We start from the raw sequence: 224,295 nt of genomic DNA, 5'->3' as shown, positions 1-224,295 counted from the left end.
GCTCTGGGCCCGGCTGGCGAAGAAGCCGGCATCGCCGGCCTTGTCGTGGATCGTGTGGTCGGTCATCGCTGCATTCCCCTTCGATGAGTTCCTTGCATTCGATCGTGTGTCCCTACATCAGCAAGGGGCGTGCCAATTGTATCTGCCGAGCGTAAGATATTGAAAACAAACAAAACACACCAGACGGCCCTCTAGGCGAAGTCGGGCGACTTATCCAAATCCACGATTATGTGGCGAATTTCACCAACTGCTGCCATGATCGGCCAGAACGCCCCCCTTAAGCGGTAGTTTCCGCCCCGCGAGCGAATCACCCATGGCCTCCTCCGCTACCCCGCCGTCCCTGGTCGGCCAGGCCGCGTCCTTCCTGCAACTGATGGAGCATGTGTCGCGGGCGGCGCCGCTGAACCGTCCCACGCTGGTGATCGGTGAGCGCGGCACGGGCAAGGAACTGGTGGCCGCTCGCCTGCACTATCTGTCGTCCCGCTGGGACAAGCCCTTCATCAAGCTGAACTGCGCGGCCTTGTCCGAGACGCTGCTGGAGACGGAGCTGTTCGGGCATGAACAGGGCGCCTTCACCGGCGCGGCCAAGCGCCATGTCGGCCGATTCGAACTGGCCGACGGCGGCACCTTGTTCCTGGATGAGATCGCCACCAGCTCGGCCTCGGTGCAGGAGAAAATCCTGCGCGTTATCGAGTATGGGGAGTTCGAGCGCGTGGGCGGCACCCAGACGGTGTCGGTGGACGTGCGCGTGGTGGGCGCCACCAACGCCGACCTGCCTCGGATGGCGTCTGCGGGCAAGTTCCGCGCCGACCTGCTGGACCGCCTGTCCTTCGACGTGGTGACCATCCCCCCCTTGCGGGCACGGGCCGACGACATCCCCATGCTGGTCGACCATTTCGGCATCGCCATGGCGCGCGAACTGGGGCGGCCCTTCTTCCCCGGCTTCGCGCCCAAGGCCATGAGCCAACTGCTGGCCTATCCCTGGCCCGGCAACATCCGCGAACTGAAGAACGTGGTGGAGCGGGCGGTCTACCGCGCCCAGGGGGCGGAGCGGCCCATCGACGAGGTCATCTTCGACCCCTTCGACTCCCCCTTCCGCCCCGTGGCCATGCCCGGGGACCGGCGCGCCGGCCCGGCGCCGGCGGAAGAAGCGGAGGCCGAGGCGGCACCCGCCTCCTCCACCACGCTGGGCCCCACCGCGCCCGGCCCGGCCACGGCGGCGCCGAGTGGTCCCTGCAATTTCCTGGAACAGGTGGCGGACTTTGAAAAGGCGCTGCTGCGCGCGGCGCTGGAGCGCAACCAGTTCCACCAGAAACGCGCCGCCGCCGACCTGGGCCTGAATTACCACCAGTTCCGCGGCTACCTGCGCAAGTATGAGCTGTTGGACCGCCGCAGCGCTGCCGAGTGATCTGGAATTTCTTTTGATTTAGGACGCGACGGCGTCCGCCGGAAGTTTTCGGGGAGCGAAGGGACTGGAAACTGAGGATAGCCAAGGCCGCGGATGCGGCCGCCCGGCGTTTGAGGGAGCACCTAAAACATGCGACCAAACGCCGCCCTGAAAACGCCCTTTTTGCCCTCTACCGCTGGATCAGGGCCGATGGGGCCGCCCGCACCGCCGGACGGACGCAGCACCTGGGGACGGCGAAGGGATAAGAGGTCAGGGTTGACCAGCCGGCGCTTTCCGCAGGGTCACCCATCCCCTAGATAGGGCCTGTCACCGCCTGCCTTTCCCCGATGACCGGCGCTCCCAAAGGGACGCCTTAGTTGAGTCACCGCCTTGAGCCCTGACGACACCGACACCTCGCTGCGTGCCTTCCGCCCCGTGGGCAGCCAGCCGGCGCCGCGCCGCAAGCCGGCCGCCCCGGCCAAGGCCGCCACGCCCCGTGTGGCGCCACGTCCGCGCCCGGATGAGGGGGACGACGGTGCCGGTGGTGGAAACAGCGGTGGCGGACAGCCGCCGCGCCGCCGCCCACCGCCCGTCCGGCGCCCGGCGCCCAAACGCCGTTCTGGCGGGCCGCGCATGCCGTGGTGGGTGAAGACGCTGGTGGTGCTGGGCATCTGGGGCGTCATGGTCTTCGCCGGCGTCGTGGCCTATTTCGCCTACGACCTGCCGGAAATCAGCCAGGTGGCGCAGTTCCAGCGCCGCCCGGCCGTCACCGTGCTGGCGGCCGACGGCAGCAAGCTGGCCCGCTTTGGCGACATGCGCGGCGAGACGCTGGAGGTGTCGGAGATCTCGCCGGACCTGGTCCACGCCGTCCTGGCGGTGGAGGACCGGCGCTTCTACAGTCATTTCGGTGTCGATCCGATCGGCATCGCCCGCGCCGCCTGGACCGATTACCGCACCGGCCACATGCGCCAGGGCGCCTCCACCATCACCCAGCAGCTGGCGCGCAACCTGTTCCTGTCGCCGGCCAAGACCATGCGCCGCAAGGTGCAGGAGGCCATGCTGGCCCTGATGCTGGAGCACCGCTACACCAAGGACCAGATCCTGGGTGCCTACCTGAACCGGGTGTACCTGGGCTCCGGCACCTACGGTGTGGACGCGGCGGCGCGCACCTATTTCGACAAGCCGGCGACCGAGGTGAACCTGCGGGAGGCGGCGATCATCGCTGGCCTGTTGAAGGCGCCTTCCAAATATTCGCCCAGCGCCAACAACGAACGGGCCGAGCAGCGCATGGCCGTGGTGCTGGCCACCATGGTGGACGCCGGCTACATCACGGTGGAGCAGGCCAAGGCGGTGGTGAACCAGCCCGCTCAGCCGCGCGCCAACCCCTCGGTGGAAGGCGACGGCCGCTACTTCGCCGCCTGGGTGGCGGACCAAGTCAACGCCTTCATCGGCCCCAACCATGGCGACCTGGTGGTGCACACCACCTACGATGCCAAGATGCAGCGGGCGGCGACGGCCCATGTGGCTGAAATCCTGAACGGCCCCGGCGCCGCCGCCAACGTCCACCAGGCGGCCGTGGTCATCATGGCGCCGGACGGGGCGGTGAAGGCCATGGTGGGCGGGCGCGATTACGACGAAAGCCAGTTCAACCGCGCCACCCAGGCCCTGCGTCAGCCCGGTTCCTCCTTCAAGCCCTTCGTCTATCTGGCGGCGCTGGAGGCGGGACGCACGCCGGACGATTTGATCCTGGACGCCCCCTACAAGCGCGGCAAGTGGGAGCCGAAGAACTACGAGCCCGGTTACATGGGCGAGATTCCGTTGCGCACGGCGCTGGCCCACTCGGTCAACACGGCCACCATCCGCCTGCTGGAAAGCGTGGGCATAGACCGCGCCATCGCCGTCGCCCGCCGCCTGGGCATCACCGCCCCCCTGCGCCGTGACCTGTCGCTGGCCCTGGGCACCAGCGAGGTGACGCCCCTGGAGCTGACGGGCGCCTACACCGCCATCGCCAATGGCGGCCGCGCCGTCTTCCCCTACGGCATCACCGAGATCCGCGACGCCGACGACAGCGTGCTGTACCAGCGCAAGGGCAGCGGTGCCGGCTATGCCATCGCCGCGGCGGAGGATGCCAACCTGGTGCGCATGATGATGGGTGTGGTGCAGGTGGGCACCGGCAAATCGGCTCAACTGGCCGACCGCCCCATCGCCGGCAAGACGGGTACCACCCAGGACTATCGCGATGCCTGGTTCATGGGCTTCACCGCCGACTATGTCACCGGCGTGTGGCTGGGCAACGACGATGGCGATGAGATGAAGCGCATCACCGGCGGCACGCTGCCGGCCAAGCTGTGGAAGGCCATCATGACCGACCTTGAGCAAGGCCTGCCCGTGCGCGACCTGATTCCGCTGCAGCCGGCCGCCGTGCAGGACCAGGCGCCCGACGGCCCGGCCGTGCCGCCCCTGCCCACGGTGGAAACCGTGCCCCTGGACGGGGCCCCCACCGCCGCCGCCACGCCAGCCCCCGGTGTCCCAACGGTCGACACCACCGGCCAGATCAAGCCTGAGGCGGTGCAGAAGGAAGAGGACCAGGACGACGACAAGGACGTCCCCGACCAGGCCCCGTCCAACAAGCCCGACCCCATCGGCGATCTGCTGAATAAGCTGAAGAAAGAGCAGTAGTTTTGGGGTTCCTCAGGCGCCGGCGGTGCATCCGCGCCTTGGCGGGCGCTTATCACCCCACCGGCTGATACAGGATTACGTCCTCGAACGCCGCCAGGGCCGGCTCCATCTCCGTGGCGATGGGGTTGTGGTGGGCCAGAACGCGGGCGGCGAAGCGGTTGGCCACCAGCATCTTGCGGCTGTCACCCAGCTTCAGGTCGGCCACCGCCTCCTCGCACAGCAGGGCCGTCGCCAGGGTGTCGGACAACAGGTCCAGCAGGCGCCGGCCGTGGCGGGGCGCCTGGTCCGGGTTGCGGCGCAGGTGGGACAGGGCGGCCCGGCATTCCTCCAGGGCGCCTTCCAGCAGGTCGGCGGTATCGCCCGCCTGTGGGGGCAGATCGGACAGGGCGGCCCCCACGCGGCCGAGGAAGATCTGGTCGCCGGGCCGCTTGCCCGCCACCAGGCGCAGCAGCTCCAGCGCCTGGATGTTGGCCGGCCCCTCCCACACGGCGGTCACCAGGCAATCGCGGTACAGCCGGGCAGTGGGGAATTCCTCGGTGTAGCCGTTGCCGCCCACCATCTCGACAGCCGTGCGGCAGGCCTTCACCGCCTGGTCGGCGGTGCGGTACTTGGCCAGCGCTGTCACCAGGCGCAGCCAATCGCCTCCCTGCTCCGGATCGCTGTCCCCCGTCGCCAGGGCCCCCGTCGCCAGGGCGTCGAAGGCGAACACCGACTCGAAGGACAGCGCCACCGCCGCCTCCAATTCCATCTGCATGTCCAGCAGCTGGTCCTGCACCATGGGGTAATGGATCACGGTCTGGCCGAAGGCGGCGCGGTGCGCCGACCATCCCAGCGATTCGACGAAGGCGCGGCGCAGCAGGCCGGCGGAGGCGACGGCGTTGTGGATGCGGCTGTACTCCAGGGCGGCCATCATGACCTTCAGCCCCTCGCCCGGTCCCGCCACCTCGAAAGCGGTGGCGCCATTGAGGTCCAGTTCCGCCGTGGCCAGGCCGCGCGTGCCCACCTTCTCCTTTAGGCGGCGGACGCTGTACGCGTTGGGCTCGCCACCTTCCAGATGGCTGGGCACCAGGTAGCAGCCCAGCCCCTTGCCGCCCGTAGGCGCACCGTCCGGCCGGGCGGTGGCCAGGGCCAGGCCGGATCCCGCGTTGCTGGTGAACCATTTCAGGCCGTGCAGGGCCCAGGCCTGATCTGTCTTCACCGCCCGCGTGGTGGTGGTGCCCACGTCAGACCCGCCGTGCAGCTCCGTCGCCCAGGTGCCGCCAGACAGGGCCTGGCCGTCCATGCGCGTCAGCTGGGGCAGGAAGCGCTCGCGTACTTCCTTGGGCGCCACGGTGTGCAGCACGTGGGCCACCGCCCCCGTCATGGTGACAGGGCAATGGATGGACACGTCCGCCTGGCTCAGCAGATAGCCCATGGTGAAGCAGGCCAGGTGCCGGCCCGATGCACCCTTCTGATAGGGCAGGCCGACAGCACCCCGGGCATAGGCCTCGGCGTGGCATTCCACATAGCGGGGGTTGAAGACGATGTGGCCGGGTTGAGGACCATTGGGGCCATAAGGTTGGGGCACGTACTGTGGATTGGCGTGGCGGTCGGTGTATTCCGCCTGCTCATCCAGCGGCCCCCCGGCCCAGGCGCCGAAATCGGCCAACCGATCCTCATGCCGCCGCAATTCCTCCGGCGCGCGCCGTTCCAGCAGGCGCTGCAGGTTGATGTCGGCGATGTACAGGTTGGTGCCCCGGGCGGTGGGGGGAACCTCATCCGGCTCGATCATGTTTTGCTCCCTCAAATGCCGGGCGCCCGCGTCCGCGGGCTTGTGTCTTCCATAATCTGCGTAAAATGCGCTGTCACGAGCTGGGGCATGCCCCAGCTCGTGACCCGTCCGGAAGACCGCTCCGCTTTTCGGTAGTTCGCGCTCCGTAGCCAAGCAAGGCTCTCCGAACGGCCCCTTCATTGACCCGAACAGTTGCCTGGGGTTGCCGCCCCGTACGTGCAAGGATGGGAGCATGAAGATGGCGCAGAACGACTCTATCATCGCCCTGGATGTCAGCAAGGCCCGCCTGGACGGCTTCGATGCCGCGACGGGAGAGACCTTTCAAATCGATAACACCAAAGCCGGATATGCCACCCTCCTGCAACGGTGCCGGAAGCGGGCTGTACAGGTCGTTGTGGAGGCCAGCGGCGGCTACGAGCGACTTGTCATGAAGGCTTTATGGAAGGCCAATATTCCCGTCCGTATCGTCGATCCCCGCCGGGTTCGGCATTTCGCACGAGCCAGTGGGCGCTGGGCCAAGAATGACCGCCTCGATGCCCGAATGATCACCGCCTTCGCGCAGGCAATTGAAGGCGAGCCATACCAGGCGGACCCACATCGGGAGAAACTGGCGGAACTGGCCACGCGACGGCGTCAGCTCACCAACATGCAGACCATGGTCCGCAACCAGGCTCAGCTTCTGGAGGACCTGGAGTTGGCCCGTCTGAGCAAACGCCACCTGAACATCCTGGCCCTTCAGATCGCCCGCATCGAAAAGCGTATCGCTGACCTCATCGCCCAGCATGAAACCTTCAGGACCAACAACGCCAGGCTCCAGTCCATCCCCGGCGTCGGTCCGGCCTGCTCAACCGTCCTGTTGGCCTACATGCCCGAACTGGGCGCCATCACACGACACCAGGCCGCCGCATTGGTCGGCGTCGCTCCCATGGATAACCAGAGCGGCAAACGCGACAGGCCCAGGAGCATTTACGGCGGAAGATCAGAGGTCCGATCCGTCCTCTATATGGCCGCCCTCGTCGCCAGCAAGCACAACCACACCCTCAAAGACTTCTATCGGAGGCTGATCAACGCCGGCAAAAAGCCCAAAGCCGCCCTCGTCGCTGTCATGCGTAAGCTCATTATCCTCGCCAACGCACTCATTCGAGACCAGAGGGCATACGCACCTTAAAGACTGTTGCTTGGCTTCCTCAATTTCCGGTCCGCTACGCTACCCGCAAAACTCCGGAGGACGCAGTCGCGTCCTAGTCGCTTCGCTCTGAAAATGGGGGGCCCTGGAAGGGACGGGACATAGGCCCTATGCGGCCACAGCGCGAGCCGCCCCTTGTCCGCGACAGGACCGGTCGTTATTCTGCGCCTCCGTGAAACAAAAAGACCCGTCGCATGGGTTTTGGCGTTTCAGAAACGTCGGTCCGCATCAGAGTGAAGATCCATGGGCAAGCCGCGCACCCTCTATGACAAGATCTGGGACAGCCACGTCGTCCACCGCCAGGAAGACGGCACCTGCGTGCTCTACATCGATCTCCACCTCGTGCATGAGGTGACCAGCCCGCAGGCCTTCGAAGGTCTGCGCATGGCCGGCCGCAAGGTGCGCCGCCCGTCCGCCACCCTGGCCGTCGCCGACCACAACGTTCCCACCAGCCATGACCGCCTGGCCGGCATCAAGAACGAGGAAAGCCGCATCCAGGTGGAGCAGCTGGCCATCAACACCAAGGAATTCGGCGTCGACTACTACGACATGTCCGACATCCGCCAGGGCATCGTCCACGTGGTGGGGCCGGAGCAGGGACTGACCCAGCCGGGCATGACCATCGTCTGCGGCGACAGCCACACCGCCACCCACGGTGCGTTCGGCGCCCTGGCCTTCGGCATCGGCACGTCGGACGTGGAACACGTGCTGGCCACGCAGACCCTGCTGCTGAAGCCGTCCAAGAACATGCGCATCAGCGTGGATGGCGAGCTGCCCGTGGGCGTGACCGCCAAGGACGTGGTGCTGGCCATCATCGGCAAGATCGGCACCGCCGGCGGCACCGGCCATGTCATCGAGTTCGCCGGCTCCGTCATCCGCGGCCTCAGCATGGAAGGCCGCATGACGGTCTGCAACATGGCCATCGAGGCGGGTGCGCGCGCCGGCCTGATCGCCCCGGACGAGACCACGTTCGAGTATCTGAAGGGCCGCCCGCAGGCGCCCAAGGCCGCGACTTGGGAACAGGCCGTCAACTGGTGGAAGAGCCTGCCCTCGGACGAGGGTGCGGTGTACGACCGCGAGGTCGTGCTGAAGGCCGAGGACATCGCCCCCATGGTCACCTGGGGCACCAGCCCGCAGGACGTGCTACCCATCACCGCCACCGTGCCCAACCCCGCCGACGAGGCGGATGAGCACCGCCGCGCCGCCATGGAACGCGCGCTGAAGTACATGGGGCTGGAGGCCGGCACCCCGCTGGACGCCATCCCCGTGGACAAGGTCTTCATCGGCAGCTGCACCAACAGCCGTATCGAGGACCTGCGCGCCGCCGCCAAGGTGGTGGAAGGCCGCCATGTGAAGGACGGCATCTACGCCATGGTGGTCCCGGGCTCCGGCCTGGTGAAGGAACAGGCCGAGTCCGAGGGCCTGGACAAGGTGTTCGTCGCCGCCGGCTTCGACTGGCGGGAGCCCGGCTGCTCCATGTGCCTGGCCATGAACGACGACAAGCTGAAGCCGGGTGAGCGCTGCGCCAGCACCTCCAACCGCAACTTCGAGGGCCGCCAGGGCCCCGGCGGCCGCACCCATCTGGTGAGCCCCGAGATGGCCGCCGCCGCAGCATTGACCGGCAAGCTGACGGACGTGCGCACGCTGAACTGAGCGGACGCATCGGCGTAATGTGAGCGACGGCGCGGAGCCCCAGGGTTCCGCGCCGTTCGCTTACGTAAAGGTTCCCTCAGCCGCCGGGCGCGGGCATCCGCCCGCTTGGCTTCCTCGCTTGCCAGTCCGCTATGCTCCCCGGAAAGCTCCGGCAGATGCGGTCGCATCCTACAGCGGCATGGTCATGCCACCGGCATCATTCGGCTGCGATAACGGTAGCTGCGCCAGCCGATGCGCAGCTGGTCGGCCAGCAAGGCGAGGGCGGGGGAGACGTCCGGCTTGGCCGGTTGCCCACGGCCCAGGCGGCGCAACTGCGCCTTTACCACCGCCATGGTGCCCATGGCCGCCAGGGTCTTGCGTTCCCAGCGGATGGGCGGCAGCGCCGCCTCCACCCCCTGCCCGCGCTGCCAGGCACGGGGCAGGCCCGGGGCCAACGCCAGGGCGGTGGCCATGCCGGCCATGGCCACGCCGCTGTCCACCACCCGGGCCGCCACCTCCACCCGGCGGATGCCGCCCGTCACCATGAGCGGCATCCGCGCCACCTGATTGATGTCGGCGGCAAATTCCAGGAAATAGGCCTCGCGCGCCAGCGTCCGGCCGTCGCGGGTCTTTTCCGATGTCCCTGGTCCCTGCATGGCGGGTGCCTCGTAGGAACCGCCCGACAGTTCCACCAGGTCGACAGCCAGGTCGTTCAGCCAGGCGACCACCTGGCGCGCTTCCTCCGGCGCAAAGCCGCCACGCTGGAAATCGGCGGAGTTCAGCTTCACCGCCACGCAGAAGCCGGGGCTGACGGCGGCGCGCACCGCCCGCACGATGTCCAGCAGCAGCCGCGCCCGGTTCTCCAACGGCCCGCCCCAGCGATCGTCACGCCGGTTGGTCAAGGGCGACAGGAACTGGCTCAGCAGATAGCCGTGGGCGGCATGGATCTGCACGCCGGTGAAGCCCGCCTGTTCCGCCAGTGCTGCGGTCTGGGCGAAGCGGCGGGTGACGTCGGCGATGTCGGCCTCGGTCATGGCGCGGGGTACCGCGAACAGCTTGGAATAGGAACCGAGGTCCAGGGCCACGGCAGATGGCGCCACCGTTTCCTGGCCTAGGCTGGCGCGCATCTGCCGGCCGGGATGGTTGATCTGCATCCACAACTGCCCGCCGCCGGCCCGGCCGGCCTCCGCCCACTGCCGGAAGGGGCCCAGGTCGGCCCCCTGCTCCAGCACCACGCCGGCGGGGCCGGTCATGGCGCGGCGGTCGATCATGACGTTGCCGGTAATCAGCAGGCCGGCCCCGCCCTCCGCCCAGGTGCGGTAGAGACGGATGAGGGTGGGCGACGGGCGATGGTCCACGGTCGCCATATTCTCCTCCATCGCCGCCTTGGCCAGGCGGTTGGGGATGATGGCGCGGTTGGGCAGGACCAGGGGCTGGAAAAGAGTGGGGACGGGCATGGCTGCGACGGTCATTCGGTTGACGGTCCCCCGACCCTAAGCTTAAAGTGAACTTTAAGGTCAATAGCCTGTTTTGAGGCCATCATGCGCATTGGCGAGTTGGCGGAGCGCAGCGGCCTATCGGCCTCCCGCCTGCGATTCTATGAGTCCGCCGGCCTGATCGGCCCGGCCGCCCGGGGGGCCAACGGCTACCGCGCCTTCCCGGCGGAAACGCTGATGCGGCTGGAACTGATCACCGGCGCGCAAAGGGCCGGCTTCACGCTGGATGAAATCCGCAGCCTGCTGCCCGGCTGCGGCGGCCCGGCGGGCGAGGCCGGCCACGCCCCCCAGATCGCCGAGGCCCTGCGCCGCAAGGTGGGGGAGATCGAGGCGCTGCAACAGCGGCTGGAAACCAGCAGGACCCGCCTGCTGGCCATCATCGACAGCCTGGAGAACGGCCCCCAAGACCTGGGTTGCGCCGCCAACACCCGCCGGGTCCTGGCGGAGATCAAGCTGACCGACATCAAGGAAACAGCGGCCAAGGAGGCAGCGGAATGAGTGACAGCAAAGTGGACGGCGTCACGGGCGGCTGCCAATGCGGCGCCGTGCGCTATCACAGCACCATGGCGCCGGAAGGCGTGCACTTCTGCCATTGCCGCATGTGCCAGCGTGCCGTGGGCAACGTCTTCGCCGCCCTGGCGGGGGTGCGCAAGGATACGGTGACCTGGAGCGGGACGGGCCGGCCCACCTTCTACGCCTCCTCCTCGGTGGCGGAGCGGGGCTTCTGCGCCCAGTGCGGCACGCCGTTGACCTTCGCCTACCCCGACAGCGACTGGATGAGCGTCACCATCGGCAGCCTGGATGACCCTGAAGCGGTGGTGCCGGAGGTGCACTGCGGGGTGGAAAGCCGGCTGTCCTGGCTGCACGTCCAGGACGGCCTGCCGGAGGAATACACCGACCCCAAGAGCGACCGCTTGCGCGACATGGTCAGTCACCAGGTATATTTCTGAGCTCCCCGGGGCGCCGGCCGGCTGCATCCTGCAGGAGAGGGTACGACTTACAGCCCATCCACCGGGTTGGTCGCCGGGGCGAAGGGCTGGCCGGCATGGATGAGGTCCCGCCGGACCTCGTACTCGCGCAGCGCCCAGTCCACGCTGGGAAAGGCCAGGTCGGTCCAGGGGATGTCGTCCCAGGCGAACAGCGCCACCTCCTGGCTTTCCGGACCGGCGGCAATGTCCGGGCTGGTCAACCGCGCCAGATAGATCAGCTGCACCTGGCTGATGCGGGGAATGTTGTAGACGGCCAGCAGGGGGCCGACGGCCAGTCGCGCCCCCGCCTCCTCCCACGCCTCGCGGGCGGCGCCATCCTGGGAGGTTTCCCCCAATTCCATATAGCCCGCGGGCAGGGTCCAGTAGCCGATTCGCGGCTGGATGGCGCGGCGGCACAGCAGAATGCGGTCCTGCCACAGGGCGACCGAGCCCACCACGATCTTGGGGTTGTCGTAGGCGATGTAGCCGCAATCGGGGCAGACCAGCCGCTCCCTATCCTCCCCTGGTGGCACCGTCACCACGCGGGGGCCGAACGTCGGCACGGGATCGGACATGGGGCGCTCTCCCTCGCTGCTTTCCGCCACTATAGCCGGCCCAACGTCCCTTGGCTTGCGGGCGCTTCAAGGTCGCGAACGTCCCTCAGCCATCATGCTTGGGTACCCAGGGAATGCGGGCAAAGGTCACGCCCTCATCCTCCAGCTCCGCCGCTTCCTCGTCGGTGGTCTCGCCGTAGATGGCCTTGGCCTCGGCCTCGCCATAGTGAATCTTGCGCGCCTCCTCGGCGAAGCGGTCACCCACATGGGTGGCGTTGGCCTCCACCTGGCGGCGCATCTCGCGCAGCAGGGACATCATCGCCGCCGGACCCTGGGCCGCGGCCTCCGCCACCGCTGCGGGCGTCACCTCTTGTGCCGGCTGCGGCGGGACCGGGACGGGCGCCGGCGACTCTTCCACGCGCGCCCCCCGGCCCTTGGCGATGCGGGGCGCCATGGGGGCCTTGCCCACCGTGTGATCACCGCAAACCGCGCAGGCGACCTCGCCGGCCGCGACCTGCTGGTCGCAGGCGTCCGCGTTGCGGAACCAGACGTCGAAGGTGTGGCCCTGGCCACATTTCATTTCATAGAGGATCATGGGGGATACGGCGACGATCGATAATGGCCCGTCCAGTTCGGCCAGGAAAATGTCATATACAGTCTGGATGTGAGTGGGGAAAGCCACCCCGGCAATGAGCATGCCCCGCATGCCCGCATCCGCACACCCACTTTTGGGAACCATAAGGCCTACGCCATGATCCCCACGTCCCATCACGACCCCCGGGGCCAAGCCAGCGCGTGGGTGGCCCGTTTCGCGCCGCTGGTGGCCCGGGGTGGCGCCGTGCTGGACCTTGCCTGCGGCGGGGGACGCCATGCCCGGCTGTTCCATGCGGCGGGTCATCCAGTGACGGCGGTGGACATCGACCCGCGCGGCGTAGCGGATCTGCAAGGCCGGCCCGGCGTCACCATCCTGCAGGCGGACCTGGAGGGGGACGTGTCGCTAGATCCGGGCGGAGTGGAGCTGGGCGGCCCCTACGCCGGCATCGTCGTCACCAACTATCTGCACCGGCCGCTGCTGCCCCGCCTGCCCGGTCTGCTGGCCCCTGGCGGGGTGCTGCTGTACGAGACCTTCGCCCAGGGCAACCAGCGCCACGGCCGCCCGTCCAGCCCGGCCTATCTGCTGCGCGCGGGCGAGCTGCTGGCCCTGGCGCGGGACACCGGCCTGCAGGTCGTGGCGTTCGAGCAGGGGGAGATCGCCCTGCCCCGCGCCGCCGTGGTGCAACGCCTGGCGGCCGTGCGGCCCCTGGCGGCGCCCGACCTGGACGGCGATCCGGAGCCGCGTCCGCTGCCGCTGGCCTGAAACAGGAACGGCCCCGACCGCTGGGGGCCGGGGCCGTCCTGGTAAGACGGGTGAGGAAGGTCGGGCGCGCTTACTTCTTGGGCGCGGCCGCCTCGGTGGTCTTGGCCACCTCGGCCTTGGCCTTCTTCACATGATGGTGGGCGACCGCCTTGGTCTCGGTCTTCGCGCCCTCAGCCTTGGCTTCGGTCTTGGCCTCGGCGGTCTTGGCCTCGGTCTTCACCGCCGCGCCCTTGGCCTCCACCGCCGGCTTGGCGGCTTCCGTGGTCTTGGCGACATCGGCCTTGGCGGCCGTGGCGGCGGCCTCGGGAGCCTTCTGCACCTGGGCTGCCTGGGTCGTGGCGGCCGTGGTCGCGGCGGCTTGGGCGGCAGGCGCCGGGGCGGCGGGGGTATCGGCCGCGAACGCCCCGGCGGAGAACGCCACTGGCACCATCACGGCCGCGGCGGTAGCGAGGGCCAGCAGGGGACGGCGGTGGGCGAACATGCTCATGGTCGTGATCCTTAATTTGATCGGGCGTCCCACCATCGGGGCGCAGGGTCATAGTCCCAATGGAAGGGGGCCGCCGTTAGACCGGATTGTGGCGAAGGCGAGATATGATCGCGGCCTTTCCGCCGAACTTCTTGCCGGAAGGTTAAGACTTTCCTCCGCCCTTCCCCCAGCCTGGCGCAGCCGTGCACGCGTCCCGACGGACGGGAAAACGGCCCCTTCGCCGGACGGCGGAGGTCCGCTTAAGCCTTCCGGCCGCCGCCCATTTTCCACGGAACCCGCCAAAACCGCCGCCGTTAACCCAGCGCATCATCTCTTGAGGCGCCGGCATGACGACCGACAACGAACAAGCCAATCGTGAGCAGGTGGCGAAGCTGATCCGCCTGCTGGGTTCGGATTTCGAGGGCGAGGCGGTGACGGCGCTGGCCAAGCTGCGCCGCCTGCTGCCCAAGCGGGGCCTGGGCTTCAACGACGTGGGCCAGTGGATCCAGTCTCCGGCCAAGGTGGTCTATCGCACGGCCCCGCCCCCGGCGCAGCCCGATACCCGGTCGTTAGAGGACCGCATCCTGGCCTTGGAGCGCCAGCGGGAGGAAGCCTTGCACGCCCTGCGCGTGGCCCAAGCCCGCGCCGATGAGGCGGAGGACCAGGCGGGCCAACTGGTCAGCAAGTTGGTGGCGGCCCGGTCGGCCAAGATAAAACCACGCGGCCGCTGGCGCGGCTATGTCTTGGCGGCCCTGGTGGGTGTGGCCGCAACTGTGGCGGCGCGCGCCTATATACCGCCCGCCGGTGCCACGGGCACGGACACGGGCCAGGCCCTGCTGTCGCGTGCCGCCCTGCTGTTCACCCCGGCCAAGGCGCATGCCGTCGTGGCGGGGCGCAGCGCCTTCCTCTATCCGGCCCCCACCAACCAGCAGGCGGCCGTGGCCCTGCTGCCGCCCACTACGGAGCTGGAGGTGCTGGAGGAAAACGTGCCGGCCGGCGGCGTCCCGGGGGGCTGGGTCAAGGTGCGCGCCCGGACCGACCGGGGCACGACCGTGGGCTATGTCGAACGGCGGCGGCTGGGTCAAGCCACCGAAGTGGCGGTTCGCCGCGTCCCGGGTTAAGCCCCTTCAGATAAGGCCGGTCACTGGCCCCTGGGCTTGTCCTCGGTCTTGGCATCCGCCTTCGGGGCCGCCTTGGCCGGCGCGTCATCCTTCATCGGATCCTTGCCGTCCAACCGGGCCAGGTTGTCCTGGGCCGCGGCGCCGGCGGCGCTGTCGCCCGCGACCTGCACGGCGTGGGTCCAGTCAGCCTTGGCACCCGGCTTGTCCCCCCGGTCGGCCTTGATGTTGCCGCTGAGCAGCAGGCCCTGGGCGTTATCCGGATCCAGCGACAGGGCCATGCGCAGATCGCGCCCGGCCTCCACGTCGCGGCCCAGGCGGTGCTTGGTCTCCGCCCGCATGACCATGGCATCGACACGGCCGCCATCCAGGCTGAGCGCCCGGTCGAGGTCGCGCAACACATCCCACCAGCGCTCCGCCCCCGCCCGTTCCGTGGCGCGATCGATCAGCAGGTCGGGGTCCTCGGGCTGCAGGCCGATGGCCTTGGTGTAGTCGGTGTCGGCCTTGGCGTGTTCCTTGGCGTTGAACCAGGCCCAGCCGGCCTTGCCCCACAAGCCGGCCGTCACCTTGGGCGGCAGGCCCAGGACGGGGATCACCGCCTCCAGCGCCACCGCCGATTCCTTGTATTCCCCCCGGAACAGCTGGGCCATGGCCTGGCACAGGCGGGCGTCGTTGCCGCCGCCCTTCTTTTCCCACAGCTGGGCCTCGGCATAGGCGAAGTCGGGCAATTCCTTGGCCCGCTGCAGGCAGGTGTCGCGGTTCAGCGCCACGGGCACGGCGCCGGCACCGGTGGCCATGCCGCACAGGATGACGACGCCGAGAATTGTGACGCCCAGGATTGTGGCGGGGGCCAGAACGCGGCTGGAAAGGTGGGGAAGCTTGAGGGTAATCATCATGGCGCCTAGAGTCCCGAACGGCGGATGGATCGCAAGTGCTTTCATCCCGGGCCACCCCTATGCGGGCGCGACCTCGGGTCACAGGATAGCACGGGCGGGCCCCGCCCCGGCAGGCGCGGGTCCCTGCCATCCTGATGGTGCGGGGGTCGCGCATCTGCGCCCCGCTGGTTAAATGGAGCCTGGTTCGCATGCCGCAATCCCCCACTCCCGGCCGCTTGTTCTGCTTCGGCCTGGGCTTCAGCGCCACGGCCCTGGCCCGCCGCCTGCTGGACCCCGGCTGGCAGGTGGCCGGCACCTGCCGCACGGCGGAGAAGGCGGCGGCCCTGCGCGCCCAGGGCATCGAGGCGCACGTGTTCAACCCCGACCAGCCGCTGGAGCGGGGCACCCTGGCCGGCACCACCCATCTGCTGGACTCGGTGCCGCCCACGGCGGAGGGCGACAGGGTGCTGGCGGCCCTGACGCCCGACATCGTGGCCCTGCCTAACCTGCGCTGGGTGGGCTATCTCTCCACCACCGGCGTCTATGGCAACAAGGACGGCGGCTGGGTGGACGAGTCGGCGCCCGTTCAGCCAGCGACGGAGCGGGGCAAGGCCCGCGCCGTGGCGGAGGCGCAATGGATGGCTCTGCACGACGCCCACGGCCTGCCCGTCCATCGCTTCCGCCTGCCCGGCATCTACGGCCCCGGACGCAGCGCCCTGGACCAGATGCGGGCGGGAACCGCCCGGCGTGTGGACAAGAAGGGCCAGGTGTTCAGCCGCATCCACATCCACGACCTGGGCAGCGCCCTGGTGGCCAGCATGAACCGGCCCAACCCCGGCGCCATCTACAACGTCGCCGACGACCACCCCTGTCCCTCGCCCGACGTGGTGACCTACGCCGCCGAGCTGCTGGGGCTGGAGCCGCCGCCGCTGGTGCCGTTCGAGCAGGCCGAGCTGTCGCCCATGGCCACCAGCTTCTATGGCGAGAACAAGCGCATCTCCAACGCCCGCATCAAGGCGGAACTGGGGGTGACCTTGCGCTATCCCAGCTATCGCGAAGGGCTGGCGGACCAGTTGGCGGCTGAGCGCCAGGTTTAGCGCCCGGCAGGGGCCGCCGGCGCGTAGGCCGAGAAGGTGACGTGGGCCGTCTGCGTCGCCTTCTGCGCCACGTCCAGCCCGCCGTCCTCAGCCGGGGCGGCATCGGCCATCTTGGCCATGGCCATCACCGGCGCGCGCCGCATGCCGCCGCTCATCACCGGGGCGTTGAAGTCCACGCGGCCGACGCGGAAGTCGCGGCCGGGGAAGGCGGCGTTCAGGCTCTTCATCTCCTCCGTCACGCGGCGGTACAGCGTCTCGCGCAAACGGGTGCGCACGGCCTCCTGCTCCGCCAGGGTGGGGGTGAAGTCCACGCCTTCCACGCGGATCTGCAGGCCGGCGCGGCTGGCCTGGCGGGCACGGTCGGCCAGGCCGCCCAATTGCGCTTCCGGCAGGCGGGCCTCAAGCGCCGCCCGCCAATGGTCCAGGCCGGCGGCGTCCTGCTGCCGGTCGAAAGAGACGACGCGCCACTCACCCTTGTCCGACACGGCCTGCGCCGCCTTCAGCACGTCGGCGCGGGCGGAGCCGGCGTTGCCGCCGCCGGCATCCACCGTCAGCGACACTCGCGCCGTGTCGGTCTTCACCCAATCCTCCGCCGTCAGGGTCAGGGTCACCTGATCCTGCACCGGCTGGGCCGCCATGACCTGCGCCGTGGCGGGAGCAGCGGCCAGGGGCAGGGCCGCCACGCTGGCGGTCGCGATCAGGGAGGCGGCAATCAGGCTACGCATCGGGGTCCACCCATCGTTCCTCGGCCGACGCGGAATGCGCCGGCGGTCCCCCTGCTTGTGGCAAAGGGTCGCGGCGGATTTATGGCGGGAACAAATGCTCCGACGCCTATCGCCCCTCCCCAGCGACATCTCATGCCGCCGTAGGCCCCGACCGGGGCCGCCGGAGCTTTCCGGGGAGCGTAGCGGACTGGAAAGCGAGGACAAGGCAAGCGGGCGGATGCCCGCGCCCTCCGTCTGAGGGCAAACTAAAACCACTAAAAATCCAAATCCGCGTAATGCTTGGGCGGCGGGGCGCCCGGCAGGTGGTCGCCCAGCAGGGGGCGGAAGCTGGGCCGGCACTTGATGCGCATGTACCAGTCCTTGGCCTCGGGATGCTGGTCCCACGGCACGTCGCCCAGATAGTCGATGGTGGACAGATGCGCCGCCGCCGCGATGTCGGCCAGCGAGAAGTCGTCCCCGGCCAGCCATTTCCGCCGGTCCGCCAGATAGGCGATGTAGTCCAGGTGATAGTGGATGTTGGCTAGGCCGGCGCGGATGGCCTGGGCATGCGGCGTGCCGGAACCGGAGAAGCGCTTGATCAGCTTCTCCCCCACCAGATTCTCCGTCACCTCCTGGTTGAACTTGACGTCAAACCAGGCGGCCAGGCGCCGCACCTCCGCCCGCAGCAGAACCTCGCGGCCCAGCAGCGTGGGGGCGTGGGGGTAGGCCTCTTCCAGGTAATTGCAGATGGCGGCGTGTTCCACCACCGTCGCCCCGTCATCCTCGACCAGCACCGGCAATTCGCCAGCCGGATTCAGCGCCAGGAACTCCTCACGGCGTTCCCAGGGCTTTTCGACCTCGAGTTCGACCTCGAGGCGCTTTTCCGCCAGCACGACGCGGACCTTGCGCGCGAAGGGGGACAAGGGATGGTGGACAAGTGTACGCATGTGGGCCGGCAATCTAACGTAAGCGCGTGGATTTCAATAGAGCCTAAAGGCCTTAAGCGGAGATCACCCTATGGCCATGCCCGAGTCACCCCGCCTGGAAATTAAGATAGAGCCCATTGGCCCGGATGACGAGGCCGCATGGCGCCCCTTATGGGATCAATACTGCGCTTTTTACCAGGTCAGCGTGGATTCGGCCGTGACAACCACGTTATGGGCGCGCCTGCAGGACCCAAATTCGGCCGTGAAGGCGCTGGTCGCGCGCGATGCGGCCGGCCGCATCATGGGCTTCTGCCACTACGTCCTGCACCCCAACACCTGGGGCACCAGCCTGATCTGTTACCTGGAAGATTTGTTCACCGACCCGGCGTCGCGCGGCCAGGGCGTCGGCCGGGCGCTGATCGAGCGGCTGGTGGTCCTGGGGCGGGAGCAGGGCTGGGGCCGCGTCTATTGGCACACGCAGGAAACCAACGCCACCGCCCGCCGCCTGTACGACAGCGTCACCGACGGCGCGGATGGCTTCGTGCGCTACGTGATACGCCTTTGATCCAAATAAAACGGGCGGCCCCTTGCGGGACCGCCCATTCCAATCAGCTTCCAGCCCGCTGGATCACACAGCGGTCCCCCGGCGCGGCTTGGCCACAGCCGCGCGCTCGTGGCTGCGGATGAAGTCGCGCACGCGCGGCATGATGTGCTCGCGCCAGCGGCGGCCGTTGAAGATGCCGTAGTGGCCGACACCGGACTGCAGGTGGTGCCGCTTCATGCCGTCGTCCAGGCCGCTGCACAGGGCGTGGGCCGCCACCGTCTGGCCGGGGGCGGAGATGTCGTCCAGTTCACCCTCGACGGTGAACAGCGCCGTCTTCTTGATGGCCGACGGATCGACGCGCATGCCGCGGTATTCCAGGGTGCCCTTGGGCAGGTTGTGCTCCTGGAACACGATCTTGACGGTCTGCAGGTAGAACTCCGCCGTCAGGTCCATGACCGACAGGTATTCGTCGTAGAAGCGGCGGTGCGACTCCGCACTCTCGCCGTCGCCGCGCACCAGGTGCTTGAACAGGTCGACATGGGCGCCGACGTGGCGGTCCAGATTCATGGACATGAAGCCGGTCAGCTGGATGAAGCCCGGGTAGACGTGGCGCATGGCGCCCGGATAGTAGACCGGGACCGAGGTGGTCACCGTGCGTTCGAACCAGCCGATGTCACGGGTCTCGGCCAGCTGGGTCACCTGGGTGGGCGACACGCGGGTGTCGATGGGGCCGCCCATCAGGGTCATGCTGCGTGGCTGGCAGGTATCTTCCATCTGCGCCATGACGGCCGCGGCCACCAGCACCGGCACGGCCGGCTGGCAGACGGCGATGACATGGGTGTCCGGACCCAGGAAGCGGATGAAATCCATGACATATTCGACGTAATCGTCGAAGTCGAAACGGCCGCGAGACAGGGGCACCAGCTTCGCATCCACCCAGTCGGTGATGTAGACGTCGTGGGAGGGCAGCAGCGCCTCCACCGTGCCGCGCAGCAGGGTGGCGTAGTGGCCCGACATGGGGGCCACCACCAGCACCTTGGGGTCGCTGTGCGGCGTGGCGCGCTGGAAATGACGCAGGACGCAGAAGGGCTTGCGCAGCGCCGCCTCCTCCGTCACCGCGACCTCCCGGCCATCGATGTGGGTGATGTTCAGGCCGAATTCCGGTTTGCCCCAACGGCGCGTCGTGCGCTCGATGAGTTCGCCGGCGGCGGCCATGGCACGGCCCATGCCGGTGTAGGAAGCCGGAACCAGGGGATTGCGGAAAGTCGCCTGCGTCGCCTCTGCCATCAGGCGGAGCGGGGTCAGGGCGGCATGGTGCATGTCAAACAGCTGGTACAGCACGCGGATCATCCTCGTCATTGGACGTGGCGGCGCCGGACATCCCTTACGATGGGTTGGGCGGCGTCTCGGGGACACGAAGGCTTGCCGCGATGGCGGCCCCAGGCGCACCGCTTACCCTAACTGCCGGCCTCGGACCTATATCCGAGGGGGTAGGCGGCCATTCAACTACGCCTCGTCCCTTATCCTACGTAGGTAAGGATGAAAAGGCCCTTAATGAAGGGGGCGAACGATACCGGTCACATTTTCGCAATCGAAGACCGATTTCTCAAGCCATCTCGTGATCCGGGCCTCTCCTCAAAAAGAAGGACGGTGGGTCTTGTGCCGGGTGGTCCCTCCTTAAACCGCCGGCGTTCCCGCGATGTTCCGTCCATGATGGGGAAAGCCACAGGAAGCAGTGGACAGCGCCCCCGCAGGCCCCCTAGATATGGGCGTATCCTAGCCTCGCACCGCTATCCCTGGCCCTTGCCTGCGCCTTACGGCGGGCCATGCCCCAGAGCCGTCATGTCCCACGCCCGGCCCCTTTCCGCCAGCCTGTTCGATCAGGAGCCTGATTTTCCGGACACCGGTTATCCGGATACCGGCTTTCATGACTCCGGCCATCCGGAGGCGGGTGACTTCGTGCCCGACCATTACGCCGATGCGCCGGAGCCCAGCATCATCCATGGCGACTGGCCTGAGGATGATGCGCCGCAGGGCACGCGGGACCCGGTGGCGACGGCGCGGGACATCCTGAAGCGCGTCTACGGCTATTCCGCCTTCCGCGGCAACCAGGAAGACATCATCACCCACGTCATCCAGGGCGGCGACGCCCTGGTGCTGATGCCCACCGGCGGCGGCAAGTCGCTGTGTTTCCAGATCCCGGCCCTGGCGCGGCCAGGCGTCGCCATCGTCGTCAGCCCCCTGATCGCCCTGATGCGCGACCAGGTGGACACGCTGCGCCAGGCCGGCGTGCGCGCCGCCTACCTGAACTCCACCCTGGACTGGCGCGAGGCGCTGGACGTGGAGCGGGCGTGCGAGCGTGGCGATCTGGACCTGTTGTACGTGGCGCCGGAGCGGCTGGTCACCCCGCGCTTCCTGGAGCTGCTGGACCGGTCGCGCATCAGCCTGTTCGCCCTGGACGAGGCGCACTGCGTCAGCCAGTGGGGCCACGACTTCCGGCCGGAATACCTGCAGCTGTCGGTGCTGCACGAGCGTTTCCCCACCGTGCCGCGCATCGCGCTGACGGCCACGGCCGACGCGCAGACCCAGGCCGACATCGTGGAGCGCCTGGCCCTGGGCGAGGCGCGGCAGTTCGTCTCCAGCTTCGACCGGCCCAACATCACCTATCGCGTGGCGCCCAAGGACAATGAGCGCCGGCAGCTGCTGGACTTCATCCGCCGCCACCATGCGGAGGACGCGGGCATCGTCTATTGCCTGTCGCGCGCCCGGGTGGAGGCGCTGGCCGACTGGCTGAAGGACCAGGGGCTGGACGCCCTGCCCTATCATGCCGGTCTGGACGCGTCGGTGCGCCAGGCGAACCAGGACCGCTTCATCAAGGGTGAGGGCGTGGTGGTGGTGGCGACCATCGCCTTCGGCATGGGCATCGACAAGCCCAACGTCCGATTCGTCGTGCACATGGACGCGCCCAAGAGCCTGGAGGCCTATTATCAGGAAACCGGCCGCGCCGGCCGCGATGGCCTGCCCGCCAACGCCCTGATGCTGTACGGCCTGCAGGACGTGGTCATGCTGCGCCAGATGATGGACGCCTCGGACAGCAGCGCCCAGCACAAGCGGACGGAGCGGCGCAAGCTGGACGCCCTGCTGGGCTTCTGCGAGACCGCCCACTGCCGCCGCCAGGTGCTGCTGACCTATTTCGGGGAGGAGCATCCCGGCAACTGCGGCAACTGCGACACCTGCTTCGAACCGGTGGAGACCTGGGACGGTACGGTGGCGGCGCAGAAGGCCCTGTCGGCCGTCTACCGTACCGGCCAGAAATTCGGCGTGGGCCACCTGATCGACGTGCTGCGCGGCGGCGCCACCGAGAAGGTGGTGCGCTTCGGCCATGACCAGCTGAAGACCTTCGGCTGTGGTGCGGAGATTTCCAAGGGCGACTGGCAGACGGTGTTCCGCCAGCTGGTGGCGCTGGGCCACCTGACGGCCGACCCGGAGGGCCATGGCGGCCTGATGCTGACCGACCAGGCGGCATCGGTGCTGAAAGGGCAGGAGACGGTGCGCCTGCGCCGCGACCGGGCCGTGCTGTCGGGCGACGGGCGCCGCGGCGGCGGCCGTGCCGGCGGCGGACGCGCGGGCCCCTCGCTGGCCCCGCCGGACGACAAGCTGTGGCACAAGCTGAAGGCCGTGCGTCTGGAACTGGCCAAGGCTCAGGGCGTGCCGCCCTACGTCATCTTCCACGACAGCACGCTGATGGAAATGGTGATCAGCCGCCCGCGCGACCTGACCGGCCTGGGCCTGCTGCCCGGCGTGGGCGTGCGCAAGCTGGAACGCTACGGCGCGACTTTCTTGGACGCCATCCTCTCCGAGGCTGGCTAGGTTCCCTCAAACGCCGGGCGCGGCCATCCGGCCGCTTGGCTTCCTCGCTGCGCCCTGCGGTGCTCGCTGCGGCGGCCGCGGTCGCGGCCTAGCCCAGTTCCCATGGAACTGGGCCTCATGCGCCCCAATCAGGCGGGCGCACCTGGCCAGACGCGCGCACCTGGAGCGTAGCGACAAGGACGCGACCGCGTCCGCCGGAGATTTCCGGGGAGCGTAGCGGACTGGAAATCGAGGACAGCCAAGGGGCGGATGCCCCGCCGGCGCCTGAGGCAAACTAAATAGACTCAAAACCTCACCACGCTGTTGCCATCCGCGTTTCGGTCTGCTAATACCCCCCTCCATTCCAAGGGGCGCCCCAATAGCTCAGTGGTAGAGCAACCGCTTCGTAAGCGGTAGGCCGTTGGTTCAAATCCGACTTGGGGCACCATCCTTCCCATCATCCCCGCATCATCGGTCTGACGAACGTCCAGCTGGGCGCGGAATTGCCATTCCCTGCGACGCACGGTCGCACGATTGCAATATGATGACGGTATGGTGGCGCCACCCTGGTTTCCACCCATCGCTGGATGCACCGCCCATGTCCGAGCAGTTGCCCCGTCACATCGTCACCTCCTACGAAAACGAGCTGCAGCGCCTGGACGCGCTGCTGGCGGAAATGGGCGGCCGGGCCGAGCAACAATTGCAGCAGGCGACCCGCGCCGTGCTGGACCGCGACGACGCGCTGGCGCGCGAGACCGTGGCGCAGGACCAGGTGCTGGACGCGCTGGAGCATGAGGTCGAAAGCCTGATCATCCGCCTGTTGGCCCTGCGGCATCCCATGGCCATCGACCTGCGGCACACCCTGGCCGCCCTGAAGGCGGCCAACGCGCTGGAACGCGTCGGCGACTATGCCAAGAACATGGCCAAGCGCGCCCTGGTGCTGAACAGCGTCCCCACCATCAGCGCCACCGCCTCGGTCGGCCGTCTGTCGGATCTGGCGCGCAAGCAACTGGCCGGCGCCATCGAGGCCTTCACCCGCCGCGACACCGCCTTGGCCGCCGAGGTCTGGCGCCGTGATGCGGAGTTGGACGACATGCACGCCGGCGTGACGCAGGAGATTTTCGCCTTCGTCGCCAAGGACGCCAGCCTGATCGAGGCCTGCACCAGCCTGCAGTTCATCGCCAAGAACCTGGAGCGTGTGGGAGATCTGGCCACCAACATCGCCGAGATGGTGCAGTTCGACGCCACCGGCACCCTGGTGGACCCCGTTCGCCCGCGCGGCGGTGAGGCGCACTGATCAACTGACCGTTTGTACCGGCCGGGACCAGGCGGTTCCGGTTCCCGGTTGATGGCTTCCCGGGCCGCCGCTCGCTTTTCCCGAGTCTGGCGGCCCGGCGTTTTTGCACAGCCGTCCTGCGCGGGCTGGCGCCAGCTGGCATGTGCCCTTCGTCCGCCAACGCCCCACGGCAGCCCGGGGCGTGGTCGGCCAGCCGCAACGAGACTACCCCCATAGCCTAGTTTGAGGTTCCCGGGAGGCGTGTGCCCACGCATCTTGCCCGCATCTTCTTTTTCTTTTCCTGAGAGGCGTTTAGCCTAATTTCGCGACGCTGAAGCCTGTCAAAGTTGCCAAATCAACCCCAACCACAGGTTCGGATTATATGAATTAATCCATTCATCATTTGGGTAACGAGCTACGATCTTAGGAAAGGATTTGAAAACGCGGCGTCGCGTAAAAGAATACATATCCTTTTGCTACCGGTTCATTGCTTGACATCTTTTACGCCATGAGCTTTAGGTAATGTGTCCTGTATCACAGAGCAGGACCCAACTGCCAAAACTCTCGGCCCGCCACTTCTTGAAGTGTGCGGGCCGTATTTTATCCAAAATACACTTCACCACCCCCGGTCGTTTCTGACCGGCACCGCAACCACGCCAGGTAAAGCGCGTGGCGACTTGCGGCCGTTGCGCCCCCGATCCGGCGAGGACGGCGTGCAATCCGGCGCGCGCTTATGCCGCAGCCGTGTTATGAAGGGTCGATCCACGACCGGAACGGCTGCCTTCCCCATGCTGCTCGCTGAATTGACCGCCCTGATCCAGGTATTGCTGATCGACCTCGTCCTGGCGGGCGACAACGCCCTGGTGGTGGGCATGGCGGCCAGCGGCGTACCGGTGGAGAAGCGCCGCAAGGTCATCTTCTGGGGGATAAGCGTGGCCGTGCTGATGCGCATCGGCTTCGCCCTGCTGGCCACCCGTCTGCTGGACATCATCGGCCTGACCCTGGCCGGTGGCATCCTGCTGCTGTGGGTGTGCTGGAAACTGTGGCGCGAACTGCGCCAGCACGGCAAGGAACAGGCGGAAGCGGCCGAAGGGGAACCCCACATCCCGTCGTTGGCGGGCAAGAGCGTGGGCACGGCCATCCGGCAAATCGCGCTGGCCGACGTCTCCATGTCGCTGGACAACGTGCTGGCCGTGGCGGGCGCCGCCGAGGACCACACCTGGGTCATGGTGCTGGGCCTGGTGCTGTCCGTTGCCCTGATGGGTGCGGCCGCCACCCTGATCGCCCGCCTGCTGGCCCGCTATTTCTGGATCTCCTACATCGGCCTGGCCATCATCGCCTATGTCGCCTGCCACATGATCTGGGACGGCGGCACCGAGGTGGCGCCCTTCGCCCAGCCCCTGATCGACCTGATCCGCCGCATTTGACGCCCGGCAGCAGGGGCCGCCCGGCGGCGGTAGCGGGCTTCCAGGTTGTTCCGTCAACATGGCCGGGGAATCTCGGCAGGGGAGGCATGCGATGTCGCCCCCGCCGCAACCGTCCGGGCATTTGATCGCAGGCGCAAAAAGCGGTAAACCTCGCGCGCGCGCCTTTCCGCGCAAACCTTCGATTACGCACGTCCCCAGCCCGGTATTCTTATTTCATAAGGGTTTCATAAGGGGGCGTCGCGAAGGGTGTCGGAATGGCCGTCCGCATCGTTGGCCATGACACCCGCTGAAGGGTGCCGGCGGCGCGGTACCATCCCCTTCCCCTAGGAGGCCACTCCTGTGTCCACGATCACCGGTCACGACACGCTGAAACCCCGCCGCAGCCTGAGCGTCGGCAGCAAGAGCTATGACTACTTCAGCCTCAAGGCGGCTGAGGAAGCCGGCCTGGGCGACCTGTCCCGCCTGCCCTACAGCCTGAAGGTGCTGCTGGAGAACCTGCTGCGCTTCGAGGACGGCCGCACCGTCAGCGTCGACGACGTGAAGGCCGCCGCCCAGTGGCTGGTGGACCGCCGCAGCGACCGTGAGATCGCCTACCGCCCCGCCCGCGTGCTGATGCAGGACTTCACCGGCGTTCCCGCCGTGTGCGACCTGGCCGCGATGCGCGAGGCCATGGTGGGCCTGGGTGGCAAGCCGGAGCGCATCAATCCGCTGACCGCCGTCGACCTGGTCATCGACCACTCGGTGATGGTGGACTATTTCGGCGGCCCCGACGCCTTCCAGAAGAACGTCGATGTCGAATTCCAGCGCAATGGCGAGCGCTACGCCTTCCTGCGCTGGGGCCAGAAGGCCTTCAACAACTTCCGCGTCGTGCCGCCCGGCACCGGCATCTGCCACCAGGTGAACGTTGAGTACCTGGCCCAGACCGTCTGGACCGACGGCGACCAGACCGGCGCCACCGTCGCCTACCCCGACACCCTGGTCGGCACCGACAGCCACACCACCATGGTGAACGGCCTGGGCGTGCTGGGCTGGGGCGTGGGCGGCATCGAGGCCGAGGCGGCCATGCTGGGCCAGCCCATCTCCATGCTGATCCCGGAAGTCATCGGCTTCCGCCTGACGGGCAAGCTGAAGGAAGGCGCCACGGCGACCGACCTGGTGCTGACCGTCACCCAGATGCTGCGCAAGAAGGGCGTGGTGGGCAAGTTCGTGGAGTTCTACGGCCCCGGCCTGGACGCCCTGACCCTGGCCGACCGCGCGACCATCGCCAACATGGCCCCGGAATACGGCGCCACCTGCGGCATCTTCCCGATCGACGCCGAGACCATCCGCTTCCTGAACTTCACCGGCCGTGACGCCGACCGCGTCGCCCTGGTGGAGGCCTACGCCAAGGCCCAGGGCATGTGGCGCGACGCCAACAGCCCCGAGCCGGTGTTCACCGACACGCTGGAACTGGACCTGAACAGCGTCGAGTCCTCGCTGGCCGGCCCGAAGCGCCCGCAGGACCGCGTGCTGCTGTCCAACGCCAAGACCGAGTTCGAGGGCGTGTTCGCCAAGGACTACGCCGGCAAACCCGCCAGCAATCCGGCCAAGGTCGCCGGTGAGGACTTCACGGTCGACCACGGTGACGTGGTGATCGCGGCCATCACCAGCTGCACCAACACCTCCAACCCCAACGTGCTGGTCGCCGCCGGCCTGCTGGCCAAGAAGGCGGTCGAAGCGGGCCTCGCCACGAAGCCGTGGGTGAAGACCTCGCTGGCCCCTGGCAGCCAGGTCGTGACCGATTACCTGAACGCCGCCGGCCTGACCCCGTTCCTGGACAAGCTGGGCTTCAACCTGGTCGGCTACGGCTGCACCACCTGCATCGGCAACTCCGGCCCGCTGCCCGACGCCATCGGCGCCGCGGTGGACGCCAACGACCTGCTGGCTTGCTCCGTCCTGTCGGGCAACCGCAACTTCGAAGGCCGCGTGAACCCCCAGGTGAAGGCCAACTACCTGGCCTCCCCGCCGCTGGTCGTGGCCTACGCTTTGGCCGGCACCCTGCGCAAGGACCTGACCACCGAGCCGCTGGGCAAGGGCAAGGACGGCAAGGACGTCTTCCTGAAGGACATCTGGCCGAGCAGCGCCGAAATCGAGGACGCCATCTCCAAGTCCCTGACGCCGGAGATGTACCGCTCGCGCTACGCCAATGTGTTCCTGGGCCCGCAGCAGTGGCAGTCCATTGAGACCGCCACCGGCCTGACCTACAAGTGGGAAGACGACAGCACCTATGTGAAGCTGCCGCCGATCTTCGAGGGCATGACCACCACCCCGGGTGCGGTGCATGACGTGAAGAAGGCCCGTCCGCTGGCCATCCTGGGCGACAGCATCACCACCGACCACATCTCCCCCGCCGGTTCGATCAAGAAGACCAGCCCCGCTGGCACCTATCTGATCGGCCACGGCGTGGAGCCGGTGGACTTCAACGGCTACGGCGCCCGCCGCGGCAACCACGAAGTCATGATGCGCGGCACCTTCGCCAACATCCGCATCAAGAACGAAATGGTGCCCGGCGTCGAAGGCGGCGTGACCAAGTACATCCCCACCGGCGACGTCATGTCGATCTACGACGCCGCCATGAAGTACCAGGCCGACGGCACGCCGTTGGTGGTCTTCGCCGGCCAGGAATACGGCACCGGCTCGTCCCGCGATTGGGCGGCCAAGGGCACCCGCCTGCTGGGCGTCCGCGCCGTGGTGGCCGAGAGCTTTGAGCGCATCCACCGGTCCAACCTGGTGGGCATGGGCGTCCTGCCCCTGCAGTTCAAGGACGGCGCCAGCCGCAAGACCCTGGGCCTGGACGGCACCGAGGTCATCGACATCACCGGCGTCGAGGCCGGCCTGAAGCCCCGCATGGACCTGACCCTGACCATCACCCGCGCGGATGGCAAGGTCGACACCGTGCCGGTGCTGTGCCGCATCGACACCCTGGACGAGGTCGATTACTTCAAGCACGGCGGCATCCTGCAGTACGTGCTGCGCAACATGCTGAACCAGCCGCAGGCCGCCGAGTAAGGCCCGCTGCGTAAGGCGTGATATCGGCCCCGGCGGTTCTTCGGAACGCCGGGGCCAAAAGGAAAAGGGGCGCCACCCGGCCGGGTGGCGCCCCTTTTTTCATGGCCTCAGGAACGGAAATGGATCAATCGAACTGCAGGTCGCTGACGGCCCCGCCCACGTCCGACACGGGTAGCAGGCCGGCCGCCGTCAGGTCGCCCGCCGCCACCAGCAGGGTGCGGCCGGCGGCCCCGGAGATGCCGGCGGCCTGGGCCAGGCTGGCCAGGGCCTCGCGGGTCGGCGCCTGGCTGATGACGCCGTTGCCGTAGATGAGGATGGACACGGCCAGAGTGCCCGGCCGGCTCTTTTCCACCAGGGCCGCCGCGTTCATCAGGCCGCGCAGGGTGGAGACGCGGGGGAAGCCGCTGTCGCTGAGGGTGTCGCCCTCCTCCCCCAGCACCCAGTGGCGGCCCACCAGGTCCTCAACCCCCACCAGGATGGCCAATGGCATGCCCCGGTGCCGGCCCGTGGCCACGGCCACCAGCCCGCCGTCCTGCGGCGTCCGCGGCAGTTGCACGCTGCCGCCCAGGATGTGCTTCACGCTATCCAGGACCGAGGCCACGGCCTGGGCCAGCGCCTCCGACCCCGTGGGGCGCATCAGGCTGGGCCAGGCGCCGAACACCAGGGAGGCGAGGCCGGCGGTACCGCCGTCGGCCCGGTCCGCCGGGGCTGATGCGGGCGCCCGGCGCAGCTTTTCCTCCACCGCATCCAGCCGGCCGGCCAGGGCCTGGACGGCGCCGGCGTCGCCGGCCACCCTGGCGGTGTCCGGGGTCTTGGCCTCGCCACCGGTGGGCGGCGGCAGGGCGGGGAGGCCGCCCCTCACCTGGTCGCGCAGGTCCCGCACGTCCAGCTGGGTGGTGCGCACGGCGTTGACCACGCGCAGCAGCGATTCATGCAGATGGTCGACCAGGCCACTGAGCTGTTCCGGCAGAGGGCCCGGGGGAAGGTCGGGCAGGCGCACGCCGTTCACTGCTTTGGCGTGGCTGAGCCAATTTTCCAGGACGCCCACGCGCTGGGTCACATCATCCAGGGTGTGCTTCAGCTCGCCCATGCCCCGGGACAGGCGCTCCGCCTCTTCCGCCGGACGGCCGGCATGATGGCTGACCACCCCCGTCAGGTGGGCCACGCGTTCACGCAGTTCCTGGATGGACTGGCCCAGGGCATTGATGCGCATCGTTTCCGGCAGCGAAACGACGGCGGAATGCATGGCCGTCAGATCGTTACGCAGATCGCGCAACCGGCTGCCGACGTGCAGCGCCAGATCGCGGACGATGGATTCGGCGTAATCGAAGGGATCGACGCCCTCTTCGATCTCCCCTTCCCGCGCGCGCCCTTCCTGCACAGCCGGCGTCACGATCTCGGCGTCCACGATGGGTGCATCACCGGCCGGCGCATCGGCGGCGGGCGCATCGGCGGCCGGGCTATGGGTGCCCGGACCGGCGTCGCCATCGGGGCCTGGGGCGTCACGGTGCTCGTCGGTCATGGCATCGCTCACGAGGATCGGGGAAAAGGGACTGGCGTCTAGAGATCGCCGGCAATGGCTTCTAGCAGACGGGCGCGGCGCTTGTCCGCCTGTTCGCGTGGTAGACGCGGCACGGCCGCAGCCGGGCGCCGCGACACCGGCGGCTGGGGCGGCGGCACCGGCGCGTCGGAGGAGGCCTGGGGCGGGGTCTGCACCACCACCGGCGTCACCAGCGACGACGCCTCGGCCGTCTCCGCCACCGGGGGCGCCGGAGGCGGGGACGGGGGCGCGGGCGGGACGGGTGCCGCCCGCGCGGGCTGGGCCGGCGTCGACGTGAATGAATGCAGCGTCACCCGGGCCGCGGTGGCAGGGGCGGAGGCCATGCGGATCGCCCCGGGCACGGTGACGACAGCGGCAGCGACGCGGGGCGGCACCGGCTGGCTGGGCGTGGACAGGGGATGGGCCGGTAGGGGGCCGGCGACGGCCGACGGGCGTACGGGTGTGGGTGGAGCGGCGCGGAGCGACATGGCCCCCGGCACGCGGGGGGTGGGCGTGGGCACGGCCCGCATCTCCGCCTGGCCGGCCGAAGCGTCGCGGCCCTTGGAGGCCAGGCTGGTGAACAGCGGCCCGGCGCGTGACGGCTGCGGCCCGGGTGCGGGCTGAGCCGCAGCCGCGGGGGGCGGAGCCGGCTGGACGGGGACCGACAGGGGGGCGGTGCCCACGGCGGCGCTGGGCGGTGCCAGCGGGGCGATGGGCGCCGATGCCGGAGACATTTCCGCCTCCGTCCGGACGACGGGGACCGATGCGGGCGCCGGGGAAGCGGCCGGGGTTTCATTCGGCCCCCTGACGCCATCGCTGACATCGGTCAGCAGGCGGCGCAGCACCGTGGCGGCGGCGGAGCGCGGTTCCCCCACCCGGTCGAGGGCCTTGGCGGTGAGGGCGGGGTCGATGCTGATCTGCAGGAAGCCGAATTGCTCGGTCGACAGCGACTGGAGCTTGCGGGTCAGGCCCTCGGCCTGTTCCTCGCCCGCGACATAGCGGCGGATGGTCTCAATGGTGGAGGTGACGACAGCGGCATCGCGCACGGCGCGGGAGGAGAAGACGGGGCTGCGGCCCCCGTCGGATCGGCCCCCATCGGGTCGAGCAATGTCCATGCGCGCAGGCTCCGCCCGGGTGCCCGCTTGGCCGGGCGCCCCGGGTCCATGCGACGCGTCCCGTCCGGACGTTTCCCCCTGGGGCCCGTTGCCGTCGGGCCCGTTGGTGGGAAGGAGAGCATCCGGCGAGGCGGACGCATCATCCCCCTTGCCGGCGATCCAGCCCATCACCTTCCGAAACATGCCACCCTGCCCCCTGCAAGAGACCGGATTATGACCCCGCGGGTCCCGGCACGGCAAACGGTTTGCACCGGCCGTAAGTTCTCGACGGACTAATGGTTACCACGGCCTGTCAGGCCGATTCAATTTTCCATCCCCTGCGAATTCTTCGGGCTCTTGAGCCCTGTAATGCAAGAAAAAAGGCGTCTTCTGCCGAGCTTCATCCCATTTCTCCGCGCCGGCGTGACAAGTGGGGGACAGCAATCGTGGATTGATCCATCCGACACCCGGATTCCACTTATCCCTCGGGTCGCGGGCAGAGTGGTACCGGATTGAATTTTAAAATTTTAGGGATTTTATCTGGCCGATAATTGCGCGTCCCATTCGCAAATATGATTGGCCGATTCCCACCATCGTCGTACAGTCCCGCGCGGGGATGGGTTCTGGCCGCCACCGGATCAAGGATCAAGTCGACACCCGCACCCCACGTGGCAGTGGACCAATTGGCAGTGGGCCGATTGGCAATGGAATCGCCGGCGCCAAAGCCGGCGGATCGATCCGGATCGGACTACGGGGTAACCGGACGTGCGGCGCTTGAAACGGGGATTGCGGCGATGGGACCGCCCGCTGATGGGGCATCCCCCCTCTGGCGGCCGCCGTGCCGCCCCCCTGGAGGCCCTGGGCCGCCACGCCGAATCCGTGCCACGTGAGCAGCTGATCGAACTGGGCCAGCTGATCCTGATGGCCCTGAACCATCGCGAGGACGCGTGGCTGGTGCCGGTGCTGACGGCGGTGGTGGCCGGCGGTGCCGCCACCTGGGCGCCCTGGCCCGCCGTCGCCGCCTGGGCCCTGCTGTCGGTCGCAACGGTGGGCGTGTCGCAGCTGGCCCTTCATCGTTTCCTGGCCCAGGCCGACCGCCTGACCGTTTCCCGCCCCTGGCTGCGGCTGCTGACCACCGCCCGCCTGCTGCCCTCGGTGGTGTGGAGCCTGCTGCCCCTGTTCGCCTGGCCGGGCGACCATATGGCCGGCCGCTTTTTCCTCATCCTGGTGCTGGGGGCGGCCATGGCCCTGCGCACCAGCGGCACCGCCCCCCATCCGCTGGTGCTGCGGCTGCAACTGGTGCCGCCCGCCCTGGCGCTGCTGGTCCTGACGGGCACCGCCCTGGCAGCTCCCGACGCCGGCGGCCATGCGGACGCGCCGGGCCTGGCCCTGGTTCTGAGCAGCCTGCTCTATCCCGTGTTCCTCTACCGCATGGGGCGGCAGACCTGCCTGCGCATGCGCCACATGCTGGAACTGCAGCTGGACCTGACGGCGGCCAAGCGCGCCGCCGACCAAGCCAACGGCGCCAAGTCCGGCTTCCTGGCGACGCTGAGCCATGAAATCCGCACCCCCATGACCGGCATCCTGGGCCTGACCCAGCTGCTGCTGGAAACGGGCCTGTCGATGCGCCAGCGCGACTATGTCCGCACGGTGCACGAATCCGGCGAATCCCTGCTGGCCATCTTGAACGACGTGCTGGACCTGTCGAAGGTGGAGGCCGGCAAGCTGGAGATCGAGCGGACGGCCTTCGACACCGGCCCGCTGCTGGACGGCGTGCGCAACCTGATGGCCGGCCGCGCCGCGGAAAAGGGCCTGGACCTGCAAATCCGCAAGGGTCCCGGTTTCCCTGAACGCCTGATGGGCGACCCCTTGCGCCTGCGTCAGGTGCTGCTGAACCTGGTGGGCAACGCCATCAAGTTCACCGAGCGGGGCTGGGTGCGCATCAGCGCGTCGGCCGACCGCCTGGCCGATGGCCGGCTTCAGTTCGGCATCATCGTGTCCGACACCGGCGTCGGCGTGCCGGAGGCGGCGCAGGGCCGCCTGTTCGAGACCTTCAGCCAGGCCAGCGCCGAGGTCACCCGCCGCTACGGCGGCAGCGGCCTGGGCCTGGCCATCGCCAAACAGCTGATCCAGGCCATGGGCGGGGAGATCGGCTTCCACAGCCGGCCGGGGGACGGCAGCCATTTTTGGTTCACCATCCCCACGGCGGAACCGGAGGCACGCACCGCCGCCGGCGCGATGGCCCCCCAGGCCGCCGCCATCGCCCTGCCGCCGCTGGCGGTGCTGGTGGTGGAGGATGTGACCGCCAATCAGGTGGTGCTGGACGCCCTGCTGCGGGCGCGGGGACATAAGGTCACCGTGGCCGCCGACGGCGCCGCCGCCGTCCGGCTGGTGGCCCGCGGCCGTTTCGATCTGGTGCTGATGGACATGCAACTGCCGGGCATCGACGGGCTGGAGGCCGCGCGCCGCATCCGCGCCCTGCCCGACGCCACGCGCGCCCAGGTGCCGGTGGTGGCCACCACCGCCAACACCGACGCCGCCGACGGCGGCCGCTGCCTGGCGGCGGGCATGGACGGCTTCGTCACCAAGCCCCTGCGGCCGGAGGCGCTGGTCCAGGCCATGCACCAGGCGTGGATGGCGCGCGGCGCGCGGGTATGGCCGGAGGAGACGGCGACGGAAGGCGTGGCCCAGCTGGACATGCGCCAGATGGACACCGTCGCCCAGGCCATCGGACCTCATGACATGCCGGAATTCATCGCCATCACCGCCCGCACTCTAGTGGAGACGGCGGAACGCTTCCTGGAGAAGGTGTCGGGTGGCGACCTGCCGGGCGCGGGCCAGGCCGCCCACACCCTCTATGGCGTGGCCGCCAACGTGGGCCTGACGGGACTGTCGGCCGACGCCCGCCGGGCGCAGCAGGCCCTGCGCGACGACCACCCCGAAATCCAACGCGCCCTGGCCACCCGTCTGCGGGAAAACGCGGAAGAGGCGGCGGACATGCTGGGCCGCTGGCTAGTCGAATGGCTGGGCGGTCAGCCGCCCGCCACGGACAGCGCCGTCGCCTGACGAAGGCGGCCTTTGATCGGTTGCGATCAAAGGCCGTGCCTGTCAGTGCGGGGTCACCGGGGTCGCGGTGGGGGCCCGGGGCGTCAGGGGAATACCGCCATCGTTGTGCGGCGTGACCGCCGGATTCGCGGCTGGGCTGCCGGTTGGGCCGGGCCCGTCCGGGCCCTCATCGGGCGGCGGGGGTGGGCCATCGGGGAAGGGCGGATGATCGAAGCGGCCGTCCGGCCATCCCTGCCCGCCCGGACCGTGCCCATCAGGCCCGCGCCCGTCCGGCCCGCGCCCGTCCGGACGGGGGCCGTGCATACCGCCCAGAATGAAGGGGGCCTTCATCTCTGACAGCTTCCTGCGACCTTCGGGCGACATCCGCGACAGGGCTTCGACCAGGGCCGACTGGCGCGACGCCTCGAAGGCGCGGCGGCTGTCCGCCACCTTGCGCAAGGCGGCGGCGAAGGCCTGGGCGTCGAAGGGGTCGGCCGCCAGCAAGGGTTGGATTTCGGCCCAGCTTTCCCGGGCCTGCTTCTCCAGCGCCTGGAAGTCGGCGCGGTCGGGCGCCATGGCCTTCTGCAGCAGCTCGGCGTCCGCCGGCGGCAGGATGTCGGACAGCGGACGCGGCCGGTAGTTCAGGCCCGGCGCCGGCCCGCGCTCCGGCCCCACCTCATGGTGCCGTAGAAGATGGGGGACGAAGGTGCCGGCCAGGAACAGGTTCACACCGACCGACGCGATGAGCAGGGGCCCACGCCACCGGCTGGAAAACACACTCATTGGGCGTGGGTCTCCACGGTGTAGGAGGTGAACAGCAGGCTGGGCATGTCCGTGACGTCGGCCTGCGCCGTCTCCACCGTCGCACCGGCCTGGGCCGTCGTGGTCTCCGTGGCGGGCAGCGTGGCGGACGGCATGGTCATGACGCCCACCAGGATACCGGCCGCCGTGGCGCCAGCCAACCACCCGGCCTGCGGCGCCCGCACGCTGAGCCACGACAGGGCCGTGCGCATCAGGTCGAAGGGCGAGGGCAGGAAGGTGTCCAGCTTGCCCGGCGCGGCCTTGGCCGCCGGCGCAGTCACCGCGTCCAGCCGCGCCAGGGCGCCGGCCACCACGCCGTCCACCCGGGCGGCGGAAATCTCCGGCTCCGCCACCATGGACAGGAGGGCGTCCAGCCGCGCCTCGTTCACCACCAGCTCATGCGCGGCACCGTCCATGGCCAGCGCGCGCACCGCCGCGGCCCGGCGGTCCGCCGGCCAGCGGGCGGGGTTGCCGCCGTACACGGCCGTCAACGCCGCGATATCCTCCACGTCCACCGTGGACCATTCCCTGTCAGCCATGACCAACCCCCTAGACCTCACCCGTATCCTGAACCACACCGGACAGGCGCGCCCGCAACGCGCGCCGGGCCCGGGCCAACAGCGACTCAACCGCCGAAACAGACAGGGACAGGATTTGCGCGGCGTCGGCGGCGCTGCGCTCCTCGTAATAGCAGAGCGTGACGGCCAACCGCTGCCGTTCCGGCAGCTCCGCCAAGGCCTGCGACACCAATTTGGCCGTCTGTTGCCGCGCCATCACATTCACCGCGGATGGCGTCGGGTCGGGCGGCTCCGGTATTCCGTCCAAGCCGGCGAAGGCGGGACGCCGGCGCCGGTCCACACACAGATTCACCACCACCCGGTGCAGCCAGGTGGAGAAGCGGGCGCGGCCGTCGGGGATCCAGTTCTTGGCCCCCGTCCACACCCGCAGCATCGCCTCCTGCACCACCTCGTCGGCGTCGGCCGCGTTGCCCAGGACGCGCTGGGCCAGTTTCATGGCCTTGGGCGCGTGGCGGGCGGCCAGCAGGGCAAAGGCCTGCCGGTCCCCCTGGGCGATGCGGGCCAGCAGGGCGTCGTCACCCGGCTCCGGCCCCAGCCCCGTCAAGGTGCCGGCCGGGTTGCCCGCATACGGGGCGGCGGTGGAAGCCGCAGCCGTGCCCACGCGCGGCTGCGGCTGGACAGATTCGTCCATCAGTTCCCCTGAAGAGTGACCCGGGACGTCTATGTCGCGAAGAGCATACATGACCCCTTATACGGGCCATGGACAATGCCCTGTCGGCGAGGGTGCCGAATAAAATCTAGGCGGGCCGCAGACTGGATCCAAGGTTGGCGGCCGTAAAAGGTATGTCACGGGGGCGGTCCTGCCCCAAACCGCCACCCCCGCGACGCCCGGCCCCGCCAGCCCCGATTGGGCGGGACCATGCGGATGCGCGCCCCCGCACGCATCCCGGCGCCGCCCCCGACCTCCCGCGATTGCAGCCCCGCCCGCGGAACAGAGGTCGGGGGCGGATTTGCCCGTGACCCCGCCCGGATCGCTCAGCTACCATCGCGCGCAATAATCACAAGGGCCGGCACCGACCGGCCCGGCAATCAAAGGGCCGGCGAAGACCAGCCCGTAAACGCGGTGGAGAGAGAACGTATGGCTGATACCGAGAAGCGCGTCACCGACGCCGAGGCCCTGCAACTGCATGCCAGCGGCCGTCCGGGCAAGCTGGAGATCACGCCGACCAAGCCCCTGACGACCCAGCGCGACCTGGCGCTGGCCTATTCGCCGGGTGTGGCGGTGCCGTGCTTGCGCATCCATGAGGACCCGGCCACGGCCTACGACTACACCGCCAAGGGCAACCTGGTGGCCGTCATTTCCAACGGCACCGCCGTGCTGGGCCTGGGTGACCTGGGAGCGCTGGCCTCCAAGCCGGTCATGGAAGGCAAGGCCGTCCTGTTCAAACGCTTTGCCGACGTCGACGGCATCGACCTGGAGGTCGACACCCGCGACGTGGATGAATTCATCAATTCCGTGCGCTACCTGGGGCCCAGCTTCGGCGGCATCAACCTGGAAGACATCAAGGCGCCCGACTGCTTCATCATCGAGCAGCGCCTGCGCGAACTGATGGACATCCCCGTCTTCCACGACGACCAGCACGGCACCGCCATCATCGCCGCCGCCGGCCTGATCAACGCCCTGCACCTGACCGGCCGCAGCATGACCGACGCCCGCCTGGTGGTGAACGGCGCCGGTGCGGCCGCTATCGCCTGCGTGGAACTGATCAAGTCCATGGGCGTGCCGCATGAGAACGTGACCCTGTGCGACACCAAGGGCGTCGTCTACCAGGGCCGCACCAACGGCATGAACCAGTGGAAGTCGGCCCACGCCATCACCACCGACGCCCGCACCCTGGCCGAGGCGGTCAAGGGCGCAGACGTGTTCCTGGGCCTGTCGGTCAAGGGGGCCCTGACGGCCGAGATGGTGGCCACCATGGCGCCCAAGCCCATCATCTTCGCCATGGCCAACCCCGATCCGGAAATCACGCCGGAAGAGGTGAAGTCGGTGCGTGACGACGCCATCGTCGCCACCGGGCGGTCCGACTATCCCAACCAGGTGAACAACGTCCTGGGCTTCCCCTACATCTTCCGCGGCGCCCTGGACGTGCGGGCCAGCACCATCAACGACGCCATGAAGATCGCCGCCGTCAACGCGCTGGCCGAGCTGGCGCGCGAGGACGTGCCGGATGAGGTGGACGCCGCCTATTCCGGCCGGCGCCTGCGCTATGGCCCGGAATACATCATCCCCGTGCCCTTCGACCCGCGCCTGATCGTGAAGGTGCCGGCGGCCGTGGCCCAGGCGGCCATGGACACCGGCGTCGCCAAGCGCCCCATCACGGACATGGAAGCCTACGGCCGCGCCCTGCGCCTGCGCCTGGACCCTACGGCCGACAGCCTGCAGCAGATCTTCGACAAGGTGAAGGCCACCCCCCGCCGCGTCGTGTTCGCCGAGGGTGAGGAAGAGCGGACGATCCGCGCCGCCCTGGCCTTCCGCTCCGCCGGCTACGGCACGCCCATCCTGATCGGCCGCGAGAAGGTGGTGGCGGAACAGATGGCCGCCCTAGGCCTGCCCCAGGGCAGCGCCCCGCTGGAGGTGCGCAACGCCCGCCTGTACCAATCCACCGAAAACCAGCGCTACACCGACTTCCTGTACGCGCGCCTGCAGCGCAAGGGCATGCTGCACCGGGACTGCCAGCGCCTGGTGAACCAGCACCGCAACGTCTTCGCCGCCTGCATGGTGGCGCTGGGTGACGCCGACGCCGTGGTCACCGGCCTGACCCGCGACTTCTTCACCTCGTATGAGGAGATCGGCCACGTCATCGACCCGCGCGAGGGCGCGCCAGCCTTCGGCCTGTCGGTGCTGGCGCTGCGCAAGCAGACGGTGTTCATCGCCGACACCACGGTGCATGAGCGCCCGACCGCCCAGCAGCTGGTCTGCATCGCGGAGGGGGCGGCCCGCATGGCCCGCCAGATGGGGCATGAGCCCCGCGTGGCCTTCCTGTCCTTCTCCAACTTCGGCCAGCCGATGCGGGAGCGGGCGCAGCATGTGCGCGACGCCGTGGCCCTGATGGACCAGCGGGGCGCCGACTTCGAGTATGAGGGCGAGATGTCGGTGGACGTGGCCCTGGACCACGACCTGATGAAGCGCCTGTACCCGTTCAGTCGCCTGTCCGGCCCGGCCAACGTGCTGATCATGCCGGCGCTGCACACCGCCAACATCGGCGCCAAGCTGCTGCAGAAGATGGGCGGCGGCACGCTGATCGGCCCCCTGCTGATCAACCTGGAGAAGCCGGCGCAGATTGTGCAGATGGGCGCCACGTCCAACGAGTTGCTGACCGCCGCCGTCATGGCGGCCCACGACAGCCTGCAAACCGCAGGCTGATTGCGGCTGACGGAACGGAAAAGCGTATCCAGTATACATGCGCCGCTGGCCACGGCCGGCGGCGGGGCTTAAGTAAAAAAGGGCCATGGCCGGCGGGGGAGTTCCCGATGGCCGTGGCCTTTTCTTATGAAGCGGGATAGCTCCACGGCTGGTCCCGGGATTAAACTTCCATGACGTGGGTTCCCCGCGCCATTCCTGCGCTATGTTCGGTGCAATGAACGGGAAGGCGCACTTTTGACCTGGCCTGTTTTGGCCGGGTCATGGGAATCAGCATGGGTGGGTTTGGGAGATGAGTCGTTTGGAAACGCGCCCCGATCGTTTTGTCGCCATCGCCGTGCTGATGCTCGCGCCAACGGCGGCGCTGCTGGGCGCATTGGTGATCGCCGGGCGGCTCAACATCCTGCTGGCGCTGGCGGCCTTCGCCCTGGTGGCTGCCGTCACCGCCGTCGCGCGCCACCTGGTGCTGCGCGACAGCCGGCTGATTGCCGCCTACCTGGACCAGGTGCGGGACCGCCGCACCCCCCTGCCCCCGCCCCAGGCGCGCACCCTGACCGGCGCCGCCCTGCTGGAGGACATCGCCCAGCTGCACCAGAACTGGCTGCGCCACCGGGAGGAGATCGAGCATCGCCTGGCCGCCGACGAGGCGGTGGTGGAGGCGCTGCACGACCCGCTGATGCTGGTGGACGACAAGCGCAAGGTGGGCCGCGCCAACAGCGCCGCCCGCGCCCTGTTCGGCGACCGCATGCTGAACCGCGACCTGGCGGTCAGCGTGCGCAACCCCGATGTCCTGGCCGCGGTGGACGCCGTGCTGGCCGGCGGCGACAGCCGGCGGGTTGAATTCACCCTGCCCCTGCCGGTGGAGCGCGTGCTGGAGGTGCGGGTGACGCCCTTCCGCCCGGCGGCGGAGGACGGCGCGCCACAGCATGAGATCACCGCCATCGTCACCCTGCATGACATCACCGCCATCAAGCGGTCGGAACAGATGCGGGCCGACTTCGTGGCCAACGCCAGCCATGAGCTGCGCACGCCGCTGTCCACCCTGGTTGGCTTCATCGAGACGCTGCGCGGGCCCGCCCGCGACGATGCCGACGCGCGCGACCGCTTCCTGGCCATCATGCAGGAGCAGGCCGGCCGCATGTCGCGCCTGGTGATGGACCTTCTGTCCCTGTCGCGCATCGAGCTGGATGAGCACACCCACCCGACCGGCGAAACCAATGTCGCCCAGCTGGTGCAAAGCGTGGTCGCCATGCTGGAGCTGAAGGCGGCGGCGCGCAAGATCACCATCCGCGTCCAGGGGGGCGAGGATCTGCCACGCGTGCAGGGGGATGAGGACCAGCTGACCCAGGTGTTCCAGAACCTGATCGACAACGCCATCAAGTACGGGCGCGAGCAGACCGACGTGGTGGTGTCGCTGGAACGGGCGGAGGCGCCGCCGGCGCCGGGCGCCACCGGCATCCGCGCCCGTCAGGCGCCGCAAAAGGTGGCCGGCATCAAGGTGTCGGTGACCGACAAGGGCGAGGGTATCGCCCGCACCCATCTGCCCCGCCTGACCGAACGCTTCTACCGCGTGGACGCCGCCCGCAGCCGCGCCTTGGGCGGCACCGGCTTGGGCCTGGCCATCGTGAAGCACATCGTGAACCGCCACCGCGGCCGCCTGACCATCGACAGCGAGGTGGGCAAGGGCAGCACCTTCACCGTGCACCTGCCCGGCGTGGAAAAGGCGGCGGAGAAGCCGGAAAAGCCCGTACCCCAATCTGCCCCGAATCTGTCACAGGAAGGCGGCCGGGGCGCCGCTTGAGGGTGGGCCGGCGCCGGCCATGCCCGTGGCAGCGCTACCCCCGTATGAGATAAGCCACTGAGGCAGCGTGGCTTTCAGGAAATGGCCTGGCCGGGCGCGCCGTCATAAAAATGTCGCTTATCTGTAGCAATTCCATAGCGACCTATCGCTATGGTCCACCCTGCCCGACCGGCGATGTGTCCCGCCGGCCGCCGTTTTTCATGCCCCGGCCAGGACCGCCGGGGGTGGGGTGGTAAGAAAATGCCGGCCGAGCATACGGTTAAGTCGTTCGAGCAGCAGCTGCAGCGCCTGTCCAACCTGATCACCCAGATGGGTGGCGTGGCCGAGGCCCAGGTGGACGGCGCCGTCCAGGCGGTGGTGCGCCGCGACGTGGACTTGGCCGCCCGGGTGATGCAGGCCGACCATCAGCTGGACGATTATGAACGCGGCATCGAGCAGGAGGCCGTGCGCATGCTGGCCCTGCGCCAGCCCGTGGGCAGCGACCTGCGCGAAATCCTGGCCGCCCTGAAGATTTCCGCCGACCTGGAACGCACCGGCGACTATGCCGCCAACATCGCCAAGCGCAGCATGGCGCTGGCCAAACTGCCCTCCGTGCGGCCCGTCAGCGCCATCCCGCGCATGGGCAAGCTGGTGGAAAGCATGCTGAAGGACGTGCTGGACGCCTATATCGATCGCGACGTGGGCAAGGCCATCGACGCCTGGAACCGGGATGAAGAGCTGGACGACCTGTACACCAGCCTGTTCCGCGAGGTCCTGACCTATATGATGGAAGACCCGCGCAACATCACCCCTTGCACCCACCTGCTGTTCATCGCCAAGAATCTTGAGCGGGCGGGCGACCACGCGACCAACATCGCGGAGACCATCCACTTCCTGGTTCTGGGCCAGACGCTGACCTCCGACCGGCCCAAGCATGACCAGTCCAGCTTCCTCGTCGGCCCCACGGCCGATGTCGATCTGCACGGCAGCGGCCTGCACGGCGCCGACGCCGTGGACGATCTGTGAATCCTTTCCCGGGCGCCTTCCACGTCCGGGCCCGCAAACGATTAGAGTCGCCACCGCTTACCCGACCCCGGACAGCCAGTTTTAGGGACACCCCATGAACGCCTCGTTGAAGCCCTTGGTTCTGATCGTCGAGGACGAGGCCGACCTCGTCACGCTGCTGAGCTACAACCTGGAGAAGGAAGGCTTCCGGGTGCTGACCGCCGGCGACGGCGAGGAAGCGCTGCTGCTGGCCGACGAGCAGGCGCCGCACCTGGTGCTGCTGGACTGGATGCTGCCGCTGATGAGCGGGCTGGAGGTCTGCCGCCAGATGCGCCGCAACCCCAAGACCCGCGAAATCCCCATCATCATGCTGACCGCCCGGGGTGAGGAGGCGGACAAGGTGCGCGGCCTGAACTCCGGCGCCGACGACTACATCTCCAAGCCCTTCAGCCCGACCGAGCTGGTGGCCCGCATCCGCGCCGTGCTGCGCCGGGCCGTGCCCTCGTTGGCCGAGGAATTGCTGCGCTACGGCGACATCAGCATGGACCTGGCGGCCCACCGCGTGCGCCGCAACAGCCGCGACATCCACCTGGGCCCGACCGAGTTCCGCCTGCTGCGCCACTTCATGCAGCACCCGGGCCGCGTGTTCTCGCGGGAGCAGTTGCTGGACATCGTCTGGGGCCACGACGTCTATGTCGAACCCCGCACCGTCGACGTGCACATCCGCCGCCTGCGCAAGGCCCTGAACGAGGACACCGAGTTGGACATGATCCGCACCGTGCGCTCGGCCGGCTACGCCCTGGACATGAAGTCGGCTTGATAGTTCCATGTTGGCGGCACGAAGGGAAACCTCGTGCCGCCGGTTGGCCCCCGCTTTCAGGCGGCGAGGGCGGCCGTCGCCAGGTTCGCGGCCTCATCCGCTGTGGCGGCCACCTCCATCGCCACGCCGAAGGCCTTGACCGCGATGGCGGCCTGGGCCTTGAAGGCGGCACGACGCACCGCGTTCGGCTCCACCGTGATCACCGCGCGGCATAACGCCGCCAGGGCGTCGCGGTTGCGCTTCAGCCATAGGCCGCGCTGGCGCCGGTCCTCATGCGCCTCCCCCTCCGGCGGATCGCGCATGATGATGACGAAGGGCAGGCCCCGTTCCAGCAGGGCATCCATCTCCCGTTCCCACTGCGGCGCGTAGCCAGGCCGGGTGGTACCGGGGCGGGTCGTCACCACGGGAAAGCGGCTGAGATCGTGTATCTCGAACAGGCTCATCCTCAATCTCCTTCAAAACACATCCGCGAATAAAGCCGCGGCGCCCACCTCTGAAAGGTGGATGGCGCGCGCCGCCCGCACGCGCATCTCAACCTCGTACTCTCGCGCCGCTGCGGTTGGGGACGAGGTGGTGGACAGGCTGTCCGCCAGCACGACGGCGTCCCGCAGGGCGGTGTTGGCACCCAGACCGCCGGCCGGGCTCATGGCGTGAATGGAATCGCCGAGGAAGGTCACAGCCGCTGGCGTCCAGTGGGGCCAAGTCCGGGCAAGGCGTGCGCTGCGCACCGGCAGCAATGCCAGGCCATCGGGATCGGCGTGCCGGAACAGGCCGCGCAGGCTGGGATGCCAGTCGCGCGCCAGATGCCGTGCCACCGCCGCCGGCGCTGCCTCCGGCAGGCCCCCCATCAGCCGCGTGCGCGGACCAATCAAGGCCCAGTAGAGATAGTCGGCCACGGGAGTGAGCCCGGTCGGAACGCCATCCGAGTCACAGGCCACGGGGGCGAACAGCATGGGCTCGATGATACCGGCGTAGCCGTCGGCGAAGACCACGCTGGTGCCGGCACAGAGGTCGTCGCCCACCACCGCCCGCACCTGGGGCGACAGAGTGGTGCGGCCGTAGAGACAGACGGCCCCCACGTCCAGCGGCTCCGCCTGGGGGATCAGCTGCCGGCGCACGGCAGAGTTGACACCGTCGGCGGCCACCACCAGGCCGGCGCGCACGGTGGTGCCGTCAGCGAAGGCGACGTGAGCGCGGCCGTCGGCGCCCACGGCCAAACCTTGAAAGGCGGTGCCGAAGCGCACCCGGTCCCCGATGCCCGAGAGCAGGATTTCCCGCAACGTCTGGCGATGGACACAGAGGTCCCCCGCCGCCTCGCGGCGGATCGCGCCATCCCGGCTTTGCGCATCGGCGGCCGCGCTCCACACCGCCGGCGCCCGGCCGGTCACCGGCGCCAGCTGGCCGTCCAGGAAGCGGCTGCGCGGGGCGGGCACGGCGCAGGCGCGCCGGAATAGCCCGTACAGCGGTGGGGGCAGGCACCGGGCCAGGGCATCGGCGCCGTCCGCGTCGATGCGCAGGCGATAGCCCTGGGACCGGCTGTCCAGGGCCACATCCCGCTCGTACACCATGCACTCGATACCGGCGCGCGTCAGCGCCTGCGCCAGGCACAGGCCGCCCAGGCCCGCCCCGATGATCGCCACCCGCGTTTCGTCCATCTTGTCCATCATCTCTGCCATCATCTCTGCCGCCATCGCCGGCAAACCCTGGGCTGAAACTTTCCACTGGCGATTCGATAACGCGGAACACGGCAAGCTTGATAACGACAGTCGGACGAAAAATAATGCGAAACGGCCAAACCGTTCGCCAGCCGCCAGCCACCCGAGGAAAGCCCATGCGTCTCGCCAGTGACACCCCCCGCATGAGCAAGGAAGCCTTCCTGGAGATATGCGAGCGGGCGGACGGCCCACCCGTCCTGACCTTCTGGGGCAGCCATTCGGCGGAGGACCGGACCCGCATGGGCACGCGGGAGATCGACTGGCACGCCCATCGGCGGGGACAGCTGTTCTGCATCGCCAACGGCCTGATCCATATCCGCACCGCCCATGGGTCATGGATGCTGCCACCGCTGCGGGCCGGGTGGATACCGCCCGGCATGATGCACAAGGTGACCATCAGCGGCGTGCTGGATGGCTGGGGCATGATGCTGACGCCGGAGGCCAGCGCCGGCCTGCCCGACCGTCCCTGCGTCATGGGCATCAGCGACCTGTTGCGGTCGCTGGTGCGGCGGGTGGCGGAATGGCCGCTGGAGGCGGCGCTGACGCCGGAGCAGGAGCGGCTGCTGGCCGTGCTGCTGGATGAGGTCCGCCTGGCCCCGAACGAACCGCTGCACCTGCCCATGCCCACCGACCCCCGCCTGTTGCGCCTGGCCCTGCGCCTGCTGGAGGCGCCGGACGACGACCGGACGCTGGACGTGCTGGCGCGCGACGCCGGCCTGTCGGAACGCACCGCCCGCCGCCTGTTCGCGGCGGAAACCGGCCTGAGCGTGACCCAGTGGCGCCAGCAGGCCCGCCTGACCCAGGCCCTGGAACGCCTGGCGAAGGGGGAGCCGGTGGCGGAGGTGGCGGACGCCCTGGGCTATGCCACGCCCAGCAACTTCATTGCCATGTTCCGCCGGGCCTTCGGCGAGCCACCCGCCCGCTATTTCGCCCGAAGGGGGGTGGCGGCTTGACTTCTGTCTTCCGATCGGCCACCGAACGGATAAGCCGCCTATCCTGCCCCGTTTTCCCTATCGTTTTTTAGGGGCAGGCCTGCCCACCAAGCCCGCTACCCAAGCGCCCGTCCCGACGCTATGGTGCCGCCATGGTCGACCATCCCACGCCCCCGCCCTTCACCGCCGACACCACCGCCACCGACGCCCTGACGGCGCAGGAGCGGGAGGCGCGATCCTTCGGTTTCCGTGCCATCAACCCGGCGGAGAAGGCACCGCTGGTGCAGGGCGTATTCTCCAGCGTCGCCAGCCGCTACGACATCATGAACGACCTGATGTCGGTGGGCATCCACCGGCTGTGGAAGGCGGATTTCGTCAGCCTGGTGAACCCCCGCGCGGGCGAGACCATCCTGGACGTGGCCGGCGGCACGGGCGACATCGCCTTCCGCATGGCGGCCAAGGCGCCCGCCGCCCGGATCATGGTCTGTGACCTGACGGAAGCCATGGTGCGTGTGGGCCGCGACCGCGGCATCGACAAAGGGTCCATGCCAGGCTGGGACAAGACGCCGGAAACGCGCGGCGGCCTGCCCACTGGAGGGTTACAGTGGACTGTGGGCAATGCCGAGTCGTTGCCCCTGCCCAATCGCTCGGTCGACGCCTACACCATCGCCTTCGGCCTGCGCAACGTCACCCATATCGACAAGGCCCTGGCCGAGGCGTATCGGGTGCTGAAGCCCGGTGGGCGCTTCTACTGCCTGGAATTCAGCCAGGTGAACCTGCCCATCCTGCGTGAGCTGTACGACCGCTATTCCTTTGAAGTGCTGCCCCGCATCGGCCAGGTGGTGGCGGGCGACCGCGACAGCTATCAGTACCTGGTGGAAAGCATCCGCCGCTTCCCCGAGCGGGAAGCGCTATGCCGCCGGCTGGAGGCCGTGGGGTTCAGCCAGGCCAAGGCCCGGCCCCTGACGGGTGGCGTGGCCGCCATCCATTCCGCCTGGCGCGTCTGACCATGCTCCGCATCCTGCGCAACCTGCGCCGCCTGTACATCATCGGGCGTACGCTGGGCCGGCATGGCGCCCTGTTCCCGGAGGAATTCCGCGACGTGGCGCCAGGCGTGGCCCTGGTGCTGCGCCTGATGAACAACAACCGGGCGCCCGGCCGCAAGGGCCAGCGCTTGGCCGCCGCCATCCAGGAGCTGGGCCCCAGCTTCATCAAGCTGGGCCAGGCCCTGTCCACCCGGTCCGACCTGGTGGGCGACGCCGTGGCCGAAGACCTGGCCCTGCTGCGCGACCGGCTGCCCCCTTTCCCCACGCCCCAGGCCGTGGCCATCATCGAGGAGCAGTTGGGCCGCCCGCTGGGCGAGATCTTCCAGAGCTTCGAGCCCGAGTCGGTGGCCGCCGCCAGCATCGCCCAGGTGCACTTCGCCGTGACGGCGGAGGGCAAGGAGGTGGCGGTGAAGGTACTGCGCCCCGGCGTGGAGCTGGCCTTCCGCCGCGACATCGACCTCATGTTCTGGCTGGCCGGCCTGGCCGTGCGCGTCCTGCCCCGCCTGAAGCGGCTGAAGCCGGTGGAGGTGGTGGAAACATTCGCCGAGACCGTGCGCATGGAGATGGACCTGCGCATGGAGGCCAGCGCCGCCTCGGAACTGGCCGACAATTTCAAGGGCGACGTCACCTTCAACATCCCCAGGGTGGATTGGGACCGCACCAGCCAGCGGGTGCTGACCATTGACCGCATCCACGGCATCCCCGTGGACCAGGTGGATGCCATCCGCGCCGCCGGCTTCGACCCCGACGATGTGCTGCGCCAGGCGGCCAATTCCTTTTTCAACCAGGTGTTCCGCGACGGCTTCTTCCACGCCGACCTGCACCCCGGGAACATGTTCGTCAACATGTCCGGCCACCTGGCGCCGGTGGATTTCGGCATCATGGGCCGGCTGGACCGGCAGACGCGGCTGTACCTGGCCGACATGCTGCTGGGCTTCCTGAACCGCGACTACCGCCTGGTGGCCGACGTGCATTTCGATGCCGGCTACGTCCCCGCCCACCAATCGCGCGAACTGTTCATGCAGGCCGCCCGCGCCATCGGCGAGCAGGTGCACAACAAGCCGCTGCACGACATCTCCGTCGGCCGGCTGCTGGCCCAGCTGTTCGCCGTGACCGAGCAGTTCGAGATGGAGACCCAGCCCCAGCTGCTGCTGCTGCAGAAAAGCATGTTGACGGCGGAAGGGGTGGGCCGCGCCCTGAACCCCAAGCTGAACATGTGGGAAGTGGCCCGCCCCCTGATCGAGGAGTGGATGCGGGAGAACCGGGGGCCGGAAGCGCGCCTGGCCGAGGCCGTGCGCAATCTCAGCGCCACCGCCCACAAGCTACCCCTGCTGCTGCGTCATGCCGATCGCCTGGCGGAGCATCTCGACAACGGCGGCGTGCCCATAGACCCGCGCAGCATCGACGACCTGGCCACCCGCTTGGGGCGTGGGCGGGGCGGCTGGCAATGGGCCGCCATCCTCGCGCTGACGATCGCGGTTACGGTGCTGGCGCTGCGTTAACGCGTCCCTCAAGCGCCGGGCGGCTGCATCCGCAGCCCTGGCTATCCTCGCGTTTCAGTCCGCTTCGCTACCCAAAACACTCCGGCGACCGCGGTCGCGGTCTATTTCAGAACTGCCGCGCGCTTGGGACATCGCGTAACCAAAACTTGCGCGGCGCGGCCTTGGCCACAAGGCAGCCCTGCGAGTCGTCCGCTTGACGCGGGTACGAAACGAACAAGAGGATGGCGCCTCTCGTTCCATATGTTTCACCCTTCGTCTTTGAGGATTTAGGTCATGGCCTTGCCCGTCGTTGCCATCGTCGGTGCCACCGGTGCCGTTGGCGTCGAGCTGCTGGAGTGCCTGGAGCAGCGTGATTTCCCCCTGTCCGAGCTGCGCCTGCTGGCGTCGGCCCGGTCGGCCGGCAAGACCATGACCTTCAAGGGCAAAGAGATCACCATCCAGGCCCTGGATGAGAACAGCTTCGACGGTGTCAACATCGCCCTGTTCTCCGCCGGCGGTTCCATCTCCAAGGTCTACGGCCCCATCGCGGTGAAGGCCGGTGCCGTCGTCGTCGACAATTCCAGCGCCTTCCGCCAGGATCCCAACGTCCCCCTGGTGGTGCCGGAGGTGAACCCGGAGGCGGTGAAGCAGCACCAGGGCATCATCGCCAACCCCAACTGCTCCACCATCATCGCGCTGGTTCCGCTGTGGCCGCTGCACGTGAAGAACCGCATCACCCGCTTCATCGCCGCCACCTACCAGGCGGCGTCGGGTGCCGGTGCCGCCGCCATGGAAGAGCTGCGCGAGGGCACGCGCGCCTATCTGGAGGGCAAGCCCTTCACCCCCACCGTGCTGCCCCACCCCTACGCCTTCAACCTCTTCAGCCACAACGCCAAGGTCGACCCGGCCAACGGCTATAATGAGGAGGAGATGAAGATGGTGAAGGAGACGTGGAAGATTTTCGGCGATGCCGACATCCGCATCTCCGCCACCTGCGTGCGCGTGCCCGTGCTGCGCGCCCATTCCGAGGCGCTGACCGTGGAGTTCGAGCGGCCCATCACCCCGGCCGAGGTAAAGGACATCCTGGCCACCGCCCCGGGCGTGCGCATCGTCGATGACGTGGAGAAGAACTACTTCCCCATGCCGGTGGACGCGTCGGGTCAGGGCGACATCCTGGTGGGCCGCATCCGCCAGGACATCAGCGACCCCAGCGGCCGCTCCATCCAGCTGTTCGTCGCCGGCGACCAACTGCTGAAGGGTGCAGCACTCAACGCCGTGCAGATCGCCGAGCTGCTGTAAGACAGTTCGTCCCGTGAGGGGGGCCGCCGATGAAATACCGGCGGCCTCATCCTTTTGGGGTAGCGACGGCCTGACGGGGCCCCCTCCCCCATCCCGATGGGAAAAATCGGCCGCAGGCCCAACTTTACGGTCGCGGAAAAGCCTCAATTGGTCGCAATATCCTGGTTGTCCGGGGTCGTTCCCGGGCGAACCCCAACCAGGGACCTCGCATGCATCCGCATGAGGCGACCGGAGCCCCCAATCCGGAACCCGGCATGGCCGCCGCCGTGATGGCAGCCACCCCCAGCACCTTTGACATTCCGCCGCCCCAGTCCCGTTCCTCCGCCGCCCCCGCCCGCCAAATCCTGGACGCGGTCACGCGCTTCCGGAAGATGGGGTGCCGCAACGTCAGCCTGACCCTGACCCGGTCCACGGACACCATCCTGGACGTGCAGGCCATGCTGACCCTGGCGGGTCTGGCCAGCGACGTGCAGCCGGCCGGCGGCGGCTGCTCCCGCCTGGTGCTGCGCAGCTAGTTAGGATTCCTCTTCCCTAACCTCTTTTGATCCGCGGGCCCCGGGCCCGCGCCCCTGTCCCCGGCGACAGCGCCGGGGATAAGCCTTGGGTTTTTGCCCGCTGATCGGCGGCGGACACCGCGCATAGAAAAAGGGCGCCTCCATCCCGGGAAGCGCCCTTCCTGTTCATGTGAGCCTGAACCCAGGCCCTTCTGGCGGTCTTACCCCAGGCCCTTCTGGCCCATGCTCAGGTACTTCTCGCGGCGGCGGGCGATCAGGGTGCCGCCGTCCTGGCCGCGCATGGAGTCCAGGCTGTCGTCGATGGCGTTGCCCAGCGCCAGGATGGTCTCCTCGCGCCGGCGGTGCGCGCCGCCGATGGGCTCCATGACGATGCGGTCGATGACGCCCAGTTCCTTCAGGTCCTGGGCGGTCAGGCGCAGGGCCGCGGCCGCGTCGGCGGCGTTGGTGTTGCTGCGCCACAGAATGCCCGAGCAGCCTTCCGGCGAGATGACAGAGTAGATCGAGTGCTCCAGCATCAGCACCCGGTCGGCCGTGGCGATGGCGATGGCACCGCCCGAGCCGCCTTCACCGATGATGGCGGAGACGATGGGAACGCGGGCGCGCAGGCAGGTCTCGATGGACTTGGCGATGGCTTCCGCCTGGCCGCGCTCTTCCGCACCCACGCCGGGATAGGCGCCGGCCGTGTCCACCAGGGTGATGACCGGCAGGTTGAAGCGGCTGGCCAGCTCCAGCAGGCGCTGCGACTTGCGGTAGCCTTCCGGCTTGGCCGAACCGAAGTTGTGGCGGATGCGCGTGTCGGTGTCGTGACCCTTTTCCTGGCCGATGACCACGACCGACCGACCGCGAAAACGGCCCAGGCCGCCGACGATGGCGCGATCCTCGCCGAACACCCGGTCCCCCGCCAGCGGCGTGAAATCGGTGATCAGGGCGTTGATGTAATCCAGGCAGTGCGGCCGGTTGGGGTGGCGCGCTACCTGGACCTTCTGGGCCGGCGTCAGCTTGGCGTAGGTCGAGCGCAGCAGCTTGTCGACCTTGTCCTCAAGCTTGCGGACCTCGTCGGCGATGTTGAGACCGCCGCCATCGGACAGGTGGCGGAGTTCATCGATCTTGCCTTCGAGTTCGGCGATCGGCTTTTCAAATTCAAGGAAATGCATGGGTTCGGCTTACAACTGCTTGTAAGGGGTGCTGCACCGAGGGGCGGGCCGCACAAAGGTCGAAGGCGGCTGATTACCATGAGCGCGGGCCAGGGGCCAGCGCTATCGAAACCCGCATCTTGCAGCTACCCCTTGCGCGGGCCACGAACCCCAGGGCTTCCCTTGGCCCCCGGGTTTTCTTTCGCCAACGGGTGGTGGTCCTCCACCGTGCGGCGCAGGCGTTCACCCACCACATGGGTGTAGATCTGGGTGGTGCCGATGTCGGCATGGCCCAGCATCTTCTGGACGGAGCGCAAATCGGCGCCGTGGTCCAGCAGGTGGGTGGCGAAGGCGTGGCGCAGCACGTGGGGGCTGACCTTGGCCGGATCCAGGCCAGCGGCCAGCGCCAAATCCTTCAGCAGCTGGCCGAAGCGCTGGCGGGTCAGCGTGCCGCCGGAACTGCGTGAGGGGAACAGCAGGCTGGCCTGCCTGGCCTCCCGTCCGGGGGAGAAGAAGGCGGTGCGGTGGGGCAGATAGGCCGCCAGCGCGTCCCGGGCCGGGGGGGACAGGGGCACCATGCGTTCCTTCCCGCCCTTGCCCTTGACCACCAGCACCCGGCCGTCGCGGCTGAAGGCCGACAGGGGCAGGCCCACCAGTTCGGAAACGCGCAGACCCGTGGCGTAGAGCAGTTCCAGCAGGGCCGCCAGGCGCAGCCCCTCCGCCCCGCCCTGGGCCGCCGCCGTGTCCAGCATGCGGCCGACATCGTCCTCGGACAAAATCTTGGGCAGGGGGCGGCCCAGGCGCGGGCCATCCAGCACGGCGGCCGGGTCGATGTCGCGCCGGCCTTCCGACACCAGGAACTTGTAGTACTGGCGCAGGGCCGACAGGCGGCGGGCCACGGTGCGCACCGCCGCCTGGGTGCCGTCGCGGCCCAGATGGTCCAGGTAGGCGCGCAGGTCGTCGGTGCCCGCCTGGTCCAGGGCGGGACCCTTGCCGCCTTTCTGGCCGGCGATGAAGCGGGCGGCGTCCACCAGGTCACGGCGGTAGGCGTCGCGGGTGTTGGCCGCCGCCCCCCGTTCCGCCACGGCCATGTCCAGGAAGGCGTCCACCCCCGGCGGCAAGGCCAGGGTGGCGCCGCGCGGCCGGCCGGGGGAGCGCTTCTTGGGAGCGGCTCCCCCGGTCGCGGCCTCACCCTTCGGGATGCGCGGCGCCATGGGCGTCAGGGCCCGGCCAGGACGGCCACCGCCTCCAGCGCCAGGCGCCGGGCGTCGTCCTTCAGACCAACGGCGGTCAGGGCCGACAGGGCATGGGCCGTGACTGTCGGCGCGGTGGCGGCGGGACCCGCGTCCGCCAGTTCCGCCAGGGCCAGCACCGCCACCTCACCCCGCCGGGGCACGGCGATCGACTGGTCCAGGCGCAGCCAGGACGCGGCGTCAGGAATCACCCCGGGCGCCTCGACCACCGGCGCCGTGCGGGCCAGCAGCAGCGGATCCACCTTTTCCCCCGCCGCGGTCAGCAGGGCCAGGATGGAAGCGGCACGCAGGCGGGACGGGGCGTCGGCATCCGCCTTCACCGCGTCCAGCCACTGGGCCCAGTTGGCGCCGTCGCTGGGCAGCAGGCCGCCCAGCACGGCCAAGGGCACCAGGCGCAGGTAGGCCTGCAAGGCCTTGCCCTCTTTAGCGTCCTGCGCCGACTGGCGGGCCAGCTCGAACCACGGCTGGGCCAGGTCGCGCCGGTTCTGCAACAGCAACAGGCGGGTGGCAGCCGGGGCCAAATCCTTCAGCGCCGGCCCAGGGGCCAGCCCTTCCAGTTCCTGGGCCAGCAGATCGCCCCAGGCGCCGGCCAGCAGGGCCGGATCGCTGACGTCCACCGCCTTGGCCAGGATGGCGCCCTTCAGCGACGGGATCGTCTCCCCCGTCAGGGCCTGGTAGAGGATGGCGCGCTGGTCGGCGCCCTGGCGCTTGTCCGCCACGCCCACGGCATTCTTCAGATCGTTCGGGCTGACCTTGGCCGCCTTGTAGAGGGGAGCCAGCGCCGCCGATGGCAGGGTGCCATAGCTGGCGGCGCGGTCGCCCGCAGCCAGCTTCAGCGCCGCCGCCGTGTCGGGCAAGTCGGCCACGGCCGCTGCCGCCGCCGGGTTCAGCGCCAGGATCTGCGCCGCCGGCACCTCCGCCGGCAGGCCCCGGTTCATGGCGCGGGCCAGCGCCACCGCCTCGGCCGACACGGCGGTGAAGCCCTTGAGGGCGCCCTTCTGTCCACCGGCCGCCACTTCGGCGAGGCGGGAGAAGCCGTCGTCCTTCACACCCTGTTCCCGCATGATGTCCAGCGAGAACATGATGTTGTCGGTGGACCCGCCGCGCACCTGGCAGACGACGCCCAGCATCTGGATCTCGCCATCGTTGAAGCGCTTCTGCAGGTCGGCCATCTGGTCGCAGGCCGCCCCGTCGCCGGTCAGCAGCGACAGGCGGGCCCAGGCCTCCGCCCCGCCGGCGTCGTCCAGCGCCGTGGGCAGCGCGGCCATGGCGTCGGCGTGCTTGCCATCGCCCAGCAAGGCAAGGCGTTCCAGCCGGAGGCCCAGGAAATTGCGCGCGTCCTTACCCGCCTGAGGCGCGGTACCGGAGGACATCAGCACCCGACCCAGCAGGGTGCGCACGGCCGGCGAGGGACTGGACTGCGGCAGCGAGGCCAGCGCTCGGTCGAGCAGGCCGCGCGGACTGTCCGCCCACAGCGCCTGGCCCAGGCCGCCCTGGCCCGCGTCCAGCAAGCCGCCCCCGTCCGGCGTGACCGCCGCCAAGGTCTTGACCTCGAAGGAGGAGGCGCGTGGCGGGGGCGGCGTGTAGGCCCCCAGGGGTGTGGGACCGGGCGCAGCCGTGTCGGTTCCGGCCGGTGCGGTCCCCGCCGGGGGCGCGACCGTGGGGGAGGTTGCCGGTCCCTGCGGCCAAAGCGGCGTCGGCCCGCTGGAGGTTTGCGCGAACGCCACCGGCGCCGTCATCAGGCCGGTGATCAGCGCCAGGCCCCAAAACGCCTTACTGCGGGAAGCGGTCATTGGAGATCACCCGTTCGGTGGGCGCGGACGGCGCCGGGGAGGTGGTGGCGGCCACGACCAGGGCGGCGCCGGCACCGCCGAGGACAACCAGGGCGATCAGGATCAGGAGGAGCTTTTTCATCGTGGGATCGGCATCAATCGCTGATAGGGAAGGGCGAATTCAGAAAGAAAGTTGCGAGACCATGTCGGCCCAAGCAAGGCCGCAGTGCGCGAGCCCCCGGTGGAGTTAAGGGACAGGCGGGGTCGACTGTGTTATGCAGTCCCCCCGAACCGTTTCCCCCTGTGGTGGCGCCCACGTGACTGGCACGGGAAAACGGGGGCCGGACAGTCCGCCTGAAGCCGCAGGGCCAGGGTGGACGGCCGGGTCTAGGGATGAAGAACAACCCCCGGAACGGGGCACGGCTTTCAGGTCTCGGCTGGAATGGATGACACGGCAAACATGGTGTTAGCGCTCGGCACTGTAGCGTCCGCCCCCCCGGCGCGCAACGCCACCCCGACCCGCCGGGTGCCCACCCCCGCGCTGCGGGGGAAGCGGTGATGCGCCCCATGCTGCGCCAGCGCCCACCCCGCACCCTGGTCCTGGTGGGCCTGATGGGGGCCGGAAAGACCAGCATCGGCCGACGCCTGGCCGCCCGCCTGGGCCTGCCCTTCGTCGATGCCGACCAGGAAATCGAGCGCGCCGCCGGCTGCAGCATCCCTGAATTCTTCGAACGCTATGGCGAGCCCGCCTTCCGCGAGGGGGAGCGCCGGGTGATCGCCCGCCTGCTGGACCAGCCACTGCAGGTGCTGTCCACCGGCGGCGGCGCCTTCATGGACGCCGACACCCGCGCCCTGGTGCGCCAGCGCGCCCATTCCATCTGGCTGCGGGCGGAGCTGGATCTGCTGGTGCAGCGGACGGCGCGGCGCGGCAACCGCCCCCTGCTGAAGGACAGCGACCCGCGCGAAACCCTGCGCAAGCTGATGGAGCTGCGCCACCCCTACTACGCCCAGGCCGACATCACCGTGGACAGCGGCGACCGCCCGGCGGAGGACACCGTGGACCGGGTGGTGGAATCCCTGCAGGCCTATCTGGACAACGAGGCGGATACCCAAATCCCGGAGACGCGGTCCCAGCCGGCCGCGGTGCAATCATGAGCAAGACCCTGTCCGCCAGCCCCGTCCACGTGAACCTGGGCGATCGGTCCTACGACGTGCTGGTCGGGTCCGGCCTGATCGAGGGGGCCGGATCGCTGGTGGCGCCCATCGCAGGTAAGCGGCCGCTGGTCATCCTCAGTGATGAGACGGTGGCGCCCCTGTACCTGGGCACCCTGACCCGCTCGCTGGAGGCCGCCGGCGCCCGTGTGCTGGACCCCATCGTGGTGCCGGCCGGCGAGGCCACCAAAAGCTTCCACCATCTGGAAGCCGTGCTTGAAATCCTGCTGTCGCGCGGCATTGAGCGGGGCGCCATGCTGGTGGCCCTGGGCGGCGGCGTCATCGGCGACCTGGGCGGCTTCGCGGCCGCCATCGCCCTGCGCGGCCTGGACTTCATCCAGGTGCCCACCACGCTGCTGTCGCAGGTGGACAGCAGCGTGGGCGGCAAGACGGGCATCAACAGCCGCCAGGGCAAGAACCTCATCGGCGCCTTTCACCAGCCGCGCCTGGTGCTGGCCGACATCGGCGCGCTGGACAGCCTGCCCCGGCGCGAGGTGCTGGCGGGTTATGCCGAGGTGGTGAAGTACGGTCTGATCGACCGTCCGGATTTCTTCACCTGGCTGGAGGGAAACGGCCCGGCCCTGGTGGCCGGCGACGCCGCCCTGCGCACTGCCGCCGTGAAGGAAAGCGTGGCAGCCAAGGCCGCCATCGTCGCCCAGGATGAGCGCGAGGGCGGCGTGCGCGCCCTGCTGAACCTGGGCCACACCTTCGGCCACGCCCTGGAGGCTGAGATGGGCTATGGCGGCGAACTGCTGCATGGCGAGGCCGTGGGCATCGGCATGGTCATGGCCTTCGACCTGTCGGTGCGCCTGGGCCTGTGCCCGCCGGACGACCTAGCCCGCATGCGCCGCCACTTGGCGGCCGTGGGCCTGCCGACGGGCGCGGCATACCTCAGCAAGGGCCGCTGGACCGTGGACGCGCTGATGGCCCACATGGCCAAGGACAAGAAGGTCAAGGACGGCGGCATCACCTTCATCCTGGCGCGCGGGATCGGCCAGGCCTTCACCGCCCGGGGCATTGACCCCGAGCCGGTGCGTGCCGTGGTGGCGGCGGCGCTGGCGCATGAGACGCAGGGGAATCGCTTGAAGGGGGTTATGCGGACTGTGTGATGACGGCGTGAAGGTATTGGGTATCCCATGCGGCGGATTTTCTTCGGACTTTGAGGCTGTGCTTATCCTTTGCGCCGCGCAGGAGGTTCAAGGCCATGTGTCGGATGGTTGCCATGTTGTGGGGGCCGTTGCCGGATCTGAGACGGCTCAAGTCTTCATGGAAGACGACATCGAGGACCCAGTGGAGCCGGTTTTCGATATGCCAGTGGGCTCGGACGGCATGAGCGAAGAGGCGCGTGTCGAGTTTTTGAGATGACAGGTAGTATCGGCGTTCCCGGCTGGTTTTGCCGTCACGCTCGATCTCGGCTTCGACCATGGCGATGGCCTTGAGGCCGGGGAAGCGGGGCTCGCCGGGGAAGCGGCGGTCTGTGGTAAGCCAGTCAACTTCGTGGCTGACGACATGGCGGCGCACCTCGATGCGGCCGTGCTCGCCATCGGTCGTGTCGAACGTGTCGGCGGCAGGCAGATCGTCGAAGTGGCGGATGACCTCGCTGTGCAGGTTGGGCCAGTTCTCTTTGATGGCCAGCAGGTAATCGGCGCCTTTATCGAGAATCTTCTGGGCGATCTTGGTCTGGCAGCCCATCGCATCGATGGTGACGAGCGCCCCGGTCAACGCCAAGCGGTCGAGCAGCAACGGAATGGCCGTAATCTCATTCGACTTGGCCTCGCAAGCTTGCTGGCCCAGCACCAAGCGCTGCCGGCTGGCCCAGGCTGAAACGAGATGCAGCGGATTGCGATCCTTCGCCCGGTCATGCGTCCGCCGCGAGGTCTTACCGTCGATCGCGACGATGTCGGGCTCGGCCTCGCGTAGCCCCTCGACCCAGTCGCCGAAGCATCGCGCAAAAAGATCGCCGTCGAGCGCGTTGAGGATGTCGTTCAGCGTATCGTGGCTCGGAATCCCGCCCGCATAGGGCAAAAACCGCCGCAGGAAATCCCGGTTCATCGTGCCCCAGCGCCGAATCTCGACGAAATCCTCAGCCCCCGCGATCGTTGCGCAGAGCACCACAAGCAGAATCTCCGGCAGTGGATAAATGACCTTCCAGGATTGCCGCGGATCGCTGAGCGCCGCAAAATGGTCGAGAAGCGAACCGGCCATCGAGAACTCCAGATCAATGGAGCCTCCTACGAATCACAGATCGCCACCGCTCCGAAAGCCCCGTCTTGTCAAGACCCGCTTCAAGCGATTGCCGTGGCATGAGACGCGGGTTTCTTGACCGGGGTGAGGGCCGGCGCCCATGATGCGCCCCGCGTCCGTTACCCCGTCTTGAGTTTCGCCCGCCCCATGCCCCTCCCCCCCGCCGCCGAGCGCACGCCGCTGCATACCCGCCGCGTCACGTGCCAGGGATACGAACGCGCCGATGGCCTTTGGGATATCGAAGGCCACATCACGGACGAGAAGCACTACGCCTTCGACAACGAATGGCGCGGTATCATCCAGCCTGGCCAATTCCTGCATGAGATGTGGGTGCGCCTGACGGTGGACGACACGCTGACCGTGCGGGCGGTGGAGGTATCGACCGACAACTCCCCCTTCCCGCATTGCCCCGCCATTCTGCCCAATTTCCAGCGCCTCGTGGGCCTGAGCATCGCGTCCGGCTGGACCAACGCGGTCAAGCAGCGCCTGGGCCGGACGGAGGGCTGCACCCACTTGGTGGAACTGCTGGGCCCCGTAGCCACCACCGCCTTCCAGACCCTGGCCCCGGTGCTGAGCGCCCGGCGCAACGGCGGCAAAGGCGGCCCGCCGCCCGTGCTGAACACCTGCCACGTCATGGCCAGCGACGGCCCGGTGGTGAAGCGCTGGTTCCCGGAGCACTACACCGGGCAGCACGACACCGGCCCGGAAGAACCGGACGGGGCCTAAGCCACCTCTTCCGGCGTCAGGGTCTTGACCGACAGGGCGTGGACGCGCTCGGCCAACTCATCCTTCAGGATGTCGTATACCAGGCGCTGGCGCGCCACGCGCGACTTGCCGGCGAAGGCGGCGGAAACCACTGTGACCTCGAAATGGGTCTCCCCACCCGGGGCGGCCCCGCCGTGGCCGGCGTGGGCGGCGGACTGGTCGTCGACGATCAGCGTCACGGGCGCCAGCGCCTGGGTCAGCTTGGTGTGGATGCGGTCGGCATAGCGCATGGAAAATGCCCGGAATGGAGGGAACGTCCTATCCCCCTGAGGTGCGACGCCGGGGCGGCGCTGTCAATGGCCGGAAGGTGATTTCCGGCGCCCGGGACAGCAGCCCAGCTTTGCCGCCGCAATGGTGGCGCGGGCGACCCGCCGCGCTTGTCACGGCCGGGGCCTGACCCCATACTTTCGCGATGCAGAAACAGCGCCCCGGATTCTCTTTCTCGTTCGACGATCCGCCGCAGGTCCAGGTCAGGGCCTGCGACCATCCCGGCTGCGCCGAGGTGGGGGAGTACCGCGCGCCCAAGAATCGCAGCCAGCTGAACGATTATTACTGGTTCTGTCTGGACCACGTGCGGGCCTACAACAAGGCCTGGGACTATTACCAGGGCATGAGCACGGAAGAGATCGAGCGCGCCATGCGCTACGATACCACCTGGCAGCGCCCCACCTGGCCCATGGGCGACTGGCGCACCCGGGAACGGAATCTGCGCGACAGCATGAGCCGGGGCCATAGCTTCGGCGCCGACTGGGAAGCCGGCACGTCGCATCGTCCGCCCCCGCCCTCCCCCCGCACGCCGGAGGATGACGCGCTGGACGTGCTGGGCCTGAAAGCGCCCATCGGATTCGCCGAGGTCAAGCAGCGCTATCGCGAGCTGGCCAAGCAGAACCACCCCGACATCCATGGCGGCGACAAGGACGCGGAGGAGCGCCTGAAGCGCATCAACCAAGCCTACAATGTGCTGAAAGCCGCCTATGCCGACCATGGCTGAGGCCTCGCTGCCAGCCTCCAAGCCATTGAAACAATAACCAAGACCAACCGTTCTGTTCGATCTCGCAGGAAAGCCGACCGTCCCATGTCCCAGGAACCGACACCGATGAACGCCGCCTCGCTGCCCGACATCAAGATCTCCGTCCGCCAGACCTTCGGGATCGACAGCGATATGCAGGTGCCGGCGTTCAGCTCCCCCACGGAACATGTGCCGGAGATCGACAGCACCTATCGTTTCGATCGCGAAACGACCATGGCCATCCTTGCCGGCTTCGCCTACAACCGCCGCGTCATGGTCCAGGGCTATCACGGCACGGGCAAGTCCACCCATATCGAGCAGGTGGCCGCCCGCCTGAACTGGCCCTGCCTGCGCGTCAACCTGGACAGCCACATCAGCCGCATCGACCTGATCGGCAAGGACGCCATCGTCCTGCGCGAGGGCGTGCAGGTGACGGAGTATCGCGAGGGCATCCTGCCCTGGGCCCTGCAGCACCCCTGCGCCATCGTGTTCGACGAGTACGACGCTGGCCGCCCGGACGTGATGTTCGTCATCCAGCGCGTGCTGGAGGTCGAGGGCAAGCTGACCCTGCTGGACCAGAACAAGGTCATCCGCCCCCACCCGGCCTTCCGCCTGTTCGCCACGGCCAACACCATCGGCCTGGGCGACACCACGGGCCTCTACCACGGCACCCAGCAGATCAACCAGGGCCAGATGGACCGGTGGAACATCGTCTCTACCCTGAACTACCTGCCCCATGACGCCGAGGTGAAGATCGTCCTGGCCAAGGTGCCGAGCTACGACACCGATGACCGCCGCGTGCTGGTCAACGCCATGGTGCGCCTGGCGGACCTGACCCGCGCCGGCTTCATCGCCGGCGACATCTCCACCGTCATGAGCCCGCGCACGGTCATCACCTGGGCGCAGAACGCCGACATCTTCGGCGATGTCGGCTTCGCCTTCCGCGTCACCTTCCTGAACAAGTGCGACGAGGTGGAGCGCGCGGCGGTGGCCGAATACTACCAGCGCTGCTTCGGCACCGAACTGCCCGAGAGCGGCGTGCGCGCCACCCTCGCCTGACGCGGGGGAACGAGCCCATGTCTTCCGACCGGGAATCGCCGCTGGAGGCGTTCAAGCGGGCCACCGGTGCCGCCGTCCGGGCCATCGCGGAGCGCGGTGACCTGACGGTGGGGTTTTCCGCCGAGCCGCCGGGCTATTCCGGCACGCGGGTGCGGGTGCCCCTGCCCACGCGTGACCTGAACGTGCGCGACGTGGCGCCGGTGCGCGGCGCCGCCGATGCCGCCGCCCTGCGCCTGCGCCACCATGACGCCGCCGCCCACGCCCGCCTGTTGCCCACGGGCGACACCGCCCGCCTGGCCTTCGACGCGCTGGAACAGGCGCGGTGCGAAGCCCTGGGCGCCAACGCCATGGCCGGCGTGGCCGACAATCTGACGGCGGCGCTGGAGGAACGGTTCCGCCGCCAGGGCCTGGACCGGGCCACGGCGCGGGACCAGGTGTCGCTGGCCGACGCCCTGCGCCTGATCGCGCGCGAGGCCCTGACCGGCGCCCCCGTCGCCCCCGCCACCCAGGCGGCGCTGGACCTGTGGCGCCCCTTCATCGAGGAAAAGGCGGGCGCCGACCTGGCCCAGCTGAAGGCCGTCATGGCCGACCAGCAGGCCTACGCCCGCGAGGCCCGCCGCATCCTGACCGACCTGGACCTGGAGGTGGGCGGCGATCCTGAGAAGTCGGAAGAGGAGGAGACCGCCGAGTCCGGCGACGCCCAGAGCCCCGAAGGCGCCGACAATGACGAGGCCGGCGGCGGCCAGTCCGACGATGCCGAGCCGGAAGCGACGGGCGAGCAGCAGCAGGCCGGCGGCCAGACGGAGGAGACCGGCGCCGCCGAAAGCAGCGAGGGCGAGCAGCAGGAGGTGGAAGGCGCCGGGGCCGAGCAGTCGGGCGAGCCCGGCGAGCCGTCCCGCCCCGATTTCGGCCGTAACAGCCTGGACAGCGGCAACTACCGCGCCTTCACCACCGAATTCGATGAGGTGGTGGGGGCCGCCGACCTGTGCGACGCGGATGAACTGGCCCGCCTGCGCATGATGCTGGACCAGCAGTTGCAGCACCTGCAGGGCGTCATCGCCAAGCTGGCCAACCGCCTGCAGCGCCGCCTGATGGCCAAGCAGACGCGGGCCTGGGTGTTCGACCTGGAGGAAGGCATCCTGGACGCGGCCCGCTTGGCCCGCGTGGTGGCCAACCCGGTGCTGCCCCTGTCGTTCAAGCAGGAGAACGACACCAACTTCCGCGACACCGTCGTCACCCTGCTGATCGACAATTCCGGGTCCATGCGCGGCCGGCCCATCACCATCGCCGCCATGAGCGCCGACATCCTGGCGCGCACCCTGGAACGCTGCGGCGTCAAGGTGGAGATCCTGGGCTTCACCACCCGGGCATGGAAGGGCGGGCAGAGCCGCGAGCGCTGGCTGGCCAGCGGCAAGCCCGCCGCCCCCGGCCGCCTGAACGACCTGCGCCACATCGTCTACAAGGAGGCCGACGCCCCCTGGCGCCGGGCCCGGCGCAACCTGGGCCTGATGCTGCGCGAAGGCATCCTGAAGGAGAACATCGACGGCGAGGCCCTGCTGTGGGCCCACACCCGCCTGATCGCCCGGCCAGAGCAGCGGCGCATCCTGATGGTCATTTCCGACGGCGCGCCGGTGGACGACAGCACCCTGTCGGTCAACAGCGGCAGCTACCTGGAAAAGCACCTGCGCAGCGTCATCGAGTACATCGAGACCCGCAGCCCGGTGGAGCTGATCGCCATCGGCATCGGCCACGACGTCACGCGCTATTACCGGCGCGCCGTCACCATCGTGGATGTGGAGCAGCTGGGCGGCACGGTCATGGAAAAGCTGGCCGAGCTGTTCGACGAGGACGACCGCCGTCCCGGGTCCGCCCAGCGCCAGGCGCGGGGCGGCCGCCGTTAGGCCTGCCCGCGCAGACGAAATAAGGGCCGCCGGGCGGGTGCCGGGCGGCCCTTTTCCTTACACCACGGGCTTACTTGCCGGCGGGCTTGGCCGCCGGCGTTGGCGCAGCGGGTGCCGGCGCACCGCCGGTGCGCGCCTTGTACACATGCAGCTGCTCGTTAAAGCGGGCCGCCAGGATCTGCATGTTGCTGACCACCGCGTCCTGCACGCTGGTCAGCTGCAGGAACTTCGCCACCGTCACCTTATCCGGATGCTGGGCCACCAACTGGTCGACGCAGGAGATGAAGCCCTGGCCGCTGTTGACGTAGGACTGCATCTCTTCATGCGCCTTGCGCATGTCGGCCTCGGGCGCGGTCTTGCCGTCGGGAATGGTCGGCACTTTCTTGGGGAAGGGGCAGGTCCAGCCGTCGTCGTCATCCGCCTTGGCGCCGGCGGCGGGGGCCGCGGCGGCGGGCGCGGTGGGTTTCGCGGCGGACGGCATGATGGGCGCGGAACCGGCCGTAGGCGCCGCCGGCTTCGCCGCCTGGGCCCAGGCGGGGGTGGAACCGGCGAACGCAAGGGTTGTCGCCGAGGCGAGGACGGGCAGGATCAACAGGGACCGGCGGACGGCGACACGCAGGCTCACGGGCAAGGTTTCCTCAAGACGAAGGGCAAGGGCGCCAGCATAATGGACTGGCGCACTAAGGCATAGCCGACATGCAATGGCAAGCAGGGGGCAAGAAGGGCGGCAACCGGCCGCAACGCCATTGCCGCCGCCCCGGCCGATCGTGCTAAACCGGTGATGACGGGTGCGCCTGCGCCCCCCTAGGCGAACGGTGCGGTTGCAAGCGATGATCGGCGTTTTCGATTCAGGCCACGGCGGATTGACGGTCTTGCGCGCCCTGGCCGACCAGATGCCCGACCGCCGCTTCGTCTACCTGGGCGACCACGCCAACGCCCCCTATGGCAACCGCACGCCAGAGGAAATCTACCGCTACACCGTGGCGGGGGTGGAACGCCTGTTCGGCCTGGGCTGCCCCCTGGTCATCCTGGCCTGCAACACTGCCTCGGCCCAGGCCCTGCGCCGCTTGCAGCAGACCTGGCTGCCCGCCGCCTACCCGGACCGCCGGGTGCTGGGCGTGCTGGTGCCGATGGTGGAGGCCATCACCGGCGTGCCGTGGATGGCCGACGTGGCGGCCGGGTCGCGCGCGGGCGAGCCGCGCACCGTCGCCATCTTCGCCACCCATCACACGGTCAGCAGCGGGGCCTACCCCACGGAGATCGCCAAGCGCGCGCCGGAGGTGCGGGTGGTGCAGCAGGCCTGCCCCGACCTGGTGCGCCTGATCGAAGCCGACGCCCCGATCGACACCATTCGCGCCGCCATCGAGGATTATGCCGGGCGGCTGATGGCCCAATTGGACGGCGTGCCGCCGGACGCGGTCGTGCTGGGCTGCACCCACTATCCCCTGGTGGCGGACCTGTTCGCCCAGGCCCTGCCCCCCGGTGTGGAAATCCTGGACCAGCCCAACCTGACGGTCAGCAGCCTGCGCGCCTATCTGGAACGGCACCCGGAATATGAGCTGCCCAGCCGGGCGCGGGAGCAAGGCGGGGTCGAGGCCTTCCACACCACCGGCCCGGCGGAACCCATCACCCGCCTGGCCAGCCGCTTTTTCGGCGGTGAGGCGCGATTCCACAGCGTGGGCCCGGATCCCATCCCGGCCAGCCTTAAAGGTTAGCGAGGGAATTCCAGCTGTATGGCCGGGAATTCGCACCAGATTTGGACCGCCTGCGGGCGGATGAACAGATGCCAGCTGGACAGCCGCTTAGGCTTCCGGTTCTTGAAGCCCTTGGGCGTCAGCAAGGCCACGTTGGCCCCGCCCCGAGGGTCGCGGACCGATTGATAGCGGATGAGTTGGACCCCCGCTTGGCGGGCAGTATCAGCCACATCCTGGCAGGGGGCATAATCAGCTCTGTCCGTCCATAACGCCTCGTCCCGATTCAAGGGAGGGGCCACCAGGTCCAGCGCCCGGTCCACAGCGCATGCCACCTCTATGCCCGTCCGTTCCATGGGGCGGGCGGGAAGCTGAGTTCCGGGGGATTCCAGGAAGAACAACAGGGCGTAGTGCGCCGCTTCCGCCGCCGCGGTTTCCGGCCGTTCGGCGGCGTAGTACACGCCATCGGCCTGATGGGCGCGACGGAAGCGTGAGCCATGGGGATAGGGTGAATAGCGGAACGGGGTCGCCAGCAGGAAATGCAGGCCGTCGCACTCCGGCGGCATCGGCGGCTTGGTCTCCTCCAGCATGTCCTCCAGCAAGGCTTGGTCGGCCAGCGTGCCCACCAACCGGATGGTGGACGCGCGCGCCTGGTTTTCCACCAGGCGCCAGAGATCATGTCCGTAAGGGCGCGCCTCAGACGCGAGCGCGGCGGGCGTCCACATAGCTCACAACCGAGGCCAGGCCGACAATGCTTTGGACGAGGTCAATAGGGCGGCCCCGCAGCGCCAGATTCTCCGTCCGCAACCATGAACGGGAACTGGCATCGTCACCGCCGGTGATGGCATCCAGGCCCCGGAACATACGAATGAACAGCAGGCCCAGTTCGAAGGCCTTGTCCTTGCGCGTCAGCTTGAAGGCGCCCGCGCGCAAGCGACTGACAGAGGCGGGCGACACGCCGATGGTGCGGGCCAGAATGGCGTCCGGCACTTGCAGGATGTCCGCCGCGCGGCAGAGCGCCTGGGCAAGCACGGCGCTCTCATGCTCGGGCGAGCGATCCCGCGCACCGTCCAAGTGGGACATCGCCACCTCCATAGAAAGATTTTTATTTCAATCTTTCTATGGAAAGATAGGACGGCCGCCGCGAGTGGTCAATGGCTTCCCCTTATAGGCTTTCGAAATCCAGACCGATGTCGAAGTTGGTGACGGAGTGGGTGAGCCAGCCCAGGGAGATCAGGGTCACGCCCGTCTCCGCCACCGCCCGCACCGTCTCCGGCGTGATGCCACCGGAGGCCTCGGTGATCAGGCGGCCGGCCACCATGTCCACGGCCTGGCGCAAGGTGGCCGGGGTCATGTTGTCCAGCAGCACGGCGTCCACCGGCAAGGTCAGCAGCTCCTCCAGCTGGGCCAGGGTGTCGACCTCCACCTCGATCTTCACCATGTGGCCGACATGGGCGCGGGCGCGCTCCACCGCGGCACGCAGGCCGCCGGCCGCCACCAGATGGTTGTCCTTGATCAGGACGGCGTCATCCAGGCCGAAACGGTGGTTGCTGCCGCCGCCCACGCGCACGGCGTATTTCTCCAGCGCGCGCAGGCCGGGCGTGGTCTTGCGGGTGCAAACGATATGGGCGCCCGTGCCCTCGATGGCCCGTACCAGTTCCGCCGTCTTGGAGGCGATGCCGCACAGGCGGCCCAGCAGGTTCAGGGCCGTGCGCTCCCCCGACAGGATGGGGCGGGCCGCCCCCTCCACCACCGCCACCGCCTGGCCAGGCGCCACAGCGGCGCCGTCGGCCACCAGGGTGCGCACCGACAGGCTGGGGTCCAGCAGGGAGAAGGCGGACAGCGCCGGGGCCAGGCCGGCGATGACGCCGGCGTGGCGGGCCTGGAACAGGGCGCGGGCCTGGGTGTCCACCGGGATGCAGGCGTCGGCCGTGACGTCGCCCGCCCGGCCCAGATCCTCCAGCAAGGCAGCGCGGACCAGGCCTTCATACATCACGGGATAAAGCGGGGCGACAGGCGTGCTCATGAACGGGTTTCCCGGGTGGTGGCGGGCTCAACCTCGGCCACGCGGCCGAGGTCGGAATAGGTCAGGATCTGGTGATGGCGCCAGGCGTCGCGGGTTTCCGGATGATCCGCCCGGGTATGGGCGCCCCGGCTTTCCTCCCGCCGCTTGGCGGCCTCCACCACCAGGAGGGACAGCAGCAGGCGGTTACGCAGTTCCAGGCCGGCGCGGATGCCGGCGTAGTCGCGGGCCGGCACCAGGCGCTCGGCCGCCAGGGTCAGGCCCTGCAGGCGCACCGCGGCCTCGGCCAGGCCCGGGCCATCGCGCACCAGGCCCACCTTCTCCGCCATCAGCAGCTGGGCCTCGGCCGCCAAGTCGGCGGCGGCGGCCCCGCCGGGCACCAGGGGAGCGTCGGGTACCGCCACCGGCTGGGGGGCGGCCGGTTCGGCCATCAGGGCCGCCGCCACGCGGCCGGCGAACACCACCGCCTCCAGCAGCGAGTTGCTGGCCAGGCGGTTGGCGCCGTGGACATGGGTGCAGGCGACCTCACCCGCCGCCCACAATCCTGGGATGGAGGTGCGGCCATCGGCATCCGTCAGCACGCCGCCCATGTGGTAGTGCGCGGCGGGCGCCACGGGCACGGGGGCGGCGGCGGGGTCCAGGCCGGCCTCGGCGCAGATGCTGGCCACGGTGGGGAACTTTTCCGACTTTCCAGCCGCCCATAAGGGCCGCAGGTCCAGGAACACCTTCTCGCCCCGCGCCACGCGGCGGCCGATGGCGCGGGCCACCACGTCGCGGGGCGCCAGTTCGGCATCGGGATGCTCATCGGCCATGAAGGCGTGGCCGCCGGCGTCCAGCACCTTGGCGCCGGCGCCACGCAACGCCTCGGTCAGCAGGGGCCGGCGGCCGGGCGGGCCGGCGACGGCCAGGGCGGTGGGATGGAACTGCACGAATTCCAGGTCGGCCAAATGGGCGCCGGCGCGGGCGGCCAGGGCCATTCCGTCGCCCGTGGCCTCCGGCGGGTTGGTGGTCACGGCCCACAACTGGCCGGTGCCGCCGGTGGCCAACACCACGTGCGGGGCGACGTGCAGCACCCAGCCAGTGCAATCCTCATAGGCCAGGACGCCCTGCGCCCGCCGCCCGCGCCCGGTCTCGCGCACGACCAGGTCGGCGGCGGCGGCACGGGTGTGGACGGTGATGCCCAGGGTGGCGCGCACGCGGTCGGCCAGGAAGGTCACCAGGGTACGGCCGGTGGCGTCGCCGCCGGCATGCAGGATCCGGTGGCGGCCGTGCGCCGCCTCGCGCCCCAGCAGGGGCTGGCCATCCGACCCACGGTCGGCGGGCAGGCCGGCCTCCAGCAAGGCCGACATCTCGGCGATGCCGGCCTCGGCCAGCAGGCGGGCCATCGTGGGGTCGGTCAGGCCCGCCCCGGCCGCCACCGTGTCGGCGGCATGGTCGGCGGCGCTGTCGCCGGCGCCCAGCGCCACGGCGACCCCGCCCTGGGCCCACAGGCTGGACCCGCCGGGCAGGTCATCCGTCTTGGTCAGCAGCCGCACCCGCCGCCCGGCCTGGGCGAGGGCCAGCGAGGCCGCCATACCGGCGGTGCCGGATCCGACCACCACCACGTCGCTGTGGACAACCTGCACAGGCGATACCGGATAAGACGCGCCATCCATGGCATCAAGCTCCGTCACCAGGGGAACGGGAAGGAAGGCCGGCCCGATGCCGGCCTAGCAGGGAAAGACGCGGGCGATCAACGGCCCACGGCCAGCATGCGCTCCACCGCCAGGCGGGCGCGGCCGGCCACGGTGGGATCGATCTCCACCGTGGGCTCCAGTGTGCGCAGCGACTCCAGGATGTTGGACAGGCTGACCCGCTTCATATGGGGGCACAGGTTGCAGGGGCGGATGAATTCCACGTCCGGATATTCGGTCGCGACGTTGTCGCTCATGGAGCATTCGGTGACCATCAGCACCCGGTTCGGCCGCACCTCGCCCACATATTCCACCATGCGGGCGGTGCTGCCGACGAAGTCGGCCTCGGCCAGCACCTCGGGCGGGCATTCGGGATGGGCGATGATGGTGAGATCCTTGAAGCGGGTGCGATAGTCGCGCAGTTCCGCCCCCGTGAAGCGCTCATGCACCTCGCAGTGGCCCTTCCACTTGATGATCTTCTTCTTGGTCTGGGTAGCGACCCAGCTGGCCAGGTATTCGTCGGGCAGGAACAGCACGCTGTCGCTGTCCAGCGATTCCACGATCTCCACCGCGTTGCCCGAGGTGCAGCAAATGTCGCTTTCCGCCTTCACCTCGGCCGAGGTGTTGACGTAGGTCACCACCGGCACGCCGGGATGCGCCTCGCGCAGCAGGCGGATGTCGGCGGCGGTGATGCTGTCGGCCAGCGAGCAGCCGGCGCGCATGTCAGGCATCAGCACCGTCTTGGACGGGTTCAGGATCTTGGCCGTCTCGGCCATGAAATGCACGCCGGCCATGACGATGACGTCGGCGTCCGTCTGCGCCGCCTTGCGCGCCAGCGCCAAGCTGTCGCCCACGATGTCGGAGATGCAGTGGAAGATTTCCGGCGTCTGATAGTTGTGCGCCAGGATGACGGCGTTGCGTTCCTTCTTCAGCGTGTTGATGGCGTGCACCAGCGGCGCATGAAAGGGCCACTCCACCTCCGGGATCACCTTGGCCACCCGCTCATACAGGGGGCGGGTCGCGGCGGCGACGGCGGGGGTGTATTCGAGATCGAGCTCGGCAACGGACATCGGGACACCTGGCAAGCGAACGCGCCCACGAACGACATCGGCCGGCATGGCCGGCCCCCGCGGCGCGACAAGCGGGGGCGTCTTCCCTGTAACCTCACCCCTTATGCTCTATTTGAGCATTAGGGTGGCTAATGCTCGCGCGGAGCATAAGGGGTGTCAAGCCCGCTTTAAGGGCCCATTCATGTAACTGTCACAGGGGTGCCCCGGGTCCACCGCATCGCTGCGGGTGCGAAGAAACGAGGCCTATAAACAGGAAAAGCGGCCGAGATCAGCCGCTTATCCTATTCGCCTCAGACGCCGGACGGGCGCCCATGGCCTTGGCCTGTCTTCAATTTCCAGTCCACCGCGCCCCGAAAACCTCCGGTGGACGCAGATCGCGCTTTACCGCCTCGGGGCGGCGCTGGCGGAATGGTGCCGCTGGCCGCGGTATCAATCGAGGGCGAAGACCTCGGCCTTGAGATAGGCGCTTTCCGGCAGCAGGGGGTGCACCGGATGGTCGGGGCCGGCGCCGGAGAAGCGCAGGATGCGCCCCTGGCGGCGGGCATCGCCCAGGCCCTTGGCCACCAGCTCGGCAAACAGCTCGGGCGGCATGTTGTGGCTGCAGCTGGCCACCAGCAGGATGCCTCCGGGGGCGGTGATCTGGGCGCCCAGCTTGGCCAGCTTGCGATAAGCGCGGCTGCCGTTGGCCAAGTCCTTCTTGGACTTCACGAAGGCCGGCGGATCGCAGATCACCACCTCGAAGGTTTCGCCGGCCTCGGCCAGGCGTTCCAGCTCGGCGAAGGCGTCGGCCTTGCGCAGTTCCACCTTGTCGGCGACGCCGTTGGCCGCCGCCGCCTTGCCCGCCAGTTCCAGGGCGCCGGCCGAGCGGTCGACCAGCACGGTGCGCGCGGCACCGCGCGTAGCGGCCAGCACGCCGAACCCGCCGCAATAGCTGTAGAAGTCGATGACCGAGCGGCCCTGCGCCAAGCTGGCGACGAAGGCGCGGTGGTCGCGCTGGTCATAGAACCAGCCCGTCTTCTGACCGCCCGCCGGGTCGGCGAAGAAGGTGGCGCCGTTCTCTTCCACCTTGATGGGGCCATCGACCGCGCCCACGGCCACGCGCACCTCTTCCCCCACGCCTTCCAGGCCGCGGGCGGCGCTGTCGTTGCGCAGAATGATAGAGGCGCCGGGGAACACCGTAGCAAGGCCGTCCAGGATCTGGGGCAGCAGGCGATCCATGCCGGCGGAATTGGCCTGCACCACCAGCACGTCGCCATAGCGATCGACGATCAGCGCCGGCAGGCCGTCGGCCTCCGCATGCACCAGGCGATAGTAGGGTCGCCCGATCAGCCGGTCGCGCAGCGCCGCCGCCGCGCGGAAGCGGTCGGCGAAGAAGCCGGCGTCGATGGTCACCGACAGGTCGCGGGTCAGCATGCGCGCCGCGATCAGGGTGTGGGGGTTGAAGGTGGCGATGCCCAGCACGCCGCCACCGGCGTCGGCCAGCCGCACCAGCCCGCCCTTAGGCAGGGCCTTGGCGGCGGCGTCCATCTGGATCTCGTTGGAATAGGCCCAGGGGTGGCCACCGGCCACGCGCTTGTGCCGGCCCGCCTGGAACAGCAGGGTGGGAAGCTTTTCAGTCATGGACCGGAGCATAGCGTGCGGCCCCGAAGGCACAACGGCAAAGGGCGCAAGGGATCCCGTCGCCGGGAACGCATCTCGCCATCAGGCCGGCGCGGCCATGGGCTCCGCCAGCAGGTGCTTGCACAGGCGCCGCCCCTCGGGCAGATGGCCCAGGGCGCGGAAGCGCGCCAGCGACGGATGGGCCTTCACCTGGCTGTCCGGCAGGGTGATGTGGATGGCGTCGCAGCCATGCCGCCGGGCAATCCGATCCATTTCCGCCAGCAGCGCGTCCCCCGCCCCCTCCGGATCGAAAAGGTCCAGCGCCACGAACACGTCCACCTGCAACCCCAGGCGATGGTCCAGGTCCGGCACCAGCAAGTGGGAGAACAGGCCGTGCATGTAGCGGTGGTCCAACTGCACCGTGACGATGCCGCCGCGGCTGCCGGGCGCCAGCAGGGCCTGGGCATGGTCGCGCCAGCGCTCCACCGTCAAGTCCGGATAGAACGGGCGCATCAGCGCGTAGGCCTGGTCGATCTGTCGGGCGTCCAGCGGACGGGTCACGAAGGTGGGCATGAAGGCACAAATCCGAGACTGAGGGATAGCCATCCTGATGCCAGGCCCCGAACCGCCGCCATGACATGGATCAAAGAATAAACGCGGGGATGGAGTAAGCCAGTCATCGCCATGTCTAGGCTTTTCCTCAGTCGTTTCCTGGCTATATGCTGATCCCGCGGCACTGATTGGGGAACGAAAGACCGGCCGCATCCCTCCGACCGCGATCCGCGCGGGCTCCCGGGGGTGACGGCTGACAGCGGAGTGCGGCGATGACCCACATCGATTTTGCCTATTCCAGGGATTCGAATACCCAAACCAACGGGAAGACCGACCCGGCGGGCGAAATCCACCCCTGCAGCGCCTGCACCGTCCGTACCCTGACCGTCTGCGCCGCCCTGGAGGCGGAGGAACTGCGCCGCCTGGCCGAGATCCTGCAGACCACCCGTTTCGACGCCGGCCACACCGTGTTCGGCGAGGGCGACCCGGCGGAAACGCTGTACAACGTCACCTCCGGCACGGTGAAGGTCTACAAGCTGCTGCCCGACGGGCGGCGCCAGATCACCGGCTTCCTGCTGCCGGGCGATTTCTTCGGCCTGTCGGTCAACGACAGCTATGCCTATACCGCCGAGACGGTGACGCCCGTGTCGCTGTGCCGGTTCCCCCGGCGCCGCATGGAGGCGCTGCTGGATGAATTCCCCAAGATGCAGCGCCGCCTGTTCTCCATGGCGTCGAACGAACTGGCGGCGGCGCAGGACCAAATGCTGCTGCTGGGCCGCAAGACGGCCAAGGAGAAGATCTGCTCGTTCCTGCTGCTGCTGTCGCAGCGGGCCAGCCGGCGCGGCCACAAGACCAACCCGGTGCACGTGCCCATGAGCCGCGCCGATATCGCCGACTATCTGGGCCTCACCACAGAAACCGTCAGCCGCACCTTCACCCAGCTGAAGACCAGCCGGGTCATCAGCCTGCTGGAAGGCAACAAGGTGCAGATCCAGGACATGGACGACCTGCTGGATCTGGCCGAGGGGGCTTAGTTTATATTTTCCCCTCAGGCGGCGGGCGGCCACATCCGTGGCCTTGCCTTGTCCTCGATTCTCAGTCCACTGCGTTCCCCGGAAATCTCCGGCGCCCGCAGTCGCGGGCTATAGGTCTGTGTGGTCTTAGACCCAGCGCGCAAAGGCGGCCAGGTCGGCGTCGAAGCGCAGGGGCGCCTCGATGAAGGGGGCGTGCCCGATGCCATCGTACAGATGCACCTGCGCCTGCGGCAGGGTTTCCGCCAGCCAACCGGCCATGGTGGGCAGGATCACCGGGTCCGCCCGGCCATGGACCACCAGGGCTGGACGGTCGAACGCCGCCAGGGCGGCGCCATCCATCTGGCGGCGCATCATCGCCCGCCGCGCCGCCAGGGGTACCGACAGGGTATCGGCCACGGCCGCATCTGCCTCATTCCGCTCGCCAAGGGCCTCAGCCAACGCGCGGGCGCCGGCCTCTTGTGCTGCCAGGTCATCGGACAGAATGGGCGGAAAATGGGCCTTGGCGGCGGGCCCCAGATAAGAAGCGGCCGCCTTGCCCAGGCGCGGGCAGGCCCCGACGAAAACCGCGCCGGCAATGCCTTCCGTCCCATACGCCGCCACATGGTCGGCCAGGATGGCACCGCCGTAGGACCAGCCCACCAGGATCACATCCGCCAAGCCCAGGGCGCGGCGCACAGCCATGACATCGCCGCCCCAGTGGGGGCCGTCGCCGTAGGCGGCCGGATCCTGCGGCCGGCCGGACCGGCCATGCCCCCGCAGGTCCAGCGCCAGGAGGCGGAACTCCGCCGCCAGGGGACCGTCGAACTGGGCGCGGAAGGCGCGATGGCTCTGGCCGAAACCATGCAGGAACAGGATGGGCCTGCCCCCGGGCACGCCGCCCTCCGCCACCGCCAGCAGGGTCCCGTCCACCGCCGTCACCTGATGCAGGATCATGGCCCTTGCCCCCCAGATCTTATGTTCCCCACCCGCGATAGCGGCGTCTGACCCCGTACGCAACCCCGCCCCGCGCATTTTTCCCGAGTCCCCCCTTTGACTCGGGGGCCGATCTGCCCCATCTATCGCCGCCATGGGCGTGGAAAATCACATGAAGGAATTCGCCCCGCCGCCTCCTCGGGCGGACGGGCGGGTGAACCTGGTCGGCCTCTCGCGGGACGATCTGGAAGCTGAGGTCGCGAAGGCCGGGCTGGAGCGCTTTCGCGCGCGCCAGCTGTGGCACTGGATCTACCATCGCGGCGCCACCGATTTCGCGGTGATGAGCACGCTGGCCAAGCCGGTGCGCGAGAAGCTGGCAGACCTTTACGTCATCGACCGGCCCACGGCGGTAAAGGACCTGAAGAGCGAGGACGGCACGCGCAAGTGGCTGGCCCGCATGCCCGACGGCCAGGAGATCGAGACCGTCCACATTCCCGAGGAAGACCGCGGCACGCTCTGCGTCTCCTCCCAGGTGGGCTGCACCCTGACCTGCCGCTTCTGCCACACCGGCACCCAGCGCCTGGTGCGCAACCTGGACGCCACCGAGATCGTGGGCCAGGTCATGCTGGCGCGCGACCACCTGGACGAATGGCCGGCCCCGCCCGACGGGCGCATGCTGAGCAACATCGTCATGATGGGCATGGGTGAGCCGCTGTTCAATTACGCCAACGTCGCCAAGGCGCTGAAGATCGTCATGGATGGCGAGGGCATCGCCATTTCCAAGCGGCGCATCACCCTGTCCACCTCCGGCGTCGTGCCCATGATGCGCCAGTGCGGCGATGAGCTGGGCGTGAACCTGGCCGTCAGCCTGCACGCGGTGAATGACGAGCTGCGCGACCGCATCGTGCCGCTGAACCGCAAGTACCCCATCAAGGAACTGATGCAGGCGTGCCGGGACTATCCCGGCCTGAGCAACGCGCGCCGCATCACCTTCGAATACGTCATGCTGAAGGGCGTGAACGACAGCCTGGCCGACGCGCGCGAGCTGGTGCGCCTGCTGCGCGGCATCCCGGCCAAGATCAACCTGATTCCCTTCAACTATTGGCCGGGCGCGCCCTTCGAGTGCTCGACCGATGAGCAGATCACCAAGTTCGCGGACTTCGTGAACAACGCCGGCTACGCCTCGCCCGTGCGCACCCCGCGCGGCCGCGACATCCTAGCCGCCTGCGGCCAGCTGAAGAGCGAGAGCACCAAGCCCACCGCCCAGGCCCGTATCGCGGCCCTGGAGGCGCACAAGGCCCTGCAGGCCGAGTACGCCGCCCAGGTGGCGGAAAAGGAAGCCGTGCTGGCCGCGACGGGGACTCTTTAAGGGTTCCCTCAGACGCCGGGCGCGGCCATCCGGCCGCTTGGCTCATCCTCCCTTTTCAGTCCGCTGACGCTTCCCGAAAAGGTCCGGCGACCGCAGTCGCGGTCTACAGCGGCATGGGGATCATGCCGCTCTGGGGGCGCTTTCCGTCCCGGCGCCTGAGCCACCTCAAGGCGCGGGTGACACCAGCCCCTGTAATCCCTGCCGCGCTTTGCTATCATCCGGCCCATAAGGACCGTGGGGGACGCGCGCTTTGGATCTCGGTACCGATCTCGTCAACAGCCTGCTGATCCACCTCGGGGTCACGGCCCTGCTGCTGTGGCCGGCCCACCGGCTGGTCATCCGCGCCGGCCTGCCCCGCCGCTGGCCCCTGTGGCTGGCCCTGCCGCTGCTGGGCCCCGTCATCTTCCTGGTGCTGCTGGCCAAGACACCCTGGCCCGTCCTGCCCGTTCGTCAACCCAAGATGCACCCGCGCGAACGCCTGAAGCGCGAGCGGGCGGCCGCCCAGGCCGCCGCGTCGGAGTAAGCGCCCATGCTGCCCCTGGCCTACGCCCCCGCCCTCGGCCTGCTGCTGCCCAACTGGGCCGCCCTGCTGATCGTCGTCATCCTGGCCACCATCGCCGTCTGTGCCGCCGGCCTGGTGCTGGCCAAGGTGGGCCGCAACCCCTACTGGGCGCTGCTGCTCTACTTCCCCGTCCTGGGCGTGCCCGCCCTGTGGTACCTGGCCTACACGCGCTGGCCCCGGCAGAAGGCGTGACACTCAAAGGCCTGGCGGGTCGAAAATGTCATAGCTCCCACGCCCATGAAGGCGGGGGATGCGGTCGCGGCAGGCGCACTAATCTTGCCAGGCGGGCGGCCGGGGGATAACGTCCGGACGCATTCCACCCTGACCTTTAGCGGGCGTACAGTCATGAGCGTCAAGAAAGTTGTCCTCGCCTACTCCGGCGGTCTCGACACCTCCGTCATCCTGAAATACCTGCAGGAGACGTATAAGTGCGAGATCGTGACCTTCACCGCCGACCTGGGCCAGGGTGAAGAGCTGGAGCCCGCCCGCAAGAAGGCCGAGCTGCTGGGCGTGAAGCCCGAGAACATCTACATCGACGACCTGCGTGACGAGTTCGTGCGCGACTTCGTCTTCCCCATGTTCCGGGCCAACACGCTGTATGAGGGTGTCTACCTGCTGGGCACCTCCATCGCCCGGCCGCTGATCGCCAAGCGCCAGATCGAGATCGCCAAGGCCGTCGGCGCCGACGCCGTAGCCCACGGCGCCACCGGCAAGGGCAACGACCAGGTGCGGTTCGAACTGGGCTATTACGCCCTGAAGCCGGACATCAAGGTCATCGCCCCCTGGCGCGAATGGACCCTGAACAGCCGCACCGCCCTACTGGAGTTCGCCGAGAAGCACCAGATTCCGATCGCCAAGGACAAGCGCGGTGAGGCGCCGTACAGCACGGACGCCAACCTGCTGCACATCTCCTACGAGGGCAAGGCGCTGGAGAACCCGTGGGAAGAGCCCGACGAGGACATGTACACCCGCACCGTCGCCCCGGAAAAGGCGCCGGACACCCCGACGTACGTTGAGATCGAGTTCGAGGGCGGCGACCCGGTGGCCGTCGACGGTCAGAAGCTGGGCCCGGCGGCCCTGCTGACCCGCCTGAACGAGCTGGCCGGCGCCAACGGCATCGGCCGCCTGGACCTGGTGGAGAACCGCTATGTCGGTATGAAGAGCCGCGGCGTGTACGAGACCCCCGGCGGCACCCTGCTGTCGGTGGCCCACCGCGCCATCGAGAGCCTGACGCTGGACCGCGGCGCCATGCACCTGAAGGACGAGATCATGCCGCGCTATGCCGAGCTGATCTACAACGGCTTCTGGTTCAGCCCGGAGCGTGAGGCCCTGCAGGCCCTGATCGACAACACCCAGAAGCGCGTCACCGGCGTCGTGCGCCTGAAGCTGTACAAGGGCTCCGCCCGCGTGGTCGGCCGCCAGAGCCCGAACTCGCTGTACCGCCTGGACTACGTCACCTTCGAGGCCGACAGCGTCTACAACCAGAAGGACGCCGAAGGCTTCATCAAGCTGAACGCCCTGCGCCTGCGCCTGGGCGCCATGGCCGGCAAGCAGTAAGCGGCCTTATCCGCCGCTTTCAGGAAAGCCCCGTCCGGGAAACCGGGCGGGGCTTTTTTGTTGGGCGCTTTTACCACCGCGTTGGCGTATTATCGTTCCTGGTGCATACGGCACGGGTTGAACAACGATGACGATGGGACAGTCCCTACCATCCGCCCCGTCCCCGGGGCCGGCGGTTAATGTCTTCGCCTATGGTTTCGCCGTTATTCCCCTGATCGCCACCGCCCTGGAGCAAGCCCTGATCCACCATCCCGGCCTTGGACCCAAGGACGCCCTTCAGATCGCCAATTTGGCGTCGTTCTTCGTCTATATTGTCCTGGCCGGTCTGGACCGGCGCGTCATTCGCACCGCGTTGGACAAGGCGGGCCGAAACTTCACGGCCCTGTGGGTGTTTCTCCCCCCGTCTTATCTCTGGCGGCGGGCGACCTGTCTGGGACTCCCGCGAACCGCAGCCTGGCTCTGGTGCTTGAGCTTCGCCCTTTCCATTGCCCTGAGCGCCGCCCTGTACCCTTGACGGACACGCATCAGCAACGCGTCCGCCCAAGCAGCTTGTTGCGATCAGCGATGCCGGGAAGGAGCTTGGGCGGATGGCAGACTTCATCAGAGAGCCGATCGGGCACCGGCAAGTCACTCCGCGCGCCGGCTCTGTGAGCCGGGCGGGGCTTTTTTTGGGAAATTTCCTCGGCCCGGCCGCCTCTATTTCTTCTTGAACGCGTCCCCAGCGAAGGGCGTTTCGCTCATCGGGGCCGCCCCGTCGTCCCCGCCCTTGAGCGACGCGGCGTATTTGGCCCGCCACTCCTTGTCCGTCTGGCCAGATCGCTTACGCGCCTTGGCCTTCCTGACGCAGTCGGCGATCATCTGGTCCATGGCGCTGAGCTTGGCCTGGGGAGCCGGCTTCTTCGGGGGTGGCATGGGGCCTCGCTGTTGGGAAACCTGATCCTACTCCAGCCAGGGGGGCGGCGATAGCGTGAGGGGCGCGGCCGCCAATGACGCGCCGATCAGCCTTGCCAGGACGCGCGCACCATGGCCAGCAGCCCGTCCGCCTCCCCCGCCACCTCCACCACTTTGTTGCGGTCGGTCAGGCCGGCGACGATGGTGAGGCTGGATTTGGGGACGCGCCAGGTCTTGGACAGCAGCTTCAGCACGGCCTCGTTGGCCTTGCCGTCCTCGGGCACGGTGGTGACGGCCACCTTCAGCAGCTGGCGGCCCTCCGGCCCCTCCATGAGGCCCTGGATGGCGGTGCGGGAGGCGCGGGGGGTGACGCGCAAGTACACGCGCACCCCGCCGGGGATCACCTCGGCGGTCGTTTTCCCCTCGGCCACCGCTTTAGCGGAACATCAGGGAACTGAACATGTAGTTCTGGATCAGCCGTTCCAGCGCCCAGATGATCAGCATCAGCACGATGAAGGAGATGTCCACGCCACCCAGGTTGGGCACGACGTTGCGGATGGGACGCAGCAGCGGTTCCGTCAGGCGGTAGGTGATGTCCATCAGGGTGGCGACGAAGCGGTTGCGGGTGTTGATCACCCCGAAGAACACCAGCCAGCTCAGGATGGCGCTGATCATCAGCACCCACCAGGCCAGGTTCAGAACCACGAGCAGCAGTTCCAGGATGGTGCGGATCAAAGGATCCATAGCAGGTCCGTCCCCAATGGTTTCAACGGCATGGGCGCCACCCTACGGGCGGGGCGCCCCCTTGTCCAGCGCGGGCCCGCACTGGACATGTGCGCCCATCCCCAAGCGGCCCCACCACCGGAAGCACCCCGGCCCCCGCATGCCCCGCATTCCGTTCTTTTCGCGGAATGGCCGCTTGACATGCCCGGTCGCCCTGAGCATTATCCCGCCCACTTCAGGCGCCCGGGACTATGCCCGCCGCCGGATTTGAGTGTGGGGCCGTAGCTCAGCTGGGAGAGCGACGCGTTCGCAATGCGTAGGTCGGGAGTTCGATCCTCCTCGGCTCCACCAAATCCCCTCCCCCTTCACGGTGCGCTTATTCAAATACACGATTAATTCGTGTGTTGTACTTCGTGCATTTCCGGCCCGGAAGCGGCATTTTCGTTTTCCGCTACGCCCAAAGGGCACAGCCAATTTGGGCATGCGCGTTGATCGTAACGATGGGGAATACATGCTTAAAGGAAGAACGCTCGCGGCCGCCCTGACGCTGGCCTGCGCCACGGTGAACATCGCGCACGCGGACGTGTTCACGGTGCGCGGAAAAATCATGTTCACGCAGGGCCACATGTATCCGGCTTGCCGCATAGTGCAACTGAAACGGCTTTCAGACGGGGGAACCCTCAATTTCCGCATCCCGGATACCGGTAAGGATGACGGCATCCTGGCAACGACTCTGACCGCACTGACAACGGGCCTGCAGGTGGAGATCACCTACGACACGAACCAGACAACGGGATGCGGCTCGGAACCGCAAATTCAGTACATCACCATCTTCCCGGCCTCATAACCCCGCCACCCAAAGGAAAGCGGCGCGGAAGTGCCCCTTCCGCGCCGCGCCCCTCACCACCCATTGATCAGAATCAGAGGGCGAAGCTGTAGTAGGCCACCAGGTTGTTGGCACCCGGGTTGACCGTGCGGGTGCGCGGCGTGCCGGGAATGGTGACGGTCTTGCCCAACTCGGCGTTGGAGATGTGGCTGAGGGCGATGGAGAAGCGGTCGCCGTTGCTGAAACGGTAGCCCGTCTCGATCTGCGTGCGGAATTCCAGGGGGTAGCCCATGTCCTTACCGTCGCCATGGGCGTAGTAGCCGGCGGCCGCACTGGGGGTGATGAAGAACGGGCCCCAGGTGAAATCGGCCTGCAGGCCGCCATAGCCGTAGAAGCTGCCCTTGAAGGTCTGGATCACACCCACCAGCGGCTTGATGGCGAACCAATCGTCCACCTTCACCAGCGACCAGCCGAAGCGGTATTCGGCGGTGACGAACTGGGTGCGGTCGTGGGGGGTGTCGGCGTCCACCTGGAAGAAGGCGGGCGGATCGATCCAGGACTGGTCATAGATGCCGACGCCCAGGGCCAGCAGGTCGGGATCCCGGTCGGCGGCCAGGGCCGGGGCGGCGATACCCGCCAAGGCGCCGGTCAACAGGGCCGGGGCCAACAGGGACCGGGCCAACAGGGAGGTGGCGGCGCGCAAACCACGGCCGCGCAGGGCCTTGCGATGGGTCTTCGTCATGATCCTGCTTGGGAGAGTAAAGGCGGAGGGATTTCCGCCTTTATGCAGAGCAATCCCGCGCCAACTCAAGGGGAAACGGACAAAATTGTCCAAGGTGCGACGGCATAGACCTGACGCTCCGCGTTCCTATTACCTTTTTACCGGCGTCAGCCGCCTCTCCGCCAACTGAACACCCCGGGTGATGAGGAAACTCATCCCCAGGTATACGGCGCCGGCCAGGCAGAACACCTCGATGGGCTGGAAGGTGCGGGCGGCGATGGCCTTGGCCACGCCCGTCAGTTCCATCAGCGTGATGGTGCTGGCGAGCGCGCTGCCCTGCAGCATCAGGATGATCTCATTACCGTAGGCCGGCAGCGCCAGGCGGAAGGCCTGGGGCAGGATGATGCGGCGGAACAGCAGGCCGCCGCCCATGCCGCAGGCCTTCGCGGCCTCCACTTGGCCATGGGGTACGGCCTCGATACCGCCGCGCATGATCTCCGCCGTGTAGGCGCCGGTGTTCAGCACGAAGGCGATGATGGCGCACCAGTACGGTTCCCGCAGCAGGGGCCACAGCACGCTCTGGCGCACGGCGTCGAACTGGCCCAGGCCGTAATAGATCAGGAAGATCTGCACCAGCAGGGGCGTGGAGCGGAAGACGTAGATATAGCCGCGCGCCACCCACGACAGGGGCGCCAGGTGCGACAGGCGCATCACGGCCACCAGCGTGGCCAGCAACAGCCCCAACAGCAGCGACAGGGCCACCAGTTGCACTGTCAGCCAGGTGCCGGTGACGAACTGCGGCAGGGCCGCCATCAGGGCGGTGACGAGGGGGGAGTTCATCGGGCGGCCCTCCGCACGCCACGCCCGGCCCACAGTTCGGCCCGGGCGAACAGGCGGCCGGACAGGCCGGCCATGGCCAGGTACAGCAGGCCGGCGGTGGTGAAGAACAGGAAGGGCTGGCGGGTGGCGCCCTGGGCCAGATAGGCCACGCGCATCAGCTCCACCAAGGCCACCACGGAGACCAGCGAGGTGTCCTTCAGGGTGAGTTGCCAGACGTTGCCCAGGCCGGGCAGGGCATAGCGCAGGGTCTGGGGCAGCATGACGCGGCGGAAGGTGAGCCATCGGTTCATGCCCAAGGCCTTGGCGGCCTCAACCTGGCCATGGGGTACGGCCAGGGCGCCGCCGCGCAGCACCTCGGCGGAATAGGCGCCGGACACCGTCCCCACCGCCAGGATGCCCACGGGCAGGGCCGACAGTTCCACCGGCCCGTTGAAGCCCAGCAGGCTGACGACCCAGGTGGCCGCGCTGTTGCCGCCGAAAAACAGCAGGTAGATGACCAGCAGCGAGGGCACGCCGCGCACGATGGTGGTGTAGGCGTCGGCCGCGACCCGGCCGCCCCGATGGCCCGACAGCTTCAAGGCCGCCGCCGCCCCACCCAGGCCCAAGCCCCACAGATAGGCCGACACCGCCACCAGCAGGGTCATCCCCATGCCCTGCAGCAGCTGCAGCCCCCAGCCCCGCGCACCGAAACCCAACAGGTCTATCATTATCGCGCCAATTCCTCAGACGCCGGCGGGGCATCCGCCCCTTGGCTTGTCCTCGATTTCCAGTCCACTGCATTCCCCGGAAATCTCCGGCGGCCGCCGTCGCGGCCTAGTCGCTACGCTTCCCTCTTATGCCTCAGACGCCGGCGGGCCATCCGCCCCTTGGCTTGTCCTCGATTTCCAGTCCGCTATCGCTCCCCGGAAATCTCCGGCGGCCCCGGTCGGGGCCTAGTCGCTACGCTTCCCTCTTATGCCTCAGACGCCGGCAGGGCATCCGCCCCTTGGCTTGTCCTCGATTTCCAGTCCGCTATCGCTCCCCGGAAATCTCCGGCGGCCGCAGTCGCGGCCTAGTCGCTACGCTTCCCTCTTATGCCTCAGACGCCGGCGGGCCATCCGGCCCTTGGCTTGTCCTCGATTTCCAGTCCACTGCGTTCCCCGGAAATCTCCGGCGGCCGCAGTCGCGGCCTAGTCGCTACGCTCCACAGCGCCCCCCCCCTGGCGAAGTTCCTAGGCCGCGACTGCGGCCGCCGGAGCGAGCACCGCAGGGCGCAGCGAGGACAGCCAAGCCGGCGGATGCCGGCGCCCGGCGATTGAGGGAAACCAACAACCCCGCCCGGCGCCTGAGGGAAAACTCAATGCGCCGACGCGTCGAAGTGGAACCACTGTTCGGCCAGCTTCCTCATGGTGCCGTCTTCCTTGGCGGCGGTGATGGCGTTGTTCAAGGCGTCCAGCAGGCGGCCGTCGCCCTTGCGCAGGGCGGCGGCGATGCCGGGGCCCAGCAGGCCGCCGGTGATGCCGGGGCCGAAGGTGGCGGCGTTCTGGCCGTCCGTTCCCTCCAGGAAAGGCTGCCAGCCGGTCATGTCGGCCAGGCCGGCGTCGACACGGCCGGTCGCCAGGTCCAGCGACAGGTTCTGCAGCGTGTCGTAGCGGCGGACAGTGACGGTGTCGCCCAGGTAGGTGTCCAAGAAGTTGGCGTGGATGGTGGCCACCTGGACGCCCACGGTCTTGCCCTTCAGCGCCGCCTTCAACTTGTCCATGGCCTGGGTGGAGGCCTCGTCCATGTTGGAAATGTCCAGCCGCTGCAGGCCGAAGTCGATCTTGGTCAAGGGGCTGTCCTTGGGGGCCACGAAATAGGCCGGGGTCAGGACGTAGGGGACGGTGAAGTCCACCGCCTGCCGCCGCTCGTCCGTGGCGGACATGCCGGCCAGGATGACGTCGTACTTGCCGGCCTGCAGCCCGGGGATGATGCCGTCCCAGGCCTGGGCGGCGATCTCGCACTTCACGCCCATGCGCCGGCACAAATCCTTGGCCAGGTCTATCTCGAACCCCTTCAGGGTGCCGTCGGGCTCCGCCACGTTGAAGGGCGGGTAGGCCCCCTCCGTCGCCACGCGCAGGGGATTGGGCACCCCCTGGTCGGTCACGGTGGGCGCGCCGGTGCCGGACGGCGTGCGGTGCGTCGCCAGGTACGCAGCCCCGGCGACCACCGCCACCGCGATCAGGCCCAAGACCAGCTTCTTCATGAAACCCCCTACGAAACCAATGACGGGACGGTCCGCATCAACACCCCGTGTCCGATCGGCCGCCGCTCTTTGTTGTCCAGTATGCCTTAAGCGGGCCGGGCCAGGAATTGCCGGCAGCGGTCGCTGCGGGGGTTGCCGAACACTTCGTCGGGCGTCCCCTCCTCCTCCACCCGGCCCTGGTGCAGGAATAGGACGTGGGAGGAGACGTCGCGGGCGAAAGCCATCTCATGCGTCACGATCAGCATGGTGGCGCCCTCATCCGCCAACTGGCGGATGACGCGCAGCACCTCGCCCACCAGTTCCGGATCCAGCGCGGAGGTCGGCTCATCGAACAGCATGACGCGGGGCTGCATCGCCAGCATGCGGGCGATGGCGGCGCGCTGCTGCTGCCCGCCCGACAACTGGCTGGGATAATAATCCTGCCGCTGGCCCAGCCCCACCTTGTCCAGCAGGGCCTTGGCCCGGTCCACCGCCTCGCCCCGGGGCACGCCCAGGACATGCACCGGCGCCTCGATGACGTTCTCCAGCACCGTCATGTGGGTCCACAGGTTGAAGCCCTGGAACACCATGCCGAGGCGCTGGCGGATGCGGTCCACCTGGCGGCGGTCGGCGGGCACGGCCATGCCGCGACGGTCGCGCCCCATGCGGATCAGCTCACCATTCACCCAGACCTGGCCCTCGTCCGGCGTCTCCAGCAGGTTGATACAGCGCAGCAACGTGCTCTTGCCCGATCCGGAGGATCCGATAAGGGAGATGACGTCGCCGTCCCGCGCCGTCAGGGAGACGCCCTTCAGCACCTCCGTCTCGCCGAAGCGCTTGTGCAAGTCCCGCACAAGAATGGCGGTGTTGGCTTGGTCGGCCACGGCGACAGCCGGCGATTGCGTCATAGGACCCCGAAATTCGTCCGGACCCATCCGGACCAGAAAGCGCACCCGGCCGGCGCGGCGATGGGGGCCGCGCGCCAGCCGGTGACCGTGAATGACCGTGGGACGTTTCCTTGGAAGGAAACCCCGAAGCCGGCAAAACTACCGTGCGCCGCCCGGGACGGAAAGAGGTTTCCTGTCACGGCCCAAAGCGGGGACTGCAGGCCTTGACGGCACCCATGGCCGATGCAGCCCCTGCCAAACGTGGTAGTGTGGCCTGGCACCCCGGCGCCGGCGGCGATGGGGCGCCGTCGTTCATCACCCGGAATTGTTCAGCGCCCATGAGCACAGGCATCCAGCCCGCGGCCAACCGCAGCACACACTTCCTGTTCGACCACAAGGTCTTCACGGTCGACGGCTGCCGCTTCATCCTGTCCAAGACCAACGATGAGCCGGTGATGTGTATGAAGCTGGGCAAGCTCGACGTCGAGATTCCCATCGAAAAGCTGTCCACCGAGTTCGGCATCCAGCCCAAATCCTTCGACGGCCAGCTGTTGACCATGGCGGCCAAGGGCCTGCGCTATGTCCGCGAAATCCGCCCCGGCGACACCATCCCCAACGAGCTGATCGACGGCACCGCCAGCTGGCGGGTGGACGAGCGCCATTACAACGTGGCCAAGGGTCGCCTGACGGTGCAGCTGGTCACCTGGCTGACGGGCGGCGAGACGGTCGTTTCCAGCCCCGAGCAGCTGGAGCAGGTGGTGGAGGATCCGAACACCAAGGCCCGCGTGCACGAGGCCTTCCGCATGATCGCCAACCGGCTGTCGCTGGCCGGCGATCCGGAGGAGGAGATCGGCCTGCACATCGACATGCTGGCCAAGGAACTGTCCTATATCGAGGCGTTGCGCGAGCGGGCCCTGGCCCTGCACAAGGTCCGCCAGGGACTGGAGACGGCCCACCGCATCTACAAGGCCGAGCGCATGGTCAAGGAAGAGATCGTGCGCATGCAGACCCTGTCGCTGCCGCCCATCGCCGACCTGGAATCCCGATTCGCCCAAGTGGACGCCCAGACGGGCGAGATCCTGGCCATGCTGCGCAAGTTCGACCAGAACATCAGCTACATCCGCGAGATGCGCGACGATTTGCACCAGTCGCTGCTGCCCTGGGATGAGGTGCTGGACGGCTGGCTGACCGTGACGGTGGAGAAGAGCCCGGAGCTGGAGGCCCTGATGAAGCGGACCTACCACTTCCTGGCCAAGCGCTACAGCCAGGCCACCCAGTGGCGTTTGGCGACGCGGCCCGCGCCTAAGTGAGGGCCCTCAGGCACCGGGCGCCGGCATCCGCCGGCTCGGCTTGTCCTCGCGTTTCAGTCCGCTGCGCTCCCCAAAACGCTCCGGCGGCCCCGGTCGGGGCCTAGAGCATTTTGTGTTTAGGTTGACGCATATCCTGCATTTTGGATGTAGTTTGCACATTCAGCAGGAGTGAACTCGTCAAGGAGTTTGCCGATACGCCGCCAGGTTGCCTGGACTGTGCGTTCGGCGGCACGCCGCAAGAGCGCCTTGAGTTTGGCGAAGACCTGTTCGATGGGGTTCAGATCAGGACTGTAGGGCGGTAGGAAGAAGAGCTTTGCCCCCGCAGTTCTGATCGCTTTACGGACCGCCGGGCTCTTGTGGGAACCCAGATTGTCGAGAATGACGACGTCACCAGGCGCCAGGGTGGGCACTAGGAATTGCTCGACATAGGCCAGGAAGCGCTGGCCGTTGATGGGCCCGTCGAAGACGCATGGGGCATCGATCCGGTCATGACGCAGGGCGGCCAGGAAGGTCAGGGTTTTCCAGTGGCCGTGGGGGACTTTGGCGTGCAACCGGGCCCCCTTGGGGCAGCGCCCGTGCGTCCGTGTCATGTTGGTCTTTGCCCAAGTCTCATCGATGAAGACCAGGCGGCTAGGATCAAGCCTGTTTTGGTACCTTTTCCATTGCTCCCGGCGCCGAGCCACGTCCTTCCTGTCTTGCTCGCTGGGCAGCACGCTTTTTTTTGAAGCTGATGTTTTCGGACTGGAAGAAGCGGGACAGCATGCTCGTATCCGCTTTCACACCGCGCTCCGCCAGAAGCCTGTCCGACAGGGCGGTGAGCGTAATGTCCGGTTCGCTTGCAATCACCGCCAGCAGCCACTCCCGCTCCGGCTTGGTCTTGGAGGGCCGGTGACCGCCAGTCCCGCGAGGGTGGCTGCGCTTTTCCTGCTCGTAGCCTTGAAGCCATTTGACCGCCGATGAAGCGCTCACTCCAAAGCGCTCAGCCGCTGAACGGCGGCTCATTTCTCCCTCCGTTACAGCTTTGATCACACGCTCCCGAAGGTCCTGCGAATAGGCTTTGGGCATTCCTGACTGGCCTCCATCCCAGTCAGAACCTTGAATCAGATTTCCTGCTCCCAGGGAATCTGGAGGCTTCTGTGAGGTCGCGTTGCGCCGAGGGTGCTACCGGGGGCGACCGCGACCTCATTGAAGCCGGATTGAGCGAAGCCGCGGGATGACGGGCGCGGGCTATGGGGAAAGTGGCTTTGGGGCCTGGTTCGTGATGCCGATCCGGGCCCGTTGGAAGGGTTCTGATGGGGCTGGATTGACCGTAGGGCGCTCGTTGGCGGCCCACGGGCGAGGACTGGCGTCAGCTTTGCCGCTATTTTGAAGCCGGGAGCTGTCCGCGGTGGTGCGGCGGGTAAAACACCTCCGGCCGGCGCGCGGGGCTGCCGGGGTGGACGGCCGGGCGATGTTGGAATGTTGTCGGTTCATGAGGTGTCGTACCGGAGGGGCGGGCGATGGGGCCGAAGCGGCGGCAAGACGGCCAGGAGGATCATCGCGCCACCGCAGCACGGGCAGCGATCCAGCGGGGGGCTGGCCAATGGGGAGCGGTCGGTGGGTTCTTCGGCCACCGTTGGCGCCGGCGGTGGGACATCGAGGAGCTTGCGGCAAAGTGCCAGCTTTCCGGCCCGGTGACTGTTGGCGAGGAAGCCATAATGGCGGATGCGGTGGAAGCCATCCGGCACGGTGTGGAGCAGGAAGCGCCGGATGAACTCGAAGGATGCCAGGGTCATGACCTTGGCCTTGTCATGATGGCGATAATCCTTCCATCGGAATGTGACGTCTCTGCCGGTCATGGCGACCAAGCGGGTATTGGAGATGGCGACCCGATGGGTGTAGCGGCCCAGATAGGCCAGCACCTGGGCGGGGCCGCCGAAGGGCGGCTTGGCGTAGACGACCCATTCGACCCGCCGCAGGTCGCGCAAGCGGTGGTGGAAGGCGGCGGGCTCCGCCAGGGGGGCGAGGTCGCCGAAGAAGCCGAGGGTGCCGGCCTCGAACGCGGCGGCCAGCGCGTCGAGGAACAAGCGGCGGAACAGGCGGGAGAGCACGCGGACCGGCAGGAAGAAGCCGGGCCGGCATCCGACCCAGCGCGTGCCATCGATCGACGGTCCACCGCCGGGCACGACACAATGGACATGCGGATGGTGGTGAAGGGTCTGGCCCCAGGTGTGGAGCACGGCGACAAGCCCGATCTCGGCGCCCAGGTGCTTGGGATCAGCGGCGATGATGCGCAGGGTCTCGGCGGCGGCCTTGAACAGGATGGCATAGACCACCGCCTTGTTCTGGAACGCGATCTCCGCCACGGGTGCCGGCAGCGTGAACACGACGTGGAAGTAGGGTACCGGCAGCAGATCGGCCTGTCGTGCGGCAAGCCATTCCGCCCGCGCGGCGCCCTGGCACTTGGGACAATGCCGGTTGCGGCAGGAGTTGTAGGCGCACCGCACCAGGCCGCACTCCGGGCAAGCTTCGGCGTGGCCGCCCAGTGCCGCCGTGCGGCATGCCTCGATCGCACCCATCACCCGGCGCTCGACGCAGCCGAGGTGGCCATCGTGCGCCTGGCGATAGGCGTCGCCGTGGCGGCGGAAGACGTCCGCCACCTCCAGCCCGGCCGGCATGGCGATGCCGGCTCAGGCGGGAGGCACCACCTCCAGCTTCAGGCGGTCGAGCGGGCTCTCGGTGCGCCGGATGACGCTGTTGGAGACCTGGGTGTACCGCGCCGTGCTCGACAGGTTGCTGTGGCCCAGCAGGACCTGGATGATGCGGATGTCCGTGCCGTCCTCCAGCAAATGGGTGGCGAAGCTGTGCCGGAGCGTGTGGACCGTCACGCGCTTGGCCAGCCCGGCGGCGGCACAAGCCGAACGGCAGGCCGAATGGAGCACCTGCACGTCCATCGACCGGCTCCCGTCCCGGCCGGGAAACAGCCAATGACCGGGCCGGGCCAGGCGCCAATAGGTGCGCAGGATGCCCAGCAACTGCGCCGACAGCATGACGTGGCGGTCCTTGCCACCCTTGCCGTGCTCGACCCGGATGACCATCCGCCCACCGTCAATATCGCCGACCTTAAGGCTGACGGCCTCCGACGCCCGCAAGCCCGCCGCGTACGCCGTCGTCAACGCCGTCCGGCTCTTCAGGCTCGGCACCGCTTCCAGGAAACGCACCACTTCGTCCGCGCTCAGCACCACCGGCAGCTTGCGTGGCTCGCGCGCGTACGGGATGCGTTCGGGCAGATCGCCATACCCCAGCGTCACGCCATAGAAGAACCGCAGGGCGCACACCGTCTGGTTCAACGCCGGCCACGATATCCCCGTGGCGACCAGATGGACCTGGAAAGCACGGACGTCCTCAAGACCAAGGCGGTCCGGCGACCGCCCAAAATACCGGCTGAACTTCGCCACGGCATGCACGTAGGATCGTTGCGTCGCCGGCGACAGATTACGGACCGTCATGTCCTCGATCATGCGGCGACGTAGAGGGCTCAACTCGGCCATCGCGGAACCTCCTGTCTGTGGATTGGGCTTCGACAACCGCAATCCTCAGACCGGAGGCCTCATACGCCAACAGCGGCGCCATTCCCGCGACAGCGGGTTCGTTCAATCCTATTTCCGATTCAAGTTATTCGCAGGGCGCTCTAGGCTGGCGCTTCGAGGCTAGGCAGCTTTTTTGACGCTCAGCTGCCGCAGTTGCAGCTGTCGGAGCCGCAGGGGCCGGGCGCTTTGCCGGTGGCGACCTGGCGGCGGCGGATGACGCGGCGGATGGTGGGGCGGAGGACCCAGGCCAGCGCCGCCACCACGATCACACCCACGATCGCTTGCTGAATCATGGTGTTCTCCTTACGCCCACCCCAGGCTGGCGGCGATGTGGTAGGTCGCGAACGAGGCCAGGTAGGCCAGGGTCAGCATGTAGCCGAACATGATGAGCGGCCATTTCAGGGAATTGGTCTCGCGCCGCACCACGCCCAAGGTGGAGGCGCACTGGGGCGCGAAGACGTACCAGGCCAGCAGCGACAGGGCCGTGGCCAGCGACCAGCTGTGGCCCAGCGTGTCCATCAGCGCGGTCACGTTCTCCTCGCCCCCGCCCACGGCGTAAACGGTGCCCAGGGCCGCCACCGCCACCTCGCGCGCGGCCATGCCGGGGATCAGCGCCACGGTGATCTGCCAGTTGAAGCCGATGGGCGCCACCAGGGGCTGCAGCCAATGCCCGACCATTCCGGCGATGGAATAGTCGATGGCGGGGTCGGTCGCGCCCGCCGGTGCGCCGGGGAAGGAGCTGAGGAACCAGATCAGGATCATGATGCTGAGGATGGTGGTGCCGGCCCGCTGCAGGAAAGCCTTGGCCCGGGTCCACACCCCCATCACCAGGTTCTTCACGTCCGGCACCTTGTAGGCCGGCAGTTCCATCAGGAAGGGCTCCACCGTGCCGCGCCACACCAGGCGCCGCATGACGAAGGCGACCAGCAAGGCGCTCAGGATGCCGGCGGCATAGAGCCCGAACATGACCAGCCCCTGCAGCGAGAACACCCCGCCCACCGTGCGGTCCGGCACGAAGGCGGAGATGATCAGGGTGTAGACCGGGATACGGGCGGAACAGGTCATCAGCGGCGCCACCATGATGGTGGCCAGGCGGTCGCGCCGGTTGTCGATGACGCGGGTCGCCATGATGCCGGGAATGGCGCAGGCGAAGCTGGACAAGAGCGGAATGAAGGCGCGGCCGTGCAGGCCAGCCCCGCCCATGATCTTGTCCATCAGGAAGGCCGCGCGCGGCATGTAGCCGAAATCTTCCAGCAGGATGATGAAGGTGAACAGGATGACGATCTGCGGCAGGAAGACGACGATGCTGCCCACGCCGGCGATGACGCCGTCGGTGATCAGGCTGCGCAGGATGCCGTCGGGCATGGCGCCGTTGATCCAGGCGGCCAGGGCGTCGAACCCGGCCTTGATGCCGTCCATGGCCGGCTGCGCCCAGGTGAATACCGCCTGGAACATGAAGAACAGCACGGTCAGCAGGATCAGCAGCCCCGCCACCGGGTTCAGCAGCACGGTGTCCAGCCAGGTGGTCCAGGTGTCGGGCTTGGTCGGCGGACGCACCGCCAGCTTGATGATGCGGTCGGCCTCGCGGTGTGTGGCGCGCACCTCTTCCGCCGAAGGCTCGTGCCAGGTGTTGGCGCCGGCGGCGCCCGTCGCCAAGTCCACCGCCGCCGTGTCGATGTGCTTCAGCAGGTCGGCGGTGCCGGCCTTGCGCACCGCCACGGTGGGCACCACCGGCACGCCCAGCTCCGCCGACAGGCGGCCGATGTCGATCTCGATGCCGCGATGCCTGGCGATGTCGAACATGTTCAAAGCCAGCAGCAGCGGCCGCCCCACCTGCTTCAGCTCCAGCACTAGACGCAGCACCAGGCGCAGGTTGGTGGCGTCGGCCACGCAGACCAGCAGGTCTGGCTCCGCCTCACCCTTGAAGCGGCCCAGCACCACGTCGCGCGTCACCTCCTCATCCGGGCTGCGGGCGCGCAGGGAGTAGGTGCCAGGCAGGTCCAGGACCTGGATGCGCCGGCCCTCGGGCGTGGTGAAGCTGCCTTCCTTGCGCTCCACCGTCACGCCGGCGTAGTTGGCCACCTTTTGCCGGCTGCCGGTCAGCGCGTTGAACAGCGCGGTCTTGCCGCAATTGGGGTTGCCGACCAGGGCGATGCGCGGGGCGGTCTGCAGGACGGGGGCGATGGCGTTCATGACCGGCGGTCTTCAGCGATGACGCGCGGGGTGGCGCCCGACGCGGCCGGCTGTTGCCAGGCGGTGATCAGGATGGCCTCGGCCTCGCGGCGGCGCAGGGCCACGCGCATGTCGTCCACCTTCACGGCGATGGGGTCGCGGCCGAACAGGCCCTCATGCAGGATTTCCACCCTGGCCCCCTCGACGAAACCGATCTCCAGCAGCCGGCGCTCCAGCTCATCCGGGTCCAGGCTGTCGTGCAAGGCGCCGTCCAGGCCCACGCGGATAACCCGGCCCACCTCCCCCTTCGCGGCCCGGCTCAAGGGGCGGGCGTCGGCGGGAAGGGCGTCCTGATCGGGGGCGGGCGCGTCCGAAACGGCGGGGCGGGAAGAGAGATGCATCCGAATACGCCTCAGGCCCCGTCGCCGGAGCCCGTCTAAGGGGGGCTGTCCCGGGAACCGGCCCGGGGCGTCCCGGAAATTAATAGTTATTCTCACGCCTCTGTACAAGGGACGCGCGCCAAGCCGCCGCATGGGGCGGGGGCTAGCGCCTCAGGCAGCCATCCAGCCCGTCGCGGGCGACGATGGCGGCGCGCTGTTCCAGGATGCCGATGCGCCGGGCGACGTAAGGGCCGGGATGCCTCGCGTTCCACTTGCGCGGGCTGGGCAGCACGGCGGCCAGCGCCGCCGCCTGCGCGGGCGACAGGGCCGACGCCGGCACGCCGAAATAGGCGCGGGACGCCGCCTCCGCCCCATACAGGCCGTCGCCCCATTCCACGATGTTCAGATACATCTCCAGGATGCGGCGCTTGCCCCAGATCAGTTCGATCAGTTCGGTGAAGCCAAACTCCACCCCCTTGCGCAGCCAGGTGCGGCCGGGCCACAGGAAGGCGTTCTTGGCCGTCTGCTGGCTGATGGTGCTGGCGCCGCGCAGCTTGTGGCCTTCCTCATCCTCGTCCATGGCGGCGTCCACCGCCTGCCAGTCCACGCCGTGATGGCTGCAGAAGCGGCTGTCCTCCGCCCCGATGACGGCGCGCTGCAGGGCAGGCGCAATGCGGTCCAGCGGCACGGGCGTCCAGCCCTGCATCGACACACCCTGCAGGCGGCGGATGAGCATCAGGGGCGTGCCCGGCGGGTCCATCACAGCATAGAGGCAGACCCAGCCCAGGGTGAGCACCACCCCCGCCAGCAGCACGACTTGCGCCCAGCGGAAGGCCCGCCGTAGCATCGCGCGCCGTTCAGGCCGCCGGCCCGCGCCGGCCTTTATCGAGTTGGCTTTCTCTTGGGGGGATCCGTCCATGGCCTACACGCTGTTCTATTTCCCGGGAAATGCCAACCTGGCACCGCACATAGCGCTGGAGGAAATCGGAACCCCCTATGAGTTGGCGTTGCTGGACCGCGGCAATGCCGAGCATAAGTCGGCTCCCTACCTGGCCCGCAACCCCACCGGCCGCATCCCCACCCTGCTGGCCCAGCAGCCGGACGGCAACGAGGAGACGGTGTTCGAGACCGCCGCCATCCTGCTGCACCTGGCAGACAGGCACCCCGAGTCCAAGCTGGCGCCCGCCCCCGGCGCGGCTGGCCGGGGCCGCTTCCTGACCTGGCTGTTCCACCTGACCAACACCATCCAGCCGGAATACCGCGTCTTCTATTATCCCGAGCAGCATGTGACCGACCCCGTCCACGTCGCCGATGCCAAGGCCACGGCGGAACGGCGTCTGTGCGAGATGTTCGCCCTGGTCGACCGCGAACTGGCCACCCGCCCCTGCATCGCCGCCGACCACCTGACCGTCGCCGACTTTCTGTTGCTGATGCTGGTGCGCTGGGGCCGCAATTTCACCCACCCGCCCCGCGACCTGCCCCACCTGGGCCGCCTATGCGCCGAGCTCCTGGCCCGGCCATCGGTGCAGCGCGCCTTCGGGCAGGAAGGGCTGGGGGCGCCGTTTATTTAAGCGTGGCCAACCGTTCCGCCCAGGCATTGGCCCAGGCATTGATGGTGTGCAGCAGGTCAGCCAGATCGGGGTCGATGGTCTCGACCTCGCGGGCCGCCTGTACGCCAATGACAATGTCGGTGAGCCGCGACCGGTCGGCCACGGGATCGGTCGCGACCTTCAGAAGATAGTCGAGCTGGCGGTGGACGGAGGCGAAGGTGGCGATATCCGGCCACTGCTCCCGCAGCCGCCGACAGCGGGCAAGGGCGTCCCGAATCAGGTCTGGGACGATCACCCCTTCATGAACGTCATCATCGTCACTCAAGCGCACCTGCACCCCATCCGCGTTATGGCTTAAGCCCCCTGCCCATCCGTGTGGCAATGGCCTGCGCGGCCATCAGCGCCTCCGCCAATTCCGGATCGCTCTCAGCGAACTCACGGACGGCGTAATGCCCGACGATGATCTCCTTCAGCCGGGCGCGCTCGCCCCCCTTGAGGGCCATCAGCACGTAGCGCAACTGAGCGACCAGAGAAGCGTAGGTGCTGAATTCCGGCGCCGCAGCCAACCGAGCCTCAGCCAAGGCCAGGGCACGCTCCGAGACCTGGATGGACGTCGGCTCGGATATCGGTGTTGTGGAAACCATCATCGCCGGGGCCATAGATTGAACGGCCACAATCTCGCGCAAAGCGGTGACCCCACCGCTTTGTAGCGAAATAGCGTCACCGCGATTGCCGCCAATCCCCAGCGCGACCGATCTCCCCTCAAAGAAGGGCGGCGGTTTCCGCATCAAGCGTCAAGGTCGGCCAGTGGTAGGTCTTGGTCCATTCCGTGGAGCCCTCCAGGATGTCCTGCCCCGCGACGGTCAATTGCCGCGTCAAAGCGCGGAGTTCGCGTTCCATGTGGCCGGTATAGCCCTGGACGGGCATTGCTTCTTCCATTGACGATATCAGCCGGGCGCGGCGCTGGTGCATTAGATAGAGGAAGACGTTGTAGCCCCTTATGGGCCTGGCCTTTTTATCAAAATAAACGAGGTGGATTTCTTCGCGGCCCGCCATGAGCTTTATGGTAAGCGTCAGCGCAGCCCCGCCTTCCCATGGCGTTATTGATGGGCATGCTTGCCGCTCGGCTTGAGTGGTGGACGCATGGATGACGTGACGGTGATCGGCAAGGAGGCGCTTCGAAGTGCTCATACGAGCGCTTCGGAGTTGCACGGCGAAGTTTTGAGCGGGCCGGAGCGTCGGCGGCGCTGGAGTACCGAAGAGAAGCTGCGGGTTCTGGCGCAGAGCGTGGCGCCGGGGTCGTCGCCGAGCCTGACGTGCCGCATGCACGGTATCAGCACCGGTCAGCTATCGACGTGGCGCAAGCAGTTCCGGTCGGGTGAGCTGACGGGGTTCGTGCCGGTCTCGGTTGTTGCCGATGCGGCGTTGCCCGCACCGGCTGTCGTACCTGAAGTGGCGGAGCAGACGCCCGTTGCCGTCGGCGTGGTCGAGGTCGAGCTGCCGACCGGCGTGCGCCTGCGGATCACCGGCGATGTCGGTGAGGCGGCCTTGCGCCGGGTTTTGGCGGCATTGTCGTGATCGGCCTTCCGGGCAATGTCCGCCTCTACCTGGCGTGCGGCGCGACCGACATGCGCCGTGGGTTCGACAGCCTGGCCGCTCAGGTGCAGACGATGCTGAGGCTTGATCCCCACGACGGCGCGCTTTACGCCTTCCGGGGGCGGCGGGGTGACCTGATCAAGATTTTATGGTGGGACGGCCAGGGCCTCTGCCTGTTCTCCAAGCGGCTGGAGCGTGGCCGGTTCGTCTGGCCACAGGCCCGGGAGGGCTCGGTCGCGCTTACCGCCGCCCAGGTTTCCATGCTGCTGGAAGGGATCGATTGGCGGACGCCGGTGCGAACCTGGCAGCCGGACGCGGCCTGCTGAGCGCGCTCGGTCCCGTGCGGCCCCCGGCGCGTCATAGTGACTCGGATGCTGTCCACCACGCTGCCGACGGCGGCGTTTTCGGGTAGAATCCGCCCCATGACCGCCGCCGCCGCAGAGATCGCCGAGCTCCGTGCCCGGCTCGCCGAACGCGAGGCCGAACTGGCCACGGCGCGGGCGGAACTGACTGGCGCGCGCCTCCTGATCGAGCAGTACAAGGCCCAACTGGCCAAGCTCCGCCGGATGCAGTTCGGCCGCTCATCGGAGAAGCTCGACCGGCAGATCGCGCAACTGGAACTGATGCTGGAAGACCTGGAGGAAGGCGAAGCCGCCCGGACGGCGCCGTCGCTGGATGCCGGGAACGCGGCCCCGGAACGGCGCCAGCGGGACCAGCGCCATCCGGTGCGCCATCCCTTGCCGGAGCATCTGCCGCGGGAGGAGGTCGTCCATTCCCCCGGTGACGTCTGCCCCGGCTGCGGCGGCACGCATTTCTCCAAGCTGGGCGAGGACGTGACCGAGGTGCTGGAGAAGATCCCGGCCCGCCTCAAGGTGATCCGCCACATCCGGCCGAAGCTCTCCTGCCGGGCGTGCGAGGTCATCCTCCAGGCGCCTGCCCCAGACCTGCCGGTGGAGAAGGGCCGCCCCGGGCCCGGCCTGCTGGCCAATGTCGTGGTGTCGAAGTACCTGGACGGGCTGCCGCTCTACCGGCAGTCGGCGATCCTGGCGCGCGAGGGCATCGCGATCGAGCGCGCGACCTTGGCCGATTGGGTCGGCCATGCCGCCTGGTGGGTGGCCCCCCTGGCCGGTCTGATCGGTGCCCATGTAATGGCGGCGCCAGTCATCCACACCGACGACACGCCGATCAAGGTGCTGGCCCCCGGCAACGGCCAGACCCGGCTCGGTCGGCTTTGGACCTACCTGGTCGATGAGCGGCCCTGGTGCGGGGAGCGTGCGCCAGCGGCGTTCTATCGTTTCAGCCCGGATCGCAAGGGCGAACGGCCCCGTGAGCATCTCTCCGGGTTCAGCGGGGTGATCCAGGCGGACGCCTATACGGGTTATGAGGCACTGACCCGGCCATCGAGCCTGGTCCAGCCCGGCATCATCCCATCGGGCATCGTTCATGCTGCCTGCTGGGCGCATGCGCGGCGGCATCTCTACGACCAGTACGAGAAGACCAGGTCACCCATCGCCGAGGAGGCCTTGCGCCGGATCGGGCGGCTCTACGAGGTCGAGGCCGCGATCACCGGCCTGTCGGCTGAACAGCGCCGGGACGCCCGGCGGCAACTCGCCGTTCCCATCCTCGACGACCTCAAGCCATGGCTGGAGGCGCAGCAACGGCGCCTGTCGGCCAAGAACACGCTGGGCAAGGCGATCGGGTATGCGCTGAACCGCTGGGAGGCGCTCACCCTCTATGTCGCCGATGGCCGTATCGCCATCGACAACAACCCCGCCGAACGCTCCCTGCGCGGCATCGCAATCACCAGGAAGAACTTCCTGTTCCTGGGCTCCGAGGCGGGCGGCGACCGGGCGGCACTCCTCTACTCCGTCCTGGAGACGGCGAAGCTGAACGGGCTCGACCCCGAGGCCTATCTGGCGGATGTCCTGGACCGCATGGCCAAGGGGCATCCGATCAACCGGCTGGCCGAACTTCTGCCCTGGAACTGGATGCGCCGGGCTGACAAACTCGCGGCATGACCGCCGACACCCTTGCCATCCTGCGCATCGAACTGCTCCATACCGAACCCCTGGTCTGGCGCCGCGTTGCCGTGCGCGGCACCACCAGCCTCGCGGCGCTCCACAAGATCATCCAGGCCGCCATGGGCTGGCTCGACTACCATCTGTGGGAGTTCGAGGTCGAGGGGGCCACCTACGGCCTTCCCGATCCCGATGGCATGGACTGGGGGCGCACTATCAAGCGCGCCAGCACGATCAAGCTACAAAAGTTGCTCGATGCCGGTGTCGAGACGTTCGGCTACGTCTACGACATGGGCGACAACTGGGAACACCAGATCATCATCGAGCGCGTCGAGGCCGCTCAGCCGGACCAGCCCTATCCCCAGTTCCTTGGTGGCGAGCGGCGCTGCCCGCCCGAGGATTGCGGCGGAGTTCCCGGCTACTACGACTTCCTCGATGACATCGCCGGGCCCGACAAGGGCAGAGGCAGCAAAAAGAAGAAGGAAGCCCTCGACTGGTACGGCGGCCCCTACGACCCCGACGATATCGATGAAGAGCAGATCCGCATTACTCTTAAGCGGATCGCCAGCGCTTCAAGAATGAAGAAGGCCGTCAACCCTTGAACTGCTCGCCGATCCGCTGACGCTTACGCTTTATGGCGTAATCCGTCCGCCGAAGAAGGACCTCTCCCTTCCCTATGACAGCCAGTTCCAGGCCATGGCGAGCCATGAGATCGGCCATCTCGGCTTTCACCAGTTCCACCAGGTCGAGATCACTGAACACGTAGCAGCCCCTCCGGCACCCAAAGGCGCTCTTCGCATACTACGGCTTCGTTGCCCGTATCGCGTCCAGAGCGGCCTTCACAGCCGGCGTCTCACCGCCGGTCACCTCGATTCTGAACCGGGCGAACGCACTTTCAAGGTCGCGGTACTGCCACAAGGTGCCTTCATAGAAATAATAGTCTCCAGGTATATGGTCGAGCGGTGCCAGAATCCTTTCTGTCTTCGCGTCGGCGGTGATGCCCTCGACAGAACCAGCGAAGCACTTCACCTGCGGATCCATTGCGGCATAGTGGCGTGCCTCGTCTTCTAGTTCGAGGGCGGACCGCTTGAAGCGCTCCAGATCCATTATCCTTCTCCCTCAGGATGTGGCTCGATAGGGACCAACGCCAACCGTGCTTTCCCTACATCCGCATGACAATGACCTGCACTACCACCGCCACTTTCACCGTCGGATTCACTCCTTCCTCAGAGAGCGTCGCCTACTGTCCCGATTTTGATTGCTGGGCCTTAATTTCAGCTATCCTTTGTAGCGTAGCCTGCCTTGCCGGGGTTTCCCCCCCGGTTATTTGGAATTTAAACTCTGCAAATGCCTCTTCCAGGTCTTTGTACCTCCTCAGATTGCCTTCAAAAAAATACCAAGAACCGGGTATGTCGCGACGATCAATGGGAGATTTAATGCCCCCGATCTTAGCGTTGAAAACCAGATCCTTAAGCCCTTCCAGCAATTCCGCCGCTTCAGAATCAGCCGCAGCGTATTGGCGTAGCAGAACCTCCAGCTTGATAGCGGACTGCTGTATAAGCGTTTGATCCATTCTTCCCTCTAGAAACCAATGGTGCCGATCGGCACAGGGGCATCCCATAATCCGCGGTTAGGGACGATATATTGTGTGGCGCCACCCGACCGCTCCACCAACCCACCAAGCTCACTGGTTGGCGCGATCTTGCTAACGAACACCGCTGGCGGATCAACGCCGACCTTTGGTGATATTTGATACACATCGTACACGGATGCTCCGCTACTTACCGGAAGCCCAAAATAGTCAGCAAGATTCTTACCTGACGATGTCGCCTTATTCAAATTCTCCATAGTTGTGAAATACGGAGAATAGGGAGAAATGCTGGCTCCTTTTGGGACGATCTTTACTAATGGCGATGCCATATTCGCCATTTCCGGTAAACCGGAACCAGACTGTACCATGGATATGGCACGATCACGGATCAACTTCACACTTGCTGTCGGATCCGCCTTCGAAAGTTCGCTCAGCAATCGGTTCCCTGGTTCTGTGTCCAGGAAGCCTTCCGCCTCTTCTTCACTTACACCTAGTGTTTTAAACGTGTCGCCCTTCTTGATCCGGTCCGCGTATCGCTCCCGTAATGTCTTCAGGTCGGGCTTGGGCGCCTTCGGCGGCAACGGCGGGTCGGCCGGTGGCGGTGGCGGTTCCTCGACCATCGGGCGCTTGCCACCCGACGCCGGCTTCACCTTGGCGATCAGGGCGATCAGGGCGTTGATGGTCAGGATGGTGAGGCCGGCGGCCGTGCGCTTGGCGGCCTCGTCCAGATCATGCTGGGTCTTGGCGGTGATGGCCAGGGCGATGCCGTGGCCCAGGTCGTTCAGGCCCTGGAACACCGACCAACCCACCATGGCGTAGCCCACGCCCAGCAGGATCACGTCGATGGCCTCGCCATAGCCCGCCAGGTGGCCGCCGGCCCACACCACCAGGAAGCCGGCCAGCCAGTACAGCGTTTCGCGGGTGAACAGGCTTTTGGCCGCCTGCTGCATGTCGCGCGGCAGCAGGGGCACGCAGCGGCGCAGCGTGGCGACGACGCGGTCGGTCACCGACCATTGCGCGGGCTGGCCCGGCGGATCCTCGTCCCCTTGGTCGTGCCGGGGCGGGTCCACGGACGGGGGCGAGAGCGGGGCGATGGCGCGGGGGATGAGGAAGGCGCTGAGGCTGCCCATGGCCAGGTCGCGCATCGCCTGGTCGACGAGTTGCGTGTCGCTGACGCGGAAGTCCACGCCCCGCACCATCTGGCGCAGGCGCAGGCGGCCGACCGCGTCCAGACCGTGCAGGTATTTGATGACGCGGGCGTCCCGCCAAATGGGGCTGCAGGTCGGCCCGCCCAGAGCGTAGCGCCGCATGCCGGCGGGAATGGCGCGCGTGGGCCCGATCAGCAGGCGGCCCTCAGGAATCTCGGCATCCATCCAGTCGGCCATGGACAGGCCAGCCGCGCCACCGCCGCTGATGAAACTGTCAGGCACCGTCCCTTCCCCTACGTTCAACCCGGGCCGCCACACGGCCCAGGGGGTGAATTAAGACGATCGCCTGCACGGGAAAGGGGCATATCCCAACAGGCCAGGCCTCGGCCGCTGTCCCCGAAAAGGACCGACGCAGCCGTACCGCTTTTGTTCATGAAATGCCGCGAGTCGCCGTCTATACTCCGCCCCGCCCAACGCCGAAGCCCCCCGATGACCGATCCGTTTCAACCACCCACCGTACCGAAGCCGCCGCCCAGCCTGGTGTCCGCCCCCACCGGGCCGCGGCGCCTGCTGGTGCCGGATGCGCCGGCCCTGGTGCCGGGTGCCCGCCAGGCGGTGTGGCTGAGCCCCGATGGCGAGGTGGAGATCATCGACAAGGCGGAGGCGGTGCGCCGCGTCCTCCGCCAGCCGCACCTGCTGTGCCATGCCCGCGCCACCGCCCGGCGCCTGGGCACCGACAAGCTGATCCAGGGCTATGACCTGCTGGAACTGTATGCCTTCGTGCGGCCCGCCACCTTCTGCCTGCCTACGCCGCGCGGCCTGGCGCAGGCGTTGGACCTGCCCCGACCGGCGGATGCGGAGGCCGAGGCCCTGACGCTGGTGCGCGCGGCCGAGGCCCTGCTGCGGGAACTGATGGGCCCGGTCGACGACCAGCGTTCCGACCCCGTCGGCCTGGCCTGGGCCATGGGTGCGGAAGGCGATGGCGGTGCCAGCGGTGGCGGCTGGCTGTGGTCGCCCCTGGTGCTGGCGGCCCTGGGCGCCCCGGCGGGACCGGAAAAGTCGCGCTGGCGCGGCGGCGCCATCCGCGCCTACCAGGTGTGGGCCGGCATGAAGGAATGGCAGGCGGACGCGCCGGAACCGCCGCCCGGCCACCTGCCGGTGGAGCCGGCCGAAGCCCGCCGCCGCCTGGCCGACCTGGTGATGAGTGGCAGCCAGGCCGAACCCCGGCCGCAGCAGTCGGACTACGCCAGCGCCGTCTCCACCGCCTTCACCCCCCGCGACGTGGAGGGGGAGCCCAACCTGGTGCTGGCAGAGGCCGGCACGGGCGTGGGCAAGACCCTGGGCTATCTGGCGCCGGCCACGGTGTGGGCGGAGAAGAACAAGGGCCCCGTCTGGATTTCCACCTATACCCGCCAGTTGCAGCACCAGATCGACAAGGAGATGGACCGCCTGCACCGCGACCCCGCCACCAAGGCGCGCAAGGTCGTGATCCGCAAGGGACGGGAAAACTATCTCTGCCTGCTGAACCTGGAGGAGGCGGCCGGCGTCGCCACCGCCAACCCGCAGTACGCCGTGGCCATCGGCCTGATGGCGCGCTGGGCCGCCGCCACCCGCGACGGCGACATGCAGGGCGGCGATTTCCCGGGCTGGCTGGTCGACCTGCTGGGCAAAGGCCGCACCCTGGCGCTGGCCGACCGGCGGGGGGAGTGCGTCTACAGCGCCTGCAGCCACTACACCAAATGCTTCATCGAAAAGAGCGTGCGCCGGGCGCGGCGGGCCGACATCGTCATCGCCAACCACGCCCTGGTCATGATCCAGGCGGCCCTGGGCGGCGGGGACGACGCCTACATCCCCACCCGCTATGTCTTCGATGAGGGCCACCACGTCTTCGACGCCGCCGACAACGCCTTCGCCGGCCATCTGACGGGGTTCGAGACGGCGGAGCTGCGCCGCTGGCTGCTGGGGGCGGAAAGCGGTGGGCGCAGCCGGGCGCGCGGCCTGCGCCGCCGGGTGGAGGATCTGATCGGCGGCGACGATCACGCCAGCCGCCTGCTGGATGAGATCGCGCGCGCCGCCCGCCAGCTGCCGGGCGAGGCCTGGCCGCAGCGCGTGGGCGGCGGCGAGCCGGTGGGCCCGACGGAGGCCTTCCTGGCCCAGGTGCGCGCCCAGGTCTATGCCCGCGCCCACGGCCCGGACAACCCCTACAGCTTGGAGGTGGAGGTCCAGCCCCTGGTGGACGGGGTGCTGGAGGCGGCACAGGCGTTGTCCGCCGCCCTGGGTGAGCTGTCCGCCCCGCTGGAGGCCCTGGCCGACCGGCTGCGTGAGCGGCTGGACGACGAGTCGGATGAGCTGGAGAGCGACACCCGCCGGCGCATCGACGCCATTGCCCGCAGCCTGAAGCGACGCTCCGCCAACGAGATCGGCGGCTGGCGCCAGATGCTGGCGGCCCTGGCCGAGGAGACGCCCAGCCGCTACGTCGACTGGTTCGGGGTGGAGCGCCAGGACGGCCGCGACCTGGACGTGGGCATGTACCGCCACTGGGTGGACCCCACCTGGCCGCTGGCCCAGATCCTGGGGGCGCAGGCGCACGGCCTGGTCATGACCTCCGCCACCCTGACCGACGGCACCGGTGATGTGGAGGCGGACTGGCAGGCGGCCCACGCCCGCACCGGCGCCATCCACCTGCCCCGCCCCGCCCTGCGCGCCCAGGTGCCGTCCCCCTTCGACTACGCCAGCCAGACGCGGGTGCTCATCGTCAACGACGTGCGCAAGGACGATTTGGCCCAGGTGGCCGCCGCCTATCGCGAGCTGTTCCTGGCCTCGGGCGGTGGCGCCATCGGCCTGTTCACGGCGGTGCAGCGCCTGCGCGCCGTGCATGAGCGCATCGGCGCGCCGCTGGAGGCGGCGGGCCTGCCGCTGCTGTCGCAGCACCTGGACGGGCTGGATGTGGCGACGCTGGTCGATATCTTCCGGGGGGAGGACAATGCCTGCCTGCTGGGCACCGACGCGGTGCGCGACGGCGTGGACGTGCCAGGCCGGTCCCTGCGCCTGATCGTCTTCGACCGCGTGCCCTGGCCGCGGCCGGACATCCTGCACAAGGCGCGGCGCGATTATTTCGACCGCACCGCCCGGCGGCGGCATTACGACGACATGATCACCCGGCTGCGGCTGCGCCAGGCCTTCGGACGGCTGGTGCGACGGGCCGACGACACTGGCGTGTTCGTGTTGCTGGACCCCATGATGCCCAGCCGGCTGAAGGGCGCTTTCCCCGGCGGGGTGGAGCCGCAGCGCGTGGGCCTGGCCGAGGCCGTGCGCATCACGCGCGACTTCCTGCATGCGCCGGCCCAGTATGCGCCGGGGCAGGGGCCGGACCTCACCCTGCCGCCCCTGACGAAACCCCCGCCGTCAAGGCTGTCGTCACCGCCCGACGATCCGTGGGGGGACGAGCCCTTCCATCTGCAGGGATTCGACCTGGACTGACGTCCACCAGCCTCAGACTGACTTCAGCATGGCTCCATCAGCGCTAAGCCGACTTCAGCATGCCCTGTCGGCATTAAGCCGACTTCAGCATAGACGTGTAGATGGCCCAGGCGGTGGCGACGCTGACGCCGCCGGCGCGGGCGCCGGCCGCCAGCATCTCGGTCGTCGGCTTCAGCGGCACGGGGGTGTGGGTCATCACCGGGCCCGCCAGCGTGGCGCGGCCACTGCCCACCGTCAGGAAACCGGCGCTCAGGGTTTGGTCATCACGGTGCGGCGCATCCAGCAGGCTCATCGTTCCATTCCCCTCGATTGCAGGTGTGCAGGCGGCGCGACGCAAGACTGATGCCATTGCAACCGCTGCCTATTTCCTACGGGTAGATCCAGCGTTGCCCTAAGGAACAGGCCGCTTTCCGTTTGCGTCCGGGTAGCGGTCACAAAATTTCAACGCTGGCGCGGTGTCATTTTGCGACGAGACCTGCGGCATTCGTCTCAATTTGCGACTCCCGCATTTTCCCATCCTGCTGCACGGCGAAATGCACTAGGGTCGGCGCCACGATGGGGGCGACAGCATGAGCGATGTGATTTTCCATATGTGCCGCGCGGACGAATGGCTGGCGGCCCTGGCGGCCGGCGTCTATCCGGGGTCCTCGCAGGACCAGGCCGACGGCTTCATCCATTTCTCCACAGCCAGCCAGGTGGTGGAAAGCGCCGCCAGGCACCGCGCCGGCCAGACCGGCCTGCTGATCCTCACGGTGGATCCAGTCCCCTTGGGCGATGCCCTGAAGTATGAGCCGTCACGCGGCGGACAGCTGTTCCCTCACCTGTATGGCGGCCTTCCGGTAAGCGCCGTCCTGCGCGCCGACCCGCTGCCGTTGGGCGGGGATGGCCGCCATGAGTTCCCGCCGCATGTCCTTGAGGGAATGGTCTGATGAGCCTGGCCTATCGCCTCGCCCGCCCCATCCTGTTCGCCATGGATGCGGAGCGGGCGCACGACCTGACCATCAACCTGCTGAAGGTCGGCGCCCTGCCCCCGGCCCTGTTCGGCGCCGGCGGCCCCGACGACCCGGCGCTGAGCCAGACCGTGTTCGGCCTGGACTTTCCCAACCCGGTGGGCCTGGGCGCCGGCTTCGACAAGAACGCCCGGGTGCCGGACGCCATGCTGGCCCTGGGCTTCGGCCTGGTGGAGGCCGGCACCGTCACCCCCCGGCCGCAGCCCGGCAACGCCAAGCCCCGGCTGTTCCGCGCCGTGGAGGTCGAGGGCGTCATCAACCGCTTCGGCTTCAACAATGAGGGGCTGGAGACCTTCGCCCGGCGGCTGGAAGATCGGCGCGGCCTGGGCCGCACCGGCATCGTCGGCGCCAATGTGGGCAAGAACAAGGAAACGGCGGACGCGGCGTCCGACTACGTCATCGGCATCCGCCGCCTGGCGCCCCTGGCCGACTACCTGGTGGTCAACGTCTCCTCCCCCAACACGCCGGGCCTGCGCTCGCTGCAGGGGCGCCAGGCCCTGACCGACCTGCTGGCCGCCTGCCTGGAGGCGCGGGGAAGCCGTCGCACGCCCCTGCTGCTGAAGGTGGCGCCGGACCTGACCGAGGACGACAAGGTGGACGTGGCGGAGGTGGCGCTGGCCAGCGGCATCGACGGCCTGATCGTGTCCAACACCACACTGGAGCGGCCGGACGGCCTGACCCCCGCCCATCGCGCGGAGGCCGGGGGCCTCAGCGGCCAGCCGCTGTTCGAAAAGTCGACGTCCGTGTTGCGCGATTTCTACCGCCTGACGGGCGGCAAGCTGCCGCTGGTGGGCGTGGGCGGCATCGGATCGGGCGCGCAGGCCTATGCCAAGATTCGCGCCGGGGCCAGCCTGGTTCAGATCTATTCCGCCCTGGTCTACCACGGCCCCGGCCTGGTCGCCGCCATCAAGCGCGACCTGGCCGACCTGCTGCGCCGCGACGGTTTCACCAACGTGGCCCAGGCGGTGGGGGCGGACCACAAGTAACGTACAAGGTTCCAGCAAATGCCAGGCCTGCGACCGCAGGTCCCGGAGCGAGCACCGAAGGGCGGAACGAGGGGCCTGAACATGCACGTGCTGCGTCACATCATCTTCGCCGCCTGCTATGTCGCCGTGGCGGTGGCCGTGGCCTTGGCCCTGCCGCTGGCCGGCGTGGGCGTCGACCGGTCCTATGGCCTGCTGCTGGGCCTGGTGGTCTTCGTCTTCGGCGGCCTGCTGCATGAATTCTATGCCCGCATGGAGCAGGCGGAGCGGATGGAGCACCGGTTGGACCGCCTGCTGGATCGCCAACGCGACGTGCTGGCCGCCCTGGACCGGCTGATGCGACCCAGCGGCGAGGCCGGCGGCGCGGTCGCCGCCGTGGTCAGCGACGCCCGCATGCTGCGCACCCTGGCCGACCAGATGCCGGCGGGACCCGCCACCGCCATCGAGCCTGCCCCGCACGCGCCAGCGCCGCAAGTCGCCCCGGCGGCAGCCCAGGCTGCCCGCACCACCGGCGTGCCCAGCCTGGGCTCTGCCTACGGTCCCCTGCCCGGCGAGGCGCCGTCGGCGGAGGACGACGGCCCGGTGATGAACGGCATCCGCGAGGCGCTGCGGTCGGACCGGGTGGACATCTTCCTTCAGCCCATCGTCAGCCTGCCGCAGCGCAAGCACCGCTTTTATGAAGTGTTCTCCCGCATTCGGCTGGAGGACGGCAGCTATCTCACGCCCGACCGCTATCTGGGCGTGGCGGCCCGCCACAACCTGATGGCGCCCATCGACAACCTGCTGCTGTTCCGCTGCGTCCAGCTGCTGCGCGAGACGGAGAAACGGCACCAGAACGTGGGCTTCTTCTGCAACATCTCCGCCGCCACGCTGAACGACGGCACCTTCATGCGGGAATTCGTCCAGTTCATGGGCCAGCATCCCAACCTGGTGCAGAAGATCATCTTCGAGCTCAGCCAGGCCGACCTGATGCAGGGCGACATCTTCGCCACCGGCTTCCTGGACGGGCTGCGCAGCCTGGGCTTCCGCTTTTCCATGGACCAGGTCGATCGCTTCGACGTCGACTGGGACCAGCTGGCGGCGCACGAAATCCGCTTCGTGAAGCTGGACGCCGCCCGCCTGCTGGACCCCGACGGCCGCTTCGCCAACCCGGACAAGGTGACGCTGCTGAAGCGCCAGCTGGACCGCAACAACATCGACCTGATCGTGGAAAAGATCGAAACCGACCAGCAGCTGCTGGACCTTTTGGATCTGTTCATCGACTTCGGCCAGGGCTACCTGTTCGGCGAGCCGCGCATGGCCCGCCGCCTGCCTTCCTGAGAGTAGACTGTTCCCCTCATGAGCCCTGCCATTCCCTTATTTACCGGCCTGTCGCAGCTGGCGGACCGCTACGACGGATTCGTCCTGGATTTGTGGGGGGTCGTGCATGACGGCATCGCCCCCTATGCTGGCGTGCCCGAATGCCTGAAGACGCTGCGCGCCCAAGGCAAGCGCGTCTGTCTGCTGTCCAACGCCCCCCGCCGCGTGGATGCCGCCGCCGCCCGGCTGACCGAGATGGGGCTGACGCCCGACCATTACGACGCGCTGCTGACCTCGGGCGAGGCGACGCACGACGCCCTGCGCGATCCGCCAGACGCCTGGCACCGGGCCCTGGGGCCGAAGCTGCTGCACATCGGCCCCGACCGCGACGCCGGCGTCTACCTGGATCTCGGGGACCGGCTGAAGGTCGACCGGCCCGAGGACGCGGACTTCGTCCTGAACACCGGCATTGTCGATTTCAGCGAATCGCTGGCGGATTACGAACCCATCCTGGCCGCCTGCGCCGCGCTGAAGCTGCCCATGGTCTGCGCCAACCCGGACCTGGTGGTGCATGTCGGACCGCAGCTGGTGATCTGCGCGGGTGAGCTGGCGCGGCGGTATGAAGAGCTGGGCGGCGACGTGCGCCAGCACGGCAAGCCTTATCCCGGCGTCTACGCCCGCTGCTTCGATCTGCTGGGCGGCATGGCGCCGGACCGCATCCTGGCGGTGGGTGACAGCCTGCGTACCGACATGGCCGGCGCCAACGCCGCCGGCATCGACGGCCTGCTGATCGCCGGCGGCATCCACCGCGAGGAACTGGGCGTGGCCGATCCGCTGACCGACCTGCCCGATGTGGACCGGCTGGCGGCGATCGCGGCCCAGGCCGGCCTGCGCATCAGCGCCGTCATGAATCGCCTGGGTTGGTAAGGCGCGGGGGCCGCATCTGCCGGAGGTAGACCGCTTGGGCGCGTCGCCGCCCCTGGCGGTCGTGTAACAGGCGGGTTAAAAGTGTAACGGTTAGGCAAACACTGCGGACAGGCGGGATCAAGTGGCCAATAGTCGGGGGAATTCTACGATGTCGCGCAGGGTGCGCCCCATGGAAACCAGTGTCACCTCCCCCCGTCCCCGCCTCACGCCCGGCATACCCGCCGGCGGCGTCATCGCCGCCCTGGTCGCTGTCGGCTCGCTGGGCTTCATGCTGCTGGGCAGCCATGGCCACGGCTCGTCGCATTCGGTCAAGGTGGTGAAGATGGATGGCGTCATTCCGCCCATTCCCCCCATCCCGCCGATTCCGCCGATAGCGCCTGCGTCCCCCGCGTCGCCCACCGCCCCCATCAGCCGGGCCGACGCCGACCAGATCCGCCGCGATGTGGAAGAGGCGATGCGCGGGCTGGACGTCGAGTCCATCAAGCAGGAGGCCAAGGCCGCGGCGATGGCCGCACGGGCCGCCGCCCGCGATGCCCGGGCCCTGAGCGACAGCACCCAGGAATTCCCGGCGCAGCAGGTGGTGAACCTGTCCAACCTGTCCGGCAACACCATCATCCGCCCGTCCAGCAGCGCCACCACCATCGGCATTTCCGCCAGCGGCGGGGCCGTGCGCGCGGCGGCCGAGGACGGCACGCTACAGGTGTCGGGCAGCGGACGGTCGACCGAGCTGACCATCACGGTGCCCGCCAAGACCAAGCTGGTGGCCGCCGGCCTGTCCGGCGAGCTGACCGTGGATGGCGAACTGGACGGCGACGTGGTGCTGGACCTGCGCAAGGCCCAGGTATCGCTGAAAAAGGTCAAGTCGCTGCAGGCCAACATCGCCGAGAGCGCCGAGATCAGCGTGGACGAGGTGGCGGAGTCGCTGAAGTTCGTCATCGCCGGCCATGGCGACCTGCACGTCGGTCGCGCGTCGGAGGCGGAAGTCCGCGTCATGGGCCAGGCCGACCTGTCGCTGGGCACCATCGACAAGGCGCTGCGCCTGGCTGTCTATGGCAACGGCGATATCTCCGCCGACCGGGTGGACGGCGTCATCGAGGCCGTCATCAACGGCAAGGGCGACGTGCACATCAACGACGGCAACGCCAGCGCCCTGAAGGTCGCCGTCCTGGGCCAGGGCGACTTCACCTTCGACGGCACCGCCAAGGACCCCAACCTGTTCATGGGCGGCAGCGGCACCATCACGGTGGCCAAGCACACCGGCACGCCGCGTATCGGCAAGTCGGGCAGCGGCGAGGTCGTGCTGGGCGGCGAATAAGCGCCCCTCTTCCCCCTATCCTGGCCTTCCGCTGATTGCGCCAGACCGTTGCCCGTGCCTACAGTATGTCCATTGGTTAAACCCAGCCGGCCAAGCACCTGACCTTTCGGGGCAGCGGCCCGCGCCGGTAAAAAGGACGGGGCCCAGGGTGCGGTTGGGGGCGGCAACACGGATTTGCCTGGGCTACGCCTTGCTGGGCGGGTTGTGGGTCCTGGGTTCCGACATCGCGCTGGACATGACACTGGGTCCTGTCCACGCGGCATGGGTGGGGCCGGTCAAGGGCGTGGGCTTCGTCCTGATCACGGCGCTGTTGCTACACCGCGTGTTGGTGCGCGCCCTGGCCGCCGACGCGCGCAAGACCCGGGAGCTGGCCATCAGCGAGGCGCGCTACAACGCCCTGGCCGACATGGCCCCCGTGGGTATCTTCCATGTCGACTCCACGGGCCAGATCACCTACCGCAATCCCCACCTGCGCGAAATCACGGGCATGCCGGCCGAATTGGACCCCGGCGGCAGCTGGGAATGGTGGCTGATCCATCCCGAGGACCACAAGCGCGCGCAATCCCGCTGGCTGGTGGCCACCCAGCGGGGGGAACGCTATGCCGAGGAATTCCGCATCCGTCGCCCCGACGGGCGCATCGTGTGGGTGCTGTGCGAGGCCGTGCCCGTGACGGCGCGCGAGGGCGAGCGGCTGGGCTATGTCGGCATGGCCATCGACCTGACGGCCCAGCATGTGGCGGCCGAGACCATGCGCCAGGAAAAGGAACGGTACGAGCTGGCGACCGGCGGCTCCGCCGTCGGCATCTGGGACTGGCATCTGGGCGACGGCAGCCTGCACCTGTCCGGCCAGGCCCAGACCCTGCTGCGCCTGCCGGCGGGCATCCAGGGGCCCCGCCGCGTGCTGGGCATGATCCCCAAGGCGGAGCGGGCGCGGGCCTTTTCCCATGTGCGCAGCCACCTGCGCCTGGGCCAGCCCTTCGACCTGGAACTGCCCATGGTCTGCGCCGACGGCGTCACCCGCTGGTTCCACGTGCGCGGCCAGGGCGTCTGGCCGCCGATGGAAACCGGGGACGCCGCCCCCCGGCCGGTCCGCCTGCTGGGCTCGCTCATGGACATCACCGTGCGCAAGGAGACGGATGGCCAGCTGGCCCGCGCCCGGCACGACGCCGAAATGGCCAGCCGCAGCAAGACCGCCTTCCTGGCCAGCATGAGCCACGAGTTGCGCACGCCGCTGAACGCCATCATCGGCTTCAGCGAGTTGATCACCCAGCAGACCTACGGCCCGGTCGGTGACGCGCGCTACGCCGACTACGCCGAGGATATCCGCGTCAGCGGCCTGCACCTGCTGGAACTGGTGAACGACATCCTGGACGTGGCGCGCATGGAGGCGGGCCGGTTCGAGCTGGAGGACAAGGTGGTGGACATCGCGGCCGAGGTCGCGGTGGCGGTGCGCCAAATCCAGGCCGGCAACCTGCAGCGCAAGATCGACATCACCGTGGCCGGCGTCGCCGGCCTGCACGCCATGCTGGACCCCACGGCCCTGCGCCAGGTGCTGCTGAACCTGCTGGGCAACGCCGTGAAGTTCACGCCCGACAGCGGCCGGGTGACGGTGTCGGCCGACATCCGGCGGGAAGGTTTGGCCCTGTCGGTGATCGACACAGGCCCCGGCATCTCCCGCTACGTGCTGGAGAACCTGGGCACCCAGCCCTTCCTGCAGGCGGAGCCCTCGCTGCGGCGGCGCCATGGCGGCAGCGGCCTGGGGCTGTTCATCGTCCGCCGCCTGATGGAACTGCACGGCGGCAGCCTGCTGGTGGAATGCCCGCCCGGCGGCGGCACCCGCGTCACCGTGATTTTCCCGCCCGACCGCCAGGTGCCGCCCGGCCCGGCGCTGGCGATGTTGCCGTGACCGGGGCATGATGGGGCCGTTCCGGTCCGCGCATCCCGAGGGCGCCCATGTCCCCGTTCAAACGGCCGTCCAAACCGTTGCCGACCAAATCCAAAGGTGCTGCGCCCACCTTGGCGCCCACCTCGGTAAAGGCGGCCGAGGTGCCGTCCACCCTGGACGAGGTGCTGGCGGCCGGCGCCCGGGACAGCCTGCGCCGCGACCAGGGTTACGCCCGCTTCCGCGCCCAGGCGGACAAGGCGGCCGCCGCCGCCGACAAGGGCGACGATCGTGCCTACCGCCTGCTGGCCGAAGCCATCCGCCAATTGCTGAACGACAGGCGCTGACAGGTGACGGCCATCGCTGCGCCACGGCCGGACCGGCCGCAATCACATAGCCGCCCCGCCCTACCCCATCCGCCCCGCCGCCCCATCTAGTGCTGATGACCCAGACCGCCACCCCCACCCATCCGTCACCCGCGGCACCAGAGCCCCGGCCCACCCGTCCGCAGATGGGGGAGGGCAAGGCGCTGGCCATGCTGATGCCCTATGTCTGGCCCAAGGGCGACTGGGGCACCCGGGGGCGGGTCATCATCTCCATGCTGCTGCTGCTGGGCGCCAAGGCGGCCAGCGTCACCATCCCCGTCTTCTACAAGCACGCGGTGGATCAGCTGGGCGAGGGCATCAAGGCCAACGCCGCCGTGGTACCGGTGCTGGCCATCCTGTCCTATGGCTTGGCGCGCGTGCTGTCGCTGGCCTTCGGCGAGCTGCGCGACAGCGTGTTCGAGCGGGTGGCCCAGCGCGCCATGCGCAAGGCGGCGCTGAGTGTCTTCCGCCACCTGCATGGCCTGTCGCTACGCTTTCACCTGGAACGGCAGACCGGCGGCCTGTCCCGCTCCATCGAGCGGGGCACCAAGGCCATCGAGACCCTGCTGTCCACGGCCCTGTTCAACATCCTGCCCACGGTGCTGGAGATCCTGCTGGTCACCGGCATCCTGTGGCGCCTGTTCAACATCTGGTTCGCCCTGGTCACCTTCGTGGCCGTGGGCGGCTACATCGCCTTCACCGTCGTCATTTCCAACTGGCGCACCCGCATCCGCCGCCAGATGGTGGAGAGCGACACCAAGGCCAGCGCCCGTGCCATCGACACCCTGCTGAACTATGAGACGGTGAAGTACTTCGGCAATGAGGAGCATGAGGCCCAGCGCTATGACCGCGCGCTGAAGGTCTATGAGCAGGCGGCGGTGCGCACCCAGACCTCGCTGTCCATCCTGAACGTGGGCCAGAGCTTCATCATCGCCGTGGGCCTGGTGGCCGTCATGTGGATGGCGGCCAGCGGCATCGAGGCCGGCACCCTGACCCTGGGCGATTTCGTCCTGGTGAACACCTATATGCTGCAGCTGTACCAGCCGCTGAACATCTTCGGCTTCGTCTATCGCGGGGTGAAGGAAGCCCTGATCGACATGGAGAGGATGTTCGTGCTGCTGGCCGTGGACCGCGAGGTGGCTGATGCCCCCGGTGCCCAGCCGCTGGCCATCCGCGGTGGGGAGGTGCGGTTCGAGGACGTGTCCTTCGGCTATGACCCGCGCCGGCCCATTCTGAAAGGCATCAGCTTCACCGTGCCCGCCGGCCGCACCGTGGCCATCGTCGGGCCCAGCGGCGCCGGCAAGTCCACCCTGTCGCGGCTGCTGTTCCGCTTCTACGACGCCAACGGCGGCCGCATCCTGATCGACGGGCAGGACATTACCCAGATCACCCAGGCCAGCCTGCGGGCAGCCATCGGCATCGTTCCGCAGGACACGGTGCTGTTCAACGACACCATCCGCTACAACGTCGCCTATGGCCGCACCGAGGCGACACAAAGCCAGGTGGAGCACGCGGCGGCACTGGCCCACATCGACGGCTTTATCGCGGGATTGCCCGATGGCTGGGACACCACGGTGGGCGAGCGCGGCCTGAAGCTGTCCGGTGGCGAAAAGCAGCGCGTGGCCATCGCCCGCACCATCCTGAAGAACCCGCCCATCCTGATGTTCGACGAGGCCACCAGCGCCCTGGACACCCATACCGAGCGGGAAATCCAGCGCAACCTGCGCGAGGTCAGCCGCGGGCGCACCACCCTGGTCATCGCCCATCGCCTGTCCACCGTGGTGGACGCCGACGAGATCATCGTGCTGGAGGAAGGCCGCGTGCGCGAGCGCGGCCGCCACGCCGACCTGCTGGCCCTGGGCGGCGCCTATGCCGAACTGTGGGCGCGGCAACAGACGGCGGATCCGGTGAAGGAGGGAAGCGCCCCACCGGACACTGCTACTGTCGAACCTGTTACTGTTACAGGGTGATGGCAATGTGCTACGGTGCACCTATGGTGTAACACATAGGCTCTTGCGATGACCGAAACGACCTTCACTTTCCGGGTGGATGAAGCCCTGAAAGCCGCGTTCGCTGAAGCCGCCAAAACCAATGATCGCACCGGTGCGCAATTGCTCCGGGATTACATGCGCGATTTCGTGCGAAAGCAGCAGGAAACCGCGGACTACGACGCCTGGTTCCGAGCCAAGGTGCAGGCCGGTATTGATGCTGACGACGCAGGTGACGTGCTGTCGGCTGAAGAAGTGGAGGCCGAAGCCGAAACCTGGCGGGCGGCGATGCGGCGCAAGCTGGTTGGTCCAGCGTCGTGAAGCTGATTTGGGCACGTCCATCAGCCGCTGACCGCAGGGCAATCCGTGATTACATCGCACAGGAAAACCCGGCCGCCGCGCTGGCGTTGGATGAGCTGTTTTCAGAAAAGGCCCTGCTTTTGACCAAGCATCCTGGCATCGGCCGGCCAGGACGTATCGTCGGTACGCGCGAATTGGTCATACAGCGGAACTACATATTGATCTATCGCGTGATCGGCGGCGTCGTACGGGTGTTGGGTCTTGTGCATGCGGCGCGCCAATGGCCGCCGACCCCATAGGGCCCGGCCCGCTTTTGACATCAGCATTCGCCCAGACCAAAGTTCTGGGATATGGAGCGACTTAGGACGTTTCCCCGAGGCCGCCTATGAACGCCGACACCCCTCTGCACCCCGAGTCGCCCGCTGGTTCCGGGGCCGATTCCACCGGTCTGGCGGAACCGCTGCTGGCGGGGGACCGGCGGGCCCTGGCGCGGGCCATCACCCTGATCGAATCGACCCGCGCCGACCATCGCGCCCAGGCCGACGCCCTGCTGGCCCGGCTGCTGCCCCATGCCGGACGGTCGGTGCGGGTGGGCATCACCGGCGTGCCGGGTGTGGGCAAGTCCACCTTCATCGAGGCCTTCGGCCTGCACGTCATTGGCGAAGGCCACAAGGTGGCGGTGCTGGCCATCGACCCGTCCAGCCAGCGCACCGGCGGGTCCATCCTGGGCGACAAGACGCGCATGGAGCAGCTGTCGCGCGACCCGGCGGCCTTCATCCGCCCCTCACCCGCCGGCAGCACCTTAGGCGGCGTCGCCCGGCGCACGCGCGAGGCCATGCTGCTGTGCGAGGCCGCCGGCTTCGACGTCATCGTGGTGGAGACGGTGGGCGTGGGCCAGTCGGAGACGGCCGTGGCCGACATGGTCGACCTGTTCCTGCTGCTGCTGCTGCCGGCGGGCGGCGATGAGCTGCAGGGCCTGAAGAAGGGCATTGTGGAACTGGCCGACCTGGTGGTGGTCAACAAGGCCGATGGCGACCTAGTGGCCCAGGCCCGCCACGCCGTGGCCGAGTACGGCCACGCCCTGGCGCTGCTGCGGCCAGCCACGCCGGACTGGACCGTGCCGGTACTGAGCTGTTCCGCCATCACGGGCACGGGCGTGGACGGGGTGTGGGACACCATAGGACGGTTCCGCGACGCCCAGGCCGCCAGCGGCCGGCTGGACGGCCGCCGGGCCGACCAGGCGCGCGCCTGGATGTGGAACGAAATCCGTGAAAGCCTGCTGGCGGCCTTCACCAGCGATCCGGCCGTGCGCGCCCAGCTGGGCGGGGCCGAGTCGGCGGTCACGGCCGGTACCCAGACCCCAGCCATGGCGGCCCGGTCCCTGCTGGCCCGCTTCCGCCACGAGGAGTGACCATGCGCCCCATCGCCGCCGTCCTGTTGGTGCCCCTGCTGGCGTCCGCCCCGGCCCGGGCGGAGACCTGCACGCTGGAGGCTCTGCACTGGCTGCAAGGCGCCTGGAGCAACACCGCCATCGACACCGCGGGCGAGGAGCGCTGGGCCCTGCTGCCCGGCGGCACCCTCGCCGGCAGCGCGTGGGAAACGGCCAAGGATGGCACGCCCCATTTCGTGGAGGCGCTGAGCCTGGCGCCCTCCGATGGCAAGGTCACCCTGCGGCTGCGCCATTTCGACGGCACCCTGGCCCGCGCCTGGGAGGACAAGACGGCGCCCGTCACCTTCATCGCCAGCGAGTGCAGCCTGCAAAGCGTGGTGTTCGAAGGCGTGGGGCCCCATGCCGGCGAGCGCATCACCTATGCCCGCACCAAGGACAGGCTGAGTTTCGTGGGGGAGTTCATCCACAAAGGCAAACCCCACCGCGTTGATCTGGAGATGTCCCGGACGGGGGATTGATTTGCGTGAATAGCCCCCGTCCGTCGCCCAAGAAAAAACGGCACGGCATTGACTCCCGGTGCCCGAGTGGTCATCAGTAGCGCCCCATGGCCGCCGGGCCCTGTTCTACCCTGATTCTCCGTCAGGCCATGGCAGGGATGCCGGCGACTGGCCCCTGGTTTTTCCCGGGGCGCCCTTGACTCTCCGCCGCCCCTTCGGTTATATCGCCGCTTCCCTCCGGAGCGGTGTGCGCCCGGGGTCGTCATTCTTGTTATTCCGTGAAGGTGCTCCAATGGCCCGCAAGTGCGATGTGACCGGCAAAGGTCTGCAGTTCGGCAACAATGTTAGCCATGCCAACAACAAGACCCGCCGGCGTTTCCTGCCCAACCTCCAGGAGACCTCGCTGCTGAGCGATGCGCTGGGCACCATGGTTCGTCTGCGCCTGTCCACCAAGGGCATCCGCACGATCGAGCACAAGGGCGGCCTGGACAGCGCCCTGCTGGACATGAAGGACAGCGAGCTGTCGCTGGATGCGCGCCGCGTGAAGCGCCGCATCGCCAAGGTCCTGGCCAACAAGGCCGCCGCCTAAGCATCGCACGCCTTCCGGGAATGGGGCGGCTCCATTGGGTGCCGCCCCGATCCTTGTGAACGAATGCTGCCGAATGAGTGTTGCCGGGCGGTCCGCCTGCGGCCCATAAGCATTCCTGCGTGACGATCGCCTTGCCTGCGGGCTGGGGCCTCACATCCATGACGCTCTCGCCCGCCGCTCTCGTCGAATTCCTGAACGGCCTGCCGCCAGCAGCCCTGCTGGTGGGTCAGATGCTGTTCTGTTTCAGCGCCATCCTGGCGCTCGCCCGGCTGTTCGGACAGTCCGGCCTCTATATCTACATCATCGTCGCCATCATCGGCGCCAACGTCGAGGTGTTGAAGGCGGTTCAATTCCCCTTCTACGAACACCCCGTGGCCATGGGCACGATCCTGTTCAGCTCGACATATCTCGCCACCGACATCCTGACCGAGCATTACGGGCGGGAAGCGGCGCGGCGCGGCATCTACCTCAGCTTCGCGGGCTATCTGCTGTTCACGCTGATGATGCTGATCACCCTGGGTTTCCGCCCCATGACGGCGGAACAGGCCGGCGATGACATGGCCTGGGCGCTGTCGACCCAAGACCATCTGGCGGCGTTGTTCCTGCCGGCCCCGGCCCTGTTCCTGTCCGGCATGGCCTCGTACCTGGCCAGCCAGCTGTGCGATGTCTGGATCTATCAGAAGATCCGGGGGGCGACGGGGCAGAAGCACCTGTGGCTGCGCAACAACGGCTCCACCATGGTGTCGGCGCTGATCGACAACACCGTCTTCAGCCTGCTGGCCTGGCGCGTCTTCGCCGAAACGCCGGTGGACTGGCACGCGCTGGTGTTCACCTACATTCTGGGCACCTATCTGATGCGGGTGGCCGCCAGCCTGCTGGACACCCCGTTCATGTACCTGTCGCGCCGGGCCCTCGCACCGCATCTTGGCGCCCGCCAACCGGCCCAAACCCGCGCCTGACCCCATCCTTCCCCTTCGTTTCAGAGTCCGTCCCCATGTCCGATCTGCCGACCTCCTACCCCGGGTTCTCGTTCGAGATCACCCACAAGGCCCCCGACAGCCGGGCGCGCCTGGGCCGGCTGACCACGCCGCACGGCACCATCTCCACCCCCAACTTCATCTTCTGCGGCACCAAGGCGTCGATCAAAGGCGTCACCCCGGCGCAGATGCGGGCGGAGAAGACGGACATCATCCTGTCCAACACCTATCACCTGATGATCCAGCCGGGCGCCGATATCGTCGCCAAGATGGGCGGCCTGCACCGCTTCATGGGCTGGGACGGACCCATGCTGACCGACTCGGGCGGCTTCCAGATTTTCTCCATGGGCCACGGCTCGGTGGCGGATGAGATCAAGGGCCGCCGCACCCAGACGCGCGACACCACCCTGCTGAAGATCACCGAGAAAGGCGCCACCTTCCGCAGCTACATGAACGGCGAGAAGCTGTTCCTGTCCCCTGAGCTGTCCATCGACATCCAGCGCAAGCTGGGCGCCGACCTGATCGTGCAGTTCGACGAATGCACGCCCTTCCATGTCGACCGGGCCTATACCGCCAAGTCCATGGCGCTGAGCCACCGCTGGGGCGACCGGTCCTTGAAGGAATTCGCCAAGGGCGGGGGCATGAGCTACAACGGCCTGCCCCAGGCGCTGTACGGCATCATCCAGGGCGGGGTGTACGAGGATCTGCGCAAGGAAAGCGCGACCTACACCAAGGACCGCCCCTTCTTCGGCACGGCCGTGGGCGGCAGCCTGGGCGCCAACACGGCGCAGATGGATGAGGTGGTGGCCATGACCATGCCCTACACCCACCCCGACCGGCCGGTGCACCTGCTGGGCATCGGCGGCATCCGCGACATCTTCGCCGGCGTGGTGCAGGGCATCGACACCTTCGACTGCGTCAGCCCCACCCGCATCGCCCGCCACGGCTGGGCGCTGGCGCCCAAGGCGAAGGGGGAGCGGCTGAACATGCGCAATTCCCGCTTCCGCGAGGATCCGCTGCCCATCGATCCGGCCTGCGACTGCTACGCCTGCAGCAACTTCAGCCGCGCCTACATCCACCACCTGCTGAAGGCGGGTGAGCTGCTGGCCATGCAGCTGCTGTCCATCCACAACGTCGCCACCATGAACCGCCTGCTGCGCGACGTGCGGGAGGCCATCGCCACCGGCACCCTGGCCGAGGCGCGCCAGCGTTGGGTGTACGATGCCCAGGAGCAAGGAAATGGCGAAGGGGAACCAGCGGCGCAGGGCGGGGCCGCCTAGACCCTGGATTGACCGTATTCCTGGCAGCGCCTAGGGTGCCGAGCCCGACTCGGCACTGGTGTGGAGCCGGGCGTTTTCCACATCCGAATTGACGTGAGTGACCGCGATGGCGACGGAACAGGAACTGGCACGCGAGGCGAAGGCTTGGCCGTTTGAGGAGGCGCGCAAACTGGTCGCGCGCTACGGCGACAAAGCCCCGGCCAAAGGCTACGTCCTGTTCGAGACCGGCTACGGCCCCTCGGGCCTGCCGCACATCGGCACCTTCGGCGAGGTGGCCCGCACCACCATGGTGCGCCAGGCCTTCCAGCGGCTGGCGCCGGGCGTGCCCACCCGCCTGTTCGCCTTCTCCGACGACATGGACGGCCTGCGCAAGGTTCCGGACAACATCCCCAACCGCGAGATGGTGGCGCAGCACCTGGGCAAGCCGCTGACCAAGGTGCCGGACCCCTTCGGCACGCATGAGAGCTTCGGCCACCACAACAACGCCCGCCTGCGCGCCTTCCTCGACAGCTACGGCTTCGAGTACGAGTTCCAGAGCAGCACCGACTGGTACACCTCCGGCCGATTCGATCACGCCCTGCTGGCCGTGCTGCGCCACTATGATGAGATCATGGGCGTGATGCTGCCGACCCTGGGCGAGGAACGCCGGGCGACCTACAGCCCCTTCCTGCCCATCAGCCCCAGCACCGGCCGCGTGCTGCAGGTGCCGATGCTGGAGATCAATCCGGATGCCGGGACCGTGGTGTTCGAGGATGAGGACGGCAAGAAGGTCGAGACCCCCGTCACCGGCGGCCATGTGAAGCTGCAGTGGAAGCCCGACTGGGGCATGCGCTGGTTCGCGCTGGGCGTCGATTATGAGATGGCGGGCAAGGACCTGATCCCCTCCGTCGAGCTGGCCGGCAAGATCTGCCGCATCCTGGGCGCCCAGCCGCCCGAGGGCTTCAATTACGAGCTGTTCCTGGACGACAAGGGCCAGAAGATCAGCAAGTCCAAGGGCAACGGCCTGACGATGGAGGAGTGGCTGCGCTATGCCCCGCCGGAAAGTCTGGCCCTCTACATGTTCCAGAAGCCGCGGGCGGCCAAGAAGCTGTTCTTCGACGTCATCCCGCGCGCCGTCGACGACTATCTGACCTTCGTCGACAAGCTGAAGGGCGAAGAGCCGGCCAAGGCGCTGGAGAACCCGGCCTGGCACATCCACAACGGCCAGGTGCCGGCGTGGGCCACCGCTGCGGACCAGCTGAAGACCAATCTGTCCTTCGGCATCCTGTTGAACCTGGCGGGGGCCGCCAACGCGGAAAATGCGGACGTGATGTGGGGCTTCATCAGCCGCTACGCCCCGGCCGCCACCCCGGCCAACAGCCCCTTCCTGGACCGGCTGGTCGGCTACGCCGTCGCCTATTACCAGGACCGCGTGAAGCCCACCAAGGTCTACCGCGCCCCCACCGATGTGGAGCGGGCAGCCCTGGAGGAATTGCGCGCGGCCCTGGCCCAGTGGCCGGCCGACCAGCTGACCAATGCCGAGGCCTTGCAGAACGAGGTCTATGAGATCGGCAAGCGCCATCCCTTCACCGAACTGCGCGCCTGGTTCCTGACCCTCTATGAGGTGCTGTTGGGCCAGAGCACCGGCCCCCGCATGGGCAGCTTCATCGCCCTGTACGGCGTCGCTGAGACCAAAGCCCTGATCGACCAGGCGCTGGGCGACGGGATCAAGTAAGAAGCCTGTCAAGGGCGGGAATGGACAAAAGCCGTTCCCGCCCGCATATAATTCGGCATGACCCAGCGCATCGACATCCAGGACAGCACCGCCGAACGGTTGGCCCGCCTGCAGGCGCTAACCGGCCAGGACATTGATACGGTCCTCGACGCCGCCTTGGCCGCCCGGCTGGAGCAGCTGGAGATGGAAGCGTTGCGGGCCGCCGTTAAGCTTGGCGCGGATGAGGCAGATGCTGGCCTCTTTTCGACCCGCACCGTGGAAGAAATTTTCGCCGAGGGCATCGCCCGGGCCCGTCGGCGCAATAACGGCTAATCGCTCAGAGGGCGTTACCTTCTATGACGATCCGTCTCACGCGCCGGGCGGACGCCGACTTACTGGATATTGCCGAGTATACGGCTGACCGATGGGGTGATGCCCAGGCGGACGTCTATACGCGCGCTTTTGCCAAGGCATTTCAACGGCTCGATGAGAATCCGAGGATGCTTGGAAGCCGGGCACGTGACGACTTGGGTCGTGGCTATCGCACTTTGTTAGTTGAACAACATCTTGTCATTTATCGTCATCGCGCTGGCACGACCCATATAATGCGCGTCCTCCACCAACGCATGAATCTGCCGCTGCATCGTTTGTCTTGATAAGTCGATCTTGCCCAAAGGAACGCCTCTCATGATCCGCTACGACTTCCGCAGCGACACCGTCACTCGTCCCAGCCCCGCCATGCGTCAAGCCATGGCGAATGCGGAGGTCGGCGACGACGTGTTTGGCGACGATCCGACGGTGAAGCGGCTGGAGGAGACGGCGGCGGCGATGCTGGGCAAGGCGGCGGGCCTGTTCCTACCGTCGGGCACGCAGTCCAACCTGGCGGCGCTGATGGCCCATTGCGGCCGGGGCGATGAGTACATCGTGGGCCAGATGGCCCATTGCTACCGCTGGGAGGCGGGCGGGGCCGCCGTGTTGGGCAGCATCCAGCCGCAGCCCATCGCCCACCTGGCCGACGGCACCCTGGCCCTGGCCGACATCCAGGCCGCCATCAAGCCGGACGACCCGCACTTCGCCCGCACCCGCCTGCTGGCGCTGGAGAACACGCTGGGCGGCCGCGCCCTGCCCCTGTCCTATATGAGGGATGCCGTCGATCTGGCCCGCCGCCACGGCCTGGCCACCCACCTGGATGGTGCCCGCGTGTTCAACGCCGCGACAGCCCTGGGTGTGCCGGCGGCCGAGGTGGCGGCGGGCTTCGACACCGTGTCCGTCTGCCTGTCCAAGGGCCTGGGCGCGCCGGTGGGCAGCGTGCTGGTGGGCGAGGCCGACCTCATCACGCGCGCCCGGCGCATCCGCAAGATGCTGGGCGGCGGCCTGCGCCAGGTGGGCATCCTGGCCGCCGCCGGCCTGTACGCGCTGGAGCACAACGTCGGCCGGCTGGCCGATGACCACGCCAACGCCCGCCGCCTGGCAGAGGGTCTCTCGGCCTTCCCCGCCCTGACCGTCACCCCGCCCGACACCAACATCCTGTTCGTGGCCGTGGCGTCCGACGTGGCCGATGCCTTCAATGCCCACCTGAAGGCCCACGGCGTCGCCGTCACCAGCACCTATGGCATGCAGCGCTGGGTCACCCACCTGGATGTGGATGCGGCGGCCGTGGACGCGGCGCTGGAGATCGTGGCGGCGTTTTTCCGTTAAGGAACCGCACGCTGAGCGGTTGAAGCGCCGCCACCGCCAACGCTACTCTGCCTCGAACCCGCGACTGGGCGCGGGCATGGTGCGGGGGTGGCCTTGGATTTTTCATCGTTCGTGGCGTCGTGGCAGGAATACAGCAAGTTCGTCATCGCGCTGTTCGCCATTCTGACCCCTTTCGCCGCCATCCCCATCTTCCTCGGGCTGACCGAGGGCCGCAGCCAGCGGGAACGCAACATCATCGCCCGCCAGGCGGTGCTGACTGTTGCCACCGTCCTGATCGTATCGGCCCTGGTGGGGGACCTGGTGCTGCGCCTGCTGGGCACCAGCCTGGACAGCTTCCGCGTGGGTGGCGGCCTGGTGCTGCTGCTGATCGCCCTGTCCATGCTGAACGCCAACGTCTCGGCCATGAAGCAGACGGAGGGCGAGGCCAGCGAGGCGGAGGGGCGCAGCGCCATCGGCGTGGTGCCGCTGGGCCTGCCCCTGCTGGCCGGCCCCGGCGCCATCACCGCCGTCATCATCCAGATGCAGAAGGGCCACGGCCCCATCCATGGCGGCCTGATCATCGGCTGCATCGTCTTTGTCTGCCTGTTGCTGTGGGGATCCCTGCGCCTGGCCGGCCCCATCGGCAACCGCCTGGGCCAGATCGGCCTGAACATCATGAGCCGCCTGTTCGGCCTGCTGCTGGCCTCGGTCGCGGTGGAAACCATCGCCGCCGGCCTGCGCAACCTGTTCCCCGGCCTGGCCGGCGGCGGCTGACTTCCCCTCACCGCCGCCATGGCGCACACTACCGAGAGAATGCCGGTCCGAGGCCACGCCTCGGGCCTAGGCCCCGACCGGGGCCGCCGGAGCCTTTCGGGGAACGCAGTGGACTGAAAGGCGAGGAGAAGCCAAGCAACTGTCTTTAAGGTGCGTATGCCCTCTGGTCTCGAATGAGTGCGTTGGCGAGGATAATGAGCTTACGCATGACAGCGACGAGGGCGGCTTTGGGCTTTTTGCCGGCGTTGATCAGCCTCCGATAGAAGTCTTTGAGGGTGTGGTTGTGCTTGCTGGCGACGAGGGCGGCCATATAGAGGACGGATCGGACCTCTGATCTTCCGCCGTAAATGCTCCTGGGCCTGTCGCGTTTGCCGCTCTGGTTATCCATGGGAGCGACGCCGACCAATGCGGCGGCCTGGTGTCGTGTGATGGCGCCCAGTTCGGGCATGTAGGCCAACAGGACGGTTGAGCAGGCCGGACCGACGCCGGGGATGGACTGGAGCCTGGCGTTGTTGGTCCTGAAGGTTTCATGCTGGGCGATGAGGTCAGCGATACGCTTTTCGATGCGGGCGATCTGAAGGGCCAGGATGTTCAGGTGGCGTTTGCTCAGACGGGCCAACTCCAGGTCCTCCAGAAGCTGAGCCTGGTTGCGGACCATGGTCTGCATGTTGGTGAGCTGACGCCGTCGCGTGGCCAGTTCCGCCAGTTTCTCCCGATGTGGGTCCGCCTGGTATGGCTCGCCTTCAATTGCCTGCGCGAAGGCGGTGATCATTCGGGCATCGAGGCGGTCATTCTTGGCCCAGCGCCCACTGGCTCGTGCGAAATGCCGAACCCGGCGGGGATCGACGATACGGACGGGAATATTGGCCTTCCATAAAGCCTTCATGACAAGTCGCTCATAGCCGCCGCTGGCCTCCACAACGACCTGTACAGCCCGCTTCCGGCACCGTTGCAGGAGGGTGGCATATCCGGCTTTGGTGTTATCGATTTGAAAGGTCTCTCCCGTCGCGGCATCGAAGCCGTCCAGGCGGGCCTTGCTGACATCCAGGGCGATGATAGAGTCGTTCTGCGCCATCTTCATGCTCCCATCCTTGCACGTACGGGGCGGCAACCCCAGGCAACTGTTCGGGTCAATGAAGGGGCCGTTCGGAGAGCCTTGCTTGGCTACGGAGCGCGAACTACCGAAAAGCGGAGCGGTCTTCCGGACGGGTCACGAGCTGGGGCATGCCCCAGCTCGTGACAGCGCATTTTACGCAGATTATGGAAGACACAAGCCCGCGGACGCGCCCGGCGCCTGAGGGGCGGCAGCTGATCGGTCACGATCAACTGCCGCACGTATTAGATGCCGGCCTTACTTGGCCTGCACCACCTCCACCACCTTGGCGTCAGGCTCGCTCCAGCCCTTGGCGCCGGTATGGCCCAGGCTGTGGCTGGCCTCTGACCAGCTGAGTTCGGTGACGTTGCCGCCGCCCTGCTCGTAGGCGTAGGTGAAGCCGTCGTCCTGGAACAGGGTGAAGCGGCCGTCGGCGCCCGGATAGACCTTCACCTTCGCGATGGTCTGCTTCTGGTGCGTGTTCTCGATGGGGGAGCCCAAGGGCAGGATGGACCCGGCCTTCACGAACACCGGGATGCGGTCGATGGGGGCGGCCACCGTCACCGTCTGGCCGCCGGTGTAGCGCTTGTCCGTCCAGAAGTCGTACCAGTCGCTGCCTGCCGGCAAGTACACCTGCTTGGTCGTCGCCCCCTGCTCCGTCACCGGGGCCACCAGCAGGGCGGGGCCGAACATGTATTCGTCCCGCATGTCGGTCACGGCCGGGTCGTTGGGGAAGTCCAGCGGCAGGGCCCGCAGGAAGGGCGCGCCCGTCTTATAGGTCTTGTAGCCCAGGGAATAGATGTACGGGATCAGCTGGTACCGCAGCTTCACGTACTTTTCCAAAATGGCCTGGGCGTCGGGCCCGTAGGACCAGATCTCGTTGGCCGGGCGGCTGCCGTGGGTGCGCAGCACCGGCAGGAAGGTCGCGTACTGGAACCAGCGGGTGTACAGCTCGGGATAGTCGTCATAGCCGCCGACCACGCCGCGCGCCGGCGTCGGGTCCAGCAGCGGCGCCTTGGCGGGCTTGTGCTCCTCCGGCAGGTACTGCCAGCCGCCGGTGTCGTTGCTCCAGTAGGTGATGCCAGACGCGGCGAAGTCCAGGCCGGTGGGCACCTGGCGCTTGAACGCGTCCCAGGTGGGGGTGATGTCGGACGACCAGACGATGGCGCCGTTGCGCTGCACGCCCAGATAGGCGTCGCGCGACAGGATGACGGTGCGCTTGTCCTTGAAGTCGCGGCGGAAGCCGTCATACAGCGCGCTGGTGTGGAACAGCGGGTAGACGTTGAAGTACTTCGTGCCCGGACCGATGTGGTAGTAGCTGCCGTTGGGCGGCAAATCCGGTTCCGTCTCATCCGACCACAGGCTGTCGAAGCCCTGGCTCAGAATGTTGTCGCGGATGGTGTTCCAGTACCACTTGGCGGCGTCGGGGTTGGTGGTGTCGATGTCCGACCCGGCCTTGTCATAGGGCAGGCCATTGGTGGGCGTGCCGTCCGCCTGGCTCAGGAACCAGCCGTTCTTCTTCAGCAAGTCATAATAGCGGCCATCGGACGTGAAGCGCGGCCACACGCTGATCATGGTTTCGAAACCCATGTCGTGCAGCTGCTTGTTCATCGCCTTGGGGTTGGGCCACAGCTCCGGCACGAAATCGAACTGCCCCATGATGGTGTAGTAGAACCAGTCGACCACCAGCACGTCGGCCGGGATGTGCCGCTCACGATAGCCCTTGGCCACGTCCAGCACTTCCTGCTGCGAGCGGTAGCGCTGCTTGGACTGGATGTAGCCGTAGGCCGACTTGGGCAGCATGGGGGTGGCGCCGGTCAGCTGGCGGTAGCCGGCGTAGATCTCGTCCGGCGTCTTGCCGGAGATGACGAAGAAGGAGACGCGGTCGCCCACCTCGGACGTCCAGCGCGTGACCTCGTTGAAGCCCGGCTCGATCGTCGTCTTGGACGGGTTGTCCCACAGCAGGCCGTAGCCGTAGTTGGTGATCATGAAGGGCACGCAGGTGCTCTGCCCGCCCGAGGCGTTGTAGTCATTCCAGCAGCGCACCACGTGGCCGCGATGGTCCAGGAAGCCCTCCTGGTTCTGGCCCAGCCCGTAGTAATGCTCATCCGCCGGGGAGGCGAAGGTGCCGTTCACGGTGTAGAATTGGTCATCGGTGGGCCGGCGGTCGTGCAGCAACTGGCTGTTGCCGTCCTTGAAGTTGGGGATGCCCATGGACCAGCCGGTGAAGTCCAGGATGGTCTTGCCCGCCGCGTCCTTGAACAGGATGTGGGCGCCGTTGGTGGTGCCGCCGAAATAGCGGCTGATATCCACGGCGGTCTGCTGCGGCGGCACGGCGTGCGGCGGCGGGTGCCAGCCGACGATGGTGGCCGACATCTGGCCGGACTTCAGCACGGTGTCGCCGCGCTCATCCTGGCCTTGCGTCCAGCCGGCGGGGTTGGCGCCGGGAATGATGCCGTAGCCGGGGCCGGCCAGGGCCGCATCCTTTTTCAGGCTGAGGGTGACGCGGATGATGTTGGGGCCATAGGGCTCCAGCACCAGGGTCTGTTCCTGGGTCTTGTTCGACTGGTCCACCACCATGGCGGCGGTAACATCCCTGTCGGCCGCGAGGGCCGGCGTGGTCAGGGCCGAGGCGGCGGCGCCGAGGCCCAGGACCAGCGCCAGACCCCGGTAATTCAGCATGGATTTCGGTGTGGCGCCCCGCGCGGGCTGCCCCTGCGTCTTCATGGTCGGTCTTCCCCCTGGAGGATTCTTATAAATCATATGATAGCGGTACCATCAGCCATGCCCAGGCCTGGGTCAACCCGAAAACTCCCCGCCCCGGCTCCCGGTGCCGCCATGGTCCATCGTTCCGGCACAGCAACAGTCCGTGCCGCCGCTATGCCCTATCGCGCGGGCCCGCCACCGCTTAGATGTAGGATGATGACGGGTGCGCCGATGCCGCGCCCCGGTGAGATTTGCCCTGGAGGGACCGGCCGATGAGCCCGCTGAAGACCCTGAAACGCCTGCACCCGGCCTATCGCGACGACATCGCGGACCTGACGACGCGCCGCCCCCTGCCGGGCCCGGCCCTGCCGCAGCTGAGTCCCTTCCTGTTCCTGAACCACCATGGGCCGCAGGTCTATCCGCCCAATAACGGCGGCCTGCCCTTCGGCCCCCACCCCCACCGGGGTTTCGAGACGGTGACCTTCATCCTGGAGGGGGAGCTGACGCACGCCGACAGCGCCGGCCATGAAAGCGTTATCAGGGCCGGCGGCGTGCAATGGATGACGGCGGGGCGCGGCGTGGTGCATTCGGAGCTGTCGCCGGCCGAATTCCGCCGCAAGGGCGGGCCGCTGGAGATATTGCAGCTGTGGGTGAACCTGCCGGCGCGGCTGAAGTTCGCGGCGCCCGGCTACACCGGCCTGCAGCGCGACGCCATCCCGGCCCTGCCCACCCCCGACGGGCGCGGCACCGTCAACCTCATCTCCGGGAACTGGGGCGGGGTGAGCGGCCCCATCACCTCACTGACCAACGTGTTCATGAGCACGGTGACCTTGGCCGCCGGCGGTATCGTGCGCTTTGACGGCGCCGCCGGCCGCACTGTCTTCCTGTACGTCGTGCGCGGCGCGATCGCCGTGGGCGGCGGCACCGCCCCCGCCCATCAGCTGGCGGAACTGAGCCTGGAGGGCGACGCGGTCGAGATCACGGCGCAGGAAGACGCGGTGCTGCTGTTCGGCCATGGCGAGCCCATCGCCGAACCGGTGGTGGCCCACGGCCCCTTCGTCATGAACACCCGGGAAGAGATCATCGCCGCCATCCGCGATTACCAGGCGGGATTGTTTGAGTAATCCCTCAAGCGGCGGGCGCGGCCATCCGGCCGCTGGCCTTGTCCTCGTTTTGCAGTCCGCTACCGCTCCCCGCAAAACTCCGGCGGCCCCGGTCGGGGCCTACAACGGCATGAAGCTCATGCCGCTGGCCGGTGGGGATTGGTGAAGATCGCCTCCACCGGCAGGCCGAACAGCGCGGCGATGCGATAGGCCAGGTCCAGCGACGGGTCGTGCTTCTCCGTCTCCAGGGCGTTCACTGCCTGGCGGGACACGCCCAGCCGCTCGCCCAGATCGTTCTGCGTCCAGCCACGCTCGGCCCGCAAAACCTTCAACGTGTTCCGCATCAGCGCGTACTCCGGATGAAGGGCGAGACGATGCAGAAGGCCACCCAGAAGATGGCGTAGACCATGTAGCCCGGCAGGTGGTCCACCCGCGCGAAGGTTTCCAGGAAGCCCCAGGCGCTGGCGACGATGAAGGCCAGGCAGGCGGCGATGATGAAGCGCCTGGCCAGCAGCGCCCGCATGAACTCATCCACCTGGGTCATAAGCCTGAGCGTCGCCCACAGCTGCACGGCGATGCAGCCCACCGGCACCAGGATCGCCGCCCACAGCAAGGGCCCGTCCAGCTGCGATTGGCCCCAGCTGATGACCTTGATGGACAGGACGTAGAGGACCGCGGTGACGACCGAAGTGAGGATATAGCGCCGGGAGGCGGGCGGGAAGAGAACGGCGACGGACATGATGTCATGATCTCCTGACGTTTTGTCAGGTAAACATGACTCCGTTTTCGTGTCAGGTCAACCTGACTTTTAATCGACCAGATCGTTCCGGGCGTCTTTTTTTCCCGAGTCGGGCCTTGGCACATCCGCCATACGGGCGCCAATCCACGCCTTTCGGATAGGTTCACCCGCTAAGAAAGCCTTAAGGAACCTGTCCTAGTATCTCGCATACCAGGCGGGACAAGACTCAGGCTTTCCCTTGGAACGGCCGTGCTAGACTAAATAACCCGCCCGGTTTTGAACCGTGAACCGTTGCCGTCCCAGTATTCACCCCGATTCCAGCCTCGCGGCTGGCTATAGGAACTCGCCCCGGAATGACCCGCGACGACGAACGCCTGCCCTGTGATCGCCGCCGCAGTGCCATGCTGCGCGGGGTGCTGGCCGGCGCCCTCCTGGCACTGGCGGCCGGCACGGCCCTGCCGCAGGCGGCCTGGGCCGGCGAGGGCGGCGGCCAGAAGTCGGAAGATCCGGAGGTGCTGCGCAAGATCAAGATGAACCCCATGCTGCTGCCGGGGAAGGACCGCTTCTCCTACGTCCGGCTGCAGGTGATGCTGGTCGTGCGCATGAGCAAGCATCTGAATGAGGACGTGGACTTGGTCACCAACCTCAAGCCCCGCATCAATGGCGAGCTGACCGAGGCACTGACCGTCGACCACCTGACCCGTAACCGCCTGAACACCGCCGATGTCCAGGCCCTGAAGGGCCGCATCATGGAAGTGGCCAACGAGGCCGTGGGCAAGCCCCTGGTGGATGAGGTCCTGATCGTCAGCCTGCTGGTCGGCTGATTGAATCTGATTGAATTCCGGACGCCTGAGCCTTGCGCGCCCCGGGGCTGTGCAAGCCGCCCAAACCTGCTATAACCCGCCCCGGCGTCTCCGTAGCTCAGCAGGATAGAGCACAGGATTCCTAATCCTGGGGCCGTGGGTTCGAATCCCGCCGGGGACACCATTTCCCACATCGCCATATAAATCAATAACTTAGACGATGCCCCACGACATCGTGTGTACCAGGTCCGTGTACCAGGTTATGTACCAGGCCGCCACGGAACGCGGCCGCGCCGAAGATTTTTCATCCCGAGTCGCAGCGCCCCCCGATGGCATCTACCGGGGTGTCCCACGTTAGGTCACATCCGGACCATGCTGCGGTCACGCATACGCCCGTCAGGCGGCCCGATCCGCCTCCATGGCGATCCTGGCGAAGCCGGTCTTGCGAACACCGCCACCGCCCGCTTCCTCAACCCCAAGGGCAGCGAGGCGGGACATGAATAAAGGATGCTGTCGGACATTGTCCCGGAAGGTGCGTGGCTGAATGCCCATGGTCCGGGCCACCGACTTGAAAGGAAGAAGGTCCGGAACACCCGCGTCCAGCCATGCCCGGATGATCTCCAAAGCTTCAGCCACCCGACCGGATGGTTCCACGGTCTCGGGGTGCCACGGAACGATTGCAGCGCCCGGAAAGGCCTCCTTAAGGCTCCGAACGACATCCCCTTTCTTGGCGATTACATATGCGGTGCAGGGCGCGCAGGTTCCGCCTTCATTCTTCCGCACCACCACACGACATAGCGCCTGAAGCACCATGTGTCGAAACTCACCTTCCTCCACCGCGAGCCGGTCTTCCTCCGAACATCGTTGCTGGCCGGGGGCGATCTCCGAACAGGCGTGCCAACGGGCTTCGTGGTCTATATCCCGTTGATACAAGGCCCCGACCAGGACCACGTTAGGAATGTCGGCATATTCGTTGGTGCCATGATGGCGCCCCCAAGTCAGAAATCGGACGCGATTCAGGTTTCCTTCAAGGCCGCTCAGCACTGCCTCGGCAAGGTCCGTTTCCTCGTCGCGGGGCTTATGGTGAACCACCAGCCATTCCTGGTCCGGCTTGGTGTTGATCGCCGCAGCCACGGCATCAGCGTAGCGGGAGATGTCGTCACGAATGGTTTCCCGACCGCCACCCTTGAACCAATGGTGGATGGTAAGGCGGCTGTAGTCCTTGGCCGCCGCCTTCAAGCGCACCAGGGTCCGCCGATGTCGTTCCCACAATGTGTAGGTTTGCCGCACCCGTCCCGAGGCATCCAGGATGACAACGGGCGCCAGGTCTCCGGGAATGGGCGTGGCCTTGCCGATGAGGTAGCGGCGCCCCTGGAAGTGGCGGACGACACAGGTCTGGGAAGACAGCGCCACCAAATGGTAAAGCGTCTCCAGCTTCTCCGGAGACAAGGCACTCCCGTGATGGTCCAGCGCATCTACTAACTGAAGACCGAAAGGCGAGGCCAAGTCGGGCAGTTCGTGGATAGTCCCATCCGGCGCATCCTCCAATTCACGGTGCAAGCCCAGCAAGGCCTTTGTGGCTTCGGGGTTGAGGACACGCAGGGACCGGAACAGTTCAGCTATAGCATCGTGGTCCATCGTGATGCCTTCCGCGATCTCGAATGATTCATCCCAGATGCGGACCTGCCGAAGTTCTCCCCGGTATTGGAAGGCGGAAACGTCTTCGAACGGGCTACGCTTACACCGATGCTTGACCATAGCCTGAGTGGTGAACAAGACACGGGCCTTGTCTGGTGCCACGCCGCCCAGACCATCTAAGTCAACCCACCGCGCACTTTGCGGGCCCTCGGAGGCCTTCCCCGCCAATACGGCGAACTCATCTGACGAAAGCCCGGAGCCTTCGATCACATCCCTGATTTCCTCTCGCCGAGCCAGGCAAACCAAGGCGGAGACGTGACGGTGCTGGTCGCTAGCGCAAAGCGCCTTCAGGAATGACACCACAGCCGTCGTCTTTCCTAGGCCCGGATCTAGGGAAGAAAGGTAATAGGAAGGCTGGGTCCGCCCTTCGGCCATCATGCACATGATATCCAAGAGGTCGTGCAGTGCATCCATCTGGATTGGAGATGGCCGTTGCCCCCGCCCCAACAAGGTCTTTTCGAGAGCCTCTCGTGCGGCGACCTGAAGGGGGCCGGGGGGGAGCGCTTTAGGACCCATGTTTTCTAGTAGCCTTAGGGGAAGGTAGGTCATATTTACACCGCGGTGTATCTGCAGAAACGAGCTACTTGCAGAATTGCCACGGAGGGGTGTCGCTTCTAGCATGTCATGCGTTGGTCCATCAAGAACGTCTGCCAAGTGTGATGGAATATAATTAATCATTATTATGTAATATATATTTGATTGCGACGGAAATTACTCACCTCCCTTCTCCGATATCATTTTATAAACCGGCAATTGTTATTTCACTTGGTGCGGTCTATTTTACGTAGATATGGAACGACGGCACTGCACACCTAAATCAGGCACTTCGGCGCTTCATGCGTGCCACCGATATATCAATTTAGAAAGGAGGCAACCTATGATATGAATATCTCTGGAAACATCTGATAATGGTTTCGTAATGCATATTCGCAGGAAGACATTTGACGACCTTCTGCGCGTAGTCTTTTCTCGAATTCTCCGGCATGGACTTCAGGTCGAACCAATTCCGAGCAAGGGCGCGAACAAAGAGCTATTTGGCGTGGTGCTGGAATTAACTCAGCCACGTGCCCGGGTCAGCCGCACCGAAAATCGAGGAAGAATTTTTAGCGCTCTTGGTGAACTATTTTGGTATCTCTCGGGCAGCAATTCCCTTAAGTTTATTGAATATTATATTAGCAAAGGGTACGAAGCGGAAGAAGGGACTGATATAGTTTGGGGGGGATATGGTCCTAGACTGTTAAATAAGAGCAACGTCAATCAAATTCACGAGGTCGTCGGCCTCCTAAAACGGAATGTTTCATCCCGACGGGCCGTGATTCAGCTATACGATTCAGGCGACCTTGCTGGATTTTATAAAGACGTCCCATGTACCTGCACAATGCAGTTTATTGTTAGGCGTGGATTTCTTCACATGTATGTAAGCATGAGATCTAACGACGCCTATAAAGGACTACCTCATGACGTCTTTGCTTTCACGATGATACAGGAACTCATTGCACGTGAACTAGGTGTTCGCCTCGGCCGTTACAAGCATGCAGTTGCGAGTCTCCATCTATACGATACCGATTTGAAGAAAGCCGAAGCTTTCATGGCGGAGGACTGGCAAACGAAACGAATGATGCCTCCAATGCCCATGGGAAGCCAATGGCCTTCCTTTAAGTTAGCTCTAGACGCAGAAGAAAAAATTCGAAACGGATATTCTGTTGACGTCGACAAAATTAATGTGAATGATTACTGGAAAGACATCATACGACTTCTCCAGATATATAACGTAACCAGAGGGACAATAAATAGAGATAACCTACGCCGTATTGTTTTTTTGAGAAAATCCATGAAGTCTTCATTTTATGATCAATACATAAGAAAGAAGTCCGATAAATTCTATCAGGATCAGCTTGACCTGAATCTAGAATCAGATGAATATGATGAAGGTGAACGATGAGAATAGCGGAAAACCGCCGTCTGAAACTATTTTCGGACCTTGAGAGCTATCAAGTACGCCCGTTGAATGGACTGACGACCAGCGAACGAAGAAATACTCTTGTCTCTCAGTTTATCGACAGCATCCGGCGGATCGAGTATGTTCACATACTGCGCCAAGCGAAACTCGACGAAGCGCGCTGTAATCCCGAAAGCGCCTTATTCGACCCATTAAAAGCGGCGGTAATAAATTATCGAAAGGGTGATGTAGATGAAGCCTGCTGGCTCGTCTTCGTTGCGACCTACTGTGGAAAGCATCTGAGTGATGGGTGGGAATTGGCCCGAACTCTGTACAGGGGCGGAGATGCAAGCATGCCCTGGACCTGGATGAGAATCTCGGGCGACGTTAACGGCTTCCGCCAATGGCTAACCAACGCTTATCCATCACTGCGATCCGACGGTGTTTCCAGACGATTTGGAAACCATCGTAAATACGAAACATTACGCCCGGACTCACGACGCGGAACTTCTGCTGTTTTTAATGCCTACGTCTCATGGATTGGCCACAACCAAGGTCATGGTCTTCTTATTCAAGAAACTCACGACGCGACCAAAGGAAATCCAAAAGCGGCATTCCATCATTTATATAATCAGATGGGACAGGTGACATCGTTTGGCAGAACGGGTCGCTTTGACTTCCTTACTATGATTGGGAAACTAGCCCTTGCGGACATCGAACCTGGGAGCCCTTACCTCATTGGTGCAACCGGCCCTCTCGCTGGGGCTAGACTCTTGTTTGGTGGAAGCCGAGAAGCAAATCTGCGGCCCGACGTATTAAATGGATGGGTAATAGAACTTGGAGACTATCTTGATCTAGGCATGCAGGTCATGGAAGATGCCTTGTGCAACTGGCAAAAGAACCCGGACACATATGAACCATTTAGAGGTTAATCCCGATTAACCCACACATACCCCGTCTTTAGTTTATTAAATTTATTCCTTGGCAACAAACCGAGATGCTGCATCTGCCCAACAACTATACCGTAGCTGACACCAATACGTCTTGAGAAGCGCATGATCGCCCTATAGTCTTGGGGGAGAGACAATAAATCATCCTTATAATGACTTGGAATTAGCATGTCAGCAGCAAAGTCGTTTGCCTCATCCTCTTCATGTGTTGGAATAAGGTCTTTGTCTTCGATAAAAATAGATGAACAATCATGCAATATTAAGTGGCCAATTTCATGGAATAACGTGAACCAGAAATGATCATCAGTCTTATAGCGAAAACTTAGCTGAAGAAGCGCCTTTTCTTCTGACAAAAATCTCGTTGCCCCACTAGCACGGCAACCCGCAGGAGCACGAACAACCGCAACAACTACTCCGCAGGTCGCGCACATTTCCTGAAGTTTTGGCAAAAAGACCGATGGATCTTCGATGACTGTAAGCGCACGTATCTTCGGAAGAAGTTTGCGGAGCCCTTCTTTGTTCCACGCGCCACATTCAACTTCTTCGGCCTCGATCTCACCTTGCCTTAGCCATGCCGCCAGGGCGCCGAATTTCGAATCGTAGGTGGCCGAAGTACGGTAGGCAACGGCGGTCACTGTCTTCTGATACTGCTGATGCCAAGCTCCTACCGTCGGAGTATTGAAGAACTCCAACAAAGCTGCCGCCTGCTGCGCTCGCCCCGCAATTCGCGGGACCCAACCGAAGGCCACGATGTCCCGAACAGGGAGGGTGGATAACCAAGCCTTCGGCTCCATGTCCGCTGCGGCGTCAGAAATGCGCGAAAGACTGGAACGGAACTGAGCCTCTCTCCGAAGCCAAAACGCTGCGGAACCGCCAAGAACGTCTTGAAGCTTCACCGCAAGCTTTGCGTCAATCTCCGCAGCCCCAGCTATGAGGCGAGAAGCCTGACGCTCCGTTGTTTTCATTGCAGCGCAGAAATCTTCGATCGACATTCCTCGCTCATCCAGGATGTCGAGAATTGTCCCGCCGGGGGGAGAAGCCCACTGTGGTTGGAACTCCGTAGGTTCAGCCATTTTTCTGAATCCCCATCACCTTCACCCGGCTGACCCTTCGCCATTCGATGTTTCCCCACTTGTCCGTTGGGGGCGCAGCATGGCCGCAGCGGATGCATAGAACGTGGTCGTCACGGAGCACAATCGACACTTCCAGAGGGTCAGCCATTATCGTCGGCTGCCCGGCTACCAGGTCTTCAATTGAATCAGCCGCGTCAAGGTCCGCCAATCGGCGCTTTAGGATATCCGCAATGGCCTGACCAAATTCCCGTTTTGCTCTGGTTGGGCTTAAGCAGATTGACCGTAGTTGGCTTGTTGCGAACGCAATGTCCAATCGTTGCCCCGTTTGGAGTTTGCAAACTTGGTACCGTAAATAGCGCGACAGGACAATAGGTGGTTGTTCAACCGCTGGGCGGTATCTACAGGTAGGCGCCGTTACGAAAGCCCGAAGACCAAGCCATGCTCTAGCGACGGCCCCCTGATTCCGGATAAGCACAGGTCATCGGGCCGCTTGGCCATTAAAGTTTACTGCAACGAGCGTTGCACCAAACTTCAAGGCTTCCTGATGACCCGCTACGTCGCCTACTACCGCGTCAGCACCCGCCGCCAGGGCGAAAGCGGATTGGGTCTGGAAGCCCAAATGTCTGCCGTCCGGGCCCACGTCGGACATGCGCCGCTGGTAGCGGAATTCACGGAAGTGGAGTCAGGGAAGGTCAACGCCCGCCCCCAGCTCGAAGCCGCAATCCGCACGGCCAGCCTGTACGGCGCTACGTTGGTTATCGCCAAGCTGGACCGTCTGTCCCGTAACGCGGCCTTCCTGTTGTCCCTACGAGACTCCGGGGTGGACTTCGTATGCGCCGACATGCCCAACGCCAATCGCCTGACCGTGGGTATCCTGGCGGTGGTGGCCGAGGCAGAGCGGGAAGCGATCAGCGCCCGCACCAAGGCGGCCTTGGATGCCGCTAAAGCCCGTGGCACGCGCCTGGGTGGGGATCGGGGCAACCTCGCTACTGTCCGCGCCCTGGGCAACGTCAACAGCGCCAAGGCCCGGTCCGCCGCCGCTGCCGCCCACGCCCTCCGCCTAGCCCCTTTGCTGGCTGACCTGGAAGCCGACGGCGTGCGTTCCGCGTCAGGCATCGCGCGCGCCCTGAACGAGAAAGGTCTTAAGACTCCAAGGGGACGCCAATGGACCGCCGTGCAGGTAAAGGCTGTCCGTGACCGGCTGGCCGTGCGGTAAAACCCCGAAAGTACCCCCAGGGGGTCTGGGAAAACCCTCTTTCAAACTTCCTTTGGGGTTTATCGGTGTTGTTGTTGATGTCTGCCCTCGGCGATGACGAGCTAACGCCGCAGAAGCGATTGAATAAGGCGGGTTACCGTTTCCCTGTCATGGTCAGCACCCGGGGAATTATAGTGATCGACATCACGACTGGCCCATGAGTCTATAACTCGCACACCCATTGGGCTGCCATCAAGGCGAACCGCGTATATACACGCACCGGTCCAGCTGCGATGGAAATAAAGCCATCCATCCTCGAAGAAAATGAACCATCTATCGTCCATGCTCGCGGGGATGAGACCTTGACGCAGTTTATCAGCATCCACATCTGAAAAACTTAGAAACAGGTTCAGCGGTTCGCGCCTGGCCGGTAAAGGGAGAACCTTCCATGAATTACGAGAGGCCCCGGATACCGTCATAATGTCTATCCTCACCTGATCGAAACCGCTGCCACAACGATTTCGATGATCATTTCTTCCCCTCGATAGCTACCAGCCAATGCGCTCCCGGTGCTTCATCAGAACGTCACGCATCGTGAGGGAGACCCGGAACGTCTCCCCGGCAGCAGTGGCCTCCGGCGCAGACCAGTACCATATGGAATGCCCGTGAAGGCCAACGTTCCGGTCAAGCAATCCGAGCACGTGCGCCCATCGTGGGTCACGTTCGGGGGCCTGGTCACCATCTTCAAACGACTGGATGATGGTCTCCATGAGCGTGAAACGCTCGTCCTCACTTAGCCCGCCGCCTTCGTAAGCACGGATGAACTCGTCCAAGCGGGCCGGGTCCGCCACCTCCCATTCCCAGTCCTGCATGCCGGGGTGATTGGGAAGGTTGAAGCGAGCCGCCAGGGCGTCGATGGCGCTGCGGGTCGAATGCCGCTGGAGATGTTCAGGAACGGCCATTACCCACCCCCAGGACTGGCAGACGCGGAAAGACTTCCGCTGACCTTAGCCGAACACCCCCACCACCTGCACCTTCTCGATTTCCGTGCGCAGGTCCACCAGGTGGCCCTTGCTGTAGCGGCCGAACGTGATGTCGCCGCGCCGATGCCCGACGATAAGTTTCACGGTGCTGAGAGGGACCCCGGCGGCCTCCATGTGTTCAATGAAGGTCGCGCGGAGACCGTGCAGGACCGGCATCAACTTTAGTTCGCTGGTCATGTCCCGCCACAGCTTGCCCACGTAGTTGGCACGGGCGCCGGTGGTCTTTCCAACGATCCCCGGGCCGGTGAACAGCCACTCGTCCGCCGGGCGATCTTGGATCATCTCCCGTATCAGGGGCTCAATGGCGCTGTGGACGGGAATGTTGCGGACTGCCGCTTTGGTTTTGCCCCGGCGGATTATCAGCCATAGGCCACCATCCTCCTTGGTCTCGACATCGCCGACCTTCAGACCGGCCAAATCGCTCCGCCGGGCGCCCGTGTAGAGGGCTGCCTTGGCGAACCGCAGAAGAGTAGCCCGTGTGGCCGGACGCACCCCACAGGCCGCAGGATCGGCGTTAAACAGGGTCCTCAGTTCGTCGGTCGTCCAAGCCCGGTGGTTGGTTTCCTCGTCCTCACCTTCGGCATCCGGATTGACGGTATAGCCCTGGTCCGTCCAGGGGTTCTCGCTGTCCTCCAGATGGCCGCGCTTCTTCAACCAACGCCACCAGGAAGACAGGTGCGATATCTCCTTATTGATCGTCGCGGGCTTCACACCGCGCCCGGCGATCTCTTCCCGCACATAGCGCGAGGCGACCCGGCGGGGAATGTCGTCGATCAGGACCAGGCGCTGTGTCACCATCCAGTCCAGGAACGCTTGGGCCACCTTTCGCTTCTCCGCGATGGTCTTCACGGCCCCCTTGGTCTCGCGGAGCCAGGGTTCAAGCAGCGGCGCCAATGGATCAGACGTGCCGTGAGCCACCCGGTGGTAGAGTTCGAATTGCTCCATATATCGGGGGTCATCGGGATCATCCGTGCCAATGACCTGGGGGATGACCCTGTGCGCCGTCTCGCGGGCGAGGTCTGCGGCCAACTCCCGCTCCGTCAACCGCTCATCACCGAGGTCCACAGCAATCCGGCTGGCGCTGGCCTGGGCGATTTCCCGCTTGGCAAGCAGGGCGTTGGACAACACCAAGTCTTCCATCTTGGCGCCGCGCCGGTGGTCCTCGAACTCGCGACGGTAGCGCCCAAGCAGGACATCCCGTTGCGTGCGGGCCTGGATGACGGAATGGGTCTGTAGGCTTTTGTGAATCTCAGCGCTGCCATAGACCGCGCGCAGGTCGTTGGGGACGCGGAGGCGGAAGAACCAGGTAAGATGCTTCTGGATCAGGTGGCGATTGTCAGGCATGGGCGTTTCAGTCTGGTGTGTACCAGGTGCGTGTACCAGGAACACCATTCCAATGTCATGATATTATTGGATTCATAGGGTTGACCCCAGGTGCGGCACCCATCCCGCCGGGGACACCATTTCCCACATCGCCATTTAATATGCCACAGCGGGTCGGCCTCCCAGGGATACACCCCATGACGCCTCGAAAGGTCGCTGAGAAGGCGTGGACCTACATCCTGTATGAAACCGGCACGGGGCATGTCCTGTCGGTGCTGTGTGGTGGTGTCGGCATGTATGAGCTGAATATTCCGCTGACGGCGGTAGAGGTGGCCTCGGCCCTGGCCGACAGCGCCTACTTGGACGGCCTGGCGGCGGAAATTAGGATGCATCCACGGCAATTCGCGCCGCGATCCGTGACGCTGTAGGCGGCCTTGCCAAACAGAATAAGAGATAGGCTACCAGGCGCTGATCATTAATATTTCGGTGGCATCGCACCGACAGTCCAGTCGACTTCTTCTCGGTAATCGCATAAGTAGTAAGACCTTAGCGGCACTGAACCGTCACCTCACCAGATTTCCCTCTCGACGCTGTGCACTGTTTAACGGGTTCTTTCAGCTCCACATCGGTGATGGCGCCACTTGCGTACTTGCACCGGATGGTGGCCACTCGACCGTCTTTGTAGATATAGTCCAGCGTAAACTTGTCCTGGTTTGGATTTTTGCCGGTTTCATCGTCAGGGGCGAGATTTACCAAATCCTCGGGTTTTCCATTGTACACGCTGATATATTTAACGAGATCGCCACCTCGAACGGGACATACGCTTGGCGTTGTCGCAGATGCCGAGCCCGATGATATCAAGCTAACAAGCAATGGAAGTAAGGATAGTCGAACCATATTAGTGCTCGACAATAAAGAATTTACTGCCGGTATTTGAGATGCCTCGCCCCTGCCATAAAATAAGCCGAAGCGAAACCGCTTGAGGGGCGGTACCGGTGATCCATTGATCATATACATAAATTCCATCATCGGTTTGATGATCGTAAATAGCGGCATGCCCATCATAATGGCCATTTGAATCGAATGTCGCTATCACGGTTCCCGCAACAATATTCTTGTTTCCTTTTACGATGTCACCCCTTCTCCACAACCCTGTTCTTACTGGGAGGGAAGGGCATACCTGCGTCACGTAGGAGACGCACTGCCCACAATAATCCGGGTTGTGTCGGGTATCGTCAGGAGGTGGAGTGTCATAGGGTCCCAGCGCCGAAGTGCGGGTACAAACCCATTTCCCAACGGGCGCCTTGGGATTGGCGGTATAGCCGATGGCCACGAACGGCATGAGGCATTGCTCCGAAATCCGAACCTGCCCCATGAGGATCGGTCGAAATTCCGGCGCGACAATGGCCTCGGTGAAAAAATATGGCTGCCGTCGACGGGCGGGAGCTTCCACCCGCCCTGTCGGTCCCTCACTTCAAATTATCGATCGTCACCCCGGGTAGCGCGTCCGCCGGCGTGAAGCCGAAGATGCGGCCGTAGAAGTACAGCTCCGCCTCCTGCGACCGGATGATGCTGTCGGCCTTGCGGAAGCCGTGCTGCTCGCCCTCGAACTCGATGTAGGCGACGGGCACGCCCTTGGCCTTCAAGGCATTGACGATGCTGCGCGACTGCGCCGGCGGCACCACCGCGTCCTCTGACCCTTGGAAGGTGATCAGCGGGGCGGAGAAGCCGTCCAGGTGGTGCAGGGGGCTGCGGGCGTCGTAGACGGCCTTGCCCGCCGGATAGGGGGCGACCAGGCTGTCCAGGTAGCGGCTTTCGAACTTGTGGGTGTCCTTGGCCAGGGATTCCATGTCCGACACGCCGTAGTAGTTGGCGCCGGCCTTGAACACCTTGGTCAGCGCCAGGGCGGCCAGGGTGGTGTAGCCGCCGGCGCTGCCGCCCCGGATGGCGGCGCGGTTGGCATCGGCCAGGCCGGCCTTGTCCAGGTAGGCCACCACGGCGGTGGCGTCCTGCACGTCGGTGATGCCCCAGTTGCCGCGCAGGCGGTTGCGGTAGGCGCGGCCGTAGCCGGTGCTGCCGCCGTAGTTCACATCCACCACGGCGAAGCCGCGGCTGGTCCAGTACTGGACACTCATGTCCATAGAGGGCTTGGCCGCGCTGGTGGGGCCGCCATGCACCTTGACCAGCAGGGGCGGCTTCTCCCCCGCCGGGGCCTGGAAGGCGGGGTTGGTGGGGGCGTAGTAGAAGGCGTGGGCCGTCCGCGCCTGGCCATCCGGTCCGGGCGCGGTGGGGAATTCGATGGGCCGGGCGCGCGACACCAGGCCGGCCTCCAGGCCTTCCGGCGCCGGGCGGCGCAGCACGGCGTGGGTGCCGGTCGCCAGGTTGACGGTCACCACCGCCGGGGTGGCATCGGCGAAGCTGGCGATCATGACCGCCTGGTCAGGCCCCAGCAGCCGTACGCCGGTGATGCCGACGAAAGGCAGGTCCAGGTCATGCGCCTTGCCCGTCTTCAGGTCGATGACGGCCAGCCTGTCCAGGCCCTGGCTGCTGTAGCGCGCCACCGCCTGGCCCTTCCCGGTCAGGGCATAGGTGGTCAGGCCCAGGTTCCACAGGGGGCCGCCGAACTCCGCCGCCTTGGGCGCGACGGCGCGGGCCTTGCCCCCGGCCCGCCAAGCGTAAAGGTTCCACCAGTCGCTGCGGTCGGAGACGAAGTAGAGCGTGCCGTCGGCATCCCACTGCGGCTCCAGCACCGACTCGTCATGCCCGCCGGCCACCACCATCGGTGTGCCCAGACCCTCGGGCGTGATGTCGGCCACATAGAGCGTGGTGGTATCCCAAGGCATGTTGGGGTGGGACCAGGCGACCCAGGCCAGGCGCTTGCCATCAGGGCTGGGGCGCGGATAGGCCACGAAGTCGCTGCCGCCAAACAGCACCGTACCGGCATCGCCCGGCTGGTCCACCGCCAGGCTGACGATGGCGTTCTTGGCCTCCCCTGGGGCGCTGTGATCCTCGCGGACGCAAATGAGGTGGCCGGGCGCGCCCGCCACGCAATCGGCATAGCGGTAGCCCTCCGGCGTCAGCGGCTGCGGCGCGCCGCCCGCCTCGGGCACGGTGTACAGGCGCTGGTCGGCGAAGTTGCTGAAGTACAAGCGGCCACCGGCCAGACCACCGCCAACGGCCAGCAGGGCGCCGCCACCATATTCATGGACGCGGGTGCGGGCGTTGACCTCCGGCCCCGTCAGCTCACGGATGCCGCCGGCGCCATCGGGCGTCACCACGGCGTAGCGGCCCTTCTCGGCCGGGCGGCTTTCCAGCCAATAGGGCACGCCGCCGTCCACCATCAGGTCACCCAGGCGGATCTCACTGCCGGCCAGGCGGGCGGCGGTGATGGGCGAGGCCCAGGTGCCGTAAGCGGCGGTCTTTGTCTCCGCGGCGGTCGCGTCCGTCATGCCAGTCACCCATCCCATCAGCAGCGCCGCCACCGCGGCCCGTTTCAGCCCCATGCCCTGGTCCCCATGCGCTTATTTCGTGTGAAGATGCCCCCGCATCAGGGCGCCAGTGTGCCCCAAGCCCAGGCCGGCGCCAACGCCGATGCGGGGGGCCCATGCGGGCGGGCCGCTTGACGACGGGGCGCCCAAGGTCGATCTAAGCGCCTGTTCCATCATCCACGCCTTGCCAGGGAGAGGCTCCATGGGCATCACCGTTCGCCAGCCTGCCCCGCGCAACGCATCCATCCGCACGGCGCCCATCCGCACCTCTGCCGGCCTGGTCGAGGCCGGACTGGCCGAGGCCACCGCCCTGCCCGTGCTGGAACAGGTGGCAGCCAGCTTCGCCGTCTCCGTCACCGACCAGATGGCCGGCCTGATCGACCCCACCGACCCGAACGACCCGGTGGCCCGCCAGTTCATCCCGGCGGGGGAGGAACTGCGGACCACGCCCGGCGAGCTGGCCGACCCCATCGGCGACGGGCCGCACAGCCCGGTGAAGGGCATCGTCCACCGCTATCGCGACCGCGTGCTGCTGAAGGCCGTCAACGTCTGCCCGGTCTACTGCCGCTTCTGCTTCCGGCGGGAGATGGTGGGCCCGGGCAGCGAGACCCTGGACGGGGCGGAGCTGGACACCGCCCTCGCCTATATCGCCGAACACGAGGAGGTGTGGGAGGTCATCCTGACCGGGGGCGACCCGCTGATCCTGTCGCCCCGCCGCCTGGCCGAGATCGTCACCCGCCTGGACGCCATCCCCCACGTTGGCATCGTCCGCTTCCACACCCGTGTGCCGGTGGTGGACCCCGACCGCGTGACGCCGGAACTGGTGGCCGCCCTGAAGGGCAAGCGCATCGCCAGCTGGCTGATGCTGCACGCCAACCATTGGCGCGAGTTGGACGACACCGCGCGCGGCGCCATTGCCCGCCTGGTCGACGCCGGCATCCCGCTGCTGTCGCAGACCGTGCTGCTGAAGGGCGTCAACGACGATGCCGAGACCCTGACCCGCACCTTCCGCGCCCTGGTCCAGGCGCGGGTGAAGCCGCACTATCTGCACCAGGGGGATTTGGCCAAGGGCACGGCCCATTTCCGCACGACGATCCAGCGCGGCCGCGCCCTGATGCGCGAGTTGCGCGGCGACGTCTCCGGCCTGTGCCAGCCGACCTATGTGCTGGACATCCCCGGCGGCCACGGCAAGGTGCCCCTGACCGCCGACTACCTGGCCCCCGACGGCGAAGGCGGCTGGACCGTCACCGACCCGCGCGGCGGCCGGCATGCTTATAGCGAAGAGGTGGAGTAGGGTCTGGCGCTAACTGGCATTCAGCCCCCTTCGGGCGGCTGCGGCTGGCTGCGTTCCGGCAGCACCATGCGCACCGCCGTGCCGAAGCGGCGCACGGCGTGGAAGGCGCGGGAGTGGAAGTGGCGGCGCACCAGCACCACGATCACCAGCGTGGTGCTGGCCATGAAGGCCAGGGGGTGGACGAACCAGCCCAGCGCTGCGAAGCCGAAATAATAGGCCCGCACCCCGGCGTTGAAGCTCTGCACCGCCAGCGATAGCAGCGTGGCAGCGGCATCCGCCGCCTCTTCCACGTCCACGCTGGGCGGATGGTTGGTGGCGTCGGGCATGGCGCCGATCAGGGCGCAGGTATAGTTGTACTGCCGCACCGCCCAGGTGAACTGGAAGAAAGCGTAGACCAGCACGCCCAGCAGCAGGAACAGCTTCACCTCCACCAAGGCACCGGACGCGGTGCTGGTGACGTGCATCTTTTCTACCAGGGCCGCCAGCCGGTCGGCGTTCACCAGGGCGCTGAGGTCGCCGGCGATCAGCAGCACGGTGGTGGAGGCGAAGAAGGACACGCTCTGGATCAAGTGGCCCAGCAACTGGCCGTCCAGCAGGCGAGTGTCGCGCGCCTGCATGTTGCGCATCCACACCTCGCGCACCGTGCGCATGTGCAGGTTCAGGCTGGCCGGCGCCCCCGGCAGGCGAAAGATGACGTTATAGCCGCCCCACAACACGAAGAAGGTGGTGAGGGCCAGGAAGTCCAGCGGCGCCAGGTCGAAGGGCATGGGCGGAGCTGCGGTCGGAGGAGGATGGAAGGCCACGCATCATGCCTTGAGCCCGCCCGCCAGGCGAGAGGAAGCTTGAGGCCCTTGCGCCTCAGGCCGCAGGCGGCGCGTCGACCTGGCGGTCGGGTGCGGCGTCGGCGAAGGCCGGCAGGGCCAGGCAGGCCTGGTCGATGGCCACCAGGGTGGGGCAGGCCGACAGGTCGGCGTTGAAGCGCCGGGCGTTGAACATCTGCGGCACCAGGGTCAGGTCGGCCAGGCCGGGTGTGTCGCCGAAGCAGAAGCGGCCGGCATGGGGCTTCACCATCGCCTCCACCGCCGCCAGGCCGGTTTCCATCCAGTGGCGCACCCAGCGGCCGGCCCGTTCCTCATCCACGCCCATCTCACCCTTCAGGTACTTCTGGACCCGCAGGTTGTTGATGGGGTGGATGTCGCAGGCGATGGCCAGGGCCATGGCGCGGGCCTGGGCGCGGGCGATGGGGTCGGCCGGCAGCAGCGCGGGGGTGGGGTGAACCTCGTCCAGGTATTCCACGATGGCCAGCGACTGGGTCAGCAGCTGGCGGCCGGTCGCGTCGTCCACCGCCAGGGTGGGCAGCTGGCCCTGCGGGTTCAGGGCCAGATAGTCCGGCTTCAGCTGTTCCCCGCCGTCACGCAACAGGTGGACCGGCACCTGCTCGGCCGTCAGGCCCTTCAGGTTCAGGGCGATGCGCACGCGGTAAGCGGCGGAGGAGCGGAAATAAGTATAAAGGGCGAGCGAGGCCATGGGGCAGGCGGGTCCTGGAAGGGGGATGGTCAGAGGACAGGGGCCGGAACGGGCTCGGGCGCCACCGGCTGGGGCCGGTATTCCGCCACCGTCTGCTCGATGGCGCCGAAGATGCTGGCGCCGACGGCGTCCCGCATCTCGATGCGCACGTTGTCGCCGAAGCGCAGGAAGGGCGTCTTGGGCTGGCCTTGCAGCAGGGTTTCCACCGTGCGCACCTCGGCCAGGCAGGAATAACCCATGCCGCCTTCCGCGATGGGCTTGCCCGGGCCGCCGTCCGGCCCCCGGTTGGACACGGTGCCGGAGCCGATGATGGTGCCGGCGACCAGCGGCCGGGTGCGGGCGGCGTGCGCGATCAGTTGGCCGAAGTCGAACGTCATGTCGACCCCAGCGTTGGGCCGGCCGAACGGTTGCCCGTTGATGAAGGACAGCAGGTCCAGGTGCAGCTTGCCGTCGCGCCAGGCGTCGCCCAGGGCATCCGGCGTTACCGCCACGGGGGCGAAGGCGCTGGACGGCTTGGATTGGAAGAAGCCGAAGCCCTTGCCCAATTCCGCCGGGATCAGGCCGCGCAGGGACACGTCGTTGACCAGCATGACCAGGCGGATCAGGCCGCGCGCCTCATCTGCCGACACGCCCATGGGCACATCGCCGGTGACCACCGCCACCTCCCCCTCCAGATCGATACCCCAGGCTTCATTGGCCATGAGGATGGGGTCGCGGGGCCCGAGGAAGCTGTCGGACCCGCCCTGATACATCAGCGGGTCGGTCCAGAAGCTGGGCGGCATGTCGGCGCCGCGGGCCTTGCGCACCAGTTCCACATGGTTGACGTAGGCCGAGCCGTCCGCCCACTGGTAGGCGCGGGGCAGCGGGGCCATGCAGGCGGCCTCGTCGAACGCCTCGAACGGGGCGACGCCCTCATCCAGTTCGGCCGCCACCTCCGCCAAGCGGGGGGCCACCTGGGCCCAGTCGTCCAGCGCCTGCTGCAGCGTGGCGGCGATGCCGGGCACCGCGCGGCAGCGCGCCAGGTCGGCCGAGACGACGACCAGGATGCCGTCGCGGCCCACCTTGGCCTGCAAGGCGGCGTCCAGCGTGCGATCCAGCGATTTCAGGGTAGCCAGCTTCATGGGGGGGCCTTTCCTATCGATCCTTTCGCCCTTACGGGGTCGGCAGGAAAAGGGGCGCCCTCAAGGCGGCCGGCCATCCCAGGGGACGGCGGCGCCTTGAGACCACGAAAAACGGGGCTGTTTCCTCCCAACCCGTCTTCCACCCCCGGGGCGGCGCCCGTTAAGGACAACCCCAATGACAGGATGGACAGCGGCCGGTTTTATCGTTTCAAATGAAACGTTATATTTACAGTAGGCTGTGAGGGTTGCCCTGTCAAGCGGCCCCGCCACCGCCACCAACCTGTCACAGGGTCAGCACCCCCATGCCCCCCGATCTGCAGCTGAACCGCTTCCTGCCCTACCGGCTGAACATCCTGTCGAAGAAGGTCAGCCTGGCGCTGGCCACGCGGTACCAGGAACGCTTCGGCCTCAGCATTCCGGAGTGGAGGGTGTTCGCCACCCTGGGCCAGGAACAGCCGCTGTCGTCCAACGACATCGTGGAGCGCACGGCCATGGACAAGGCCAAGGTCAGCCGGGCGGTCAACCGCCTGGTGGCCGCCGGCCTGCTGGACCGGCAGGCCCACCCCCGCGACCAGCGCCTGCTGCGCCTGTCCTTCAGCCCGCGCGGCCGCGACCTTTACGCGCAGGTGGCGCGGGAGGCCCTGGCCTGGGAAGGCCAGTTGCTGTCGGTCCTGACGGACACCGAGCGCGCGCAGCTGTGGGCCTTGATGGAAAAGCTGGAACGGCGGGTGGCGGAGGAGATTCCCGCCAGCGTGAGCTTATCGGATAGTTTGGATTAGTTTTTACCGGCTGCGGGAAGTGAAAGAAGCAATGCAACCCCATCCAGATGAAATCAAGGAAGCGGCGAAGCATCCAGGCGGCTGGGTTTATCGAATTGCCGGTACCTTTGGGCCTGACGGGCGCGTGCCTCCCGAAGCCATCGTCGGAGCATGGAAGGTGGCACTTAACGGCAAGATCGAAGGAAGCTTCACCTTCAATCCCAAATATGACCCAGCTCGTTACCCAAGCTAAACGCGGTCGCGGCGGCGTGGGATTTCTCCCACGCCGCCGGATCACTCACACGCTGACCGACCCGGCGAAGGGCAGGTCGCGGATGCGCTTGCCGGTCAGGGCGGCGATGGCGTTGGCCACCGCCGGCCCCAAGGGCGGCACGCCCGGTTCGCCAACCCCGGTGGGCGGGTTGGCGCTGGGGACGATGTGCACCTCCACCTTGGGCATCTCATCGATGCGCAGGCAGCGGTAGGTGTCGAAGTTGGACTGGTCGACCACACCGTCCTTCATGGTGATGGCGCCATACATGATGGCGCCCAGGCCATAGCCGATGCCGCCCTCCATCTGGGCCTTGACCACGTCCGGGGTGACGGCAATGCCGCAATCGACGGCGCAGACCACGCGCTCCACCTTGATGCGGCCCTTGTCATCCTGCGACACCTCGGCCACGTGGGCGACGACGGAACGGAAGCTTTCCGCCACCGCCACGCCCCGCGCCCAACCCTTGGGCAGGGGCTTGGTCCACTCGGCCTTTTCCACCGCCAGGTTCAGCACCGCCAGGTGGCGCGGATGCTTCTCCATCAGCTTGCGCCGGAAGGCCACCGGATCCTGTTTGGCCTCCGCCGCCAGTTCGTCCAGAAAGGTTTCCACGGCGAAGGCGGTGTGGGTGGACCCCACCGACCGCCACCACAGCACCGGCACGGGCGAGGTGGTGGTGTGCAGGTCCACCAGGCGGTTGGGGATGGTGTAGGGGATTTCCGCCGCCCCCTCGACCGAGGTGGCGTCGGGCTTGCCCGGCTGGTCGAACGGGCTGCCGGCCATGATGCTCTGTCCGACGATGCGGTGCTGCCAGGCCAGCACGCTGCCGTCGGCGCCCAGCTTGGCCTCCATGCCGTGGACATACAGGGGGCGGTAGCGGCCGCCGCGGATGTCATCCTCCCGCGACCAGATCAGCTTCACCGGCCGCCCGGCCAGCTTGCCGCCCTGCACCTTGGCATCCGACAGCGCCTTGGCGATGGCCACGCCCTCGACGATGTAGTCGGACTCGACGTTGGCGCGACGGCCAAAGCTGCCGCCGGCGTAGACGGTGTGGATGGTCACCTGCTCCGGCTTCAGGCCGGCCGTCTTGGCGGCGTTCATCTGGTCGATGGTCTGGAACTGGTCGCCCGCCCAGATCTCGCAGCCGTCCTTGCCCAGCTTGACCACGCAGGTCAGCGGCTCCATGGGCGCGTGGGCCAGGTAGGGGAAGGTGAATTCCGCCTTCAGGGTCTTGGCGCCCTTCACCGCGTCGACATCGCCTTCCTTGGTCACCAGCTGACCGGGCTTGGGCAGCAGGGCCTTGTAGTCGGCGATGATGGCGTCGGTGCCGCGCTTCTCGGCGTTGGTTTCGTCCCAGGTAACCTTCAGCGCCTCTCGCCCCTGGTGCGCCGCCCAGTAGGAGGTGGCCAGCACGGCCACGCCGCGCGGGATCTCCACCACCTCAACCACGCCCTTCACCGCCTTCGCCGCCTTGGCGTCGATGGCCTGGGCCTTGGCGCCGAAGCGGGTCGGGCGCTGCACCACCGCCACCAGCATGCCCGGCTGGACGACGTCGATGGCGAAGATGGCCTTGCCCGTGGTCTTCTCCGCGCTGTCCTTGCGCGGCAGCTTGGTCCCCACCAAGGTGAAGTTCTTCGGGTCCTTCAGCGGCACATCGGCGGGCACGGGCAGGGTGGCCGCCTTGGCCGCCAGCTCACCGAAGCCGGCCTTGTGCGTCCCGGAAGACACCACGCCCTTGGACACGGTGATGTCCGACGCCGGCACGCCCCAGGTCTGGGCGGCGGCGGCCACCAGCAGGGCGCGCGCCGTGGCGCCGGCCTGGCGCAGCTGGGTCCAGGAATTGTAGGTGGAGGTGGACCCGCCCGTGCCCTGGATGGGACCAAAGGCGGTGTTGTTGTAAAGCTTGGCGTTGGCGGGGGCGTGTTCGGCCCGCATCTGCGCCCAGTCGGCGTCCATCTCCTCCGCCACGATGGCGGTCAGGCCGGTGAAGACGCCCTGGCCCATCTCCAGATGCTTGATCAGCACGGTGACGGTGCCGTCCGGCGCCACTTTTACGAAAGCATTGGGGACGAAGGCGTTGGTCGCAGCGGCGGCCTGGGCCCGGCGGCTGGTGCCGGTCCAGGTGAAGCCCACCATCAGGCCCACGCCGGCGCCGCCGGTGACCTGCAGGAAACGGCGGCGGCTGGTATCGCTCATGTGTCCATCCGGCATGATCAGATCTCCAACGCCTTGGCCGCCTCGTGGATGGCGGCGCGGATGCGGACATAGGTGGAGCAGCGGCAGAGGTTGCCGCTCATGGCGCTGTCGATGTCCTGGTCGGTGGGCTTGGCGTTATCGGTCAGCAGGGCGACGGCCGACATGATCTGGCCCGACTGGCAATAGCCGCACTGGACCACGTCCAGCTTGACCCAGGCATCCTGCACGGCCTTGGCCACCTTGCCCTCGATGCCCTCGATCGTGGTCACCTTGGACCCGGCGATGGACCCGATGGGGGTGGAGCAGGCGCGCACGGGCTGGCCGTCGACATGCATGGTGCAGGCGCCGCACTGGGCGGCGCCGCAGCCGAACTTGGAGCCCGTCTTGCCCGCGATCTCGCGCACCGCCCAGAGGAGCGGCATGTCGGGATCGGCGTCAACCGACCAGGGCTTTCCGTTGAGGGTGAGTTTGATGGGCGGCATGGATCTCAATCCCGGGGGTTCGTCGTGTGGGGCATCCCCATTCCGGATGGCCGCGCCAGGCGGCGCTGGGCACAGTCCTGGTCCATCCGATGCGGGCGGATAGGCGGCAGGACAGGCCTTACGGAATACGAATGCGGAACGGCGGGCAACCCCATGCCCGCCGGAAGTCATGGATGTATCACGATCGTGTAGAAATGGCCAACTTGGCCAAATGGTGGACTTGCGAAATTGTCGGTTTCTTCCCATGTGATGGGCTGACGGGACACGAGAATCGCGCCCATTACTTGTAGCCTCCCGTTATTTCCAGTCAAATATAGCGTCTGTTCCAACATGACGAATGGTAAGCCCCATTGTTATGGCCGGCGGAATCCATCGTGGGAGCACTAGGCGCCCGCGCGGGGCTTTTGTATCTTGCGATGACCCATGACGACCCCTTGGCCACCAAACGGTTAGCGCCCAGGGCCGGTCGCGCGGGAGCGGAACTTCAGGGCGACGTGGGGCGGGTCATGGGGCACAGGATGCGGCGCGGCTGGATGCGCCCGGCGAAGACAGGGGTGCTGGGTGTGGCGCTGGGCCTGGCCCTGGCGGCCGGCGCCCTTATGGCACCCGCCCGGGCGGCCGCGCCCGGTGCCGCCAAAAGCAGCGGCACGCTGGAGCAGGTGCGCCAGCGCGGCATCCTGCGCTGCGGCGTCAACACCGGCCTGCCGGGATTCGGGGCGCCGGACAGCCAGGGGGAATGGACGGGCCTGGACGTGGACATCTGCCGCGCCGTGGCCGCCGCCGTGCTGGGCGACGCCCGCAAGGTCCAGTTCATTCCATTGAGCGGCCGCCAGCGCTTCAGCAGCCTGCTGTCGGGGGATATCGACCTGCTGTCACGCAACACCACCTGGACCCTGAGCCGGGACGTGCAAGGCATGGATTTCGCCCCGCCCGTCTATTACGACGGCCAGGCCTTCATGGTGCGGCGGTCCTTCAATGCCCGCAGCGTGCGCGAACTGAACGGCGCCACCATCTGCGTGCAGCAGGGCACCACCACCGAACTGAACCTGGCGGATTACTTCCAATCCACGGGCATGAGCTACAAGCCGCTGGCCATCGAGGACTTGGGCGAGGTGGTGGCCGCCTTCTTCAGCGGCCGCTGCGACGCCTATACCACCGACGCCTCGGCCCTGGCCGCCACCCGCGCGGCGCAGACGGTCAGCGCCGACGACTATCTGATCCTGCCCGAGTTGATCTCGAAGGAGCCGCTGGCGCCGGCGGTGCGCAAGGGTGACGAGCAATGGTCCGACATCGTGAGATGGACCGTCTTCGCCCTGATCGAGGCGGAGGAACGGGGCGTCACCAAGGCCAACGTGCGCGACAACCTGGGGTCCGCCGCCCCGGGCGTGCAACGCCTGCTGGGCGTGCGGACGGGGGCCGGCCTGGGCAAGTCGCTGGGCCTGGACGATGACTGGGCCGTGCGCATCGTTTCCCAGGTGGGCAACTATGGCGAGGTGTTCGAGCGTAACGTCGGCCGCAATTCCGTGCTGCGCCTGGACCGGGGGCTGAACGCCCTGTGGAACCAGGGCGGCCTGATGTACGCCATGCCCATACGGTGATGGGAAACAGAGCGATTCCGGTAGGGACCGTCCTTCCCGGCGAAGGCCGCCGTTGTATCGGCGCCGGTTTCAAGGCAAGTAGACAGCAACAGAAAATTTGACCGCGCCAAAATCGCCCCGGACACATCGGGGCGGCGGCGCCGGCCATCGGGGGATAGGTTTCAATGCAGCAAAAGCGCTTCACGCTGTTCGTCCTGGGCGCGATGGTCGCCGGCATCGCGGTGGGCGCCGTGGGGCACAACCTGCCTGCGGCCGACGGGGCCTCGCTGGCCAGCACGCTGTCCATCCTGACGGACATCTTCCTGCGCCTGATCAAGATGATCATCGCGCCCCTGGTCTTCTCTACCCTGGTGGTGGGCATCGCGCATATGGAGGACGTGGCCGCCATCGGCCGCGTGGGCGTGAAGACGCTGGGCTGGTTCCTGCTGGCCGGCATCGTCTCGCTGATCCTGGGTCTGGTCATGGTGCAGATCCTGGAACCGGGCGTGGGCATGGCCCTGCCGGACCCCACGTCCGGCGGCAAGGCGCCGGACGCCGCCGTCTTCACCCTGAAGAATTTCATCGAGCACACGGTGCCGCGCTCGGTGATCGAGGCCATGGCCAACAACGAGATCCTGCAGATCGTCGTCTTCTCCATCTTCGCGGGCATCGCCATCGCCTCGGTGAAGGAGAAGGTGCCGGTGGTGGTGCACCTGGTGGAACAGATCGCCACCGTCATGCTGAAGGTGACCAGCTACGTCATGATGTTCGCACCCGTCGCCATCTTCGCGGCCCTGGCGGCCACGGTGACGACGCAGGGGCTGCAGGTGCTGGGCAGCTACGTGAAGTTCGTCGGCGGCTTCTACATCGCCATGGCGCTGCTGTGGGTGGTGCTGCTGCTTGCTGCCGTGCCCTTCATCGGCGGCCGGGTGCGGGAGCTGGTCAGCGCCATCCGCCAGCCCGTACTGCTGGCCTTTTCCACCGCCAGCTCCGAAGCCGCGTACCCGCGCACGCTGGAGCGCATGCAGGCCTTCGGCGCCGCCCGCAAGATCGTCAGCTTCGTCCTGCCGCTGGGATATTCGTTCAATCTCGACGGCTCGATGATCTACTGCACCTTCGCCACCATGTTCATCGCCCAGGCCTACGGCATCCATATCAGCATCGGCCAGCAGGTGGAGATGCTGGGCCTGCTGCTGCTGACCAGCAAGGGCATCGCCGGCGTGCCGCGCGCCTCGCTGGTGGTCATCGCCGCCGCCCTGCCCTTCTTCCACATCCCATCGGAGGGCATGGTGCTGGTGCTGGCCGTCGACCACCTGCTGGACATGGGCCGCAGTGCCACCAACGTGGTGGGCGTGTCGGTCGCCGCCGCCGTCATCGCCAAGTGGGAGGGCCTGCTGGGCCCCGGTCATCTGGCCGATGGGGAAGAGGACATCTGACGCCGCCATCCCCCGAGTCATCGGGCCGCCCAATCACCGGTCCCGAAAATCATGGGGTGGCGGAAGGCCGCACCCCCACCAACGGCGGACCTCCGGGTCCGCCGTTCGCGTTTGAGGTACCACGGGGCCGTGCGGCTAAGCGCCTGGCGCCCCTGCCCTTTCCTTGGCCCCTGCGGCAGGGCGCCCTACCCCCATCGGCAGGCGACGATCCTGGGCTTCCGGCACCGTACAACCCACTGTACGGCAAGGGTATGCCGGATGGCCGCTGACATTGGCGGCCACAAACCCGACATGCCCCTGTCATAGCCGTCTGCCATGCTCATATATGCCCATGGCGACGGATGGCTCATGCCCCGCCCCTTCTGAAATGGGGATGGGGCCTGGAACCCCGAAGCCTGGAACAGGCTTGGACAAAGCCCAAGAAGGGAGGGTGAGACACGATGATGGTGCACCACGAACCCCGCCTGACCGACATGCTGGAGGACCCGGTGGTCCGCCTGGTGATGGAGCGCGACGGCGTCTACCGCGATGATGTCCTGAAACTGATGGCCAGCGTGGCCCGCAAAGCCACCAAGCCCGCCGTGAAGGCGGCAGCGCCCAAGGTTTCCACGGCGGAACCGGCCTTGGCCGGCCACGCGTGAAACCAGCCCTGCCGTTCGGCATTTTACTTGGTTGATCCGATGATCGCCGCCCCCGGGAAGCAGATGCCGGGGCGCGGCCAGCGGGGATAGATGGATTTGGCAGGCGCCGCCCGTCTCAAGTCCATAAATAAGATAAACCACAAATAAAAAGGGCGACCGCAAGGCCGCCCGGTGAACAACCAAACCTGTTTCAGGCGTTATTGTTCGACCGGGGCTCCTGACATCTGGGCCGGTACCTTGGCCGGGGCGGCGTTGCTTTCACCCGAGGACGACCAAGCCGCCAGCAGGATCATGCCCACGGCGGTCAGCGCCAGCAGCAGCCAGCGACCGGCGCTCTTGTCGCCGGCGGACTTGTCCCTAATCTTGGCCTCTGGCAGTGGCAGGTCCGCCACCGTTTCCATTGCATCGCCGTTCATCTTGCCCCCGGATGGCATGTTCCTGGGTTGATCCTGTACGGGAACAATAAAGTTACCCGCAGGGGCCACGAAACCCCTCTTAAGGTATAAATAGTCTATCTTTTCATTAAAGAGAGTCTCTGTGTCATAGATCACACACTCGGAAGCCAAGAGGAATTTAAGTCAAATGGCCTGTTAATGGATTAAAAGCGCCAAGACACCGTTGTCTGATCCAAGGAGCGCGGGCGCACCATCCATCCTGGGATGATTCCAGGCAGCCACCTCGCAACCGGAGATAAACCATAAAAAAAGGTTCATCGCGGAACCCCGGGGAATGCGGCTCTGATTTTGAGGAAGAAGTAGGCGTCATCGCGATAGCCGTAGGCCATGCGCTTGATGACCTTGATGCGATTGTTGATGCCTTCGAGGATGCTGGTGTTGAGTGGCCATGCGGCGCTGGCGACGATGCCTTGGAGGTAGACGGCCAATTTTCCGGCGAAGCGGACCAGCGGGTCGATGCCACTGGCAATGGCCTTGTCGAACCAGGCCTGCCAAGCGGTGCGGGCGGCCTGGGTAGAAGGCTGGCGCCATAGCTGCTTGAGTTCATCTTTCATGACATAGACGGTCATGAGCGCCTGATTGGCAGCGAGCAGTTCATCCAGATGCACGCCGTCCTGGACGCGTTTCAGGTTTTCCCGGTTGCGCAGCAGCAGCCACCGGGCAGTCTTGATCACCTTGCGGGCTTTCTTGTCGTCGCGCAGCCGGTTGGCTTCGTCGACCCGGACGCGGTCGATGACGTCATGGCCGTATTTGGCGACGACGTGGAACAGATCGTAGACGATCTCGGCTTGTGGACAACGCGCACGCACCTCATTGGCGTAGGCGGCGTTCATGTCCATGGCCACGGCCTTGATGCAGCGGCAGCCTTCCTCCCCCAACAGGTCGAAGAAGGGACGGATGCCTTCGCGCGAACGCTCGCGGCCAACCCATAACACCCGCCGGGTGTGGGGCTCGATTACCACCGTGGCATAGCGGTGGCCGCGCTGGATGGCGAACTCATCCATCGCCAACACGCTGATCCCGCTGAGGTCTACCGGATCGAGGGATCGTTGCAACGCACGTTTGTCGATCTCCTTGACCGTATGCCAGTCCAGCCCGAAGAACGCGGCCACCTGCTTCACCGGCAGGGCACGGCAGAGGCGGACCACGCTCTCCGCCAAACGCCGTGTCACCCGGGCATGGCGCTCCAGCCAATCCAGTCGTTCCAGCCGAGGGCCGCACTGCCCGCACAGAACACGCCGGCGCGGCACCGATATCCACGTCGCCGCATCCAGGATCGGAAGGTCCCGGACAACTCGCGTCTCAATGTCGTGAACACGCTCGCTCGCCTGGCCACAACCGTCGCAGATCATCGGCGAACAGGACGGTCGGCCAAGATATATCCAAACCGCCGGCTGCTCACCCGCGCGGCGTTCCACTGTCTCAACCCGGTAGGCTTCCCACCCAACGAGACATGACGTAGCTTCTCTATCGGGCAACGGCGCACCCCCTGGCAGTCTGTGATGTTTGGCGACTACCAGTCTGTCAGAACGCGCCGTTGTCCGCCTCCACCCGCTAATCCGCGATGAACCAAAAAAGGGCGGGACCCGGCGGCCCCGCCCCACATCAGCACGCTGGCGCCAACGCCTACAGGATGAATTTGCTGAGGTCGGCGTTCTTGGCCAAGTCCGACACCTTTTCCCGCACATAGGCGGCGTCGATGGCCACGGTGCTGCCGGCCTGGTCGGCGGCGGTGAAACTGATTTCCTCAAGCAGGCGCTCCAGCACGGTGTGCAGGCGGCGGGCGCCAATGTTTTCCACCGTGCTGTTGATCTGCACCGCCAGGCGCGCCAACTCGTCGATGGCGTCGTCGGTGAAGCTGAGGGCCACATCCTCGGTCTTCAGCAGGGCCACATACTGCTTGATCAGGCTGGCCTCCGGCTCCGTCAGGATGCGGCGGAAGTCTTCTTCGGTCAGGGGCTTCAGTTCCACGCGGATGGGCAGGCGGCCCTGCAGCTCGGGCAGCAGGTCCGACGGCTTGGCCACATGGAAGGCGCCGGACGCGATGAACAGGATGTGGTCGGTCTTCACCGCGCCATGCTTGGTGTTGACCGTCGTGCCCTCGATCAGGGGCAGCAGGTCGCGCTGCACACCCTCGCGGCTGACATCGCCGCCACCCCGGTTTTCGGAACGGGCGGTGATCTTGTCGATCTCATCCAGGAAGACGATGCCGTTCTGCTCCACAGCGTGGATGGCCTCGGCCACCACCGTCTCGTTGTCCAGCAGCTTGTCGGACTCCTCAGCCATCAGCACGGTGTGGCTTTCGGACACGGTCATGCGGCGGGCCTTGGTGCGACCGGCGAAGGCTTTGCCGAAGATGTCGCCCAGGTTAATCATGCTCATGCTGCCGCCGGGCATGCCGGGGATGTCGAAGGCCGGGGCGGACGCGGCGTTGTCCTGCACCTGGATTTCGATCTCCTTGTCGTTCAGCTGCCCCTCGCGCAGCATCTTGCGGAACTTCTGCCGCGTCTCGGACGACGCCCCCTCGCCCACCAGGGCGTCCAGCACCCGTTCCTCGGCGCGCAGCTCGGCCTTGGCGGCCACTTCCTTGCGCAGGCGCTGGCGCGTCAGGGTGATGGCGATCTCCACCAGGTCGCGCACGATCTGTTCGACATCGCGGCCGACATAGCCCACCTCGGTGAACTTGGTCGCCTCCACCTTCAGGAAGGGGGCCTGGGCCAGTTTGGCCAGGCGGCGGGCAATCTCGGTCTTGCCCACGCCAGTCGGGCCGATCATGAGGATGTTCTTGGGCAGAACCTCCTCCTTCAACCCGTCGGGCAATTGCTGGCGGCGCCAGCGGTTGCGGAGCGCGATGGCCACGGCGCGCTTGGCGTCCTTCTGGCCGACGATGTAGCGGTCCAGTTCCGAGACGATTTCGCGGGGGGAGAACGAGGTCATCGCCGGGCTCACAGCTTTTCCAGGGTGATGTTGCGGTTGGTGTAGACACAGATGTCGGCGGCGATGCCCAGCGCCTTGCGGGCGATGGCCTCCGCATCCAGGTCCGGCAGGTCGATCAGGGCCCGGGCGGCCGCCAGGGCGTAGGCGCCGCCGGAGCCGATGCCGATGATGCCGTCCTCCGGCTCCAGCACGTCGCCGTTGCCGGTCAGGATCAGGCTGGCCTGGCGGTCGGCCACCGCCATCATGGCCTCGAGCCGGCGCAGGTAGCGGTCGGTGCGCCAGTCCTTGGCCAGTTCCACGGCGGCGCGGGTCAGCTGGCCGGGGTACTGCTCCAGCTTGGCTTCCAGCCGTTCGAACAGGGTCATGGCGTCCGCCGTGGCCCCGGCGAAGCCGGCCATGACGCTGCCGCCAGCCAGGGGGCGGACCTTGCGGGCATTGGACTTCATCACCGTGTTGCCCACCGACACCTGGCCGTCGCCAGCCACCACCACCTGCCCGTTCTTGCGGATGGAAAGGATGGTGGTGCCGTGCCACTGGATAGGGTCGTGGGTCTTGCCGTAGTCGGACATGGGAAGCGGTTCCGGTTGGAAACGGGAAATAGGATGAGGGCCCACGGTATGTGGGATGGCGATGATGCGGGTCAAGCCATGCGCCAGAGTCTATGCTCCGCCCCTTTCACGGTAACAGCCTTGCTGCTAAGTAGTGCTTATGGACAGGAACGAACCAGCAGGCGCCCGCAGCAGCACTGTGGAGCGCAAGACCAAGGAAACGCAGATCAGCGTGACCGTGGATCTCGACGGTACCGGGCGCTACGACGTGTCGACCGGCATCGGCTTCCTTGACCATATGCTGGAGCAGTTGTCGCGCCATTCGCTCATCGACCTGACGGTGCGCGCGGTGGGCGACCTGCACATCGATTTCCACCATACGACCGAGGATACCGGCATCGCCATCGGCGAGGCCGTCGCCAAGGCCCTGGGCGACCGGCGCGGCATCAACCGCTATGGCCACGCCTACATCCCCATGGATGAGACGCTGACCCGCGCGGCCATCGACCTGTCCAACCGGCCCTACCTGATCTGGAAGGTGCATTTCACCCGCGACAAGCTGGGGGAGATGGACACGGAACTGTTCAAGGAATGGTTCCAGGCCTTCGCCTTCGCCGCCGGTGCCACCCTGCACATGGAAAACCTGTACGGGGAGAACAACCACCACATCGTGGAGAGTTGTTACAAGGCCCTGGCCCGGGCCCTGCGCGCCGCCATCGAGATCGACCCGCGCAAGGCTGACGCCGTGCCCTCCACCAAGGGTGTGCTGGGCGGTTCGCTCTGATCCTTTCTTTCCGTCACAGGGTCCGCCTCTCATGACCGCGACCTCCTCCGCCTCCGTGGCGCTTATCGACTACGGCTCCGGCAACCTGCGCTCCGCCGCCAAGGCCGTGGAACGGGCGGCGCAGGAGGCGGGGCGCCATGGGCTGGCCGTCACTGTCACGGCCGATCCCGGCGCCATCGCCCGGGCCGACCGCATCATCCTGCCGGGCGTGGGCGCCTTCGCCGACTGCATGGGCGGACTGCTGGCCGTGGACGGGCTCAAGGACGCGCTGGAAGAGGCGGTGATCCGCCGCGGCCAGCCCTTCCTGGGCATTTGCGTCGGCATGCAGCTGATGGCGCGCGAGGGTCGTGAACATGGCGTGCACCCTGGCCTGGGCTGGATCGATGCGGTGGTGGAACGACTGGTCCCGGCCGATCCCGCCCTGAAGATCCCGCACATGGGCTGGAACGAGCTGGTGCTGGACCAAGCGGACCACCCGCTGCTGGCCGGCATCGAGGCCGGGTCCCATGTCTATTTCGTCCATTCCTACGGCCTGAAGGTGGGCGACCCCGCCCTGCTGAAGGCCCATGCCGACTACGCCGGATCCATTCCCGCGCTGGTGGGCCGCGACAACCTGGCGGGCACCCAGTTCCATCCGGAGAAAAGCCAGGCCACGGGCCTGAAGCTGATCGCCAATTTCCTGGCCTGGACGCCCTGATCACCCCCTGTTCCACGCGTTATCGTTCCCGCCGTCACGCTTCGAGGTTCCCCATGACCGGTGCGCACCAGCCGGCCGCCCCCAGCGCCCAGATCACCGTGGAGGTGGTGGAACGCATCCGCCCCGGCGACATGGACGACCTGTGCGACGCCGCCGACCTGGCCATCCGCGATGGCGGCGGCTTCGGCTGGGTGACGCCCCCCGCGCGGGAAGCCATGGAGCGCTATTGGAAGGGCGTGATGGTGGTGCCGGAGCGCACCCTGCTGGTGGGTCGCCTGGATGGGGTCATCGCCGGATCGGCCCAGCTGGTGCGCCCCACCCGCAACAATGAGGCGCAGAGCTTCGCCTGCACCCTGACCACCAGCTTCGTCGCCCCGTGGGGGCGCGGCCATGGCCTGGCCCGGGCGCTGACCGTGGCGGTGGAGGAAGAGGCGCGCAAGGCCGGTTTCCGTATCCTGAACCTGGACGTGCGCGCCACCCAGGGTGCCGCCATCGCGCTGTACCGCGCCTTGGGCTACATCGAATGGGGCCACCATCCCCACTATGCGCGGGTGGACGGGCGGGATATCCCGGGCCTGTTCTTCTACAAGGATCTGACGGAATCCAGCCGGCAGGAAGACCGGCCCCAAGACATCAAGCGGGATTAGGGCGAACCATGATCATTTATCCGGCCATCGACCTTAAGGACGGCGCCTGCGTGCGCCTGGTGCGCGGCGATATGGACCAGGCGACGGTGTTCAACACCGACCCGGCCGACCAGGCGGCGCGCTTCGCGGCGCAGGGCTTCGAATGGCTGCATCTGGTCGACCTGAACGGCGCCTTCGCCGGCCGGCCGGTCAACGGCGACGCCGTGGCCGCCATCCTGAATCGGGTGAAGCTGCCGGTGCAGCTGGGCGGCGGCATCCGCGACATCGCCACCATCGAGGACTGGCTGAAGCGCGGGGTGGAGCGGGTAATCCTGGGCACCATCGCCGTGCGCGACCCCGAGCTGGTGAAGCAGGCCTGCCGCCTGTTCCCCGGCCGTGTGGCCGTAGGCATCGACGCCCGCGACGGCCGCGTGGCAGTGGAGGGCTGGGCCGAGGCGTCCGACATCACAGCCCTGGACCTGGCGCTGAAGTTCGAGGACGCCGGCGTGGCCGCCATCATCTACACCGACATCGACCGTGACGGCGCCCTGGGCGGGGTGAACGTGGAGGCGACGGCCGACCTGGCCTCCCACCTCACCACGCCGGTGATCGCTTCGGGCGGGGTGTCCAGCATCGCCGACTTGGCCGCGCTGAAGCGGCAGGAGGACACGGGCATCACCGGCGTCATCTGCGGCCGCGCCCTGTATGACGGGCGTATCGACCCCGTGGCGGCGCTGGGCCTGCTGAACCGCCCCAGGGAGATGCTGTGATGCTGAAACGCCGCATCATCCCCTGCCTGGACGTGAAGGACGGGCGCGTGGTCAAGGGCGTCAACTTCGTCGACCTGGTGGACGCCGGCGACCCGGTGGAACAGGCACGCCTGTATGACGCCGCCGGCGCCGACGAGCTGACCTTCCTGGACATCACCGCCAGCCATGAAGGCCGCGACACCATCTTCGACGTCGTGCGCCGCACGGCCGAACAGGTGTTCATGCCCCTGACGGTGGGCGGCGGCGTGCGCACGGTGGAGGACATCCGCAAGCTGCTGCTGGCCGGCGCCGACAAGGTGTCGATCAACAGCGCCGCCGTCAGCCGGCCCGAATTCGTGCGCGAGGCGGCGCAGAAGTTCGGCGCCCAATGCGTTGTGGTGGCCATCGACGCCAAGCGCGACGCCAGTGGACGTTGGGGCGTCTACACCCACGGCGGCCGCAAGGAGACGGGGCTGGACGCGGTGGAATGGGCCCAGCGCATGGCGGAATACGGCGCCGGGGAAATCCTGCTGACCTCCATGGACCGCGACGGCACCAAGAGCGGGTTCGACCTGGAGCTGACGCGGGCCGTGGCCGATGCCGTGCCCGTGCCGGTGATCGCCTCGGGCGGGGTCGGCACGCTCGACCATCTGGTGGACGGCGTCATCCAGGGCCATGCCTCGGCCGTGCTGGCCGCCAGCATCTTCCACTTCGGCACCTATTCCATCGCCCAGGCCAAGGCGCACATGGCCGCCGCCGGCATTCCCATGCGCGGGGTGTGATGCCATGCCCGGCAAGAGCCCAATGGTCCCCAAGGGGGGCGATCCGCTGAAGGATCTGTACGCCACCATCCTGGCCCGCAAGGGCGCCGACCCCGAAACCTCACACACCGCCCGGCTGTTCAGCCGCGGCACCGCCAAGATCGCCCAGAAGGTGGGCGAGGAAGCGGTGGAGGCAGTGATCGAGGCCATGCGCGGCGACCGCGACAAGCTGGCCTCGGAGTCCGCCGACCTGCTCTATCATCTGCTGGTGCTGTGGGCCGATGCCGGGCTGACGCCGGACGACATCTATGCCGTGCTGGCCACCCGCCAGGGCATCAGCGGCATCGAGGAAAAGAAGAACCGCAAGGCGTAACACGCCATAAAACTGAGCTATATCGGGCTGGCGACCGCCAGCCCCGCAGTGAGCACCGAAGGGCGGAGCGAGGATAGCCAAGGCCACGGACGTGGCCGCCCGGCGCTTGAGGGAGAAACCAAAAATGTCCTATGACACGAACAACATCTTCGCCCGCATCCTGCGCAGCGAAATCCCGTGCAAGAAGGCCTATGAGGACGACCATGTCCTGGCCTTCCACGACATCCACCCCCAGGCCCCCACCCACATCCTGGTGATCCCGAAGGGGGCCTACGTCAGCGCCGCCGATTTCGGTGCCCACGCCAGCGACGCCGAGATCGCCGCCTTCACCCGCGCCGTGTCGCGCATTGCCGCTGAGGCGGGGGTGGAAGGCTCGGGCTATCGCCTGATCTCCAACCACGGCCCCGACAGTCACCAGGAAGTGCCGCACTACCACGTCCACATCCTGGGTGGACGGCCGCTGGGCCGGCTGGTGACGCCGCCGTAATCCCTTCACGCCCGATGACGGTGAAGGCCGCCGGAAGCGATCCGGCGGCCTTTTTCATGTCCGCCCGCGCCGTGTCAGGCCGATGCCTTTCGCTCGCGCAAAAAGATGTATTTGACACACATCAATATCGCTGGCAGGAATTCATTCATCGAGAATGAATGATTTAGGCACCCTGCCGGCTCACTACCCTTGACTGGGTGAGGCAGCCGCCCTTCCCCCAGACAGGAGCACGACATGCCGAAGCCGCTTAGCCCGGAAACCATCGCCCTGATCAAGGCCACGGTGCCGCTGCTGGCCGAACACGGCCCCACCATCACTAAGGCCATGTACCGCCGCCTGTTCCAGGACGACCACATCCGCGCCCTGTTCAACCACGCCAACCAGGGCGAGGACGGCGCCCAGGTGCACGCCCTGGCCGGCGCCATCCTGGCCTATGCCCGCAACATCGAGAACCTGGGCGCTCTGACGCCAGTGGTGGAGCGCATCGCCCATAAGCATGTCGGCTATCACATCCTGCCGGAGCACTATCCCTATGTGGCGACGGCCCTGCTGGCCGCCATCAAGGAGGTGTTGGGCGACGCCGCGACCGACGCCGTGCTGAACGCCTGGGGGGAGGCCTATTGGTTCCTGGCGGAGGTGCTGAAGGCCCGCGAGTCCGTGCTGCGCGACGGGATCGAGTCGCAGCAGGGCGGCTGGACCGGTTGGCGCAAGTTCACCGTGGCCGACAAGGTGCGGGAAAGCGCCGTCATCACCTCCTTCATCCTGCGGCCGGCCGACAGTGGTGGCGTGCCGCGCCACAAGCCGGGGCAGTACCTGACCTTCCGCTTCCCTCTGGCGGACGGGACCGAGGTGAAGCGCAACTACTCCATCTCCTGCGCCCCGCAGGACGGGCAGTACCGCATCTCCGTGAAGCGGGAGGCCAACGGCAACGGCGGCTCGCGCCACCTGCACGACCATGTCCAGGTGGGCGACATCATTGAGGCGACGCCGCCGGCCGGCGACTTCTACCTGGATGAGGCGCCGACGCGGCCCGTCATCCTGTTGTCGGGCGGCGTGGGCCTGACCCCCATGGTCAGCATGGTGGAGGAGATCGCGGCCAGGCACCCGGGCCTGGAAACCCACTACATCCACGGCGCGCTGAACGGCACCACCCATGCCATGGACGCCCATGTCCGGGCCCTCGCCACCCAGCATCCCACCATCAAGGTCGCCACCTTCTACAGCGACCCGCACCCGCAGGACCAGCTGGGCGTCACCCACGATGGCGAAGGCTTCATCAGCATCGACTGGCTGCGGGAGAACACGCCCCTGCACCAGGCGGACATCTACCTGTGCGGGCCCAAGCCCTTCCTGCGCACCTATCTCAGCGGCCTGGCCCTGGCCGGTGTGGCCGCCGACCGCGTCCACTTCGAGTTCTTCGGCCCGGCCGACGATCTGATCGCCGCCTGACGTCGCGGATAAGGAAAAGGCCGCCGGAGTCATTTCCTGGCGGCCTTATTTACCTGGAACCAGATCTCAGCGCTCGTCCGCTTTGATCCATTTGGTCACGGCCGGCGGCTCATAGGCACGCAGCTTGTCCAGCAGCGCCGCTGCCGTGTCGGCTGTCACCAGCATGTCGCGGTGGTTCTGCTTCATGAAGCCGGAGGCCACCACGCCGTCCAGGAAGGCGGTCAGGCCGTCGTAGAAGCCGGCGACGTTATAGATGGCGCAGGGCTTCTGATGGTGGCCCAGCTGGGCCCAGGTCCAGACCTCGAACAACTCCTCGAAGGTGCCGATGCCGCCGGGCAGGGCGATGAAGCCGTCCGACAGCTCGGCCATCAGCGCCTTGCGCTCGTGCATGGAGGCGACGACGCGCAGGTCGGTCAGGCCGGCGTGGGCGATTTCCTTCTTCTTCAGCGATTCCGGGATGACGCCAATGACCTGGCCGCCCGCCTCCAGGACGGCATCGGCCACGGCCCCCATGAGGCCGACGGAAGCGCCGCCGTAAACCAGGCCGATGCTGGCGCCGGCCAAAGCCCGGCCCAGGCCGCGCGCGGCCTCCAGGTACTGCGGATCGAAGCCGGGGCTGGAGCCGCAGAAAACGCACAGACGCTTCATGATATCCCTCAAAGAAAACGCCGGCGCGTCACCTTTCAAACCCGGGGTGAACCCGGGGAAGGGTGGCGCGCCGGCGCTGTTCCCAGATCCTATTCCTTCAAATCGGCCCACAGCTCCTTCACCTTGGCGAAGAAGCCTTCCGATTCGGGGTGGGTGCCGCCCTTCTCTTCCCCGGCCTTCTCGAACTCGCGCATCAGCTCCTGCTGACGCTTGGTCAGGTTGACCGGGGTTTCGACCAGGGCCGTCACGTACATGTCGCCGCGCTGGGTGCTGCGCAGGACGCTCATGCCCTTGCCCTTCAGGCGGAACTGGTGCCCGCTCTGCGTGCCAGGCGGGATGGAGACGCGGGCGCGGCTGCCGTCGATGGTCGGCACCTCGACCGTGCCGCCCAGGGCCGCCGTGGTCATGGGGATGGGCACCCGGCACTGGATGTTGGCGCCATCGCGGATGAACAGCGCGTGCGGGGCGATGGCCAGGAAGATGTAGAGGTCGCCCGGGGGCGCCCCACGGGCCCCGGCCTCGCCCTCGCCCGTCAGGCGGATGCGGGTGCCGTCCTCGACACCGGCCGGGATGTTGACCTGCAGGGTCTTTTCCTTGCGCACGCGGCCATGGCCGCCGCAGTTGCGGCAGGGATCCTTGATGACGCGGCCGGCGCCGGCGCAGGCCGGGCAGGTGCGCTCGATGGTGAAGAAGCCCTGCTGCGCCCGCACCTTGCCGGCGCCGTTGCAGGTGGGGCAGGTGACCGGCTGCGTGCCCGACTCGGCACCGGTGCCGTTGCAGACGTCGCAGGCGACGGAGGTCGGCACGCGCACGTTCGTGGAGGTGCCCTTGAAGGCGTCCTCCAGCGAGATTTCCAGATTGTAGCGCAGGTCGCTGCCACGGCCCGGGCCCTGCCCGCCGCCCCGGCGGCCGCCCATGAAATCGCCGAACATCTCTTCGAAGATGTCCGCGAAGCCGCTGCCGAAATCGAAGCCGCCGGCGCCGCCACCGGCCCGGCCGCCGCCGTTCTCGAAGGCGGCATGGCCGAAGCGGTCGTAGGCCGCCCGCTTCTGCTCGTCCTTCAGGACCTCGTACGCTTCGCTGACTTCCTTGAATTTCTGCTCGGCCGCCTTGTCACCCTGATTGCGATCGGGGTGATACTGCATGGCCAGCTTGCGATACGCTTTTTTCAGGTCGTCGGCCGAGGCGGTCTTCGCCACGCCCAGAAGTTCGTAATAATCCTGCTTCGCCATGTTTGGCCCTAAGCCCTTTCAGGGAATTGCCGGAACCCGGGCCCCACCAGGCCCCTGATGGGGCTCAGGCCCGCCCCCCGGATTTCACCGGAGAACGGGCCCGATACCTAGTCAGTCATTGCCCGGGTCGTCTTAAGAAAGACTTAGGCGGACTTCTTTTTGTCTTCGTCGACTTCCTCGAAGTCAGCATCGACAACCTTTTCCGACCCTTCGCCATGGGCGGCGCCGTGGTCTTCACCACCGGCGGCCGAGGCGTCCTGGCCGGACTTGTACAGCTCTTCACCCAGCTTCATGGAGACCTGGGCCAGGGCTTCGGTCTTGGCCTTGATATCGGCCGCGTCCTCGCCCTCCAGCGCCGTCTTCAGCTCGGCGATGGCCTTCTCGGCGGCGGCCTTCTCGGCGGCCGGCAGCTTCTCCGCGTTCTCCTTCAGCGTACGCTCGGTGGAGTGCATCAGGCCGTCGGCCTGGTTGCGGGCTTCCACCAGTTCCTTACGCTTCTTGTCGTCGGCGGCGTGGCTCTCGGCTTCCTTGACCATGCGCTGGATGTCGGCGTCCGACAGGCCGCCGGAGGCCTGGATGCGGATCACCTGCTCCTTGCCGGTGGCCTTGTCCTTGGCCTGGACGTTGACGATGCCGTTGGCGTCGATGTCGAAGGTGACCTCGATCTGCGGCACGCCGCGCGGGGCGGACGGGATGCCGACCAGGTCGAACTGGCCCAGCATCTTGTTATCCGCCGCCATCTCGCGTTCACCCTGGAAGACGCGGATGGTGACGGCCGTCTGGTTGTCCTCAGCCGTGGAGAAGGTCTGGCTCTTCTTGGTCGGGATCGTGGTGTTGCGGTCGATCAGGCGGGTGAACACGCCGCCCAGGGTTTCGATGCCCAGGGACAGCGGGGTCACGTCCAGCAGCAGGACGTCCTTCACCTCACCCTTCAGCACGGCACCCTGGATGGCGGCGCCGACGGCCACCACCTCGTCCGGGTTCACGCCGCGGTGCGGCTCGCGGCCGAAGAACTGCTTCACCGTCTCGATGATCTTGGGCATGCGGGTCATGCCGCCGACCAGGATCACCTCGTCGATCTCGCTGGCCTTCAGGCCGGCGTCCTTCAGGGCCGCCTTGCAGGGCTCGACCGTGCGGGCCACCAGATCCTCGACCAGGGCTTCCAGCTTGGCGCGGGTCAGCTTGACGTTCAGGTGCTTCGGACCGGTCTGGTCCGCGGTGATGAACGGCAGATTAACTTCCGTCTGCATGGCGGAAGACAGCTCGATCTTGGCCTTCTCGGCCGCTTCCTTCAGGCGCTGCAGGGCCAGACGGTCCTTGCGGAGATCGATGCCGTTCTCCTTCTTAAACTCGTCGGCCAAGTAGTCGATGATGCGGGCGTCGAAGTCCTCGCCACCCAGGAAGGTGTCACCGTTGGTGGACTTCACCTCGAACACGCCGTCGCCGATTTCCAGCACGGAGACGTCGAAGGTGCCACCGCCCAGGTCGTAGACCGCGACGATGCCGGAACCCTTCTTCTCCATGCCGTAGGCCAGCGCCGCGGCCGTGGGCTCGTTGATGATGCGCAGCACTTCAAGACCGGCGATGCGGCCTGCGTCCTTGGTCGCCTGGCGCTGGCTGTCGTTGAAGTAGGCGGGCACGGTGATGACGGCCTGGGTCACCTTTTCGCCGAGGTAGTTCTCGGCCGTTTCCTTCATCTTCTGCAGGATGAAGGCGGACACCTGGCTGGGGCTGTACTTTTCGCCGTGGGCCTCGACCCAGGCGTCACCGTTGTCGCCCGAAATGATCTTGTAGGGCACCAGGCCCTTGTCCTTCTGGGTCAGCGGGTCGTCATAGCGGCGGCCGATCAGGCGCTTGATCGCGAACAGCGTGTTCTCGGGGTTGGTCACCGCCTGGCGCTTCGCGGGCTGGCCGACCAGGCGTTCCCCGCCCTGGGTGAAAGCGGTCATGGACGGCGTGGTGCGCGCGCCCTCGACGTTCTCGATCACCTTGGCCGACGTGCCTTCCATGACGGCCACGCAGGAATTGGTGGTGCCGAGATCGATACCGATGACTTTGCTCATAATTCTAACCCTTCCAATGTGGCAGACGCGCGACGGCCCTTCCGGCACCGGAGCGGTCCCCCTGTTAAAACGGGACACGTTCAACACGATCATGGCGCGGCACCCGGTGGCGCCCGTCATGGCACGGCCCTCCCCATCCTGAAACGGGAGCGACCGCATCGCCACGCAGATATAGGCAGGGCGGCGCCCGGCTGCAACCGGCTTTGCGGCGCCGGGGCCCGCTAAAAGCGCCCATTCCACCCCTGGCATATGTCCCGCTATCCCATAGCGCGTACCCGGCACCATCCGCCCCCTCGCCAGCCCTTGGGGTGGTGGTGGAGCCCCGCCACCACCGCTTGGTACGGGAAGGCCGGACGGCGGCCGTCCGATTTTCCGTCCATCAAGTTACAATTTGTCAGAAATTGGCGGCGCCAAGTGAATGTCGTGTGAATACCGGCGTAATCCACCAGATCGCGAATTAACCAGGAATTAACGGCCTGATTTACAGTCGGTTATTGCTGCAAAATTATAACTTATTGCCTTGCACAACCAGATTGGCCCGACACAAGGCAGGATGGTGTATCGCTAGTTGAGATTTTATTCTTCCTGTTGACTTGGCACCCAAGATCTGTGCTGTAATTACTTCAGGGGTCGCTTGGACCTCCGGGCGAGGGGTCGCCCGCACTCTTGGGGCACAAAGTCATGACCGACACGCGCCGCACTACCGCCATCGCCATCAAGCATTGCCTCGACAATCTGGCGCTGGACGCCCGCCGCAATAACATGGGGGAACTGGTCCACCTCCTGGGCCTGGCCTCCCTGGCCGCGGAAGACGCCGCCAAGGCCGCAGACAGCCGCACCGTGGGCCTGCAATCCCTGCTGGACCGCACCCCCCAGGGGCGTTGCTGACAGCGTTGCTGGCAGGGCGCTGCTGACAGGACCGCAAGCCCCCCTCAGCGAATGGGGCGGGGCGGATGGATCACGCATGAAACGGATGACCGGAACGACGGCCATACGGGCAGCCTTTCGGGTTTATCCGTTTTTTTTGGCAGAGTTTTAAAGAATGGGACGCTGACGCGCCGCGTCAGTTCTTGGCGGGGTCGTCACCCTTGCGGCGGCGATAGCCATCATCCTCTTCGTCCGAGTCGAGGAGACCGTCCCCGTCCTCGTCAAAGTCATCCTCGTCATCCAGCAGGGCGTCGCCCTCATCCCAGCTGCCGGCGTTCCAGCCGCCGGCGGGCCAGTCCGGCGCCATGCCGGGCGGCAGGCCGTCGTCACCGTTGCCGGAGGCGTCGCCGACGGGCAGCGATTCATAGCCGCCGATCTGGGCGCGGCGGATTTCCCGTTCCAGCATGGCCACGGCGTCCACCGCCAGGGGCGAGCCTTGCAGCCCCTCGGGCAGGCCGTAGGAGAAGACGGCCAGGGTCGCCCGTCCGCCCACCACGGCACCGCGCAGCCACAGGTGGCAGCGCCGGCGGCGCCCGTCCTCCACCGCCGTATGGGTGAAGCGGGCCAGCACCTCGTCATCCGCCAGGGTGTCGACGCTGCCCATGCCCACTTGGCCGTCCGGCCCGTCGGCGAACTGGGCGGCGATACGCCGCAGCAGCACGGCGGGGGGCAGGCCGTCACCTTCCTCCGACGTGATGGCTTCCCAGTCCAGGCCGGCGGCGAGCGCCGATTCCAGGGCGGACTCTGGTTCCATGTCGTCGGGCGGCGGATAATCGTGCACCACGACCCGCAGGATCTCGTCAGCCTCGGCGTCGTCCGGGCGGCGGAAGTGGCTGGGCTCGGGCCCGCCCAAATCGTCCTCATCCTCGTCGCTGGTCCGCCAATCCCAGGGAAGGCGGAAGCGCAGGACGTCGGCGTGCACGATGTTGCGCATGGTGACGGCGCTGACGGGGCCCTGATCGGCGGGTCCGAACTCCATGCGGCCGATCTCGTCGCCCAGGCGGTCCAGGAGGGCGCCCAGGCCGGGCACCCAGAATTCCTCGCCCGGCACGTACAGTTGCAGGGTAGCGACGCGCACCCGGTCGGGCGGACGGAAGTCCGCCATCTTCCACACGAAGATCTGCGCCTCGGGAATGCGAGCACCGGCGCCCAGCGCCGCCGTGGCGGCGGCGGCCTGCTCCGGCGTCTGGCCCGGCTGCGGCGGCGCCGGCAGGGCGGCGCAATAGGCGATCCAGCGGCGGTCGCCCGACGCCATGGCGGTCACGCCCGGCGGCAGCAGATGGTCGCGGTCCAAGTACTGCAACGCGTCTTCGGTATCCACGCCGTATTCATTGGCGTAGGTGGTGACGGACACCAGGAGGTCCAGCGGGTGACCACCCACGGGGCGCCCATCGGTGGCCGCCCACAACACCGGCGACTGCAGGGCCATCCCGCCGTCGTCACGGTAGATGCGGGTCCAGGTCGCGGGCAGGCAGATGCGCACGGCCCCGCCATGCACGGCCATCCACTGCCAGTCGCCGCTGGCGAGGTCTATGTCCAAAGTCCGCTGTCCCATGGCGCGGCACTCTAGGCAAGCCGGCCCGCCGTTGCAAACCCTCCGCCAGCAGGCCAGCCAGTACAGTTGCGCCCCCAGCACATGGCTGGATCAGTCGATTCCGCTAAAATCCCCGCCCTGCCAAGGACATGCGGTTCCAGGCCCCGCCTTGCGGTGACCATCAGTTCCGCAGGCGGTAGCCGCGGTGCAGCAGGGTGCCGGCGATGGCCAGCAGCGCGACGTTCACGGCCACCAGCACCAGGACGGCCAGCGCCGCCTGGTCCTGGCCCTGCCCCAGGAAGCCGATGCGTACGCCGTCGATGGCGTAGTAGATGGGATTGGCCTGGACGATGGCGCGCAGCACCCCCGGCATGCCCGCCACCGGCGCGAACAGGCCGGACAGGAAGATCAAGGGCGTGAAGACGAAGGTCATGGCCGCCGACAGATGGTCCCACTTCACACTGATGAGGCCGGTCAGCACGCCGAAGGTGGCCATCATGGACGAGCCCAGCACCACGAACAGCAGCACCAGCGCGGGATCGGCCATCGGCGCCTGCCAGAAGATGAGGAACCCCACCCACACGGCGGCCCCACTGGCCACACCGGCGGCCATGGCGGAGAGGACATAGGCGGCCAGCATCTCGGCCGCGCCCACCGGCGCCATCAGCTGGTCCAGGATGGCGCCCTCCATCTTCGCGTAAAGGATGGAGAAGGAGGGGATCTGCACCGACTGGGTCAGCAGGGACAGGGTCACGAGGCCGGGCACCAGGAAAGCCAGGATGGCGTCGCCCTCGGGCGTACCACGCTTGTCGCCCAGGCCGAAGGCGAAGACGGTAAAGTAGAGGGCGGCGGACAGGCCGGGCGCCACCAGGAACAGCATCGCCAGCTTGCGCAGGCGCTTGATCTCCCGCCCCAGCAGGGTCAGGAAGCCCAGGGTGTTGAAACGGCCATGGTACCGGCGGCGGTCGGGCCGGTAGGCCCCGGCCGGCAACGGCGTTTCGGCACCCACTCCGTCCACCGGCATGTCCATGGCGTCAGGCCTTCAGCTTGTAGCCGGTGGAGACCATGCGCAAGGCCACCAGCCAGAGGACGAGGTTGATCCCCAGCATCACGGCGATGCCGGTCCCCAGCGTGCCGTCGGTGCGGCCGATGAAGCCGTAGCGGAACCCGTCGATAAAATAGAAGAAGGGGTTCACATGGGCCACGGTGTGGAAGAAGCGCGGCGCGCTGTCCAGCGTATAGAAGGTGCCGGACAGGAAGGACAGGGGCGTGATCACGAAGTTGGTGATGGCCGCCATGTGGTCGAATTTATCCGCCCAGATGCCGCCGATGAGGCCCAGCAGCGACAGCAGCATGGAGGCCATCACGGCATGGAACAGGACGTAGAAGGGCGCGTGCAGGCCCAGCGGCACCACCAGCTGGATGACGACCCAGGTGACGAGGCCCACCATCAGCCCGCGCACGATGCCGCCGGTGACGAAGGCGGACACGAACTCGAACGGGGACAGGGGCGGCATCAACACATCGACGATGTTGCCCTGGACCTTGGACACCAGCACGGAGGACGAGGTGTTGGCGAAGGCGTTCTGCGCCATGCCCATCATGATCAGGCCGGGCCCCAGGAAGCGCAGGAAGGGCACGTCGCCCACCATGCGCACAACCCCGCCCAGCGCCAGGGCAAATACGGAATAGAACAGCAGCGTGGTCACCACTGGCGCGGCGATGGTCTGCACCCAGACCTTCAGAAAGCGCCGTATCTCCCGCTTCGTCAGGGTGGTGAAGCCCACCCAGTTGATGGCGCCCAGGGCCCGGGGAGCCGGGACGGGCGTCGCGGCGGCGATGCCGGACAAGGGGGACTGCTGCAGCATGGTCATGGATTTAAGGCGCCCGTGCGGAAGGGTCCGGGGGGTACGCCCCCGGCAAGGCTGGGCCCGACCTTAACGCCGCGCCCCCCATCCGGCAATATGAGCGGCGTCACAGGGGCCGGCACAACGATGGCGTGGGGGCGTTCCCCGGCGCTACCATGGCCGGCATGACCGACGATCTTTTCGACCCGCCCGCCCGCCCTGCCGCTCGCCAGCCCGCCCAGCGCCGGGGCCCGAGGCGGGTCAGCGCCGCCTATCTGGAGCGCGCCGCCCTGCATTATCTGGAGCGCTTCGCCGCCTCCACCGCCGCGCTGCGTCGCGTGCTGATGCGCAAGGTGGACATGTCGGCGGCCGCCCACGGCACAGACCGGGCGCAAGGGGCGGAGTGGGTGGAGGCGCTGATTTCCCGTTACCAGCAGAGCGGCCTGCTGAACGACCGCGTCTATGCCGAGGGCAAGGTCGCCAGCCTGCACCGCCGGGGTGGATCCACCCGCACCATCCGCCAGAAGATGGCGGCCAAGGGCGTGGACGCCGATCTGGTCGACGCCGCCCTGGGCGAACTCGCCCGTGAGCTGGGCGATGCCGAGGAAGGCTCGACCGATCTGCGTGCAGCCCACGCCTACGCCCGCCGCCGCCGGCTGGGCCCCTTCCGTCCCGAGGCGGAGCGTGAGGCCAGGCGCGACAAGGACCTAGCCACCTTGGCCCGCGCCGGTTTCGATTTCGACACCGCCGCACGCATCGTGGACGCGGCCGATCCGGACGAAATCCTCAGGTGACACCCCCTCAAACCGGGAAGGGGATGCCCTCGGCGTCGAAGCGCAGCTTCAGGCGACGGTTGAACTCGCGGCCCACGGCCAGCTGGCGGCGGGGACGGGTCTTGATGCGGAACTTGATCTTCACCGCCTTCTCCGCGAATTCGCTGACGCCCAGGATTTCCAGGGGCGCCAGGATGCTGGGGCCGAACAGGCTGTCGCTTTGCAGTTCCTCGCCGATCTCGGTCATGATCTGGGTGGCCCGGTTCAGGTCGGTGGCGTAGGCGATGCCGAAATCGGCCGTGAAGTAGCTGTAGTCCTTGGTCAGGTTGGAGATGCCGGTGACGGCGCTGAAGGGCACGGTATGGACGGCGCCGCTATCGTCGCGCAGGCGGATGGTGCGGATGGTCAGTCCCTCCACCGTGCCGGTATAGCCGGCCAGTGTCACGGAATCGCCGACGGAGATCGTATCCTCGAACAGGATGAACAGGCCGGTGATGACGTCCTTCACCAGGGACTGGGAGCCGAAGCCTACGGCGACGCCGAGGAAACCGACACCGGCCAGCAGCGGGGCGATGTTGACCCCGATCTCCGCCAGCACGGTCAGCCCCACCATAACCAGCAGCATCACCAGCACGACGTTGCGCACCAGGGGCAGCAGGGTACGGATGCGGGGACTGCGCTCCACCAGGCGGCCGTGGCGGTCGGTGGTGTTGAGGTAGCGTTCAATGCCGCCGCTGACCAGTTCCCACACGATCAGCGCGAAGATGACCATGAGGACGATGGTGAGGAGGGAGGCGCTGGCCCGCTGGCCGAAGGGCGTGCTGAGCCAGCCGAAACTGTCCACCCCCCACGCCTGCAGCAGGGTGAGCAATCCCGCCAGCCACACCACCACCTTGGCACCCCGGTGCAGGATGGGCAGATAACGGTTGGCGCGGGATTCCAGCAGCGGGTACTGGCGCTTCAAATCATCCGGGATGGCGAAGCCGCGCCGGATCAGGCGGTCTATCCCTTCCATCAGCAGGCGGGCCACGATCAAGGTGACGACGCTGATCAAGGTGGCGCGGGAAACGAAGCCGAAGCCGCCCTTCACCTCCAGCGCCCAGATGCCGTAGATGGCCACCAGATAGACGATGGCCAGGATGTGCCAAACCTCCGCCAGGCGGCGCCGGACCAGGCCCCAGGCGGTCGGCGCTGGCGGGGGGGCGGCGACCATGGGGCTGTCGCCGGAGATTTCGGCCGCCAGTTGCGCCTCAAGCGCGCCGTCATCATGCGGGTCTTCCGGCAGCAGGGGGTCCCGCCCCCGGATCCAGTCCGCCACGCTCTGCCGGTTCTGCAGCACCAGGATCACCAGCATGATGCCGACGATCAGGCCCACCACCTTCAGCAGGGCCATGTAGGGGCGATAGGGCAGGCCCAGCTGATAGGCCACCTGCGCCACGAAGTAGCCGTAGACGGCGGTCAGGGCGATGCGGCGCACCCAGATGTAGACGTAGTGCGCCGTCTCATCCCCCACGGGGAGCAAGCGTAGGGAGGGGGCACCCGGCGACAGCAGGAAACGGGCCGCCAGCGTCGCGCCCTGTACCAGCAAGCTGGACACGATGATACCCAGCGCCGCCGTGGAGGCGGGCTTGGGCGGGTGGGTCAGGGTCTGCACGCCATAGGCCGCCAGGGCGAAGGCCACCATGGGCACGATGTCCAGCAGGGTGCGGGTCAGCAGCAGGCCCAGGCGAACGCCCCAGTTCCGGGGTTGGCGATGTTCCAGACCCCGGCGCGGGCGCGCCAACAGCCAGAAGGTCGCCAGACGGGCGGCATAGCCGGCGACGACCACCAGCAGGACCTCACCCAGCAGGATGCCCCACTGCACGCGCAGGCGGGGGTCGGACATCTGACGGTCCAGCCAACGGTAGGCCTTGGGCAGGTCCAGCAAGGCCTGGCCGGCGGCCGCGATCTCCTCGCTGAATTCCTCGATGCGGTCGGACAAGGCGTCCAGCACGCGGGCTCCCAGCAACTCCACCTCCGACTCCTGCGCCGGCTCGGCGGGGGTAGCGCCGGCAGGGGCGGCGGGGGTCGCAGCCGGGGCGGGGACCGGGATGGGGGCTGGGGCGGAGGTGGCGCTGGGGTTCGCGTCAGCCAGCAGCTTCAGCTGGGCGATCAGCGCGTCGCGGCGCTGGGGGTCCTGCAGGGTCTGCAGCAGGGCAGCCGCCTGGGAGGCGGCCGGCGGGGAAACGGGCACCGGCACGGGAATGGCCACCGGCTCCTTGGCCGCCTCCCCTCGCGGGGTCTGCGCACCATCCCGCGCTTTCCCACTCGCGTCCCCACCCGCATCCGGTGGCCGCTGATCGGGCGGTGGCTGGTCGGCCTGGGCCAAGTCGGGCGAAGACGGGTCGGGCGAAGACGGGTCGGCGGACGCGGCCGCGGACGTGCCCTGCGCCCAGGCGGGCGGCATCGCGAGCGACAGCATCAGGGACGCCAGAAGCGCCAGGGAAACGGCAAAAAGGGCTTTCCGCATCATCCGCAACAATCGGGTGGGTCTATGAAGGGCCAAGGATCAGGGGGCCCAAGGATCAAGGAAAGGGCCGAACGTTAACCTTAAAGGGTAGGGCTGCCAACGGCCGGGCGAGGGATGTTGCCGTAAAGCATAGGTCCCGAAGCACAGTTCCCGCCAAAATCGCCGCTGCGCGGTAGGCAGGCGGGGCAGGGCGCACTATCCTTAAGATTGTGGCGGCGGCGCGGCATGTGGACCCGGCGCCCACGATTTGACACAACATTTCCCCGTGATTTCCCGCGTGGGCACCCGGCCAATTTCCGGCCACCCCCGGCTGATTATGTGAGTAACCCGGCGCATGGCCACGGACAGTCCCGACGACACCATACCGGATGCCGCCCTGGGCACCGATGACCAGAAGGCCCCTGAGAGCAAGCTGGTGGCGACCAAGCGCGCCTGGGCGCGGGAAGGCCGGCTGCTGACCGGCGCGCAGGCCGATTCGACTCCCGCGGCCCGCCCGCGTCTGCCGCCGGGACAGCGCCTGGTGACCAACTGGCCGGTGCTGGACCTGGGCATCCTGCCGGACGTGGGTGCCGACGACTGGACCCTGACGGTGGACGGGCTGGTGGACCATCCCTTCACCTGGCGCTGGGCGGATTTCCAGGATCAGCCGGCGTTCAGCGACACGTCCGACATCCACTGCGTCACGTCCTGGTCGCGCTATGACAACCATTGGCGGGGCGTTTCCGCCGGCCACATCGTGGCGCTGGCCCGGCCCCAGGCGGATGCGGCCCACGTCCTGCTGCACAGCTATGACGGCTACACCACCAACCTCAGCCTGGCGGCGTTCAGCGCAGCCGATGTGCTGCTGGCCGCCACCTGGCAGGGCGAGCCCCTGACGCGGGAACATGGCGGGCCGGTGCGGCTGGTGGTGCCCCAGGCCTATTTCTGGAAATCGGCGAAATGGATCCGCCGCATCCAGTTCGTCAACGACGACACGCCCGGGTTTTGGGAGGTGCGGGGATACCATAACGAAGGCGATCCCTGGACCGAACAGCGGTACGGTTGAGACCTGTAGATGAGCCAGAACAGCTTTCCTCGCATGGCCCCCCGCACGGCCGCTCGCACAGCCCCCTTCGCGCCGCCCCCGCGCGCCCCTTCCAATTCCCAGGTCAGGCCCATGGAGCAGACGAAGACGCGGGAACGGCTGAACGCCCACAGCTTCACCTTTCCCACCCTGACCGGCGATGGAACCATACCGCTGGGGGCGTTCAAGGGCCGACCGGTGCTGGTGGTGAACACGGCGTCGGCCTGCGGCTACACCCCGCAATATGCCGAGCTGCAGACGCTGTGGACCCGGCTACGCGGCCGGGGCCTGGTGGTGGTGGGCGTACCGTCCAACGATTTCGGCGGACAGGAACCTGGCAGCCCGGCAGAGATCGCGCAGTTCTGCGCCACCACCTACGGCGTGGATTTCCCCCTGACGGCCAAGCAGACCGTGATCGGTCCCAACGCCCACCCCTTTTTCCAGTGGGTGGTCAGCAGCGTGGGGGAAGGGGCGGGACGGCCGCGCTGGAACTTTCAGAAGCACCTGATCACGCCCGACGGGCGCCTGGCGGAAATCTGGCCCTCCCCCGTGCGGCCCATGGCCGACGTGATGCTGGAAAGCATCCTGGGTCTGCTGAACAAAGCCGGGCTCTGAGCGTTACGGCCGTCGCCGGGAACGGTGCCTGGGGAATGGTCAGTTCGCCGCGGCCACCACCAACCCGATGTCCGGCCACACCCGGTCGGCGGGCATGATGACGCGGGCGATGGTGCCGGTGCCGGGCTCGCTCTCGATCTCCAGCTTGCCGCCGTGAAGTTCCACCAGGGCCCGCACCAGGGGCAGGCCCAGGCCAGCGCCGCCGGCGGTGCGGGTCAGCGGGTTCTCGATCTGGCGGAAGGGTTCCAGGGCGCGGCCGATGTCTTCCGCCCGCATGCCGATGCCCGTGTCGGCCACGGTGATGACCAGGCGGCCGTCGCCGTCGACCACGGCGCCCAGGGTGACGGTGCCACCCTTCAGCGTGAACTTCACGGCGTTGGCCAGCAGGTTGGACAGCAACTGCTTCAGCGCCACCTCGTCCGCGCGCAGACGGGGCAGGAAGTCGGCATAGTCGGTCTGCAGGTGGATGCCGCCTCGGATGGCCCGTTCCTTCACCACCCGCAGGCAGGATGCGAAGACGCGCGGCAGATCCACCATGTGCTCGTTCAGCTCACGCTTTCCGGCCTCGATCTTGGACAGGTCCAGGATGTCGTTGATCAGGTCCAGCAGCATGCGGCCGCTGTCGTGGATGTCCTTGGCGTATTCGGCGTAGGCGGGGTTGTCGATGGGGCCCAGCGACTGGCTGCCGATGATCTCGGAAAAGCCAATGATGGCGTTCAGGGGCGTGCGCAGCTCATGGCTCATATTGGCCAGGAATTCGGTCTTGGAACGGCTGGCGAATTCCGACTGCTCCTTGGCCAGGCGCAGCGCCACCTCGGCCCGGCGACGGTCGGTGATGTCGTCGGCCGTGCCCTGGATGGCGTAGGCGCGGCCGGCCCCGTCCAGCAGCACCCGGGCGGACAGGGACGCCCACAGGGCGCTGCCGTCCCGGCGGCGGATCTCGGCCGCGAAATCCTGGATGGCGCCCCGGTCCATGACCTCCTGGGGAAATTCCACCCGGGGGCGTGGATCGATGAACAGCTGCGTCCAGGCGTCGGTCAAGGTGGTCGCCAGATCCTCTTCCGAGGCATAGCCCAGCATGCGCACCAGGGCGGGGTTGGCCGACAGGATGGCGCCCCCGACGGTGATGGTGAACATGCCCTCCACCGCGTTCTCATAGATGTCGCGGTACTTGCGCTCGCTGGCATGCAGCACGGCATTGGCCTGTTCCAGGCTGTCCATCAGCACGGTGCGGTCATGGGCGCGGCGGCGGCTGACCATCAGCACCAGGCTGACGCCGAAGGTCAGCGCGAAGCCGAAGACCAGCACCGCCTCCACCTCCCACGACTGGCGGGCAAGGCCGGCCACCAGGTCACCCGTCATGTCCAGCCACCACACCCCGTCGCCGATGGACAGGGCACGGCTGAATTCGGAGGTGGTGGTGGCGGTATGCCCCGTCTGGACGAAGGCGGCCTCGCCCCCGCGCGACCGCAAGCTGAGCCGGGTCCATAGGGCGGGATCGGCCTGCCCCTCCATGCGCAGGGTCAGCAGGTCGCGCAGGTCGATGCGGGCCACCAGCGCCATCCCGCCGTTGGGCCCGCCACTGGGCGCACCGCTGGGCGCCGGCCCGGATGTGGACCGCGCCAGCAACAGGTTGGCGCCATCGGCGCTCAGGCGCACGGTGACGCCCTCGGGCGAGAACGGGTGGTCGGCCATGTCAGCGGGCGCGATTTCGGCCCCCATGGGGCCGGTCCGCAGCACGCGGCCGCCTGGACCCACCCAGGACACGGCCCGGATCTCAGGCCGGAGGTCGATCAGCAGGGCCACCTGGCGGTCGAATTCCGCCGGTGCGGGGTTGGCGGTCAAGAAGTCGCCCTCCGCGCCTAAGGTGGCGGCGATGCGGTCCAGGCGTTGCTGCACATGGCGGCTGCGGGCGTCGGCCTCATCCGCCAGCCGGGCCTGGGCCACGCCCGACAGCATGGAATGGACGTAGAACGCGGCCAGGACGGTCAGGACAATACCGGATAGGGCGGCCAAAATCGGGCCGCGGGTCAGAAAAAAGACGGCCGGGCGGCGACGCCGCGCGGTCTCCAGCACCGACATCCTGGCAATACCTTTCCGCTTCCCCTTGGGGCCACATCCCTTGCGTCCCCTGGGCGCCCCCTGCGGCTTCGCAAGGGCGCAGGATAAACCCATTCCTAACCCCAAAGATACAACGGCGGGTTAACATCCTGTCAGAAAGTGTAGGATGGCGTGGGAAAGCCGGCGATGGAAAGGGCGACAGGAAACGCCCGCCGCCGCTATATCTGACAGTCCCGCAACCGACCGGCGCCGACACCGTGACCGACAGCCCCATCCCCTCGACCGGCCCCGATCCCAGGGTTCCCGATCCGGACGATTACGTGGCCAGCCCCTGTACCCGGGTCTGCCGTATCGACGCGCGCAGCGGCCTGTGCGCCGGTTGCCAGCGCACCTTGGAAGAGATCACCTTGTGGGGCGGGATGACGCCGGACCAGCGGCGCGCGGTGCTGGCCAGCCTGCCGGAGCGACGCAAGGCCAGGCGCAGCATGGTCCGCTGGCGCCATGGCGGCCAGCCGGGGACGTAAGCGTAGGGGATGGGGACGGGTCAGTCCGTCCGATTGTCCGGATCGTCGCCCTCGGCGAAGGCGCGAGCGCCCCACATGAGGCGTTCGATCTCACGGATACGGTCGCCCTGGCGGCGCAACCGTTCGGCATTGACGACATTGCCACCCGGCGCCCCATCGGGGCCCGAGCCCCTGGAAGCCCTGGGTGCCCGCTTGGGGCTGTCCTCCCCGCCGAGATCGTCCGCGCCAGCCATCGACCGCCTCATCGACCGGACGCCGATGCCGTGCCACGGGCGTCCTCTGGTTCATGTAACTATCACGAAGCGTATCATGGCCCTGGGCGACCCGCATCCCGGAAAGCCCGCCAAATCGTTCGGACAAGGTGATAATAAGTAGACGGTGTGACCTGATTTCAACGGTCCCCCGATCCCTATTTTCGCAGTGGGCTGCACCTGGCGTTTCCAGCGGCGGAAATGTCACACCAACGCCGCCAAGCCAGCCGCCGACCAGCCACCCTCGGCCCGATGGCTTCACCGTGACGCAGCGTACCGCCGCTCGATGGCGTCCCACAGAGTGGACTCGATGGCGCCGCCGTTCAGGCGGTTGATCTCCTGGATGCCGGTGGGGCTGGTCACGTTGATCTCGGTCAGGTAATCGCCGATGACGTCAATGCCCACGAACACCAGGCCCTTGTCGCGCAGCACCCCGCCGATGGTGGCGCAGATTTCGTGTTCGCGCTGGGTCAGGTCGGTCTTGGCGGCGCTGCCGCCGGCGTGGAAGTTGGCGCGGGCCTCGCCCTCCTGCGGCAGGCGGCTGACGGCGCCCACCGGCTCACCATCCACCAGCAGGATGCGTTTGTCGCCCTGGCGGATTTCCGGCAGGTACTTCTGCACGATGATGGGCTCGCGGTAGAGCTGGGTGAAGGTCTCCAGCAGGGCGCCCAGGTTCTCGTCATCCGGCTTCACATGGAAGACGCCGGAGCCGCCGTTGCCGAACAGCGGCTTCACGATGATGTCCTTGTATTCGCGGCGGAAGGCCAGGACCTCGTCCTTGGCGCTGGTGATCAGCGTGGGCGGCATCAGGTCCGGGAAGTGGGTGACGAACAGCTTTTCCGGCGCGTTGCGGACGGAGGCGGGGTCGTTCACCACCAGGGTCCTGGGATGGACGTGTTCCAGCAGGTGGGTGGCCGTGATGTAGGCCATGTCGAAGGGCGGGTCCTGGCGCATCAGCACCACGTCGACGCTGGCCAGATCCAGCGTCTCGACCGGGCCGAAGGTGTGGTGGTTGCCCCGTTCGCGCCGCACCTCCAGAGGCCGGGCGGTGGCCACCAGGCGGCTGTGGCGGAAGGCCAGGTCCTGGGGCAGGTAGTGGTAGAGGGTGTGCCCCCGCCGTTGCGCCTCCAGCGCCATCATGAAGGTGCTGTCGGTATCGATGTTGATGGAGTGCATCGGGTCCATCTGAATGGCAACGGACAGGCTCATTCTCATCTCCCCCACCCCGGCGGTCCGGCGGTGCTTGGCTGGCAAAGGATAGGACTGTGGCCCGCATGGATCGGCCCGGCTGCGGCGCCAATCACACAGGGGGTGAATAAAGGTCGGGTCAATTCAGGCGATTGCGCAAATGCTGCACTAAGGTGGCCGCCTGGTCCAGCAACTGGGCGGACGTGCCGGCGCGGGTTCCCAGGTCCAGGAAGGTCTCGAACGCCGAGATGGCGGTGGTGATATGGCCCAGCTGGGCCTGCAGCAGGCCGGATTCGCGCCACAGCGCCACCTGGCCCGGGGCCATCAGCAACATGGCCTCCACCGCCTCGGCCGCCAAGTCGGGCCGTTCGCCGCGCATGTGCAGCAGCTTCACATTGTTATGCAGGCGCAGGAGGACGTCGCGGTTGCCCACGGGGGCGTAGTGGTCCGGTTCCAGTTCCGCCGCGGCGCCCGAGGTCTGCTTGATCAGGTCGCGCAAGTCGACCACGCTCAGCACCCGGCCGCCGCCGAAGGGGTCGATGATGGCGCGGTCACCGCCGTGATCGAGGCGGATGAGGAAATGGCCGGGGAAATTCAGGCCCACCATGTGCCAGCCTTGGGCGCGGGCGGCGTGCATGTAAAGGATGCCGAGCGCCACCGGCAGGCCCCGGCGCCGATCGATGACCCGCGCCAGATTGGCGTTCTGCAAATCCTCATAGGTGGCGCTGTCGCCCTCATATCCCATGCGGTCCACCAGGGCGCCGCGCAGCGCGTCCAGGCACTCCTCCAGGGTCAGCGCCTCCGGCGCGCGGCCGGCTGTCAGCTTGGCCACGGCGGCCGAGAGGGCGGTGAGATGCCGGCGGTAGGGCGCCAGGCCGGTGTCGCCGCTGGACAGGATCGCCAGCGCCAGGGCGGTTTCCGCCAGGTCGATATCCTCGTCACGCATCTGGCCTACGGCGCGCAACAGCGCGCGGGCTTGCGCCTGGCCCTTGCCGGCGCGGGTGCTGCGATTCTGGGACCCCTGGCTGGTCACGGATTGGATGCTCCCTCCGGCATCGGCCCTGCGGCGCCGGGCTTTGGGGGGCCAGGCTTTTGGGGAGATAGCGCATCGCCGGGGCCGATGTCGACCACCAATGCCGCCGGAACCTTCAATGACCCCGTATGGAACGCGCCGTCAGGAGGGCCGCCAGGCGTCCGGCCTGTGCAGCGGCCAGCGCCGGGGCCGGACGATCATCAGGTCGAAGCGGACGGCGTGGCGCGCCAGCCGGGGCCGGGCAGCGACGTAGAGGCCGGCGGCCCGTTCCAGCCGGCGCCATTGCGCCAGGCTGACGGCCAGGTGGCCCAAATCCTCCGTCGGGCGCGCCTTGACCTCGACGATGACCAGCAGGTCGCCCCTGGCCGCCACGATGTCGATCTCCCCCGCCGGGGTGCGGCAGCGGCTGGCCAGCACACGGTAGCCCTTCAGCCGCAGGGCCAGGCGGCACCAGGCCTCCGCCCAGCGGCCCAGGCGCTCGCCGGAGCGGCCCTTCAGCGTCTTTCTTGCCAGCCGTTCAGCCCGCGTCATCATTGGAAATCTCAAGCGCCCGTTGGTAGACCTGCTTGCGGGGTGCGCCGCTGGCCTCCGCCACCGTGGCGGCGGCGTCGCGGACGCTGAGGGTGCGCAGGGCGGCGCGCAGCAGGCCGTCGATGTCGACCTCCTCCCCAGCGGCGTCGAGCGGCGGCCCGATGACCACCACCACCTCGCCCTTGGGCGGTCCGTTCTCAGCATAGTGGGCGGCAAGCCCGGGCAGGGTGCCGCGCCGCACCTCCTCGAACAGCTTGGTCAGTTCACGCGCCACCGCCACCTCGCGCCCGCCCAGCACCTGGGCGGCGTCGGCCAGTAGGTCGGCCAGGCGCTGGGCCGACTCGAACAGCACCAGGGTGGCGCGCACCGGTGCCAGTTCCTCCAGCGCTGCCCGGCGGGCACCCGTCTTGTTGGGCAGGAAGCCCGCGAACAGGAAGCGGTCGGAGGGTAGCCCCGCCAGCACCAGGGCGGTCAGGGTGGCGCTGGCGCCCGGCAGGTGGGTGACGTGCAGGCCCTGGTCGCGGGCCTCGCGCACCAACTTGTAGCCGGGGTCGGAGATCAGCGGCGTGCCGGCGTCAGACACCAGGGCGATGGCCTCGCCCGCCGCGATGCGGGCCAGCAGCTGGGGCCGCATGCGGGCGGCGTTGTGCTCGTGATACGGCAGCAAGGGCTTGCGCACCTGGTACCGGGCCATCAGCTTGGCCGTCACGCGGGTGTCCTCGCAGGCGATGGCGTCCACGCCCTTCAGCGTTTCCAGCGCGCGCAGCGTGATGTCGCCGGCGTTGCCGATGGGGGTGGCGACGACATGCAGGCCAGGCGGCGGTTTACGCGCGAGGGCGCTGCCGCTAGGCTCTGCCCCGTCCTCGTCCGGCGGGATGTCCCCGTCCGACGGAACGCCATCGTATGGGTCGTTGCCGGCGTCGACAGGGCCGGCAACGACATCGTCGACAGGTGGTTGCTGCGGTTTCATGGGATCAACGGGTGGGTTTGCGATGAAGTATGCCGGGATGTCCGCCACGACGGCGGCGGCCAGGACCGCAGCGACGCTGCTGACGCTGGCCTTGCTGGCGGGGGCCTTGCTGGCGGGCTGCGCCAGCCAGCCCACGGTAACGGCCCCGCCGCGCGCCGCGCAAGCACCGCAGCAGTCGCCCCAGCAGGCGACCGGGCCGCAAGCGGCCCAGCCCCAGCCCGAGACGGCCCCGGCCCAGGCGGAAGCGGCCCCCGCGCCGGCCACGGTGCCGGCGGATGAGACGGTGCGCGTGGCCCTGCTGCTGCCCCTGTCGGGCAAGGCCGCCAGCCTGGGCGAGGCCATGCAGCAGGCGGCGCAGATGGCGCTGTTCGACACGGCCGACAGCCATTTCCAACTGCTGATCCGCGACACCAAGAGCACGCCCGAGGGGGCGTTGGCCGCGGCGCAGGACGCGCTGGCCGCCGGCGCCACCCTGTTGATCGGCCCGGTCTACGGCGTGGACGCCAAGGCGGTGGCGCCGGCGGCGGGCACGGTGCCGGTGCTGAGCTTTTCCAACGACGCGACGGTAGCCGACACGCACGCCCCGGCGGGCGGCACCTGGGTGCTGGGCTTCCAGCCGCAGGATCAGGTGGCCCGCGTGGTCAGCTATGCCGCCAGCCGCGGCCTGACCCGCCTGGCGCTGCTCGCCCCGGTGGGCAGCAACGGCGACATGGTGGAGCAGGCCATGCGCGACGCCGCCGCCAAGGCAGGCGCCGACGTCACCCGCGCCGCGCGCTATCAGCCCACGCAGAAGGACGTCAGCGACACCATCAAGCGGTTGTCCAACTTCGAGCAGCGCCACGCCCAGATGGCGGCGGCGCGCGAGACGGCCGCCGCTGCCAAGGAGGGGGGCAAGGACGGCAAGCCGATGGCGGCCGTGGAGGATCTTTCCTTCCAGGCCATCCTGATCGCCGAGGGCGGCCAACGGCTGAAGGAGGTGGCGCCCCTGCTGCCCTTCTTCGACATCGACCCCGGCCCCGTGCGCTTTCTGGGCACCGGCCAGTGGGATGAGCCCGGCATCGGGCGTGAGCCGGCGCTGGTGGGCGGCTGGTACGCCAGCGCCGCCCCGGACGCGCGCCAGGGCTTCGAGAAGCGGTTCAACGACGTATACGGCCAGCGCCCGCCGCGCCTGGCCACCCTGGCCTATGACGCGACCGCCCTGGCCGCCGTGCTGGCCAAGGGCCACAAGGCCTATGTCCGGGAAAACCTGACTGACCCCAACGGCTTCGCCGGCATCGACGGGGTGTTCCGCCTGCTGCCCACCGGCCAGGTGGAGCGGGGCCTGTCCGTGCTGGAAGTGACCAAGACCGGCGTGACCGTCGTGGATCCGGCACCCACCAGCTTCACGCCGGTGACGGCCCCGGCGCCCAGCCCGAACACCGGATCATAAATCGCTTACCGGGACGCCTTACCGGGATGCAGTGCGCGGCGCGTCCATATCCAGGTAAAAGCCATCCAGGTCGGCGCTGTCCAAATCGGGAAGACCGAGGTCGGCGGCCAGGTCCTGGGCCAGGGATCGTCGGGTGGCGGCGGCGGCCAGTTCGAACCAGGCGAGGCGGGCCACGCGGCTGGCTGCCGAGTGGTCGGTGTCGCGGCGCAGTTCCCCGGCGATGAAGCCTTGGCTCATTGAGCCGGCGGACGCCTGCGCATAACCGGCCTTCATGCCGGTGGGGGAGAACCGATCCAAACCATGCTCCATCGTCATGTCTGCCACACACCAGGTGGGCGTCGGTTCACGTACTGTTAATTAGATAGTGACCGAAAGGACGCGGCTCGGGTAGAAAAATTATGCTTAAAAATTAGTTAAAACGGTGTGCGACCGCGAACACTGCACCACCTGCGGTGGCCGGCGGCTTTCTCAACGGGTCCCACCCCTTGGGAAAAGCTGGGACAGGAGAAACAACGCGGCCGCAGCAACCACCACCGCCGGCCCCGCTGGCAGGTCGGCGCGGAAAGAGGCACCCAGGCCACCGCAGACCGACAACGCGCCGATGGCGGCAGCCAGACCGGCCATTATTTCCGGCGTGCGGGCGAATCGGCGCGCGCAGGCGGCCGGGATGATCAGCAAGGCGGTGATCAGCAGCACGCCCACCACCTTCATGGCCAGCGCGATGGTGGCGGCCATCAGCATCATGAAGCCGAGCTGCGTGGCCAGCACGGGCACGCCCTCCACCCGCGCCAGATCCTCGTTCACCGTCATGGCCAACAGGGGGCGCCACAGCCAGGCCAGCAGGGCCAGTACCACGGCCCCGCCGCCCCAGATCCAGGCCAGGTCGCCGCCGCTGACGGCCAGGATGTCGCCGAACAGATAGGACATGAGGTCCACCCGCACCGTCTGCAGCAGGGCCACGGCGATGAGGCCCAGGCTGAGCGTCGTGTGGCTGAGCAGTCCCAGCAGCGTATCGGTGGCGAGCTTGCGCTGGCGCTGCATCAGCACCAGCACGCCAGCCAGCGCCAGCCCCACCAGCGCCACAGCCAGCATCAGGTTGATGCCGGCGACAAAGCCCAGCGCGATGCCCAGCAGGGCGGCGTGGGACAGGGTGTCGCCGAAATAGGCCATGCGCCGCCAGACGACGAAGCAGCCCAGGGGACCGGCCACCAGGGCGACGCCGACGCCGCCGGCCAGCGCGCGCAACAGGAAATCATCCATGGGGCTGTTGGTCCTTGGGAGGGTGCCCGTCCTCGGGCCTGGAATCGTGCGTGTGCTGGCAGCCGGGCGTGGCGGCGCCATGGCTGTGCGGCCCGGCCGCGGACAGCCAGGCCGGCATGGCCAGCGGATCGATACCGAACAGGGCCTGGAAATCGGGATGGCGGCGCACATCCTCCGGCCGGCCGGCAGAGCAGACATGGCCGTTCAGGCAGATCAGGCGGTCGGTGCCGGAAATGGCGTAGCTGAGATCGTGGCTGACCATCAGCACGCCACAGCCGTGGCGGCGGCGGATGGCGTCGATCAAGGCGTACAGGGTGGCCTGGCCGGCCACGTCCACCGCCTGCGCCGGTTCGTCCAGCACCAGCAGGTCGGGCCGGCGCAGCAGGGCGCGGGCCAGCATGACACGCTGCAACTCCCCACCCGATAGCGCCTGTACCGGGCTGTCGGCCAGGCTGGCGGCGCCCACCTCGCCCAGCGTCTCATCCACCGCCGCGTCGGTCACCGGGCCCCAGAGAGCCAGCAGCCGCCGCACGGTCAGGGGCAGGGTGGCGTCCACGGCCAAGCGCTGGGGCATATAGCCGATGCGCAGGCCGGGCTTGCGCCACACCGTGCCACCGCTGGGCCGCTGCAGCCCCAGCACGGCGCGCAGCAAGGTGGACTTGCCGGCGCCATTGGGGCCCACCAGGGTCACGACCTCACCAGCCGACACCACCAGGTCCACCGACTGCAGCACCGTACGCCGGCCGAACTGCACCGTCAGGCTGGTGGTCTTGATAAGCGCCGCCTCAGGCGACATCTCTGGAAACTCTGCGTCGGACGGCATGGACCCTTCCTGGCGGGGAAACCGGCCCCAGGTTCCAAGACGCCTGCGACACGGGTATGCGTGCCCCCCGGCTTTACGGCATCCGGACCGACTTGACAAATGTTATAGTATAACATTGCATGTTGGGACGCGCGTGTCCCCGGCGCTTTTTTACCCGATTGGCATCCCATGTCCCCCTTCCGCATCCTGTCCCTGGTCGCCCTGCTGTGGCTGGCGTTCACCGTCCCGTCGCGCGCGGACGCGCCCACGGCGCCCAAGGTGGTGGCGAGCGTGAAACCGGTGCATTCCCTGGCGGCAGCGCTGATGCAGGGGGTCGGCCAACCCAAGCTGTTGGTCGACGGCACGGCCAGCCCGCACAGCTTCAGCCTGAAGCCCTCGGACGCCAGCGCCCTGTCCCAGGCCGACATCGTGTTCTGGATGGGGCCGACCTTGGAGCCCTTCCTGGTGAAGCCGCTGGCCAGCCTGGCCCGGGGCGCCCACATCGTCACCCTGATCGAGGCGCCGGGCCTGCGCCCCCTGGCCCTGCGCAGCGCCGGCGCCTGGGCGGATGGCGAGTCCCAACAGGATGAGCACCCCCACCTGGTGCCCGCCGTCGTGGGCGGGGCCGCCGACAATCAGATCGACGGCCACGCTTGGCTGGATCCCGCCAACGCCAAGGCGATGGCCCGCGCCATGGCCGACGCCCTGATCCAGCACGACCCGGCCGACGCCGCCCGCTATCGCGATAACCTGGCCGCCCTGCTGCGCAGCCTGGATGCCTTGGATGCGGAGATCGGCGCCATCCTGGCGCCCGTGAGCACCAAGCCTTTCGTCGTCTTCCACGACGCCTTCCATTACCTGGAAGCCCGCTACCGCCTGGACGGCGTGGGCGCCATCACCCTGAACCCGGAGGTGCGGCCGGGTGCCGCCCGCCTGAGCCAGCTGCGCGCCCGCATCCAGGCCTCCGGCGCCACCTGCGTCTTCGCCGAGCCGCAGTTCGAGACGGCGCTGATCGGCACCCTGGTGGACGGGACCCAGGCCAAGCGCGGCGTGCTGGACCCGGAAGGCGCTCTGCTGCCGGCCGGCCCTGATCTTTACGCCACCTTGATGCGCGCCAACGCCCATGCCCTGGCGGGGTGCCTGGGCGGGTAAGCTGTGTTAAGACCGCCCCACGGAATTTCTGGCGGGTGGGGATGACATCATGCGGATCGGGATCGTGGGCTGTGGCGGCCGGATGGGCCGCATGCTGATGCGGGAGGTGTTGGACACCCCCGGCGCCACCCTGTCGGGCGGCACCATGCGTCCCGGCAATCCCGACCTGGGCAAGGATCTGGGCACCCTGGCCGGGCTGGAACCCGCCGGTATCGTCTCCACCGGCGATGTGGACGCCCTGTTCGCCGCCAGCGACGCCGTCATCGACTTCACCACCCCCGCCGGCACGGCCGCGCACGCCGCGCTGGCCGGCCGCCACGACACCGCCCTGGTGGTGGGCACCACCGGCCTGGCGCCGGACCAGCAGGCCGCCATCGACGCCGCTTCCAAGACGGCCGCCCTGGTGCAGGCGCCTAACATGAGCCTGGGCGTGAACCTGCTGCTGGCCCTGGTGGAAGACGTGGCGCGCACCCTGGGGCCCGATGTCTGGGATATCGAGATCGTGGAGATGCACCACCGCCACAAGGTGGACGCCCCCTCCGGCACCGCGCTGGGCCTGGGCCGCGCGGCGGCGGCCGGTCGCGGCGTCGACCTGGCGGCCGTGTCCGACCGGGTGCGCGACGGCCACACCGGCGCGCGCGAGGCCGGGCACATCGGTTTCGCCACCCTGCGCGGCGGCGATGTGGTGGGCGACCACACTGTCATCTTCGCGGCCGAGGGCGAACGTATCGAGCTGACGCACAAGGCCGGCAGCCGCGCTATCTTCGCGCGGGGTGCCGTGCGGGCCGCGATCTGGGCCGGCGGCAAGGGCCCCGGCCTCTACAGCATGCGCGACGTGCTGGGCCTGTAATGACCGACGCCGCCGCCGAGCTTTCTGCCCCACCCGGCCGCTGGGCCCACCCCGGCCTGCGGGGGGCGTTGTGGGGGCTGCTGGCGGTGGCGGTGTGGGCGGGGTCCTTCGTCATCACCCGCATGGGCGTGAAGGCCGGCCTGAACGCCTTCGACTTGGTGGCCCTGCGCTTCGCCACCGCCGGCGCCCTGATGGTTCCCATCCTGCGCCGCCGGGGCCTGGCCTTCGACCGGCTGGGCCTGGGCGGCCTGGTCCTGCTGGTGGCGGGCTCCGGAGCGCCCTATGCGCTGATGCTGGCGGCCGGGGCCCGCTACGCCCCCGCCTCGCACGCGGCGGCCCTGACTCCCGGCCCCATGGCGGCCATGACCGCGCTGCTGGGCGCCCTATTCCTGCGCGAACGCCTGCCGGTCATCGGCTGGGCCGGCGTGGGCCTGATTCTGGGCGGCAGCGCCTTGATCGGCGGGCCCAGCCTGTTCAGCGGATCGGGTGAGGGGGCGGCCCTGGGCCACGCCCTGTTCCTGGGCGGGGCACTGATGTGGGCCGTCTACGTCATCGTCCTCAGGCGTAGCGGCGTGGGCCCGCTGCACGCCACCGCCATCGTCGCCACCGGGTCGGCGCTGCTGTACCTGCCGCTCTATCTTTTGGTGTTGCCCAAGGGCATCGGCCAGGCGGCCTTGCCCGACATCGCGCTGCAGGCCATCTACCAGGGCTGCTTCACCACCCTGGTGGGCCTGGCGGCCTTCAACCGCGCCGTGGTCCTGCTGGGCGCCACCGGGGCCGCCGCCCTGCCGGCCCTGATCCCCGTGGTCACGCTGGGTCTGGGCACCCTGATGCTGGGCGAGTCGCCCAGCCTGGCGGAGACGGCCGCCACCCTGCTGATCGGCGGCGGCGTGCTGGTCACGACACTGGCGCGCAATCGTCGCCCCCCACCCTCAAAAACTTAAAGTCTCAAAGACTTAATTGACCGCCCCGGATCGCGGCGCGACAGTCGGGGCGGGAGAAACCACCGCCTCGGATGCCATGCCGTGAAGGAAAAAGAACTGCGCATGGCGCTCGTCTGCTACGGCGGGGTGTCGCTGGCCGTGTACATGCACGGCGTCACCAAGGAACTGCTGAAGCTGGCCCGCGCCTCGCGCGTTTTCCACGGCACCCACGATCCCCGGCTGCGCAACACCGGCAGCTACCAGGCGCTGCAGGACGATCTGGCCCACCGCATCGGCTACAGCAGCGGCGCCAGCCTGGACGGCGGCGCCCAGACGCCGGACACGGAGGAGGTCTACGTCGCCCTGCTGCAGGAGGTGGGCGCCCATATCGACCTGCGCATCGTCATCGACGTCATCGCCGGATCGTCCGCCGGCGGCATCAACGGCGTGCTGCTGGCCCGCGCCCTGGCCCATGACCTGGACCTGGACGCCCTGACCGAGCTGTGGCTGGACGGCGCCGACGTCACCAACCTGATGGTGGAGGACGGCCGGGCGACGAAATGGAGCAAGTGGTTCCTGAAGCCCTTCCTGGCTTATGGCCTGGGCCGGCTGATGCGGCTGGCGCCGGATGACGAGATGCGCTGGAAGCTGTCCATGTTCGTGCGCTCCCGCTGGTTCAAGCCGCCCTTCGACGGCATGCGGCTGATGGAGATGCTGCTGGACGCGGCCGCCGCCATGGGTCGGCCGGTCAGCCCCTATGCCTCGCTGCTGCCGGCGGGGCAGTCTCTGTCCCTGTTCGTCACGGTCACGGACTTCCACGGCTTCCTGCAGCGCATCCCCGCGCACGATCCGCCCACGGTGGAGGAGCGGGAGCATCGCCACGTCCTGAAGTTCCACTACCGCCGCTGGCCTGGCGGCCGGGTGGACACGGATTTCGGCGAGGGCTCCATCCCCGGCCTGGTGTTCGCCGCCCGCGCCACCTCCTCCTTCCCCGGCGCCTTCACACCGGCGCACCTGAGGGCGCTGGACGGCCTGCTGGCCCGGCGGGGGCAGGCTTGGCCGGAGCGGGAACGCTTCCTGAAGCGCAACTTTCGCCGCTACACCGCCGCCGGCGTGGACCCGGGGCGCATCAGTTTCATCGACGGCAGCGTGCTGAACAACAAGCCCTTCGCCGAGGCCCTGCGCGCCATTTCCGGCCGCCCGGCCTATCGCGAGGTCGACCGCCGGCTGATCTACATCGATCCCGACCCCGCCCACCTGAAACGGGTGGCCAAGGCGGAGACGCCGGGCTTTTTCCGCACGCTCAAGGGGGCATTGTCGGACATTCCGCGCAATGAGCCGGTGCGCGATGAACTGGTGTCCATCGACCGCAACAACGCGCGGGTGCACCAGTTGCGCTCCGTCATCGATGCCGCCCGCCCCGGCATCACCCAGCTGGTGCATGAGGTGGTGGGGGGTGAGCCGCCGGCCGAACTGACCTACGCCCAAATCCATGACTGGCGGGAAATCGCCAACGGCCGCGCGGCCCAGGAGGCGGGCTTCGCCTATGAGGCCTACGTCCGCCTCAAGCTGACCTCGGTGCTGGACGCCATGGGCCGGCTGGTGGCGGTGGGCTGCGGCTATCAGCCGGGCACGGCCGCCGCCCGCCAGGCCACGGAGGCGCTGCACGCCTGGGCGCGGGCCACCGGCATCACCCCCGACCAGGTGACAACCTGGAGCCGGGAGCGGCGGGAAGACGGCCTGCCCGGCGGCGACGCGCCACCCTGGGTGCGCTTCCTGCTGGCCTTCGACGTGGGGTTCCGCGGCCGGCGCCTGCGCTTCGTCATCCGCGCCCTGAATGAGCTGTATGCCCGGCTGGAGGAAGACGAGTTCACCGACGTCGCCGCCCGCGACCTGGATGAGATCAAGGCCAATCTCTACGACTGCCTGGAACGGCTGCGGGTCTACGAGTCCGGCGCCTTCCTGAACGCCGACGAGCGCGAGGCCCTGGCGGTGCCCTTCGTCGAGCCTCTGGCCATGGGCCGCCAGCCGGACGTGGCGGCGGTGGACCAGGTGATGTGGGACCTGGCGCGGCGCATCGACCTGAACGCCATCAACCAGCAGGTGGATGAGATCTTCGCCCTAATGGGCCTGAACATGCTGGGCGTGGCGGCGCGGCGGGAGCTGTTCGTGGCCTATGTCGGCTTCGCCTTCTGGGACGTGCTGACCTTTTCCATCAGCGGCTGGCGCGAGCTGGACGATTTGGAGGAGGTGCGGGTGGATCGCATCAGCCCCGACGACGCCCGCTTCTGCCAGGCCATGGGCGGCGCCATCCCCCTGAAAGGGCGGGAGATCAACCACTTCGGCGCTTTCTTCAGCCGCGTGCACCGTGAGAGCGACTATCTGATGGGCCGCCTGCATGCCGCCGACCGCCTGGTGGATCTGGTGCTGGACGCCGCCGGCCGCCCGCCGGGCGTGGATGGTCCCGGCCTGAAGCGCCGCCTGTTCGCCGCGATAGCCCGGACGGAGCGCCAGCGCCTGGGTGACAAGTCACCGGCGTTGCGCTGGCTGGAAACCATGCTGGCGGAAGGGGGCTAAAAACCCGCGCGCTTGTGCTTGGCCAACGCCTCGCTCAGCGTGCTGGCCACCTGCACCCGTTCCTCCATGGGCAGGAAGGCGCCCACCACCAGGCGCTTGCCGTGGCTGGTCAGCACCACCTGGCTGTCGTGTTGGGCGGGGTCGTCCATATGGACGCGCAGCCAATAGGGGATGAAGGACCAGCTGCGGCTGGGGCGGCGGGGTTCCACCCGCTCCACCGTCAGGGCCTGGTCGGTCAGTTCCACCCGCTCATACAGCCGGGCGGAGCGGTAACTGGCACGGAAGGCCAGGTAGATCACCAGCACGTCCACCCCGCAGAAGCCGATGACGGGCCAAGCGCCGCGCAGGAAAAAGACCAGGCCCACGCCGAAGCTGACCGCCGCCACGATGCCCATGAGGATGCGGAACCCCTGCGGCGACAGGCTGCGGTGGGGCCGCAGGATGACGCTGAACCAGGTCTGCCTCAGGGTGGTTTCGTCGTGGATCATGGACAAAACAGTAGGGCGGCCTCACCACCCGGTAAAGGCCGCCCCGTGCGGGGCACCAGGCCCCGGTCATGCTGTCCACGCTTGGGTACGCACACCTTAGCTACGGGTTATCGAAATGCCGCCGTCCACCAGCTGGGCGGTGCCGGTGACGAACGACGAGTCGTCCGACGCCAGGTAGAGGACGGCGCGGGCCAGTTCCTCCGGCTGGCCGGCGCGGCGCAAGGCGTGGGCGTTGTTCACCCAGTCGCGCTTCTCCGCCGTGTCGTTGGCGGCGTGGTACATCTCGGTCTCCACGGCCCCCGGCAGCACGGCATTGACCCGCACGCCCTGGGGGCCGAACTCGGCGGCCAGCGCCTGGGTCAGGCCGATCAGGCCGGACTTGCTGGCGGCGTAGGCGGCCAAGCCGGGGAAGGCGAAGGTGTGGCCGACGAAGGTGGAGGTGAAGACCACCGAACCACCGCCGTTCTTCGTCATCTGGGCGATCTGGTGCTTGGCGCCCAGGAAGGGACCGGTCAGGTTCACGGCCAGGGTGTCGGCCCAACCGGCCTCGCTCACGCCGGTGCTGGGGCCTGTCTCACCCAGGGTGCCGGCGTTGTTGAAGGCGATGTCCAGGCGGCCGAAACGTTCCACCGCCAGGGCCACCAGGGCCTGGTTATAGTCCTCATGCTGGACGTCGCCGGCCAGCGCCACGGCCTGGCCGCCGGCGGCGGTGATCTCAGCCACCAGGCTGTCCAGTTCCGCCTGGCGGCGGGCGCCGACCACGACCTTGGCACCTTCCGCCGCGAACAGCTTGGCGGTGGCGCGACCGATGCCTGAGCTGGCGCCGGTGACGAGGGCGACCTTGTTCTGTAAACGAGCCATTTTTCTCTCCGATGCTGGGGTCGGCGCGACGACCGCGCCGCTGACAGACAAAGGTTTACCTTTCAGCGGCGCTTGCATCGACGGGGTGAAAGTGACCTTATGATTCATCTTTCCTGAATAATGCCAAGGGTGCCCCATGGACAGGCTGCGCGCGTTCGAGGTGTTCGCCACGGTGGTGGCCCGGGGTGGCTTCGCCAAGGCGGCGGACGCCCTGAACACCTCACCCGCCAACGTCACCCGCTATGTCAACGAGCTGGAGACCTACCTGGGCAGCCGGCTGCTGAACCGCACCTCGCGCCGGCTGTCGCTGACCGAGGCGGGCGAGGCGCTGTATGAGCGGGCGCAGACCATCCTGGAGGAGGTGGCGGAGGCGGAGGCACTGGCATCCGCCACCACACTGAAGCCCCGGGGGCGGCTGCGGGTGAACGCGCCGCTGAGCTTCGGCATCCGCCACCTGGCACCGCTGTGGCCCCGCTTCATGGCGCAGTATCCCGACGTGCTGCTGGACATCGCCCTGACCGACCGGGTGGTGGACATGGTGGAAGAGGGCTTCGACCTGGGCATCCGCATCTCGCGTGGCGGGTCGCCCACCTATGCCGCGCGCAAGCTGGCCACCTCCCGCAACGTGCTGTGCGCGGCGCCCGACTATCTGGCGCGCCAGGGCGTGCCGCGCACGCCGGACTGCCTGGCCAACCACGTGCGCGTCGCCTACAGCTATACCGGCGTGCCGGAGGACTGGGTGTTGCTGGACCCGGAGGGCAAGCCCGTCACCGTGCGCGTCCCCATCCGCCTGGTGACCAACAACGGCGACACCGCCCGCGCGGCAGCCCTGGCGGGACAGGGCATCATCTGGCAGCCCACCTTCTTGATTGGCGACGACCTGCGCGCCGGCCGCCTGGTGCCGGTGCTACCGGATCACCGCATTCCCGACATCGACATCCTGGCCGTCTATCCCAGCCGCCGCCATGTCAGCGCCAAGGTCCGCGCCCTGATCGACTTCCTAGCCGACGCCTTCCACGGCACCCCGGCGTGGGAGTGCCGCGCTTGATCAAAAGGCGCCGCCACCCGTAGATTTGCCGGCCCGCTGCATCGGGCAAACCAGCGCATCTCCTTTTTACCCTAGGCCGCGACGGCGGCCGCCGGAAGTTTCCGGGGAGCGTCAGCGGACTGGAAACTGAGGATAAGCCAAGGGGCGCATGCCCCGCCGGCGCTTGAGGCCCCGAACATGAAACGCGCGAACATCGAGGAATTCTTCCGCAGGCTGGCGGAGCGGGATCCGGAGCCGAAGACGGAACTGGAGTATGTGAACCCCTACACCCTGCTGGTGGCGGTGGTGCTCTCGGCCCAGGCCACGGACGTCGGCGTGAACAAGGCGACCAAGGCGCTGTTCAAGATCGCCGACAACCCGGCGGCCATGGTGGCGCTGGGGGAGGCCACGGTGCGGGACCATGTGAAGACCATCGGCCTGTACAAGACCAAGGCCGCCAACGTCATCCGCCTGTCGGAAATCCTGCTGGAGAAGCACGGCGGCCAGGTGCCGCGCAAGCGCGAGGATCTGGAGGAACTGCCGGGTGTGGGCCGCAAGACGGCCAACGTGGTGCTGAACGTGGCCTTCGGCGAGCCGACCATCGCCGTCGACACCCATATCTTCCGCGTGTCCAACCGCACCGGCCTGGCACCGGGCAAGACGGTGGAGGCGGTGGAGGAGAAGCTGGTGAAGGTGGTGCCCAAGGCCTATCGCCTGCACGCCCACCACTGGCTGATCCTGCATGGGCGCTATATCTGCAAGGCGCGCAAGCCCGACTGCGCCGTGTGCAGCGTTATCGACCTGTGCGCCTATGAGGCCAAGACGGTGCTGACGGCTTAAGTCGTTCCGGAAATGAAACGGGCCAGCCCCGGCAGGGACTGGCCCGCGGAAATTGGGTTGGCTGAAGGCTTACGCCTCGGCACCCTCGGCGACGACGGCCTCGACTTCCTTCACCGGACGGGCCCGGGACTCACCGGTCAGCGTCTCGATGGTGCCGACCAGCAGGCCGCCCTGTTCCACTTCCAGCACGCCGTAGCGGATGTTGCCTTGGATGCGGCCAGTGGAGCGGACGCGCAGGGTGCCGCGCACGGAGATATCGCCTTCGAAACGACCGCCGATGTCGGCCTCGTCAATCTCGACCGAGCCCTTGAACAGGCCGCTGTCGGTCACCTCGATGGCGCGGCCCTCGCGCAGCTTGGCTTCCACCGTGCCTTCCACCACCAGGATGTCGCAGGCGGCGATTTCACCGGACAGGGAAATCTCACGGCCGACGATCAGTTTGCGCATGTCGTTGGTAGGCAAGGGGGCATTTCCTTCGGTACCGGTGGGGGCGACACGCCGGGGCGGCGTGCCGGGAATTTCCACGACACGGCGCGGAATGTCACTACGAAAACCACCGGTGGCCGCGCCGGCCGGCGCCGGAGTAGCGGGCGTGGCCGGCACCGGCGTAGCGCCGGCGCCCAAGCCGCCGCCACCCCCAAGGCCGCTGTTCCCCAGGCCAAGCGAAGGCTGACCCGGCGTCGGTGTGGGGCCGGGCGTCGGCGTCTTGAACTGCATATCGATCCCCTTGTCTAAGGGCCCCCTGCTGGCCGCGGCCAGATTGGATGGAGGCTCCGGTTCGGAAACGGGTTCCACGGCCGGGGAGGCCGGGGGCGTGGGCTCAGCCACCGGAACAGGCGTGCGAAGGTCGGCCGGCTTGGCCGGGTCGCCACCGGGGCCCAGGTTCGGTCGGTTACGTCGGAACATCGGCGTTGTCCCCAAATCTTCGTGTCGCGCGGCCGGCCCAGCCCAACTCGGGACCGGACAGGTCGTTGAAGGTCGTTCTTTTTATGAGTTCGCCCGGGGTGCGACCGGCAGCGGACTTCGCGTTCCGCCTGTGGGCAGGAACCCGCCGAACAGGTGGAGCATGAAGGCCGTCGCCAGAACCGGCGCGAACAGATTCACAACAGGCAGCAAGGAAATAAAGGCAATAATGAGGCCTGCGCAAAAAATTCGCCCCCTATAGCGCAGACGGAGTAGACGCGCCTGGTCCGGGGGCATGCGGCGCACCGCCACCTGGTCGAAATACTGCCGCCCCAGCAAGAAACCGTTGGCCAGCGGATAGGCCACGGCACCCACCGGCGGCAAAAGCCATAAGGGCAGCACGGCGACGTTGACGATGATCAGCAGGGCTGTGAACCGCAGGGCGATAGCGGCCTCTTCCACCACGCCGGCGTCGCGGGGCGGCGGCAGGGTGGGGTACCACCGACGCTCTACGGCGCGGGCCACCGGTTCCAGCAGCATGCCGGCGATGGCCGCCACCACAACCAGGAAGAAGTACCAGGCCAGCGCCACGACACCCAGGGCGCCCGCCACCGTGACCAGGGGATCCAGCCAGGCCTTGCCCGTGGGATGCAGGCGGTCCAGCCCCCAGGAGACGGCCACCCCCAGCACGATGAACGACAGCAGCGTCAGGATGAAGGAACGCGCCATCACCCGCAGCAGGGCGGGATCGAAAGCTTGGGCAAGGGTGCGGAACAGGGCGCGGATCATCTCAGCATCCTAGGTAGTATGCCCCCGCGCTTGCCGCAAGCGGCCCCATCTCTATACTGCGGCCCTAAGTTTTTGCCGATCCGGAGGATTTTAAGTGACGGCTGAATTGGATGTGGTTGGGATCGGCAACGCGATCGTCGACGTGATCACGCAGACGACCGACGTTTTCCTGGCGGACAACCGCCTGGACAAGAACAGCATGCGCCTGATCGACACGGCCGAGGCCGAGGCGCTGTACGCCAAGATGGGCCAGGGCATGGAGATGTCGGGCGGTTCCGCCGGCAACACCATGGCCGGCATCGCCATGCTGGGCGGCAAGGGCGCCTTCATCGGCAAGGTGGCGGGCGACCAGCTGGGCCAGGTCTACCGCCATGACATCGAGGCGGTGGGCTCGCGCTTCGTCACCACCGACCTGGCAGACGGCACGCCCACCGGCCGCTGCCTGATCCTGGTGACGCCGGACGCCGCGCGCACCATGAACACCTACCTGGGCGCCGCCGTGCGCCTGACCCCGGCCGACATCGACGAGGCGCTGATCGCCTCGGCCCAGGTCACCTACATGGAAGGCTACCTCTGGGATCCGCCGGCCGCCAAGGAGGCCTTCCTGAAGGCGGCGTCGGCCGCCCATGGCGCCGGCCGCAAGGTGTCGCTATCCCTGTCCGACGCCTTCTGCGTGAACCGCCACCTGGACAGCTTCCGCGATCTGGTGGCCGGGCATGTCGACGTGCTGTTCGCCAATGAGGCGGAGATCACCGCGCTTTACGGCACCGACTTCGATCAGGCGGTACAGGCGGTGCGCGGCCAGGTGGCCGTGGCGGCGCTGACCCGCAGCGAGAAGGGTGCCGTCATCGTCACGCCGGATGAGATCGTCACCGTGCCGGCCGCCCCGGTGGCCAAGGTGGTGGATACCACCGGCGCCGGCGACCTGTTCGCCGCCGGCTTTCTCTACGGCTACACCCGGGGCCGCGCCATGGCCGCCTGCGGCACCATGGGCGCCATTTGCGCGGCCGAAATCATCAGCCACTACGGCGCGCGCTCGCAGGCCGACCTGCGCCAGCTGGTGGCGGGCGTCTAGGCGCCCCCGCTTTCGAAGGGAATGGCGGTTGTGGATGGGCGTTCCCGCATGGGCGTCCATCCGCCGCCGCTATCCTTTGCCCGCTTTTTTTCGCAGGTGCACTCGCATAGACTGCGCCGCGCCGGGCACCCCTTCGGGCCCCGAACCCCTCATCACGGTTCAACCGTTTGTCGTGACGCAAAGGCAACTTCCATGGACATGAGCAAGATCCCGGTCGGCAAGAACGCCCCGTGGGACATCAACGTCGTCATCGAGATCCCGCAGGGCGGTCAGCCGGTGAAGTACGAGGTGGACAAGGACTCGGGCGCCATCTACGTCGACCGCTTCCTGCACACCGCCATGTACTACCCGGCCAACTACGGCTTCGTGCCCCACACCCTGTCGGGCGACGGCGACCCGGCCGACGTGCTGGTGGTCAGCAACACCCCCGTGGTCCCGGGCGTGGTGCTGCGCTCGCGCCCCATCGGCGTGCTGCTGATGGAGGACGAGGCCGGCATGGATGAGAAGATCCTGGCCGTGCCGGTGGACAAGCTGCACAGCTTCTACACCAACGTCAGCAGCTACAAGGACCTGCCGGAGATCCTGGTGGAGCAGATCGCCCACTTCTTCGAGCACTACAAGGACCTGGAGAAGGGCAAGTGGGTGCGCATCGTCCGCTGGGGCGACGCCGACGAGGCCGCCAAGATGATCAGCGACGCCATGGAGCGCTACAACGCCCAGAAGTAACGTTCGGCCTGCGCTGAGGGTTGGATCGGGGGCGGTGCCAGAGGGCGCCGCCCCTTTTCCTTTGGCGCCTATCGCCAAGGAGTGCCGCACCAGCCTTGGTCGGGGGCGCCGTTGCGGCTAGGCTGGCGAAAAGCTTGAGACATGTCATGGCCGTGCCACCGGGTGCTGCTATGGTCGGCCCCAAGCCCAGTCCGGCATCGGGGAACGGCAGAGGACAGAAGGAAGGCCATATGACCATCCGCAACCTGCACCACCTGTTCAAGCCGTCGTCCATCGCCCTGATCGGCGCCAGCCGCCGTCCGCACACCGTGGGCGCGGTGGTGGCCCGCAACCTGTTCGCCGGCGGCTTCGACGGGCCCATCATGCCGGTGAACCCGCAGGAACGCTCGATCGAGGGGGTGCTCACCTATCCCGACGTGGCGTCGCTGCCCGTGGTGCCGGACCTGGCCGTCATCTGCACCCCGCCCTCCACCGTGCCGGAGCTGATCCGCCAGCTGGGCGAGCGCGGCACCAAAGCCGCCGTGGTCATCACCGCCGGCTTCGCCGAGCTGGGGGAGGCGGGCAAGGCCCTGCAGCAACAGGTGCTGGACGCCGCCAAGCCGCATCTGCTGCGCGTGGTCGGGCCCAACTGCCTGGGCGTCATGGCGCCCGGCAACGGCCTGAACGCCAGCTTCGTCCACGTGCCGCCGCTGAGGGGCGACATCGCCCTGCTGGCGCAGAGCGGCGCCGTCGTCACCTCGGTCGTCGACTGGGCCACGCCGCGCGGCATCGGCTTTTCCCACCTGGTGTCGCTGGGCGGCATGGCCGACGTCGACTTCGGCGACCTTCTGGACTTCATGGCCCAGGACGGGCACACGCGCGCCATCCTGCTGTATGTCGAGGCCATCGCCCATGCCCGCAAGTTCATGTCGGCCGCCCGCGCGGCGGCGCGCTCCAAGCCGGTCATCGTCATCAAGGCCGGCCGGTCGGACGAGGCGGCGCGCGCCGCCAGTTCCCATACTGGCTCGCTGGCCGGGGCCGACGCCATTTACGACGCCGCCTTCCGCCGCGCCGGCATGCTGCGCGTGGGGGAGCTGAGCGAACTGTTCGACGCGGTGGAGACGTTGGCCACCGGCGTGCAGATCAAGGGCGACCGCCTGGCCATCCTGACCAACGGCGGCGGCATGGGCGTGCTGGCCACCGACAGCCTGATCGAGCAGGGCGGCCGCCTGGCCCAGCTGTCGCCCGAGGCCATCGCCAAGCTGGACAACCTGCTGCCCCCGACCTGGAGCCACGGCAACCCCATCAACCTGCTGGGCGACGCCAACGGCAAGCGCTACGCCGACGCCCTGGCGGTGCTGCTGGAGGAGAAGGGCTGCGACGCCATCCTGGTGATGAACTGCCCCACCGCCGTCGCCGACAGCGGTGAGGCGGCGCGCGCCGTCATCGACACCCTGCGCGGCAAGCGCTTCCCCGTGCTGGCCAACTGGCTGGGCGAAGGGGCGGCGGTGGAGGCGCGGCGCCTGTTCGCCGCCAACCGCATCCCCAGCTATCAGACCCCGGACGAGGCCATCCGCGCCTTTATGCACCTGGTGCGTTACCGCCGGAACCAGGATGAGCTGATGGAGGTGCCGTCCACCGTGCCGGATCAGTTCGTGTACGACGGCGTGGCGGCCCGGGTGCCCATCGAGCAGGCCCTGGCCGAGGGCCGCGCCTGGCTGTCGGAATACGAGGCCAAGCAGGTCTTGCGCGCCTATGGCATCCCGGTCGTGGAGACGGTGACCGCCGCCAACCCGGAGGAAGCGGAGGCGGCCGCCCGCAGGCTGGCCATGCCGGGCCGGAACAGCCGGCTGGCCCTGAAGATCCTGTCGCCCGACATCACCCACAAGTCGGACCTGGGCGGTGTGGCCCTGAACCTGGCGCCCGACGAGGTGCGGCTGGAGGCGGAGGCCATGCTGGCCCGCATCCGCACGGCGGCCCCCGGCACCCGCATCGAAGGCTTCACGGTGCAGCAGATGGCCCACATGCCGGGGGCCGTGGAGCTGATCGTGGGCATGGCGGACGACCGGCTGTTCGGCCCGGTGCTGGTGTTCGGCCAGGGCGGCACGGAGGTGGAGGTGGTGCAGGACAAGGCGCTGGCCTTGCCGCCGCTGAACATGAACCTGGCGCGCGAGATGATGGCCCGGACCCGCGTGCACAAGCTGCTGCAGGGCTATCGCCACCGCCCGCCGGCCGACCTGACCGCCATCGCCCTGACCCTGAACAAGGTGTCGCAGCTGGTCATCGACTTCCCCGAGATCCAGGAACTGGATATCAACCCGCTGTACGCCGGGGCGGACGGCGTCATGGCCCTGGACGCCCGCATCCGCGTGGCGCCGCCGCTGGAGCCGGGGGCGGCGCGCCTGGCCATCCGCGCCTATCCGAAGCGGCTGGAGCAGCATGTCCAAATCCATGATGGGCGCGAGTTCCTCATCCGGCCCATACGGCCGGAGGATGAGCCGCTGATCCACGACATGATCGCCCGCACCGCCATCGAGGACATCCGCCTGCGCTTCTTCGCGCCCATGCGCCGGCTGTCACGCGCCATGGCCGCCCGCCTGACCCAGATCGACTATGACCGCGAGATGGCCCTGGTGGCCATCGCCCCCGACCCGGCACCGCCACCGGCCGAGGGGTCGGACCTGCGCCCGGGCGACGAGGCCATCTTCGGCACCGTGCGCATCACCGCCGACCCGGACAATGAGAAGGCGGAATACGCCGTGCTGGTGCGCAGCGACATGAAGGGCAAGGGCCTGGGCTATCTGCTGATGACCCGCATCCTGGACTACGCCCGCACCCGCGGCATCCGCGAGGTGTTCGGCGAGGTGCTGCGGGAGAACGTCACCATGCTGCAGATGTGCCGCGACCTGGGCTTCAAGCAGACCGACTATCCGGACGACCCTGGCATCGTCGAGGTGCACTACACCTTCGGCTGAAGCAAGGGCCGCTGAAGACAAGACATAGATGCCAAATTAAGTAAAATTGTCTGTATTCCGGGTTTGCCTGCCTGCAGGACTCCCGACTGCCGCCGCATGACTGCCCGCTTATTTACGCCGTCGGCGCGTATTGACTCATCCTTAAGGAAAGCGTTGAGTCATTCGCATGATTGTCCCGCCCACCATCGCCCAGGCCGTGCCGACCCCGGTGCTGACGCCGCAGCAGCAGTCGCCGACGCAGAACCCGTCGTTCCTGGCGGCCGTCGCCGGTGCGCAAGGGTCGGCAAAGCCGGTGGCGACCCAGACGGCCACCGCGGCGCAGCCGACCGGCAAGTCTGAAGGCAGTAAGGACAACCGCAGCGGCACCGACACGGGCCAGGCGACCGACACCGGCGCCAACGCCGTCCGCGCCCGCAGCAGCGCCCACCCCTGGCGCGGCCAGATGCTGGACGTGACGGTTTAGCGGTTCCCTCAGGCGTCGGGCGCGGTCATCCGGCCGCTCGGCTATCCTCGCTTTCCAGTCCGCCTGCGGCTCCCCAGAAAGCTCCGGCGGCCGCAGTCGCGGCCTAATAGTTAATATGCGGCCGCACCTCCCGCCGCCGCTTCACACATCCAGATCGATCATCACCGGCACATGGTCCGATGGCTTGGGCCCCCAGCCGCGCGCCTCGCGCAGCACGGTGTAGCCCAGCAGCCGCGGCACCAGGGGCGGGGTGACCCAGATGTGGTCCAGGCGTCGACCGCGGTCGGACAGGCCCCAGTCGGCGGAACGGTAGGACCACCAGGTGTAGAGCTTCTCCGACGCGGGAAGGAAATGGCGCACGGCGTCCACCCACTCCCCGGCCTGCATCATGGCATCCATCTTCTCCACCTCGATGGGGGTGTGGGAGATGACGTTCAGCAGCTGGCGGTGGGACCAGACGTCGTTTTCCAAGGGCGCGATGTTGAGGTCCCCCACCAGGATGCGGGGCTTTCTCCGGTCCTCCAACGCCTCGCCCCAGGCGGCCAACTCATCCAGGAAGCGCAGCTTGTGCCGGAACTTGTCGTTCAGGTCGGGGTCGGGGATGTCGCCGCCGGCGGGGATATAGAAGTTGTGCAGCTCGATCCCACCTGGCAGCTCCGCCTGCACATGCCGGCAATCCTGCCGCTCGCACCACAGTGCGCCGCCCGTGCCGGACAGCGGCAGGCGGGAGAGGATGGCCACACCGTTATAGCTTTTCATCCCCCGGACATGGGCATGGACATAGCCCCGGTCCGCCAGCGCCTTCAGCGGGAAGGCGTCATCGATGACCTTGGTTTCCTGCAGGCAGAGGATATCGGGGCCGTAGTCGTCAACCAGGCGCAGGACCATGTCCAGGCGCAGCCGCACCGAGTTGATGTTCCAGGTGACGATACGCAAGGCGGCCTCTTGAGCGACGGGGAAACACAGGGTGTACCCGTCGCCCGCCGCTGGAACAAGTGCGGAACTCAGCCCTCGCGGGCGGCAGCCCGTACCCGCACCGCGTCGCCGAAAGCCTTGAACAGCGCGACGGAGGCCGGGTCTTCCCAGAAGCGCCATTCGGGGTGCCATTGCACGGCCAGGGCGAAGGTGGCGCCCTCGACCCGCACGGCCTCGATCAGGCCGTCGGGGGCCGTCGCCTCCACCACCAGGCCGGGGGCCAGGCGGTCTATGCCCTGCTGGTGCAGGGAATTGACGGTCATGCGTTCGCGCCCGGTGAAGCGGGCCATCAGGCCATCAGGGGCCAGGTCCACGGCGTGGGCGCCGCCGTACTGCACCTCCAGCGGCTGGGTCTCGTCATCGCGGTGGTCCATCAGGCCGGGCACATCCTGCACCTTCTGGTGCAGGGTGCCGCCCAGGGCCACGTTCAGTTCCTGCAGGCCGCGGCAGATGGCGAACAGCGGCAGGTCGGCGTCCAGCGCCGCGCGGTATAGGGGCAGGGTGGTGGCGTCGCGCGCCAGGTCATGCAGGGTGCCGGGTTCCGACAGCGGGCCCTGGTAGCGATCGGGGTGCACATTGCTGGGGCTGCCGGTGAACAACAGGCCGTCGAGACGGGACACGACCTCCGCCGCGTTGTACCGGTCACCCAGGGCGGGCAGCAGCACCGCCAGGGCGTGGGCGCCATCCGACACGGCGCGCACATACTTGTCGCCCACCACATGGAAAGGATGGCGGCCCAGGGTGCGGTAGTCGGCGGATACGCCAACAACAGGCAAACGGGTCATCGCTAAGCCCTCCTTGGAATGGGCCGCCGGCAAGGGATCAGTCGCGCTCCTTGCGGCGGCTGGGATCGCGGAAATAGAACTGGTTGTCATCCAGGCTGACGCCCGTCTGCGGATCCAGCAGCGCCACCTCGGTGGTGGTCCCCTGGGCATCCAGCACCCGCCACTTCTTCAGGCCGAAGGGCTGTTCCTGGAACATCAGGGTCAGGCGGCCCAGGCCGGGATCCTTGGTCTGGACCAGCGTCACCTCCAGCACACCGGCGCTGTCGTCCATGGAGGTGACGGTGACGTCGCCGGACAGGTGCAGGTCGGGCCGCAGGATGAAGTCCGCCATGGTGCTGCCGATGGGGGCGTTGGACTGTTCCTTGGACTCGGCGTCCCAGAAATAGACGAAATGGCCATCGGCGACGATGAAGTTCTTGTTGGGCGGGTCATAGTCGATCCGCATCTTGCCCGGCCGCTTCAGCTGGAAGGTGCCGCGCACCAGGCTGCCGTCGGGGTTCACCTGCTGGAAGTGCGACTTCAGCGTCTGGATGCCGTTCAGGTAGGTCTCCACCTGCGTCAGCTTGGCCTTGTCCTCGTCGGTGAACTGGGTGGGCGGCTTGGCGGCGGCGATCCCGGGAAGGGCCAGGGGAGCGACGGAGGCGAGCGCGATGAGAGCGGCGAGGGCGGTGCGGCGGATCATGGTGCCTTCAGGATAGACCGCGCTTTAAGGCGGAATTTTGGTGGCGATAACAATGTGTTGAAAAATCGACCGGAAGAGGGGAGGGGGCGTACGCCGCGCGTACACCCCCAGCCGCCACCTTAGTTCACACGCTCATGGTCGTCGATGTTGCGCGCCAGCACCTCGCGCTTGCCGACGTGGTTGGCGCGACTGACCACGCCTTCCTGCTCCATACGCTCGATCAGGCGGGCGGCGCTGTTGTAGCCGATGCGCAGGTGACGCTGGATGAAGCTGGTGCTGGCCTTGCCCTCGCGGCAGACCACGGCCACCGCTTGGTCGTAAAGGTCGTCGCCGGAGCTGGCGTTGCCGCCCCCGGCACCGCCACCCGAACCGCCATCCTCATCGAAGGGGCTGGCGTCGTCTTCCTCCGTCACCGCGTCGACATAGTTGGGCTCGCCCTGGGCCTTCAGGAACTTCACCACGTCCTCCACCTCCTGGTCGCGGACGAAGGGGCCATGGACGCGGGTGATGCGGCCGCCGCCGGCCATGTAGAGCATGTCGCCCTGGCCCAGCAGCTGTTCGGCACCCTGTTCGCCCAGGATGGTGCGGCTGTCGATCTTGGAGGTCACCTGGAAGCTGATGCGGGTGGGGAAGTTGGCCTTGATGGTGCCGGTGATCACGTCTACCGAGGGGCGCTGCGTCGCCATGATGATGTGGATGCCGGCGGCACGGGCCATCTGGGCCAGCCGCTGGATGGCGGCCTCGATGTCCTTGCCGGCCACCAGCATCAGGTCCGCCATCTCGTCCACGATGACGACGATATAGGGCAGTTCCGTCAGGTCGACGGGCTGGTCCTCGAACACCGGCTTGCCGGTGTCGGGGTCAAAGCCCGTCTGGATGCGGCGGGTCAGCGTCTCGCCATTCTGGCGCGCCTCGCGCAGGCGCATGTTGTAGCCGTCGATGTTGCGCACGCCCAGCTTGGACATGGCGCGGTAGCGGTCCTCCATCTCCCGCACCGTCCACTTCAGGGCCACCACCGCCTTCTTCGGGTCGGTCACCACCGGTGCCAGCAGGTGGGGAATGCCCTCGTAGATGGACAGTTCCAGCATCTTGGGATCCACCATGATGAAGCGGCATTTCTCCGGCGGCAGCCGGTAGAGCAGCGACAGGATCATGGTGTTGATGGCCACCGACTTGCCCGAGCCGGTGGTGCCGGCCACCAGCAGGTGGGGCATGCGGGCCAGGTCGGCGATGACCGGCTGGCCGCCGATATCCTTGCCCAGCACCAGGGCCAGCTTGTGCTGGCTGCGGTCGTAGGTATCGGCCTCCAGCAGTTCGCGCAGGTAGACGGTTTCCCGCTTGGCGTTGGGCAGTTCCACGCCGATGACGTTGCGGCCCGGCACGACCGCCACGCGGACGGACACGGCGCTCATGGACCGGGCGATGTCGTCGGCCAGGCCGATGACGCGGGACGATTTGGTGCCCGGCGCCGGTTCCAGTTCATAGAGGGTGACGACGGGGCCGGGGTGGACCTTGCCGATCTCACCCTTCACGCCGAAATCGTCCAGCACGCCCTCCAGCAGCTGGGCGTTCTGGCGCAGGCCTTCCTCGTTCACGCCCGGGCTGCGCACCGACAGGTCGGGCAACTGCAGCAGGTCCACCGGCGGCAATTCGTATTCGCTGGGCCCGTCGGGTTCCAGGTCCAGGCTGGACTGCACCGGCGACGGCGCCTTGCGCGCGATCTCCACCGGCTTGGCCTTGGGCGGCACCACGGTGGCCAAGGGCCGGCGGGGGGCGGCCTCGCCCTCCACGGCCAATTCGCCATCGCGCGGCGGTTCGCGGTCGGCGGGACGATCCAGCGGCGGGATGGACAGGCTGGGTTCGCGGCGCGTGCCGTCGCCGAAGCCGGGTTCCCGGCGGGGCGCCGACGCAGCCCGCTTGGGCGCCGACAGGCCCCTAAGCGTGTCGGCCAGGCCACCCTTGAGACCCCCGGCGATGCCGCTGAGGCTGCCGATGCCGCCCTCCAGCGCGGAACCGGCGGCGGCGCGCAGGCGCCCGGCCAGGCCGCCGGCGGGGGCGGCCGTTTCCTCGGCATACTCCTCATACGCCTCGTCTTCCGGCTCATAGGCCGGTTCGGGCCCACGGCGGACGGAGGCGGGCTTGGGCTTCAGGGCGGGCCGCCACTGGCCGGCCCGGCGCAGGAAGCCGTAGGTGGCGCCCACGGCGGCGAAGGCCTGGTAGAAGGGCACGCCCAGGGCCATGACGATCAGCGCCACGGTGGCGACCGCCATGACCAGGCCCAGCACCACCGGGCTGCTCCACCCCAGGTGGCTGGCGATGAAACGGCCGACCAGCGTGACGATGACGCGGCCGGCGTTGCCGCCGGCGCCACCGCCGAAGGGCGCCGAGATACCGCCCAGCGAGACGCCCGCCAGGGTGATGGCGAACAGGCCGGCGGCGATGCGTCCGGCCCAAAAGCTGGGCGGATCATGGCGCAGGATGCGCACGCCCCAACCGGCGATGATGACCGCCAGCAGATAAGCAGCCAGGCCAAAGGACTGCACCAGCACGTCGGCGGTATAGGAGCCGAACGCCCCCGCCACGTTGTGCACGGCGGTGTGGGGGCCGGCCGTGTTCCAGGAGGGGTCGTTGGGGTCGTAGCTGAACAGGATGGCGGCCAGCGCCAGGGCCAGCAGCACCACGCACAGGCCGCCCACCTCGGTGGCGCGGCGCATCAGGAACTGCGAGGCGCCCTCGGGCAAAAGGCTGCCCCGCCGGCGCTTGCCCGGGCCGGTGGGCGCGGGGCCGGAGGACAGGGGATCGCGGTTGCCCCGGGAACCGGGGGTGGTGGCAAGGCGGGTCGTCATGGGCCGTCGCTCGTTCCTGAAAACTTACGGGCGTGGGTCAAATGTCGGAATCGGTGCCGTTGCCCCTTCGGGCGCAGGGCGGTTCCAGGGAGTAAACACGGTATCAGGCAACTTTATGTCAGGCCGAAAACCGGGTGCGCCCGGTGCTGGTCATCCCAGCACCCGGGCTATCGTCTCACAGGCGCGGGCCACCGTTTCAGTGTCGTGCACCAGGGCCACGCGGATGAAGGGCCGGCCAGCGTTGCTGCCGTCCGGTTCGGAGCGGGTGAAGTAGGCACCGGGCAGCACCCGCACGCCAGCCTCCCCCCACAGCTTTCGGGTCGCGGCTTCGCCGTCGCCCACCTCCAGCCAAAGGAAGAAGCCGCCAGCCGGGCGATAGAAGCCATAACGGCCCTTCAGCGCCGCCTCCGCCGCGTCGATCTTCTGGCGGTAGAGGCGCCGGTTCTCCTCCACGTGTGCGTCATCGCCCCACAGCGCGGCGGCGGCGGCCAGCGCCGGCAGGGCGTTGCCGGCCAGGGCATAGCTGCGCAGGCGGGTGAAGGCCTGGATCAGGGCGGGATCGCCGGCGATGAAGCCGGACCGCAGGCCGGCGGCGCTGGACCGCTTGGACAGGGAGTTGAACACCAGCAGGTTGGCAGTTCCCTGGCCCGCTTGCCCCTGGCCGGCCCCATCGTTTTCCAGGGCCAATGCCGCCTCGAACCCGCCGGGGGGCGGGGCCTTGTCCCAGATCTCAGCATAGCATTCGTCCAGCGCCAGGACGAAGCCGTAGGCGCGGGCCAGGGTGATGGCCTTCTTCAGGTACGCCAAATCCGCCACCGCCCCTTGCGGGTTGCTGGGCGTGCACAGATACATCAGCGCCGTGCGGGCCAGCAGGTCGGGCGACAGCGCGTCCAGGTCGGGCAGGAAGCCGGTTTCACGGGTGGCGGGCATGAATACCGGCTCCGCCCCCGCCAGCGCGGCGGCCCCCTCGTACACGGCGTAGAAGGGGTTGGGGATCAGCACCGCGGGCTGGCGACCGTCTTTCCGCTGCGGCGTGGCCAGCAAGGCCACCTGGAACAACGCCTCACGCGTGCCCGTGGCGGGCAAAATGCCCTTATCCACGTCCACGAAGCTGGCCGGCAGGCCATAGCGGCGGCAGAGCCAGCCGTGCACGGCGGCGCGGAAGGGGGCCGTGCCGATGGTGGGCGGATATTTGCCCCAGTCGGCCAGGGGGGCCGCGGCCAGCGCCTGCGCCAGCAGGGCCGGCGGTTCGTGCTGCGGCTCGCCGATGGACAGCATCAGCGGGGTGGTGTTGCTGCGCGGCGTCACGTCAACCAGCAGCGCGGCCAGCCGGGTGAAGGGATAGTCCGACAGCCCGCCCAGGCGGGCGTTCAGGGACGGCCCCACGGTCGGGCCCCCAACAACCGGGTGCGTCGTGACGGAAAGCCGGGGGTCGGCCGCCAGTTCCATGGGAAAAATCGTGTCCGGACATATCGGGAAGATGGCCCGATATTAGCCGCCGGGCCCCGCCCCCACAAGGCCCACAGCGTTTCGGCGTCCCCGACCCCGGCCCGGAAAGCGCCTTAGAATCCGTGGATTTGCCCCTAAATGCTTAGAAACTCGATGAAAAGCGGACCAGGGCGTCCCAGGGGCGTCACGGCATATTCATAAGGCGGGCTGACCCCGCTCGCCCGTGCGGATGCGCACCGCGTCGGCGATGGTCATGACGAAGATCTTGCCGTCGCCGATGCGGCCGGTGTTGGCCGTGGCCTGTATCGCCTCCACCACGCTTTCCATCTGGTCGTCGGGCACCGCCACCTCGATCTTCACCTTGGGCAGGAAGTTCATGGCGTATTCCGCCCCCCGGTAGATCTCTGTCCGGCCCTGCTGCCGGCCACAGCCCCGCACCTCGCTGACCGTCACGCCCAGATGCCCCATATCCGCCAAGGCCTCACGCACTTCATCCAGCTTGAACGGTTTCAACACCGCCACCACGAGCTTCATCGGTAGTCCTCGAAGGCCGGGGCTCCGGAGAACCCCGTGTAGGATAGGCGGCGCCGGTCGGCGGGCCCTGTTGGGCGCCCGGTTCTTCAAGAAGCGTGCCGTATTCACAAGATTGTCGCGTCTAACCCGAAAGGGGGTGAGCGTAGAAGGCGGCGGGGCGGTAATCCGCCGTACCACCGCCGCTTTTTGACGCACAACCTGCCAAAGGATGATGCCAAATACGGTTCGCCGCCCACAAAGTGGGAGCAATTGCATAAATTATAGGCAATCCAGGCCTGGTTAACAGGCATGAGCGTGGCACTGGACAAGCGCCGGTGGGCTCGCGATGCTGCGCCCTGGTTCCCGCGTTCCCCTATCCCTTGCCCCTACCCTCTGCCCCCGAGGCATCGCCGATGTCCACCGAAGCGCCCGCGCCCACCGCCGATACCGATCTGATCGCTGACGTCGCCATCGTGGGCGGCGGCCTGGCCGGCCTGTCGCTGGCGGCGGCGCTGGGCACGGCCGGCGTACGCACCCTGTGCATTGACCGCGACAGCCCGGCCCACCAGCTGGGTGCCACCTTCGACGGCCGCACCACCGCCATTTCCCACGGCAGCAAGAAGATCCTGGAGGGGGCGGGGGTGTGGGCCCACCTGAACGGTGACGCTGGGCCCATCCTGGACATCCGCGTCACCGACCAGAACCGGCCGACCTTCCTGCATTACGACCACCGCGAGGTGGGCGATCAGCCCTTCGGCTACATCGTCGAGAACATCGTGCTGCGCCGGGCGCAGTTCGCTCGCCTGGCGGAGCTGCCGTCCGTCACCCACCTGGCGCCGGTGGAGGTGACGGCCCTGGACCGTGGTGACGCCAAGGGGGGCGCCGCCATGGCCACCATCACCCTGGCGGACGGCCGCCGCGTGCGCGCTCGCCTGGTGGTCGGCGCCGACGGGCGGGGCAGTCTGTGCCGCAAGGACGCCGGCATCGCCCTGGTCGGCGGCAGCTATGACCAGACGGCCATCGCCGTGACGGTGGAGCATGAGTTCCCGCACCACGGCGTGGCGGTGGAGATGTTCCTGCCCAGCGGGCCGTTCGCCATGCTGCCCCTGACCGGCAACCGCACCTCCATCGTGTGGTCGGACAAGAGCGCGGCCGTGCCCCACTACATGGGCCTGGACGAGGCGGCCTTCACCGCCGAGCTGCAGGCCCGCATCGGCGACTGGCTGGGGGCGGTGCGGCCCATCGGCGGGCGATACAGCTTCCCCCTGTCGTGGCAGCACGCCCAGCGCTATATCGATCGCCGCCTGGCGCTGATCAGCGAGACCATCCATGCCATGCACCCCATCGCCGGGCAGGGCCTGAATATGGGCCTGCGCGACCTGGCAGCCCTGGCGGAAGTGATCGTCGATGCCTGGCGCCTGGGCCTGGACGTCGGCGGTGCGGCCACGCTGGAGCGCTACCAGCGCTGGCGCCGCTTCGACAATGTCAGCCTGCTGGGCGTGACCGACGGCCTGACCCGCCTGTTCTCCAACGACATCGCCCCCTTGAAGGTGGCGCGCGGCCTGGGCCTGGCGGCCGTCAACTCCGCCCCCCTGATGCCGCTGAAGAAGCTGTTCATGCGCCACGCCATGGGCATCGTCGGCGAGCTGCCGCGCCTGGTGCGGGGGGAGCCGCTGTAAACCCGCGACGCCGTTGGACTTGTTGCCATCGGCGGACACATTGGACGAGAATGCCCCGCCGCCAGTGCGGCGGGCCTCAGCGGCCCTGCATCGAGAACAGGGCCTGAGGCATGGGGACAGGAATGGAAGCGAAGACCGACCGCCGCACCGGGCGCCGGGTTCTGGCATGGCTGGGCGGCATCGCTGGCGTGGTGGTGGTCGGGGTCGCGGGGCTGGGCGGCTGGGTGGCATGGAGCCTGAACGCCAGCCTGCCGCAGCTGGAGGGCACCGCCACCATCCCCGGCCTGAGCGGCCCGGTGACGGTGGAGCGGGATGAGAAGGGCGTGCCCACCCTGACGGGCCCCGACCGCGTCAGCCTGATGTACGGCCTGGGCTTCCTGCACGCCCAGGAGCGCTATTTCCAGATGGATTTAATGCGCCGCAGCGCCGCTGGCGAATTGTCGAGCCTCTTCGGCCCGCTGGCCGCCAAGTTCGACACGCCGCGCCGCGTGCACCGGTTCCGCGACCGCGCCCATGCCGCCGTGGAACGCTCCAGTCCCGAGCAGCGCGCCATGCTGGCGGCCTACACCGCCGGCGTGAACGCCGGGCTGGATGGCCTGAAGGCCGCCCCCTTCGAGTACGCGCTGCTGCGCCAGCACCCCCAGCCTTGGAGCCTGGAGGACACGCTGCTGGTGGTGGACGCCATGTATTTCGACCTGCAGTCCTCCGATGGATGGGATGAGCGCCGCCTGGAGCTGGCCATGGACCAGCTGGGCCCCCTCATGGCCAACTTCCTGTATCCCAAGGGAACGGAACTGGACGCACCGCTGGACGGCAGCACCCTGCCCGAGCCGCCCATGCCGGCCAGCTACACCCCCGCCATCAAGATGGGCCAGGCAGTGCCGCGGCAGGACGGGGCCCCCGACAACGAGGCCCCTGACAGCGAGGCTATCCGCGGCAGCAACAACTGGGCGGTCAGCGGCGCCCTGACCGGCACCGGCGCCGCCATGGTGGCCAACGACATGCATCTGGGCCTGCGGACGCCCAACACCTGGTACCGCGCCCGGATGGTGGTGAAGCCCGCCGGGTCGGACACGCCCACTCTGGATCTGGTCGGCGTCACCCTGCCGGGCAACCCGCTGCTGGTGGTGGGCAGCAACAGGCACGTGGCCTGGGGCTACACCGACGCCTATGTCGACACCGGCGACGTGGTCATCCTGGAACCGGTGGACGGCGATCCCGATCGCTATAAGACGCCGGACGGCCCCAAGACCCTGGAAAAGCACCGGCAGGTGCTGTGCCCCGCACCGACCTGCCCCAGCATCACCATCGAGGACAGCGACTGGGGCCCGGTGATCGGCACCGACGCGCAGGGGCGCAAGCTGGCCTATCGCTGGGTGGCGCATGACGTTGGGGCGGAGGTGATGACCGCGGGCGCCGCCCTGGAGCAGGCGGGCTCGGTGGAGGAGGCGGTGGCCATCGCCCACCGCCTGCCCATTCCCAACGAGAACATGATGGTGGTCGACACCAAGGGCAACCTGGCCTGGACCGTGGTGGGCCTGGTGCCCCGCCGCTTCGGCCACGACGGCACCCTGCCGACCAGCTGGGCCGACGGCAAGGCCGGCTGGAACGGCTATCTGTCCCCGGCGGAGGTGCCGGTCATCGCCAATCCCCAGAATGGCCGCCTGTGGACGGCCAACACCCGGGTGGTGGGCGGCGACGCGCTGGCCAAGCTGGGCTTCGGCGACTACGCCCTGGGCGGCCGCGCCGGCCAGATCCGCGACGATCTGCTGGCCAAGGACGCCTTCACAGAAAAGGACCTGCTGGCCATCCAGCTGGATGACCGCGCACCCATGCTGGATTTCTGGCAGCGCCTGATGTTGCAGGCCCTGGGCGAACGGGCGAGCGACCAGGCGCTGGCCAACCTGGTGGCGCCGGTGGAAAGCTGGGGCGGCCGCGCCGCCATCCCGTCCGTCGGCTACCGCCTGGTGCGCACCTTCCGTAGCGCTCTGGTCGACCGGCTGTACCAGGCCTACACCGCCCCGCTGGCGGGGCCCGCCGGCGATCACGCCAACGATCTGATCAGCCACCAGGCCGAAGGGCCGGCGCGCCGCCTGCTGACCGCCCGGCCCGCCGGCCTGGTGCCCCCGGGCTACAAGAGCTGGGACGCCCTGATCGATGCCGCGTTGAAAGACGTGCGCGAGCGCATCACGCAGAACGGCGGCGACATCGCCCATTTCACCTGGGGCGACCGCAACCGCCTTGCCATCCACCATCCCATCTCGAACATCCAGCCGCTGCTCAGCCCCTATCTCGACCCGCCGGGGGAGCCGGTGGCCGGCGACCTGTACCAGCCGCGCGTGACCGCCCCCAGCTTCGGCGCCTCTGAACGCCTGGTGGTGTCGCCGGGGCATGAGGACACCGGCCTGTTCCACATGCCCACGGGCCAGAGCGGCCACCCCCGTTCCCCCTATTACAACAAGGGGCATGAGGACTGGGTGCAGGGCCGCGCGACACCGCTTCTGCCGGGTGCGACCCGCTGGCGCATGACGCTCGAGCCTGCCAAGGGGGCATCGGCGCCCTGATGCAATATGCGTGACGGCGCTGCTGTCAGTGCGATCATGAATTTGGCAATTCCTGCCTGCTTTTCGCAAGGAAGCCGGCAGGATTTACCAGAATCAGCTCTCATCAAATTTGCCCATGACGCATTAATGCATTGATTTTGCTGCGATCGATGCGTGGCCCATCCCGTGCTTAGGACACCCCGGCTTCATTTGCGGGGTGCCTGCATCATGGATGGTGGCGTTGTTTCCGGCCTGAACTCGACCGACCCCGTGTCCAGCGGCCTTGGGCTGGAGACGGAGGCGCACACCGGCTCCTTCGCCCGGGCGTATCAGGAGGCGCACGCCGCCGCCGGCATTCAGCGGCTGGCGGTGACGCCGGTGCTGGAGATGATGGACATGGCCGGCGACCCGGACGCGTTGGATGCCTACCTGGCCCGCGCCCATGCCAACCTGCCGCTCAGCAGCGACAATGTCGACCGGCTGAAGGGCAACATGCACTTGGTCTTCCTGTTCCGTGACTTCCGCCGTCCCCTGGCCCGCGCCATGGAGCGGATGAAGGACACCGGTGCCGGCCCCTTCGCCGCGCTGCCGACATGGATGAGCGCGCATCATCGTTTCGGCCTGCTGCGCACCGCGGGTTGCCTAGGCCTGAACAAGGAACTGGACGATTGGATCGCCGATCTGGACGCGCGTGGCGCGCCCGAGGCCCCCATCGCCTGTCCCTTCGGCCGCATGGCCCGCGCCGCCCGCCGCTTCTTCGCCGGATCGGCACTGTACAAGCGGGCCGACCATTCGGTGCTGAGCATCGCCAAGACCGGCAGCAACACCGCCCTGCATGTGTGCTGGAGCCTGGTGGAGGCCGCCTATTACCTGGGTGTGGACCTGCCGCCGGCGGAATGGCGCGCCATGCTGTGGCGCTCGCGCAAGGAAATCGCCACCCTGGCCTCGGGCAGCCTGGGCATGATCGTCACCTTCCTGGAGGCGGCCCACCTGCATCCCCATGGCGACTCCGCCGTGAACCCCACCACGCATGAGGGTTCGCCCTTCCGCCTGGTGGGCGAGGGGGCGGACCGGCGCCTGGACCTGCGGCTGGACGGCATCACTCCCATGACCACCGGCCACGACCGACTGTTCACCGGCTGCCCGGCCTTCCATGTCGGCGGCATGATCGACACCTATCTCAGCTGGGTGCTGGACATCGCCATCCACCACGGCCTGAACCGCCAGCCGGCCGCCGCCCCGGTCCTGGGCAGCATGCTGGGCGCCACGGTTTCTCCGCTGGGTCCTGTCCCCCTGGGTGCCGGCCGCGCCATGGTGCAGCAGGTGGCGGCGGGCCCGGCGCGCGACCCCTGACCTTGATTGGCGGGTCCTGACGGGGTAAGGCCTGGGGGCGCGCAGCGCGCGCCTTGAAGGACCCCATCGCCATGAAGCCAGAAGACATCCAGGCCCGCGTGCTGTACCGCGACGCGCTGATGCTGATCATCGACAAGCCGGCCGGCCTGCCCGTACACGCCGGCCCCGGCGGCGGCGACAACCTGGAACGCCATTTCGACGCCCTGCGCTTCGGCCTGCCGCGGGCACCCACCCTGGCCCATCGCCTGGATCGCGACACCAGTGGCTGCCTGATCCTGGGCCGCCATCCCAAGGCGCTGCGCAAGCTGGGCAAGCTGTTCCAGGAAGGGCGTGTGTCCAAGACCTATTGGGCGGTGGTGGCGGGGTCGCCGCCGGCGGAGGAGGGCCATATCGAGGCCAGCCTGTTCAAGCGCACCAACAAGAACGGCTGGAAGATGGAGGTGGTACCCGACGGCACGCCCGAGAGCCAGGCCAGCGTCACCGATTATCGGGTGCGCGGCCGGGCGGAGACGCCGGACGGCCCCATCACCTGGGTTGAGCTATACCCCCGCACCGGCCGCACCCATCAGATCCGCGTGCACATGGCCCATGTCGGCTGCCCCTTGCTGGGCGACCCGGCCTATGGCGGACCCGCCGGCCAGCCGCTGCATCTGCATTCCCGCGGCATCCTGCTGCCGCTTTACCCCAGCCGCGACCCGGTGGGTGCCGAGGCCCCGGTACCCGCCCACCTGCGCGCGGCGCTGAAACGCTGCGGCTGGACGGGGGAGTAGAGCCTCAGAGCCAAAGCGGATCGATGGGGAAGCGGGTGCGGACGACCTTACCTTCCGGCTGGGCCAGCATCCAGGTGCGCCAAGCCTGGAAATAGGCGCCGGCGTAGTGGGCGGCCAGGGCGGCCTGATCGTCGAACACCTCCCATACATAGTAAACGCCGGGTTCGTCCTTGGCCGCCGCGAAGTCGAAGCGGCGGCAGCCCGGCTCCAGCCGCGTCTGCTCGACATTGACCTGCTGCAGGGCCAGCGCCTGCTCCCGCAATTCCGGGGCGACTTCCAGGCGGATCAGCTGGGCGATCATAAAGGAGTCCTTTGGGCGGGGTCAGAAAGTGGGCTTGGCGACCATCAGCCAGATGATGCCCAGCATGGCGAAAAAGGCGGGAAAGCCGAAGACGAACCAGACCCGGAACAGGCGGAAATAGGCGGGCGGCAAGGGCCGACCCGCGCGCGCCGCCGCCCGCGCCAGGTCGCGCAGGCGGATCTGTATCCACACCACCGGCAGCCAGAAGGCGCCGGTGACGCCGTACAGGATCAGGCTGAGCCCGATCCAGCCGCTGAACATCGGGAATCCGGCCAGATGGGCCAGCGTGCCGCCGGTCAGCGGCTGCGCCACCACGGCGGATGCCGTGAAGATCGTGTCGGCCACCACCACGATTTGGGCGGTGTGGGCGACCAGGGTGGGGTCGCGCGTACGGTGGGCCATCAGCATGAAGAAGGCGATGCCGGCACCGGTGCCGAACAGCACGGCGGCGCCGATGATGTGGGCCACCTTCACCAGGGTGTAGAGATCCATCAGCGTTCGTCCAGCAGGCTCAGGGCGGCCAGCGCCAGCATCGCCGCCGGCGGGGTCTTGAGAAAGGGCCCCATGGGGTCCAGCCACAGATCCGGCCGCCACACCGTGCCGCCCAGCATGTACGCGCCCGACACCGCGACCATGCCCAGAAGGGCCCCCTTGGCCCACCGCCGGAAGACGACGCCCACGCCTAAGGCCAAGTCGATGGCCGAACCCAGCAGCACGAACAATGTAGCCGGCATCTGCGCCATGCCCGCCATTGTCAGAACGGCGGTGGCCTCCGGCACGCGGCAGAAGCCGACCACGCCCGAAAGAGTCCAAAAGAGCGCCAGCATTGCCAGCATCGCTGGCTTCAAGAAATAACTTTTGGCGAACCAGCGCTCCTGCACGCCGGCCGGGTAGGCCGCCAACATGTCCAGCAGCGACAGGGGCCTGATCGCCAATTCGCGTTCCATCGCCCGGCCGTCGCCGGCAATGCCGCCGCGCAGCTGGTCCAGCGTGGCGGTGCGCAAGGGGCTGCGCCAACCGGCCCAGGCCAGGGCGTCCGCCCCCCTGGCGGCCAACCGGGCGATGCCCGCTGGCACATGCCACAGGGGGGCAGGCGGCAGGCCCAGCCAGCACCGCAGGGAGAGCACCACATCGGCCAGGGTCACGGCCTCGTCATGCACCAGATCGATGGAGCGGCCCGGCGCCGCATCGGGCAGCACCGCCTTGGCCACCGCCAAGGCCACGTCGGTCGCGGCCACCACCTGCACGGTGGCACCGGCATGGACCACGGGCAGCACGCCGGGAAGGGCGGCCAGGCCGCGCAGCAGGGCGCTGCCGCCATAGGCCGCCGGCGCCAGGACCAGGCCGGGCCGCAGGATGATCCAATCCAGACCGCTGGCGCGCAGCAGCGTCTCGGTTGCCAGCTTGGTGTCGTTGAAGCGGTTGCCCTGGGCGCCCAGGCCGCGATCGGCGGCGACCCCCGCGGCGGAAATGTGGACCAGGCGCCGTACGCCGGCCTGTACGCACGCCGCCGCCAGGCGGGCAACCCCATCGCGGTGCACCGCCGCCAGGTCGTCGCGCGGGCCGTCCTGCAAGGCGCCGGCGCAGTTCACCACCGCCTGGACATCCGCCAGCAGGGGGCGCCAGTCTTCAACCGCCGCCGTGGCCATGTCGAGGCGGGCCCAGCGCACCTGAGGCAGCGATCGCGCCGCCGTCGCGACATCACGGCCAACGCCGGTGACGGCGTGCCCCTCGGCCAGCAGCCGCGCCACCACATAACCGCCGATCAGCCCATAGGCCCCGATGACCAGGACGCGCATCCCCATTCCCCCCGACGATCCAGTCCCCTGTCAGAGGCCCGTCCCCTATCAGAGGATGAACCGGTCCCGCTGTTCCGGGGTGGGAAGGTAGCAGACCTCCCGTTTGCCGAACCAGCGCAAGCGGTTACGGGCGACGATCGCATACAGCGCGTCCCGCAGGCGCCGGGGCAGCAGCCGGCCGGCCGCCATCAGCGACCAGGGAAATCCCAGGAGCTCGAACACACGGATGGAGCTGTCGGACTTCACCCGCACCAGGCCGTCCTCCAGCACCAGGTTGGTCTGATAATCCACCGGATCCAGGCCGTAGTGCCGGTACAGGGCCGCGCCCACCGGCGTCTGTGCCGCCATCAGGCGAAGGCGCCCGCCCCGATCATGGCGCATGACGAACTGGGCGAAGCCGGAGCAGAGGACGCAATGGCCGTCGAAAATGATGATGGGCCTGTCATCCGGAAACGCCGGCACCGAGGGGTCATCACGATAGCTGTACGCGGCCATGGGCATCGTTCCGGTCGGGTTCGGTATGGGAAAAGGATAACCGAAGCACCGTCGCCTGGGGTCGCGTCCTAGCCTGGGCCGCAATGTATATACGCGGATTGACACACTATATACCGAGGATCAGACTTTCTGCTCCGCTTCAGATCCGCTCGGGACGAAAGCCCATGGCCATCACCCGTATCTTCAAATCCGGCAACAGCCAAGCCGTCCGCATTCCAGCCGAAATGGCCTATCCGGATCTAGGGATGGAGTTGCACATCACGCGCGTCGGCGACGTCATTACCATCTTCCCGGCGCGGCAAAATCTGAAAGAAGCCGTCGCCATGCTGCAGGCCATGCCCAAGCCACCCGCAATCGAGGTGCGGGAGGCTCCTGAGCTGCCTGAGCGGGATTAAGTCGTTGGCTTATATGATAGATACCAATATCGCGATCCATGCACGGGATGGCGGGGAAACGGTGTTGAACCGGTTGGCGGAGCATGACGGCGGCATCCTGCTTTCAGCACTTAGCCTCGCAGAGCTGCAACGGGGCCTTTATAAAGATCCGGCCCATACCGGCCTGCGCCTGGCCCGCCTGAACGTCCTTCTGCCTCATATTCCAGTATTGCCCTTCGATGCCGCAGCTGCGGAAGCCTATGGCCGCATCATCGCCCTGTGCGGCTGGGTCAAAGGACGCGACTACGACCGAATGATCGCGGCCCACGCCCTTAGTGTCGGCGCCATACTGGTGACCAACAACCAAGCTGATTTCAACGACATACCCGGATTGACGCTGGAAGACTGGACGGTCTAGGCGCCAACGTCGCGGCCAGGCGGTCCAGATCTTCCGGCGCCAGCACGGCGGAGTGCCGTTCGGCACCGTCGCGGGCGAAGGTCATCACGGCGTCTTGCTTCCTTTCGCCAGGCGCAGGAGGGTGCCGTTGTGATCCTCCGTCACCAGCACGCTGCCGTCGGGCAGGCGCGCCAGGGACACGGGCGTCCCCTGGGGGTGGTCGCCGGTGACGGCGTCCCAGCCGGAAACCACATCTTTGACCGGTCCGGCGGGGCGGCCCTGGGCATCCACGGGCAGGGCCACCACGCGGTGGCCAGTATCGCGATAGCCGTGCAGGGTGATCAGCAGCGTGCCGGCCAGACCGGGCAGCGGGCCGTCGGCATAAGGCAACAGACTCAAGGGTGCCGCATGGGGCGGCAGCAGCAGGGTGGGCTCCTGCTTGGCCTTGCAGTCCACATCCTTGTAATGGCTGCGATATTCCGGGCTGGGCACGCCCTGGTCATAGCAGTAGGGCCAGCCGTAATCGGCGCCCTGCTTCAGAGTCAGGTAAAGGTCGTGCGGCGCATCCTCGTCCGCCAGGGCCGGGTCGGCGTCGGAAATGTTGTCGCGGGCGTTGGTGGCGGTCACCACCTGGTTGCCCGTCAGCACCGCCAGCGCCACGGCATTGCGCAGGCCCCGGGCATAAGGCTGCATACCGGCGACGCTCACGGGCGATGCACCGGGCGTCACATGCAGGATGACGCCCCGGGGCGTGGCGCCCACGGTTTCAGGGCAGGGGACATCGGCCTTGGGCGGGGCATTCTCACCCTTCTTCCCACCCGGGGTTTCGCAATGGTCGGTGCCGGAGCCCACGTTGACGAACAGCGACCCATCCGGCGCCACCGCCAACGCTGCCAGGGGATGCAGCCCTTCCTTGGGCAGGCCCGTGACCACGTCGCGCAGGCTGCCCGCCACGTCGGCGGCGTTGGGATCCAGGCTGACGATGCGGCCCAGCACGCTCATGTACAGGCGCCCGCCCGGGGCCGGCACCAGCGCATGGGGCTCATCCAGGCCGGTCAGCAGCACTTCGGGCGCCGCCCGGCCGCCATCCTTCAGGCGCAGCAGGCGGCCATGGTTGTGACGCCAGCCGCCACCCAGGTCGACGATATAGACGTCGGTGCCCAGCACCGCCACGCCGCGGGTGAAGCCCAGCTGGCTGGCGACCAGACCCACGCAGAGGCCCGGCGCCGTCTTCAGGTTCACCGCGGGGAAGCCATCGCATTGGCCCTGGGTGGTGTAGCCGATGTGCACCCGAGCCGCGGCCGGCAGGGATGCCGCCAGCAGGGCCAAACCCAGGAATCCACTTGCGGCAAGCACACGTTTCATAGCCTCGCCCCCGTGCCGACAGTCCGGCACAAACATAGGCGCGGGGGCATCGGTCGGCCAGTCGCCGCGTTTAGTGGGAGGCGGACGGGGCGGCGATGGCGTCCAACTCGGCCATCACCTCGTCCGTCAGTTGCAGCTCGGCCGCGGCCAGGTTCTGCCGCAGGTGGGCGACGGACGAGGTGCCGGGGATCAGCAGGATGTTGGACGAGCGGCGCAGCAGCCAGGCCAGGGCCACCTGCATCGGTGTGGCGCCCAGGCGGGCCGCCACGTCGGACAGGGCGGACGACTGCAGCGGGCTGAAGCCGCCCAGGGGGAAGAAAGGTACGTAGGCGGTGCCGTCACGGGCCAGGTCGTCGATCAGGGCGTCGTCGGCGCGATGGACCAGGTTGTAAAGGTTCTGCACGCAGGCGATACGGCAGATGCGCCGGCCCTCCGCGACCTGCGTCGCCGTCACGTTGCTGAGCCCGATATGGCGGATCAACCCCTGGGCCTGCAACTCGGCCAGCACCGTCAGGGGTGCTTCGATGGATCCCTCGGCGGGACTTCCAACGTCGAACATGGCGCGGAAATTCACCACCTCCAGCACGTCCAGACCCAGGTTGCGCAGGTTGTCGTGCACCGCCTGGGTCAGCTGTTCGCGGGAGAGGGCTGGATTCCAGGAGGCGTCGGGGCCCCGCAGGGCGCCGACCTTGGTCACGATGACAAGATCTTTGGGGTAGGGGTGCAGCGCCTCGCGGATCAACTGGTTGGTGATATGGGGCCCATAGAAATCGCTGGTGTCGATATGGTTGACGCCGGACTCGGCGGCGGCGCGCAGCACGGCCAGCGCCGCGTCACGATCCTTGGGCGGACCGAAGACGTGGGGCCCGGCCAGTTGCATGGCGCCATAGCCCATGCGGTTCACGCTGCGGTCGCCAAGGGTGTACGTGCTGGTGCTCATGCTGGGCATCCCTGTTGGGGTGTGAAGACGCCCGTAGAGATAAGCGCGCGGCACCTGTACGATAATCAGGCACAGTCAGAACGGGCTGTTCGGGAAAGCGAACAATGAAAGTTGATCTCGGTGATCTGAACGCCTTTGTCACGGTGGCGCGCGCCCGCGGTTTCCGCGATGGCGCGCGGGCCAGCGGCGCCAGCGCTTCCGGCCTCAGCGAGGCCGTCAGCCGGCTGGAGGCGCAGCTGGGGGTGCGGCTGCTGCACCGCACGACGCGCAGCGTGGCCCCCACCGAAGCAGGACAGCGCCTGCTGGAACGGCTGGGACCGGCACTGACCGAGGTGGAAACGGCGCTGGACGTGGTCAACAGCTTCCGCGACCGGCCGGCCGGCACCCTGCGCCTGAACGTGCCCATCAGCGCCGTGCGCCTGGTGCTGCCCGCCATCGTGCCGGGCTTCCTGGCCGCTTATCCGGACATCGAGCTGGAGGTGACGGCCGAGGACACCTTCGTCGATGTGCTGGCGGCGGGCTGTGACGCCGGCATCCGCTATGGCGAGCGGCTGGAGCAGGACATGATCGCCGTGCCCATCGGGCCGCGCGTGCAACGCTTCGCCACCGCCGCGTCCCCCGCTTATCTCGACCGCCATGGCCGGCCGGACCATCCTCGCGACCTGCTGACCCACGCCTGCCTGCGCGGACGCTTCTCCTACGGCCCCACGCCACTGTGGGAGTTCGAGCGGGAGGGGGAGACGGTGCATGTCGACCCCAAGGGCCCCCTGCTGATCAGCATGGGCACGGCCACGGATCTGGCCATCGACGCCGCCATCGCCGGGACCGGCATCATCATGCTGTTTGAGGATTGGCTGCGCCCGCATCTGGACAGCGGCGCCCTGGAACCGGTGCTGGAGCCCTGGTGGCTGAGCTTTCCCGGACCCTTCCTGTATTACCCGGGCCACCGTCTGGTGCCGGCGCCCCTGCGCGCCTTCATCGACTTCATCAAGGAGCCGATGGAGTAGAGACCACCATTACCGGCCTCGGGCAGGCCGACATGGTCAAGGTCGAATTTTACAGGGAAAATGGCGGAGGGGATGGGATTCGAACCCACGATACGGTTTTGGCCGTATACCCGCTTTCCAGGCGAGCGCCTTCAACCACTCGGCCACCCCTCCGTCCGGAATGGGGCGGGACCATATAGAGACACGCGCCCCTCGGCAAGCGCCTTTTTATCGTGCTCCACCCCGGGCTGAATTTTCCCGGGAACCTCAGGCTTCGCCTTCGTGCACCGGCTTCACCCGCTCCCCGAACAGGGCGGTGCCCACGCGCACCTGGGTGGCGCCCATGCGCACCGCCAGGTCGTAATCGCCGCTCATGCCCATGGAAATCTCGGATAGGCCCGACTTGCGCGCCAGGTCGGCCAAGAGCGCGAAATGCATGGCCGGCTCTTCCTCCGCCGGCGGGATGGCCATCAGGCCGGCGATCTCCAGCCCGTGGGCATCGCGGCAGGTAGCCAGGAAGGCGGGCACGTCGGCCGGGGCGATGCCGGCCTTTTGCGGTTCCTCGCCCGTGTTCACCTCCACCAGCAGGCGGGGCAGTCGGCCTTGGCGCTTGCCCTCGGCGGCCAGCGCCTCGGCCAGGCGCTCGCGGTCCACGGTCTGGATGACGTCGAACAGCGCTACGGCGTCCTTGACCTTGTTGGTCTGCAGCGGGCCGATCAGGTGCAGTTCCACGTCGGGGTACTCGGCCTTCAGATCCGTCCACTTGGCCTTGGCCTCCTGCACCCGGTTCTCGCCGAACACCCGCTGGCCGGCCGCCAGGGCCGCCCGGATTTTCTCCACCGGCTGCACCTTGGACACGGCCACGAGGCTGACGGTGGCCGGATCGCGGCCCACGCCGCGGGCGGCCCCCTCAATGACGCCGCGCACGGTGGCGAGGCGGGTGGCGACGTCGGCGTCCACGGGCGGGGCGGGCGGGGCAGGGGGCTTGCTGGCGCGGGTCATGATGGGGCCACGGTTGTGTATGGGCGGTTGTGCGCGGACGGGATCAACGGTAAAGCGTGCCCAGGCATGATCCGGGGAGCCGGTCGGGCCCGGGCACGCGCGACTTTCCTGCGCCGCGCCGGTCAAGGCAAGGCTCCCGTGTCGGCAATCGCCGCCTATATCACTTGTCCCGCCGCATTCAGGACACGGAAGCCATTGATGACCCGCCGCATCCCCGTCGCCCTCGGCATCCCGCTCTGCGTCCCCCTCTGCGCCGCCGTCGCCCTGCTGGCGCCCTTGCACGCGGCCGGGGCCGAGGTCGACTACCACCTGTCGGGCGTGGCCCAGGGCGGGGTGGTGGGCACCGACCGGCCGGCGGCGGGAGACGGCCATTGGGACGCCGCCGGGGCCTATGCCGTCACCGGCAGCGTGGAGACGGTGACCGAAAGCGGCGTCACCTATGGCGCGCTGCTGCGCCTCGGCTCCGGCAACACCGGGCGCAGCACGGACCGGCCGGGCAATGCCGACCGCCAGGGGATCGGCATCGACCAGGCCTACGTCTATGCCTCCGGCGGGTGGGGCAAGGTGCGCCTGGGCCAGAGCTGGGGCGCGTCGGAGCGGGCGACGGATCTGTTGCCCCTGCTGGTGGCCGGGGAGATGGACGGCTTCTGGACGCAAAGCGCCCGGGTGCGGCCGCCGGGCATGGCCCTGGGCCGCGCCTATGCCGGGCGCGACAGCGACGATGCCGCCAAGGTCGATTATGAGACGCCGCGCCTGTTCGGCCTGAAGGCCGGCGTCTCCTTCGCGCCGGAACGCCGGGCTTTCGGCCAGGACATCGTGGCGCCGTACGCCATCCCGGCGGAGACGAACTTCTGGGAAGGGGCGGTCAACTACCGTGGCGACTGGGGTCCCACCCAGTATGAGGTGGGCGTGGCCTACAACCATGCCAACGCCGCCCACAGCTGGCTGGAGGACACCTCAACCGTCACCCTGGCCGGCGGCCTGACCTATGGCGGCTTCACCGTCGGCGCCGTGCTGTTCGACGACGGCGACAGCGGCCTGCCGCACGACCGCCCAGCCAACGCGCCGGGTGAGACCCGGGGCGCCACCCTGCAGGGCACCTATGAGAATGGCCCCTATGGCCTGACCCTGTTCTGGCACGGCAGCGAGACCGAGAACTGGACCACCTATCGCGCCTATGGCCTGGGCCTGTCGTGGAAGGTGCGGAGCGATACCACCCTGGGCCTGGACTTCATCCATTGGACGGCTGACCTGGAAAGCGGCAACCCGGCGGCAATGGCCGATCAGTCCAGCCCCCGCCCGACAGGTAACGTGGCCACCGCCGTGGTAGAATTTCGTTTCTAGGTTTTCGTCCACCGCCGCCAGTCCTGCCGCGCGCTGATGTTACACTTGGCCGCCCCGTTTGGCCGGCCTTGCGTCCCAGCGGCTTTTTTGATCTAAGGAACCGTTCTCGTGACCCTGGGTGACAATCACATGCCGTCGCGCTCCGCTTTTCTCATTGGCCGCTCCCTCCTGGTTGCCGGACTTCTGCTTTCCACGTCCGCTTGCTCCTGGCTGGGCTGGGGCGATGACGACGACGCGAAGGCTGCGCCCAAGCCCGTCTCGATCCTGATGCGCCAGAACACCTCTGGCCCGGTCGGCACGTCCAACACCGCCGTGCAGGCGGTGGGCCCGACGGTCAACGCCTTCCTGTGGCGCGCGTCGCTGGATACCATCGGCTTCCTGCCGCTGATTTCGGCCGACCCCTACACCGGTGTGATCATCACCGACTGGTACAGCCCGCCCAGCACCCCGGGCGAGCGGTTCAAGATCAACCTCTACGTCCTGGACAGCACCCTGCGCGCGGACGGCGTGCGCGTGACCGTGTTCCGTCAGGTCGACCAGAATGGTCAGTGGCGCGACGCCACCGTGGCCGCCGAAACCAACAGCCAGCTTGAGGACACCGTCCTCACCCGGGCGCGTCAGCTGCGCATCCAGCAGGCCCCCCCGAAGTAAGCTGATCCATCGCCGGCGGGCGACTGTCTCCTCTCGCAACGCCCCGGCGCCCGCCGGGAGGGGGTGACGCCCCGGCCCCTTCGGGCTGATGGCCGGCGCGACACCCGAGAGAAGGCGGTTTTTCCATGTCCCGGTACAATGTCAGGGAAAACGAGGCGAAGTGGCAGTCGGCCTGGGCCGACCGGAACAGCTTCGCCATTTCCGCGGACCCTGCCCGGCCGAAGTATTTCGTCCTGGAGATGTTCCCCTATCCCTCGGGGCGCATCCACATGGGCCACGTCCGCAACTACACCATCGGCGACGTGATCGCCCGCTACAAGCGGGCCAAGGGCTTCAACGTCCTGCATCCCATGGGCTGGGACGCCTTCGGCCTGCCGGCGGAAAACGCGGCATTGGAACGCAACGTCCACCCCGGCAAGTGGACGTACGAGAACATCGCCACCATGCGCGGCCAGCTGCAGTCCATGGGCCTGGCCATCGACTGGAACCGCGAGATCGCCACCTGCCGTCCGGAATATTACCGGCACGAGCAGAAGATGTTCCTGGACTTCCTGAAGGCTGACCTGGCCTACCGCAAGGAAAGCTGGGTCAACTGGGATCCCGTCGACAACACCGTGCTGGCCAATGAGCAGGTGGTGGACGGTCGCGGCTGGCGCACCGGCGCGCTGGTGGAAAAGCGCAAGCTGTCGCAGTGGTTCCTGAAGATCACCCACTTCGCCGACGACCTGCTGTCGGCCCTGGCCACGCTGGACCGCTGGCCGGAAAAAGTGCGGATCATGCAGGAGAACTGGATCGGCAAGTCCACCGGTCTGCGCTTCCGCTTCCAGCTGACCGCCCCGGAAGGCGTCACCACCAACGTGTTTCAGGGCGAACCCGAGGTCGAGGTGTTCACCACCCGGCCCGACACGCTGTTCGGCGCCAGCTTCGTCGGCATCTCCCCCAACCATCCCATCGCCTTGGCGCTGGCGGAGAAGAACCCGGCCGTGGCCGAGTTCATCGCCGACTGCAACCGCGTCGGCACCTCGGAAGAGGCCATCGAGACGGCGGAGAAGAAGGGCTATGACACCGGCATCACCGCCGAGCACCCCTTCGTGCCCGGGTGGAAACTGCCGGTCTACATCGCCAACTTCGTGCTGATGGAATACGGCACTGGCGCCATCTTCGGCTGCCCGGCCCATGACCAGCGCGACCTGGACTTCGCCCGCAAGTACGGCCTGAAGGTC

219 protein-coding genes and 4 tRNA genes (2 of these 223 running past the window's edge) are annotated in these 224,295 nt (G+C 67.6%); 114 read left to right on the top strand and 109 right to left on the bottom strand.

The features are described 5' to 3' along the window. Positions 1 to 66: the 5' portion of a hypothetical protein gene (locus tag Y958_RS31800; protein ID WP_157999463.1), read on the bottom strand. It extends 105 nt beyond the left edge of the window; only the first 66 of its 171 coding nucleotides appear in the window; the start codon lies at positions 64 to 66; its stop codon lies beyond the left edge, outside the window. A gap of 247 nt (positions 67 to 313) precedes the next feature. Here Y958_RS31800 and pspF point away from each other — a divergent pair, with 247 nt between their 5' ends. Then, positions 314 to 1,408: a phage shock protein operon transcriptional activator gene (gene pspF, locus Y958_RS01370; protein WP_088870609.1), complete on the top strand. Its 1,095-nt coding sequence runs from the start codon at positions 314 to 316 to the stop codon at positions 1,406 to 1,408. A 369-nt stretch (positions 1,409 to 1,777) separates the two neighbouring features. Next, positions 1,778 to 4,066 carry a transglycosylase domain-containing protein gene (locus tag Y958_RS01365; protein ID WP_244909324.1) on the top strand — a complete coding sequence of 763 codons (2,289 nt, stop codon included), beginning with the start codon at positions 1,778 to 1,780 and terminating at the stop codon, positions 4,064 to 4,066. Between the two features lie 52 nt (positions 4,067 to 4,118). On the opposite strand, the gene Y958_RS01360 is transcribed toward Y958_RS01365, so the two are convergent. Continuing rightward, positions 4,119 to 5,837: an acyl-CoA dehydrogenase family protein gene (locus Y958_RS01360; protein WP_145728000.1), complete on the bottom strand. Its 1,719-nt coding sequence runs from the start codon at positions 5,835 to 5,837 to the stop codon at positions 4,119 to 4,121. Between the two features lie 232 nt (positions 5,838 to 6,069). Between Y958_RS01360 and Y958_RS01355 the strand changes: the two genes are divergently transcribed. Continuing rightward, entirely contained in the window at positions 6,070 to 7,005 is a 936-nt protein-coding gene (locus Y958_RS01355) for an IS110 family RNA-guided transposase (protein ID WP_088870517.1), read from the top strand. Between the two features lie 261 nt (positions 7,006 to 7,266). Beyond that, positions 7,267 to 8,676, top strand: coding sequence for a 3-isopropylmalate dehydratase large subunit (gene leuC / locus Y958_RS01350; RefSeq protein ID WP_088870607.1), 1,410 nt, complete (start codon positions 7,267 to 7,269; stop codon positions 8,674 to 8,676). Between the two features lie 182 nt (positions 8,677 to 8,858). On the opposite strand, the gene Y958_RS01345 is transcribed toward leuC, so the two are convergent. Next, complete coding sequence (locus Y958_RS01345; protein ID WP_244909323.1) at positions 8,859 to 10,127, bottom strand: NADH:flavin oxidoreductase/NADH oxidase family protein; 1,269 nt, start codon at positions 10,125 to 10,127, stop codon at positions 8,859 to 8,861. Positions 10,128 to 10,196: 69 nt separating this feature from the next. Between Y958_RS01345 and Y958_RS01340 the strand changes: the two genes are divergently transcribed. Together Y958_RS01340 and Y958_RS01335 are read left to right on the top strand one after the other, a co-directional pair. Beyond that, positions 10,197 to 10,649, top strand: a complete 453-nt coding sequence (locus Y958_RS01340) for a MerR family transcriptional regulator (RefSeq protein WP_088870605.1) — start codon at positions 10,197 to 10,199, stop codon at positions 10,647 to 10,649. Continuing rightward, positions 10,646 to 11,101, top strand: coding sequence for a GFA family protein (locus Y958_RS01335; RefSeq protein ID WP_088870604.1), 456 nt, complete (start codon positions 10,646 to 10,648; stop codon positions 11,099 to 11,101). The genes Y958_RS01340 and Y958_RS01335 overlap by 4 nt, the downstream gene beginning before the upstream one ends. Before the next feature lie 47 nt (positions 11,102 to 11,148). On the opposite strand, the gene Y958_RS01330 is transcribed toward Y958_RS01335, so the two are convergent. Continuing rightward, the gene (locus Y958_RS01330) at positions 11,149 to 11,694 is read right to left on the bottom strand and encodes an NUDIX hydrolase (protein ID WP_088870603.1); all 546 of its coding nucleotides are present in this window, start codon (positions 11,692 to 11,694) and stop codon (positions 11,149 to 11,151) included. Between the two features lie 85 nt (positions 11,695 to 11,779). Further along, entirely contained in the window at positions 11,780 to 12,379 is a 600-nt protein-coding gene (locus Y958_RS01325) for a DUF1178 family protein (RefSeq protein WP_338039097.1), read from the bottom strand. A 45-nt stretch (positions 12,380 to 12,424) separates the two neighbouring features. On the opposite strand from Y958_RS01325, the gene Y958_RS01320 reads away from it, so the two are divergent. Continuing rightward, complete coding sequence (locus Y958_RS01320) at positions 12,425 to 13,030, top strand: class I SAM-dependent methyltransferase (protein WP_088870602.1); 606 nt, start codon at positions 12,425 to 12,427, stop codon at positions 13,028 to 13,030. 70 nt (positions 13,031 to 13,100) lie between these two features. Here the strand turns inward: Y958_RS01320 and Y958_RS31795 are convergent, their stop codons facing one another. Next, the gene (locus Y958_RS31795; protein WP_088870601.1) at positions 13,101 to 13,517 is read right to left on the bottom strand and encodes an acid-shock protein; all 417 of its coding nucleotides are present in this window, start codon (positions 13,515 to 13,517) and stop codon (positions 13,101 to 13,103) included. Positions 13,518 to 13,843: 326 nt separating this feature from the next. On the opposite strand from Y958_RS31795, the gene Y958_RS01310 reads away from it, so the two are divergent. Beyond that, a complete protein-coding gene (locus Y958_RS01310; protein ID WP_088870600.1) occupies positions 13,844 to 14,617 on the top strand; it encodes an SH3 domain-containing protein in 774 nt (257 codons plus the stop codon). A gap of 20 nt (positions 14,618 to 14,637) precedes the next feature. Here Y958_RS01310 and Y958_RS01305 read toward each other — a convergent pair whose 3' ends face one another. Next, the gene (locus Y958_RS01305; protein WP_088870599.1) at positions 14,638 to 15,510 is read right to left on the bottom strand and encodes a tetratricopeptide repeat protein; all 873 of its coding nucleotides are present in this window, start codon (positions 15,508 to 15,510) and stop codon (positions 14,638 to 14,640) included. Positions 15,511 to 15,698: 188 nt separating this feature from the next. Here Y958_RS01305 and Y958_RS01300 point away from each other — a divergent pair, with 188 nt between their 5' ends. After that, entirely contained in the window at positions 15,699 to 16,586 is an 888-nt protein-coding gene (locus Y958_RS01300) for an SDR family oxidoreductase (protein WP_088870598.1), read from the top strand. On the opposite strand, the gene Y958_RS01295 is transcribed toward Y958_RS01300, so the two are convergent. Together Y958_RS01295 and Y958_RS01290 are read right to left on the bottom strand one after the other, a co-directional pair. After that, on the bottom strand, positions 16,583 to 17,311 hold the full coding sequence (locus Y958_RS01295; protein ID WP_088870597.1) for a hypothetical protein: 729 nt from the start codon (positions 17,309 to 17,311) through the stop codon (positions 16,583 to 16,585). The two genes, Y958_RS01300 and Y958_RS01295, sit on opposite strands and share 4 nt — an antisense overlap. A gap of 254 nt (positions 17,312 to 17,565) precedes the next feature. Further along, positions 17,566 to 18,237, bottom strand: a complete 672-nt coding sequence (locus Y958_RS01290) for a glutathione S-transferase family protein (protein ID WP_040844380.1) — start codon at positions 18,235 to 18,237, stop codon at positions 17,566 to 17,568. A 196-nt stretch (positions 18,238 to 18,433) separates the two neighbouring features. Between Y958_RS01290 and Y958_RS01285 the strand changes: the two genes are divergently transcribed. Continuing rightward, positions 18,434 to 18,781: a GNAT family N-acetyltransferase gene (locus Y958_RS01285; protein WP_244909322.1), complete on the top strand. Its 348-nt coding sequence runs from the start codon at positions 18,434 to 18,436 to the stop codon at positions 18,779 to 18,781. Positions 18,782 to 18,844: 63 nt separating this feature from the next. On the opposite strand, the gene Y958_RS01280 is transcribed toward Y958_RS01285, so the two are convergent. Continuing rightward, positions 18,845 to 20,110 carry a polyhydroxyalkanoate depolymerase gene (locus tag Y958_RS01280; protein WP_004272199.1) on the bottom strand — a complete coding sequence of 422 codons (1,266 nt, stop codon included), beginning with the start codon at positions 20,108 to 20,110 and terminating at the stop codon, positions 18,845 to 18,847. 492 nt (positions 20,111 to 20,602) lie between these two features. Between Y958_RS01280 and recQ the strand changes: the two genes are divergently transcribed. The 5 genes from recQ (at position 20,603) to acnA (ending at position 28,360) form a co-directional block, all read left to right on the top strand. Continuing rightward, entirely contained in the window at positions 20,603 to 22,630 is a 2,028-nt protein-coding gene (gene recQ / locus Y958_RS01275; RefSeq protein WP_088870596.1) for a DNA helicase RecQ, read from the top strand. Positions 22,631 to 22,982: 352 nt separating this feature from the next. Next, positions 22,983 to 23,057: transfer RNA gene (locus tag Y958_RS01270), tRNA-Thr, on the top strand. Between the two features lie 150 nt (positions 23,058 to 23,207). After that, on the top strand, positions 23,208 to 23,906 hold the full coding sequence (gene phoU, locus Y958_RS01265) for a phosphate signaling complex protein PhoU (RefSeq protein ID WP_040843422.1): 699 nt from the start codon (positions 23,208 to 23,210) through the stop codon (positions 23,904 to 23,906). Between the two features lie 767 nt (positions 23,907 to 24,673). Continuing rightward, positions 24,674 to 25,312 (top strand): TerC family protein, encoded by a 639-nt coding sequence (locus Y958_RS01260; protein WP_040843423.1) that lies wholly within the window; start codon positions 24,674 to 24,676, stop codon positions 25,310 to 25,312. Between the two features lie 339 nt (positions 25,313 to 25,651). After that, positions 25,652 to 28,360 (top strand): aconitate hydratase AcnA, encoded by a 2,709-nt coding sequence (acnA, locus tag Y958_RS01255; protein WP_088870594.1) that lies wholly within the window; start codon positions 25,652 to 25,654, stop codon positions 28,358 to 28,360. Positions 28,361 to 28,484: 124 nt separating this feature from the next. Here the strand turns inward: acnA and Y958_RS01250 are convergent, their stop codons facing one another. Beyond that, positions 28,485 to 29,882 carry a hypothetical protein gene (locus tag Y958_RS01250; RefSeq protein ID WP_145727983.1) on the bottom strand — a complete coding sequence of 466 codons (1,398 nt, stop codon included), beginning with the start codon at positions 29,880 to 29,882 and terminating at the stop codon, positions 28,485 to 28,487. 38 nt (positions 29,883 to 29,920) lie between these two features. Next, on the bottom strand, positions 29,921 to 31,015 hold the full coding sequence (locus tag Y958_RS01245; protein WP_145727984.1) for a hypothetical protein: 1,095 nt from the start codon (positions 31,013 to 31,015) through the stop codon (positions 29,921 to 29,923). Positions 31,016 to 31,804: 789 nt separating this feature from the next. On the opposite strand from Y958_RS01245, the gene Y958_RS01240 reads away from it, so the two are divergent. Then, entirely contained in the window at positions 31,805 to 34,060 is a 2,256-nt protein-coding gene (locus tag Y958_RS01240) for an ATP-binding protein (protein WP_088870591.1), read from the top strand. A 42-nt stretch (positions 34,061 to 34,102) separates the two neighbouring features. On the opposite strand, the gene Y958_RS01235 is transcribed toward Y958_RS01240, so the two are convergent. Genes Y958_RS01235 through Y958_RS01225 form a run of 3 tightly spaced genes read right to left on the bottom strand, consistent with a single transcriptional unit; the run spans position 34,103 to position 36,049 of the window. After that, positions 34,103 to 34,822, bottom strand: a complete 720-nt coding sequence (locus Y958_RS01235) for a periplasmic heavy metal sensor (protein ID WP_088870590.1) — start codon at positions 34,820 to 34,822, stop codon at positions 34,103 to 34,105. Continuing rightward, on the bottom strand, positions 34,819 to 35,379 hold the full coding sequence (locus tag Y958_RS01230) for a hypothetical protein (protein WP_088870589.1): 561 nt from the start codon (positions 35,377 to 35,379) through the stop codon (positions 34,819 to 34,821). The genes Y958_RS01235 and Y958_RS01230 overlap by 4 nt, the downstream gene beginning before the upstream one ends. Before the next feature lie 10 nt (positions 35,380 to 35,389). Beyond that, a complete protein-coding gene (locus tag Y958_RS01225) occupies positions 35,390 to 36,049 on the bottom strand; it encodes an RNA polymerase sigma factor (RefSeq protein WP_088870588.1) in 660 nt (219 codons plus the stop codon). A gap of 447 nt (positions 36,050 to 36,496) precedes the next feature. Here Y958_RS01225 and Y958_RS01220 point away from each other — a divergent pair, with 447 nt between their 5' ends. From Y958_RS01220 to phoB, 4 genes are all read left to right on the top strand, one after another. Next, positions 36,497 to 38,782 (top strand): NADP-dependent malic enzyme, encoded by a 2,286-nt coding sequence (locus Y958_RS01220; protein ID WP_088870587.1) that lies wholly within the window; start codon positions 36,497 to 36,499, stop codon positions 38,780 to 38,782. 289 nt (positions 38,783 to 39,071) lie between these two features. Beyond that, positions 39,072 to 40,580 carry an ATP-binding protein gene (locus Y958_RS01215; protein ID WP_088870586.1) on the top strand — a complete coding sequence of 503 codons (1,509 nt, stop codon included), beginning with the start codon at positions 39,072 to 39,074 and terminating at the stop codon, positions 40,578 to 40,580. Positions 40,581 to 40,820: 240 nt separating this feature from the next. Further along, on the top strand, positions 40,821 to 41,585 hold the full coding sequence (gene phoU, locus Y958_RS01210) for a phosphate signaling complex protein PhoU (protein ID WP_050898084.1): 765 nt from the start codon (positions 40,821 to 40,823) through the stop codon (positions 41,583 to 41,585). 94 nt (positions 41,586 to 41,679) lie between these two features. After that, on the top strand, positions 41,680 to 42,384 hold the full coding sequence (gene phoB, locus Y958_RS01205; protein ID WP_004272237.1) for a phosphate regulon transcriptional regulator PhoB: 705 nt from the start codon (positions 41,680 to 41,682) through the stop codon (positions 42,382 to 42,384). 56 nt (positions 42,385 to 42,440) lie between these two features. On the opposite strand, the gene Y958_RS01200 is transcribed toward phoB, so the two are convergent. Next, complete coding sequence (locus tag Y958_RS01200) at positions 42,441 to 42,827, bottom strand: hypothetical protein (protein WP_088870585.1); 387 nt, start codon at positions 42,825 to 42,827, stop codon at positions 42,441 to 42,443. Positions 42,828 to 42,839: 12 nt separating this feature from the next. Then, on the bottom strand, positions 42,840 to 44,075 hold the full coding sequence (locus Y958_RS01195) for an FAD-dependent oxidoreductase (RefSeq protein ID WP_211098508.1): 1,236 nt from the start codon (positions 44,073 to 44,075) through the stop codon (positions 42,840 to 42,842). Positions 44,076 to 44,215: 140 nt separating this feature from the next. Between Y958_RS01195 and Y958_RS01190 the strand changes: the two genes are divergently transcribed. The 5 genes from Y958_RS01190 to Y958_RS31790 all read left to right on the top strand — a co-directional run bounded on the left by Y958_RS01190 (position 44,216) and on the right by Y958_RS31790 (position 49,372). Beyond that, positions 44,216 to 45,052: an AraC family transcriptional regulator gene (locus Y958_RS01190; RefSeq protein WP_088870584.1), complete on the top strand. Its 837-nt coding sequence runs from the start codon at positions 44,216 to 44,218 to the stop codon at positions 45,050 to 45,052. A gap of 131 nt (positions 45,053 to 45,183) precedes the next feature. Beyond that, the gene (locus tag Y958_RS01185) at positions 45,184 to 46,038 is read left to right on the top strand and encodes a class I SAM-dependent methyltransferase (RefSeq protein ID WP_244909321.1); all 855 of its coding nucleotides are present in this window, start codon (positions 45,184 to 45,186) and stop codon (positions 46,036 to 46,038) included. A gap of 2 nt (positions 46,039 to 46,040) precedes the next feature. After that, entirely contained in the window at positions 46,041 to 47,579 is a 1,539-nt protein-coding gene (gene ubiB / locus Y958_RS01180) for a 2-polyprenylphenol 6-hydroxylase (RefSeq protein ID WP_088870583.1), read from the top strand. Positions 47,580 to 47,852: 273 nt separating this feature from the next. Then, positions 47,853 to 48,857, top strand: a complete 1,005-nt coding sequence (locus Y958_RS01175) for an aspartate-semialdehyde dehydrogenase (protein WP_088870582.1) — start codon at positions 47,853 to 47,855, stop codon at positions 48,855 to 48,857. A gap of 209 nt (positions 48,858 to 49,066) precedes the next feature. Continuing rightward, the gene (locus tag Y958_RS31790) at positions 49,067 to 49,372 is read left to right on the top strand and encodes a hypothetical protein (protein ID WP_040845860.1); all 306 of its coding nucleotides are present in this window, start codon (positions 49,067 to 49,069) and stop codon (positions 49,370 to 49,372) included. Between the two features lie 200 nt (positions 49,373 to 49,572). Here the strand turns inward: Y958_RS31790 and Y958_RS01165 are convergent, their stop codons facing one another. The 4 genes from Y958_RS01165 to Y958_RS31785 form a co-directional block, all read right to left on the bottom strand. Continuing rightward, positions 49,573 to 50,526 (bottom strand): acetyl-CoA carboxylase carboxyltransferase subunit alpha, encoded by a 954-nt coding sequence (locus Y958_RS01165; RefSeq protein ID WP_088870580.1) that lies wholly within the window; start codon positions 50,524 to 50,526, stop codon positions 49,573 to 49,575. Between the two features lie 125 nt (positions 50,527 to 50,651). Further along, on the bottom strand, positions 50,652 to 51,719 hold the full coding sequence (locus Y958_RS01160; RefSeq protein ID WP_088870579.1) for a site-specific tyrosine recombinase XerD: 1,068 nt from the start codon (positions 51,717 to 51,719) through the stop codon (positions 50,652 to 50,654). 5 nt (positions 51,720 to 51,724) lie between these two features. Beyond that, positions 51,725 to 53,551 (bottom strand): hypothetical protein, encoded by a 1,827-nt coding sequence (locus tag Y958_RS01155; RefSeq protein ID WP_088870578.1) that lies wholly within the window; start codon positions 53,549 to 53,551, stop codon positions 51,725 to 51,727. After that, the gene (locus Y958_RS31785; RefSeq protein WP_157999514.1) at positions 53,532 to 53,672 is read right to left on the bottom strand and encodes a hypothetical protein; all 141 of its coding nucleotides are present in this window, start codon (positions 53,670 to 53,672) and stop codon (positions 53,532 to 53,534) included. The genes Y958_RS01155 and Y958_RS31785 overlap by 20 nt, the downstream gene beginning before the upstream one ends. 416 nt (positions 53,673 to 54,088) lie before the next feature. Between Y958_RS31785 and Y958_RS01150 the strand changes: the two genes are divergently transcribed. Next, a complete protein-coding gene (locus Y958_RS01150) occupies positions 54,089 to 54,685 on the top strand; it encodes a shikimate kinase (RefSeq protein ID WP_088870577.1) in 597 nt (198 codons plus the stop codon). Then, the gene (gene aroB, locus Y958_RS01145) at positions 54,682 to 55,851 is read left to right on the top strand and encodes a 3-dehydroquinate synthase (RefSeq protein WP_088870576.1); all 1,170 of its coding nucleotides are present in this window, start codon (positions 54,682 to 54,684) and stop codon (positions 55,849 to 55,851) included. Before Y958_RS01150 ends, aroB begins: the two co-directional genes overlap by 4 nt. Here aroB and Y958_RS01140 read toward each other — a convergent pair. Then, the gene (locus Y958_RS01140; RefSeq protein ID WP_088870575.1) at positions 55,835 to 56,947 is read right to left on the bottom strand and encodes an ISAs1 family transposase; all 1,113 of its coding nucleotides are present in this window, start codon (positions 56,945 to 56,947) and stop codon (positions 55,835 to 55,837) included. The genes aroB and Y958_RS01140 overlap by 17 nt on opposite strands. Before the next feature lie 186 nt (positions 56,948 to 57,133). Between Y958_RS01140 and Y958_RS01135 the strand changes: the two genes are divergently transcribed. Next, positions 57,134 to 57,712, top strand: coding sequence for a DUF2889 domain-containing protein (locus Y958_RS01135; protein ID WP_088872408.1), 579 nt, complete (start codon positions 57,134 to 57,136; stop codon positions 57,710 to 57,712). On the opposite strand, the gene Y958_RS01130 is transcribed toward Y958_RS01135, so the two are convergent. Continuing rightward, complete coding sequence (locus Y958_RS01130) at positions 57,709 to 57,981, bottom strand: BolA family protein (RefSeq protein WP_088870574.1); 273 nt, start codon at positions 57,979 to 57,981, stop codon at positions 57,709 to 57,711. The two genes, Y958_RS01135 and Y958_RS01130, sit on opposite strands and share 4 nt — an antisense overlap. 182 nt (positions 57,982 to 58,163) lie before the next feature. On the opposite strand from Y958_RS01130, the gene Y958_RS01125 reads away from it, so the two are divergent. The 3 genes from Y958_RS01125 to cobT all read left to right on the top strand — a co-directional run bounded on the left by Y958_RS01125 (position 58,164) and on the right by cobT (position 61,720). Further along, positions 58,164 to 58,742 (top strand): J domain-containing protein, encoded by a 579-nt coding sequence (locus Y958_RS01125; RefSeq protein WP_088870573.1) that lies wholly within the window; start codon positions 58,164 to 58,166, stop codon positions 58,740 to 58,742. An 84-nt stretch (positions 58,743 to 58,826) separates the two neighbouring features. Then, positions 58,827 to 59,819 (top strand): cobaltochelatase subunit CobS, encoded by a 993-nt coding sequence (gene cobS / locus Y958_RS01120; protein WP_088870572.1) that lies wholly within the window; start codon positions 58,827 to 58,829, stop codon positions 59,817 to 59,819. A gap of 17 nt (positions 59,820 to 59,836) precedes the next feature. Further along, a complete protein-coding gene (gene cobT, locus Y958_RS01115) occupies positions 59,837 to 61,720 on the top strand; it encodes a cobaltochelatase subunit CobT (RefSeq protein ID WP_088870571.1) in 1,884 nt (627 codons plus the stop codon). Between the two features lie 70 nt (positions 61,721 to 61,790). Here the strand turns inward: cobT and Y958_RS01110 are convergent, their stop codons facing one another. Next, a complete protein-coding gene (locus tag Y958_RS01110) occupies positions 61,791 to 62,345 on the bottom strand; it encodes a hypothetical protein (RefSeq protein ID WP_088870570.1) in 555 nt (184 codons plus the stop codon). Positions 62,346 to 62,583: 238 nt separating this feature from the next. On the opposite strand from Y958_RS01110, the gene Y958_RS01105 reads away from it, so the two are divergent. Further along, on the top strand, positions 62,584 to 63,435 hold the full coding sequence (locus Y958_RS01105; protein ID WP_244909320.1) for a glutamate racemase: 852 nt from the start codon (positions 62,584 to 62,586) through the stop codon (positions 63,433 to 63,435). On the opposite strand, the gene Y958_RS01100 is transcribed toward Y958_RS01105, so the two are convergent. The 7 genes from Y958_RS01100 to Y958_RS01070 all read right to left on the bottom strand — a co-directional run bounded on the left by Y958_RS01100 (position 63,432) and on the right by Y958_RS01070 (position 70,349). Then, positions 63,432 to 64,136 carry an RES family NAD+ phosphorylase gene (locus Y958_RS01100; RefSeq protein ID WP_088870568.1) on the bottom strand — a complete coding sequence of 235 codons (705 nt, stop codon included), beginning with the start codon at positions 64,134 to 64,136 and terminating at the stop codon, positions 63,432 to 63,434. The two genes, Y958_RS01105 and Y958_RS01100, sit on opposite strands and share 4 nt — an antisense overlap. Then, entirely contained in the window at positions 64,108 to 64,494 is a 387-nt protein-coding gene (locus Y958_RS01095) for an MbcA/ParS/Xre antitoxin family protein (protein ID WP_088872407.1), read from the bottom strand. The genes Y958_RS01100 and Y958_RS01095 overlap by 29 nt, the downstream gene beginning before the upstream one ends. A gap of 82 nt (positions 64,495 to 64,576) precedes the next feature. After that, positions 64,577 to 65,437 (bottom strand): carboxylating nicotinate-nucleotide diphosphorylase, encoded by an 861-nt coding sequence (nadC, locus tag Y958_RS01090; protein WP_088870567.1) that lies wholly within the window; start codon positions 65,435 to 65,437, stop codon positions 64,577 to 64,579. Further along, positions 65,434 to 67,089, bottom strand: coding sequence for an L-aspartate oxidase (locus Y958_RS01085; RefSeq protein WP_088870566.1), 1,656 nt, complete (start codon positions 67,087 to 67,089; stop codon positions 65,434 to 65,436). The genes nadC and Y958_RS01085 overlap by 4 nt, the downstream gene beginning before the upstream one ends. Positions 67,090 to 67,166: 77 nt before the next feature. Then, positions 67,167 to 68,177 carry a quinolinate synthase NadA gene (gene nadA / locus Y958_RS01080; protein ID WP_088870565.1) on the bottom strand — a complete coding sequence of 337 codons (1,011 nt, stop codon included), beginning with the start codon at positions 68,175 to 68,177 and terminating at the stop codon, positions 67,167 to 67,169. A 429-nt stretch (positions 68,178 to 68,606) separates the two neighbouring features. Continuing rightward, on the bottom strand, positions 68,607 to 69,797 hold the full coding sequence (locus Y958_RS01075) for a class I SAM-dependent rRNA methyltransferase (RefSeq protein WP_088872406.1): 1,191 nt from the start codon (positions 69,795 to 69,797) through the stop codon (positions 68,607 to 68,609). A gap of 81 nt (positions 69,798 to 69,878) precedes the next feature. Continuing rightward, complete coding sequence (locus Y958_RS01070; RefSeq protein ID WP_004273859.1) at positions 69,879 to 70,349, bottom strand: hypothetical protein; 471 nt, start codon at positions 70,347 to 70,349, stop codon at positions 69,879 to 69,881. A 326-nt stretch (positions 70,350 to 70,675) separates the two neighbouring features. Here Y958_RS01070 and Y958_RS01065 point away from each other — a divergent pair, with 326 nt between their 5' ends. Continuing rightward, positions 70,676 to 71,362 (top strand): Crp/Fnr family transcriptional regulator, encoded by a 687-nt coding sequence (locus tag Y958_RS01065; RefSeq protein WP_088872405.1) that lies wholly within the window; start codon positions 70,676 to 70,678, stop codon positions 71,360 to 71,362. Between the two features lie 126 nt (positions 71,363 to 71,488). Here Y958_RS01065 and Y958_RS01060 read toward each other — a convergent pair whose 3' ends face one another. After that, positions 71,489 to 72,295 carry an alpha/beta fold hydrolase gene (locus Y958_RS01060; protein WP_244909319.1) on the bottom strand — a complete coding sequence of 269 codons (807 nt, stop codon included), beginning with the start codon at positions 72,293 to 72,295 and terminating at the stop codon, positions 71,489 to 71,491. Positions 72,296 to 72,428: 133 nt separating this feature from the next. Here Y958_RS01060 and rlmN point away from each other — a divergent pair, with 133 nt between their 5' ends. The 5 genes from rlmN to Y958_RS01035 all read left to right on the top strand — a co-directional run bounded on the left by rlmN (position 72,429) and on the right by Y958_RS01035 (position 76,276). Beyond that, complete coding sequence (gene rlmN / locus Y958_RS01055) at positions 72,429 to 73,643, top strand: dual-specificity RNA methyltransferase RlmN (protein ID WP_088870563.1); 1,215 nt, start codon at positions 72,429 to 72,431, stop codon at positions 73,641 to 73,643. A 250-nt stretch (positions 73,644 to 73,893) separates the two neighbouring features. Beyond that, positions 73,894 to 74,166: a hypothetical protein gene (locus Y958_RS01050; protein ID WP_088870562.1), complete on the top strand. Its 273-nt coding sequence runs from the start codon at positions 73,894 to 73,896 to the stop codon at positions 74,164 to 74,166. Between the two features lie 6 nt (positions 74,167 to 74,172). Then, a complete protein-coding gene (locus tag Y958_RS01045) occupies positions 74,173 to 74,397 on the top strand; it encodes a hypothetical protein (protein ID WP_088870561.1) in 225 nt (74 codons plus the stop codon). Between the two features lie 153 nt (positions 74,398 to 74,550). Beyond that, entirely contained in the window at positions 74,551 to 75,762 is a 1,212-nt protein-coding gene (locus Y958_RS01040) for an argininosuccinate synthase (RefSeq protein WP_088870560.1), read from the top strand. 127 nt (positions 75,763 to 75,889) lie between these two features. Next, complete coding sequence (locus Y958_RS01035; protein ID WP_088870559.1) at positions 75,890 to 76,276, top strand: hypothetical protein; 387 nt, start codon at positions 75,890 to 75,892, stop codon at positions 76,274 to 76,276. Positions 76,277 to 76,458: 182 nt separating this feature from the next. Here Y958_RS01035 and Y958_RS01030 read toward each other — a convergent pair whose 3' ends face one another. The 3 genes from Y958_RS01030 to Y958_RS01020 form a co-directional block, all read right to left on the bottom strand. Further along, positions 76,459 to 76,674, bottom strand: coding sequence for a hypothetical protein (locus Y958_RS01030; protein ID WP_088870558.1), 216 nt, complete (start codon positions 76,672 to 76,674; stop codon positions 76,459 to 76,461). Between the two features lie 86 nt (positions 76,675 to 76,760). After that, positions 76,761 to 77,084: a DUF167 domain-containing protein gene (locus Y958_RS01025; RefSeq protein WP_244909317.1), complete on the bottom strand. Its 324-nt coding sequence runs from the start codon at positions 77,082 to 77,084 to the stop codon at positions 76,761 to 76,763. Positions 77,085 to 77,088: 4 nt separating this feature from the next. Continuing rightward, positions 77,089 to 77,397 (bottom strand): YggT family protein, encoded by a 309-nt coding sequence (locus tag Y958_RS01020; protein WP_211098507.1) that lies wholly within the window; start codon positions 77,395 to 77,397, stop codon positions 77,089 to 77,091. Positions 77,398 to 77,651: 254 nt separating this feature from the next. On the opposite strand from Y958_RS01020, the gene Y958_RS01015 reads away from it, so the two are divergent. Further along, positions 77,652 to 77,727 (top strand) — tRNA-Ala (locus Y958_RS01015). 124 nt (positions 77,728 to 77,851) lie between these two features. Next, entirely contained in the window at positions 77,852 to 78,223 is a 372-nt protein-coding gene (locus Y958_RS01010; protein WP_186291214.1) for a hypothetical protein, read from the top strand. A gap of 73 nt (positions 78,224 to 78,296) precedes the next feature. Here the strand turns inward: Y958_RS01010 and Y958_RS01005 are convergent, their stop codons facing one another. From Y958_RS01005 to Y958_RS00985, 5 genes are all read right to left on the bottom strand, one after another. Next, positions 78,297 to 78,944 (bottom strand): acyloxyacyl hydrolase, encoded by a 648-nt coding sequence (locus tag Y958_RS01005; RefSeq protein WP_088870556.1) that lies wholly within the window; start codon positions 78,942 to 78,944, stop codon positions 78,297 to 78,299. Positions 78,945 to 79,073: 129 nt separating this feature from the next. After that, positions 79,074 to 79,763: an ABC transporter permease gene (locus Y958_RS01000; protein WP_088870555.1), complete on the bottom strand. Its 690-nt coding sequence runs from the start codon at positions 79,761 to 79,763 to the stop codon at positions 79,074 to 79,076. Beyond that, positions 79,760 to 80,470 (bottom strand): ABC transporter permease, encoded by a 711-nt coding sequence (locus tag Y958_RS00995; protein WP_004273865.1) that lies wholly within the window; start codon positions 80,468 to 80,470, stop codon positions 79,760 to 79,762. The genes Y958_RS01000 and Y958_RS00995 overlap by 4 nt, the downstream gene beginning before the upstream one ends. Positions 80,471 to 81,099: 629 nt before the next feature. Then, entirely contained in the window at positions 81,100 to 81,987 is an 888-nt protein-coding gene (locus Y958_RS00990; protein ID WP_040848898.1) for a transporter substrate-binding domain-containing protein, read from the bottom strand. An 86-nt stretch (positions 81,988 to 82,073) separates the two neighbouring features. Further along, entirely contained in the window at positions 82,074 to 82,874 is an 801-nt protein-coding gene (locus Y958_RS00985; RefSeq protein ID WP_088870554.1) for an ABC transporter ATP-binding protein, read from the bottom strand. Between the two features lie 317 nt (positions 82,875 to 83,191). Here Y958_RS00985 and Y958_RS00980 point away from each other — a divergent pair, with 317 nt between their 5' ends. Further along, complete coding sequence (locus Y958_RS00980; protein ID WP_244909316.1) at positions 83,192 to 84,163, top strand: hypothetical protein; 972 nt, start codon at positions 83,192 to 83,194, stop codon at positions 84,161 to 84,163. 116 nt (positions 84,164 to 84,279) lie between these two features. On the opposite strand, the gene Y958_RS00975 is transcribed toward Y958_RS00980, so the two are convergent. The 7 genes from Y958_RS00975 to mtgA all read right to left on the bottom strand — a co-directional run bounded on the left by Y958_RS00975 (position 84,280) and on the right by mtgA (position 91,131). Further along, positions 84,280 to 85,228 (bottom strand): IS630 family transposase gene (locus tag Y958_RS00975; protein ID WP_088870552.1). Its coding sequence is split into 2 segments (ribosomal slippage): positions 84,280 to 84,885 and positions 84,887 to 85,228, totalling 948 coding nucleotides; the frame shifts between segments, so codons are not numbered across the junction. Between the two features lie 404 nt (positions 85,229 to 85,632). Further along, on the bottom strand, positions 85,633 to 86,820 hold the full coding sequence (locus Y958_RS00970; RefSeq protein ID WP_088870551.1) for an IS91 family transposase: 1,188 nt from the start codon (positions 86,818 to 86,820) through the stop codon (positions 85,633 to 85,635). Positions 86,821 to 86,832: 12 nt separating this feature from the next. Next, positions 86,833 to 87,693 (bottom strand): site-specific integrase, encoded by an 861-nt coding sequence (locus tag Y958_RS00965; protein WP_088870550.1) that lies wholly within the window; start codon positions 87,691 to 87,693, stop codon positions 86,833 to 86,835. 179 nt (positions 87,694 to 87,872) lie between these two features. Continuing rightward, complete coding sequence (locus tag Y958_RS31780) at positions 87,873 to 88,025, bottom strand: hypothetical protein (protein ID WP_186291212.1); 153 nt, start codon at positions 88,023 to 88,025, stop codon at positions 87,873 to 87,875. A gap of 10 nt (positions 88,026 to 88,035) precedes the next feature. Next, positions 88,036 to 89,925: a ferrous iron transport protein B gene (feoB, locus tag Y958_RS00960; protein ID WP_186291211.1), complete on the bottom strand. Its 1,890-nt coding sequence runs from the start codon at positions 89,923 to 89,925 to the stop codon at positions 88,036 to 88,038. Next, positions 89,922 to 90,305, bottom strand: a complete 384-nt coding sequence (locus Y958_RS00955; protein ID WP_088870549.1) for a FeoA family protein — start codon at positions 90,303 to 90,305, stop codon at positions 89,922 to 89,924. The genes feoB and Y958_RS00955 overlap by 4 nt, the downstream gene beginning before the upstream one ends. A 142-nt stretch (positions 90,306 to 90,447) precedes the next feature. Next, complete coding sequence (gene mtgA, locus Y958_RS00950) at positions 90,448 to 91,131, bottom strand: monofunctional biosynthetic peptidoglycan transglycosylase (RefSeq protein WP_088870548.1); 684 nt, start codon at positions 91,129 to 91,131, stop codon at positions 90,448 to 90,450. A 70-nt stretch (positions 91,132 to 91,201) separates the two neighbouring features. Here mtgA and Y958_RS00945 point away from each other — a divergent pair, with 70 nt between their 5' ends. Then, positions 91,202 to 91,855: a glutathione S-transferase family protein gene (locus tag Y958_RS00945; RefSeq protein WP_088870547.1), complete on the top strand. Its 654-nt coding sequence runs from the start codon at positions 91,202 to 91,204 to the stop codon at positions 91,853 to 91,855. Here Y958_RS00945 and Y958_RS00940 read toward each other — a convergent pair. The 3 genes from Y958_RS00940 to Y958_RS00930 are packed head-to-tail and all read right to left on the bottom strand — an operon-like array spanning position 91,848 to position 92,890. After that, a complete protein-coding gene (locus Y958_RS00940) occupies positions 91,848 to 92,159 on the bottom strand; it encodes an immunity protein Tsi6 family protein (RefSeq protein ID WP_088870546.1) in 312 nt (103 codons plus the stop codon). The two genes, Y958_RS00945 and Y958_RS00940, sit on opposite strands and share 8 nt — an antisense overlap. Before the next feature lie 22 nt (positions 92,160 to 92,181). Then, complete coding sequence (locus Y958_RS00935; protein ID WP_088870545.1) at positions 92,182 to 92,622, bottom strand: immunity protein Tsi6 family protein; 441 nt, start codon at positions 92,620 to 92,622, stop codon at positions 92,182 to 92,184. Further along, positions 92,597 to 92,890: a hypothetical protein gene (locus Y958_RS00930; RefSeq protein ID WP_088870544.1), complete on the bottom strand. Its 294-nt coding sequence runs from the start codon at positions 92,888 to 92,890 to the stop codon at positions 92,597 to 92,599. Before Y958_RS00930 ends, Y958_RS00935 begins: the two co-directional genes overlap by 26 nt. An 87-nt stretch (positions 92,891 to 92,977) precedes the next feature. Here Y958_RS00930 and tnpA point away from each other — a divergent pair, with 87 nt between their 5' ends. The 4 genes from tnpA to Y958_RS00910 all read left to right on the top strand — a co-directional run bounded on the left by tnpA (position 92,978) and on the right by Y958_RS00910 (position 96,050). Next, complete coding sequence (tnpA, locus tag Y958_RS00925; protein WP_088870543.1) at positions 92,978 to 93,412, top strand: IS66-like element accessory protein TnpA; 435 nt, start codon at positions 92,978 to 92,980, stop codon at positions 93,410 to 93,412. Next, positions 93,409 to 93,756, top strand: coding sequence for an IS66 family insertion sequence element accessory protein TnpB (gene tnpB / locus Y958_RS00920; RefSeq protein WP_088870542.1), 348 nt, complete (start codon positions 93,409 to 93,411; stop codon positions 93,754 to 93,756). The genes tnpA and tnpB overlap by 4 nt, the downstream gene beginning before the upstream one ends. 96 nt (positions 93,757 to 93,852) lie before the next feature. After that, positions 93,853 to 95,448, top strand: a complete 1,596-nt coding sequence (gene tnpC / locus Y958_RS00915; RefSeq protein WP_145960797.1) for an IS66 family transposase — start codon at positions 93,853 to 93,855, stop codon at positions 95,446 to 95,448. After that, a complete protein-coding gene (locus tag Y958_RS00910) occupies positions 95,445 to 96,050 on the top strand; it encodes a plasmid pRiA4b ORF-3 family protein (RefSeq protein ID WP_088870540.1) in 606 nt (201 codons plus the stop codon). Before tnpC ends, Y958_RS00910 begins: the two co-directional genes overlap by 4 nt. Here the strand turns inward: Y958_RS00910 and Y958_RS31775 are convergent. The 4 genes from Y958_RS31775 to Y958_RS00895 all read right to left on the bottom strand — a co-directional run bounded on the left by Y958_RS31775 (position 96,040) and on the right by Y958_RS00895 (position 98,424). Continuing rightward, positions 96,040 to 96,210: a hypothetical protein gene (locus tag Y958_RS31775; protein ID WP_186291210.1), complete on the bottom strand. Its 171-nt coding sequence runs from the start codon at positions 96,208 to 96,210 to the stop codon at positions 96,040 to 96,042. The two genes, Y958_RS00910 and Y958_RS31775, sit on opposite strands and share 11 nt — an antisense overlap. 39 nt (positions 96,211 to 96,249) lie before the next feature. Next, on the bottom strand, positions 96,250 to 96,555 hold the full coding sequence (locus tag Y958_RS00905; RefSeq protein ID WP_088870539.1) for a hypothetical protein: 306 nt from the start codon (positions 96,553 to 96,555) through the stop codon (positions 96,250 to 96,252). A 133-nt stretch (positions 96,556 to 96,688) separates the two neighbouring features. After that, positions 96,689 to 97,021, bottom strand: coding sequence for a hypothetical protein (locus Y958_RS00900; RefSeq protein WP_088870538.1), 333 nt, complete (start codon positions 97,019 to 97,021; stop codon positions 96,689 to 96,691). Positions 97,022 to 97,029: 8 nt separating this feature from the next. Then, the gene (locus tag Y958_RS00895) at positions 97,030 to 98,424 is read right to left on the bottom strand and encodes a hypothetical protein (RefSeq protein ID WP_145728002.1); all 1,395 of its coding nucleotides are present in this window, start codon (positions 98,422 to 98,424) and stop codon (positions 97,030 to 97,032) included. A 252-nt stretch (positions 98,425 to 98,676) separates the two neighbouring features. On the opposite strand from Y958_RS00895, the gene Y958_RS00890 reads away from it, so the two are divergent. Beyond that, positions 98,677 to 101,667 (top strand): ATP-dependent DNA helicase, encoded by a 2,991-nt coding sequence (locus Y958_RS00890; protein ID WP_088870536.1) that lies wholly within the window; start codon positions 98,677 to 98,679, stop codon positions 101,665 to 101,667. 73 nt (positions 101,668 to 101,740) lie between these two features. Here Y958_RS00890 and Y958_RS00885 read toward each other — a convergent pair whose 3' ends face one another. Beyond that, on the bottom strand, positions 101,741 to 101,959 hold the full coding sequence (locus Y958_RS00885; RefSeq protein ID WP_004272858.1) for a hypothetical protein: 219 nt from the start codon (positions 101,957 to 101,959) through the stop codon (positions 101,741 to 101,743). A gap of 277 nt (positions 101,960 to 102,236) precedes the next feature. Here Y958_RS00885 and Y958_RS00880 point away from each other — a divergent pair, with 277 nt between their 5' ends. The 20 genes from Y958_RS00880 (at position 102,237) to Y958_RS00785 (ending at position 120,613) form a co-directional block, all read left to right on the top strand. Beyond that, the gene (locus tag Y958_RS00880) at positions 102,237 to 102,596 is read left to right on the top strand and encodes a DUF952 domain-containing protein (protein WP_088870535.1); all 360 of its coding nucleotides are present in this window, start codon (positions 102,237 to 102,239) and stop codon (positions 102,594 to 102,596) included. Continuing rightward, on the top strand, positions 102,596 to 103,663 hold the full coding sequence (locus Y958_RS00875; RefSeq protein ID WP_088870534.1) for a quinone-dependent dihydroorotate dehydrogenase: 1,068 nt from the start codon (positions 102,596 to 102,598) through the stop codon (positions 103,661 to 103,663). Before Y958_RS00880 ends, Y958_RS00875 begins: the two co-directional genes overlap by 1 nt. Before the next feature lie 81 nt (positions 103,664 to 103,744). Beyond that, complete coding sequence (locus Y958_RS00870) at positions 103,745 to 104,980, top strand: EAL domain-containing protein (protein ID WP_186291209.1); 1,236 nt, start codon at positions 103,745 to 103,747, stop codon at positions 104,978 to 104,980. Positions 104,981 to 104,998: 18 nt separating this feature from the next. Beyond that, positions 104,999 to 105,886, top strand: a complete 888-nt coding sequence (locus tag Y958_RS00865) for a TIGR01459 family HAD-type hydrolase (protein ID WP_088870532.1) — start codon at positions 104,999 to 105,001, stop codon at positions 105,884 to 105,886. A 169-nt stretch (positions 105,887 to 106,055) separates the two neighbouring features. Then, positions 106,056 to 107,201: a head GIN domain-containing protein gene (locus tag Y958_RS00860; RefSeq protein WP_088870531.1), complete on the top strand. Its 1,146-nt coding sequence runs from the start codon at positions 106,056 to 106,058 to the stop codon at positions 107,199 to 107,201. A 148-nt stretch (positions 107,202 to 107,349) separates the two neighbouring features. Further along, the gene (locus Y958_RS00855) at positions 107,350 to 109,107 is read left to right on the top strand and encodes a sensor histidine kinase (protein ID WP_145728003.1); all 1,758 of its coding nucleotides are present in this window, start codon (positions 107,350 to 107,352) and stop codon (positions 109,105 to 109,107) included. A 47-nt stretch (positions 109,108 to 109,154) separates the two neighbouring features. Then, complete coding sequence (locus Y958_RS31165) at positions 109,155 to 109,430, top strand: hypothetical protein (protein ID WP_186291207.1); 276 nt, start codon at positions 109,155 to 109,157, stop codon at positions 109,428 to 109,430. Between the two features lie 95 nt (positions 109,431 to 109,525). Next, positions 109,526 to 111,418 carry an ABCB family ABC transporter ATP-binding protein/permease gene (locus tag Y958_RS00845; RefSeq protein ID WP_088870528.1) on the top strand — a complete coding sequence of 631 codons (1,893 nt, stop codon included), beginning with the start codon at positions 109,526 to 109,528 and terminating at the stop codon, positions 111,416 to 111,418. A gap of 48 nt (positions 111,419 to 111,466) precedes the next feature. After that, complete coding sequence (locus tag Y958_RS00840) at positions 111,467 to 111,757, top strand: hypothetical protein (RefSeq protein WP_088870527.1); 291 nt, start codon at positions 111,467 to 111,469, stop codon at positions 111,755 to 111,757. Further along, positions 111,754 to 112,035 (top strand): type II toxin-antitoxin system RelE/ParE family toxin, encoded by a 282-nt coding sequence (locus Y958_RS00835; protein ID WP_088870526.1) that lies wholly within the window; start codon positions 111,754 to 111,756, stop codon positions 112,033 to 112,035. Before Y958_RS00840 ends, Y958_RS00835 begins: the two co-directional genes overlap by 4 nt. Before the next feature lie 86 nt (positions 112,036 to 112,121). Next, positions 112,122 to 113,147: a methylmalonyl Co-A mutase-associated GTPase MeaB gene (gene meaB / locus Y958_RS00830; RefSeq protein ID WP_088870525.1), complete on the top strand. Its 1,026-nt coding sequence runs from the start codon at positions 112,122 to 112,124 to the stop codon at positions 113,145 to 113,147. 2 nt (positions 113,148 to 113,149) lie between these two features. Next, on the top strand, positions 113,150 to 113,644 hold the full coding sequence (locus Y958_RS00825) for a DUF6265 family protein (protein WP_088870524.1): 495 nt from the start codon (positions 113,150 to 113,152) through the stop codon (positions 113,642 to 113,644). 271 nt (positions 113,645 to 113,915) lie between these two features. After that, positions 113,916 to 114,212: a 50S ribosomal protein L28 gene (gene rpmB / locus Y958_RS00820; protein ID WP_040846783.1), complete on the top strand. Its 297-nt coding sequence runs from the start codon at positions 113,916 to 113,918 to the stop codon at positions 114,210 to 114,212. A 158-nt stretch (positions 114,213 to 114,370) separates the two neighbouring features. Further along, positions 114,371 to 115,171: a queuosine precursor transporter gene (locus Y958_RS00815; protein WP_050898374.1), complete on the top strand. Its 801-nt coding sequence runs from the start codon at positions 114,371 to 114,373 to the stop codon at positions 115,169 to 115,171. 35 nt (positions 115,172 to 115,206) lie between these two features. After that, a complete protein-coding gene (gene tgt / locus Y958_RS00810; RefSeq protein WP_088870523.1) occupies positions 115,207 to 116,469 on the top strand; it encodes a tRNA guanosine(34) transglycosylase Tgt in 1,263 nt (420 codons plus the stop codon). Positions 116,470 to 116,575: 106 nt separating this feature from the next. Further along, the gene (locus tag Y958_RS00805; protein WP_088870522.1) at positions 116,576 to 118,183 is read left to right on the top strand and encodes a lysine--tRNA ligase; all 1,608 of its coding nucleotides are present in this window, start codon (positions 116,576 to 116,578) and stop codon (positions 118,181 to 118,183) included. Positions 118,184 to 118,240: 57 nt separating this feature from the next. Next, positions 118,241 to 118,495, top strand: a complete 255-nt coding sequence (locus tag Y958_RS00800; protein WP_088870521.1) for a hypothetical protein — start codon at positions 118,241 to 118,243, stop codon at positions 118,493 to 118,495. A gap of 23 nt (positions 118,496 to 118,518) precedes the next feature. Next, complete coding sequence (locus tag Y958_RS00795) at positions 118,519 to 118,818, top strand: type II toxin-antitoxin system RelE/ParE family toxin (RefSeq protein ID WP_088870520.1); 300 nt, start codon at positions 118,519 to 118,521, stop codon at positions 118,816 to 118,818. Positions 118,819 to 118,849: 31 nt separating this feature from the next. After that, entirely contained in the window at positions 118,850 to 119,860 is a 1,011-nt protein-coding gene (gene ltaE, locus Y958_RS00790) for a low-specificity L-threonine aldolase (RefSeq protein WP_088870519.1), read from the top strand. A 93-nt stretch (positions 119,861 to 119,953) separates the two neighbouring features. Then, on the top strand, positions 119,954 to 120,613 hold the full coding sequence (locus Y958_RS00785; protein WP_186291205.1) for a MarC family protein: 660 nt from the start codon (positions 119,954 to 119,956) through the stop codon (positions 120,611 to 120,613). A 145-nt stretch (positions 120,614 to 120,758) separates the two neighbouring features. On the opposite strand, the gene Y958_RS00780 is transcribed toward Y958_RS00785, so the two are convergent. After that, entirely contained in the window at positions 120,759 to 121,694 is a 936-nt protein-coding gene (locus Y958_RS00780; RefSeq protein ID WP_088870517.1) for an IS110 family RNA-guided transposase, read from the bottom strand. A 270-nt stretch (positions 121,695 to 121,964) separates the two neighbouring features. Beyond that, positions 121,965 to 124,433, bottom strand: a complete 2,469-nt coding sequence (locus Y958_RS00775; RefSeq protein ID WP_088870516.1) for a glycoside hydrolase family 31 protein — start codon at positions 124,431 to 124,433, stop codon at positions 121,965 to 121,967. Positions 124,434 to 124,684: 251 nt separating this feature from the next. Here Y958_RS00775 and Y958_RS00770 point away from each other — a divergent pair, with 251 nt between their 5' ends. After that, positions 124,685 to 125,536 (top strand): pirin family protein, encoded by an 852-nt coding sequence (locus Y958_RS00770; RefSeq protein WP_088870515.1) that lies wholly within the window; start codon positions 124,685 to 124,687, stop codon positions 125,534 to 125,536. Positions 125,537 to 125,652: 116 nt separating this feature from the next. On the opposite strand, the gene Y958_RS00765 is transcribed toward Y958_RS00770, so the two are convergent. Together Y958_RS00765 and Y958_RS00760 are read right to left on the bottom strand one after the other, a co-directional pair. Continuing rightward, positions 125,653 to 125,859, bottom strand: coding sequence for a helix-turn-helix transcriptional regulator (locus Y958_RS00765; RefSeq protein WP_004272005.1), 207 nt, complete (start codon positions 125,857 to 125,859; stop codon positions 125,653 to 125,655). Further along, complete coding sequence (locus Y958_RS00760) at positions 125,859 to 126,254, bottom strand: hypothetical protein (protein WP_088870514.1); 396 nt, start codon at positions 126,252 to 126,254, stop codon at positions 125,859 to 125,861. The genes Y958_RS00765 and Y958_RS00760 overlap by 1 nt, the downstream gene beginning before the upstream one ends. 353 nt (positions 126,255 to 126,607) lie before the next feature. Here Y958_RS00760 and Y958_RS00755 point away from each other — a divergent pair, with 353 nt between their 5' ends. Together Y958_RS00755 and Y958_RS00750 are read left to right on the top strand one after the other, a co-directional pair. Next, the gene (locus Y958_RS00755; protein ID WP_088870513.1) at positions 126,608 to 127,078 is read left to right on the top strand and encodes a hypothetical protein; all 471 of its coding nucleotides are present in this window, start codon (positions 126,608 to 126,610) and stop codon (positions 127,076 to 127,078) included. Positions 127,079 to 127,164: 86 nt separating this feature from the next. Beyond that, a tRNA-Arg gene (locus tag Y958_RS00750) sits at positions 127,165 to 127,241 on the top strand. A gap of 212 nt (positions 127,242 to 127,453) precedes the next feature. On the opposite strand, the gene Y958_RS00745 is transcribed toward Y958_RS00750, so the two are convergent. Continuing rightward, positions 127,454 to 129,133 (bottom strand): hypothetical protein, encoded by a 1,680-nt coding sequence (locus Y958_RS00745; protein ID WP_145727992.1) that lies wholly within the window; start codon positions 129,131 to 129,133, stop codon positions 127,454 to 127,456. Between the two features lie 541 nt (positions 129,134 to 129,674). Here Y958_RS00745 and Y958_RS00740 point away from each other — a divergent pair. Further along, entirely contained in the window at positions 129,675 to 130,697 is a 1,023-nt protein-coding gene (locus Y958_RS00740; protein WP_088870511.1) for a thymidylate synthase, read from the top strand. Continuing rightward, on the top strand, positions 130,694 to 131,626 hold the full coding sequence (locus Y958_RS31160) for an alpha-glutamyl/putrescinyl thymine pyrophosphorylase clade 3 protein (RefSeq protein ID WP_145727993.1): 933 nt from the start codon (positions 130,694 to 130,696) through the stop codon (positions 131,624 to 131,626). The genes Y958_RS00740 and Y958_RS31160 overlap by 4 nt, the downstream gene beginning before the upstream one ends. Here Y958_RS31160 and Y958_RS00735 read toward each other — a convergent pair. Next, positions 131,623 to 132,636, bottom strand: a complete 1,014-nt coding sequence (locus Y958_RS00735; protein WP_186291204.1) for an ImmA/IrrE family metallo-endopeptidase — start codon at positions 132,634 to 132,636, stop codon at positions 131,623 to 131,625. The two genes, Y958_RS31160 and Y958_RS00735, sit on opposite strands and share 4 nt — an antisense overlap. Positions 132,637 to 133,261: 625 nt before the next feature. Between Y958_RS00735 and Y958_RS00730 the strand changes: the two genes are divergently transcribed. Beyond that, entirely contained in the window at positions 133,262 to 133,933 is a 672-nt protein-coding gene (locus Y958_RS00730; protein ID WP_088870509.1) for a recombinase family protein, read from the top strand. Positions 133,934 to 134,460: 527 nt separating this feature from the next. On the opposite strand, the gene Y958_RS00720 is transcribed toward Y958_RS00730, so the two are convergent. Further along, a complete protein-coding gene (locus Y958_RS00720) occupies positions 134,461 to 134,874 on the bottom strand; it encodes a hypothetical protein (protein WP_145727994.1) in 414 nt (137 codons plus the stop codon). Positions 134,875 to 134,919: 45 nt separating this feature from the next. Then, entirely contained in the window at positions 134,920 to 136,347 is a 1,428-nt protein-coding gene (locus Y958_RS00715; RefSeq protein ID WP_088870507.1) for a tyrosine-type recombinase/integrase, read from the bottom strand. Positions 136,348 to 136,475: 128 nt separating this feature from the next. Here Y958_RS00715 and Y958_RS00710 point away from each other — a divergent pair, with 128 nt between their 5' ends. Continuing rightward, on the top strand, positions 136,476 to 136,706 hold the full coding sequence (locus Y958_RS00710; protein WP_088870506.1) for a hypothetical protein: 231 nt from the start codon (positions 136,476 to 136,478) through the stop codon (positions 136,704 to 136,706). 118 nt (positions 136,707 to 136,824) lie between these two features. On the opposite strand, the gene Y958_RS32960 is transcribed toward Y958_RS00710, so the two are convergent. The 3 genes from Y958_RS32960 to Y958_RS00700 all read right to left on the bottom strand — a co-directional run bounded on the left by Y958_RS32960 (position 136,825) and on the right by Y958_RS00700 (position 139,781). Continuing rightward, positions 136,825 to 137,175 carry an STY0301 family protein gene (locus Y958_RS32960; RefSeq protein ID WP_425600664.1) on the bottom strand — a complete coding sequence of 117 codons (351 nt, stop codon included), beginning with the start codon at positions 137,173 to 137,175 and terminating at the stop codon, positions 136,825 to 136,827. A 1-nt stretch (position 137,176) separates the two neighbouring features. Next, positions 137,177 to 137,620, bottom strand: a complete 444-nt coding sequence (locus tag Y958_RS00705; RefSeq protein WP_088872401.1) for a BPSL0067 family protein — start codon at positions 137,618 to 137,620, stop codon at positions 137,177 to 137,179. A 127-nt stretch (positions 137,621 to 137,747) separates the two neighbouring features. Then, entirely contained in the window at positions 137,748 to 139,781 is a 2,034-nt protein-coding gene (locus tag Y958_RS00700) for a S9 family peptidase (RefSeq protein WP_211098506.1), read from the bottom strand. 187 nt (positions 139,782 to 139,968) lie between these two features. Here Y958_RS00700 and Y958_RS00695 point away from each other — a divergent pair, with 187 nt between their 5' ends. Next, positions 139,969 to 141,060, top strand: coding sequence for a lysine-2,3-aminomutase-like protein (locus Y958_RS00695; RefSeq protein WP_088870505.1), 1,092 nt, complete (start codon positions 139,969 to 139,971; stop codon positions 141,058 to 141,060). Positions 141,061 to 141,080: 20 nt separating this feature from the next. Here the strand turns inward: Y958_RS00695 and Y958_RS00690 are convergent, their stop codons facing one another. From Y958_RS00690 to Y958_RS00680, 3 genes are all read right to left on the bottom strand, one after another. Further along, the gene (locus Y958_RS00690; protein ID WP_088870504.1) at positions 141,081 to 141,827 is read right to left on the bottom strand and encodes a DUF599 domain-containing protein; all 747 of its coding nucleotides are present in this window, start codon (positions 141,825 to 141,827) and stop codon (positions 141,081 to 141,083) included. Positions 141,828 to 141,918: 91 nt separating this feature from the next. Continuing rightward, a complete protein-coding gene (gene maiA, locus Y958_RS00685) occupies positions 141,919 to 142,587 on the bottom strand; it encodes a maleylacetoacetate isomerase (protein ID WP_088870503.1) in 669 nt (222 codons plus the stop codon). A 29-nt stretch (positions 142,588 to 142,616) separates the two neighbouring features. Beyond that, positions 142,617 to 143,708 carry a fumarylacetoacetate hydrolase family protein gene (locus tag Y958_RS00680; protein ID WP_244909315.1) on the bottom strand — a complete coding sequence of 364 codons (1,092 nt, stop codon included), beginning with the start codon at positions 143,706 to 143,708 and terminating at the stop codon, positions 142,617 to 142,619. A 302-nt stretch (positions 143,709 to 144,010) separates the two neighbouring features. On the opposite strand from Y958_RS00680, the gene Y958_RS00675 reads away from it, so the two are divergent. Both Y958_RS00675 and Y958_RS00670 read left to right on the top strand, forming a co-directional pair. Next, complete coding sequence (locus tag Y958_RS00675; RefSeq protein ID WP_088870502.1) at positions 144,011 to 144,487, top strand: MarR family winged helix-turn-helix transcriptional regulator; 477 nt, start codon at positions 144,011 to 144,013, stop codon at positions 144,485 to 144,487. Positions 144,488 to 144,506: 19 nt separating this feature from the next. Beyond that, positions 144,507 to 144,719: a hypothetical protein gene (locus tag Y958_RS00670; RefSeq protein WP_244909314.1), complete on the top strand. Its 213-nt coding sequence runs from the start codon at positions 144,507 to 144,509 to the stop codon at positions 144,717 to 144,719. A 45-nt stretch (positions 144,720 to 144,764) separates the two neighbouring features. Here Y958_RS00670 and Y958_RS00665 read toward each other — a convergent pair whose 3' ends face one another. Together Y958_RS00665 and Y958_RS00660 are read right to left on the bottom strand one after the other, a co-directional pair. Continuing rightward, positions 144,765 to 146,933 carry a xanthine dehydrogenase family protein molybdopterin-binding subunit gene (locus Y958_RS00665; RefSeq protein ID WP_211098505.1) on the bottom strand — a complete coding sequence of 723 codons (2,169 nt, stop codon included), beginning with the start codon at positions 146,931 to 146,933 and terminating at the stop codon, positions 144,765 to 144,767. Positions 146,934 to 146,950: 17 nt separating this feature from the next. Beyond that, positions 146,951 to 147,415, bottom strand: coding sequence for a (2Fe-2S)-binding protein (locus tag Y958_RS00660; protein WP_040849287.1), 465 nt, complete (start codon positions 147,413 to 147,415; stop codon positions 146,951 to 146,953). 533 nt (positions 147,416 to 147,948) lie between these two features. On the opposite strand from Y958_RS00660, the gene Y958_RS00655 reads away from it, so the two are divergent. The 3 genes from Y958_RS00655 to Y958_RS00645 all read left to right on the top strand — a co-directional run bounded on the left by Y958_RS00655 (position 147,949) and on the right by Y958_RS00645 (position 151,069). After that, a complete protein-coding gene (locus Y958_RS00655; protein ID WP_088872398.1) occupies positions 147,949 to 149,013 on the top strand; it encodes an amino acid ABC transporter substrate-binding protein in 1,065 nt (354 codons plus the stop codon). A 164-nt stretch (positions 149,014 to 149,177) separates the two neighbouring features. After that, positions 149,178 to 150,428 carry a dicarboxylate/amino acid:cation symporter gene (locus Y958_RS00650; RefSeq protein ID WP_088870499.1) on the top strand — a complete coding sequence of 417 codons (1,251 nt, stop codon included), beginning with the start codon at positions 149,178 to 149,180 and terminating at the stop codon, positions 150,426 to 150,428. A gap of 440 nt (positions 150,429 to 150,868) precedes the next feature. Next, on the top strand, positions 150,869 to 151,069 hold the full coding sequence (locus Y958_RS00645; RefSeq protein WP_040849284.1) for a hypothetical protein: 201 nt from the start codon (positions 150,869 to 150,871) through the stop codon (positions 151,067 to 151,069). Positions 151,070 to 151,266: 197 nt separating this feature from the next. Here the strand turns inward: Y958_RS00645 and Y958_RS00640 are convergent, their stop codons facing one another. From Y958_RS00640 to hslV, 4 genes are all read right to left on the bottom strand, one after another. Continuing rightward, positions 151,267 to 151,485, bottom strand: a complete 219-nt coding sequence (locus tag Y958_RS00640; protein ID WP_145727995.1) for a hypothetical protein — start codon at positions 151,483 to 151,485, stop codon at positions 151,267 to 151,269. A gap of 293 nt (positions 151,486 to 151,778) precedes the next feature. Then, positions 151,779 to 153,002 (bottom strand): ISL3 family transposase, encoded by a 1,224-nt coding sequence (locus Y958_RS00635; protein ID WP_088870497.1) that lies wholly within the window; start codon positions 153,000 to 153,002, stop codon positions 151,779 to 151,781. A gap of 148 nt (positions 153,003 to 153,150) precedes the next feature. Continuing rightward, the gene (hslU, locus tag Y958_RS00630; RefSeq protein ID WP_088870496.1) at positions 153,151 to 154,461 is read right to left on the bottom strand and encodes an ATP-dependent protease ATPase subunit HslU; all 1,311 of its coding nucleotides are present in this window, start codon (positions 154,459 to 154,461) and stop codon (positions 153,151 to 153,153) included. Positions 154,462 to 154,469: 8 nt separating this feature from the next. After that, positions 154,470 to 155,030, bottom strand: a complete 561-nt coding sequence (gene hslV, locus Y958_RS00625; protein ID WP_004274045.1) for an ATP-dependent protease subunit HslV — start codon at positions 155,028 to 155,030, stop codon at positions 154,470 to 154,472. 139 nt (positions 155,031 to 155,169) lie between these two features. Between hslV and hisB the strand changes: the two genes are divergently transcribed. The 8 genes from hisB (at position 155,170) to hmpA (ending at position 160,935) form a co-directional block, all read left to right on the top strand. Next, positions 155,170 to 155,793 (top strand): imidazoleglycerol-phosphate dehydratase HisB, encoded by a 624-nt coding sequence (gene hisB, locus Y958_RS00620; RefSeq protein ID WP_040849280.1) that lies wholly within the window; start codon positions 155,170 to 155,172, stop codon positions 155,791 to 155,793. 31 nt (positions 155,794 to 155,824) lie between these two features. After that, the gene (gene hisH / locus Y958_RS00615; protein ID WP_088870495.1) at positions 155,825 to 156,490 is read left to right on the top strand and encodes an imidazole glycerol phosphate synthase subunit HisH; all 666 of its coding nucleotides are present in this window, start codon (positions 155,825 to 155,827) and stop codon (positions 156,488 to 156,490) included. 53 nt (positions 156,491 to 156,543) lie between these two features. After that, positions 156,544 to 157,137 carry a GNAT family N-acetyltransferase gene (locus Y958_RS00610; protein WP_088870494.1) on the top strand — a complete coding sequence of 198 codons (594 nt, stop codon included), beginning with the start codon at positions 156,544 to 156,546 and terminating at the stop codon, positions 157,135 to 157,137. Between the two features lie 8 nt (positions 157,138 to 157,145). Then, on the top strand, positions 157,146 to 157,886 hold the full coding sequence (gene hisA / locus Y958_RS00605) for a 1-(5-phosphoribosyl)-5-[(5-phosphoribosylamino)methylideneamino]imidazole-4-carboxamide isomerase (protein WP_088870493.1): 741 nt from the start codon (positions 157,146 to 157,148) through the stop codon (positions 157,884 to 157,886). Then, the gene (gene hisF, locus Y958_RS00600) at positions 157,886 to 158,647 is read left to right on the top strand and encodes an imidazole glycerol phosphate synthase subunit HisF (protein ID WP_088870492.1); all 762 of its coding nucleotides are present in this window, start codon (positions 157,886 to 157,888) and stop codon (positions 158,645 to 158,647) included. Before hisA ends, hisF begins: the two co-directional genes overlap by 1 nt. A gap of 4 nt (positions 158,648 to 158,651) precedes the next feature. Continuing rightward, a complete protein-coding gene (locus tag Y958_RS00595; RefSeq protein ID WP_088870491.1) occupies positions 158,652 to 158,999 on the top strand; it encodes a phosphoribosyl-ATP diphosphatase in 348 nt (115 codons plus the stop codon). 124 nt (positions 159,000 to 159,123) lie between these two features. Then, positions 159,124 to 159,486, top strand: a complete 363-nt coding sequence (locus Y958_RS00590; RefSeq protein WP_088870490.1) for a histidine triad nucleotide-binding protein — start codon at positions 159,124 to 159,126, stop codon at positions 159,484 to 159,486. A gap of 234 nt (positions 159,487 to 159,720) precedes the next feature. Beyond that, the gene (gene hmpA, locus Y958_RS00585; RefSeq protein WP_088870489.1) at positions 159,721 to 160,935 is read left to right on the top strand and encodes an NO-inducible flavohemoprotein; all 1,215 of its coding nucleotides are present in this window, start codon (positions 159,721 to 159,723) and stop codon (positions 160,933 to 160,935) included. Between the two features lie 66 nt (positions 160,936 to 161,001). On the opposite strand, the gene Y958_RS00580 is transcribed toward hmpA, so the two are convergent. The 3 genes from Y958_RS00580 to dnaK all read right to left on the bottom strand — a co-directional run bounded on the left by Y958_RS00580 (position 161,002) and on the right by dnaK (position 164,878). Continuing rightward, positions 161,002 to 161,583 carry an LOG family protein gene (locus tag Y958_RS00580; RefSeq protein WP_088870488.1) on the bottom strand — a complete coding sequence of 194 codons (582 nt, stop codon included), beginning with the start codon at positions 161,581 to 161,583 and terminating at the stop codon, positions 161,002 to 161,004. An 89-nt stretch (positions 161,584 to 161,672) separates the two neighbouring features. Further along, complete coding sequence (dnaJ, locus tag Y958_RS00575) at positions 161,673 to 162,815, bottom strand: molecular chaperone DnaJ (RefSeq protein ID WP_088870487.1); 1,143 nt, start codon at positions 162,813 to 162,815, stop codon at positions 161,673 to 161,675. Between the two features lie 143 nt (positions 162,816 to 162,958). Further along, complete coding sequence (dnaK, locus tag Y958_RS00570; protein WP_004274039.1) at positions 162,959 to 164,878, bottom strand: molecular chaperone DnaK; 1,920 nt, start codon at positions 164,876 to 164,878, stop codon at positions 162,959 to 162,961. A gap of 681 nt (positions 164,879 to 165,559) precedes the next feature. Between dnaK and Y958_RS00565 the strand changes: the two genes are divergently transcribed. Then, entirely contained in the window at positions 165,560 to 165,766 is a 207-nt protein-coding gene (locus Y958_RS00565; RefSeq protein WP_040849273.1) for a hypothetical protein, read from the top strand. 175 nt (positions 165,767 to 165,941) lie between these two features. Here the strand turns inward: Y958_RS00565 and Y958_RS00560 are convergent, their stop codons facing one another. From Y958_RS00560 to Y958_RS00550, 3 genes are all read right to left on the bottom strand, one after another. Beyond that, positions 165,942 to 167,360 (bottom strand): hypothetical protein, encoded by a 1,419-nt coding sequence (locus Y958_RS00560; protein WP_145960785.1) that lies wholly within the window; start codon positions 167,358 to 167,360, stop codon positions 165,942 to 165,944. A gap of 160 nt (positions 167,361 to 167,520) precedes the next feature. Beyond that, complete coding sequence (locus Y958_RS00555) at positions 167,521 to 168,369, bottom strand: ABC transporter permease (protein ID WP_088870485.1); 849 nt, start codon at positions 168,367 to 168,369, stop codon at positions 167,521 to 167,523. Positions 168,370 to 168,373: 4 nt separating this feature from the next. After that, the gene (locus Y958_RS00550; protein WP_244909313.1) at positions 168,374 to 169,213 is read right to left on the bottom strand and encodes an ABC transporter permease; all 840 of its coding nucleotides are present in this window, start codon (positions 169,211 to 169,213) and stop codon (positions 168,374 to 168,376) included. 158 nt (positions 169,214 to 169,371) lie between these two features. On the opposite strand from Y958_RS00550, the gene Y958_RS00545 reads away from it, so the two are divergent. Then, positions 169,372 to 169,980, top strand: coding sequence for a regulatory protein RecX (locus Y958_RS00545; protein ID WP_088872396.1), 609 nt, complete (start codon positions 169,372 to 169,374; stop codon positions 169,978 to 169,980). A gap of 7 nt (positions 169,981 to 169,987) precedes the next feature. Here the strand turns inward: Y958_RS00545 and Y958_RS00540 are convergent, their stop codons facing one another. Then, positions 169,988 to 172,420: a mechanosensitive ion channel domain-containing protein gene (locus Y958_RS00540; RefSeq protein ID WP_244909312.1), complete on the bottom strand. Its 2,433-nt coding sequence runs from the start codon at positions 172,418 to 172,420 to the stop codon at positions 169,988 to 169,990. A gap of 382 nt (positions 172,421 to 172,802) precedes the next feature. Here Y958_RS00540 and Y958_RS00535 point away from each other — a divergent pair, with 382 nt between their 5' ends. Both Y958_RS00535 and Y958_RS00530 read left to right on the top strand, forming a co-directional pair. Further along, positions 172,803 to 173,513 (top strand): sulfite oxidase-like oxidoreductase, encoded by a 711-nt coding sequence (locus tag Y958_RS00535; protein WP_088870484.1) that lies wholly within the window; start codon positions 172,803 to 172,805, stop codon positions 173,511 to 173,513. Between the two features lie 111 nt (positions 173,514 to 173,624). Next, complete coding sequence (locus Y958_RS00530) at positions 173,625 to 174,146, top strand: glutathione peroxidase (protein ID WP_081486756.1); 522 nt, start codon at positions 173,625 to 173,627, stop codon at positions 174,144 to 174,146. 39 nt (positions 174,147 to 174,185) lie between these two features. On the opposite strand, the gene Y958_RS00525 is transcribed toward Y958_RS00530, so the two are convergent. After that, complete coding sequence (locus tag Y958_RS00525; RefSeq protein WP_186291203.1) at positions 174,186 to 176,228, bottom strand: PAS domain-containing sensor histidine kinase; 2,043 nt, start codon at positions 176,226 to 176,228, stop codon at positions 174,186 to 174,188. 236 nt (positions 176,229 to 176,464) lie between these two features. Between Y958_RS00525 and Y958_RS00520 the strand changes: the two genes are divergently transcribed. Beyond that, entirely contained in the window at positions 176,465 to 176,731 is a 267-nt protein-coding gene (locus tag Y958_RS00520; RefSeq protein WP_244411033.1) for a DUF1289 domain-containing protein, read from the top strand. 20 nt (positions 176,732 to 176,751) lie between these two features. On the opposite strand, the gene Y958_RS00515 is transcribed toward Y958_RS00520, so the two are convergent. The 5 genes from Y958_RS00515 to rsmI form a co-directional block, all read right to left on the bottom strand. Beyond that, positions 176,752 to 176,964, bottom strand: a complete 213-nt coding sequence (locus Y958_RS00515; RefSeq protein ID WP_040848069.1) for a hypothetical protein — start codon at positions 176,962 to 176,964, stop codon at positions 176,752 to 176,754. A 276-nt stretch (positions 176,965 to 177,240) separates the two neighbouring features. Next, positions 177,241 to 178,191, bottom strand: coding sequence for a glutathione synthase (gene gshB / locus Y958_RS00510; protein WP_088870482.1), 951 nt, complete (start codon positions 178,189 to 178,191; stop codon positions 177,241 to 177,243). Between the two features lie 118 nt (positions 178,192 to 178,309). Continuing rightward, positions 178,310 to 179,203 carry a SirB1 family protein gene (locus Y958_RS00505; protein WP_244909311.1) on the bottom strand — a complete coding sequence of 298 codons (894 nt, stop codon included), beginning with the start codon at positions 179,201 to 179,203 and terminating at the stop codon, positions 178,310 to 178,312. Positions 179,204 to 179,344: 141 nt separating this feature from the next. Next, on the bottom strand, positions 179,345 to 179,737 hold the full coding sequence (locus Y958_RS00500) for a YraN family protein (protein ID WP_244909310.1): 393 nt from the start codon (positions 179,735 to 179,737) through the stop codon (positions 179,345 to 179,347). Next, the gene (gene rsmI, locus Y958_RS00495; RefSeq protein WP_088870480.1) at positions 179,721 to 180,704 is read right to left on the bottom strand and encodes a 16S rRNA (cytidine(1402)-2'-O)-methyltransferase; all 984 of its coding nucleotides are present in this window, start codon (positions 180,702 to 180,704) and stop codon (positions 179,721 to 179,723) included. The genes Y958_RS00500 and rsmI overlap by 17 nt, the downstream gene beginning before the upstream one ends. 37 nt (positions 180,705 to 180,741) lie before the next feature. On the opposite strand from rsmI, the gene Y958_RS00490 reads away from it, so the two are divergent. Beyond that, a complete protein-coding gene (locus Y958_RS00490; RefSeq protein ID WP_088870479.1) occupies positions 180,742 to 182,133 on the top strand; it encodes a penicillin-binding protein activator in 1,392 nt (463 codons plus the stop codon). Between the two features lie 18 nt (positions 182,134 to 182,151). On the opposite strand, the gene Y958_RS00485 is transcribed toward Y958_RS00490, so the two are convergent. From Y958_RS00485 to Y958_RS00475, 3 genes are all read right to left on the bottom strand, one after another. Next, the gene (locus Y958_RS00485) at positions 182,152 to 182,430 is read right to left on the bottom strand and encodes a hypothetical protein (RefSeq protein WP_088870478.1); all 279 of its coding nucleotides are present in this window, start codon (positions 182,428 to 182,430) and stop codon (positions 182,152 to 182,154) included. A gap of 171 nt (positions 182,431 to 182,601) precedes the next feature. Beyond that, entirely contained in the window at positions 182,602 to 183,393 is a 792-nt protein-coding gene (znuB, locus tag Y958_RS00480; protein ID WP_088870477.1) for a zinc ABC transporter permease subunit ZnuB, read from the bottom strand. Continuing rightward, on the bottom strand, positions 183,386 to 184,216 hold the full coding sequence (locus tag Y958_RS00475; RefSeq protein WP_211098504.1) for an ATP-binding cassette domain-containing protein: 831 nt from the start codon (positions 184,214 to 184,216) through the stop codon (positions 183,386 to 183,388). Before Y958_RS00475 ends, znuB begins: the two co-directional genes overlap by 8 nt. A gap of 168 nt (positions 184,217 to 184,384) precedes the next feature. Between Y958_RS00475 and Y958_RS00470 the strand changes: the two genes are divergently transcribed. From Y958_RS00470 to Y958_RS00455, 4 genes are all read left to right on the top strand, one after another. Continuing rightward, the gene (locus Y958_RS00470; RefSeq protein WP_088870475.1) at positions 184,385 to 185,347 is read left to right on the top strand and encodes a zinc ABC transporter substrate-binding protein; all 963 of its coding nucleotides are present in this window, start codon (positions 184,385 to 184,387) and stop codon (positions 185,345 to 185,347) included. Positions 185,348 to 185,396: 49 nt separating this feature from the next. Next, positions 185,397 to 186,197: a 4-hydroxy-tetrahydrodipicolinate reductase gene (gene dapB, locus Y958_RS00465; RefSeq protein WP_088870474.1), complete on the top strand. Its 801-nt coding sequence runs from the start codon at positions 185,397 to 185,399 to the stop codon at positions 186,195 to 186,197. Then, complete coding sequence (locus tag Y958_RS00460) at positions 186,197 to 187,141, top strand: DMT family transporter (RefSeq protein ID WP_088870473.1); 945 nt, start codon at positions 186,197 to 186,199, stop codon at positions 187,139 to 187,141. The genes dapB and Y958_RS00460 overlap by 1 nt, the downstream gene beginning before the upstream one ends. 81 nt (positions 187,142 to 187,222) lie before the next feature. Next, positions 187,223 to 189,697: a patatin-like protein gene (locus Y958_RS00455; protein WP_244909309.1), complete on the top strand. Its 2,475-nt coding sequence runs from the start codon at positions 187,223 to 187,225 to the stop codon at positions 189,695 to 189,697. Here Y958_RS00455 and Y958_RS00450 read toward each other — a convergent pair. Both Y958_RS00450 and Y958_RS00445 read right to left on the bottom strand, forming a co-directional pair. Next, positions 189,694 to 190,185, bottom strand: coding sequence for a DUF2244 domain-containing protein (locus Y958_RS00450; RefSeq protein WP_088870471.1), 492 nt, complete (start codon positions 190,183 to 190,185; stop codon positions 189,694 to 189,696). The genes Y958_RS00455 and Y958_RS00450 overlap by 4 nt on opposite strands. A 96-nt stretch (positions 190,186 to 190,281) precedes the next feature. Beyond that, positions 190,282 to 191,046 carry an SDR family oxidoreductase gene (locus tag Y958_RS00445; protein ID WP_088870470.1) on the bottom strand — a complete coding sequence of 255 codons (765 nt, stop codon included), beginning with the start codon at positions 191,044 to 191,046 and terminating at the stop codon, positions 190,282 to 190,284. A 136-nt stretch (positions 191,047 to 191,182) separates the two neighbouring features. On the opposite strand from Y958_RS00445, the gene Y958_RS00440 reads away from it, so the two are divergent. Together Y958_RS00440 and nth are read left to right on the top strand one after the other, a co-directional pair. Continuing rightward, a complete protein-coding gene (locus Y958_RS00440; RefSeq protein WP_088870469.1) occupies positions 191,183 to 192,094 on the top strand; it encodes a LysR family transcriptional regulator in 912 nt (303 codons plus the stop codon). Positions 192,095 to 192,271: 177 nt separating this feature from the next. Continuing rightward, positions 192,272 to 192,913 carry an endonuclease III gene (nth, locus tag Y958_RS00435; protein WP_088870468.1) on the top strand — a complete coding sequence of 214 codons (642 nt, stop codon included), beginning with the start codon at positions 192,272 to 192,274 and terminating at the stop codon, positions 192,911 to 192,913. A 69-nt stretch (positions 192,914 to 192,982) separates the two neighbouring features. Here the strand turns inward: nth and Y958_RS00430 are convergent, their stop codons facing one another. Both Y958_RS00430 and Y958_RS00425 read right to left on the bottom strand, forming a co-directional pair. Then, the gene (locus Y958_RS00430) at positions 192,983 to 193,630 is read right to left on the bottom strand and encodes a bactofilin family protein (protein WP_088870467.1); all 648 of its coding nucleotides are present in this window, start codon (positions 193,628 to 193,630) and stop codon (positions 192,983 to 192,985) included. 270 nt (positions 193,631 to 193,900) lie between these two features. Next, entirely contained in the window at positions 193,901 to 194,605 is a 705-nt protein-coding gene (locus Y958_RS00425) for an EI24 domain-containing protein (RefSeq protein ID WP_088870466.1), read from the bottom strand. Positions 194,606 to 194,699: 94 nt separating this feature from the next. Here Y958_RS00425 and Y958_RS00420 point away from each other — a divergent pair, with 94 nt between their 5' ends. The 4 genes from Y958_RS00420 (at position 194,700) to Y958_RS00405 (ending at position 199,823) form a co-directional block, all read left to right on the top strand. Continuing rightward, on the top strand, positions 194,700 to 195,680 hold the full coding sequence (locus Y958_RS00420) for an adenosine kinase (RefSeq protein ID WP_088870465.1): 981 nt from the start codon (positions 194,700 to 194,702) through the stop codon (positions 195,678 to 195,680). Between the two features lie 192 nt (positions 195,681 to 195,872). Next, positions 195,873 to 196,406: an inorganic diphosphatase gene (ppa, locus tag Y958_RS00415; protein WP_004271346.1), complete on the top strand. Its 534-nt coding sequence runs from the start codon at positions 195,873 to 195,875 to the stop codon at positions 196,404 to 196,406. Positions 196,407 to 196,636: 230 nt separating this feature from the next. Beyond that, entirely contained in the window at positions 196,637 to 199,360 is a 2,724-nt protein-coding gene (locus tag Y958_RS00410; protein ID WP_088870464.1) for a bifunctional acetate--CoA ligase family protein/GNAT family N-acetyltransferase, read from the top strand. A 166-nt stretch (positions 199,361 to 199,526) separates the two neighbouring features. Beyond that, complete coding sequence (locus tag Y958_RS00405; RefSeq protein WP_004271342.1) at positions 199,527 to 199,823, top strand: hypothetical protein; 297 nt, start codon at positions 199,527 to 199,529, stop codon at positions 199,821 to 199,823. A gap of 141 nt (positions 199,824 to 199,964) precedes the next feature. Here the strand turns inward: Y958_RS00405 and xth are convergent, their stop codons facing one another. From xth to Y958_RS00375, 6 genes are all read right to left on the bottom strand, one after another. Continuing rightward, the gene (xth, locus tag Y958_RS00400) at positions 199,965 to 200,759 is read right to left on the bottom strand and encodes an exodeoxyribonuclease III (RefSeq protein WP_186291202.1); all 795 of its coding nucleotides are present in this window, start codon (positions 200,757 to 200,759) and stop codon (positions 199,965 to 199,967) included. Positions 200,760 to 200,827: 68 nt separating this feature from the next. After that, on the bottom strand, positions 200,828 to 201,583 hold the full coding sequence (locus tag Y958_RS00395) for a gamma-glutamyl-gamma-aminobutyrate hydrolase family protein (protein ID WP_088870462.1): 756 nt from the start codon (positions 201,581 to 201,583) through the stop codon (positions 200,828 to 200,830). A gap of 37 nt (positions 201,584 to 201,620) precedes the next feature. Then, positions 201,621 to 202,265: a LolA family protein gene (locus Y958_RS00390; protein WP_088870461.1), complete on the bottom strand. Its 645-nt coding sequence runs from the start codon at positions 202,263 to 202,265 to the stop codon at positions 201,621 to 201,623. A gap of 119 nt (positions 202,266 to 202,384) precedes the next feature. Further along, a complete protein-coding gene (locus tag Y958_RS00385; RefSeq protein WP_088870460.1) occupies positions 202,385 to 205,111 on the bottom strand; it encodes a DNA translocase FtsK in 2,727 nt (908 codons plus the stop codon). Between the two features lie 150 nt (positions 205,112 to 205,261). Next, entirely contained in the window at positions 205,262 to 206,560 is a 1,299-nt protein-coding gene (locus Y958_RS00380) for an aminotransferase class I/II-fold pyridoxal phosphate-dependent enzyme (protein ID WP_088870459.1), read from the bottom strand. Between the two features lie 195 nt (positions 206,561 to 206,755). Continuing rightward, positions 206,756 to 207,094 (bottom strand): P-II family nitrogen regulator, encoded by a 339-nt coding sequence (locus tag Y958_RS00375; RefSeq protein WP_004272636.1) that lies wholly within the window; start codon positions 207,092 to 207,094, stop codon positions 206,756 to 206,758. A gap of 392 nt (positions 207,095 to 207,486) precedes the next feature. Between Y958_RS00375 and Y958_RS00370 the strand changes: the two genes are divergently transcribed. From Y958_RS00370 to Y958_RS00355, 4 genes are all read left to right on the top strand, one after another. Then, a complete protein-coding gene (locus Y958_RS00370) occupies positions 207,487 to 208,752 on the top strand; it encodes a UbiH/UbiF/VisC/COQ6 family ubiquinone biosynthesis hydroxylase (RefSeq protein WP_088870458.1) in 1,266 nt (421 codons plus the stop codon). A 122-nt stretch (positions 208,753 to 208,874) separates the two neighbouring features. Next, positions 208,875 to 211,316 (top strand): penicillin acylase family protein, encoded by a 2,442-nt coding sequence (locus tag Y958_RS00365; protein WP_186291199.1) that lies wholly within the window; start codon positions 208,875 to 208,877, stop codon positions 211,314 to 211,316. Between the two features lie 207 nt (positions 211,317 to 211,523). Then, entirely contained in the window at positions 211,524 to 212,648 is a 1,125-nt protein-coding gene (locus Y958_RS00360) for a hypothetical protein (RefSeq protein WP_088870456.1), read from the top strand. Positions 212,649 to 212,719: 71 nt separating this feature from the next. Continuing rightward, positions 212,720 to 213,418, top strand: a complete 699-nt coding sequence (locus tag Y958_RS00355; RefSeq protein ID WP_088872393.1) for an RluA family pseudouridine synthase — start codon at positions 212,720 to 212,722, stop codon at positions 213,416 to 213,418. Between the two features lie 4 nt (positions 213,419 to 213,422). Here the strand turns inward: Y958_RS00355 and Y958_RS00350 are convergent, their stop codons facing one another. Genes Y958_RS00350 through Y958_RS00335 form a run of 4 tightly spaced genes read right to left on the bottom strand, consistent with a single transcriptional unit; the run spans position 213,423 to position 216,013 of the window. Further along, the gene (locus tag Y958_RS00350) at positions 213,423 to 213,719 is read right to left on the bottom strand and encodes a putative quinol monooxygenase (protein WP_088870455.1); all 297 of its coding nucleotides are present in this window, start codon (positions 213,717 to 213,719) and stop codon (positions 213,423 to 213,425) included. A 21-nt stretch (positions 213,720 to 213,740) separates the two neighbouring features. After that, on the bottom strand, positions 213,741 to 214,211 hold the full coding sequence (locus tag Y958_RS00345; RefSeq protein WP_088870454.1) for a DUF2269 family protein: 471 nt from the start codon (positions 214,209 to 214,211) through the stop codon (positions 213,741 to 213,743). After that, positions 214,211 to 215,524, bottom strand: a complete 1,314-nt coding sequence (locus Y958_RS00340) for an SDR family oxidoreductase (RefSeq protein WP_211098503.1) — start codon at positions 215,522 to 215,524, stop codon at positions 214,211 to 214,213. Before Y958_RS00340 ends, Y958_RS00345 begins: the two co-directional genes overlap by 1 nt. 42 nt (positions 215,525 to 215,566) lie before the next feature. Further along, positions 215,567 to 216,013 (bottom strand): thiol-disulfide oxidoreductase DCC family protein, encoded by a 447-nt coding sequence (locus Y958_RS00335; RefSeq protein ID WP_211098502.1) that lies wholly within the window; start codon positions 216,011 to 216,013, stop codon positions 215,567 to 215,569. Positions 216,014 to 216,177: 164 nt separating this feature from the next. Between Y958_RS00335 and Y958_RS00330 the strand changes: the two genes are divergently transcribed. Both Y958_RS00330 and Y958_RS00325 read left to right on the top strand, forming a co-directional pair. Next, positions 216,178 to 216,408: an antitoxin gene (locus tag Y958_RS00330; RefSeq protein ID WP_088870451.1), complete on the top strand. Its 231-nt coding sequence runs from the start codon at positions 216,178 to 216,180 to the stop codon at positions 216,406 to 216,408. A gap of 13 nt (positions 216,409 to 216,421) precedes the next feature. Further along, positions 216,422 to 216,805, top strand: a complete 384-nt coding sequence (locus Y958_RS00325; RefSeq protein ID WP_244909439.1) for a type II toxin-antitoxin system VapC family toxin — start codon at positions 216,422 to 216,424, stop codon at positions 216,803 to 216,805. An 84-nt stretch (positions 216,806 to 216,889) separates the two neighbouring features. Here Y958_RS00325 and Y958_RS00320 read toward each other — a convergent pair whose 3' ends face one another. Further along, complete coding sequence (locus Y958_RS00320; protein WP_145727593.1) at positions 216,890 to 218,149, bottom strand: PQQ-dependent sugar dehydrogenase; 1,260 nt, start codon at positions 218,147 to 218,149, stop codon at positions 216,890 to 216,892. Between the two features lie 70 nt (positions 218,150 to 218,219). After that, entirely contained in the window at positions 218,220 to 219,089 is an 870-nt protein-coding gene (locus tag Y958_RS00315; RefSeq protein ID WP_186291197.1) for an aldo/keto reductase family oxidoreductase, read from the bottom strand. 104 nt (positions 219,090 to 219,193) lie between these two features. Here Y958_RS00315 and Y958_RS00310 point away from each other — a divergent pair, with 104 nt between their 5' ends. Further along, positions 219,194 to 220,096 (top strand): LysR family transcriptional regulator, encoded by a 903-nt coding sequence (locus Y958_RS00310; RefSeq protein WP_088870447.1) that lies wholly within the window; start codon positions 219,194 to 219,196, stop codon positions 220,094 to 220,096. Positions 220,097 to 220,157: 61 nt separating this feature from the next. Here the strand turns inward: Y958_RS00310 and Y958_RS00305 are convergent. After that, a tRNA-Ser gene (locus tag Y958_RS00305) sits at positions 220,158 to 220,249 on the bottom strand. Between the two features lie 93 nt (positions 220,250 to 220,342). Then, entirely contained in the window at positions 220,343 to 221,077 is a 735-nt protein-coding gene (locus Y958_RS00300) for a YggS family pyridoxal phosphate-dependent enzyme (protein ID WP_088870446.1), read from the bottom strand. Positions 221,078 to 221,275: 198 nt separating this feature from the next. Here Y958_RS00300 and Y958_RS00295 point away from each other — a divergent pair, with 198 nt between their 5' ends. From Y958_RS00295 to leuS, 3 genes are all read left to right on the top strand, one after another. Beyond that, positions 221,276 to 222,421: a porin gene (locus Y958_RS00295; protein ID WP_186291196.1), complete on the top strand. Its 1,146-nt coding sequence runs from the start codon at positions 221,276 to 221,278 to the stop codon at positions 222,419 to 222,421. A gap of 108 nt (positions 222,422 to 222,529) precedes the next feature. Further along, positions 222,530 to 223,072, top strand: a complete 543-nt coding sequence (locus Y958_RS00290; protein WP_050898144.1) for a DUF3576 domain-containing protein — start codon at positions 222,530 to 222,532, stop codon at positions 223,070 to 223,072. A 125-nt stretch (positions 223,073 to 223,197) separates the two neighbouring features. Next, a protein-coding gene (gene leuS, locus Y958_RS00285) for a leucine--tRNA ligase (RefSeq protein WP_088870444.1) crosses the window boundary here: on the top strand, positions 223,198 to 224,295 show its 5' portion. It continues 1,506 nt past the right edge of the window; only the first 1,098 of its 2,604 coding nucleotides appear in the window; it begins with the start codon at positions 223,198 to 223,200; its stop codon lies beyond the right edge, outside the window.

The sequence above is a fragment of the Nitrospirillum viridazoti CBAmc genome (assembly GCF_000730165.1).
Classification (GTDB): domain Bacteria; phylum Pseudomonadota; class Alphaproteobacteria; order Azospirillales; family Azospirillaceae; genus Nitrospirillum; species Nitrospirillum viridazoti.
Note: the sequence above shows the minus strand (reverse complement) of the source record. Positions and strands in the feature narration are given on the sequence as shown.

Coding starts and splice junctions, on each gene's coding strand:
- pspF (WP_088870609.1), top strand. CDS start 314: ATGGCCTCCTCCGCTACCCCGCCGTCCCTGGTCGGCCAGGCCGCGTCC.
- Y958_RS01360 (WP_145728000.1), bottom strand. CDS start 5,837: ATGATCGAGCCGGATGAGGTTCCCCCCACCGCCCGGGGCACCAACCTG.
- Y958_RS01355 (WP_088870517.1), top strand. CDS start 6,070: ATGAAGATGGCGCAGAACGACTCTATCATCGCCCTGGATGTCAGCAAG.
- leuC (WP_088870607.1), top strand. CDS start 7,267: ATGGGCAAGCCGCGCACCCTCTATGACAAGATCTGGGACAGCCACGTC.
- Y958_RS01345 (WP_244909323.1), bottom strand. CDS start 10,127: ATGACCGTCGCAGCCATGCCCGTCCCCACTCTTTTCCAGCCCCTGGTC.
- Y958_RS01340 (WP_088870605.1), top strand. CDS start 10,197: ATGCGCATTGGCGAGTTGGCGGAGCGCAGCGGCCTATCGGCCTCCCGC.
- Y958_RS01335 (WP_088870604.1), top strand. CDS start 10,646: ATGAGTGACAGCAAAGTGGACGGCGTCACGGGCGGCTGCCAATGCGGC.
- Y958_RS01330 (WP_088870603.1), bottom strand. CDS start 11,694: ATGTCCGATCCCGTGCCGACGTTCGGCCCCCGCGTGGTGACGGTGCCA.
- Y958_RS01325 (WP_338039097.1), bottom strand. CDS start 12,379: ATGCGGGGCATGCTCATTGCCGGGGTGGCTTTCCCCACTCACATCCAG.
- Y958_RS01320 (WP_088870602.1), top strand. CDS start 12,425: ATGATCCCCACGTCCCATCACGACCCCCGGGGCCAAGCCAGCGCGTGG.
- Y958_RS31795 (WP_088870601.1), bottom strand. CDS start 13,517: ATGAGCATGTTCGCCCACCGCCGTCCCCTGCTGGCCCTCGCTACCGCC.
- Y958_RS01310 (WP_088870600.1), top strand. CDS start 13,844: ATGACGACCGACAACGAACAAGCCAATCGTGAGCAGGTGGCGAAGCTG.
- Y958_RS01305 (WP_088870599.1), bottom strand. CDS start 15,510: ATGATGATTACCCTCAAGCTTCCCCACCTTTCCAGCCGCGTTCTGGCC.
- Y958_RS01300 (WP_088870598.1), top strand. CDS start 15,699: ATGCCGCAATCCCCCACTCCCGGCCGCTTGTTCTGCTTCGGCCTGGGC.
- Y958_RS01295 (WP_088870597.1), bottom strand. CDS start 17,311: ATGCGTAGCCTGATTGCCGCCTCCCTGATCGCGACCGCCAGCGTGGCG.
- Y958_RS01290 (WP_040844380.1), bottom strand. CDS start 18,237: ATGCGTACACTTGTCCACCATCCCTTGTCCCCCTTCGCGCGCAAGGTC.
- Y958_RS01280 (WP_004272199.1), bottom strand. CDS start 20,110: ATGATCCGCGTGCTGTACCAGCTGTTTGACATGCACCATGCCGCCCTG.
- recQ (WP_088870596.1), top strand. CDS start 20,603: ATGTCCCACGCCCGGCCCCTTTCCGCCAGCCTGTTCGATCAGGAGCCT.
- phoU (WP_040843422.1), top strand. CDS start 23,208: ATGTCCGAGCAGTTGCCCCGTCACATCGTCACCTCCTACGAAAACGAG.
- Y958_RS01260 (WP_040843423.1), top strand. CDS start 24,674: ATGCTGCTCGCTGAATTGACCGCCCTGATCCAGGTATTGCTGATCGAC.
- Y958_RS01250 (WP_145727983.1), bottom strand. CDS start 29,882: ATGACCGACGAGCACCGTGACGCCCCAGGCCCCGATGGCGACGCCGGT.
- Y958_RS01245 (WP_145727984.1), bottom strand. CDS start 31,015: ATGGACATTGCTCGACCCGATGGGGGCCGATCCGACGGGGGCCGCAGC.
- Y958_RS01240 (WP_088870591.1), top strand. CDS start 31,805: ATGGGGCATCCCCCCTCTGGCGGCCGCCGTGCCGCCCCCCTGGAGGCC.
- Y958_RS01235 (WP_088870590.1), bottom strand. CDS start 34,822: ATGAGTGTGTTTTCCAGCCGGTGGCGTGGGCCCCTGCTCATCGCGTCG.
- Y958_RS01230 (WP_088870589.1), bottom strand. CDS start 35,379: ATGGCTGACAGGGAATGGTCCACGGTGGACGTGGAGGATATCGCGGCG.
- Y958_RS01225 (WP_088870588.1), bottom strand. CDS start 36,049: ATGGACGAATCTGTCCAGCCGCAGCCGCGCGTGGGCACGGCTGCGGCT.
- Y958_RS01220 (WP_088870587.1), top strand. CDS start 36,497: ATGGCTGATACCGAGAAGCGCGTCACCGACGCCGAGGCCCTGCAACTG.
- Y958_RS01215 (WP_088870586.1), top strand. CDS start 39,072: ATGAGTCGTTTGGAAACGCGCCCCGATCGTTTTGTCGCCATCGCCGTG.
- phoU (WP_050898084.1), top strand. CDS start 40,821: ATGCCGGCCGAGCATACGGTTAAGTCGTTCGAGCAGCAGCTGCAGCGC.
- phoB (WP_004272237.1), top strand. CDS start 41,680: ATGAACGCCTCGTTGAAGCCCTTGGTTCTGATCGTCGAGGACGAGGCC.
- Y958_RS01200 (WP_088870585.1), bottom strand. CDS start 42,827: ATGAGCCTGTTCGAGATACACGATCTCAGCCGCTTTCCCGTGGTGACG.
- Y958_RS01195 (WP_211098508.1), bottom strand. CDS start 44,075: ATGGCGGCAGAGATGATGGCAGAGATGATGGACAAGATGGACGAAACG.
- Y958_RS01190 (WP_088870584.1), top strand. CDS start 44,216: ATGCGTCTCGCCAGTGACACCCCCCGCATGAGCAAGGAAGCCTTCCTG.
- Y958_RS01185 (WP_244909321.1), top strand. CDS start 45,184: ATGGTCGACCATCCCACGCCCCCGCCCTTCACCGCCGACACCACCGCC.
- ubiB (WP_088870583.1), top strand. CDS start 46,041: ATGCTCCGCATCCTGCGCAACCTGCGCCGCCTGTACATCATCGGGCGT.
- Y958_RS01175 (WP_088870582.1), top strand. CDS start 47,853: ATGGCCTTGCCCGTCGTTGCCATCGTCGGTGCCACCGGTGCCGTTGGC.
- Y958_RS31790 (WP_040845860.1), top strand. CDS start 49,067: ATGCATCCGCATGAGGCGACCGGAGCCCCCAATCCGGAACCCGGCATG.
- Y958_RS01165 (WP_088870580.1), bottom strand. CDS start 50,526: ATGCATTTCCTTGAATTTGAAAAGCCGATCGCCGAACTCGAAGGCAAG.
- Y958_RS01160 (WP_088870579.1), bottom strand. CDS start 51,719: ATGGCGCCGCGCATCCCGAAGGGTGAGGCCGCGACCGGGGGAGCCGCT.
- Y958_RS01155 (WP_088870578.1), bottom strand. CDS start 53,551: ATGACCGCTTCCCGCAGTAAGGCGTTTTGGGGCCTGGCGCTGATCACC.
- Y958_RS31785 (WP_157999514.1), bottom strand. CDS start 53,672: ATGAAAAAGCTCCTCCTGATCCTGATCGCCCTGGTTGTCCTCGGCGGT.
- Y958_RS01150 (WP_088870577.1), top strand. CDS start 54,089: ATGCGCCCCATGCTGCGCCAGCGCCCACCCCGCACCCTGGTCCTGGTG.
- aroB (WP_088870576.1), top strand. CDS start 54,682: ATGAGCAAGACCCTGTCCGCCAGCCCCGTCCACGTGAACCTGGGCGAT.
- Y958_RS01140 (WP_088870575.1), bottom strand. CDS start 56,947: ATGGCCGGTTCGCTTCTCGACCATTTTGCGGCGCTCAGCGATCCGCGG.
- Y958_RS01135 (WP_088872408.1), top strand. CDS start 57,134: ATGCCCCTCCCCCCCGCCGCCGAGCGCACGCCGCTGCATACCCGCCGC.
- Y958_RS01130 (WP_088870574.1), bottom strand. CDS start 57,981: ATGCGCTATGCCGACCGCATCCACACCAAGCTGACCCAGGCGCTGGCG.
- Y958_RS01125 (WP_088870573.1), top strand. CDS start 58,164: ATGCAGAAACAGCGCCCCGGATTCTCTTTCTCGTTCGACGATCCGCCG.
- cobS (WP_088870572.1), top strand. CDS start 58,827: ATGTCCCAGGAACCGACACCGATGAACGCCGCCTCGCTGCCCGACATC.
- cobT (WP_088870571.1), top strand. CDS start 59,837: ATGTCTTCCGACCGGGAATCGCCGCTGGAGGCGTTCAAGCGGGCCACC.
- Y958_RS01100 (WP_088870568.1), bottom strand. CDS start 64,136: ATGTGGACGCCCGCCGCGCTCGCGTCTGAGGCGCGCCCTTACGGACAT.
- Y958_RS01095 (WP_088872407.1), bottom strand. CDS start 64,494: ATGTCCCACTTGGACGGTGCGCGGGATCGCTCGCCCGAGCATGAGAGC.
- nadC (WP_088870567.1), bottom strand. CDS start 65,437: ATGAGCACGCCTGTCGCCCCGCTTTATCCCGTGATGTATGAAGGCCTG.
- Y958_RS01085 (WP_088870566.1), bottom strand. CDS start 67,089: ATGGATGGCGCGTCTTATCCGGTATCGCCTGTGCAGGTTGTCCACAGC.
- nadA (WP_088870565.1), bottom strand. CDS start 68,177: ATGTCCGTTGCCGAGCTCGATCTCGAATACACCCCCGCCGTCGCCGCC.
- Y958_RS01075 (WP_088872406.1), bottom strand. CDS start 69,797: ATGACTGAAAAGCTTCCCACCCTGCTGTTCCAGGCGGGCCGGCACAAG.
- Y958_RS01070 (WP_004273859.1), bottom strand. CDS start 70,349: ATGCCCACCTTCGTGACCCGTCCGCTGGACGCCCGACAGATCGACCAG.
- Y958_RS01060 (WP_244909319.1), bottom strand. CDS start 72,295: ATGATCCTGCATCAGGTGACGGCGGTGGACGGGACCCTGCTGGCGGTG.
- rlmN (WP_088870563.1), top strand. CDS start 72,429: ATGGGCGTGGAAAATCACATGAAGGAATTCGCCCCGCCGCCTCCTCGG.
- Y958_RS01045 (WP_088870561.1), top strand. CDS start 74,173: ATGCTGCCCCTGGCCTACGCCCCCGCCCTCGGCCTGCTGCTGCCCAAC.
- Y958_RS01040 (WP_088870560.1), top strand. CDS start 74,551: ATGAGCGTCAAGAAAGTTGTCCTCGCCTACTCCGGCGGTCTCGACACC.
- Y958_RS01035 (WP_088870559.1), top strand. CDS start 75,890: ATGACGATGGGACAGTCCCTACCATCCGCCCCGTCCCCGGGGCCGGCG.
- Y958_RS01030 (WP_088870558.1), bottom strand. CDS start 76,674: ATGCCACCCCCGAAGAAGCCGGCTCCCCAGGCCAAGCTCAGCGCCATG.
- Y958_RS01020 (WP_211098507.1), bottom strand. CDS start 77,397: ATGGATCCTTTGATCCGCACCATCCTGGAACTGCTGCTCGTGGTTCTG.
- Y958_RS01005 (WP_088870556.1), bottom strand. CDS start 78,944: ATGACGAAGACCCATCGCAAGGCCCTGCGCGGCCGTGGTTTGCGCGCC.
- Y958_RS01000 (WP_088870555.1), bottom strand. CDS start 79,763: ATGAACTCCCCCCTCGTCACCGCCCTGATGGCGGCCCTGCCGCAGTTC.
- Y958_RS00995 (WP_004273865.1), bottom strand. CDS start 80,470: ATGATAGACCTGTTGGGTTTCGGTGCGCGGGGCTGGGGGCTGCAGCTG.
- Y958_RS00990 (WP_040848898.1), bottom strand. CDS start 81,987: ATGAAGAAGCTGGTCTTGGGCCTGATCGCGGTGGCGGTGGTCGCCGGG.
- Y958_RS00985 (WP_088870554.1), bottom strand. CDS start 82,874: ATGACGCAATCGCCGGCTGTCGCCGTGGCCGACCAAGCCAACACCGCC.
- Y958_RS00980 (WP_244909316.1), top strand. CDS start 83,192: ATGAGCACAGGCATCCAGCCCGCGGCCAACCGCAGCACACACTTCCTG.
- Y958_RS00970 (WP_088870551.1), bottom strand. CDS start 86,820: ATGCCGGCCGGGCTGGAGGTGGCGGACGTCTTCCGCCGCCACGGCGAC.
- Y958_RS00965 (WP_088870550.1), bottom strand. CDS start 87,693: ATGGCCGAGTTGAGCCCTCTACGTCGCCGCATGATCGAGGACATGACG.
- Y958_RS31780 (WP_186291212.1), bottom strand. CDS start 88,025: ATGATTCAGCAAGCGATCGTGGGTGTGATCGTGGTGGCGGCGCTGGCC.
- feoB (WP_186291211.1), bottom strand. CDS start 89,925: ATGAACGCCATCGCCCCCGTCCTGCAGACCGCCCCGCGCATCGCCCTG.
- Y958_RS00955 (WP_088870549.1), bottom strand. CDS start 90,305: ATGCATCTCTCTTCCCGCCCCGCCGTTTCGGACGCGCCCGCCCCCGAT.
- mtgA (WP_088870548.1), bottom strand. CDS start 91,131: ATGCTACGGCGGGCCTTCCGCTGGGCGCAAGTCGTGCTGCTGGCGGGG.
- Y958_RS00945 (WP_088870547.1), top strand. CDS start 91,202: ATGGCCTACACGCTGTTCTATTTCCCGGGAAATGCCAACCTGGCACCG.
- Y958_RS00935 (WP_088870545.1), bottom strand. CDS start 92,622: ATGCGGAAACCGCCGCCCTTCTTTGAGGGGAGATCGGTCGCGCTGGGG.
- Y958_RS00930 (WP_088870544.1), bottom strand. CDS start 92,890: ATGGCGGGCCGCGAAGAAATCCACCTCGTTTATTTTGATAAAAAGGCC.
- tnpA (WP_088870543.1), top strand. CDS start 92,978: ATGGATGACGTGACGGTGATCGGCAAGGAGGCGCTTCGAAGTGCTCAT.
- tnpC (WP_145960797.1), top strand. CDS start 93,853: ATGACCGCCGCCGCCGCAGAGATCGCCGAGCTCCGTGCCCGGCTCGCC.
- Y958_RS00910 (WP_088870540.1), top strand. CDS start 95,445: ATGACCGCCGACACCCTTGCCATCCTGCGCATCGAACTGCTCCATACC.
- Y958_RS00905 (WP_088870539.1), bottom strand. CDS start 96,555: ATGGATCTGGAGCGCTTCAAGCGGTCCGCCCTCGAACTAGAAGACGAG.
- Y958_RS00900 (WP_088870538.1), bottom strand. CDS start 97,021: ATGGATCAAACGCTTATACAGCAGTCCGCTATCAAGCTGGAGGTTCTG.
- Y958_RS00895 (WP_145728002.1), bottom strand. CDS start 98,424: ATGGCCGACTGGATGGATGCCGAGATTCCTGAGGGCCGCCTGCTGATC.
- Y958_RS00890 (WP_088870536.1), top strand. CDS start 98,677: ATGACCGATCCGTTTCAACCACCCACCGTACCGAAGCCGCCGCCCAGC.
- Y958_RS00885 (WP_004272858.1), bottom strand. CDS start 101,959: ATGAGCCTGCTGGATGCGCCGCACCGTGATGACCAAACCCTGAGCGCC.
- Y958_RS00880 (WP_088870535.1), top strand. CDS start 102,237: ATGAGCGATGTGATTTTCCATATGTGCCGCGCGGACGAATGGCTGGCG.
- Y958_RS00875 (WP_088870534.1), top strand. CDS start 102,596: ATGAGCCTGGCCTATCGCCTCGCCCGCCCCATCCTGTTCGCCATGGAT.
- Y958_RS00870 (WP_186291209.1), top strand. CDS start 103,745: ATGCACGTGCTGCGTCACATCATCTTCGCCGCCTGCTATGTCGCCGTG.
- Y958_RS00865 (WP_088870532.1), top strand. CDS start 104,999: ATGAGCCCTGCCATTCCCTTATTTACCGGCCTGTCGCAGCTGGCGGAC.
- Y958_RS00860 (WP_088870531.1), top strand. CDS start 106,056: ATGGAAACCAGTGTCACCTCCCCCCGTCCCCGCCTCACGCCCGGCATA.
- Y958_RS31165 (WP_186291207.1), top strand. CDS start 109,155: ATGTCCCCGTTCAAACGGCCGTCCAAACCGTTGCCGACCAAATCCAAA.
- Y958_RS00845 (WP_088870528.1), top strand. CDS start 109,526: ATGACCCAGACCGCCACCCCCACCCATCCGTCACCCGCGGCACCAGAG.
- Y958_RS00840 (WP_088870527.1), top strand. CDS start 111,467: ATGACCGAAACGACCTTCACTTTCCGGGTGGATGAAGCCCTGAAAGCC.
- meaB (WP_088870525.1), top strand. CDS start 112,122: ATGAACGCCGACACCCCTCTGCACCCCGAGTCGCCCGCTGGTTCCGGG.
- Y958_RS00825 (WP_088870524.1), top strand. CDS start 113,150: ATGCGCCCCATCGCCGCCGTCCTGTTGGTGCCCCTGCTGGCGTCCGCC.
- rpmB (WP_040846783.1), top strand. CDS start 113,916: ATGGCCCGCAAGTGCGATGTGACCGGCAAAGGTCTGCAGTTCGGCAAC.
- Y958_RS00815 (WP_050898374.1), top strand. CDS start 114,371: ATGACGCTCTCGCCCGCCGCTCTCGTCGAATTCCTGAACGGCCTGCCG.
- tgt (WP_088870523.1), top strand. CDS start 115,207: ATGTCCGATCTGCCGACCTCCTACCCCGGGTTCTCGTTCGAGATCACC.
- Y958_RS00805 (WP_088870522.1), top strand. CDS start 116,576: ATGGCGACGGAACAGGAACTGGCACGCGAGGCGAAGGCTTGGCCGTTT.
- Y958_RS00800 (WP_088870521.1), top strand. CDS start 118,241: ATGACCCAGCGCATCGACATCCAGGACAGCACCGCCGAACGGTTGGCC.
- Y958_RS00795 (WP_088870520.1), top strand. CDS start 118,519: ATGACGATCCGTCTCACGCGCCGGGCGGACGCCGACTTACTGGATATT.
- ltaE (WP_088870519.1), top strand. CDS start 118,850: ATGATCCGCTACGACTTCCGCAGCGACACCGTCACTCGTCCCAGCCCC.
- Y958_RS00780 (WP_088870517.1), bottom strand. CDS start 121,694: ATGAAGATGGCGCAGAACGACTCTATCATCGCCCTGGATGTCAGCAAG.
- Y958_RS00775 (WP_088870516.1), bottom strand. CDS start 124,433: ATGAAGACGCAGGGGCAGCCCGCGCGGGGCGCCACACCGAAATCCATG.
- Y958_RS00770 (WP_088870515.1), top strand. CDS start 124,685: ATGAGCCCGCTGAAGACCCTGAAACGCCTGCACCCGGCCTATCGCGAC.
- Y958_RS00765 (WP_004272005.1), bottom strand. CDS start 125,859: ATGCGGAACACGTTGAAGGTTTTGCGGGCCGAGCGTGGCTGGACGCAG.
- Y958_RS00760 (WP_088870514.1), bottom strand. CDS start 126,254: ATGTCCGTCGCCGTTCTCTTCCCGCCCGCCTCCCGGCGCTATATCCTC.
- Y958_RS00755 (WP_088870513.1), top strand. CDS start 126,608: ATGACCCGCGACGACGAACGCCTGCCCTGTGATCGCCGCCGCAGTGCC.
- Y958_RS00745 (WP_145727992.1), bottom strand. CDS start 129,133: ATGATGGCCGAAGGGCGGACCCAGCCTTCCTATTACCTTTCTTCCCTA.
- Y958_RS00740 (WP_088870511.1), top strand. CDS start 129,675: ATGCATATTCGCAGGAAGACATTTGACGACCTTCTGCGCGTAGTCTTT.
- Y958_RS31160 (WP_145727993.1), top strand. CDS start 130,694: ATGAGAATAGCGGAAAACCGCCGTCTGAAACTATTTTCGGACCTTGAG.
- Y958_RS00735 (WP_186291204.1), bottom strand. CDS start 132,636: ATGTCGATCGAAGATTTCTGCGCTGCAATGAAAACAACGGAGCGTCAG.
- Y958_RS00730 (WP_088870509.1), top strand. CDS start 133,262: ATGACCCGCTACGTCGCCTACTACCGCGTCAGCACCCGCCGCCAGGGC.
- Y958_RS00720 (WP_145727994.1), bottom strand. CDS start 134,874: ATGGCCGTTCCTGAACATCTCCAGCGGCATTCGACCCGCAGCGCCATC.
- Y958_RS00715 (WP_088870507.1), bottom strand. CDS start 136,347: ATGGTGTTCCTGGTACACGCACCTGGTACACACCAGACTGAAACGCCC.
- Y958_RS00710 (WP_088870506.1), top strand. CDS start 136,476: ATGACGCCTCGAAAGGTCGCTGAGAAGGCGTGGACCTACATCCTGTAT.
- Y958_RS32960 (WP_425600664.1), bottom strand. CDS start 137,175: ATGGTTCGACTATCCTTACTTCCATTGCTTGTTAGCTTGATATCATCG.
- Y958_RS00705 (WP_088872401.1), bottom strand. CDS start 137,620: ATGCCGTTCGTGGCCATCGGCTATACCGCCAATCCCAAGGCGCCCGTT.
- Y958_RS00700 (WP_211098506.1), bottom strand. CDS start 139,781: ATGGGGCTGAAACGGGCCGCGGTGGCGGCGCTGCTGATGGGATGGGTG.
- Y958_RS00695 (WP_088870505.1), top strand. CDS start 139,969: ATGGGCATCACCGTTCGCCAGCCTGCCCCGCGCAACGCATCCATCCGC.
- Y958_RS00690 (WP_088870504.1), bottom strand. CDS start 141,827: ATGCCCTTCGACCTGGCGCCGCTGGACTTCCTGGCCCTCACCACCTTC.
- maiA (WP_088870503.1), bottom strand. CDS start 142,587: ATGGCCTCGCTCGCCCTTTATACTTATTTCCGCTCCTCCGCCGCTTAC.
- Y958_RS00680 (WP_244909315.1), bottom strand. CDS start 143,708: ATGAAGCTGGCTACCCTGAAATCGCTGGATCGCACGCTGGACGCCGCC.
- Y958_RS00675 (WP_088870502.1), top strand. CDS start 144,011: ATGCCCCCCGATCTGCAGCTGAACCGCTTCCTGCCCTACCGGCTGAAC.
- Y958_RS00665 (WP_211098505.1), bottom strand. CDS start 146,933: ATGAGCGATACCAGCCGCCGCCGTTTCCTGCAGGTCACCGGCGGCGCC.
- Y958_RS00660 (WP_040849287.1), bottom strand. CDS start 147,415: ATGCCGCCCATCAAACTCACCCTCAACGGAAAGCCCTGGTCGGTTGAC.
- Y958_RS00655 (WP_088872398.1), top strand. CDS start 147,949: ATGCGCCCGGCGAAGACAGGGGTGCTGGGTGTGGCGCTGGGCCTGGCC.
- Y958_RS00650 (WP_088870499.1), top strand. CDS start 149,178: ATGCAGCAAAAGCGCTTCACGCTGTTCGTCCTGGGCGCGATGGTCGCC.
- Y958_RS00645 (WP_040849284.1), top strand. CDS start 150,869: ATGATGGTGCACCACGAACCCCGCCTGACCGACATGCTGGAGGACCCG.
- Y958_RS00640 (WP_145727995.1), bottom strand. CDS start 151,485: ATGAACGGCGATGCAATGGAAACGGTGGCGGACCTGCCACTGCCAGAG.
- hslU (WP_088870496.1), bottom strand. CDS start 154,461: ATGACCTCGTTCTCCCCCCGCGAAATCGTCTCGGAACTGGACCGCTAC.
- hslV (WP_004274045.1), bottom strand. CDS start 155,030: ATGTCCGACTACGGCAAGACCCACGACCCTATCCAGTGGCACGGCACC.
- hisB (WP_040849280.1), top strand. CDS start 155,170: ATGGACAGGAACGAACCAGCAGGCGCCCGCAGCAGCACTGTGGAGCGC.
- hisH (WP_088870495.1), top strand. CDS start 155,825: ATGACCGCGACCTCCTCCGCCTCCGTGGCGCTTATCGACTACGGCTCC.
- Y958_RS00610 (WP_088870494.1), top strand. CDS start 156,544: ATGACCGGTGCGCACCAGCCGGCCGCCCCCAGCGCCCAGATCACCGTG.
- hisA (WP_088870493.1), top strand. CDS start 157,146: ATGATCATTTATCCGGCCATCGACCTTAAGGACGGCGCCTGCGTGCGC.
- hisF (WP_088870492.1), top strand. CDS start 157,886: ATGCTGAAACGCCGCATCATCCCCTGCCTGGACGTGAAGGACGGGCGC.
- Y958_RS00595 (WP_088870491.1), top strand. CDS start 158,652: ATGCCCGGCAAGAGCCCAATGGTCCCCAAGGGGGGCGATCCGCTGAAG.
- Y958_RS00590 (WP_088870490.1), top strand. CDS start 159,124: ATGTCCTATGACACGAACAACATCTTCGCCCGCATCCTGCGCAGCGAA.
- hmpA (WP_088870489.1), top strand. CDS start 159,721: ATGCCGAAGCCGCTTAGCCCGGAAACCATCGCCCTGATCAAGGCCACG.
- Y958_RS00580 (WP_088870488.1), bottom strand. CDS start 161,583: ATGAAGCGTCTGTGCGTTTTCTGCGGCTCCAGCCCCGGCTTCGATCCG.
- dnaJ (WP_088870487.1), bottom strand. CDS start 162,815: ATGGCGAAGCAGGATTATTACGAACTTCTGGGCGTGGCGAAGACCGCC.
- dnaK (WP_004274039.1), bottom strand. CDS start 164,878: ATGAGCAAAGTCATCGGTATCGATCTCGGCACCACCAATTCCTGCGTG.
- Y958_RS00565 (WP_040849273.1), top strand. CDS start 165,560: ATGACCGACACGCGCCGCACTACCGCCATCGCCATCAAGCATTGCCTC.
- Y958_RS00560 (WP_145960785.1), bottom strand. CDS start 167,360: ATGGGACAGCGGACTTTGGACATAGACCTCGCCAGCGGCGACTGGCAG.
- Y958_RS00555 (WP_088870485.1), bottom strand. CDS start 168,369: ATGGACATGCCGGTGGACGGAGTGGGTGCCGAAACGCCGTTGCCGGCC.
- Y958_RS00550 (WP_244909313.1), bottom strand. CDS start 169,213: ATGACCATGCTGCAGCAGTCCCCCTTGTCCGGCATCGCCGCCGCGACG.
- Y958_RS00545 (WP_088872396.1), top strand. CDS start 169,372: ATGACCGACGATCTTTTCGACCCGCCCGCCCGCCCTGCCGCTCGCCAG.
- Y958_RS00540 (WP_244909312.1), bottom strand. CDS start 172,420: ATGCTGTCGCTCGCGATGCCGCCCGCCTGGGCGCAGGGCACGTCCGCG.
- Y958_RS00535 (WP_088870484.1), top strand. CDS start 172,803: ATGGCCACGGACAGTCCCGACGACACCATACCGGATGCCGCCCTGGGC.
- Y958_RS00530 (WP_081486756.1), top strand. CDS start 173,625: ATGGAGCAGACGAAGACGCGGGAACGGCTGAACGCCCACAGCTTCACC.
- Y958_RS00525 (WP_186291203.1), bottom strand. CDS start 176,228: ATGTCGGTGCTGGAGACCGCGCGGCGTCGCCGCCCGGCCGTCTTTTTT.
- Y958_RS00515 (WP_040848069.1), bottom strand. CDS start 176,964: ATGGCTGGCGCGGACGATCTCGGCGGGGAGGACAGCCCCAAGCGGGCA.
- gshB (WP_088870482.1), bottom strand. CDS start 178,191: ATGAGCCTGTCCGTTGCCATTCAGATGGACCCGATGCACTCCATCAAC.
- Y958_RS00500 (WP_244909310.1), bottom strand. CDS start 179,737: ATGATGACGCGGGCTGAACGGCTGGCAAGAAAGACGCTGAAGGGCCGC.
- rsmI (WP_088870480.1), bottom strand. CDS start 180,704: ATGAAACCGCAGCAACCACCTGTCGACGATGTCGTTGCCGGCCCTGTC.
- Y958_RS00490 (WP_088870479.1), top strand. CDS start 180,742: ATGTCCGCCACGACGGCGGCGGCCAGGACCGCAGCGACGCTGCTGACG.
- znuB (WP_088870477.1), bottom strand. CDS start 183,393: ATGGATGATTTCCTGTTGCGCGCGCTGGCCGGCGGCGTCGGCGTCGCC.
- Y958_RS00475 (WP_211098504.1), bottom strand. CDS start 184,216: ATGCCGTCCGACGCAGAGTTTCCAGAGATGTCGCCTGAGGCGGCGCTT.
- Y958_RS00470 (WP_088870475.1), top strand. CDS start 184,385: ATGTCCCCCTTCCGCATCCTGTCCCTGGTCGCCCTGCTGTGGCTGGCG.
- dapB (WP_088870474.1), top strand. CDS start 185,397: ATGCGGATCGGGATCGTGGGCTGTGGCGGCCGGATGGGCCGCATGCTG.
- Y958_RS00460 (WP_088870473.1), top strand. CDS start 186,197: ATGACCGACGCCGCCGCCGAGCTTTCTGCCCCACCCGGCCGCTGGGCC.
- Y958_RS00450 (WP_088870471.1), bottom strand. CDS start 190,185: ATGATCCACGACGAAACCACCCTGAGGCAGACCTGGTTCAGCGTCATC.
- Y958_RS00445 (WP_088870470.1), bottom strand. CDS start 191,046: ATGGCTCGTTTACAGAACAAGGTCGCCCTCGTCACCGGCGCCAGCTCA.
- Y958_RS00440 (WP_088870469.1), top strand. CDS start 191,183: ATGGACAGGCTGCGCGCGTTCGAGGTGTTCGCCACGGTGGTGGCCCGG.
- nth (WP_088870468.1), top strand. CDS start 192,272: ATGAAACGCGCGAACATCGAGGAATTCTTCCGCAGGCTGGCGGAGCGG.
- Y958_RS00430 (WP_088870467.1), bottom strand. CDS start 193,630: ATGCAGTTCAAGACGCCGACGCCCGGCCCCACACCGACGCCGGGTCAG.
- Y958_RS00425 (WP_088870466.1), bottom strand. CDS start 194,605: ATGATCCGCGCCCTGTTCCGCACCCTTGCCCAAGCTTTCGATCCCGCC.
- ppa (WP_004271346.1), top strand. CDS start 195,873: ATGGACATGAGCAAGATCCCGGTCGGCAAGAACGCCCCGTGGGACATC.
- Y958_RS00410 (WP_088870464.1), top strand. CDS start 196,637: ATGACCATCCGCAACCTGCACCACCTGTTCAAGCCGTCGTCCATCGCC.
- Y958_RS00405 (WP_004271342.1), top strand. CDS start 199,527: ATGATTGTCCCGCCCACCATCGCCCAGGCCGTGCCGACCCCGGTGCTG.
- Y958_RS00395 (WP_088870462.1), bottom strand. CDS start 201,583: ATGACCCGTTTGCCTGTTGTTGGCGTATCCGCCGACTACCGCACCCTG.
- Y958_RS00390 (WP_088870461.1), bottom strand. CDS start 202,265: ATGATCCGCCGCACCGCCCTCGCCGCTCTCATCGCGCTCGCCTCCGTC.
- Y958_RS00385 (WP_088870460.1), bottom strand. CDS start 205,111: ATGACGACCCGCCTTGCCACCACCCCCGGTTCCCGGGGCAACCGCGAT.
- Y958_RS00380 (WP_088870459.1), bottom strand. CDS start 206,560: ATGGAACTGGCGGCCGACCCCCGGCTTTCCGTCACGACGCACCCGGTT.
- Y958_RS00375 (WP_004272636.1), bottom strand. CDS start 207,094: ATGAAGCTCGTGGTGGCGGTGTTGAAACCGTTCAAGCTGGATGAAGTG.
- Y958_RS00370 (WP_088870458.1), top strand. CDS start 207,487: ATGTCCACCGAAGCGCCCGCGCCCACCGCCGATACCGATCTGATCGCT.
- Y958_RS00365 (WP_186291199.1), top strand. CDS start 208,875: ATGGAAGCGAAGACCGACCGCCGCACCGGGCGCCGGGTTCTGGCATGG.
- Y958_RS00360 (WP_088870456.1), top strand. CDS start 211,524: ATGGATGGTGGCGTTGTTTCCGGCCTGAACTCGACCGACCCCGTGTCC.
- Y958_RS00355 (WP_088872393.1), top strand. CDS start 212,720: ATGAAGCCAGAAGACATCCAGGCCCGCGTGCTGTACCGCGACGCGCTG.
- Y958_RS00350 (WP_088870455.1), bottom strand. CDS start 213,719: ATGATCGCCCAGCTGATCCGCCTGGAAGTCGCCCCGGAATTGCGGGAG.
- Y958_RS00345 (WP_088870454.1), bottom strand. CDS start 214,211: ATGGATCTCTACACCCTGGTGAAGGTGGCCCACATCATCGGCGCCGCC.
- Y958_RS00340 (WP_211098503.1), bottom strand. CDS start 215,524: ATGGGGATGCGCGTCCTGGTCATCGGGGCCTATGGGCTGATCGGCGGT.
- Y958_RS00335 (WP_211098502.1), bottom strand. CDS start 216,013: ATGGCCGCGTACAGCTATCGTGATGACCCCTCGGTGCCGGCGTTTCCG.
- Y958_RS00330 (WP_088870451.1), top strand. CDS start 216,178: ATGGCCATCACCCGTATCTTCAAATCCGGCAACAGCCAAGCCGTCCGC.
- Y958_RS00325 (WP_244909439.1), top strand. CDS start 216,422: ATGATAGATACCAATATCGCGATCCATGCACGGGATGGCGGGGAAACG.
- Y958_RS00320 (WP_145727593.1), bottom strand. CDS start 218,149: ATGAAACGTGTGCTTGCCGCAAGTGGATTCCTGGGTTTGGCCCTGCTG.
- Y958_RS00315 (WP_186291197.1), bottom strand. CDS start 219,089: ATGAGCACCAGCACGTACACCCTTGGCGACCGCAGCGTGAACCGCATG.
- Y958_RS00310 (WP_088870447.1), top strand. CDS start 219,194: ATGAAAGTTGATCTCGGTGATCTGAACGCCTTTGTCACGGTGGCGCGC.
- Y958_RS00300 (WP_088870446.1), bottom strand. CDS start 221,077: ATGACCCGCGCCAGCAAGCCCCCTGCCCCGCCCGCCCCGCCCGTGGAC.
- Y958_RS00295 (WP_186291196.1), top strand. CDS start 221,276: ATGACCCGCCGCATCCCCGTCGCCCTCGGCATCCCGCTCTGCGTCCCC.